Source organism: Sphingomonas sp. IC4-52 (assembly GCF_020707225.1).
Lineage (GTDB): Bacteria > Pseudomonadota > Alphaproteobacteria > Sphingomonadales > Sphingomonadaceae > Sphingomonas.
In genome coordinates, this window is record NZ_JAJFEU010000002.1 from 283,883 (window position 1) to 509,669 (window position 225,787).

Below are 225,787 nucleotides of genomic sequence, written 5' to 3' on the forward strand. Positions count from 1 at the left end.
ACGTGAATTCGCGACGGCGCTCGTCGCGCTGGCGGGGGTGGCGTGGCTCGTCTTTTTCGGGCCGTCCCTGGTCGCCGCGTGCAAGGGCGTGATGGCCGAAAGCTTCCAATTCACGCGCGGCGACGTGGAGAATTTTCAGCCGTTTCGCCCGTTGGCCGCCGCCGGGTGGAAGCTGCTGCCGGCCTTCGGGACCCTCTTTGCGATCGTGATGGCGGCCGGCGTGGCCAGCCAGGCCGCGCTCGGCTCGCTTCAGTTCAACGCCGGCCTGCTCGCGCCGAAGGGCAACCGCATCAATCCTGCCTCCGGGCTGAAGCGCATCTTTGGCATGAACGGCTGGATCGAACTCGGCAAATCCTTGCTGAAGGTTGCGCTGCTTGGATCGATTGGCGCGTGGCTGCTGATGAGCACCGCGCGCACCACTTTGGGCCTCGCTCGTGCGAACCTAGGGGCCGCGGTGGATGCCCTCGGCGGCACGCTGACAACGCTGATGATCGTCATGTCGATGGGCTTGGTCGCCATCGCGCTCCTCGATGTGCCGCTCCAGATGTTCCAGCGCATGAAGAAGCTGCGCATGTCCAAGCAGGAGCAGAAGGACGAGCATAAGGAGAGTGAAGGCAACCCGGAGGTGAAGGCGCAGATCCGCTCGCGCCAGCACGCCATGCTGTCCCGCTCCACCCGTCGCGCGGTGGGCGAGGCGCACGTCGTGCTGACCAACCCGACCCATTTTGCCGTCGCGCTGCGCTACGATCGCGGGCGCGATCAAGTGCCGGTGGTGGTCGCAAAGGGACGCGGCGCCACCGCGCTCGCGATCCGCGAAATCGCCGGCGACATGGCGGTGCCGATCCTCGAATATCCGATGCTCGCACGTGCGATCTACTACACCAGCCGCGAGAACCAGGAGGTTCGCGACGATCTCTACATGGCAATCGCAACGGTGCTGGCGTTCGTGTTCAACCTGAACGCGGCGGCGGGCGGCGCGCAGCTGCCACCGATCGAGGTGCCGGTTGGCGCCCGCTTCGACGAAAATGGCGCGGCGCTCCAGTAGAGAGCGGCTACCCCCGATGACGCCTCTCTTCCGAGACATGCCCGCTCACTAGACCAGCCGAACAGCGCTAAAGTTGCGGCTGGTGCGGCCGTTTAAGACGGTGTCATGACGAGCGTCTCCAGCACCTCCGCGCCGAGCGCGACCACAACCAGCGTTACCAAGTCGGCTGCCAGCGCGCTGCTGACCTCGCTCAACACTGGCTCGGGCGTCGACACGGATACACTGGTGACCAGCCTGGTGCAGGCGCAATTCGCGGCCAAAACCGCGGCGCTTACGGCACGGTCGGACAAATTGACGGCGCAGCTTTCCGGTGTTTCCACCCTGAAGAGCGCGATTACGGACTTCACCGCCGCGCTGGATTCGCTGGTGAAAGGCGGGACGTTGCAGTCCCAGCCGATGAGCACCAATGCCTCTGTGCTTACGGCCACGGCAATCTCCGGCGCGAAGCTCACCGGCCTCACCGCCAGCATCCGCGTTGACCGGTTGGCGACCGCACAAACCGCCGTTTCCACGGTTAGTCTGGGCTCCAAGAGCGAAGTGATCGGTTCCGGCACCTTCACGCTCAAGCTCGGTACCGCGACCTACGACGCCAATGGGGCAATGACCGGGCTGACCGGCGTCGATGCCAACGGCGATGATGTTGAAGACACGATCGCCATCGACATCACGGACGGCTCGCTCACCACCATTGCGGCGGCGATCAATGCCAAAAAGGCAGGTGTGACTGCGTCCGTCGTCACTGACGCTGATGGTCGCGCGTTTCTTTCGCTGAAGGGCGAGACGGGCACGGCCAAGGCTTTCACGCTTGAGGCGACCAACGACCCATCCGGAAAGCTCGCGCAGTTCAACGTCGGCCCAAGCGCCACCGACATGAACATCACGGGCAAGGCGGGTAACGCCATTCTGTCGGTGGACGGGATCACGGTCGAGCGTTCGAGCAACAGCGTCAGCGATCTTGTTGAGGGCGTGAAGCTTGATCTGGTCGGAACCTCGGCCGCTCCTGTATCGCTATCCGCCACCACGCCGACGACAGCCCTGACCAATGCGGTCGAGGACTTCGTCTTCACGTTCAACCAGGTATTGAGCGAACTGCAGAAGCAGACCGATCCGATCTCCGGTGATCTGCGCGGCGATTCGGGCGCGCAGAACATGCTGCGCAGCCTCAAGGGGCTGACCATGCGCAATCTGTTGCCGGGCGCAGCGGAAGGGACGCCGCGTACCTTGGCTCAACTTGGCGTGCTGACCAATCGCGACGGCACCCTGTCCGTGAACAACGACACGCTGACGAAGGCGATCGCCAGCAACCCTGGTGCGCTCGAAGCGATGTTCTCCAACTCCACCGACGGTTCCGGCGTCCTCGCCGCGATGAATTCCATCAAGTTGAACGCGACCAGCACGCTTTATGGGCTTGGCGCGTCAACAACGCGCTACAATCAGGCGAAGAGTGATCTGGCGGACCAGCAGGACAAGCTCACGGTCCAGCAGGAAAAGATGACTACCCGCCTGACGCAGCAGTTCGCCTCGATGAACGCCCGCGTGGCTGCCTATAAGTCCACGCAGACCTTCATGGAAAACCAGATCAAGGCCTGGACGAACGGCAACGATTAATGGCGTACGCGTCCGTTTTGTCGCGCGATCCGGCGCAGACCTACCGTCAAATCGATCTGGCCGGCCGCACCGCCAATGCGGACGGTCCGGCGCTGGTGCAGCTTCTTTACGAAGAGCTCTGCCAGGCACTGCGCGTCGCCGCTTGGGCGGCAGAGAACAAGAAGTTCGCAGTAAAAAGCGAGCGCGTGACTCGTGCCACAGCCATCCTGTTCGCGCTGGAAGCCAATCTGGATTTTGAAAGAGGGGGACAGGTTTCTGCCACCTTGGCGCGCGTATATGCGGGAGCGCGCAAGCAGGTGATCGAGGCGAGCCTGGGCCATGAGGGCGCTCCGTTTCGGCAGGTCGCCGAAACCCTGGCGGAGATCGCTGAGGCGTGGCGAATGGCGCGTGCTGCCTGATACCTGACAAGCGGCACGCCCCGCGGCCGGATCGTTCGTCCGGTCAGCGCAACCAATGGCGGGCGACGAACCAGCCTGTCACCGCGACGGAGATGACCGCGCAAAGGCCCACGATCGCGTCGAACGCCCATGGCTCCTCAGCGAGCCACAAGCCCTTCACATTCATGCCGTACAGACCGGTGATGAAGGTGAGTGGCAAGAACACCATGGCGGCGATCGAGATGATGAGGCCGCGCTGATCCAGCTGCTCGGCACGAAGGTCGGTCAACGCCTCATGGATCAGGCTCGCCCGCTCGCGAATAGCTTCCACTTCCTCCGCCATGCGCGCGGCGCGATCCGCTGCGGCCGCCAGGTGAGCGCGGTCGTCCGGGCCAAGCCACTCGCCGGGTAGCGACGCAAGCTTTTCAAGCGCGGCGCGTTGCGGATTGAGGAAGCGGCGATAGTTGATTGCCTCCACTCGTACCCGAGTCACGCTTCGGCGCAGGGCAAATGCCCTGGAGGCATCAAGCTGCTGTTCGCAATCGTCGAGATCATCACCCAGGTCGGCCACGACAGGATCAAGATCGGCCGTGATGGCGCTCGCAAAGGCCGTAATGATGTCGCCGGGGTCATGCACACGGCCGTTTGTGACTTCCTTCTCCACCGCATCGGTCGCGAGGAGGTGCTTTCGCGTGACCGAAATCACGCGGCCCTTCTCGGCCCAGATCCGCACGGAGGCGAGCATGTCCGATGGATCCAGTTCCTCCTCGGTTCGTCCACGCAGGTTAACAAACGCGCCCTCGTCCAGCGCATCGCAGCGGGGGCGGGTTTCCTGTGCGATCAGCGGGTCGACGACATAGTCCGGCAACTTCGCCACTTCCCGGAGCCAGCCCTCGGCATGTTCCGCGGTTGTGGTCAGGTGAACCCACACCATCGCGCTGTTGCCCGACATGGCCTCCTTCACCGGGATCTTCCGGGCGGCGCCATCCCCGATGTGGTAGGCAAAGCCGCTCAAATCATCCTCACGTCGACAGTAAGCCCGGGAAGGTCGCTGGGGGGGCGGTCGCACACGAGACGATCCGCATCAGCACGCGCGCGGTTCAGGATGGCAGGAGGAACGTCTGGTCCGTGGGTCACCCGGTCCGCGTTGGCGAGCAGCCGGGCCTGCCACAGTGTCAGATCGTCGGGATCATCCGAATGGAGCTTCATCGAAACCAAAGTACGATTTGGCTCGGACGCATGTTCCGGTGGAGTGCCGAGCGTATTCGTCGGTTGAAGGGGATCGTAGACCCCGCCAGGCGCCAGCGCCGCGGCAATTGCCCTGCGACGATCCGCAGCCTCTGGATATCGCTTCCGCCAGGCACCACGTGCGGCAAACAGCGCATCGGCCAGCGGGCCTAAGCTTGCCGGGAGCAAGGCCTCCAGGCGCTGGCGGAGTGCCGCCGCCAGCCCGGCCGAGGCTCCTCCGGTCCCGACCGCAACGATGACCGGCGCGCGATCGATGATCGCGGGCAGGGTGAAATCGCAAAGATCAGGTCGATCAACCGCGTTCACCAGAATGCCTCGCGCCTTCAATCGAGCGACCGCCTCGTCATCGTCCACGACAATGGCAAGGGCCGGTGCATGTGAAGCGTCCATTTGCGAAGCAGCGTCTGCCCCTTCACCGTCGTGCACGCCACGATGGTCAGGCCAAACGCTGCCATCCTCGCGGACTACGATTGCACCGGCGCGCTCCAGCAGGCGCCGTTTGGCCTTCGCTGCCTCCCGATCGCCTACCAGGATGACCGCACGCCCTTGCAGCCGTACGAATATTGGCAGGCTGTGCAGGCTCACAGCCAGTCCGGGACTCGCTCTGCGGCGAGGATGGTCTCCGCGGCGATGCGATCGGCAACCACGGCGTAACGATCGCCATCCACCAACACCTCTGGCACCAGTGCACGGGAGTTGTACGTCGAGGCCATCGTCGCGCCATATGCGCCTGCCGTTCGGAAAACCGCGAGGTCACCCGACTTCACGGCATCAATCTCTCGGTCGCGTGCGAAGGTATCACCGGTCTCGCAAACCGGGCCGGCGATGCTCGCGGTCATCCGCTCACCGGTGGGTCGCACCGCGTCGAAATCATGCCAGGCATCGTAAAGGGCAGGCCGCGCGAGATCGTTCATCGCTGCATCAACGATCACGTACGGGGCGGTCACGCCGGGCTTCACCCAGATCACCTCCGTCAGCAGCACCCCGGCGTTGCCTGCAATGACGCGGCCCGGTTCGAACATCAACGTGACGTCCCAATCTTTGGTCACCCGCGCCACCATCGCCCCGAAGTCGGCGGGATCAGGTGGTACGTCGCCTGCCTTGTAAGTGACACCCAGGCCGCCGCCGAGATCGACATGAGTGATCGTATGTCCAGCCGCGCGCAGTTCGGCCACGAAGGCGCCGATGCGGGTATAGGCCGCCTCGAGCGGTGACAGGTCCAGCAGCTGGCTGCCGATGTGAATGGCAACTCCCCGCAGGTCCAGGCCATCCAGCCCGGCGAGACGGGCAAAGATCCCGGCCGCCTCGTCGATGGGAACACCGAACTTGTTCTCGCGCTTTCCGGTCGAGATCTTTGCGTGCGTGCCGGCATCGACATCCGGATTCACGCGCAGCACGGCGCGGGCCTTGGTTCCTCGTGCCGCAGCAAGCTGAGCCAGTACCACGCCTTCTTCTTCCAGCTCGATGTTGAACTGGCCGATCCCTGCCTCGATCCCCTTGATGAGTTCTGCACGGGTTTTGCCGACACCGGAAAAGACGATGTCCTCGGCCGGCATGCCGGCAGCAAGCGCTCGCGCCATTTCTCCGCCCGACACAACGTCCGCGCCATAGCCCTCGCGGGCGAGCACATTCAGCACGGCGATGTTCGGGTTGGCTTTGATTGCATAGGCAAGATGTACCCGGCCGGCCTGTTTCAGCCCGTCGCGGAACACGCGTGCGTTACGCCGCAGCGTATTCGCCGAGTAAACATAGACGGGCGTTCCCACTTCCGCCGCAATGCGGGACAGCGGAACGGCTTCGCAGTGAAGCTCTCCATCAACGAGCGAAAAGTGATCCATCGATTACCTTGGCGGGAGGTCAAATTCATCGCTACGCCGCTCCTCGGAGTTGCGTAGCAATTCATCGCTGCGGCCTGGCCTAGCTTGCGGCTGTGGCTCGAGCAGGTCTGCGGGAGTAGGGGTGGCGGTCGCGCCATAGGGAGCGACGGGCAACTGCTGTCCTTCCGCCGGCTTGAGGCCGCGAGCAGCGCCGCAGCCGGCCAGCAGCGTTGCCAGCATGAGGGCAGCAACCTTCATGAAAGCGCCTCCCGCGCTTGTTGGATAGCCGCACGGACATTGTCCGGCGCTGTGCCGCCGAAGCTGGTGCGACTGGCCACCGAGGCATCGACCGAAAGAACGTTGAAGACCCGGGAGTCGATCCGGCTGTCGATGGCGACCAGATCCTCGATCGGCAGCTCATCCAGACGGACACCCAGCGCCTCGGCGCGAGCAACGGCACGACCCGTGATGTGATGGGCCTCCCGGAAGGGCACGCCTGCTTCACGCACCAGCCAATCGGCGAGATCAGTGGCCGTGGCATAGCCGCTCTCGGCCAATGCCCGCATCCGATCGGTCCGGAAGGTCGCGCTCTCCACCATGCCAGTCATCGCGGCTAGGCACAGTCCGAGCAGGTCGTGGCACTCGAACACCGGCGGCTTGTCGTCCTGCATGTCCTTTGAATAGGCAAGGGGAAGCCCCTTCATCGTCACCATCAGGCTGACGAGGCACCCGGTGATGCGGCCGGCGTGGCCGCGCACCAGTTCCGCCGCGTCAGGATTGCGCTTCTGCGGCATGATCGAGCTACCGGTCGACCATTGATCGCTCAGGCTCACAAAGCCGAACGGCTGCGACGCCCACAACACGAACTCTTCCGCCAGCCGCGACAGGTGAAGAGCGCATTGTGCCGCGCAGGTGAGATATTCGATCGCAAAGTCACGGTCAGACACCGCATCCAGCGAGTTGCGGGTCGGCCCGTCAAAGCCGAGGGCGGCTGCCGTAGCGTGGCGGTCGACCGGGAACCCAGTACCTGCGAGCGCAGCAGAGCCAAGCGGGCAAAGGTTCATTCGTACTCGAGCATCGGAAAACCGGCCGACGTCGCGCCGAGCCATTTCGAGATACGCCATCAGATGGTGGCCCAGCGTCACAGGCTGGGCGGACTGAAGATGGGTGAAGCCGGGCATCACGCTGGCCGCATGTTCTTCGGCCCGCTTGAGAAGCGCTTGCTGAAAAGCGGCGAGAGCGGCCAGGGTCTCGTCAATCGCGTCACGCACCCAGAGCCGGAAGTCGGTCGCGACCTGGTCGTTGCGGCTGCGGGCAGTGTGAAGGCGTCCCGCCGCGGGCCCAATGGCGTCGGCAAGCCGCGCCTCGGTCTGCATGTGGATGTCTTCGAGCGCCAAGTCTTCGGCGACGCCTTCCGCCTCATAATGAGCGGCGACCTGTTCCAGGCCTTTTGATATGGAGGCTGCGTCAGACGCTTCGACAATGCCCTGTTGAGCCAGCATGCGGACATGCGCCTGGCTGCCGCGGATGTCCTGTCGCCACATCCGCTTGTCGAAGGGGATGGAGGCATTTATCTCGCGCATTACCGCGGCCGGACCTTCCGCAAACCGGCCGCCCCACATCTGGTTGGAATCGCTCATGCCATCGCGCTCGGGAACTGTCTTTCTCCTCGGGACCGCCCTGGCGGCCGCGGCTTGCGATAGGCAAACGCCTGCCCCGGAGCAAGCAAACGTCGCTGCATCCGACGCGATGACATCGGATGAAGTTGCCCCAAGCAAGGCACAGCCCGCGGCAGCGGCCGGAACCGTCGACCGTTCACACAAGGGGGAAGCCGCACCCGCCGTTTCCTTTTTCGACCCCGCAGGCAAGAAGATCAGCCTTGCTGACTTTCGCGGTGAGCCTGTGCTGTTGAACCTGTGGGCGACCTGGTGCGCGCCCTGCATCAAAGAAATGCCCAGCCTTGACGTGGCGGCGGCAGCTATGCGCGGGAAAGTGCGCGTCATCGCGGTGAGCCAGGACATGGAGCGCGAGAAGGTCGCCCCGTTCTTTGCCGAGCGCCAACTGAAGAACCTGGATCCCTATGTTGATCCGGATCTGGGGCTCAGCCTGACTTACAAGGTGAACCTTCCTACGACCATCATGCTGGGTGCCGATGGCCGCGAACTGTGGCGGGTGAGCGGCGCCATGGATTGGGCCGGGCCAGAGGCCAAGGCGCTCATGGATGAGGCGACTGCCTAATGCTTCGTTCTGTCGCTCGGCTGCTCCAGCGACGGCGCCTGTGCCAGTTGGGGCCAGGAGCTGGCGGACAGCCAGGCGCGCGCCTTATGCAGGAACGCCGGCGTAGCCGACTCTGCGCAGCGCTGTAGCCAGTAGGCGGCGTCCTCAGCCCGGTTCTCGGTCATCAGCATGCGGGCATGATTAAAAGCGCCGCGAAAGTCGCCGCCTTCTGCCGCTCGGGCGTAGCAATCAGCGGCAGTCACCATGTCGCGCGCCACGACCCAGCCGTCTTCATAGAAGCTGCCGACGTAATTGATCGCTTTTGCGTTGCCGAGCGCGCTGGCCTTTCTGAACCAGGCAAGCGCCGCCGCTTTATCCTCAGCCACACCCTCACCCAGCGTGAGAGCGGTGGCGAAATTGTACATGCCCCAGTCAAGGCCACGTTCTGCGGCGATGCGGAAGCATTCGGCGGCGCGCTTCTTGTCCACCGTGACGCCCCAGCCCTGATCGTAGCAGCGTCCCACCATGTTCAGGGCCATCAGGTGCCCCTGCGCCGCCGCCTTGTTGAACCAGGCGAAGCCTTCTTTTGCTTTGCCGTCGTCAAGGAGCATCTGAGCCCAGACGGCCTGAGCCTCGGCAATGCCCTGTTCGGCGCCGGCACGTATGATGGATGCCCGTTCCCGCGCCCCACCGGACAGGCGGGCGCGTACTTGGTCCGGGGTAAGCTCGCTAACTCGGTCGGTCAGAACTTCAGTCCCAGCGTGGCAAATGCCGATCGACCGGGCGCGATCGAGGCATAATGAGCAGTGAAGGCTTGTGGGAAGTAGGTTTCGTTGGTGAGATTTTGCACGTTTACGCTGAGATCGAAGTGCTCGTTGATCGCGTACCCAAGCCGGGCATCGAAGCGCCAATAGGCGGGAACGGTTAGGATCCGCACGCGGGTCGCGGGGTTCACCGTGACATTGCCGGCTGCGTCCTGCGTGGCGCTGCGGTTATCCGAATAGCCGCCGAACACGCGACCCATGTAGAAGGCGCCCGCGCCCACGGAGAGGCCATCAAGCGGCGTGGCATTCGCCCACAGCGTGAAGCTGTCCTTTGCTGTCTGGGGCGCCTGTCGGCCGTTGCTGACCGACGGAACAAGCACCGGACGCGCGGGCTGCAACGTTGCGCCGTTGGCGATGACAGCGGGCGCCGTCAGCGCAGTAAAGCCGGCGTCGACGATCTTCGGGTCAAGGTGAGTGTAGCCGCCGAAGATCGAGAGCCACGGCGTGACATTGCCGTTGAAGCTGAACTCAATGCCGCGGATCCGACGCTCACCAATGAATTGCACGGTGTTGTCTGGACCAGTGACGCGGGCGTTTGACGTGTCGGTCTGAAAAGCGGCGAGCGAAAGCGCCAGCTGCGCGTCGAACAGTTCCGCCTTTGCGCCCACTTCGTAAGACTTCGTCTTCTCGACCTTGAGGCTGTCGAGGAGCGCGATGTTTGCCGGCGTTGCGGTGGTCGGGATCGCGTTCGGCTCTTGTCCTTCGCCAAGCAGGCTGTTCGGCGGGGTCGCTGCCGTCGCATAGCTTGCGTAAAGCGACGTGTTTCGGCTGGGCTTGAACACCAGCCCGGCCTGCCAGTTGAACAGCTTGTCGTTGCGCGTGAAGCTGATGGAGTCTGTCGCGGTGGCGGCTTGACCAGGCCTCAGCTTCGACGTGAAATCATCATAGCGGGCGCCAAGATTGAGGATCAATTCCGGTATCAACGTAATCGAATCGAAGGCGTAAACGGAAATGGTCCGGGCGTTGTTCTGAGTTTCCGTGGCCAGCGCGTTCTTCAAGATCGGGGCGACAACTGTCGAGGCGTCGCTCGCATAATTGATCCAGGGATCGTTCGGGTTGGGATCGAACAAGCTGGTGCAATAGAAGCGGGCGACGGCGGCTGGCGTGCAGCGAGGCGAGACACTGGAGCCGTTCGAGACGGCATAGGTTCCGCGACGGGCTTTTTCCCAGCTGAGTTCAACCCCCGCCGCGATGCTGTGCTTGATGGCGCCAGTGTCAAAGGCGCCGAACAGGTCAGTCTGGTTGGTCAGGCCCTCGGCATAGCCATAACGGGTGTTGCTCCGCCTCCAGACCAAGCCGCCGGAGGTCGCCGGTGATCCAGGGTTGGTGCCGAACACATTTCCTTGCTGATCATCCGGTTGAGTGAAGATGTAATTCTGTTCGTTGTGGCTGAACCGAGACGTATTGCGCAGAGTGAGCCCGCCGAAATCGTGTTCGACACGCATGCTCGCCTGATGGGTATAAGCATCACGAAAGTCGCGGCTTTTCACCCCATAGAAAGCGTCGCGATCAACTTTTCCGGTGACCCCTGCGATCGTGGTGACGCGGCCAATCGCCGGCTCCACATAAATCTCTCCCGTCCCGGGGAGATTGCTCGCCGAATAGAGATAAGGAATGCCGGAATCGGGCAATTCGTGGCTTTCCAGATAATAATAGGACGCCGTCAGCCGAGTGTCGCTGCTCAGGCCAATGGTGATCGAGGGCGCCACGCCCCATCGGCGTGCCCAAATTGCATCGCGTCCGGCAAAATCCTGGTCATGCCACATCGCTGACACGCGAACGCCGATGCCGTCGCCCAGGTATCGGTTAACGTCGAGCGCGGCATGCTTGTAATCTGCGCTGCCCAAGCTGGCACTTGCCCGTACGAAGTTGGTGGCCTGGGGCGACTTGGTGATGATGTTGATCGATCCGCCGGCGCTGCCGCGGCCGCCAAGGGCCGAATCCGAACCTCGCACTACCTGAACTTGCTCTACGGCAAAGGTGTCCCTGCTCTGTGCGGCAAGATCCCGAACGCCATCGACGAACGTCGATCCCTGGCTGTCGAAGCCACGGATGAACGGACGATCGCCCACCGGATTGCCGCCTTCTGCCGCGCCGAAGGTGATCCCGGGAACGGTGCGCAATGCTTCAGCCAGCGTGGTGGAACCGGTCTGCTCAATAACGTCCTTTGGTAGTACGACCACCGAACGGGGCGTGTTGACCAGCGGGGCCAAGGCTTTCGGTCCCTGAAACTCGCTGCGCTGCCGTTGGCCGTTGACCAGAATGTCGCCAGGAGCGGAGGCGTCACCTTCGGGCGTTCGATCTTGAGCGTTTGTCGGCGTGGCGGGAGCATCCGCGCTTGTTGCTTCGGCCGAGTGGGCGGTGGCGATGAAGCCGATGCAGGATAGCGCAAGAAATGACGCGCTCTTCTGCGCCAACGACGTTTTCATGTGACCCCCAATCATATCGCGCATGCCGCTAATGCGAACCATTATGAGAGTCAAATTTGTGAGTGGTTCGCGATTGCGCAGTTCCTCCGAGTTCGGCGGGGCGGCGGCCTGTCGCCCTAGACCCGCCGCCGCCGTCGGACTGTCGCGCGGCAAACGAGCGGTCGTCTATTGAAGGCTATCATCCGGTGGGCTTCGCGTAGCTCGCCATGGACCTGTACGCTGCCCTCGTCCTAAGGTGCGGTAAAACAACAGCAGGAGTGCAGATTCATGGAGCCGCGAAGTGTCGTGATCCTTGAGGACAATTCTGCTGTTGCCATGGTCCTTAAGGAAGGATTCGACGCACGCGGGTATAACGTGGCTGTTGCCGCAAACCCGGAAGAGCTGGAGTCGGTTCTTGAGGCGCGAGTGCCGGAATGCGCCGTCGTCGACCTTAAGCTAGGCAGCGTTTCCGGGCTTCCGTGCGTACAACGGCTGCGCGAATGCAGCGACGCCATGTCGATCGTGGTGCTGACGGGTTTTGCGAGCCTGGCTACCGCCATCGAAGCGATAAAGCTGGGAGCGTGCCATTATCTCGTGAAGCCTTCCTCGATCGAGGAAATCGAGGCGGCATTCGGCAAGCTGGACGGGGATCCAGACGTGCCGCTGGCTGATCGCGCCGCCTCCCTCAAGACTCATGAATGGGAACTCATTCAGGGCACCTTGAGTGATGTTGGTTTCAACATCTCGGAAGCAGCTAGGCGGCTGGGCATGCATCGACGGACGCTGGCCCGAAAGCTCGAGAAACGGCCACTAATATAGGGTGCAGCTTTTCGTCTTTAGGCGAGCCGATCGTGCTTCTGCCGTCACTACCGCTCGTATGATGTAGATAGGCTGCTGACAGCAGAGAGGTGTTTGCTCAGAACCACGCACGCACGCCCGCAACGAAGCTGAGGCCGCCGGTTCTGTCTCCGCTGGCCCGAGAGAAGCGGGCCGTCCGGCCGAACTCCCTTTCCCAGGAGACGCCGACATAGGGGGCTAGTTCTCGAACGATTTCGTAGCGCAGGCGCAGGCCCACTTCGGCGTCGGTCAAGCCTGAGCCGATCCGGTTGCGCGGCACATCTTGAGCGGCAAGGTTCACCTCGGCCCGCGGCTGGAGGATCAAGCGTTGCGTGATCCGCTGGTCGTAATAGCCCTCCAATCGTCCGAGCACATCGCCCTTGTTTGACAGGAACACAGCGCCTTCCACGTCGAACCAATAAGGGGCAAGCCCTTCAAAGCCGACGGTAATATAGGTGCGGTCGGGACCGGGTACGAAATCCTGGCGAATGCCAGCCTGAAGGTTGAAATATGGACCGACCGCTCGGCTGTAGAGGGCCTGAACTTCGCCTGCCGCCTTCTCGCGGAAGGTGTCTTCGCCTTCCGTCTTGACGGTGAGGCGATTGAGGTCGCCGCCGTACCAGAACTCGCCGTCCCAATGGTAGCTTTCGGCCCCTCCGCGGACCTGAACCTCGGCAAGATTCAGCATGGTCTGGGAGAAAGACATTCCGCCATGTTCGGTGCGCATGGTCTCGCGTGCGGCGAGCATCGCGGCCCGACCCCAGACGCGATCGGCATATTTTGCGTCGGGAGCGGCCGGTGCTTGGGCGTTTCCGGCCGCGAGAGCCGTGCCGCTGGCCTCTTCAGAAACAGCAGATGGCGGGTCGACCCGTTGAGGCGAACAATGCCCCATTGCCGCATGTTCCGGCGGGCACGTCGCACTGGTTGCAGCACCGGACACCCCCGACGGATGAGCATGGACGGCGTCAGGAGTGGTCGGGGAGGGGTGATGCGCCGGCGCCTTGTCCGGAGCATGTTCAGACATCTGGGTTTCGGCGTCCCCCGCCGAGGCCGACGTGGGGCGATGCTGTGAATGGTCCATCGCTTGCGGCGCGGTGCCGATGCCCCACATGGTCGCGGCGGCGAGAAGGTGCGAAATCATGCCGCAGCTCCCTCGCGGGGCCGGACCGAGACGACCTGCATCATGCCCGCATGCATGTGGTAGAGCATGTGGCAATGGAAGGCCCAATCACCGACGGCGTCTGTGGTCACGTCGAAGGTGGCGGTGCCGCCAGGCTGAACCTGGATCGTGTGCTTGCGCGGAGCAAAGTCTCCGTGACCCGTCACCAGTTCGAAGAAATGCCCGTGCAGGTGGATCGGGTGCCCCATCATCGTGTCGTTCACGAGCGTGATCCGTACTCGTTCGTCCTTCAGGAACGGGATGGGCTTTTTCACTTCGCTGAGCTTCTCGCCATCGAACGCCCACATGTAGCGTTCCATGTTGCCGGTCAGATGAATGCGCAGCGCCCGGTCGGGCGCGCGAACATCGGGGTTCCGTTCCACGGCCTTCAGATCGGTGTAGACCAGCACCCGGTGGCTGACATCGTCGAGGCCTTGGCCGCGGTCGCCCATCCGATCCACCGGCATGGGCGAAATCGTTTGTACCGCCGCAGTTTTTCTCACCTCGGGCGCCGCGGAGAAGTCGCGCATCGAATGGTTCATCGCACCCGAGCCGTGGCTCGTGCCCGCGTGCTGGGTTGGGGTGCCGCTGGCGTTACCATGCTCCGCAGGCGTGGCAGGCGAGCAGTGCCCCATCGCGGCATGCTCCGCCGGGCAGGAGGGATCGACGGCCGGGCTGGGGGTGGCCGCGCCATGCTCCGCGCCGTGCATGTCACCTCCGGTTTTGGCACCGTGGCTCGCATGGTTCATCGACCCATGGGCGCCGTGGGCCGTTCCGCCCATGCCCATGTCTTTCATGTCCGCGAGCGGGCGGCGGCGCAGCGGAGGAACGGCGGCGGACATGCCTTCGCGTGGCGCCAAAGTAGCGCGCGCCATTCCTGATCGATCGACGCTCTCGCCAACGATCGTGTACGCACGATCGTCGCTTGGCTGCACGATCACGTCGTACGTCTCGGCAACGGCGATCTGCATCTCATCAACCGTTACTGGCTGAACAGGGAGGCCGTCCGCCTGAACGACGGTGAGCTTCAAGCCCGGAATGCGAACGTTGAAGGTCGTCATTGCGGATGCATTGATAAGCCGCAGGCGAATACGCTCACCCGGGCGGAAAAGCCCGGTCCAATTGTCCCGCGGGCCGTAGCCATTGACGAGGTAGGTATAGGTGCTGCCCGTTACGTCCGCGACATCAGTCGGGTCCATCCGCATGGCCCCCCACTGGCGCCGTTCTTTCGCCGGCTGATCCTCGCCCCTGAGCAGGCCACTCAGCGTCTGCTTCTGAAAGTTGAAATAGCCACCTTGTTGCTTGAGCTTCTTGAAGATGACGTGAGGGTGCAGCGGGCTATGATCGGACAGAACGATGACGTGCTCCCGGTCGGACTGAACCGAATCAGCACCACCCGGATCGATCACGATCGGCCCGTAGTGACCGAGTTGTTCCTGAAGCCCGGAGTGGCTGTGATACCAATAGGTCCCGGACTGTACGATCGGGAACTCGTAGGTGAAGGTCGAGCGCGGCTTGATGCCGGGGAAGCTGACGCCAGGCACGCCATCCATGTGGAACGGCAGGATGAGGCCATGCCAGTGAATGGAGCTGTCCTCGTCCAACGTATTCTCGACGTGCAGTCGGACATTCTGCCCCTCACGCAAACGGATCAGAGGCGCCGGGATGGTGCCGTTGATCCCGATCCCATGACTCTCGCGACCATCGATCACCATTTTCTGATGAGCGATACGCAAGGTGATCTCCTCACCCGATACAGTCGGAAGAGGCTTGGAGATGCCGGCGGAAACCGGCTGTGCCCATGCCGGCATGTAGGCGGACAGGGCGAGACCGCTGCCCACCAGTCCGGCGCCGCGTAGCAACTGGCGGCGATCGAGAACGCTCGACATTCTAGCTCCTTGGATCCGACCGCTACGGACCGTGATCTGTACTTCGCGGCTTCGATACCGCCCCTTAACGGGAGTCCCTGCCAGCCATAAGCCCCGTTTGCGGCTGGCAAGCCCGCTGGCGAGGTGCGCGAGTTGCGCGCCGGCCACCTGCTGTGTCCATCTGCATCAATGATGAGAGCAAGCACACGACTTATTGCGGCGATGGTCCTTCCGGACGCGCTGACCGCGTGTCACCCAGCGCCAGCGTGCCCTCGCTCTTTTCGGGAAGGTCGATGGTGAACGACGTCTTGTCCGCGTCGTTCATGGTGATCCGCCACTTGCCGGGCGCGAGACCAGTCGCGCCGAAGCGACCATCAGCATTGGTGAAGAGCATGACCGGTTCGCGTTCAGGGTGCGCCACTTCCGTCGCTGAGCCGGAGACCAGGCGGATCGGCTCCCCGCCGGCACTCAACAAGCGTCCGACGACACTGATGTTATAGTCCGACCCCACACGCAGGCGATAACCGGCACGGTAGGGAGGCAACAGCCGGAACGAGCCTTCGCCCAACTCGGCGCTAAGCGGAGCGTCGGGGGCGGTGACGTAGATGGTACGCTCGGCATAGCTGCCGATGCTGGGCTGCATGGCAGTTCCGAGCGCGCCGGTGCTTGCTGCCGAAGACGCACCGCTGGGATCGATCAGCACATCAGCCCCGCGGAGGGAGGGGTGCGCCTCGACGATCGCGAACGCGTCCTGCACAGGGCGCCCGATCGTGAACGCGCCATCCGCGGCGGCGATTGCCGTGCCGAAGCGCAATGACGTGCGTTGACCTAGCGAGCGCCCGAGGTCCCGTTCGAACGTGCCATAGTGGCTGAAGCCGAGCTCCGCGCGATTGCCGAAATAGGTGGCGTTGACCAGCGCACCCGCGCCAATGTCGCTGCGTTCCAGCTCCGCGCTCAGATTATAGGCACCAGTCCCGGATCCGCCGTAGCTTTGATAGGCGAGCCGCGCCCGGTTGAAGCGACTGTCGTAGTCGGTGCGCAGGTTGGAACGGGCGCTCAGGCGATAGGTGAGCGACAGGAACACCGCGACCCGTTGACCACGCGCGTCCCGTTCGTAGCTGGCGTCGCCAGTGAAGTTCAGCAAGGGATTGACCCGCCAGCCCAGGGTGCCACGCAGGCTGCGTACGTCGGGCTCCCCATCGCGGCCTCGCGAGTAGCGGGCGTCGGCACCGGCATAGACGGTTTCGCTGAGTGCGCTGGTATAGCCGATGCCGGCGATCAGATCATAAGGGTTGAAGGGGCGACGCGTTCCGATCGGTCCGAAGGCTCGGCTCCGTGCTTCAAGGGAGAACGACAGCGCGTCGGCGCGACCGCTGGCGCGTGCGATGGTACGCTGAAAGCTGACGATGCCAGCCCAGCCGTTGCCATAGCCCTTGATGCGGGATGCCGAGCCGAAACCCGCCAATGAGCCGAATGGCGTGGCGATCACCGCTTCTCCGCCAGCCATCCAGCCGTAGCGATCACCCTGAGCATTGACGCCCAGCGTCAAACGATCCCCCAGGCCGCGCCGGTAGAAGCCGGTAATCGCCGGATTGTCGCTGTAAATTGGGCCACGGCGGCCGGGCGTGGTGAGAACGCCGGCGTACAGCCCAAACTCGCTCAGCCCGCTGGCCAGTTGCGCCTGGTCAAGGAAGATGTCGAAGTTCAGCGTTTCGGTTTGTCCGGCATCATCGGTGACGATCAGCTGAACATCGTTTGAGCCTTGAGTGAAGGGAAAGTCCTTCAGGTCGTAGGAGCCTGGGTCGAGTTCCAGTCGACGAACGAACTGATCGTTGACCCGCACCTCCACCATGGACCTGCGATCGACGCGAAAGCTGCGGTTGCCGCGCGGGCGGATGATGGTTTGAGGCTCGAGCAAGGAATAGAGCCGCGACACGGAGAAGCCGGCGATTTCCGGGGCGGACTGAAAGCCCCGCGAGAGCGTTAGCAGATCGCCTGCTGACCAGCGGGCGAGATTCGCCCGGTCGTCATAGACCAGGCGCGACCCGCGACGCTGAAATGAGGGGCCAGCCCCGCCAGGTTGCCAGTTGGCCTCCGCCTCGAGCACCAGATCGCCCAGGCGCGTTGCACCATCCAGGTAGAAGAGTGGTGCCGCAAAGCCAGAGCCTTCGCCCTGCTGGATCCAATCAAATGATCCGCGCACGTTGAGGTACCCGCTGAGCCGCGCCGGTGCGACATAGCTGATGCCTGTGCGTGGCTGATCACCCGCGAGGGTCAAGGCAGTCGAACCGCGACTGGCGGCGGCGACCGTCATCTCCATTTCCAGCGACTGCGGATTATAGCGAAGCGCGATGCCGGCGGCGTCCAGCTCCGTCTTGCCGATGCGCCCTCTGCCGGAAAGTGCATCGCGCAGCCCCGCCAACAGCTCTGGGCGCAGCCGACCTTCAAGGAGCGAGAGCAGGCGCTGAGCAGAAAAGCTCGCCCGACCGCCAGGATCGAGCGTCACCGTCACGTCGCCGAGCAGTTGCTCGCCGTCGAGCAACGGCACCGTGAGCACCACCGGCCGCGCGGTCGGATTGATCTCGTTCCCGGCAGGCCCGGGCTCGATCACGACGGTACCGCCGACTACCTGTTCGTCACCCGGCGAGGCGGTTCCCTGATCTTGCGCCGGCGCCGTAGCGACGAGGATAGAAGTTGCCGCAAGGGCAACGGTGTTCATCACGCGTCGGGCGTGAAGCGCGCCGTGATCCGCCCATCCGCACTCGGCAAGCGCAGCGGCAGCGTGATCCGGCGAACTTGGCCGCCGCCAACCAGGCCATAGCCGATGGTCTGCTGCATCTGTGCGCCCGCCATCTGCTGGCGGAAGATCTCGCGCCCGCTGGCGTCTGTCTGAACGATCTCGATCCGGCCACGGGAAAGGTAGCCATGTGCGCCGGTCGCATTGGTGACCGTGATCACCGGCACCGGTGCGCCGCTTTCGTCGCGGCCGACCTCCGTAGCGGTGACCGACAATTGCGGGCGCACGTTCTGCGGAGACACGCTGACGAGGACCTGGAAATTGTAAAGAAGCTGAATATTCGAGCTGCTCTCAGGAAGCTGCACGGGCAATTGCGCCACCGTGACAAAGGAATGGCGGCTGTTCGTAACGGCGGGATCGCCGACATATTGCACGCGGAAATTCTGGCGCTGACCCGGCTGAATCACGGCCTGCGGCGGGAAGATCGCGAGTTCACCGCTGTCGCGCCCGGTGCCACGGACGCCGTCAGGCGTAAGTTCCAGCCCTTCCATGCGCAACTCGACGGGCAGCGGCCGATCAAAGGTGTTCTCCACCGTGATGACCTGGCTCATGCCCCGGCCGGAGGTGGTGAGATCCAGCACCACCGGCTGCACCGTCATGGCATGTAGCGCGGTGGCAAAGCCGATCATGGCGAGGAGGCAAGCGAGACCGGCGAGGAGCCGCTTCGGCAGAGATTTCACGCGATCAGCCTTCTACTGGGGCAGGGGAGACCATGATTCTCTGCCCCAAGCCCTAACGCAATGTTTACGCATCCCGGCCCCGGGAGCGCCCTGGGGCCTGATCAGTTCGGGAGTATAACGGAGACGGGCTCGGCTTGATCCGCCTTGAACGACCGGGCCGCCATCGCTTCATATTCATTGGCGAGGAACAGCAGGTCCTCGCGCTCGCACGGTCCGGCCGATGCTGCTCTGGCGCGAAGTTTCATGGCAAGATCGAGGAGCTGGTGCGCGGACATATTCTTCTCATGCTGCGGCGAGGCGGATGGCCCGCCTCGCCGGTCCGATGCCTCAGGCAGTCGGCGAAACCACGATCTCGACGCTGCCCTGATAGGTGCCGGCCTCCAGGATGGCCGCTGCGTCGGTGGTAAGGCCGCTGCCGATCCGCAGCGAGATGTTGTCGGCGGTGGCGGCGATCCGGTCGCCCAGGTTGCCCACGGTGGCACCAGCGCTCAGCGACTCATCCGCGATCACTGCAGAGCTGCCCTGGGCGGTCTTTGCGGTCACCGACGCGGTGTAGTGAACCGTGTTGGTGTAGCCGGCCGGCGAATTCTGCGCTGCGGCGTTCACCAGCGGACGGGCGTTTACCGCAACCTTCGGATTGGCGCCGTTGCAGCGTACGGTGAAGTTCCGGGTCAGGCCACCACTGTTCGCGGAGAAGGCAGCGTCGACGGTGCCGTCGGACTTGGCAAGTTCGCCCAGCGTGATGTTGCCGGTCAGCGGCGTGACCGCGGCGCACTTCGCTGCGACGGTGCCGGAAACATCTACGGTGCCGCTCGCCTGTGCGAAGGCGGGAGCCGAAGCCAGGGCGGAAACAGCCATCAGGACGGAGAGAGCGGTCTTCTTCATGTCAGGTCCTTCGTGGTTCGCCGTGATCGGCGGCGTTGTCTCGATGACCTGCATATGCCCCGGCGGCGGGCTGCCCGACATTTACCCGGTGGCGAAAAGGAAGCTAACCAGAGGTGCGATCCCGTATATCCGAAGTTAGTGCCGACGCTGCGTTATGACCGCAGCATCAAAGGCCCGAACAGGACTGCGCGCTGGAGGCGGAGACAACGGGCGAGAAGGTGATGCTGATGGTGTCCGCGTAACTGGGCGAGGGTGTCTTGCTTGCACCCCCCTCCGTCAGCGTGGCGCGGATCGGCAGCACAGCGCCCGCGCCTGCGACACCTGCGCGGGCGCAGGTGCGGGTACCGAGGGAGGCGTTGGAGGTGATATCCTGCCCCAGAAAACGCACCCGATAGCCGATCGTCTGGTTTGCATCGGCTAGGTTGCCCCCGGGATAGGTGAGGCGAAAGTTGTTCTGTGACCGCACCTGCACCTGGAACGGCCCGGAACTGCGCACCCGCAGCGCGTTGGAGGCGGTGGTGGTGTATCGATCAGGAGCAGCCAGTACGGTCTGGGTAGTCGCCTCGCCGATCTCGCCGAAATCGAGCGCGGCGCCAGCATAGGAAGCCTGCAAGGCGCTGACGGTGTTGACGTTCAACCGCACCGCTCCTGCGAGTCGGACGGGAACCGGTACGCTGAGCATCCCGCCAGCGCCTGAGCAGATGTAGAGGATGTCGAGATTGATCGGCTCGCCGGCGCTGAGGTCCGTACCCGGCGGCACGGTGACGCGCAGGTTCAGTGGGGCGGAGAGATCAGTGGCGAAGATGCCACCGAATTCATAGCGGATCTCGCCAGCAGCGCCGGCGCCATTATCGTTGGACGTAAGCGCGCGCGGCCGCCCGGCCGTGGAGCCCTCCGGATAGAGGACGCGGAAGCCCTGATAGGTAATGTCGAGGGCGGGCGTACCCGCCGGCGCCACCAGCACCAGACTGACCTCGTCGGTGCGACCGGTCAGCAGGCCGCGGTTCCGACGCAGGATCAGCGGAATCGTTGCCTGGGACAGCCCGGACGAGGAGAACGGATCATAGCTGATCGTGGTTGGGGCGGTTGCGTCACCCGTGACGCCGCACAGCGGAGAAATCTGGGTCTGAGCCTCTGCCGAAGAAGCCAGTGCAGTGGCCGCGAACGCGCCAACCAGAGCGAGCGGGACGGCATAGGTCGTCAGCTTCATACCGTCGGTGATACGACGATCGCTACTCCTTCGCGAGCGGTTTGGCCGGATACCGGAACCGCGCCTGGCACCGCGCGAGCCGCCGGCTTCGCTACACTGATCGTCAGCGCCATCGCTCCCTGGCTGCAGCGCGCCGCCGCTGGCCCGTCGATCATCCAGTGTCCCGCCTGCTGCCTGACCCGGCCTGCCGCGGGCACGGCGGCCCAGCAACGCGGGGCGACATAGCCCGAGATTCCGATGCGATTGCCGGCCTGCGCCAGGGCAGGGGCATGATAAAGGGTAGAAAAGATGACAACTGCCGCCGCTGTCCAGCCTTCGGGCAAATGGAACCTGGCAGAAGGATCGGACACGGGCGACATAACGCATCGACCATGCGGCCTGATCCGTAAACAAGCGCTCGCTGTTAATCATTAATGCCATGGGATTACGGTGCAATACTTACCGTGACGGTCAGCGTGTCGGCGTAGCGGCCCGCGACCAGGGGCGCTGCGCCGGTATAAGCGGGCGCGCTGACGCGCAGATAGGAACCGTTGGCCCGCGTGGAAGCCGCCGGCAGACGCAAGCCGTTGCTCTGGCTGGCGGTGCCGGCAAACGTGCAGCCGCCTGCCGTGCCGAGCTTGTCTGCGGCACAAGCCGCCTCGGCAGTGGCGCCGTTGTCCCCGACCATGCGCAGCGCTACCTGATAAGGGGCGGTCACGGCATAACCTGGTGCCGACGCGCCATCCGCGAGCAGCCCGCCGTTGCGTGAGCTCACCGCGATGCGCGAGGCAACCGTGCAGTTCAGAGAAATGCCGAAATCGCGCGAGAAACCTGTCTGATCGAAATCGGTCTGGCTTAGCGCGCCGCTGGGAGCGCCGCCGGTGGCGAAGCCGCAGCGGCCACTGACCGAAGCTTTCACATCGATGTTCACTGCGACGCTGTTCACCGCGCCTTGGCCCGGGGCGTAGGCGGTGACCTGCGCATGTGCGCCAACAGCGGCAGTGCCAAGCACTACCCCCATCACCGCCATTGCCAAGGTCTTCAGAAACCGCATCTTCCGCCGTCACAGCCCGCAGACTGATGTCCGCTTCACTGTTGGTCAGATGCGGCGACGCGGGGTGCGAGACCATTCATCGCCCGGCGAGAATGCTGCTAACCCTCGGCGCACATACCTATGTCTTTGGATATAGGCTCAGTCGCCCTGGTCCTTGCCGAGCAGGATGAGTTCGGTGCGGCTGCGCACGTTTACCTTGTCGAAGATCTTGTGCAGGTGCACCTTAACCGTGCCCTCGGTCAGGCCGAGTTCGGCCGCCACTTCCTTGTTGCGCAGCCCGCGCTGCACGAGCGCCGCAATGGCTCGTTCGCGATCGCTGAGCCCCTGGAGCGGGTCGCGCTTCGCTGCGGTCGGCGACTGAACAAGCTCCATCGCCCGCTGCAATGTTTCCTGATCGAACCACCGCCGCCCCTGCGCCACCGCCTCTAGGCAGAGCAGCAGGTCACGGGGCGCATTGGCCTTGATCACCAAGCCATTGACGCCAAGCTGCATTGCCTCCTGCACGCGGGCATCCTTGATACTGCCGGTCAGCAGCACGACAGGCCGTTGGTCACCACGGCTGCGCAATGTCCGCAGCACATCAAGACCGCTGCGTTCCGGCATTTCGACGTCCAGTACCAGCAGGTCCGGCCGGGCCGCCGCAAGCTTGTCCATCGCTTCCACGCCGGTGCTGGCCGTCACAACGACCTGGAAGTTGGAGTTGGCGAGCAGGACCTCGATGCCTGCGAGCGTAAGCGGATCGTCTTCCGCAACGAGAACCCTTGCCATGGATCAATTATAACCGATCTCGTTAGCGAAATCTTAACACTGGTCGCCGGAGGCAGGGCGCTCGCCGCATTGTCAGCACATCCGGGGCCGGCTCTGCTACCAAAGTCGCGAGTTGCGAGTTGAGGAGCGATGCGAAGGTCAGCCTTGTTCCGCAACTTCGCGCCGCTTCAGATCCTGCTTGTCGCGGTAGCGGCTTGCGTACCGCTCCTGCTGCTCGGATCGAACTGGCTGCTCCAGCGCGAGTTCGACGAAAACCGCGCGCTACGCAACGCGACCAGCGCCACGTTCGAGACGCGATACACTCTCGAACAGCTTCTGAAACTCCATCTTGATCTGGAAACTGCAGAGCGCGGCTTCATCATCTCGCGTAATCCGGCATTTCTTGCGCCGTACAATGAAGCGGAAGGGCGGATCTCGGCCGTTCTGGAGCAACTGGGCTCAACGCGCGAGCTCAAGGAAGAGGAGCCGCTATACCGGCGGCTGGTCGTCGAATCCCGGAACAAGCGGGCGTTTGCCGGGCAGATGGTCACGCTGATCAAGGAGGGACGGGACGACGAGGCGCGACGGGCGGTCGCGTCCGGCCAAGGCAAGCTGTTCATGGACAGGATCCGTGCATTGGTCGCCCAAATCGATACGTTGAGGCAAGAGCAGCTGCGCGCGCGGCTGGAAGCATCGGAACGCGACAGCCGGCATCTCCGTCGCACGACGATTGGCCTTCATACCGCCGTGCTGTTCCTCCTGTTCATCGCAGCGTTGCTCGGGATGCGCATCAATTCGGCCCGCACCGTCGCGCTTAGCCGGATGCGTGAGTCAAACGAGCGCCAAAGCGCGATCTTCGACAGCGCCGACGATGGCATGATGCTGCTCGATGCGTCGGGACGCATTCGCAGCTTGAATCCGGCGGTAACAAAGATGTTCGGATATGCTGAGGACGACATGCGCGGGCGGGCCGTCGGCATGTTGTTCAAGGAAGCGCCGCGGGAGGAGGACGTTGCTGCATTCCTCCGCACGCTTGCGCTTGATCCAACCCGGTCACGCCTGCGCCATGTGCGCGAGTTTGAAGGCGAGACGAGCGCGGGAACTCACTTCCCGGTCGAGGTCGCGCTCAGCACCGTTCCGGGCGAGACGCAGCGCAGCTTTCTGGCAGTTATCCGCGACATCACGAAGCGGAAGCAAGTGGAGCAGATGAAAAGCGAGTTCGTGTCGGTGGTCAGCCACGAACTGCGGACTCCGTTGACATCAATTGCCGGATCGTTGGGGCTGCTGGCCGGCGGCGCCGCTGGCGAGTTGCCGGAAAGGGCGCGCAAGCTGATTGGTATTGCTCAGGCGAACAGCGCGAGGCTGGTCCGTTTGATCAATGACATTCTCGATATCGAGAAGATCGAAGCGGGCAAAATGACGTTCGACATCAAGCCGGTGCCGCTGGCTTCGCTGCTGGAGCAATGTGCCCAGGGGAATGCGGGCTTTGCGGCAGAATATGGCGTGCAGATCGTCGTGGAACCTGTTGCGGCGGGAGTGGCGGTCATGGCCGATGAGGATCGTCTGATCCAGGTAATCACCAATCTGCTCTCCAACGCCATCAAGTTTTCGCCGGAGGGAGAAGCGGTACGGATCACAGTGGTTCCCGGAGAGCTGGCTCACCGGATCAGTGTGGCCGGTCTTGGCCCTGGAATACCCGATCCGTTCCGAAGCCGTATCTTCCAGAAGTTCGCGCAGGCCGATGCGTCGGACACGCGGCAGAAGGGCGGCACTGGCCTCGGCCTGAGTATCGTCGCGGAAATCGTGTCGCGGTTGAAAGGTGAGGTGAGCTTCGACAGCGTAGCTGGCGAAGGGGCAACCTTTCACGTCGATCTTCCTGCCGCTCCGCAACAGTAGGACTCCCATGCCCCGCATTCTCTATGTCGATGATGACGACGATATTCGGCAGATCGCCGAGATGTCGCTGGAACTGGATCCCGATCTGGAGGTCCGGCTGTGCTCAAGTGGCGCCGAGGCCATTGACGCGGTGGCCAGCTGGACGCCTGATCTGGTGCTGCTCGACGTGATGATGCCCGGAATGGATGGACCCGAAACGCTGGCACGATTGCGCGCTGAAGCATCCAGTGCCGCCATCCCTATCGTGTTCATCACGGCTCGCTTCCAGGAAAAGGAGGTCGAGCGGCTGAAGGCGCTTGGGGCTGCAGGCGTGATCGCCAAGCCATTCGATCCTATGACGCTGGCGACGCAAGCGCGAGCATATCTGTCGTGAACGAACCGACCGATCTGACGGAGCGGATGCGTCCGCTTCGGGCGCGGTTCCTCAAGCGCTTGAGTGAGGATCGAGAAGCGCTTCTCGTCGCGCATGCGGGGGCGGATGCGGCTGCCCTGCACGCGATCTGCCATCGCCTGGCGGGGAATGCGGGCTTGTTCGGCTTCACTGAACTTGGCGGGGCAGCGCGTCGGGTTGAGGACGCCATTGTCAATGATCAGGAGCCCGACCTTCGCGACCGTTTGATCGATCAATTGCTGGAAATGCTGACAGCGACAGTTCAGGACCCCGAACCGTGATCACATCGTGTCACGGCTCCGGAAGCGCTCCCCGCCGCGTGACTTTAGTGCCCAGGATATAACAGCGGAGCCAGAGACGGAGGCCTTGGGTCCGTTTGCCGTGTCATGGGGTGAGTGCTGACTCTCGCGCATTCGGCGGGCGATCGACGAGCTTCAATGCGGATCAGACTCGGTTTGAACCGCCCCCGGTGCCGTGGTTCTGAGAGGATGAAGGCCAGTCCGACGTCGCAGCTTCATATCGACGTCGAAAGCAACGTGATTGCCTGCTTGCACCGGAGCAATTTCTATTGTTCGGCCAAGCCGCACGTGACTGCCGATCGGGTGGGGGGCACGAAAGTGAGGAGGGCACGTTGCGGAAAATTGCCATAGTCGGCCTGCATACGGCGCTGACGCCTGGCTTCAACGCGGCCATGTCGCTGAACGAGGCGCTTGGTTTCGAGGCGCACGGCTGCGAGGTTACGCTGTACTTGCCGCAAACGACTGGGCGAGATCCGCGCAACTGGCTGCGCCGCGCTGGCTACCGCAGCTTCGATGACCTGCCCCGCTTCGGCGGACGGTTCGACGTGAAGCCGCTTGCAGGGTTGGCCGACCTCAAACCGGCAGATGTGCTGATTTGGCAGACCTACAATGCAAGGGACTTGCCGCTGCTGTCGGAGCTTCGTCGTCCATCCATGCTCCGCACCAAGAACGTGCCTCGTGCGTTCACGGGGGAACGTGCCCGCGACTCCGCGCGGGTGAACGCGTATCTGAAGGACTTCGACCTGGTTGCGCTATCGCTGCGCGCCGACCAGCAGATCGTGCGAGCGAATTTCCCCGACCAGAAGCGTCGACTCCGCTATGTACCGCGTGGGTTCATCGCAGACTGGCTGGACGGCAACGGGCGTGGGAAGGTGCCTACGATCGGCCTGGACCAGGCCAAAAGCGCAGATACGGCCCGCGGCCGGGGTCACATCGCGAGGCTGGGCCAACAACTGCGCGGCCAATGGCCGGACCTGCGCTTCCTGAGTGTGCGCGAGGAGGTGGACACGCTGGGTAGTGAAGGAGTGCCGACGCTTCCGCTGCGCGACTATTATGACCGGTTTCTCAACCGGCTGTGGCTCTACATGCCGATCGACTTCGAGCACAGCGAGCACGTCAAAGGCTTGGCGCGCACTCCGGACGGGCACCGAATGTTTCTTGGCCTCTACGAAAACGAGATCGTCGAGGCGCAAATGGCCGGCGCCCTGGTGCTGGCGCGACGCGGTGACATACCGCGTGAGCTGCTGATGCTGCCAGCCGTATCGCAGGTAGAGAGTTACGATGATGAGGCGGCGCTGCTTGAGGCGGCGACCGCACATCTGGAAAACTTCGCGGCGCGTTCCCGGCTCAGTCAGGAGCGAGCGAGAGCCCGGCACAATCACCTTGAAATGGCACGCGCCTGGCTAGCCGCGTTGGACCTCGTGGCACGTGATGGGGCGCAGGCGTGACAATGTCGCCCACGGGGTTGGACAACATAGGATGTCGGGAGTGGCGACCGAACTGCTGGACCCAGCGATAACGAACGAAGCCTGCGTCTAATTGGCAGAGGATATGGAATCGTCGCGAGACCGGTATTTTGTACTTACCGGGTCTGCGTACAGGCGCGAGCAAGATCTACCGCCAGTGATCGATAGTCGAGCCGTTCCGGTACCTCGACGATGGCACAGCGTGTTACAAGCTGCTTGATCTTGGCGTAACGAGTGAACGGCTGATAATGGCGCTCTCTCTTGATGTAGTCGTCAATCATTATCGTGGTGCCTGCGGGAGCGTGTAAGAGGCTGGCGAGGGTGCAAGCCAGCCTGAAGCGGCCGTCCACAAGTATCAGGTCGGGCATGACCTGGTGCGTCCGCAGTACGTCCCAAACCCCGAGCGGATAGTCTGGCCATCGCCTGACCCCTGAGTTGTCAACGGGATTTCCCCACTCCTTAGTAGGACCAATATCCGCGAATACCGGATGAAACGTTGCTGAGCTCCTGTCTCTATCGAGAGCGTCGCCAACCGCTTTGAGAAAGATCTTATCGCTTTCCACGGAATAGACATCCCTGACGCCTATTCTGCCGGCAAGCCGCGTGCTTCCGCCCGCGCCATACTCAAGAAAGCAGCTCGACATCTCCAGTAGTTCGGTAAGCTTCTCTACCGCCTCAGGGGGCATGTGAGGGTCCGCCGGGATCTCGATTTCTGGCGCGATGCCCGGCGCTGTTATTCTATCGGCTGGCATGGAGATCCCTGTCTGACTTTGAAGTTGGCGCCCTGAGGTCACGCCAGGATTTTATACGTCCCATTGGGCGTGGTGCCGTCGTGAAGTGTTTTCTGGCTGCCCTGCGGATATCCCTCTGCTCGGTGTCCGCGCAACGCCGCAGGAAGGGAGCGGCGACGCGTCTCCGGAAGAGTAGGCACATTAGCCACTTTCAATCGCACGCGCATAGGCCGCAGCCCCCCCATCAAGCCCGTCAGCGCCGAGGGGCGCTGTCTTCCGGAAGACTGAGCTAGCGCCGGAGCAACCGCAAGTGGGGTGCTTTCGGCGGGGTCGTGCGTTGTGGCGCTTATGAGGCCGCTCATGAGCAATCCAGCGACCAACGCCTTGCGCCGCCGAGCCGCAGGATCTTCGTAGTGAACGATACGTTGAGCGGGGCGCCAGCGTCGCACTTCCCGACAATAGCCATTTGTCGTGGTGTGGCGCGCCATGACGCGGCTGCTATCGCTTGCGTCCAGGTCAGCGCCGACGGCCCGGCCGCATCCTCGACTGATTGAAGGGAGAGAGGGGCGAGTGGTGATTAGCCATTCTTGTGATGTTCAGCCGCCACGGGCTAAGCGCGGGGCGACGGATTATCTGGGCGACACGATGACATTGCGCGCGAACCTCGGCTGGGGACTGGCAGGCGGACTAGCTCTCGCCCTGTCTGGTTGCGCCACGCCGATTGCTCCCGTGCAGCCGCCGCCGGTTGTCGCGACGCTGCCGCCGCCCCCGCCGGTGATGCCAGCGGGTGGCTATATCGGCATGAAGATTCCGACCAAGCGCGCCGATGGAAAGTATTTCACGCCCAATCTCGACAATACCGACCAGGCCGCCGTCTGGCATCTGCGCAACGCATTGAACGTCGCCGCGCTTGGCTGCGACCAGGCAGGTGGCGGGGTGCTCGAGCACTATAACGCCTGGCTCAGGACACGTGCCGCCGCGATCGATCGCTACTATCAAGCCTATATTCGGGAATGGCAGGCACCCGGTTGGTGGGACTGGCAACGTGTCTATGACGACAATCAGACGCGCATCTACAATTTCTACGCGCAGCCGGCGATCCGAGCGGCCTTTTGCGCGGTAGCCCGTGAGGAGGTCGCGAAAGTCATTCAAGTCGAGGACGACGACCTACCTGCTTTTGCCCGAGCGGCGCTGCTGCGGCTCGACCGCCCGTTTGTCGAGTTTTACGCGGCATACGACGCCTGGCGAGACTATTATCAGCCAGCTCCACCTCCGGTGATCCCGCCACCGGTGGTGCGAACCATCGACGCACCTATCGTGGAGGCCCCGCCCGCCGCGGTCGCGACGCTGGGCGGAGATGACCTGGTGGCGGCGGACACGGACACATCGGCGGACGACACCAACCAGTCGGAGGCCAGCACAGAAACGTCGCCGGCTATCGCGCTCGGCGACGCTTCGATCCCCGCGTCCCCTCCGCCTCGGTGACAGATCGGCGTCTGTGGCACGTCGATGGCGAGAAGGCAGTGAACCACCGTCGATCATGATGGGTCGGACAACAGGTGCCGCTTCCCTGGCGATCACGCGGCAAAGCACGCGCTTCTCCCCCGCTCTTCCCGTGGCGGTGTTGATGTCATCATGTCGCGCAGACAAGCGCCCGCAATTTGGCGCGGCAGCCCTCGGTCAACAGATGCGCGATTCGATGGATGCGAGGCGGGCCAACGTAAGCTAGGTAGCTATGTTCGTGATGAGCTGGCGGCTCGCGTCCTTGTCAGCGGCTGAAATTTCAGCAGCCGCTGGAGCTAGCTACAATCCGCAGGGTTGCGGTCAGTTGAAGGCCAAGTCTGAGTAGGGGTGCTGGCGAACCGAGGCGCTCCTCGTCCGATGTCTCTCCATGGACGCAGCGAGCGCCTGACTATAAGCCTTTTCATAACGCATTATTGTTTTTTGAGACATTAAGGAAAAGTACTAATATTACGATTCTGATTTGACGTGGGCAATCATGCGACACAAGATCCGATCCGGACCCATTGGCTAGACCGGTACGAACCGGCGGCAAGGGCTCTGGGAGGATGCCAATGAAGAAGTTTGAGCTGTTCGGCGCTACCGCAATAGCGCTCTTCCTAGCGTACCCATCGATCGCACAGGCACAGGCACAGGCACAATCCTCGCCGCCTGCGCCAGCATCCACGGCGCAGGACAGCGGCTACGGGGCGGACATCATCGTTACTGCCCAGCGCCAATCGCAGACACTGCAGGAAGTGCCAATCGCGGTGAGCGCCTTTTCAGCCGCCGCGTTGGAGGCGCAACAGATCGACAACGCGTCCGACCTCCAGCTCACCCTTCCAAATGTGACGTTCTCAAAGGGTAATTTCTCCGGCTCAAGCTTTACGATCCGCGGCATTGGCGACTTGTGTGTTGGCATTTCCTGCGATCAGGCAACCGCCATTCACCTCAACGGCTCGCCATTGCTGGCGACCCGCATCTTCGAAACGGAATATTTCGATCTCGAACGGGTTGAGGTGCTGCGTGGGCCGCAAGGCACGCTGTTCGGCCGCTCGGCTTCATCGGGCGTCGTGAACTTCATCAGCGCCAAGCCGCGTACCGACAAGTTCGCTGCTACCGCCGAGGCGGAATATGGCAATTACGACTCGATCCGCGCCAAAGCGATGATCAACTTGCCACTGGGTGAAACGCTGGCGGTGCGCGTTGCCGGCTTCTACCTCAATCGCGACGGCTATACCCTCAACACCTTCGACAACAGCCGTATCGACGGGCGGGACATGTACTCGGTGCGCGGCTCGATCCGTTGGGAGCCCTCCATCGACACGACGGTCGACCTGCTCGCCTCCTACTTCAAGGAGGATGACGACCGGCTGCGCATTCAGAAGCAGTTGTGCCAAACCGATCCGACCGGCGTACTCGGCTGCCTCAACAATCGGCGCGACGGTGGGCGCACCAACACCAATTCAACCTTCACAGGTACGCTTGGCAGCCGAGAGTTTCTGTCCATCGCCTTTGGAAGCCCCGCGTTGGGCAACGCTCTTGGCCTAGGCAGCCTCTACGGGCCGGACGCTTATGCCGGCAACCCGATCCTCGATGATCCGCGCGAGGTCTACACGGCGTTCAACCCGACCTACAAGACCGACGAACTGACGGTACAGGGGCGGATCGAGCATAGTTTTGGCCCGGTCAGGGCGCAGCTAACCGGCTTCTATCACGAGACATCGGTTGATTCGTCGCAGGACTATAACCTCGGCGTCAGCAACCGCTCGCTGATCCAGCCGACGCTCAACACGCTGGCGGCGGCCGCGGCCGGCGGCGTCCCCGGCCTTCCCGCAGCGTACTTCCAGCCAATCGCTCGGGCGATAATTCCCAATGGGCCACAGGGCGACCTGTGTACCTCACTGCCCGAGAAGTCCGGGCTTGGCGTCTATGGCGGGTTCGCCCGCTGCGGCCCGATCCCCAACGCCTATGACCGTTCGGTGCAGAAGACACGGGACTGGTCGGCAGAGGCGATCATCTCGTCGAACTTCGACGGCTTGTTCAACTTCCTGCTGGGCGGGATTTATGTCGACGCCAAGGTTCGCGACGGCGACTACTACGTCAACGCCTTTGCCATCGATTACGTGACTGGAATTCTGGGCAGCGTGGGTGCGCTAGGTGCGGGGCGGGCGCCGGAATTTTCGGCAACGCCGTTCTTCCGTAGCAACACCGATCTGTTCCGTTTGAAGTCATACGGCATTTTCGGCGAAACCTACTTCCAGTTCTCGGATAGCCTGAAGCTGACGCTTGGCGCCCGTTACAACAACGACAAGAAGTTCGTTCGCTCGCGTTCGACGCTGGCGAGTTTCGCCGTGCCCTATACCCAGACAGGCAGCGCCTTCGATGCGCCGCGTGCAGCATTGTATGACGCCGATCCCGTTATCCCAGGTATTCAGCCTTATGCCGTACGGAATCGAACGTTCGACGAGATTACCGGGCGCGCGGTAGTCGATTACAAGATCACCGACGACAACCTGCTCTACGCCTCGTATTCGCGCGGGTACAAATCGGGCGGTTTCAACCCTCCGGTGCAGGTGCCCGGCCTTACCGTGCCTGATGCATTCCAGCCGGAAATCATCAACGCCTTCGAAATTGGTTCCAAGAACACCTTCGCTGACGGCAAGCTGACGCTGAACCTCACGGGATTCTACTACAAGTATAAGGGTTTGCAGCTCAGTCGGATCGTCGCGCGAACCTCGATCAACGACAATATCGATGCGGACATCTGGGGCGTGGAAGCCGAGTCCACGATCCGACCAGGTCCGGGCTGGGTGGTGAATTTTGGCGCAAGCTATCTAAACACCAAGGTGACCTCGTCTGCGCCGTTCATCAATCAGCGCGACGTGTCCGGTGGCAACCCGAACACCGTCATCATCAAGGATATCGGCAATGCCTCCAACTGCGTCGTCCTGGCGAACGCCGGCGGTGCGGCGGCCGCCCAGGCATTCGTTACCGCGGTTAATACTGGGCTCGGCCTGCGTGGGCCGCAGCCATTCCCGGCCGATGCCAATGTCGGTGCGGCGACCGGTGCCTTTGGCCTCTGCTCAGTGCTGACCGGGGCGGCCGCAAACACTGCTGGTGCGATTTCGGTGCTGGAGGGCATTGGGATCAGCTTGAAAGGTAATGAGTTGCCACAGGCTCCGGTGGTAAAGTTCTCGGCCGGCGTGCAAAAGACGTTCGAGTTCGCCAATGGCATGAGCCTCGTTCCGCGGTTCGACCTCACGTACACAGGGGAGAGCTACGGCAACATCTTCAACGGCCGCATCAATCGTATCGAGGGCTATGAACAGGCCAACGCTCAAATCCAGCTAAACGGGCTGAATGACCGCTGGTTCGTGCGCGGCTTTATTCAGAACATATTCGACAACAGTGCAACGACCGGGCTCTACCTGACGGATCAGTCGTCGGGCCTCTTCACGAACATCTTCACGCTCGAGCCTCGCCGCTATGGCATCGCAGCGGGCGTGAAATTTTGATCATCTGCTCCTGCCAACGTCCTGACGAGGCAGGTTGATTGTCTTGGATGGGCGGTGCCGAGAGACACCGTCCGTCCTGTCCCACCATGTTTACCTTGAGGCGAGCAGTGAGGCGTCGAGGTGTTATGGCTAAGTCAGCGATTCACGGGTCGCCCCACCCGATCAAAGCGCCCCGGCGAGTACCAACGTCAGAGCGGATCCTCGACGTAGCAGAGGAGCTCTTCTCCCGATACGGCCTAGCCGACGTGATGCTCAAAGACGTCGCTCAGGCGGCGGGGGTACATAACACGCTGCTTGCCTACTACTTCAAAGACAAACAGCACCTGTTTGAAACAGTGATTACCCAACGCACGCCGCGAACAAGCGAGCGCCGCATGGCGGCCTTGGCGTCGTACGAGCGTGAGGCTGCTGGCGAGCTAACCGTTGAAGGAATTTTGCGCGCATATTTGGATACCGACCCAAAGCCGGATGACTCCGGCTGGCGGCATTATGGTGCTTTGGGTGCTCAGCTGAATGAGCTGCCAGATAGCGGTGCCGCATTGATTGACGCGCACTTCAGTCCCGTAGTGCTGCGGCTCGTTGAGTTGCTGAAGAAGGCACTACCCGGGTGCTCCGACGAGGACATTCTCTGGGGATGTCACTTTTTGAGAGGCGCACTGATGCTCTCGCTCGCTCAGCCGTGTCCAATCAACAAGCTTTCAGCGGGACCGTCCAGCTGCGGTGATGTGGACGCGATCAGAGATCGGATGGTTCTCTTCATGGCTGCGGGGTTCAAATATGTTGCAGCGAACCGTGATCAGTCCAACACTCACAAAAGATCCGGCTAGAGCGCCTAGCTTGAGGACGGCACCCCGGCTGCTGAGTTGGTTTGGACGTTTGGCGCTCCCCTGCGGGCGCGAGGCGGTTGACCTCCATCCTGCGCCGCGGGGCCGGCGTTGGCGCTGCTCAAAAAAGGGGTTCAAGCGATCCAAGTTGCGGGCAACACAGATCTACTCTCTGTCGGCTGAGATCCGCGAAGCCACCCGCCGCAAGCATATCACGGCAGGAGCAGCGAGGCGTCTCCGTACGAGTAGAAACGGTAACCATTCTCGATCGCATGGGCGTATGCCGCTTGCATTCGGTCAAGCCCCATCAGCGCCGATACCAGCATGAACAGATTCTGAGATGGTCGTGAAAAGCGCTATAAATTCAACGCATTTAGCATCTTTCGCAGGAAGCTTTTCACCTCTCCTAACGATCACCTAATCGCGCGCGAGAGTGTGATCCGATCCCGTCCTAGCCAACGCGCTTTGGCTGGACCGCTCCACGAAAAGCCGCCTCCCATCCGCCTCACGCGACCCCCATCGTTCTGAGTCCTGCACAGCTGGCGGCGAAAAAATGAAGGGTGCCGGCCCCTCAAGCGACGACATGTCACCTGAGGGGCTGGCGAGTTGATAATCAAGCGCTGTCGTTCCAGCCGCTGACCGCCGAAGCGGCGTTCGCAGCCTTGTGCAGCGTCTCGTTGGACAAATGGGCGTAGCGCATCGTGGTGCGTGGTTGGCTGTGCCCAAGTATCTGACCGATCACGAATAACGACTGCCCTGCGTTGGCCGCATTGCTGGCCATCGAGTGGCGCAGGTCATGCACGCGAACGTCTGGCAGTCCTGCTGCCCTTCTGGCGCTGTCCCACGAGTTGTAGAACGAGGCGAGCGGCTTCAACGTCTTCGGGTTCGGCAGTAGGTACGGGCAGTCCTTGTACCGAGGCAGCGCTTTGATCACCGCGATCGCATCCTCGCTTAGGGGCACGTGCCTTGGCTTGCCCGTCTTGCTGGTCGGAATGCGCCACAGCCGCTGATCGAGGCGGAACTCCTCCCACTTCGCGTCGAGCAGTTCGCGTTTCCGGCAACCGGTGTGCAGCAGCAGCGCCACGATCGGCGCGAGCATCGGGTTTGGGCTGTTCTCGACCGCACGGCGGAGGCGTTGCGTCTCGGCGGCGGTGAGGAAGCGCTCGACCTTGTTGTTGGGGTCTTTCTGCTTCAGCCCGTCGAGCGGGTTCACCTCCGAGCCCGCGATGCCCCACACCTTCGCCATCCGCAGCATGTGCCCGAAGATCACCTGCCACCGGTTGACGGTCGCCTGCGCGTAGCCCTCTTTGACCTTGCCTGCGAGCCATTCCATGACCTCGACGCGATCGAGCTGATTGATGCGCTGCTTGCCGAAGCGGGGAAGCAGGTGAAGGCGGAGGTAGCGTTCATCGATGTCTGCGCTCTTCTTGTATGAACGGACGTACTCAAGGTAGCGGTCGGACAACTGGCTGACAGTCGGAACGGTGCGTGCGACCTTGCGCTCCTCCTGAGGGCTTTTGCCCACCACGACCCGCGACTGAACGCGGATCGCTTCTTTCTTCGCTTCCGCGAAGGTGAGCTGGGACACGTTGGCGATCTTGAATTGCCGCTGCGTGCCATTCGGATCGCGATATTTGTAGGCGTAGGTCTTGGTGCCGCTTGCATGAACCTCGACGATAAAATTCGAGATCGTGGTGTCGCGATACACCTCTTTGGCCTTCCCCGGCGGGCAGGTGAGCGTCTGAACGGTGAAGGCGTCGAGCTTGATGACCGGCATGATGATATCCTTTGTTCGATGGTGAATGAGAGAGGACACGGGAAGCCGATCCCGGAACCTCGTTGCTGAGGCTCCGGGTGGACGGCGGCGGCGGGTTCGATTGATGTTGCCCCGCGAGGGCGCTCAGGGCTTCGTCAGGGCACGTTGAAGTCGATGGGTGTGGTCCAAGCCTGTTCGATCACAGGGCCGGGTTTCTCGGCGAAGAATCGCGGCTCGGGCTTGTCGAGCGGCTTGCCGATCCGCTTCACCGCCCAGGCCTTGCGCTCCGAATGCGGTGCTTCGACAAGCTGCAGGCCGGCGACGATCCGGTTCTTGTTGCGGGCGAGGTATCGACCGAACTTGGACTGGTTGACGTACCCACGTTCGACGCAAGGCAGCTCCATGACGGCATCGTGGAGGTCGCTGTTGTCGTTGCGTTCGACGTTGCTGAGCACCTGACGCACCATCGTGGAACGCTCACCGAACGTAGCATTCCAGGCACGCAGCAGGTCGGCCAACAACTCGGCGTCGGGATCGTGCGAAATTTGCGCGATCAAGCTGGACGCGGGATCCGGCTTTCCGAGCCACATGAGGCTGTGACGGCAGAGTACCGACCATTCCTCGAACCCGACCACGTTCGGCACGTCAGACATCGGCCGGCCAGCCGCCTCGAAAGCCCGCACGATCGTCAACGCATCGCTGACATACCGACCACGATTGCGGCGGACTTCCTCGTCGGGCTTGCCGGTGAAACTACGCATCGCAGCCGCCTCGGTCTGTGGCAGCAGGTAGATCGACGCCACCCGTCGACCCATGTCGCGAAGAGGCCGAATGTTGTTGCCGGTCCCGATGACCAAGCTCGACGCCGGTGCCGTGACGACACGGTTGGTACCGAGCATGCGTTCGCTGACGGTGCCGCTCGTCAGCATGCGGTTCATCGCTCCGTGAGGAAGCCAGTCGCCGTTCATGTCATCGAACAGGACGACGGCCGGCTTCTCCAGCGCGATCGAGAGAACGACCTTCGCGGCTTCCTCGTTGGTGGCGGGATAGCTGATGTTGCGTGGCAGGCCGGGGCCGGCGAACGGCGCGATAACGGAAGCGAGATAGCTCTTCCCGCTGCCCGGCGACGAGGCGGTGATGTTGAACGCAGGTGCGAGTGGCAGATAGTCGCGGATCGCCGCCGTCAACATCATGCACAGCGTACCTGCGCGATCTGTGTCCGCCTCGAACTCGAACTCCCAGAGCAGGGCGTCGAGGCGTCCAAGCGCCGCCATCGCATTCTCGCGTGTCGGCTCAGGTAGGTCGAACTCGGCCGGATCGAACGCGGCGTACACGCCCGAAGCGGCGTCGTATCCAGGCATCTCCACCAACCCGCTCCGATCACGTCGAAGGAAAGGCTGGCGAGCGAAGCCGCTTAGCTCTGGGAGGACGCCGGAATTCTGTGATCGCAGAAGCGTGCTGACGATGCGGGGCGGAACATCACAGCGGCGCCAATCCTCCTTGCGCCCGTCGAACCTCTCCCAGTCCGATCCGCTCGATAGGTGCATGAACAGCGACTGCTCGCTCAGCTGCTCGGACGAGACGTCACCTGTCTCACGGTCGATCCTGACCTGCACCAGCACGCCGTTCGACCGGAACACATCGCCCCGATCCGCCAGAACTTGCTCAGCCGCCGCGACAAGACGGTGGGGCTCGCCATCCTTGATGCGGATGCGAGGCTTGCAACGTGCGTCCATCCGATCGATCCCGAACTGGTCAAGGAAGGCACCGATCGAGCGGACGGCATCGTGCGTGCAGGGACAGGCAAACTCACCCAGCGGCGCATCGAAGGTGGGTTCGCGGTAGATCGCCAGTCGAGTGTCGCCCGCAGCGTGTTCGCTTGCCCAAGGGCAGGAGATGACATGCTCACCGTTCCCGCCATCCAAACGGTAGAGCTCGTTTAGCTTGAGCGCCGAGACGACGGGATTGGTCGTAGGTGCCGGACGGTACAGATCGTCACCACGTCGCGTCAGGCGGGGCAGAGAGGCATCCTGTCGGGCCGGTTTGGTCGAAGGGGGCAATGGCGGGGAAGCCTGGTCGAGCTCCCCCTTCCCACCTTCACCCCCTTCGTTCCCGCCGGTCGCGTCAACTGCGGCGGCAGGCACGGGTTCGTCGGTCGTGGTCGGATCGCTGGCATCAGCATCCTCGCCGATCTTCGGTGTCGAAGGGGGCAAAGAGGGGAAGGTCTCATCGACCGCCGGTTCGTGGCCGGCGGTGTCGGTAGTGTTGTGGTCGTAAGTCAAAGTCGTAGCCTATCAGTCGCGAACGATCGCTCGTTCGATGGATTCAAGGCTTACGTCTGGAAGGGCACGGCAGTCCGGTCGCTCCAGACGCAAGCCCACGATGCCGAAACCAAAGTCCCGGCGGGATTGTGTCTGTAGAACAGATGCATGCGATCAGCGCCGGGGTTAGCCGGATGAAAGGGCACCTGCGATAAGCGACTCAGGTAGATGGCATACTCCGATGCCCATCTGCCGGTCAGGAGGGCGCTCATACGATCAAACCCGGCCGTGTCAACGGCGGCCGGACGTAACGATCGAAGCGACCGCCAGCAGCGCGATCGTGGACAGGAACATGACGGGGTGGTTCTCGATCAGGATCACGAACACGACGAGCGCCGCCAACGACAGCATCTCTCGCGGACGGGTAATCGCTCCGATTACGATGGCGAGTGCGACAAGGAGCGCCACCGCCGCCATCACCGCCTTGACCACCGCGAGGATCACGCAAGCGCCAAGCAGGTATGCCAGCGCCTTCATGTGAAGCTCCGGCACAGCGAGCGTAAGGCAGGCAACGTGCCGTCGGCATCCTGGATGAACAGCACGTAGGCGAAGGTGCTGCCGAACGTGACGATCATCTCGAACCAGCCTTCATGCCGTTCCAGCCAATCCCACGGCGGCTCGAAACCGTGTTGGCCAAATCGGATGCCGTCGATCGGCTCCACCAGGGGGGAGAAGCCCACATGGCAGATGATATCTTCCTCCGTGTCGCCGACCTCGACGACGAGGAACTCGGTCTGGGAAATGAGATTGAACTCGCCCGAGATGAGCGCATCGATGCGACTGCTCAGGAGCGAACGTAGAAGTGGATCGGTAACGAACGGCAACGCGCCCGTCATCGACGTATAGTCGTGAAGATGAAGCATCTGTGATCTCCGAAGGGCATGAAAAAACCCGCTCCGAGACAGGCTCGTGCGGGCGGCGGTTTCGATGATTTGCTTGGTTTGTGTGTTCAGGAGAGGCCGCTGCGGGACTATCCGGGCCGCTCTACCTGCAGACGGTTTTAGCTTGGCAAGGCCTCGACTGTTTCGACGGGATCGGCATCGTCGCGCAGCATCGTCAGCAGTTCAGGTACGATGCCGTCATCGTCGGGGACCAAGAGCACGGTGGCGTCGCCTTCATCGCTCGTGACGATCGGGGCTTCGAAGATACCGTCGTGTCTCACAACCCATTCCCACGGAGGGAAGTCGCGATCAATCGGGAAGCCGACGGCAGCCTCGATCGCCTCCTTGCTGTCGCCGGGGTCAACGATGATGAAGGCGGCGAAGTCGATCAATTCGCTTCGGAGGGCGAGAACGTGGCGCAGGCGCTCGGAAAGAAGCACCTGAAGTGTTACGGTTGTGTCGATGATGAGCATGTGATTATCTCCAAACAAAAAAAGCCCCCGGCGGTGAGGCTGAGGGCTGGACTGGCGTGAGGGGTAAGAAATCACTCGATTAGGTTGGCCGGCTCTGTATGGTTGTCCTCGACAGACTTCTGCTTGGACATGCGAACGATCGCGACAACGCCGACGACACACAAAGAGATCATGACCGGAACGGGATATTCTTCAATCAGGGACCAGGCACCAAACAATATCAGCAGTCCGATTGTCTCTTTTGGTCTGAAGATCAGCCCCGCGATGAGCAAGCCGACGATGACCATCTTGAGCAGGGCCGCCGCCATTGCGAAAGCGACAAGTGCGAAGATGAACCGCGCTGCGGTGCTCACTGCGAATTGGCCTGGTTTTCGTCACCCGCCTGATCCGCATGTATCTCTCGGCACATGCTCGGCGCTATTTCCGCGATACCGAAAACGTCCCAGCCTTTGCTGGTGCGTTCAACATAAGCCTGCTGATCGCCGGTGTAGCCGCCCATCGAGTTTCGCGCGTTTACGGTAAGGCAGCCCTTCTTCGTCTTGTCGTTGAAGTAGAAGTCGCCGAATTTGGCCGAGTCAGGGTCTTTGAGGCTCTCCCGAACGGCGGCTTCGGCACCGCTCTTGGCGCTGCTGCAAGCGGTCAGCGGCGTGACGAAGGCAAGGGCCAACATCACGCCCAGTGGCGTGTTGCTCATATTTCCTCCTGTTGATTTGTTTGGACGTGCAGCATCACGCCACACGCTGGTGCGCTGACGTGACGGATCGATGCTGTCATTGTGATGCCGCCCCTAGCGGAGCGACCTTCGGCTCAACCTCGTGCCGCCCCTATGTTCCTCTCGGGGCGACGGCCGAAGCCGGATGTTCGAAACCTGACCGTAGGCACAGGCGCATGCGCCTTTACCGTTGCCGGCTGGACATACGCGCATGCCACCCGGCCTCGAACATGCGTTCGCGACCGAGTTCCTACAGCTTGAGGTTTCGACGCCCCGCCCCCCGGCTTTCACGGAAGGCGCTGCGATCATGGTCAGGCTGGTCAGCGCGCGCAATACCCTTTACGTGAGCTGCACACGCCTTGTGGCCCTTCCACTATAAGGTGGCACGGATTGCGTGTTTGTTCTTCTCGCCGGCTAGGACAGCGTCGGATTGCAGTTGAGGGCAGCGCAAGCCGAAGCGCCCAAGCTGTCTAAGACTGCCTAGGCAACCTGCAATCGAACGGCATCGCAGAACTCTTCCTCTGCTGCTTCCAGATCGGGACGGGAAACATCAATCGTACCGCGCAGGATGCGGAGCGGTCCGATTTCGCCCACCTCCTCTACGACCGCCATCCGGCCGCCCGGAATAGCCGGATATAGCGCCATGACCTGGTTGCATTCGAACCGCGCAGCGTAGCACGCCAACTGGTTCATGACCTCGCGGGCGGGGACAGCCGATCCCTGTCGGTACTTGACGTCGATCAGCATGCGAGCCGTGCCGCTGCGCTTTATGACGATGTCGGGTTCGGCGGTCGAAGCATCAGCCGATGGCACCCCGCTGGTCGTGAAGAGCGGCATCTGGGCGCCCGCCTCCCCCTGCACGTTGCCGTCGAGGACGCGATAGCCGGCGCCGAGCCGTTGCCGGAGCACGTTTCGGCAGTAGCCCTCGAACACGTGGTCCATGTTGATCAGGGCTACCGCGGCGTCAGCCATGCCGTCCTCGCCAAGGAGGCTGATACCAAGATCGGCCACGAGGTAGCCGGCAAGCGTCAACGCCGGAGCATAGTCGCCGTGCTGTTGTGGGAGCCAAAGGATTTGACGACCGATCCCCTCTGGCCGGACCTCCCATCGCGTGGGTCGTCCCACCCGCGGCAGCCAAGCGCGCAGCTCTGCCAAACTCGCGGCACGCGATGGTGCTCTCCCGGTTGCACTGTGGTAGCGGTGAATGAGCCGGTCGAGGGCGAGAGACAGGATCCGATTAGATGCACAGTCGAACGTGCGTTCGTATCGGGACGACACAGCGATCGGCGTTCCGGCGATCCTCGTTCGAATTAAGCTGCGCATCGGGTCTAGCCGGCCCGAAGGACTGGTGCCGACGTGTTCGCGTTCCATGTAGCTCTTGAGCAGGCCTTGGTCGCGGACTGCGCGCAAGGCGGCGATGAAGCCATCTGCGAGGACGTCCATGAGCGACGCAGGGCGCTCGTTCGTCTCCGCGTACCGCCGACGGTAGGTCGTGAGCGTCTTGAAGGCGTGGGGAGGAAACGTTGCCTTGTCGATGATCCGCTCTAGGTTCGCAACGGGTACCTTCGTGCGAACCGCAAGCGTCACGCGGTCGTTAAGTGGAATGTGGCCGATCCAGCCGTTGCTGCGGATGGTAAGGCCGCCTTGCCTCCGATTGTATTTGATCTCCACCAATGCCTTCACGTCGTCGTAGAGATCGAGCGATCCATCGAAGCGGAGCACCCCCGCCGGTAGTGGGACGTCGGTGTGCTCGGTCGTGCCGATCTGCTTTATAGCGTTGTTAGCATCGCGACCGGTCGCTCTGAACAATTCGGAGAGGGCTCCGAAGCCGGTCATGTTTCCTCAGCCACTGCACCATCGGCAGCCGGCGCAGCTGTAGGTTGCGGTTCTGCGACAACGACCTCCCAAGCGGCCGTGATCCTTGCGATGGATGCCGTGTCAAGGCCTGCGGCGCGTCGAACTGTGGGCAGGATGCGCAGCGCCCAGACGTCCCGCGCCGCCTGCCGATCTATGCATTTCAGGAAGTAGGCGTGTCCCAACCGCAGTCGTTCATTCCGCTCCTCGTTTAGCTGAACGAAGAACGTCGCGAGTGCTGCCGTGAAGACCGGGTCGGCACCGGCCTTCTGAAGGACGTTCTGGAGGACGGCAACGTCTGGGCCAAGGTCGATCTGGGCGAAGCGGCGCTCGAGCGCCACGTCGACGTCGTCCACACCCCTGTCCCAGGGGTTCATCGTGCAGATGAGCGTGAGGTTTGCGGGCACGACCATAGTCTCGCCTGAGGCCGTCCGGAACTCGGTTCCGCGCTTGTCGCGTTCGATATAGGTCAGCGCTTCGCCGAACACCCTGATGACGTCGGAGCGGCTGAACTCGTCTATCACCAGCACGAACTGGCGCTCCGGCTGCCGCCCGGCGTCATCGCAGACTTGGGCGAAGACCTTCGCCGTAGATTCAAACACGCCCTCTTCGTTCGGTCTAAAGCCGTAGACGAAGTCCTCGTACTGGTAGCTAGGATGAAATTGGGTCGAGCGGACCGCTTGCCAGTCGCCGGTGAGTTCGACCGCGACCTGCTGGGCATACCAACTCTTGCCGGTCCCCGGAGGACCGGAGAGGATCACGCCCGCGAACCCAAGTTCGATCGCTCGTCGGGTTAGCTCAAGCACGCGGTCGTTCGGCGCCAGCAGGGTTGACGCGTCCGACAGCGGTGGGAGGTTCGATGCCGCTGGCGCGAGCGCGCCAAGCCCAAGATCGTTGAGGGAAAGATTGCGGACGGCCTTGTCAGAAACACGGGCCATGATCAGGCGCCTACCGGCTCGAAGTCGTCAGCTCCGTATTCCGCAGAATCATCCTCAAAGAGAGTGTCGAAGGTGCCCTGTCCTGTGGCGTCACCATCCATTCGCAGCCATTCCTTGAACGCTGCGACCAGTTCGCCCGGGTTCTGGGGATCGATGGAAAGGGCGTAGTCCCGCAGCAAGAAGGCCGCGGTCGCGCCCGCTGGTAGACGTCGGCCGTCGAGCATCGCGGACAAGGCCACGCTCGCGTGGTTTGGCTTGAAGCGGTAGGTGATGCCGCTGGATGTGCGTCTCGACTTGGCGGTACCTACCACCTTGGCAAGCGTCTGTCCGGACCTGATCGACTCAGCCGCGTACGAGCCCGCTGAGTTGGCGTTGTCCAGCTTTGGACCACGACCCCGGCTGCGGAAGGCTTGGATGAACGGTCGCTTGTCGGGTGCGCCGCCTACCCGGAGGTATGAGAGACGCGCCTGGTTCAGCGCGGCCGAGTCCACGTGAATTCTTTGCGCAACACCAAGATGGTGCAGGAGCAGATAGCCCGGGAAGTGTTCGTGCGATTTGCGTTGGCTCAGCCGATGGATGGCTGCAATAACGGCGGGCAGAGTTAAGACATATCGCTGCTCGTCAGGTTTCGTCGCCAATCCCAGTCCCCTCGCCGCTGAACCGCGAATCGAGGTCTACACCAATGGCACCGAGTCCGACAGCCGCTGCCGCCCGCAACGTGGTTCCGGTGCCCATGAAGGGGTCGAGCACGATACCCGGCCGGAAAGGACCGTCGTCCTCCCGCGTCCAACCCGTCGTGATCCGCTTTGCGAAGGTGAATTCACGAAAGTAGCCGCCGAGAACTTCCTTTGCCTCCGCGGCGAGCAGCTTGACCTGGGCGGTGTTGCGGCCGGTGCCATTCTGCACAAGCAACGCCTTGCCGGCGTCAGAGATGCCCGTGGCTTGTATGGCAGCCAAGTGTGCTGGTGTTAGGTTGTGCTGCTTCGCTAGCTCCATTGCCCTCCTCGCCTGCGGACGTTCGGGATCAAGTTCGGTCGTGCGCTGCACGATACGTTCGCGGGGCTGACCGGTTGCGATGGAGACCTGCGGGGGGCAGGCCAGCGCTAAACAGCGATCCACCAGTTCTTCTGGAAAGGGGGCAAGATGAGCGCCAGCATCGCGCCTCAGTCCAATCCGCCAGACATCACTCGGACCCGTCCCGTTGCCGTACTTCTCGGCGTAGCCGAACTGGTCATAGTAGTACCCGCGGCGACGTTGCACAAAGTGCAAGATGTATTCGTGACGGCTCTTGAGCCGATCCTTGGCCGGATCAGGCATTCCCCCCTCTTTGACCCAAATAATCCGGTTTCGCAGAATCCAGCCGTCTGCCTGCGCGGCGATCTCCAAGCGGCCGGGGACACAGGCGAGCGAACCACTATGGTATGTGTCGCCGATGTTGATGAAGACCGACCCCCATCGGGGCAGGATGCGACGCCACTCCCGCATGCATCGAACGAGACGCTGCACGAATTCGTCGGGTGTGGCCTCCTGCCCAAGCTGGCCCGCCACGCCATAGTCGCGCTTCTGCCAGTAGGGTGGTGACGTGACTACCACGTCCGCAGCGCCTGCGGGAAGTGGGATGTCTCCGGCATCGCCTACGATCCTGCGGAGTTCTGGGACCGCCGCCGGCAATTCCTCACTCGTCCAATCATCCGCAATCTTGATCTTGAATCCTGCCATCGCCTCGTACGCCTGCAGGCGCGCCCCTTATCCACGTTGCCGTCTGAACAGACATAGCTACCTTCGCTGCGGTCGTCGAGGGCCATTTGCTCACAGTGTACTTTTCGCGATAGGTTGGGAGTGAGGCGGCCGCTGCGTAATCCCGAAGCCGTTCCACAAAGCACGTACGTTCACCCCACCCGCTGACCCCGTTCGCACCAGCACGTCGCCGCTACCTCGTAGAAGTGCCATAATTAGGTGGTGCCGCTTGCAGGGCGCGAACCTACGACGCCACCGATGCGAGTGAAGCTAGCTTCTGAGTAGCTCTCCCACCGTCACCCACCCGCTGCCTAGCCGAAGGGATTTACGGGAGGAGCAGCGACGCATCCCCGTAAGAGTAGAAACGGTAGTCATTCTCAATGGCATGGGCGTAAGCGGCCTTCATCCGCTCCAGTCCCATCAGTGCGATACCAGCATGAACAGCGGAGCAAGCAGCGCCTCCACGTTTACGGCAAAAGGCTCGCGAATTCAGCGCCTTGCCATTCAACTCCCGTTGGTGGCTGTCCGAGCTGTGATCGTGCTTGCAGGCCCTTCGCTCGGGCGCGACAGGATGAGGCCGGGAACGAGCGTCCGGAAGGGCTCTCCTCCCATCTCCTCCCAAGGGCACTTTCACGGCAGAAGGAGCGACGCATCCCCGTAGGAATAGAATCTGTAATCATTTTCAATGGCATGGGCATAAGCCGCTTTCATCCGGTCGAGCCCCATCAGCGCCGATACCAGCATGAACAGTGTCGAGCGGGGCAAGTGAAAGTTGGTGATCAGTCCGTCTATACCCCGGAAACAATAGCCTGGCGTTATGAAGATTGACGTGTCTCCTTCGAAGGGGCGCACGAGCCCGTCCGGTGTCGCTGCGCTTTCAATCAGGCGAAGGGACGTCGTGCCCACTGCGATCACTCGACCGCCACTCGCCCGAACGGCGTTGAGACGCTCTGCTGTCGCCCTATCGATACGGCCCCATTCGGCGTGCATCTGGTGGTCGGCGGTATCGGTTGCCTTCACGGGAAGAAACGTTCCCGCGCCCACATGAAGCGTTAGCGTGGCATGGCCGACGCCCGCCGCTTCGATCGCGGCCAACAGGTCCGGCGTAAAATGCAGGGCTGCGGTTGGCGCAGCGACCGCTCCCGCCTCCCGTGCGAACATCGTCTGGTAATCGTCGGCATCCCGTGCGTCGGTCGGTCGCTTCGCCGCGATATAGGGTGGAAGAGGCATCTGGCCGGCACGTTCAAGCAGCAACTCCACCGGCTCATCACCCGCGAACTCGAGGGCGAAGCTGCCGTCCTCTGCCCGGTCCGAGGCGGCGGCAATGACACCTTGCCCGAAGTCGATCGGATCGCCATCGCGCAGTCGCTTCGCATTGCGGATGAAGGCGCGCCAGCGACGCGGTCCTTCCCGCTTGTGGAGCGTCGCCCCGATCTTTGCGGCGCCGCGTGTGCCTTCAAGCTGCGCGGGGATCACCCGCGTATCGTTGAAGACGAGAAGGTCGCCGGCGCGCAGTTCGCCGGGGAGATCGGCAACGCTGCGATCGCGGGTCGATGCGCCGTCGAGCACGAGCATTCGCGCGGAGTCGCGGGGGGATGCGGGCCGCAGGGCGACGCGCTCTTGAGGCAGATCGAAATCGAACTGGTCGACGTTCATGGAAGCAATCCGGACATTCGTGATCGGACATCCCGACGAGGGATGGAGGACGCCGCACCGGCACGCAGGTCAGGTGGCGCAACCTCGGCGCGTGCCTTTGCGGCGATCGCCGGCAAGGGCAAGTGAACTCTTCGCTGCGCCCGGGCGCGCTACCGCACCTTGCGCGGGCGAACGGGGTCGTCGAGTTCGATCCACGTGGGAGCGTGATCGCTGGTCTTCTCCCATCCGCGCACGTCGCAATCAACGCCGGCGCCGACCAAGCGACCTGCCAGCGACGGGCTCAGCAACAGATGATCAATCCGTAAACCTGCGTTGCGTGCCCATGCGTTCCGGAAATAATCCCAGAACGTGTAGATCGTATCTTCTGGGTGAAGGTGACGAAGAGAATCCGTCCAGCCTTGCGCCAGCAGCCTGGCGAAGCGGGCGCGCACCTCAGGCGCGAACAGCGCATCATCCTGCCACCGCTCCGGCTTGTAGACATCCTTATCCGTCGGCATGACATTGAAATCGCCAGCCAAAACGACTGGCGCGCCACTTGCCAGCAGTGCGGAGGCGTGATCGATCAATCGATCAAACCAAGCCAGCTTATAGTCGAACTTTAGGCCGGGCCGGGGATTGCCGTTCGGAAGATACAAAGCGGCGACCAGCACGCCGTTTACTGCCGCTTCCAGGTAGCGGCTCTGTGAGGGATCGGGATCGTCGGGCAGTCCGCGCCGGGTTTCATGGATCGAGCCGACGCGGCTGAGAATGGCGACACCGTTCCAGCTCTTTTGCCCATGCCAGATCGCCTCATAGCCCTGGTCCGCCAGCGCGACGGCGGGAAAGCGTTCGTCCGGTGCCTTTAATTCCTGAAGCGCAACAATGTCGGGCCGGGTTTCTTCCAGCCAGCGCAGGAGCACTGGAAGCCGGCCGTTCACGCCGTTCACATTGTAGGTGGCGATCTTCAGGCGCACTCTCCATAGTCTGTGGCTACGAGCGCTCGGGCCGGCCTATCCATGCCAGCCCGAGCCGTTGGTCAGGCGACCGCCCGCGCGCCGCGTACCAGGCGTCCGGGCGTCCGGCCGGTCCATTCGCCTTGCTCGAAAGTCGGCACGCCTGACTTCACCGTCCAACGGTAGCCGCGCGGTTGCTGGAGCAGGCGCGTGCCGCCGGCGGGGAGATCCTGCACGATTTCTGGTGGGGCGAGTTGCAAGTCGTCCAGTGCGATGACGTTGAGGTCGGCCAGCAGGCCAGGTGCCAGCGCGCCGCGATCGTGCCAGCCGACATGGCGCGCGTTGCGCTGCGTATAGCCGTGCACCAGCTGCTCGAGTGGCGCGCTGAGCCCTGACTTGCTGCCCCGTGACCATAACGCGATCGTCGTGGTCGGGAAGCTGCCGTCGCAGATCGTGCCGCAATGCGCGCCGCCGTCCGACAGCCCGTAGAGCACATGATTACCGGTCATCATGCCGTGGACGTCGTCGAGGTTGCCGCGCGCATAGTTGATCAGCGGCATGTAGAGGAGGCGGCGGCCGCCTTCCTCCATCAGGGCATCATAGACGTAGGCGGCGGGATCGACGCCAGCGCGGGCAGCCTCGGCGGCTATAGACTGACTCTCATGCGGTTCGTAATCGACCGGGTCGGTCATGCGGAACATGCGCGAAAAACCGCGTGTGATCAGCGCAATAAAGCCCTCGCTGGCATGGAAGGCGGCGTGTTCGGCGAGGATTTCAGCGCGAATCTGCGGGTCGGCGAGCGCCTGAAGCCGATCGGCGACGGTGGCGCTTTGCGCCGCGATGCGGCGATAGGTGGGCGCGACGATGAAGGGATTGGTGGTGGAGGCGAAGGAGAGGATCGCGCCGATCGGGCGGGGTGCGACCTGCGCACTAACGGGTAGGCCATCGGCGACCATCTGGTCGATCTCGCGATAGATGCTTTTCCAGCGATCGGGGGCGTCGTCGGTCTGCTGCACGGTGAAGGAAACGCGGCGACCGCTGGTCGTGGCGAGGCGACGGATCAGCTGGAGCTCGGCTGCGGCGAAATCATCGTCGGCGGTGAGATAAGCGTCCGAAATCAACTGGATGACGCCCTTTCCAGTTTGTCGCAGCGCGGCGGCGATGCCGAGCAGTTCGGGATCTTCGGCGGTCAGCGTGCCGATGTTGAGGCCGTCGCGGCTGCGGTGGGCGTGGGTGCGCGAGGTGGAGAAGCCAAGCGCGCCGGCCTCCATCGCCTCGGCGGTGAGGATGGCCATGCGGTCGATCTCGCCCTCGGTCGGGCGGGCGAGATGGTCGCCGCCGCGGTCGCCCATGACATAGGCGCGCAGCGCCGCGTGGGGCATGTGGGCGCCGAGGTCGATCGTATATTCACGCGCGCTCAAGGCATTGAGATAGTCGGGAAAACTTTCCCAGTTCCACGTCAGCCCCTCCGCCAGCGCGGTGCCGGGAATATCCTCCACGCCCTCCAGAAGCTGGATCAGCCAGTCGTGCTTGTCGGCACGGGCGGGGGCGAATCCTACGCCGCAATTTCCCATCGCGGCGGAAGTGACGCCGTTGATGGAGGAGGGGGCCAACACTTTGTCCCAGGAGACCTGGCCGTCATAATGGGTGTGGATGTCGACAAAGCCGGGGGTGACGATGCAGCCGTCGGCGTCGATGGTTTCGCGTGCTGTTCCAGACACTACGCCGACCGCCACGATCCGATCGCCCTGTACCGCGACATCGCCGCGGAAGCGGGGGGCGCCGGTGCCGTCGACGATTGTGCCGTTCTTCACCAACAGATCGAACATAGGGCCTCTCCTGGGGTCGTAATGGGTCAGTCCGGCCTGTTGCCGGCGAACATTGGCCTGTCTGCGGAGACGATTGGCCATATCTGACAGGGGGCCGGCCTCATCGCGGCAGACCGAGGATTTGCGCTGCCTGATCCGGCGTCGCGACGGGGCGGCCGGCCTGCTTCGCCAGCGCAACGACCTCTGCGATCAGCTCCAGATTGCCCGGGCGACGCTCGCCGCCGAAATCCTCCAGCCCGACGCGGACATGGCCGCCGCGTTCGATCGCGAGTTTGGCGAGGCCGGTTTCGACCACGCAGTCACCGATCGCAGCGACCGCCCAGGGAAGCGATGAGCCGTCGAGCAATTCGAGATAGGCATCGAGCGCCTTCTCCGTCGGCGGAAGGCCGAAGGTGACGTTGCTGCGCTTGCCGTCGAGGAAATTGTAGCGGCCACCGAAATAGAGCTTCACGAAGGTGCCAGCGGGGAGCCGGCCGGCCTGTTCATAGGCGAGCGTGGTGCGCAGCCAGCCGGGCTCGTAGATCGCGATGGCGGGGCCAAGCTTCTCCTGTTCGTGGAGGTCGGCGAGCCAGGCGATGTCGCGATAGGTGGTGGCGTAGAGCACCGAGGCGCCGGGCAAACCGTCGGCGCCGTGCGTGCCGAGATTGACCGAGCCGGGATCGAACGCGCCCATCCGCACGCCGGCGCGCGCAAGGCCGCGATAATGGCCGAAGCGCGCCTCCACATCGGGGCCGGTTGCGACGGTACCCCACAGGATTGCGTCGGGCCGGGCCGCGAGCACGGGGGCGTAGGCCTCCATATAGCGGTCGACCGCAGCGTCGCCGGTCAAGTCCATTCGCTCGATATGCGTGTGGACGATCGCGGCGCCCGCTTCCATTGCGGCGAGTGCCTCGCTGGCGAGTTCCTGCGGGCTGACCGGCACGTTCGGATTGCGCGATTTCGGCGTCGCGCCGTTGAGCGCGGCCTCGATGATGAGTGGCGGCATGTCAGGCGGCGACCGCCGTTCGCACTGGGGCCGGCTCCGGCTGGCGACCGCGGATCAGCTTGCCGGGGAGGGCGTCGGTCGGCTCGCCATCCTGATAGATCACCTGACCCGACTTGATCGTCGCGACATAGCCCTTCGCCTTTTGCATCAGGCGACGGGCGCCGGTGGGGAGGTCGTAGATCATGTAGGGCTTGCCGAGTTCGAGCTGGTCGAAATCGATGACGTTGACGTCGGCGAGATAGCCGGGGGCGAGCAGGCCGCGATCCTGGAGGCCGACGGCGAGCGCGGTGTCGCGGGTCTGCTGCTTCACCGTGTCGGCGAGGTCGAGCAGCGGCCCGCGGGTGCGATCGCGGCACCAGTGGGTCAGCATGAAAGTGGGGAGGCTGACGTCGCAGATCGCGCCGACGTGCGCGCCGCCGTCCGACAGGCCCGACAGCGTATTCGGGTTGGTGATCATCGCGTGGACGTTGTCGAGATTGCCCTCGACGTAATTGTGCATCGGGAAGAACAGAAAGGCGCGGCCCTCGTCCTCGAGCAAGGCATCATAGACCAGTTCGTCGGGATGGACGCCGAGCCGCTCTGCCTCCGCCGCGAGGCTGGTCGAGGGATCGGGCTCGTAATCAACGCGGTCGGTGATGCGGAACATCTTGTGCTGCGCGCCGGCGACCGAATTGACGAAGGGATGATCCTTCATCGGCGCCTCTGCGATTAGCCGCGCGCGGAATTCGGGATCGCGCATCCGGGCGACCTTCTGGTCGAGCGGCAGGTCGGCGATCTCGCGGTAGCTGGGCCGGCTGATGAAGGGGTGGACCGAGCCTTGCAGGCCGAGCATCAGCCCGACCGGGCGGCCGGCGATCTGCGCCTTCAACGGATAGCCTTCGGCGACGGCGGCATCGAGCCGCTGGGTCAGTTCGCGCCACTGGTTGGGGACGACATCGGCCTGGACCATCGAGAAGCTCAGGGGCTGGCCGGCGATCTGCGTCAGATCGCGTACCAGGCTGAACTCCTCGTCCATGTCCTGGAAGTCGGACACCCATTGGAGGACGCCCGAGCCAGCGTCCGCCAGGCCGCGGGCGATCGCCTCCATCTCCTCGCGCGCGGCGCGCACGGTCGGGGTGAGGTCGCCATCGGCGGTGCGGTGGACCATCGTGCGGGTGGTGGAGAAGCCGAGCGCGCCGGCGCGGATCGCCTCCGCGGTCAGGCGGCGCATCTCCTCATTTTCCTCGGGCGTGGCGGGATCGCGGTTCGCCCCGCGTTCGCCCATCACATAGACGCGCAGCGCACCGTGCGGCACCTGGACCGCGACGTCGATATCGTGCGGCAGCCGGTCGACGGCGTCCATATATTCGCCGAAGCTTTCCCACTGCCACGACAGTCCTTCGTGAAGCGCGGCGCCGGGAATGTCCTCAACGCCCTCCATCAGGCGAATCAGCGTATCGTGGTCCTGCGGGCGGACAGGCGCAAAGCCGACGCCGCAATTGCCAACGACGACGGTGGTGGCGCCGAGCGTCGAGGAGGGGTCCATTCGCGAGGCCCAGGTGATCTGGCCGTCATAATGGGTGTGGATATCGACCCAGCCGGGGGTGACGAGCTTGCCCGTAGCGTCGATCTGGCGACGAGCTGGGCCGGTCACGGTGCCGATCGCGACGATGCGATCGCCCGAAATCGCCACATCGCCGCGGTAAGGGGCCGCGCCCGATCCATCTACGATCGTGCCGCCCCGAATGATCAGGTCGTACATCGCGCCTCTCCATCGGTTTCGTCTTTTGCCCCTGATGGTGACTTCCGCATGGGCATGAGGCAAGGAGATTCGAACGAGTGACTTAGGAGCGGGTGATGGCGACGGCAGCAGTGGCGGGGGCAGTGGAGCGGGTGAACGAGAGCGACGTGCTGGAAGGTCTGCTGCGTGAGCGACGTTCGGTACGTGGCTTCAAGAAGGATCCGGTTCCCGCCGATCTGTTGGAACGCGTGCTCGACATGGCGCAGCTTGCGCCGTCCAATTGCAACGTCCAGCCGTGGACCGCGCATGTGGTGTCGGGGGAGTCGGCGGAGCGGATGCGGACCGTGCTGCACGATGCCGCCAAATCCGGGACGAAGATGACGCCGGATTTCCCGCTGACCGGCGCTTATCCCGGCCATTATCGCGGGCGGCAGATCGATGCGGCCAAGGCGCTGTTCGCGGCGACCAACGTGGCGCGCGAGGATGTGGCGGCGCGCACCGAATCGTTCCTGCGCAACTTCCGCTTCTTCGATGCGCCGCATGCCATGTTCCTGTTCATCCCGGCCTGGGCCGGGATGCGCGAGGCGGCGGACTGCGGCATGTATGCCCAGTCGTTCATGCTGGCGCTGACCGCGAACGGCCTTGCGTCCTGCGCGCAAGGGGCGCTCAGCCACCATGCCGAGATCGTGCATCGCGAACTAGGCGTAGGGGACGATCACAAGCTCTTGTTCGGCATCGCCTTTGGCTATGAGGATCCGGACCATCCCGCGAATACAGCGCGCACGGTGCGGGACCGGGATCATGTGCTGCATGGGTGATGCGGCGTGCTTCGTCAGCATCGCGGCGGCGGGTGGCTCTAGCCGCTGAGCCCCGCTTCCCTCGTGAGACCTGCGCGTCTGGATCCCCGCCTGCGCGGGGATGACGTGGGAAGGGGAGGAGTGGGTAGCGAGTCGCGATCGTCATGCCGGCCTTGTGCCGGCATCCAGGCCTCCGCGCGCGCCGCTGGTGTGGGATGTGCGGCACGGCGAATGCCGGGACGGGCCCGGCATGACGATGGGGTGAGGTGAGTAATCCGGCCACGTCATCCCGGACCTGATCCGGAATCCATCTTTCCGCGGACGCTGTCTTTTGCCCCCTATCACCATCGCTCGCGGCACCTTGGATCGCGGCGCGAGGCCGGGATGACGGTGAGACGCGCAACGCTTCCCCTTTCCCCCCGTAGCGCAAGCGACTATGGCCCCCTGTTAACCGATGACACCTGTAACGCCCCTCCTGCCGCCGGCCGACTGGCGGGACTTCCTTGCGCTCACCAAGCCGCGGGTGTTGACGCTTGTCGTGTTCACCGGGCTGTGCGGGATGCTGGCGGCGCCGGTGTCGATCCATCCGGTGCTGGGCTTCACCGCGATCCTGTGCATCGCGCTTGGCGCCGGCGCGGCGGGGACGCTCAATCAATGGTATGAGGCGGATCTCGACGCGATGATGAAACGCACTGCCGGGCGGCCGCTGCCGGCCGGGCGGATGGAGCGCCAGTCGGCGCTTCACTTCGGTGTGGGGCTCGCGGCGTTTTCGGTGATCCTGATGGGGCTGGCGCTGAACTTCGCGGCCGCCGCGATCCTCAGCATTTCCATCCTGTTCTACGTCCTGGTCTACACGGTGTGGCTGAAGCGCCGGACGCCGCAGAATATCGTGATCGGCGGCGCGGCAGGCGCGTTTCCGCCGCTGATCGGCTGGGCCGCGGCGACCGGTGAAGTGGCGCTGCTGCCGCTGCTGCTGTTCATGCTCGTCTTTCTGTGGACGCCGCCGCATTTCTGGGCGCTCGCACTGTTCGTGAAGACCGATTACGCCAATGCCGGCGTGCCGATGCTGCCCGTTGTCGCGGGCGAGAAGGTGACGCGGCGACAGATCGGGCTGTACACCGTCCCGATGGCGCTTGCTGCGGTGGCGCCGTGGCCGCTCGGGCTGACCGGCCCGATCTATGGCATCGCCTCGCTGGCGCTGACCGGCTGGTTCGGCGTGCTGGCGCTGCGGGTGGCGATGCGCACCACGGGCGCGGACGATGCGATGCTGCCCGAAAAGGCACTGTTCAAATATTCGATCCTGTACCTTTTCGTGGTGTTCGGGGCGTTGGTGGTCGATCGGTGGATGGCATGAGGCAGGACGAGGAAGATCTGGTGCGTCGGCGGCAGAAGGGCCGCGCGATCGTGATGGCGGTGCTGCTGGGTGCGTTCGTGATCCTCGTCTTCGCCATCTCGCTGGTGAAAATCCAGCAGGGGATCGCCGCGAAATGATTCGGGTGTTTTCCAGCAAGGGCCGCACGGCTGCGTTTGCCGTGCTGGGCATTTTCCTGATGACCGGCCTCGCCTTTGCCAGTGTGCCGCTTTACCGCCTGTTCTGCCAGGTGACCGGCTTTGCCGGCACGACCCAGCGCGGCGGCGAGGCGCCGGGCGCCGTCAACGCGCGGATGCGGGTCGATTTTGACGCCAACACCAGCCCGCGCCTGCCCTGGCGCTTCACGCCCGAACAGCCGAACCAGACGGTGGTCGTCGGCGCGCGCAACATGACGTTCTTCAACGCCACGAATCGTGCGGCCGTGCCGGTCACCGGCACCGCCACGTTCAACGTCACGCCCAGCCAGGCGGGCCAGTATTTCACCAAGATCGAATGCTTCTGCTTCACCGAGCAGACGCTGAAGCCCGGCGAGAGCATGCGCATGCCCGTCATCTACTTCGTCGATCCGAAAATCCTTGAGGATCCCGATACGCGGGATATCGAGACCATCACGCTCAGCTACACGTTTTACCCGGTAGATTCCGACAAGGCGTCGAGTTAAGCGGACGAAAATTCGAGCATCTATAGGGGAAGAGCCCGATGGCCGGCGCCAAGAACCACGATTACCATATTCTACCACCCGATCCTTGGCCGATGATCAGCTCCCTCTCGGCGCTGGCCATGGCGGCTGGCGGCATCATGTGGATGCACGGCGGCCATGTCGGCAAGCCGAACGGCGGCGGCTTCCTGTTCTTCGCAGGTCTGGCCGCGGTGCTGTTTTCCATGTTCTGCTGGTGGCGCAACGTCATCAAGGAAGCGCATGCCGGCGATCATACCCCGGTGGTGCAGCTGCATTTCCGCTACGGCATGATCCTTTTCATCGCCTCCGAGGTGATGTTCTTCGTCGGCTGGTTCTGGGCCTATTTCGACTTCGCCCTCTTCCCCGATGCGATCGGCTTCATCGATGGCGCGGTGGAACGGTCGAGCGAAGCGATGGTGATTGCCGCGCAGTGGCCGCCCAAGGGCCTGGAGGTGATCAACGCCTTTGAACTGCCGCTGCTCAACACCCTGATCCTGCTGCTGTCGGGCACCACCGTGACCTGGGCGCACCATGCGCTGATCCACAACCAGCGTGGCGGCGAGAAGCGCGGCCTGTGGGGTGCGCTTGGCGTTGGTGACCGCGACGGCGTGCTGAAGGGCCTGTGGCTGACGGTCGTGCTCGGCCTGATCTTCAGCGCGATCCAGGCCTATGAGTACATGCACGCGCCGTTCCCGTTCAAGGGAATCAACTATGGCGCGGCCTTCTACATGGCCACCGGTTTCCACGGTTTCCACGTGATCGTCGGCACGATCTTCCTGATCGTCTGCCTGATCCGCGCGTACAAGGGTGACTTCACGCCCAAGCAGCACTTCGGCTTCGAGGCGGCTGCCTGGTACTGGCACTTCGTTGACGTCGTTTGGCTGTTCCTGTTCGTCTCCATCTACATCTGGGGCGGTTGGGGCGCGCCGGTCCACGGCGGCTGATCGAGTGACTGACGAGACGGGCGCGGTTCCCCCATCGGGTGAGCCGCGCCCTTTCGATTGTGGGTTGAAGGGGCTTTGCCCGCGCTGCGGCGCCCCTGATCTGTTTGCCGGATGGATCCGGTTCGCCGACCGTTGCCGCGCCTGCGGCCTCGACATCGCGGCGTTCAACGTCGGCGACGGGCCGGCCGCTTTCCTGACGCTGATCCTGGGCGCGCTGGTCACCATCGGCGCCGTCGCCCTGGAATTGAGCGTGTCCCCCCCGCTGTGGCTCCACATGCTGATCTGGACGCCAGTGACGCTTGGCGGCGTGCTGGTGAGCCTGCGGCTGGCGAAGGGCTGGCTCCTCGCCCTGGAATACCGCAACCGCGCCGCAGAAGGGCGCTTGCGCAAATGAGGCGCATCCCCGTCCTGCCGACGATCCTGGTCGTCGCGGCCGTCGCCGTCATGATCACGCTTGGTCTGTGGCAGGGATTGGTGCGGCTGCCCGAGAAAGAGGCGCAGCTGGCGCAGCTGGCGGCCAATCCGGTGCGCCCGCCGGTCGCTTTCCCCACCACGCCGGACGATCGCCTGCTGTTCCGCCGCACCTCGGCCCTGTGCCGGGACGTGACGGGGATCAGTCGCGCCGGCGCGGGGAGTGCGGGCTATCGGCTGATCGCCACATGCCGGCCCGCGGCGGGGACGCCCGCGATCAAGGTTCAGCTGGGCACCACGCGTGACCCGCTGAAGGACGTGCAATGGTCCGGTGGGCGCGTGAGCGGCTGGATCAGCCATGCGCCCGATGCCACGCCGATGATCTCGCGGCTGTTCAGCCATGTGCCGCAAGAGATGCTGCTGGTGTCGGACAAGCCATTGGCCGGTCTTGTGGCGAACACCCGGCCAGACATCAGCCTCGTGCCGAACAACCACCTGGCGTATGCCGGGCAGTGGCTGTTCTTCGCGGCGCTGGCGTGCGTCATCTACGTCCTGGCGCTGCGCCGGCGAGGGTCGCGCTAGCCAGGCTCGGGGCGCCTCGCTTGAGGGGGACGGCGGCGAGGCGGGTATATCCGCGGGAACGGGCGCGGCGGCTTCAAGGCGGATATCGGTTCGTTCGCAGGAAGCCTGAGCAAGGGCGCATCGGTCACCTGTTTCGGCACTTCACTGCGGACCATTTGCCCTGGCCCATGCCGGTCGGGGCGGGGTCCGCTTGGCTCCAGCGGCGGTGCAGGGCGTTGGTTCGCGTAACCCCATCACCATTCCGACTTGCCGCCACGGCGAAGGGCGGCATTGATTTGGCGCGAGCTGAAGCGGCGCCGGTCAATCTGTTCGATGCGATCGGCATCTTCCGGCACGTGCATCGGCGAGGTCAAAGGTGGGGACTTGGCGCCTCGCCGTTGATGGACGGCGCATGGTCTTGTGATGGTATGGCGCCGGGCGGTGTCTTTGTCCGTTTGATCCTCGGGTGAGGATCACACCCGTTGCGTCGGTGTTTTGAACACCGCGGGGCCCCGGCTCGGGTGAGCGGGAACGGTTCGGCCCGTGTGAGGCCGTCCATACAGGGGCTGAAGGACACCCTTCGATCGGGGCCACATCCTTTCGTGGAGATGGTCCGCTGAACCCGGGGTGGCGTTGCACAATTCACGTGGCTGCCGCTTGCTTCTTTGCGCGACCAAGACGGGCTTTGCGTGGCAATAGCTGGCCGTGGTTGTATCCGGCCTCTCCCGCAGCTAACCGGCACGTCCATGCGCTACATCAGCACCCGTGGAGCCGCCCCGATCCTCGACTTCCGCGGCGCGACGCTTGCCGGGCTCGCGTCTGACGGTGGGCTCTACGTGCCGGAAGCATGGCCGACGCTCTCGCGTGACGAGATCGCGGGCCTCGCCGATCTTTCCTACGTCGATACGGCGGTGGCGGTGATGGCGCCGTTCGTCGGCGAAACGCTGTCGCGTGAAGAGCTGCGGGCACTTTGCCAGCAGGCCTATGGCCGCTTCGCCCATGCGGCTGTCACCCCGCTGAAGCAGCTGGATCACGATCAATGGCTGCTGGAGCTGTTCCACGGCCCTACGCTCGCGTTCAAGGACGTGGCGCTTCAGCTGCTCGGCCTGCTGTTCGAACGATTCCTGACGAACGACACGGAGGGTCCGCTGACCATCGTCGGCGCGACGAGCGGGGATACCGGGTCCGCCGCGATCGATGCCGTCGCCGGGCGCGAGGGTATCGACATCTTCATGCTCCACCCGGCCGGACGGGTCAGCGACGTGCAGCGTCGCCAGATGACGACGGTGCGAGCGCCCAACGTCCATAACATCGCGATCCGCGGCGACTTCGACACCGCGCAGGCGCTGGTGAAGGCGATGTTCAATGCGCCGGATTTTGCCGGCCGGTTCCGCCTCAGCGCGGTGAACTCGATCAACTGGGCCCGCCTGATGGCGCAGGTGGTCTATTACTTCTACGCCGCCGTGCGCCTGGGCGCGCCCGAACGCGAAATCGCGTTCAGCGTGCCGACCGGCAACTTCGGCGATGTGTTCGCCGGCTATGTCGCGGCGAAGATGGGCCTGCCGGTCGCGCGGCTGGTCGTGGCGACCAACGTGAACGACATTCTACACCGCGCCCTGTCGGCCGGGGATTATTCCTCCGCACAGGTCGTGCCGACCGCGACCCCGTCGATGGACATTCAGGTGTCCTCCAACTTCGAACGCCTGCTGTTCGACCTTGGCGGGCGCGACGGGGTGGCGCTGGCCGGCCAGATGGGCGGGTTCGAGGCGAGCAAGGCGATGCGGCTGACCGACGCCCAGCATAGCGGGGCGGCGACTCACCTGATCAGCGCCAGTGTCGATTCCGATGGCATGGCAATGGCGATGCGCTGGGCGCACGAGCATGCCAACGAAATGATCGACCCGCACACCGCGATCGCCCTCGCCGCGGCGCAGCGGCAGAAGCTCGATGTGCCGATGGTGACGCTTGCCACCGCGCATCCGGCGAAGTTCCCGGAGGCGGTGCAGCGCGCGACGGGAATCAGCCCGCCTCTTCCGGCGCGGGTCGGCGACCTCTTCGAGCGCGAAGAAGCGTGCGACACGCTGGATGCTACTTTTGCGGCGGTAAGCTCCTATATTGCCGAGCGCGCCACGCCGCGCAGCTGAGCTACCTCAGTCCGATTGACCTTCGTGAGCCGGGGTTCGACCAGCGAACACCGGCTTCGACAGTTCCTGCCCTGACAGGCTAAGGGGCTGCGATTCCCAGATACCAGGACGACCATGCCATCTCCCCGCCGTACCTTCGCGATCATCTCGCACCCTGACGCCGGCAAGACGACGCTGACCGAAAAGCTGCTGTATGTCGGCGGCGCGATCCACCTGGCCGGCGAGGTGAAGGCGCGCGGGCAGAACCGGCGCGCACGATCGGACTGGATGAAGATCGAGCAGCAGCGCGGCATCTCCGTCACGTCGAGCGTGATGACGTTCGAGAAGGACGGCGTGTTCTTCAACCTGCTCGACACGCCGGGGCACGAGGATTTCAGCGAGGACACGTACCGCACGCTGACCGCCGTCGATTCGGCGGTGATGGTGATCGACGCGGCGCGCGGCATCGAGGCGCAGACGCGCAAGTTGTTCGAGGTATGCCGGCTGAGGAACGTGCCGATCATCACCTTCGTCAACAAGGTCGACCGCGAGGGGCGGCCGGTGTTCGAGCTGCTCGACGAGATTGCCGACATGCTGGCGCTGGACGTCTGCCCGATGAGCTGGCCGGTCGGCATGGGCGGCACGTTCCAGGGCGTGCTGGACCTGAAGACCAACCGCATCAGCCGGCCGGATGGTGATAGCCGCACCTTCCAGGGGCGCGTCGAGGATGCGCCGGAACTGCCGGCGGACGTGGCGGAGGAGATCGAACTGGCGCAGGCCGGCTATGCCGCGTTTGATGCCGAAGCCTATCGCGCGGGCGACCTGACGCCGGTGTATTTTGGATCGGCGCTGAAGGACTTCGGGCCGGCCGAGCTGATCGCCGCGCTGGCCGAATTCGCGCCGCCACCGCGCCCGCAGCCGGCGGAACCCGCGCCGGTGCAGCCGGACGAGAAGGACGTCACCGGCTTCGTCTTCAAGGTGCAGGCGAACATGGACCCGCAGCACCGCGACCGGATCGCGTTCATGCGGCTGTGCTCGGGCACGTTCAAGCGCGGTATGAAGCTGACGCCGACCGGGCACGGCAAGCCGATCGCGGTGCACTCGCCGATCCTGTTCTTCGCGCAGGATCGCGAAATCGCCGACGAGGCGTTTCCGGGCGATATCATCGGCATCCCCAATCACGGCACGCTTCGCGTTGGCGACACGCTGAGCGAGAAGCCGGGGGTGCGGATTACGGGCTTGCCGAACTTCGCGCCCGAAATCCTGCGCCGCGTGGCGCTGAAGGACCCGACCAAGACGAAGCAGCTGCGCAAGGCGCTGGACGACCTCAGCGAAGAGGGCGTGATCCAGGTGTTCTATCCCGAAATCGGATCGAACTGGATCATCGGCGTCGTCGGCCAGCTTCAGCTCGACGTGCTGCTGTCGCGGCTGGAGGCCGAATATAAGGTGGGCGCAGTGCTGGAAGCCTCGCCATTTGACACGGCGCGCTGGATTTCAGCCGAGGATCCCGCGGCGCTGAAGGACTTCATGGACCTGAACCGCGGCGCGCTGGCCAAGGATCGCGACGGCAATCCCGTCTTCCTGGCCAAGAGTGCGTGGGAAGTCGGCTATATCGCCGACCGGTATAGCAAGGTGAAGTTCGCAGCGACGCGGGAGCGTTGAGCCGGCGCGCTCGGGCTTTGCGGCGCGGATGACGAGACGGGTTGAGTAACGCTGCGCCCCCCCTTTGGAGTTAAGACACACCATGGCCGAACGCTTCGAACGACACCGCCAGCCGTGGCGGCCGGACGAGATCCAGAAGCTGCATACGCTGGCCAAGAAGGGCATGGCGCTGAAGGCGATTGCCAAGGCGCTGACGCGCAGCGAGGAATCGGTGAAGGAACAGGCGAAGCGCGACGGGCTGTCGATCGCCAAGCTGCACTGACGCGCGGCCATGGCCGACTATGACGCAATCGTGCTGGGGGCCGGCGCGGCGGGGCTGATGTGCGCGGCGACCGCCGGGCAGCGCGGCCGGCGCGTGCTGGTGATCGACCACGCCGAGAAAGCCGGCAAGAAGATCCTGATCTCGGGCGGCGGACGGTGCAATTTCACCAATCTTGGCACGGCGCCGGACCGGTTCCTGTCGGCCAATCCGCATTTTGCCCGGTCGGCGCTGGCGCGATACACGGCTGCGGACTTTCTGGCGCTGGTGGAGCGTCACGGCATTGCCTGGCACGAGAAGACGCTGGGCCAGCTGTTTTGCGACGGATCGGCGCGGCAGATCGTTGCCATGCTGCTGGACGAATGCGACAAGGGCCAGGTGGAGATAGCCCTCGGGCACGGGATCGGCGCGGTCGATCATGCCGATGGGCGATTCCGCGTGTCCTTCGGCGGTCGCATGGCGAGTGCGCCGGCGCTGGTGATCGCGACCGGCGGGCCTTCGATCCCGAAAATGGGGGCGACCGGCGTCGCCTATGATCTGGCGCGGCGGTTCGGGTTGAAGGTGGTGGAGCCGCGGCCGGCGCTGGTGCCCCTGACGCTGAGCGGAGACGATCCGTTCCGTGCGCTTGCCGGCGTCGCCACCGAAGTTGTCGCCCGAAGCGGCAAGGCGGCCTTCCGCGAGGCGATGCTGTTTACGCATCGCGGGCTTTCCGGGCCCGCGATCCTGCAAGTGTCCTCCTATTGGCGGCATGGCGAGCCGATCACCGTGGACCTGCTGCCGGGGCATGAGGAAGGATGGCTGCGCGCGGCCAAGCGTTCGACGCCGCGCGTGGGGGTGGCGAAGCTGCTTGCGGCGACGATGCCGCAGCGCTTGGCCGATGCGCTGGCGCAGCAACTGGGGGTGGCGGGCGAGCTGGCGAACCTGCCCGACGCGAAGCTTGCCGCCGCCGAGCAGCGGCTGGCGGCGTGGCGGTTCGAGCCCAACGGCAGCGAGGGGTTCGCCAAGGCCGAGGTGACCGTGGGCGGCGTCTCCACCGCCGATTTGTCTTCGCAGACGCTGGAGGCTCGGCGGGTGCCGGGGCTGCATGTGATCGGCGAGGCGGTGGACGTTACCGGCTGGCTCGGCGGCTATAACTTTCAATGGGCCTGGGCCAGCGGGTGGGCCGCGGGACAGGCGGTCTAGGTTGCGTCGGGCGCCCGATAGTGGCGTTTGCCACCGTTCCGCTTTCCGTTGCAGAACCGGACGCTAACACCAGCTGAGCTGAGTTCTCACGGGCAAGATTCCACCGTCATCTTCGCGGGAGTGACGGGGAGTAGGCGAGGGTGGGGCTTCCTTTCGCCGCCATGGTGGCGGAGGCGAAACACCCCCCGCTCGCCGATCAATTCGCCGCTTGCACTGCCAGCAGGTTCGCGACCTTTGCCTTGAACGCGCGCAGCTTTTCGCCGGACAAGGTGGCGACGCTGGAGAGCGAGATGGAGCGGGGGTTCACGGGTTGGCCGTTCTTCCACACTTCCCAATGGAGGTGGGGACCGGTGGAAAGGCCGGTGGAGCCGACATAGCCGATCACCTGGCCGCGCGACACGGATTGGCCAGGGCGAACGGCGATGCGGCTCATGTGGCCATAGCCGCTCGAGACGCCGGCGGCGTGGTTCAGCTTCACGAAATTGCCGTACCCGCGGTTGCGCCCGGCCATCACCACGCGGCCCTCGATCGGGGCATAGATCGGCGTTCCGTGCGGCGCGGCGAGATCCATGCCCTTGTGCATGCGCAGGAAGCCGAGCAGCGGATGGCGGCGCATGCCATAGGTGGAGGAAACGCGGCCAGCGACGGGCATGCCCATGAAGCCGCGGCGTTCCGACTGGCCATTGGCATCCCAGAACTGGCCGCCCTTGCCGTCACCATCCTCCCAACGGACGAGGCGAAGCTTCTTCCGACCCTGATCCAGCCCGGCATATTGCAACTGGCCGACCTGAACCTCGCCAGTAGCGGCGCGGGCGTGATCGGCGATGATGTCGAAGCGGTCGTTCGCGCCGATCGCACCGACGGACGTACGGGTGGCGATCGCCTTTATATATGCCTCGACCAGCTTCGCGGGCGCGCCGGCAGCGCGGGCGGAACGATAAAGGCTGGAGCCGACCAGGCCCTGGATCCGTAGCGGCGTGCGGTCGATCGCAATCGGCCGCCGCTCCAGCGTGAGCTCATCGCCCTCCCGATGAACGGCGAGGTTGAGATCGAAGCGAGCGCGGAAGGCGATCTTTTCCAGCGGACGCGCGGTGCGGCGGTCCTGGCGACGCCCGAGCGTGAGATCGAGCATGGTGCCTGGCTTCAGATCGCCGAGCGATACCTCTGCGGCGACGAGATCAGCCACCCGCGCGGCATCGCTGCGACCAACGCCGGCGCGTTGCAGCGCCGCGCCAAAGCTGTCGCCGCTGCCAAGCGTTGCGGTCAGCTCGATGATCGGGCGCTCCGGCGTTTCGGCCAGCGGGCGCACCAGATCATTGGCGGCCATGCGCCGGCCGGTCGAGGCGCCGAGGCCCAGCGGCGCGATCGAGAGCGTGCGCGCTTCCTCGTGCTCCGCGGCGGTCATGCTGGTGGCGACGAAGCCGGGGATCGGTTGAATGCCGGGTGCAGTCAGCACTGCCGCCGCGATCAGGCCGGTGCAGGTGGCAAGACCGCGCCACCACGTTCCGCTGCCGATGCGCGCGCCGAGATCGGGAACCCAGTCAATTTCGTGAAGCGTGTGGCGCAGGTGATCGCGCCAGGAGAGATCCCGCACAGGCGCAACGGCACGGCCGAACCCGCGCGCACCCGCGCCGCCGGCCAATTCCAACCCAGGCTGCTCTCGCAAGAACACGGCGAGTGTGAGCGCCCCCAAACGCAACAATTCGCCGATCCACCCCCGGCGCAGGCCCAGCCGTTGTGGCGCAAAGACCCTAAAGTCAAATTAACCCGCAGGCTTAGCCGGTGCGTTGCGCCGAACCGTTCAGCACCTGCGCCGGAAGGGAATGGTTGATTCGCGATGCCTCTCCCCCGATGTTGTCCCCACCATGCCTCGCCACGACAATGCCCGCGTCACAGCGGTTCTGGGGCCGACCAACACCGGCAAGACTCACCTAGCCGTTGAGCGGATGGTTGCGCATTCATCCGGAATGATCGGCTTTCCGCTGCGCCTGCTGGCGCGAGAGGTGTACGACCGGGTCGTCGCCATGAAGGGGCCGGACCGCGTTGCCCTGATCACGGGCGAGGAGCGGATCGTTCCCAAGGACGCGCGCTGGTTCCTGTGCACGGCCGAAAGCATGCCCACGGATCGCGATGTCGCCTTTGTCGGTATCGACGAGGCGCAGCTTGGCGCCGACGCCGAACGAGGTCACGTCTTCACCGACCGGCTGCTCCATGCGCGGGGGCGCGAGGAAACGATGATCCTGGGCTCCGCCGCGCTGAAGCCGGTGGTGCGATCACTGGTGCCCGGCGTCGAAATCGTGGAGCGTCCGCGCTTTTCGGACCTGTCCTATGCCGGGGCCAAGAAGATCAGCCGGTTGCCGCGGCGGTCCGCGATCGTCGCGTTCAGCGCCGAGGAGGTCTATGCGGTCGCCGAAATGCTGCGGCGCCTGCGCGGCGGCGCGGCGGTGGTCATGGGCGCACTGTCCCCACGCACCCGCAACGCGCAGGTCGCGATGTTCCAGGCCGGCGAGGTGGATTACCTCGTCGCCACCGACGCGATTGGCATGGGGCTCAACATGGATGTGGCCCATGTCGCCTTTGCGGGCCTGCACAAGTTTGACGGGCGGCGGCGGCGCCGGCTGACCGTTTCCGAAATGGCGCAGATCGCCGGGCGCGCCGGACGGCACCAGCGCGACGGCACGTTCGGCGCGGTCGCGGAAGAAGGGCCGGAGGCGTTCCTGCCCGAAGAGGTGCTGGCGATCGAGGCGCATCGCTTCCCCACGCTCGACTGGCTGTACTGGCGCGAGGGCGATCCGGATCTGTCCAGCATCTCCGCCCTGTTGGCCTCGCTCAGCGCGCCGCCCCAGCATGAGGCGCTGCGTGCTGCACCCGAAGCGACGGATCTGGCGGTGCTTCGCCGGTTGGCCGAGGATCCGGCGATCCGGGCGCGGGCGCGCGGGCAGGTGGAGCGCCTGTGGGCGGTCTGCGGCATTCCCGATTTCCAGAAGCTGGGGGTGGAGCCGCATGCCCGCTTCGTCAGCCGGGTGTTCGGCCATTTGTCGGAAGGGCATTTGCCGCACCAATGGTTCGCCGATGAGGTCGCGCGGCTGGACCGGGTGGATGGCGATGTGGAGACCATCGCCGGGCGGGTCGCTGCGATCCGCACCTGGGCCTATATCGCGCAGCGCCGCGACTGGCTGGCCGATCCGCAACATTGGGCAGCGCGGACCATGGCGGTGGAGGAGCGGCTGTCCGATGCGCTGCATACCAGCCTGACCCAGCGGTTTGTGGACAAGCGGACCAGCGTGTTGCTGAAGCAGATCGGCGCTGGCGCCGGCGCCCTGCCGGTGGAGATTGGCGCCGAAGGCGAAGTGACGATCGACACTCATGCGATCGGGCGCCTTCAGGGATTTCGCTTTGTTGTCGCGCCCGACGCGCGTGCGGCGGACAAGCGGCTGCTGCTTGCGACGGCGGAGAAGCAACTGAGCCGCGAACGCGCTGCACGCGGCGGCGCGCTCAGCACGGCGCAGAACGAGGCCTTTTCGTTGACCGAGGGCGGGATCGTCACGTGGCAGGACCATCCGGTGGCGCGACTGGTGCGCGGCCGATCGTTGGGGCGCCCGTCGATCCAACTCGACGAGGCGCTCGATTGCCTGGACCCGCCGCTGCGCCGTGCGGTGAGTGAACGAATCCAGACCTGGGTGGATGACGCGGTGGCCGCGCATCTTCCCGTGCTGGCGAAGATGGCGGCGATGGCGCGTGATCCCGCCGCGACGCCCGCGCTGCGCAGCGTGGCTGCCGCGATCGAGGGAGGGGCGGGGCTGGCACAGCGGCTGCCGGTGCGGAGCGCCGTGGAGGCATTGACGCCCGATGATCGGCAGCGGTTGCGCAAGGCAGGCGTGACGATCGGGGCGCTGGACCTGTTCGACGCCCGGCTGTTGAAGCCGCGCGCTCGCCCGTGGCGCGAGGCGGTGCTGGCGGCGGCGGGAGTGCCCGTCCCGCCGGCGGCTCGCGAAGGGGCGACGGTGCTGCCGCGCGGAGCGCCTGGAGCGACACTCGCCGCCGGCTTCCGTCCCCTGGGTACGCAGGCGGTCCGCGTTGACCTGGTGGAGCGGATCGCACGGTCGGCGCATGACGCGCGCAAGGGGCGGGCACCGTTCCTGCCGGACCCGGCGCTCGCGACGTCGATCGGGCTGGAGGTCGGCACGATCACGCGCCTGATGGCGGAGCTTGGCTTCCGCCCCGCCGCCGAAGGGCGCTGGGCCTGGCGCGGGCGTCCTGCGGCCAAGGTGGTCAGGCCGAAGTCCGACAATGCCTTTGCCGCGCTGGCGGAGTGGGCCTTTGACTGAGGCGACCATGCGCCTGGACCGCTTTTTGTGGTTCGCCCGACTCGCCAAGACGCGCGACGTGGCGCAGGCAATGGCCGCCGATGGCCGCCTGCGCATCAACGGGCGGCCGATCGACCGGGCCCATGCGCCGGTGCGAGTCGGCAATGTCCTGACCTTCTTCAAGGCGGGATCGGTGCGCGTCCTGCGCATCGAGGCACTGCCCCAGCGCCGTGGGCCTGCACCCGAAGCCAGGCTGTGCTATCGCGATCTTGAAGCAGATGCCGTGAGCGCGAACGAATCGCAGAAGAGCAACGGCGATTGACGCTGGCAGGCGGCCCGAATAGCAGCGGCGCCCAGTCTGCCGATCGAAGGAGTTTTGCCGGCCATGACCTATGTCGTCACCGACGCGTGCATCCGTTGCAAATATATGGATTGCGTCGAGGTGTGCCCGGTCGACTGCTTCTATGAGGGCGAGAACATGCTCGTCATCAATCCGAGCGAGTGTATCGACTGCGGCGTGTGCGAGCCCGAGTGCCCGGCCGAAGCGATTCTGCCGGACACGGAGAACGGCCTGGAGCAGTGGCTGGAACTGAACGCCACCTTCTCGGGCCAGTGGCCGAACGTCACCCGCAAGATGGACCAGACGCCCGCGGACGCGGACGAGCACAAGGGCGAGGAAGGGAAGTATGACAAATATTTCTCGCCCGAGCCCGGCGCCGGTGACTGAGGGCTGAGCGCCCTCCCGTCATCCCCTAGGTAGAGCCCGCAGTTGAAGCGCGGGCAGGCGGGTGCCAGCCTTGCGGCTGAAGCGTGCCGTTCCCGCCGGTGAATGCACGGTCCCACGCGCGACCGTGCAGCACGGCGGTTGCGCCAGCGATGCTGACTGATCTGCGCTGGTAATATTGTTGCAATGCTGCTATATAAGCCCGTGACGGACGCATTGACCTAGCGCGTTCGCTGGAGACGCTAACCCTTCACGTCATGATGGACGGGCTCAGGCGGGCGGAAACGTTCGTATGATTGTGCCGATGGCGTGATTCAACCCAGAGGATCCGGTTCCTATGGCTGCCAAGGCGCTGCATTTCGATGTCGGTGATTATGTTGTTTACCCGAAGCACGGTGTCGGCCGTGTGATCGAGCTGCAGAAACAGGAAATCGCCGGCATGCAGCTCGAGCTTTACGTGCTGCGCTTCGAAAAGGAAAAAATGACGCTCCGCGTGCCGACCAACAAGGCCGAGAGCGTGGGCATGCGCAAGCTGTCGTCGGACAAGACGATGCGCGAGGCGATGGAGACCCTGAAGGGCAAGCCCAAGGTCAAGCGCACCATGTGGTCGCGCCGCGCACAGGAATATGAAGCGAAGATCAACTCGGGCGACCTGGTGTCGATCGCCGAAGTGGTCCGCGACCTGTTCCGTGCCGATGACCAGCCCGAGCAAAGCTATTCCGAGCGGCAGATCTTCGAGGGGGCATGCAGCCGCCTTGCGCGTGAGCTTGCCGCGATGGAGCAGATCGACGAGCCGGCGGCGCAGGAGAAGATCCTCGAGATCCTCCGTCAGGCTGCGGCCATCTACAACAAGGACAAGGTCCCGGCCTGAGGGCGGGCGGGGGCTTCCGGCCCCTGCGCCTGATTGCTGATCGCCAAAAAGGGGCGGCCTTCATCGGGCCGCCCCTTTTTGTGTGCAGACGCTTCAACTGTTTACATGTGTAATCCTCCGAGTGTATTATTCGACAAATACACCAGGGAGATGATCATGCGACTGACCGGCTATCTGTTCACCCTTGCCCTCGTCTCAGTAGCGACCAGTGCCCAGGCCGAAGAAGTCACGGGGCAGCGCGAGGGCGAGGCGCTTGTCTATCGCGTCGGCGATTTCGACAGCGTCGCGCTGGGCACGTCGGCATCGGTCGACGTACGGGTCGGGCCCGCCTGGTCAGTGCGTGCGACCGGGCCGGCAGAGGCGCTGGGGCGGCTGCTGATCGAGCGGGAAGGCCGCTCTCTGCGTATCCGGCCCCGCAATGGCTGGCGCAACAACCGCAATGCGGTGGATCAACAGGTGCGGGTGACCATCACCATGCCCAGCCTTGCCGCGGCCAGCATCGGCGGATCTGGCCGAATGACGGTGGACCGGGCGAGCGGGGCGAGCCTGCGCGCGTCGGTGGGCGGATCGGGTACTCTTGCACTCGGCACGGTGGCACTGGACGAACTGACCGTCTCGATCGGCGGGTCCGGTGAGATTTCCGCCTCGGGCCGCGTCAACCAACTGACGGTCAACAATGGCGGATCTGGCAGGTTCGCAGCGCCGGGATTGCGGGCATCGAGCGCCACCGTCTCCACCGCCGGTTCGGGCCGCATCAGCGCGCTGGTCGACGGCCCTGCCGCCGTTTCGCTGACCGGCAGCGGCGTCGTCGATCTGGGGCAGCGCGCGCGCTGCACCGTACGGCGCGTCGGCAGTGGAAGGGCGATCTGCGGCGGCTGAGGGTTGCCGATACGCGAGTTGTGTATTAGTGTAGCAATACACAGGAGGAAACGATGCGCGTATCAGCTTTGGCTCTCTTGCTCCCGTTGGCAGCATGTGGGGTGTGGTCCGGCGACGATGATGTGCCTGGCGTTCCTGGTACTGGATCGGGGAACGAGCGGCGCTACGCCGTTGCGGACTTCTCCAGCATCGAACAGCGCGGGCCGGACGATGTGGACGTTCGTGTCGGGACCGGGTTTTCGGTTCGCGCCGAGGGAGACGACGACGTTCTTTCCCGTGTGAAGATCGCGAAGGATGGCAGCCGCCTGCTGATCACGCGCGAGGGCAGCGGGATCAACTGGAACTCCGGCTCTGCCAAGATCTACGTCACCATGCCGCGCATCGAGGCAGCCAGGCTGGCGGGGTCAGGCGATATTGCCATCGACCGCATCGAAGGCGGCGCCTTTGACGGCAGCATCGCCGGCTCAGGCGCGCTGAAGCTGGGCCGGGTGGGCGTCGATCGGCTCGAGCTGTCGATTGCCGGCTCCGGCAGCGCTGAGGCCAATGGTGAGGCGGATGCGCTTGCGGTGAACATCGCCGGGTCCGGCGATGTCGAAGCGGCAGGGCTGCGCGCCACCAGCGCTGATGTGAATATCGCCGGCGCAGGCAACGTGCGTGCGGTGGTGAACGGGCCGGCCAAGGTCGCCATCATGGGCGCCGGGGACGTCGATCTTGGTCCGCAGGCGAAGTGCGACATCAGCAAGGTCGGGACTGGCGACGTGCGCTGCGGCGGCTGAGTCCTTGCACGATGGCGGGGGCGGTGCAACGTGAGGTGCCATGATTGCGCGCCTCACGCCCCTCCTCGCCCTTGTCGCTCCGCTGCCAGCGGCGGCCGCAGAGCGAGTCGTTTCGGTCGGCAGCTTCGAACGGGTGCGAATTGACGGACCGTTCGAGGTGCGTATCGTCGCCGGCGCATCGCCGGGGGCAAAGGTAACGGGCGACCGCGACCTGATCGAGCGGGTGGCTGTAGCGGTAAATGGTGCCACGCTGACCGTCCGACTTGGCACCGGCAGCTGGGGCGAGCGATTCGCCAATCCCAAGGCTGCACCCCCCGTCATCACCCTGTTCACGCCGCGGCTGACCAACCTGGCGGTGTCCGCGGGCGCGCGCACCAGCGTCAACCGTATGAAGGGCCAGCAGGTGGCGGTGTCGGTTCAGGGGTCGGGCAGCCTGGTGGTCGATCGGGTCGACGCCGACCAGTTCACCGCCGCGCTGCTGGGTGCCGGCGCGCTTACCGTCAGCGGTCAGACGAACCGCGCTCGCCTGAGCAGCGACGGGACGGGCACCATCGACGCCACCAACATGGCGGTGAAGGATCTGGTGGTGCAGTTGAACGGCCTGGGCGAAACCAGGGCCATGGCGCGGCAGACGGCGCAGGTCACCACAAGCGGGCTGGGCAAGGTGACGGTAAGTGGACCGGCCAAGTGCACGGTACGCGCGGCGTCCGGCGGGCCAGTGATCTGCGGATCAGGAAAATAGGTCGGACCGCCCGATCAGACGATCAGGCGCGTCTCGACGTGTTCCGCGTCAGGCGTCTGGCACGCGGTCGCCACGACAGCAGTCGCGAGCGTACGCAATGACGCCATCCGACATCGTGGGCGAACGCCAATTCGGGGGCGTTCGCCAGTCACGGCGGATTACTTGATCTTCGCTTCCTTGAACTCGACGTGCTTGCGCGCGACCGGGTCGTACTTGTTGAAGCTCAGCTTCTCGGTCTTGGTACGGGGGTTCTTCTTGGTGACATAGAAGAAGCCGGTGTCAGCCGAGCTGACGAGCTTGATCTTGACGGTGGTCGGCTTTGCCATGACCCGCGAATCCTGTTCTTGAAGCGAAACAAAAAATAGCGGCGAGCGTGGGCGCGCCGCTTTCAATGCCGGGCGCATGAAGGATCATGCTCGCAAAGTCAAGCAGAGGCCGCCTTAACGGCACCTTCATGCCGCATCGCCACGGCGGATTGGAGCGGACAACGGCAGCGGTGGCAAGGGAAAGGTGAAGGGGAAACGGGTGAGTGATGGCGAGAATCGGCAGAGTAGGGGGACCCCCGCGGCCGCCCCGACGCTTCGAGGATCTGATCGGTCGTCATGGACGCATTGATGGCCGCATTGGTGCTGGGGGCGATTTGCCAGGCCGGGGACAAGACCCCCTGGCTTGCGGCGATCCTGGCCGACCGATTTCGGGCGCCGGTGATGGTGATCATGGCCACCGCCGTGGCACTCGCCGCCAATTACGCGCTTGGTGTCGCGGGGGCGATGATCATCGCGCCGCTGCTTTCCACGGAAGCGCGGCTGCTGCTTCTGGCGCTTGCGCTGTTGCTCGCCGCGGTGGGCACCACGTTGCGTGCACGATCGCCTGACCGGCTCGAAGGATGGCGGCTGGGGGCACTCGGCACCAGCACGCTTGGCCTCGCCATCATGATCTTCGGGGATCGGATGCAATTCGTCGTGCTGGCGCTCGCCGTGCGCAGCGAGTTGCCGTGGCTGGCAGCGGTCGGCGGCACGATCGGCGCACTCGCGGTGGCAGCCCCCGCAACATTGATGGGGGAGGAACGGTGGCTCGCCCTGCCGCAACGCCCGATTCGCATCGCTTCGGCCGTGCTGCTGGCGTTGGTGGGTGTCGTGACTGGCCTGTCGGCGCTTCGCCTGATCTGACGAGCGTTCGGGGCAGGGCTGAACCCGCCACGGTGAATCACGGGGAGCGATTTGCCGGTCGGTCCGTTAACGCAACGAAGCCTATCTTTGGAGCGCATCACCGTGTCCGACATCGCCCCCGACCTGAAGACCCCGTCCGACCTGCGCCGCAACGACACTCGCTCGGTTGCCGACGCGCTGAATTCGGCGCTCGCCGATTGTTATGCCCTGTACCTCAAGACGAAGAACTTCCACTGGCATGTCTCGGGACCGCATTTCCGGGACTATCACCTGCTGCTGGACGATCAGGCGGCGCAGATCCTGGGCGTGACTGACGCCATTGCCGAGCGCGTTCGCAAGACGGGCAACCTGACGCTGCGCTCCATCGGCGACATTTCCCGTCGCCAGACCATCGCCGACAATGACCGCGATTTCGTTCCGGCGGACGAAATGCTGGGTGAACTGCGCGACGACAATCTGAAGCTGGTCGAAAGCTTCCGCGCGGTGAAGGAAGCGGCCGAGGCCGCGAAGGACAATGCCACCAGCGGCATCGTTGATGAATGGACCGATCAGGCCGAGGAGCGGGCCTGGTTCCTGTTCGAGGCTAGCCGCAAGGGCTGAGTCTTGCTCCTGCGGGTGCTCAGCGGCTGGCGCGTGGCGCTGGCTGCTGAGCCCCGTGGAGACGGAGCAGCCAGACGTCCGGCGGCGCGCCGAACCGCAGCGGCAGAAGGCTGGTGCCGAGCCCGGCGCCCACGACCACGGTTCGGCCCCTTTCGCGGATGATGCCGCATCCATAGCGCCGGCCATGGCGCGCCGGTATCCACAAGGCCCCGAGCAGCGGCAGCACGATTTGGCCGCAATGGGTGTGCCCCGCGAGCAGCAACGGCATGTCTTCCGATAGGCGTGGTGCAACATCGGGGGAATGGGTGAGCATGAGGCGAGCGCCGGGAAGCGGCCGCAGCCGCCGTGCTGTGTCCTCTAGCCGGTCGTGGCCGCTATAGGCGTCCCCAACGCCGCCCACGGCCAGCGGGCCGGCACGCATCACTGCATTTTCCAGCACAGTGACGCCGGCGCGGCGCAGGGCGGCCGCCACGCTTGCGGGATCACTGTCATTGTCGTGATTGCCAAGCACCGCGACCGTGCCGAGAGGCGGGCGCAATCGCCGGAAGGCGGCGGTAAGCACTGGCGCCGCGGCCCGGGCGGTGCGGGCATCATGGCCGTCGATGAAGTCACCGGCGAACAGCGCGAGATCGGGGCGCTCCGCTGCGATCTGGTCAATCAGTCGTCCGAGACGGGCGGGCGACATGGAGCCGCCGCCGACGTGGATGTCGCTGGCCAGCGCCACGGTAATGGGCGGCGCGTCGGCAGGCCAGTTCGGCAGCGCGATGGAGGCCTGCCGCACCACCGCGCCGCCATGCGCTTCGCGATAGGCGTAGGCGATCACCGCACAGCCCGCGAGAACGGCGATCGCCAGGACGAGAAGCGTGTAGCGGAGCGTGCGGGTCATTGATGCCCGCTAGCCGGAGCGCATCTGCCACGCCAAGCGTTGCACCATCATGCACGCCTTTGCGCAGCTACTCGACTCGCTGATCTACACCCGCTCGCGCAATGCGAAGCTGAAACTGATCGGAGATTATCTCCGCACCACGCCTGATCCCGACCGGGGCTGGGCGATGGCGGCGTTGACCGGCGATCTTGATATTGCCGGAGTGAAGCCCGCGGTGATCCGCGGCCTGATCGAGGAACGGGTCGATCCCGTGCTGTACCGCATGAGCCGCGACTTCGTTGGCGATTCGGCGGAAACCATCGCCTTGCTCTGGCCAGCGCCTGACTTGCCGGAAAAAGCGGCGCCGCTCTCGGTGGCCGAGGTGATCGACCGACTGATGCACCTGTCGCGCAGCGAGGCCCCAGCGGCGCTCGCCCAGATGCTGGACGTGCTGGACGCCGAAGAGCGGTTCGCGCTGCTCAAGATGGCGACGGGCGCGCTGCGGGTCGGGGTGTCCGCCCGACTGGCGAAGCAGGCGCTCGCCGATGCGTTTGGCATCGACGTGGATGCGGTGGAGGAGGTCTGGCACGGTATCGAGCCGCCTTATGCTACCTTGTTCGCCTGGGCCGAGGGGCGTGGCGAGCAACCGACGGCGGAAAACGTCCCGGTGTTCCGGCCGTTCATGCTGGCGCATCCGCTGGAGGACCTGCGCGTCGACCTCGCCGATTATGCCGCGGAATGGAAATGGGACGGCATCCGGGTCCAGATCGTGCATCTGGGCGGGGAAACGCGCCTGTACAGCCGCACCGGCGACGACGTGACCCGCGCCTTCCCCGACGTCGCATCGGCGTTTGCGGAGCATGGGGTCGTCGATGGCGAACTGCTGGTGCGCGGCGAGGCGCAGGGCAGCGCACTGGCCAAGAGCGGTGAGGAAGGCGGCGGTGCCGGCAGCTTCAATGCGCTTCAGCAGCGGCTCGGCCGAAAGGTGGTGTCGGCCAAGATGCTGGAGGAGGCGCCTGCGTTTGTCCGGCTGTACGACATATTGTTCGACGGGAAGGAGGACCTGCGCGAGCTTCCCTGGCACGCGCGGCGGGCGCGGCTGGAAACCTTCGCCCAGCGGCTCAACCCCGACCGTTTCGATGTCAGCGCGCTGATCGAGGCAGCGGATTTCACAGAGCTGGAAGGCATTCGCGCCGGCGCCCGGGATGCGGCGATCGAGGGCGTCATGCTGAAGCGCCGCGACGCGCCTTATGTGCCGGGGCGCCGCGCGGGACTGTGGTACAAGTGGAAGCGCGATCCCCTGACCGCCGATTGCGTGATGATGTACGCCCAGCGAGGCAATGGGCGGCGGTCATCCTATTACAGCGACTACACCTTCGGTTGCTGGACTGAGGAGGGCGAGCTGCTGCCTGTCGGCAAGGCGTATTCGGGGATCACCGACGAGGAATTGCGGCAGCTCGACAAGTTCGTGCGGACCCATACCCTCAATCGCTTCGGCCCGGTTCGCGAGGTGGAAAAGACACTGGTGCTGGAGGTGGCGTTTGATTCAATCCACGCCTCCAAGCGGCACAAGTCCGGTGTGGCCATGCGTTTCCCGCGGATCGCCCGGATCCGCACCGACAAGCCCGCGGCAGAAGCGGATACGCTTGCAGCGCTCCAGCGGCTGGTTACCTGAACCGTGTTTCTGCCGCGCGGATCAGCCGCGCGTCAGCTGCGGCGCGAGGCGGCGCACGTCCAGATTGTCGACATCGGCGACCAGCACCGTGCCGAGCCGCCAGTCGCCGGTCGCGACCAGCAATCCGTCCCGCGTGGCACGCACATCGCCCCAGACGATCTCGCGCGCCGCGGCTCCCGCGCGGCGGACCTTGACCACCGCAACCCGCACGCCCTCTCCGAACACCAGCGCCGCCTGGCCATCCGCCCCCACCGCTGCCGAAAGCGCAACAAAGCCGGCGATTGCCTGATCGGCAGCCCGCATCGCTTCCTCCGGCGTGTTCAGGCGGGTGCCTCCGCTGCGCCGAACCAGCCAAAAGGCCGCGGCACCCAATGCGATCACCGTGGCGAGCGCTGCGCCCGCCAGGATCCAGATCATTTGGGAGGCGCCACCGCATCCATCAGCGGGCGAAGACCCGTGATGTCATAGCCCGCGCCGCGTGCCTGGCTGGTCAGTTCGTCCGGCTCTGCGCCAAGGCCAGCCTGCGACAGCGCCCACAGGTTGCAGGAGCGCGTGCCCGACCGGCAATAGGCCAGCACCGGCCCGCGGGCCGCGCCCAATGCGTCGATCATCGCCGTCACCTGCGGCATGGAAAAGCCGGCATGGGTGATCGGGATGGCGGTATACGCCAGACCGTGATCTTCCGCTGCCGCGCGCACGGCGTCGCCGCTCGGCTGACCATCTTCCTCGCCGTCGGGCCGATTGTTGACAATGGCGACAAAGCCCGCCGCCTTGATCGCTGGAATGTCCTCCGGGTCGATCTGTGGGGCGACGGAGATGCGGTCATCAATGCGGCGAATGTCGAGCATGGCCGATCTCTAGCGCAGGTTCGTGCCGCCGAGAACGGGTTCTGCGAAGCTTTTATGCGTGATGCCTGGGACCGCTTGGGCGACCGCTTGGGCAACCGCGCGATCGCCTAATGATCGCGGATCACGCGCAGGAACGCCTCGCCATAAGCGTCCAGCTTGCGCTGCCCGACGCCAGTGAGATGGGCCATGGCGGCAAGCGAGGTGGGGCGCCGGGCCGCCATCTCGCGCAGCACCGAATCGTGGAAGATGACGTAGGGCGGCACGCCGGCCTCCTGCGCCAGTTCCCGCCGGCGGGTACGAAGCGCCTCGAACAGCGCGTCCCCGATCGGGTTCGGCGTTGCATCCCCGCCGCGCCGTCGCCGCTCGCGTTTTGGGGGGACGACCAGCGAAAGCGTGTCCTCGCCCTTGATCAGCGCGCGGGCGGCAGGCCCGAACTCCAGCCCACCATGCGGATTGGTGCGTAGTGCGTCGCGAAGCAGGAGCGCCCGACCGACCGGCTTCAGCAATGCAGCCTCGTCGCCAGCCACGATGTTCCAGACGGATAGCGCCTCATGCCCGTTCATCAGGCTGCGATCGGAGGATTTCCCGGTCAGCACCGTTTCGATGTAGGTGGCACCGAAGCTCTGACCGGTGCGGAATACCGCCGACAGATATTTGCGGGCGGTTTCCGTCGCGTCGATCGCCGCCGGGAGCGACAGGCAATTGTCGCAATTGCCGCAGCTCGCCGGCGGGTGCTCTCCGAAATGCGCGAGCAGGATGCGGCGCCGGCATCCCGCCGTTTCGACCAGCGCGCCAAGGGCGTTGAGGCGTGCGCGCTCGCCCTGCTGGCGCTGCGGATCGAGCTCCGCGATGCGTTGGCGGGCGCGGGCGAAATCCTCTGCGCCCCAGAACAGGTGCGCGACCGAGGGATCGCCATCACGGCCGGCACGCCCGGTTTCCTGATAATAGGCCTCGATCGACTTCGGCAGCCCGGCATGGGCGACGAAGCGCACGTCCGGCTTGTCGATGCCCATGCCAAAGGCGACCGTCGCAACGATGACCATGTCTTCGCTTTCGACGAATTTCGCCTGGTTGCGGCGGCGGACATCGGGATCGAGCCCGGCGTGATAGGCCCTGACCGGCCGCCCGGTGGCGGTGCGCAGTGCCTCGGCCAGCTTCTCGGTGCCGGCGCGGGTTTGCGCATAGACAATGCCCGGCCCGGGCGTGTCGCGGATCAGGTCGGCGATCTGCCGTGTCGTATTGTCGCGCGGCGAGATGGCGTAGCGGATGTTCGGCCGGTCGAAACCAGCGACGATCATTCCATCGGCCCCGATCCCGAGCTGATCGAGAATGTCGGCGCGGGTATGTTCGTCGGCGGTGGCGGTCAGCGCCAGCCGTGGCACCCCATCGTAGCGATCCAGCAGCGGCCGCAGCAGGCGATAGTCGGGGCGGAAATCATGGCCCCATTCACTGACACAATGCGCCTCGTCGATGGCGAACAGCGCCACCCGGCCGCGATCCAGCAAATCGCGGAAATCCGCCGTGGAGGCGCGTTCCGGCGCGACGTACAGGAGATCCAACTCGCCATCGAGGAAGCGGCCGCGTGTTTCCGCGCGATTCTCGTCAACGCTGGTGAGGGTGGCTGCGCGGATGCCCACTGCTTCGGCGGCGCGAAGCTGGTCATGCATGAGCGCGATCAGCGGGGAAACGACGATGCAGGTGCCGTCCAGCATCGTTGCTGGCAGTTGATAGGTGAGCGACTTGCCTGCTCCGGTCGGCATGACAGCGAGCGTCGACTGCCCGGCCAGCACCCGATCCACCACCTGGCGCTGCACACCGCGGAAATCGGGAAAACCAAACAGCTTCTGGAGGACGGGAACGGGATCGGCTGCCATTCCGTTCGGCTCTAGGCCCGGTGGACCGCAGCGGCAACCGGCGCAGGCCCGATGCATCCGGCGGCGGGATCGACTAGGACGGCGTGATGAACAATGTACGAGACAATCGGGCTGAACAGGAATTCGAGCTCGATCTGGACGGCTTCCGTGCCGTCGCCGCTTATCAGCGCGAAGGTGATCGCATCGTCTTCACCCACACCGTCGTCCCGCGTGAGATCGAGGGCAGGGGTGTGGGATCCAAGCTGATCCGGGCGGCGCTGGACAGTGCGCGTGACCAGAAGCTGAAGGTAGTGCCGCAATGCCAGTTCGTGGCGGCGTTCATTCGCAAGCACCCGGAATATCGCGACTTGCTGGGGTAAACGTGCGGCCTTGTGCGCCGGCACCATCGTAATCGCCGGGTGGGCGGAGACCGCTTCGGCCAGTCTTTGCAGCGAGCGCCGCGTTGGCGTTGATGGATAACGGCCTGCGGCGCGATGGCGGATCAGCTGGCGACTTCGCTTTCCGCCTCGCGCTGCTCGCTGGCCTGACGGGCCCATAGCTCCGCATAGGTGCCGCCGGCACGCAGCAGATCGGCGTGCGTGCCTTGCTCAACCACCCGTCCGGCCTCCAGCACGACGATCTTGTCCGCATGGACGATCGTCGACAGGCGATGAGCGATCACGATGGTGGTGCGGCCGCGCTCGATGGCGTGGAGGGTGGCCATGATGTCCGCCTCGGTCCGGCTGTCCAGCGCGGATGTCGCCTCATCAAGGATCAGGATGGGCGGGTTCTTCAGCAGGGTGCGTGCGATGGCGACGCGCTGCTTCTCGCCGCCGGACAGCTTCAGGCCCCGCTCGCCAACCCGCGTGTCATAGCCGTCCGGCTGGGCCTCGATGAAGCCGGCGATCGCCGCACCGCGCGCTGCCGCCCGGATTTCACCCTCGGTCGCGCCTTCGCGGCCATAAGCGATATTGTAGCCGATCGTGTCGTTGAACAGCACCGTATCCTGCGGAACGATGCCGATCGCACGGCGCAACGATGCCTGCGTGACGTGCGCCACGTCCTGCCCGTCGATGGTGATCCGCCCGCCGGTGAGCTCGTAGAAACGGTAAAGCAGACGCGCGAGCGTCGACTTGCCGGCGCCGGATGGGCCGACCACCGCCACCGTGCTGCCGGCGGGAATGTCGAGCGTGATGCCCTTCAGAATGTCGCGATCGGGCTCATAGCCAAAGCGGACATTTTCAAAGCGTAGGTGGCCGGCGCCGACCTCCAGCGATTTGGCGCTCGGCGAGTCCACCACTTCCGATGGCGTATCGACCAGATCGAACATCGAACCCATGTCGATCACCCCCTGGCGGATCGTGCGGTACACCATGCCGAGCAGGTCAAGCGGGCGGAACAGTTGCGACAGCAGCGTCGAGACGAGCACCACGTCGCCAGCCGAGAAGCGGCCCTCGGCCCACCCCCAGACAACGAACCCCATGCCCGCGCCGAGCATCAGGTTGGTGATGGCGGCCTGGCCGATGTTGAGCCAGGCGAGGCTGTTCTCCGACTTCACCGCGGCGCGGGCATAGGCGCCCATCGCGGCATCGTAGCGGCGCGCCTCGCGATCCTCCGCGCCGAAATATTTCACCGTTTCGAAGTTCAGTAGCGAATCCACCGCATGGGCGACCGCCCCGGTATCGAGATCGTTCATCCGTTCGCGCAGCGCCGCCCGCCAGTCCGTCACCTTGCGGGTGAACCAGATGTAGACGACGACCATCACCACCGTGGCGGCGACCAGCGGCCAGCCGAACTTTACCCAGAAGATGCCGAGGACGAGGCTGAGCTCCAGGACCGTCGGGGCGATGTTGAACAGGAGGAAGTAGAGCATCGTATCGATGCTCTTGGTGCCGCGCTCCACCACCTTGGTGACGGCGCCGGTGCGCCGCTCCAGGTGGAAGCGTAGCGACAGGTCATGAAGGTGGCGGAACACCTGGCTGGCCAACCGGCGGGTCGCTTCCTGCCCGACCTTCTCGAACACGGTGTTCCGCAGATTGTCGAACAGGGTCGAACCGAAGCGGGCGGCGGCATAGCCGACCACCAGCAAAATCACGAGCGATGTCGGAGAGCGCGGGATCGTCGCCATTCCGTCGACGGCGCCTTGTAGCGCGAACGGCGCGCCGTACACCTGAACCAGCTTGGAGATGATCACCAGCATCATGGCGCCGACGACGCGCACCTTCATGCCGGGGGCATCAGCAGGCCAGAGATAGGGGAGGAAGCGGCGGAGCGTGGGCCCGAGCGGGCGATCAACGCTGCGCCCGGTCGGATCGGACGGTGGCATTACATCCTATGTCGGGGCGCGGCGCCGTCGGCGCAATGGGCGGGCAGAACGTCAAAAGAGCGTTAACGCCGGAACACCCAGCAAAGCCAATGCGTTGAATAGGCAGAGTGGAGGCGGGAATGCAACCGATTTTCTTCGTGCTGGCGATCATGGGCTGCGGCGACGACCAGCAGATGTGTGCCGAGGCGCGCGTTGAGCCGGTTCGCTACGCCACAGTCCAGCAATGCCAGGCCGCTCTGCCGGCTGCGCTGGCGCGCAACACCGATTTGTCGTTCCCGGTGATCAGTGCCGCCTGCCGCGCCAATGGGCCGCAATGGGTAAGCAAGAGCGAGGGTTCGCCGCGGGGCTGAGTTCTCCGCGCTGAGGTCCCGTAGCGGCGCTGTGGGTGCCGCTGGTCGGCGGGCGCTACAGTTATCTTAGCCGTTATGCCGGGCTTGTTCCGGCGTTCGGCGTTCCCGCAGTCGTTGGGTGCGTGGAGGTCTGGAGGCTGGGACGAGCCGGGCATGACGTCTTGGGCTAAGCTCAGCATCATCCAAACCGCGTCACTCCGGACTTGATCCGGGGTCCATGGCGCCGCGAGCGGTGTCGATCATCATGTCACGCAGCGTACGCGGACGGATGGATCCCGGATCAAGTCCGGGATGACGAAGGGTTCTGGGTCGTGCCTTTCTAACAACAAGGGCGCCGGTCTCGCGACCGACGCCCCTCTTGCTTATTCCGCCTCGACCTTGGCCTTGCCGCCCTTGCGCTTCGGCTTCTTGGGCGCCGCGCCGACGATCTCGAACGTCAGCGCATTGTCCTTCAGCTTCACTACGACCTCGCCGCCATGGACGAGCTTGCCGAACAGCAATTCCTCGGCCAGCGGCTGCTTGATCTTCTCCTGGATCAGGCGGCCCATCGGGCGTGCGCCATAGAGCTTGTCATAGCCCTTGGTGGTGAGCCACTGGCGCGCCTCGTCGTCGAGCTTGATGTGGACGTCGCGGTCCGCCAGCTGGAGCTCCAGCTGAAGGATGAACTTGTCCACCACCCGGGCGACCACTTCGGTCGGCAGGTAGCTGAACGGCACGATCGCATCGAGACGGTTGCGGAATTCCGGCGTGAACAGCCGCTGCACGGCCTGCTCGTCCTCACCCTCGCGGGAAAGATTGCCGAAGCCCAGCGTCTCGCGCGCCATGTCGGACGCGCCCGCATTGGTCGTCATGATCAGGATGACGTTGCGGAAATCCACCGTCTTGCCGTGCTGGTCGGTCAGGCGGCCGTTGTCCATCACCTGCAAGAGGATGTTGAACAGGTCGGGATGCGCCTTCTCGATCTCGTCCAGCAGCAGCACGCAATGCGGGTTCTGGTCGACCGCGTCAGTGAGAAGCCCGCCCTGGTCGAACCCGACATAGCCCGGAGGCGCACCGATCAGCCGGCTGACCGAGTGGCGCTCCATATATTCGGACATGTCGAACCGCTGCAGCGGGATGCCCATGATCGTCGCAAGCTGCTTGGCAACCTCGGTCTTGCCGACGCCGGTGGGGCCGGTGAACAGATAATTGCCGATCGGCTTCTCCGGATCGCGCAGGCCAGCGCGTGACAGCTTGATCGCCGAGGCAAGGTTCTCGATCGCCTTGTTCTGGCCGAAGACGACGCGCTTCAGGTCGGTCTCGAGCGTCTCGAGCACCTTCTTGTCGTCGGTCGACACGCTCTTCGGCGGGATGCGCGCCATCGTCGCGATGACAGCCTCGATCTCCTTGGGCGTGATCGTCTTCTTCCGCTTCGACGGCGCCACCAGCATCTGCATCGCGCCGACCTCGTCGATCACGTCGATCGCCTTGTCCGGCAGCTTGCGGTCGTTGATGTAGCGCGCCGACAGCTCCACCGCCGACTTGATCGCGTCGGGCGTGTACTTGACGTCGTGATGCGTCTCAAACGCCGAGCGCAGGCCGGCGAGGATCTTGATCGTATCCTCGATCGTGGGCTCGTTCACATCGATCTTCTGGAACCGGCGCAGCAGCGCGCGATCCTTTTCGAAGTGGTTGCGGAACTCCTTGTAGGTGGTCGATCCGATGCAGCGGATCGTGCCGCCCGACAGCGCCGGCTTCAGCAGGTTCGACGCGTCCATCGCGCCGCCGCTGGTCGCGCCCGCACCGATCACGGTGTGGATCTCGTCGATGAAGAGCACCGCATGCGGCATCTTCTCGAGCTCGTTGACGACCTGCTTCAGCCGCTCCTCGAAATCGCCGCGATAGCGCGTGCCGGCGAGCAGCGCGCCCATGTCGAGCGAATAGATGACGGCGGGCTTCAGCACGTCGGGCACGTCACCCTCGACGATCTTGCGCGCGAGGCCTTCCGCGATGGCCGTCTTGCCGACGCCCGGATCGCCCACATACAGCGGATTGTTCTTCGACCGGCGGCACAGGATCTGCACCGTGCGGTCCACCTCCGGCCCGCGGCCGATCAGCGGATCGACCTTGCCGTTACGCGCCTTCTCGTTGAGGTCGACGGTGAACTGTTTGAGCGCGCTTTCGCCCTTGCCGGCCTTTTCCGCGGGCTTCTTCTCTTCCTTGTCCTCGGCGCCCTTGGGCGTGGAGGCTTCCGGCGCGGACACGCCCTTGCCGACGCCGTGGCTGATGTAGCTGACGGCATCGAGGCGGCTCATGTCCTGCTGCTGCAGGAAATAGACGGCATAGCTTTCGCGTTCGGAGAACAACGCCACCAGCACGTTCGCGCCGGTCACTTCGTCGCGGCCGGAGGACTGGACGTGCAGGATCGCGCGCTGGACGACGCGCTGGAAGCCGCTGGTGGGGGAGGGGTCGGTCTGCTGATCGACCTTCAGTGCGCCAAGCTCGGTATCGAGATAATGCGCGACCGTGGTCTTGAGTTCGCCGAGATCGACGCCGCACGCCGTCATCACCTGGCTGGCATGCTCGTCATCAACGAGCGCGAACAGCAGGTGTTCAAGCGTGGCATATTCGTGACGCCGCGCGGACGCAGCCTCGAGCGCCTTGTGCAGCGTGGTCTCGAGAGCGCTGGCAAAGGATGGCATTCAGGATACTCCAACCGGGCCGTGGAGCGACGTCTGGGGGGCAGGCGTCCGGCCCTTTGTTACAATGTCGTGATTGGGATGGCCGGCATCAAGCGGCAGGCCGAAATGCATCGGGGCCCCGCACCGGCATTTGGCGTCACGCCTGCCCGGTGCGTCCCTGGTCATCGCTTGAACAAGGCGTCCGCACTGGCGCGGTGGTTGACCGCCTGTTCTATCTTCTTGCGACTGCGGGCAATTTCGCCCTCCAGCGCGGTGATTCGCGCCTCCAGCTCAGTCACGGAGAGGCGATCGAGATCCTCGCGCACCAGCGCGTTCAGGGGATCGTCGGGCCGGGACCCAAGGATATCATCCAGATCCATGACGCGTATCGTTGACCGCTGCGGGTGCGAAGTCAATAAGGCGCGCCCATGCATTTACGGATGCCTGGCTTTGGGGGAGCGGCAATGAACGACATTCCGGCGATGATGCAGGCGATCGATCCCGAGGTGCATGGCGGCCCCGAGGTGCTGACCCTGGTGGACCGCCCGGTGCCGACGCTTCAACCGGGCGAGGTGTTGATCCGAGTCGCTGCCGCCGGCGTGAACCGGCCCGACGTGATGCAGCGCAAGGGCGCCTATCCGCCGCCGCCGGGAGCGCCGACCATCTATGGCCTGGAGGTGTCGGGCGAGGTGGTTGCAATGGCGCCGGACGTCGCATCGCTGATGATCGGCCAGCCGGTCTGCGCCCTCGTCGCAGGCGGCGGCTATGCCGAATATGTCGCGGCGCCCGCCGGCCAGTGCCTGCCCGTCCCTGAGCTGATGTCCATGGTGGAAGCGGCCGCGATGCCGGAAACATTGTTCACCGTGTGGACCAACCTGTTCGAGCGCGCTTACGCCAATGAAGGCGACACCGTGCTGGTTCATGGCGGCACTAGCGGGATCGGCACCATGGCCATTGCGCTTTGCAACATCTTCGGGGTGAAGATCATCGTCACCGCGGGTTCGGATGAGAAGGTCGCCGCGGCCAAGTCTCTCGGCGCCGATCACGCGATCAACTACAAGACCGAAGACTTTGTGGAGCGGGTGAAGGACATCACCGGCGGCACGGGCGTGGCCGCGGTGCTCGACATGGTGGGCGGGGACTATATCCCGCGCAATCTCAAGTGTCTGGCGGAAGATGGCCGGCACGTGTCCATCGCGGTTCAGGGCGGCGCCAGGGCCACGATCCCGATCTTCGAAGTGATGATGCGCCGCCTGACGCTGACCGGCTCCACGCTGCGCGCGCGCGACACCGCGTTCAAGGCGATGGTGGCGGACGAACTGGCCCGCACCGTGTGGCCGCATGCCGAGGCGGGCCGTCTGAAGCCGGTGATCGACAAGGTGTTTCCGCTGGCGGAAGCGCCCGAAGCGCATCGGCGCATGGAAGCGGGCGATCACGTCGGCAAGATCGTCCTGACGATGGGCTGAGGAAGGCAAACGCCCTTTAGCGGCCGATCCTCTGTGACAGCCACTTGGCGGCGGCTTCCGGCGTTGCCTTGTTGCTGTCCCGATCGACCATGTAATTGGCCTCGCGCATCGTTTCGACGCTGATCGCGCCGATCAGCGGGCGCAATGCCGAGGCGAAGCGCTGGTCCCGGGCGCGCTTCGGCGCGAGCAGCACGATCGCATCATATCCGGGGATCGCGCGCTTTGGATCCTTGAGCACGGTCAGGCGATCGGCGGCGATCCGGCCATCCGAGGAAAAGGCGCTGATGACGTCCGCCCGCCCGCTGGCCAGCGCGCGATACATGAAGGTCGGGCTGTACGGCGTCGCACTGGCGAACTGTAGGCCGTACGCCGCTTGCACCGCGCGCCATTCGGGTCGCTCCAGAAACTCAAGGTCCGAACCGAGCCGCAGTTGCGACGACTGGCCGGCAAGATCGGCAAGGCTGGTGATGCCCAGCCGCTGCGCCTGCGCGCCGCGCATGGCAAAGGCGTAAGCATTCTCGAAGCCCAATGGTCCGAGCAGCGTCACGCCATGGGTTTGCCTCGCCCATTGCGCGATGGCGCGCACTTGCGCGTCGCGGGGCGGAACGTCGGCTCGCTTCATCTGCCCGGTCCAGATCGTGCCGGCGTAATCGACATAGATGTCGACAGCGCCGCTTGCGACGGCGCCGAACGCGACTGCTGAGCCCAGCCCGTCCCGGTACTCGACTTCATAGCCTGCTGCACGGAGCCGATCGCCGATCAGCCGCGCGAGGATGAACTGTTCGGAGAAGTTCTTCGCGCCCACTACCACGCGCGGCGCGGTGCTGCGCCACAAGGGGCTCGTCGCAGCGAGCGTCGCCCCGACCAGCAGGGCAAGAGCCGCGGTGGCCAGCCAGCGACGGCGACGCGCAAGGCCATATTCAGCCAGCCCAAGCAGCGCATCCACGGCAAGCGCAAGGCCCGCGGCGGCGATGCAGCCGGCCAGCACCAGCTGCCATGCCTGGGTCTGCAACCCGGCAAAGATGAGGTCGCCAAGGCTCGGCTGCCCCACCGTCGTCGAAAGCGTGGCGGCACCGATCGTCCAGACCGCCGCGGTCCGGATACCTGCGGTCAGCACCGGCAGTACCAGCGGCGCCTCGACGATCCGGAGCTTTTGCCACCGGGTCATGCCGATGCCATCGGCTGCCTCGATCACCGCGGGGTCGAGCCCTTGCAGGCCGGTCACCGTGTTTCTGAGGATCGGGAGCAGCGCGTACAGCGTGAGCGCCAGCAGCGACGGCAGAAAGCCGAGCGCCGGCAATCCGCCGATCCACAGCAGCACGGGATAGAACAGCGCCAGAAGGGCGAGGCTGGGGATGGTCTGCACCACGCTGGCTGCGCCAAGCGCCAGCCGGGCCGCAACCGGCCGTCCCGCCGACCAGAAGCCGAGCGGGACCGCAATCACGATGCCGAGCGCGAGGGCGGCCATCGCCAGCATCAGATGCTGTGCCGCGAGGGCGGGAATGCGATCCCACGCTCCGCTCATCGCGAGAGTGTGGCCAATTGCTGCGCCTGTCTGCGTGGGACCGCCACGAGCGCCTGCGCCGCCTCTCCCCCGGCACCGGCCAGGAGGGCCGCTGGCGTTTCATCCGCGACGATCCGTCCCTCGCGCATCACCAATATGCGGTCGGCGAAGAGCAGTGCCTCGGTCATGTCATGCGTGACCATCACGGTGGTCAGACGAAGACGCTGGTGCAGCGCCCGTACCGCTTCGCCGAGCGACGCGCGGGTTACTGGATCCAGCGCACCGAACGGCTCGTCCATCAGCATCAGCCGCGGTCCCCCCGCCAGCGCGCGCGCCACACCCACGCGCTGGCGCTGGCCACCCGATAGCTCGCTCGGGAGGCGGGAGAGCACGTTAAGCGGCAGCTCAACGAGATCGAGCAGTTCGTTCACCCGGCTGCCAGCGCGCTGGCCGGACAGGCGCAAGGGAAGCGCGATATTCTCCGCCACGCTGAGGTGCGGGAACAGGCCGACATTCTGGAAGACATAGCCGATGCTGCGGCGAAGCGCAGGCGGGGAGGCGCGGCTCACATCTTCGCCGTTGATCGTCACATGCCCGGTAGTCGGCTCCACCAGCCGATTGATCGTCTTGAGCAGGGTCGATTTGCCGGAGCCGGAGGTGCCGACCAATGCCACGAAACTGCCCGGTTCGATTGACAAGGACACGCCATCGACGGCTGGAGCGCCGGCGCCAAACCGTTTGGTCACGTCGTGGAAGCCGACGGCGGGGCCAAGCGATTCCACTGGCATCGGCCGGGAGGATGCGGGATGCCGCGCTCCAGGTCAAACAGAGGAGCGGGGGATGAAAGCAATCCTTATCACGGGCGGCGGCTCGGGCATTGGTCGTGCCGTGGCGCAGCTGTTTTCAGACCGCGGCTGGCGAGTGGGTCTCGCCGATCGCGACGAAGCGGGGCTCGCCGCCACGGCCGCCATGCTGCCGGCCGAGCGGACGACGCGGCACTTCATGGACGTGCGCTCGCCCGAAGACTGGGAAGAAGTGCTCGCCGAATTCACGAACGTCAGCGGCGGGCAGCTGGACGTGCTGTTCAACAATGCGGGCGTGGCAGTGGGCGGCCCGTTCGGCGCGGCCTCGTTGGAGGACATCGACCGCGCACTGGACGTGAACATCAAGGGGGTCGTGTACGGCGCCCGGCTTGCCTATCCGTATCTCGCGGCGACGCCGGGATCGTGTCTGCTCAACACGGCGTCGGCCGCCGGCATCTATGGCACGGCGGGCGCAGCGGTTTACTCTGCTACCAAGTTCGCCGTGCGCGGGCTGACCGAAGCACTGGACGGTGAGTGGGCGGCCGAGGGCATCCGCGTGCGCAGCCTGATGCCCGGCTTCATCGACACGCCGCTGCTCAGTGCCTCGGTGGGCGGATCAAACCGAAGCGTGCGCGAAACGGTGGTGGAAGCGGGGCTGGAGTTCACGCCAGTCGAGATGGTGGCCGAGGCCGCCTGGGCGGCGGTCCATGGCGATCGCGTCCATACTTTGGTCGGCAAGACCGCACGGCGGCTGGCGTTCGCATCGCGGTGGATGCCGGGCAGGCTGCGCAAGCGGATGCGGCTCGCCCGCGGTTGATGCCGCGGCGGGAGGGTGCGGGCGCCGCTGGAAGGAGCCGGCACCCACTCTCGGGCGTCAGACGATCAGCAGCCCCGCCAACGCGGCCGACATCAGGTTTGCCAGGCTGCCAGCAAGGAGCGCGCGAATGCCAAGTTTCGCGATCATCGGCCGCTGGTTGGGTGCGAGATTGCCGGTAACGGCCATCTGGATCGCGATGGAGGAGAAATTCGCAAAGCCGCACAGGGCGAAAGTCACAATCGCCACGGTCCGCGGCGAGAGGTCCGCAGCCTGCTTGCCAAGATCGATATAGGCCACGAATTCGTTCAGCACGATCTTCTGCCCGAACATGCCGCCGGCGCGCAGCGCCTCGTCCCACGGCACGTTGATGAGGAACATGATCGGCGCAAAGACATAGCCGAGCAGCATCTGGAAGCTGAGATCCGGGTGGCCGAACATACCGCCAATGCCGCCAAGGATGCCGTTGGCCAGCGCCACTAGCGCTACGAAGGCCAGCACCATCGCGCCGACCGCAACCGCCAGCCGAACGCCGGTCTGTGCGCCCTGGGCCGCGGCCATGATGAGATTGGCCGGCTTTTCCTCGTCGTGGGTCGCTTCCGGCATCGGCTCGCCGGCCGGCTCCTCCGCTGGAAGGGCGGCGGGGTGGGCGTTCATGCGCGCTTCGGAGACGCGGATTTCGATGTCGGGATCAGGCAGATCCCCCAGCGGCAGCTCGCCCTCCGGCGGCATGCTGCGATCCGGCATGATGATCTTCGCCATCAGAATGCCGCCCGGCGCGGCCATGAAGCTGGCGGCCAGGAGGTAATCGATGCGGATCCCCATGGAAGCATAGGCCGCCAGGATCGTTCCCGCCACGCCGGCCATGCCGCTGGTCATCACGGTGAACAGCTGCGACGGCGTGAGCCCGGCAAGATAGGGCCGAATGACCAGAGGCGATTCCGACTGGCCGACAAACACGTTGGCCGCCGCGCACAGGCTTTCGACCTTGGATACGCCGATCACCTTCTCGATCGCGCCGCCCAGCCAGCGCACGATCAACTGCATGACGCCCAGATAGTAGAGGATCGAGACCAGGCTGGCGAAGAAGATGATCACCGGCAGCGCGGCGATGGCGAAGCTGTTGCCGCCGATTTCCGGAGATGCCAGCGGCCCGAACAGGAAGTCCACGCCCGCCTTCGCATAGCCAAGCAGGTTCGAGACGCCTGCGGACATAGTGGAAAGCACGCGCTTCCCCCAGTCCACGTAGAGCACCAGCACGGCAATACCGACCTGAAGCGCGAACGCACTCGCCACGACACGCAGTCGGATTGCCCGCCGGTCGGTGGAGAGTGCGACGGCAAGACCAAGAATGACCAGAATACCGGCAATGCCGATGAGAAGACGGCTCAAGTGCGGACAACCCCCGTTCGCGGGCGGAGCTCGCCAAGCCCTGCCGTATTTTTTCGCGCCGCATCATAGAGAAAGGGGCAGTGCTTCGACAAGCACTGCCGTCGAATTCCGCGCCGCCTTTACCATTTACCGGCGCTTTTCCTCGCGGATGGCATGACAGAAATACTTCCGTAAGGCCCGTTCCGGGTGCTACCGGCTGTAGATGGAATCGCCCGCCCAAGCGCCGATCGCGCGCTCGCTCTTCGCCTTTTCGATCTTCTATGGCGGCATGGTGTGCATCGCCGGGGTACTCGGCAACAAGCAGGTTGCCCTTGGCCCGCTCGCCGTCGAGGCAGGCATCTTCTCGTTCCTGCTGCTGGTCGCCACATCGAGCGCGATCGCGGAGCTGCATGGCCGCCAGGTCGCGAACCGGCTGGTGCAGATCGGCTTCATCCCTCTCCTGGTATCGTTGCTGCTGACCCTTGTGGTGCTGGCGGTACCAGCCGCGCCGGAAATGGAAGCGGAGCGGCTCAACGCCTTTGAGCTGATGATGACGGGGACGCCGCGCATCTGGCTGGGCGGGATCGTCGCTTATGGCACGTCGCAGACGCTCAACGTCACCATCTTCGCGTCGTTGAAGGGGAGTGAGGGCGGTCGCTTGCTCTGGCTGCGTGCCGGCGTCGCCAGCGTGCTGTCGCAGATCGTCGACACCTTGCTGTTCGTCACCATCGCCTTTTACGGCGTGTTCCCGATCGGCGAATTGCTGGTCGGTCAGATGATCGCCAAGGTCGTCCTGTCGATCGTCCTCGTGCCGCCGCTGATCTACGGCTTCGTGGCGCTGGGGCGCCGCCTCGATCGCTGAGCACCACGGGCCGCAGCGCCGCCCCGGTTGGCAACTGCCGGACAACAGCGCAGCGGCCGGGTTCCGTACCGGTTTCGATATGATAAGGGCGCTGCCATGACCGACAACACCCCTTCGCCCGGGCTTCTCGCCAAGGCCGAGACGCTCGTCGAGGCACTGCCCTATCTTCAGCGGTACGCCGGCGCGACCTTTGTCGTGAAATACGGCGGTCATGCGATGGGCGATCCCGAGGCACAGCGCGATTTCGCCGAAGATGTCGTGCTGCTGAAGGCGGTGGGCATCAACCCGGTGGTGGTTCACGGCGGCGGTCCGCAGATCGGGTCGATGCTGAAGCGGCTTGGCGTTGAATCGCGCTTCGTCGACGGCCTACGCGTGACGGACGCCGAAACCGCGCACATCGCGGAAATGGTCCTGGCAGGCTCGATCAACAAGGAAATCGTATCCTGGATCGGACGCGCAGGCGGCCGGGCAGTTGGCATCTCCGGTAAGGATGCCGGGCTGGTGCAGGCCGAGAAGGTCGGCCGGAGCGAACCTGATCAGCACCAGGGCATCGAGCGCAAGGTCGACCTGGGCTTCGTCGGTGAGCCGGTCGCCGTCGATCGCCGCATCATCGATACGCTCAGCGGCGACGGCATCATTCCCGTGATCGCGCCGATCGGCATCGGCGCGGATGGGCATACCTATAACATCAACGCCGACACCATGGCCGGCGCGATTGCGGCGGCGCTGGGGGCCAAGCGGCTGTTCCTGCTGACCGACGTTGCCGGCGTGCTGGACAAGCAGGGTGAGCTGATGACGGACCTGACGCCGCAGGACGTTGCCGGGCTGCGCGCGGACGGCACCATTTCCGGCGGCATGATCCCGAAGCTGGAAACCTGCGTCGCGGCGGTCGAATCGGGCGTCGATGCCGCCGTCGTGCTCGATGGCCGCGTTCCCCACGGGATGCTGCTGGAAGTGTTTACCCGGCGTGGTGCAGGCACGTTGATCCGCAAGGCTTGATCGATCCCGCCGTCATGCCCAACTGTGCTAATGAACTGATACACCCGAACGGAGATTGCCCTTGTTGATGCTTACCATCGTCCAGATCCTTCAGGTCCTGCTGAACGTGGTCTGGTGGGTCATCGTCATCCAGTTCGTGTTGTCGCTGCTGGTGGCGTTCAACGTCGTCAACATGCAGTCCAATTTCGTGCGCTCGCTCTATCAGGGGCTCGATCGCCTGACAGAGCCGATGTACCGACCGATCCGCCGGATCCTGCCGCAGACCGGCGGCATCGATTTCGCACCGGCCGTGGTCCTGATCGCCATCGCGGTCCTCACCATCATCCTGAACAATGTGCAGGCCAGCGTCATGATGGGCGCTATCTGAGCGCCTGGCGCGCCGCCGCGGACGGCATTTCGGTCAGCGTACGCCTGACCCCACGCGGCGGCCGCGACCTGTTGGAAGCCGGGACGGATTCGTATTTCGCGGCGCGGGTCAGCGCGCCGCCGGTGGACGGCGCCGCCAATGCGGCGCTGGTTGCGCTTGTCGCGAAGACCTTTGGCGTGTCGCGCGGCTCCGTGCGCATCGTTGGGGGCGAGACCGCGCGGCTCAAGCGATTGTTCGTCGCGGGTGAGTCCGCTGCGCTGGCGCGCATCGCCGCGAGCCTCTATGGCCAGCCAGCATGACGGCACGGAACATCGACGGAAAAGCATTTGCCGCTGGCCTGCGCGCGCGGGTCGCGGAGGGCGCGGCTGAAGTAATCGCGAAGGCGGGGCGCAAGCCCGGCCTGGCCGTGGTACTGGTGGGCGAGGATCCCGCGTCCGCCGTCTATGTCCGTTCCAAGGGCAAGGCGACCGTCGCCGCCGGCATGGAAAGCTTCGAGCATCGCCTGCCCGCCGACGCCACTCAGGAGACACTGGAGGCGCTGGTCGATCAGCTGAATGCCGATCCCGCCGTCGACGGCATTCTGGTCCAGCTGCCGCTGCCCCGGCACCTCGACGAGAGCGCGATCATCACCCGCATCGATCCGGACAAGGATGTCGACGGGTTCCATCCGGTGAACGCCGGACGCCTCGCGACCGGGCTGCCCGGCTTCGTGCCGTGTACGCCACTCGGCTGCCTGATGCTCCTGCGCGACGTGCACGATAACCTGGGCGGGCTGGATGCCGTGGTGATCGGCCGCTCCAACATCGTCGGCAAGCCGATGGCGCAGCTGCTGATCGGCGATAGTTGCACCGTGACGGTGGCACATTCGCGCACCCGCGATCTGCCCGAGGTGGTCAAGCGCGCCGACATCGTGGTGGCCGCGGTAGGTCGCGCCGCCATGGTGAAGCCCGACTGGATCAAGTTGGGCGCGACGCTGATCGACGTTGGCATCAATCGCACCGACGCGGGGCTCGTCGGCGATATCGACCCGGCCTGTGCCGAGGTTGCCGGCGCGATGACGCCGGTGCCGGGCGGCGTGGGACCGATGACCATCGCGGTTCTGTTGCGCAACACCCTGGTCTCCGCCGCGCGGCGCGAGGGTGTCACCTTGTCGCAGGATATTTGACCGTGTTGCTCGCGCTGTTGCTGGCAAGCGCCGCACCGCAAACCGCCGTGGAGGCGGAGCGGGCCTTCGCCGCGGATGCGCAGAAGCTGGGTCAGTGGACCGCTTTTCGCAAATGGGCGGCAAAGGACGCGATCTTCCTGCCGCCGCAGCCGGTCGCGACGGCGCTGAAGGATGTGCCGGATCCGCCGGCGTCGGTGGACTGGTGGCCAACGGCGAGCTTCGTCTCGTGCGACGGCGCCACGGCGGCGAACACTGGTGGCGCGTTATGGCCGGGCAATCGAGCGAGCTACTTCTCCACCATCTGGCGGCGGCAGCCTGATGGCACCTGGCGCTGGCTGCTCGACCAGGGAGCGGACCTGAAGGAACCGCGCGCAAGGGTTTCGAACCCAGTCGTACGCCGCGCCTCGTGCAAGGGAACGCCCACCAATAATGAAGAGTCTCAGGACGGCGGCGGTGCCTCGGCTGACGCAACATTGCGCTGGCATTGGCAGGTTGCGCCCGATCGGGGCCATCGCTTCACCGTTCAACTCTGGACCGGTGCCGCGTACGAAACGGTGATCGATGACCGCGTGCCCGCGCCGAGGCCGCCGCGCTCATGATCGAACTGTATATCTCCGCGCTCATCACGTTTTTCGTGGTGATCGATCCGCCGGGCTGCGCGCCCATCTATGCCGGGCTGACGAACCGGGCCAGCACCGTGCAACGCCGCACCATGGCGATCCGCGCTGTCGGAGTGGCGGCCGCCATTCTGCTTGTTTTCGCGCTGTTCGGGGAAAAGCTCCTCAAGGGGCTGGGCATCGAACTGGCGTCGTTCCGGATCGCCGGGGGCGTCATGCTGTTCCTCATCGCGCTGGAAATGGTGTTCGAGAAGCGCACGCAGCGGCGCGAGGATCGCGCGGCCAATATCACCCCGGAAGAGGCCGAGGACGTCTCGATCTTCCCCATGGCGATGCCGATGATCGCCGGCCCTGGCTCGATCGCCAGCGTCATGCTGCTGATGGCGCGCAACGACGGGCTGGAGCGATCGCTGGTGGTTCTCGCCGCGCTTGGCACGATCCTGCTGCTGACGCTCGCCGCGCTGCTCGCCGCCGGACCGCTGATGCGCCTGCTCGGTCACAAGATCGAGGCGGTGATTACCCGGTTGCTCGGCGTGTTGCTCGCGGCGCTCGCGGTGCAGTTCGTCATCGACGGCATCCTGGAGCAGATTCGCTGATCTGATCCGCCCGGTGTCCCGCGCGAGCGGTGATGTCGGGCGATTTCATGCCCAAGACAGTTGCCAAGCCTCCTTTTCCGCGGCCATCAGGCGGAAAAGGAGAAGATGCATGGCCGAGCAGCTGCTTTACCCAGTGCCCCATGATTGGGCCGCCGAGGCAAAGGTCGATGGGACCGCCTATGAGGCGATGTACGCAGCGGCAGCGGCCGATCCCGACGCCTTCTGGCTGGAGCAAGCCAAGCGGCTGGAGTGGATCAAGGCGCCCACCGTCGCTGGCGAATGGTCGTTTGACGAAGCGGATTTCGGCATCAGCTGGTTCAAGGATGGTGAGCTTAACGTCGCCGCCAATTGTCTCGACCGGCATCTTGCCACGCGCGGGGATCAGGTGGCGATCATCTGGGAACCGGACGAGCCCGGCGAAGAGCCGCGGCGCTACACCTATGCGCAGCTTCATGAAGAGGTCTGCCGCTTTGCCAATGTCCTGAAGGCGCAGGGCGTCCGGAAGGGTGATCGGGTGACGGTGTACCTGCCGATGATCCCGGAGGCTGCCTTTGCGCTGCTGGCGTGCGCGCGGATCGGCGCGATTCACTCGGTGGTGTTCGGCGGCTTCTCGCCTGACGCGCTAGCCGGACGCATCCAGGATTGCGATTCACGCGTGGTTATCACCGCCGATTGCGGGCGGCGTGGTGGCAAGCGGGTGCCGCTGAAGGCCAATGTCGATGCTGCGGCTCCGCGCTCGCCCAGCCTGGAGAAGGTGATCGTCATCAAGGCCACCGGCGAAGACGTGCCGATGCATAAGCGTGACGTCTGGTATCACGAAGCGGCCGCGGGTGTTTCAACGGAGTGCGCGCCTGAGCCGATGAAGGCGGAGGACCCGCTGTTCATCCTCTACACGTCGGGCTCTACCGGCAAGCCGAAGGGCGTGCTGCACACCACCGGCGGCTATTTGCTGTGGGCGAGCTTCACCCACGATCTGGTGTTCGACTATCGTCCCGGGGACGTCTTCTGGTGCGCAGCCGACATCGGTTGGGTCACCGGGCATACCTATGTGATCTATGGTCCGCTGGCGAATGGCGCCACGACGCTGATGTATGAGGGACTGCCGAACTGGCCGGATGCCAGTCGCATCTGGCAAGTGGTAGATCGTCATCAGGTGCACACCGTCTTCACCGCGCCTACTGCGCTGCGCGCGCTGATGAAGGAAGGCGATGCGCCAGTTCAGGCGACCAGCCGCAAGAGCCTGCGGCTGCTCGGCACGGTCGGCGAGCCGATCAATCCCGAGGCGTGGCGCTGGTATCATGAGGTGGTGGGCGAAGGGCGCTCCCCAATCGTTGACACTTGGTGGCAGACGGAAACCGGCGGCGCGCTGATCGCCCCCTTGCCGGGTGCGACCGACCTGAAGCCGGGGTCCGCCACCAAGCCGCTGCCCGGCGTGCATCCCCAGCTGGTGGACGAAACCGGCCAAGTGCTGGAAGGCGCGGTCAGTGGAAACCTGTGCATCACGGCGAGCTGGCCAGGACAGATGCGCACCGTCTGGGGCGATCACCACCGGTTCTTCCAGACCTATTTCACTACCTATCCCGGCAAGTATTTCACCGGCGACGGCTGCCGTCGGGACGAGGATGGCTATTACTGGATCACCGGCCGTGTGGACGATGTCATCAACGTCAGCGGCCACCGCATGGGCACGGCGGAGGTGGAGAGTGCGCTGGTGCTCCACCCGCGTGTAGCGGAAGCCGCCGTGGTCGGCATGCCCCACGACCTGAAGGGGCAGGGCATCTATGCCTATGTCACTCTCAACGCGGGCGAATCCGGGTCCGAGACGTTGAACGCTGAGCTGAAGCAGTGGGTGCGCAAGGAGATTGGCCCGATCGCCACTCCGGACGTGATCCAGTTCGCCCCGGGCCTGCCCAAGACCCGTTCTGGCAAGATCATGCGCCGGATCCTGCGTAAGATCGCGGAAGGCGATGTCGGGAGTCTCGGCGACACGTCGACACTTGCCGACCCTGCCGTGGTGGATGATCTGGTAGCCAATCGCGCGACGATCGGCTGACCGGCGGCGCACTTGCTGCCTACGCGGCGCTGCGATCTCAGTCGCGGCGCCGGCGCCAGAAATCTCGATGATGCGCGCCTACGCCGCGGCTGCCGGGGAGCCGTTCACGGCTCCTCTCCCGAATCCAACGCTTCGCCGGTGATTCATCTCAGAGCGGTCGCGGGAGGGTGCGAATCGCTTGACGTCCGTCAAGAGTCACTGTCCATCTACCCCATAATATCCACCATGCCGTAAGCCCTTGGGGGGGTCGCATTGGGTCAGCAAGACGATGGCGCTTGGCTTACCGCTGAGCTGCTCGAACGCATCCTCGGGTCGGCGCGGGCCGCCGGGCCGCACCTGATGATTTCGCGCGGAGATTGTCCAAAAACGCTTGAAGTGCTGACTCGGCAGGGCTGGGTGCAGGAGAAGCGGGGACATATCGTGCTGACGGCGAAGGCTCGTGCTCGTCGCCGCACGGTTGATGCGCAAGCGGCCTGAGCGCTGCCGGTCAAGCGCCGCCTCGGCCATTGCGCTCCCAAGACCGCGGGCTCGTCCTCGCGGTTTTGAGAGTCACCCCTGGCGCATGACCAAAACTTGGACCGCCCCCGCTTTGATGTGAGCGCGGGGGGCTGGCGACCGTCGTTCAGTGAGGCAGCTGAGCGCGGCGGATCGTACCGTCGCCGGAGGTGGCAGCACCGCCCAGTTCATGAGCGTATCCAGGACGATCGCGGTCGTCGATCACCGTTGCCGCGGTGATCCCGCCATCACCCGGACACGGTGCCGAGGCGCGCCTCAGGCGGCGACTGCGTAAGGCTTGATCTCGCCCGACAGATACAGGTTGCGGGCCTTGGCGCGGCTCAGCTTCCCCGAGCTGGTGCGCGGCAGCGTCCGCGGCGGGATCAACTCGATCACGCAGTTCATGCCGGTGACGGCGCGCACCCGGTCGCGGATCTCGTTGCGCAGCCGGCTGCGCTCCTCATCATCGGAGGTGCGGCATTGCACCAGCACTGCCGGCGTTTCCTCGCCGCCCGGCGTGGTGATTGCGAAAGCGGCAATGTCACCCTGCTTGAACCCGGGAAGCTGCTCCACGGCCCATTCAATGTCTTGCGGCCAATGGTTGCGGCCGTTGACGATGATCATGTCCTTGGCGCGGCCAACGATGTAAATGTAGCCGTCAGAAAGATAGCCCATGTCGCCGGTGTCCAGCCATCCGCCCTTCATGCAGGCGTCGGTCGCCTCCGGATCGCGGAAATAGCCGACCATCACGGATGGGCCGCTGCACCATACCTTGCCGATCGCCCGCTCCGGGAGCGGCGTGCCGTCTTCCTCGCGGATCTCGACGGCCATGTCCTTCACCGGCTTTCCGCAATTCACGATGGCGCGATAACGTTGCGGGCGGTCCTGCCCGACCGGCACGCCGGAAAGCTGGGTTTCCTCGACCAGCTCGACGCGAATACCTTCGCCCGGCGGCATGATCGATACCGCCAGCGTCGCTTCCGCGAGGCCGTAGGAAGGGAGGAACGCGCTGGCCTGGAAACCGGCATCGGCGAAGGCATCGACAAAGCCCTGCATCACGTCCGGACGGATCATGTCCGCGCCATTACCCGCGAGGCGCCAGCGCGACAGGTCGAATCGGTCGGCGGCCTTTGTCTGGCTCGACATGCGGCGCGCGCAAATGTCGTAGCCGAAGGTCGGCGAATAGCTGATCGACGTGCCAGGATTGCGGCTGATGAGATCCAGCCACGCGAGCGGACGGCGCGCGAAATCCTCGGTCTTGAGGTAATCGACCGAGACCTGGTTCGCGACCGGCGACAAGAAGCAGCCGACCAGCCCCATGTCATGATACCAGGGGAGCCACGAGATGCAGCGGTCGCTCTCGATCAGCTGCATGCCGTGCGCGTGCGCCGCCAGATTGTTCAGCAGGGCATGGTGAGTGATCGCAACGCCATGCGGGAAGCGGGTCGAGCCGCTGGAATATTGCAGATAGGCAATGTCCTCGCCGGACGCCTGGGGAAGCTCGGCCGCGTCCGCAGGGCGCGCCAGCAAGTCTGCCCAGTCGACCCCCTTGGTGCCCGTGGCAGCAGCAGCGGCGCCGGCCATCTCGGATAGTTCGGGCGGGTAGATCAGCATCACGGGATCGCAGCTCGTCAGCTGCACGCGAAGCTGATCGATATAGGATTCCTTGCCGCCGAAGGAGGTCGGCAGTGGCAGCGGCACAGGCCACGCCCCGGCATAAACGGTGCCGAAGAACAGCGCGGCGAACTCGGCGCTGGTTTCCGCGACCAGCGCGACACGATCGCCCGGCGCAATGCCCGCGGCGATCAGCCGATAAGCCGCCGCCTTCGCGTCCGCCTGCAATTCACGAAATGGATAGGGGCGCACCAGCGCGCCGCGCGCATCATGGAAGTTCAGGCCGCGCTCACCCTGCGCCGCAAAGTCCAGCGCTTCGCCAAGCGTCGCAAAGTCGGCGAATCGGCGCGGCTGTGAATCGCTGCTCGGGGTAGGGGTCAGGGTCGCGCTCGTCATGTTTGCTTTGCTCAAAATCTCGCTCGTGGTGCCTCGAGGGCGCCGGCACATATCAGGACGGCCACCAGCCGGGCCGGCCATCTGATAGAACGCCACGTTCAAATTCCGATGGCAGTGTGGCAACAACAAGGCGGATGACCAACAGCCGACGCCCACCCCCTCCGCTGGACGCCGCCAAACTGGAGGCGTTGGCGCTGCGTTACGTGGAGCGGTTCGCCACCACGCGCGGCAAGTTGGCGAGCTATCTCGCGCGGAAGGTGCGGGAACGTGGCTGGAGCGGCGCCGCCGTCGACCCGTCAATGCTGGCGGAGCGAATGGCTGAGCTTGGCTATATCAACGATGGCCTGTTTGCCGAGGCGCGGGCGCGCTCCCTCACGCGGCGGGGCTATGGCGTCCGGCGTGTGTCGCAGGCGCTGCGAGCGGCGCATGTGGAGGAAGAGGATGCCGCGCCGGCGCTGGAGCAGAGCGCCGACGAGGCCTTGTTGAGCGCGCTCGCGCTGGCCCGCCGGCGTCGTTTCGGCCCCTACGCGCAAGCGCCGGCAGACGAGCGCACCCGTGAGCGGCAGATGGCCACCATGTTGCGCGCCGGTCATTCGTTCGCCGTGGCACGGCGCATCGTTTCGGCCGCGCCCGGAGACGTTCCGGAACCGGATCAATGATATCGCTTTCCGTTCTGTGATGTTGTGCGGCGCGACAACCATGCTAGCGTCTTCCTCCGGGGGAATGGATGAACATGCGCAGCGATCCGCCTGAGGACGGTGAAGTAACTGGCGCCGTGACGAGCGAAGAAGAAGGCGTGCACGTTGCCGGCACGCTGAAGTGGTTCGACGTGACGCGGGGCTTCGGCTTTCTGGTGCCAGACGAGGCACGGATCGGTGATGTGCTGATCCACTTTTCCGTGCTTCAGCCGCTCGGCCGTCGCAGCCTGCCGGAGGGCACACGCGTCGATGCCATGGCGGTGCGCCGCGAGCGGGGGTATCAGGCCCGGGAGATCCTGGCGATCGACACCTCGACAGCGGTGGAACAGGCACCCCGGCCAGTCAGCCGGGTCGATCCCGTTACCCTCATCGATGAAGCCGGCGATTGGGAGCCGGTGTCCGTCAAATGGTTCAATCGCCTGAAAGGCTACGGATTCCTGGTGCGGGATGACGTGCCCGGCGATATCTTCGTTCACATGGAAACGCTGCGTCGCGGCGATATTGCGGATGTCCTGCCGGAGCAGCGGCTCCGTGCGCGGGTCGTCGATGGGCGTAAGGGGCCGATGGCTGTCAGCGTCGTACGGGAGAGTTAGAATGAAATTTCACGGCATCGCGGCTCTGGCGCTGCTGATCGGCGCGTCGGCCTGCACCGGGCGGGATGCCGCCGCGACGGCCGGCAACGAGGCGGCAAAGGCACCGCTCACCGAATTGACGATCGCCAGCACCAACGGGCGGCATGTCTTCCGCGTCGAGGTGGCGGACACGGTGGAAAAGCAGCAGCGCGGCCTGATGTATCGCACCGACATACCGAAGGACGGCGGCATGTTGTTTGCGCCCTATCCCCCGGAGGGCGGGGGCCCGCGCGAGGCAAGCTTCTGGATGAAGAACACGCCTTCTCCGCTCGACATCATCTTCATCCGTGCCGATGGCACCATCGCGCGCATCGCCGAGAATACCGTGCCTTTCTCCGAGGCGCAGGTGCCATCGGGCGAGCCGGTGGGCGCCGTGCTTGAACTGAACGGTGGCCGGTCGGCAGAGCTCGGCATCGCCGAAGGCGACAAGGTCACCTGGAAGAAGTGATCGCTGGCGTCGCGGCGCTGCCCAGAGGTGCAGGCAGGCGGGCGCGATGGACCGTGTTGTGGCGTGTTGCTCGGTCACGGGTCCTTCAAGCTTGCCTCCGCTTTGTTGGCCGTTGATCAAGCCGCTCCATCGTTGCGCGGGTGAAGGTCCGACAGGTTCACCCGTGCGCGTGTCACATGCCATTGAAGCCTTGCGCGCCAGACGCTAAGCGCCGGGCGACATGGGCATCAACCTAAACCCCTTCACCTGGTGGAATGGCGCCACCATCGGCACCTGGTTCGGCCTGCGCGGCAAGACGCGCATCGGCGAGGACGCGCTCGGCAACGTCTATTATGAAGGCGGGCAGGATACGGCGGGCAATCCGCGCCGCTGGGTGATCTACAACGGGTCGAATGATGCCAGCCGTGTGCCGCCCGAATGGTTCAGCTGGCTGCACCATCATGTGGACTCGGCGCCGGGGAGCGCGCTGCCACCGCCGCGGCCGTGGCAGAAGCCGGCCAAGCCGAACATGACCGGCACGGCGGAGGCATATCGCCCGTCTGGCTCGCTGGAGCGCGGTGGACAGCGCCAGGCAGCCAGCGGTGATTACGAGGCGTGGAGCCCGGACGCGTGAAGCCGGCGGTAGCGGCCGGCGCGCTCGCCGCCGCCGCATTGCTGGGGGTGGGGGCGTGGCAAGGCGCGCGCTGGATCAGTGATGGGGGCAGTGACGCACGGCCCGCGACCAGCCAGCAGGTTCCGGACGCTGCGGAGCAGGATGCGCCGTCGGACGTGGTCACGGTGGAGGGCGATGCGGCGCCGGTGGACGCCGGCAGCACGCCAATGGCGCAGCGTAGCGCAGTGATCGGCCTCCTCAACAAGCGCAATGGTGTGAGCCGGGATCTGACGATGAAGCCGGGGCAGGCGCTGCGCATCGGTGACACGATCGTGCGCCTGCGTGCTTGTGAGCGCACTGCCCCTTGGGAGCAGGAGCAGCTGACCGGCGCGTTTCTACAGCTGGACGTTCGTGGCAGCGACGAGAAGTGGCGCCGCGCCTTCTCCGGTTGGCTGTACAAGGAGCGTCCGGCGCTCAACGTCGTGCAGCACCCGATCTACGACGTGTGGCCCAAGAGCTGCACGATGTCCTTCCCGGATAAGGGCCCGGACACCGACGTCCTGGCCTCCCCCTCAACGGCGCGGAAATCCGCGGCCGCCGGCAGCCAGGACGCCGCGCCAGCGGCGGAAGGGCCAAGCACCTCCGCCAGCGCATCGCCCAGCAACACCATGTAATCCTCCCGGTCGATCTCGATGGCGCCAAGCGAGGCGAGGTGATCGGTCATGAATTGGCAGTCGAGCAGCGTGTAACCGCCATACCGCAGCCGGGCGACCAGCGCCGCGAGCGCCGCCTTGGACGCGTCGCGCGTCCGGCTCACCATGCTTTCGCCGAAGAATGCCCGTCCGATTGCGAGGCCATACAGCCCGCCGACCAACTGATTGCCTTCCCAACATTCGATGGAATGTGCGAAGCCGGCGGCGTGCAGTTCCAGGAAGACCTGCTCGATCGACGGGTTGATCCACGTCTCGGGCCGATCGGTTGCTGCTTCGGCGCACAGCGCGATGATGGAGTCGAACGCCGTATCCGCCGTTAGCCGGAATCGTTCGGAGCGAAGCGTTTTGCGCAGCGAGCGCGAGAGATGAAAACCGTCCAGCGGCAGGATCGCCCGTCGCCGCGGCTCCACCCAATATACGCCGGGCGCATCGCGTGCGTCCGCCATCGGAAATACGCCGACGGCATAGGCGCCCAGCACGGAGGCTGGGTCAAGCACGTCGTGGGAAGGGTAGCGCGTCATGGCTGGCGCGCATGATAGGTAGCTGCCGCCGCACCTGCCAAGGCGCGACGGCGAAAATGAACAAAGTTATTCGTGGCAGGAAAGCGTGCCCTTGCCGGGCTGCTCGATCTTCACGTTCGCGGTATCGCCGGTCAGCTTCCAGCCGCCCTCCGCGGTCAGCGGCTCGCCAGCATTCGCCGCAGTGAGCGTCGTCGGCGTGCCGCCCTTCTCGGTGCGGACAACCGCCTGCTTGTCGCCTTCGAAGAAGGTGACATAGACGAGGCTGTTGTCGCCGCAGCGCATCGTCTTGTCCGCCTTGATGGCAGGCGGCAGTTCGACAGTACCGGCGTTCGCGAGTTCCGCAGCCATGGGATCCGGATTGGAGTCGAGAACCTCGGGCTCCGAATTGGAATTACAAGCAGCGAGCGCGAGGAGCGCCGCGGCGGCAAAGGGGAAGGGGCTCTTCATAGCGGCTCGCGACTTCGCCGATGCAACATGGAGCGTCAAGGCAGGGGAGTCCCAAGACGTTATTTTATTGCAGTATCGCTGCCCTGAAACAGGCAAGAACGTCGTCGAAGCGCTGCGAAGCGAGCGAAAGCCTCCGGCCGAGCCGGTGCGGACCGCGACTCGCTGATCATCGCCTTGATGGGCCGGACGGGTGCGCACGCCTCGGCACAGAGCTGAGCCACTACCTTATTCTGTCACGCACCCCCTGGCAGAGGGCGGGATTGTTCCCCAGTTGTTCTTGCAGTAGGCGAAGAGGTGCGGGGCTGTGCGGGTGCGATGGATGCGCTGACCTGCCGCGGCCGGGTCGCCGCGCGCGCATTAGGGATCGAAGATGGCGAAGCCGCAGAAACGATATGTCTGCCAGTCCTGTGGCTCCGTTGCCTCACGATGGCAGGGGCAGTGCGTGGACTGTTCCGAATGGAACACGCTGGTGGAGGAAGCGCCGACCATCGTCACGCCGTTTCAGGCCAAGCACAATCTGCAGGGCGGCGGCCGCGCCGTGGCGATGATGGCGCTGGACGCCGAGGTGCCGCTGCCCGCGCGCATGCCCAGCGGCATCGCCGAACTCGACCGCGCACTCGGCGGCGGCTTCGTGGAGGCAAGCGCCACGCTGATCGGCGGCGATCCTGGCATCGGCAAGTCCACGCTGCTCCTGCAGGCCGCAGCGCGCATGGCGCTGGGCGGAGCGGACGTCGCCTATATCTCGGGCGAGGAGGCGGCCGATCAGGTCCGCCTGCGTGCCCGGCGGCTGGGATTGGGCGAGGCCCCGGTACGACTCGCCTCTGCAACCTCGGTCCGCGACATTCTGACGACGCTGGGCGCTGGCAAGCCGCCCGCGCTGCTGGTCATCGACTCGATCCAGACCATGCACTCGGACCTGATCGAGGGCGCGCCCGGCACGGTGAGCCAGGTGCGCGCATCGGCGCAGGAGTTGATCCGCTTCGCCAAGGAGCGGGGAACCGCGCTGGTGCTGGTCGGGCACGTCACCAAGGACGGCACGATCGCCGGCCCGCGCGTGCTCGAGCATATGGTCGATACGGTGCTCAGCTTCGAGGGCGAGCGCAGCCACCAATATCGCATCCTGCGTGCGATCAAGAACCGCTTCGGCGGCACCGACGAGATCGGCGTCTTCGCCATGCAGGCCGAAGGGCTGGCGGAGGTTGCCAACCCCTCGTCGCTGTTCCTGACCCAGCGTGATGAGAGCGTAACGGGAACCGTCGTGTTCCCGGCACTGGAAGGCACCCGGCCGGTCCTGGTCGAGATCCAAGCGCTGGTGGTTCGCCTCGCCAGCGGCGCCACCCCACGGCGGGCGGTGGTCGGCTGGGACAGTGGTCGGCTCGCCATGATCCTGGCGGTACTGGAGGCCCGCTGCGGGCTCAGCTTTTCGTCGGCCGAGGTCTATCTCAATGTCGCTGGTGGCTACCGGGTTCAGGATCCTGCCGCGGATCTGGCGGTGGCGGCGGCGCTGGTCTCGGCGCTCTCCGAACGCCCGGTGCCGACCGACGCCATTGCTTTTGGCGAGATCGCGCTGTCGGGCGAGGTGCGAAGCGTTGCTCATGGCGCCTTGCGGCTGAAGGAGGCGGCGAAGCTGGGCTTTGGCCAGGCGCTGGTGCCGGCGGCGATGACCGGCGAGAAGGGCGCATTGCGGCTGGCCGGCTTCCCCACGCTCGGGCGCTTGGTGGATCACCTCCTCGGGCGCGGCTGATCTGTTGCCGGACGGGCGTTGGCGTCCGCGACTGACGTTACGTGCCGCGTCGCTAGCCTGTCATGAGGACCTGCTTTGTGGCGGCGTGGATGTTCGCCAGCAATACCGTTCGGCCAAGCGGCGCTTTGCGCGACGTTGGTTGCGGCCCTGTTCTCATCGTCACCATCATCGCCTAGATCGGCAACAATGAACCTCAACGGACTTGATATCGCGGTGCTGACCGTCGTCGCGGGCAGTGCGCTTCTCGGCCTGAAGCGCGGCTTTGTGACGGAGGTGCTGGCGCTCTTCGCCTGGGTGGCGATGATCTTCGCGGTAAAGCTCTTTCACCTGCCGCTGTCGAAAGCGCTCGCCGCACCGATCGGAACCGCTTCCGGCGCCGCGGTGCTGGCATTCGTACTGTTGTGCGGCGTGACCTATGTCCTGGGTCGGATGGTGGCCCGTGCACTCGGAGAACGGGTGCGCAAATCCGTCCTGGGGCCGGTGGATCGGGCGCTCGGGTTCGGCTTCGGTGCGTTGAAGGGGTTGATCATCGCCAGCTTGGCGTTCCTCCTTATCGTCCTGGTGCTGGATACGATCGGTGGTGGCCCGACACGGCGCCCGGCGTGGATCAAGGAAGCGCGTACCTATCCGCTGCTCAACGTCACCAGCAATGCCATCGCCGATTTCGTCGACCGCCGACGCCGGGGACAGCCAGTGTTCGGTCACGGTGCCCCACCCATCAATGGAGGGCAGTCAGGATGAACGACACGCTCTACAATGACGCTATCCTGAAGCTCGCCACGGACAATCCCATTGATGAGCGGCTCATCGACCCGCAAGGTACGAGCGAGCGGCGTTCGCCGATCTGCGGCAGCCGGGTCACCGTCGACGTCAATCTCGGACCGGATGGCCGGGTGAGTGAGGCGGGCATGCTGGTTCGCGCCTGCGCCCTTGGGCAGGCATCCTCGTCGTTGCTTGCTGCCAATGTTATCGGTCGCACGCCTGCGGAACTGGCGGTGGCTCGCGACGCGCTCACGGCCTGGTTGGCGCGCGAGGGGGAACTGCCGGATTGGCCGGGGCTAGACGTGCTGACACCGGCGCTTGGCTATCATGCCCGCCACGCGTCGATCCGATTGGCGTTTGAGGCTGCCGCTGAAGCCGCCGAGCGGGCGCAAGATCCGACAAAGGGGGACTGATGGAGCACGCCGCTACGGGATCGCTGCTGCGCGATGGAGTGATCCTGCTTGGCGCAGGGCTCGCTTTCGTGCTGCTCTTCCGGCGTCTTGGCCTGGGTGCAACGCTCGGATTTCTCGTCGCCGGCGCCGTCGTCGGCCCGCAAGTGCTGGGACTGGTCGGTGACGCCGAATCGAAGCTTGGCGTTGCGGAACTCGGCATTACCTTGCTGCTGTTCGTGGTCGGGCTGGAACTCAATCCCACCCGGCTCTGGCGGCTGAAGCAGGACATTTTCGGGCTTGGTCTGCTTCAGGTCGCGGCATGTGGCGTCGCGATCACCGCCATCATCGCGATCTTCGCGCACTTCTCGGTTCCGGCCGCGCTTGCGCTTGGATTGCCACTCGCGCTGTCCTCCACGGCGCAGGTGTTGCCGATGCTGCAATCCTCCGGCCGGCTGCGGACGCCGTTCGGTGAGCGCGCCTTCTCGATCCTGTTGTTCCAGGATCTGTCGATCATTCCCCTTATCACCATCATTGCCGCGATGAGCCGCAATCCGGCTGATGCCGCCGGTCCGCCGGGATGGATTCTGGTACTCTATACCTTCGCGGCGGTCGCTGGGCTGATCGCAGCCGGGCGCTTCATCCTGCGGCCCTTGTTCCGGGGCATCGGCAACATGGGTGAGCGGGAAATGTTCGTCTTTGCCGCGCTTTTCACCGTGATCGCCAGCGCGGCGCTGATGGAGGCGCTTGGCCTATCGACCGCATTAGGCGCGTTTGTCGCAGGCGTGATGCTGGCCGACAGCCCGTATCGGCACGAGCTTGAGGCGGATGTCGATCCCTTTCGCTCGATCCTGCTCGGCCTGTTCTTTCTCACGATCGGCATGATGCTGAACCTGGAAGCGATCGCGGAGCGCCCGCTGTTCGTCCTTTCCATGGCGCTGGCGCTGATCGGCACGAAGACCTTGGTGATCTTCCTCATCGGCCTTGCGTTCCGGATGACGTGGCGTTCCGCGCTCGCGCTCGGTGTGTTGCTCAGTCAGGGCGGCGAGTTCGGGTTCGTGCTGTTTGCGCAGGCGACCAACGCATATCTGATCGCGCCCGATGCGGCCTCGCTTTTCGGAGCGATCATCACCCTGTCGATGGCGACCACGCCTTTCCTGATGTCGCTCACCCGGCGGTTCCGCGAGGAGCCAATCGTGAAGGGCGAGCGGGACGGCCCGGTCGCTGACGGGGCCAATGCGGTGATCGTCGGCTATGGTCGTTTCGGCCAGACGGTCGGGCAGATGCTGCTCGCCCAGAACATTCCGGTGACGCTGATCGATACCGATATCGAGATGATCGACATCGCCGCAGAATTCGGGGCGAAGGTCTATTATGGCGATGGCACCCGCCTTGATCTGCTGCGTCAGGCTGGCGCGGCAGAGGCCGAAATGATCCTGTTCTGCGCCGATGGTGAACAGGTGACGGCCGAGGTGGTCGAATCCGTTCATGAGGCATTCCCCAATGCGGCCATCTACGTGCGGGCGTTCGACCGACGCGGGCTGATCCGGCTGAAGAACGGGCCTGCCCGGCTGGTGGTGCGCGAGGTTCTAGAATCCGCAGTGAAGATGGCGCGTGCGGCGATGGAAGGGCTTGGCATCGATCGTGCCGACATCGATCGTGCCGAGGACATGTACCGCGCCCGCGACAAGGAACGCTTGCGCATTCAGCTGGAAGCGAACGATGTCCGCGCCGCTCGCGCCCTGGTGGCGGAGCAGCAGCCCTGGGGGAATGATCGATGAACTGGCTGATGATGTTGGCGGCGCTGTCCGGCGCGCTTGCGGTGGGCGCCGGTGCCTTCGGTGCCCATGGCGCCAGCGGGCAGGCCGCGGAATGGTTGCGCACCGGCGGGCAATATCAGCTGATACATGCAGTGGCGGTGCTGGTCGCGCTCAGGCTCGATGCGCGCGGGCCCGCATGGCTGTTCCTCGCCGGTAGTGCCGTGTTCGCGGGGACGTTGTACCTGATGGCGATGGGTGCGCCGCGCTGGCTGGGCGCGATCACGCCGATCGGCGGAACGCTGTTGATCGCCGGCTGGCTGTGGCTCGCCTGGATGGCGGCACGCGGCTAGGCAAACGGCGACCCTTTCAGCCTAGCGTTTCCGGCGGCAGGCGTCGGAGCAGTAGACCACATCTTCCCACACCCGCGCCCACTTCTTGCGCCACGTGAATGGCCGTTGGCAGACCGGGCAGGTCTTGGTTGGCAGGTCGCGTTTGGCGACGCCGTTGGGCATCAGTGCGGCTGGATGGCGAGGAAGCTGCGCACGTCCTCCAGCGAGACCTGCTTGTCGAGATAGGTCTGGCCGATCCCACGGGCGAGGAGAAACGGGATCTGCCCGCCGCTAGCCTTCTTGTCGTGGCGCATGTGTTCCACCAGCTGCTCTGCCGACGCCGTGATCCCTGCGGCTGCCAGGCCATTGGGCAGGCCAACTGCTTGCCAATGCGCGGCCACCCGCACTGCATCCTGCATTGGGCACAGGCCATGCGCGGCGGAAAAGCCGAACGCCAGCGCACATCCCGCCGCGACCGCCTCGCCATGAAGCAGCCGATCGGAAAAACCTGCTTCCGCTTCCAGTGCGTGACCAAAGGTGTGACCGAGATTGAGGAGCGCGCGCCGACCGATCGTTTCGAATTCATCTTCGCCGACGATCCGGGCCTTGGCACGAACGGAATGCGCAATGGCGTAGGTGCGCGCCTCCGCGTCGCCAGCAAGGAGCGCCGCGCCATGTTCCTCGCACCAGCTGAAAAAGTCGGCATCGTCGATCAGCCCATATTTCACGACTTCCGCATAACCCGCGCGCAGCTCACGCACTGGCAGGGTGTCGAGAACACTAGGGTCGATCAGCACCACCTTCGGCTGGTGAAATGCGCCGATCAGGTTTTTGCCGGCGCGCGCATTGATGCCCGTCTTGCCGCCGACGGACGAGTCGACCTGCGACAGCAAGGTAGTCGGTATCTGCACGAAGCCGCAGCCGCGCTTGAGGATCGCCGTGGCGAAGCCGACGAGATCGCCGATCACCCCGCCGCCCAGCGCAATCACATGATCTCCGCGCTCGACGCCAAGTTCCAGCAGGCGGTCGGTCAGGCTTTCCAGAGTGGCCCAGCTTTTCGACTTTTCACCCGCCGGGATGATGATCGTCTCGCTCTGGATTCCCGCAGCATCCAAAGAGGAGCGCAGCCTTTGCAGATGAGGCGCGACATTGGCGTCCGCGACGATCGGCATCGGCCGCCCGCGAGAGAGCGGCGCCAAGATGTCGCCGGCGCGCCCCAGCAGCCCAGCCTCAATCATTACGTCGTAGCTGCGCTCACCCAGCGCTACTGGAACAATCGTCATGAGGCCCCGTAACCAATGGCTTCCAGAATGGCACGTACCGTTGCCTCATGCGGCGCATTGTTGCTGGGCACGCGAATATGCGCCTGCGCGTAAAGCGGATTGCGAACAGCCGCGAGCTCCCGGAGCACGGTGGCCGGATCCTTTCCCCGCAGCAGCGGGCGGGTGTCACGGCGGCGAACCCGTTCCACCAGCACATCTATATCGGCGTCGAGCCAGATCGCGAGCGCGTCTGACAGAATGAGGGCGCGGGTCGCATCGTTGACGAAAGCGCCGCCGCCCGTTGCGATGACCTTCGGCCGGCCATCGATCAGCCGCTGGATCACCCGCCGTTCCCCGTCCCGGAAATAGGGCTCGCCGAACTGCGCAAAGATGTCCGCGATAGACATGCCGGCAGCTTCTTCGATCTCGTTATCGGCGTCGACAAACGGCAAGCCGAGCCGATGGGCCAGCCGTTTTCCGACGGTGGACTTGCCCACGCCCATCAGCCCGACGAGCACAATCGGCTCGCGCTGCCAGCGGCTTTTGCGATTGCGGGTCGGCGGGGTGGGGCTTTGCAACATTGGTCCGCCGGCTATACAGCGCGTCAGCGCCCGGGGCACAAGGCTCGGCGATTTTGGTTTACAAGCGCGGGTTCGCTCGCGCCGTGCAGGGTTGGAACATGTCCCGGTTGATCGTCACGCTTGTGGTGCTGTTGGTCGTCGTGGTCGGCGCGTTGTTCTTCCTCGCAGGTAGTGCGACGGAGCAGCCCACGACACAGGTCGAAAAGGCGGTCGAGCTTGGCAACCTCGCGAGCTAGGTTGATCGCGGCGCTCGCCGCCGCCGCTTCCCTGGCCGCTGCTGCGGTCGCCCAGAACTCCCAGGCACCCGAATCACTGTTGCCGCCCGGCTTCGGTGAACCCGTTGCGCCGCCACCAGTTGCTCAGCCCAACGGCGCTGTGGTTCAGCCACTGCCAAGCGCACCGCTCGAGCTACCCGACGTCGAACCGTCGCCCACGCCGACTCCGACGCCTACGCCACCGAGCGAGGAAGAGCTGGCGCAGTATGAAATGCCCGTGTTTGCGCGGCGCTCGCTTGCGCTCGTCGGGCGGATCGGACTGGCGGATGGTGGCTTGCCGGCCAACGCCTTCGGCGCGGCAGATGGCGGTTTCCTGCAGGGCCTGATGCGGCGGCTTTCGGCGCCGCTGCCTTCGCGGTGGCTGTCCATTTCGCTGCGCCGCGCGCTGCTGTCGCGCGTCAACACCCCTGACGGGCTGCACGGCGCTGACTTTGCCGCCGAGCGCGCCTGGCTGCTGCTGCGCATGGGCGAGTCGGTCGCTGCGCGGAGCGTGTTGCAGAGCGTCGACACGGCCAACGCTACCCCGAAATACCGCCAGGTCGCCATGCAGGCGATGCTCGCCACTGCCGATCCCGCCGGTCTGTGCCCGCTTGCAGATGGCGCAGGGAACAGTGAGCGCGGCTGGATCCTTGCACGGGCGATGTGCGCTGCACTCGGCAATGCCGAAGGTGGCGCGAAGCCGCTGATCGACGCCGCTCGGCGCCAGCGGGTGGCCAGCGGGATCGATCTGGCGCTCGCGCAGAAGGTCATTGGCGCCGGGCTGAATAGCCGGCAAGCCGTGACGATCGAATGGGACTCGGTGGTTCAGCTGACTGCCTGGCGGTTCGGTCTCGCGACCGCCACTGGCGTGCCGATCTCGGACGAGCTGTATCAGACCGTCGGGCCGCAGGTCACCGGATGGCGCGCGCTGGCACCGGCAATTCCGATCGCCGACCGGGCGCGCGCTGCGGAAACCGCCGCGGCGATGGGGGTGATCTCCAATGCGGCGCTGGTCGATCTTTATGCCGCCCTGGACGCGGGCGAAGATACGCCCGCTGCGCTTGGCGCGATCGCCTCGGACCTTCGCTCCGCCTATGTCGGCGCAGATGTCGCAACGCGGCTGCGCGCCCTGACCCAACTCTGGGACGGGGGTGAGACACCGCAGGCCCGCTATGCGCGATTAATCCTGACAGCGCGCGCGGCAGCCCGGATTCGCCCGGCCAACGGAAAGGCTGAGGCTGATCGGATCGTGGCAGCGATGCTTTCCGCCGGGCTGGATCGCACCGCGCAACGCTGGCGCGGCCAGGTTGAAGAAGGCGGCGACGCTTGGGCTTTGCTCGAACTTTCTGATCCGGACGCGCGGACACGGTTGTCGTATAACGCAGTCGCTTCCTACTCCGGCAGCGGCGACGCTGCGTTGAAGCGGAAGGTTCTTTTCGCCGGGCTTGCGGGACTGGGCCGTCTTTCCGCGCAAGAGATCGAAAGCGGTGCGGAGGCGCTTGAGGTGCCTATCGGGGCAGCGAACAGCTGGACGCGCGCCCTTGATCGCGCCGTCAGCGAACGGCAGCCGGCGACGGTACTGCTGCTGGCCGGCATCGGTATGCAGACGCAGAGGTGGAGCACTCTTCCGCCCGCCGCGCTCTATCGCATTGTTGCAGCATTGCGCGCGGTTGGGCTTGGTGGCGAGGCGCGAATGATCGCTGCCGAGGCGCTGTCGCGCGTTTGACCATGTTGGGCGATGCTGCCCTGATCGAGCGCTTCCTAGAGATGATGTCGGCGCAGGCCGGCGCCGCGCGCAACACGGTCAATGCTTACCGCAGCGATCTCCTGCTGGCGTCGCGGGAGCTTGAAGGCAAGCTCGCTTGCGCCGACGGTGCGGCGGTCGCCCGGCTCGGCGAGGAATGGGCAGGCCTTGCGCGGGCAACCGTTGCGCGCAAGTCAGCGGCGCTCAGGCGATTTTTCGCCTTTCTCTTCGACGAAGGGCTCCGGTCGGACGATCCGGGTCAGGCGCTGCCGAAGCCGGGAACAAGGCGTTCGCTGCCAAAGACGCTCAGTCATGATGATGTGGCGCGACTGTTCGGCGTGGCCGCGGCGCGGCTCGATCGCGATCCGAAGCTGCCGGCGGATGTTCGCAATTCGGCGCTCCTGGAGCTCTTATATGGCTCGGGTCTCCGCGCGACGGAGCTGGTGTCCTTGCCGCGTAACGCCATCCACCCTGACCGCCCTTTTCTGATTCTCAAGGGAAAGGGCGGGAAGGAGCGGCTGGTACCGATCTCCGACCGGGCTCGGGCGGCGGTGGCAGCCTGGCGCGACCTTGTCGGTGCCGACTCACTTCACCTGTTCCCGTCGGGCAAAGCGCACATTTCGCGCGTGAGATTGTTCCAGATCATCCGTGCGATGGGTGCAGAAGCGGGCATCCCGCCTGACAGGATCAGTCCTCACGTTCTTCGTCACGCGTTTGCGACCCACTTGCTGGAGGGCGGTGCGGATCTGCGTGCTCTGCAGGCGATGCTGGGTCATGCCGACATCGCGACCACCGAAATCTACACTCATGTGGACCGCGCGAGGCTGATCACGCTCGTCAATGAGCGCCACCCGCTCGTTGACGCGGCCAAGCCGCGCGCCTAGCTGCGCACGATGCCGACATTTCTCGATTTCGAAAAGCCGATCGCAGAACTCCAGGCGCGGATCGACGAGCTACGTGAAACTGGCGCAGAGGGCGGCGTGGACATCGCGGCCGAGGTCGCCAAGCTTCAGGCGAAGTCCGACCGCATGTTGCGCGATACCTTCGCCAAGCTGACTCCCTGGCAGAAGACTCAGGTCGCACGGCATCCGGAACGGCCGCACTTCAAACACTATGTCGCTGGCCTCTTCGATGAGTTCGTGCCGCTGGCCGGTGACCGTGCCTTCGGGGACGATCAGGCAATTCTTGGCGGCTTCGCCACGTTCCGCGGCAAGCGCGTGCTCGTCATGGGGCACGAGAAGGGCGATGATACCGCCACCCGACTGCGCCACAATTTCGGCATGGGTAAGCCGGAAGGGTATCGTAAGGCAGTGCGCTTGATGTCACTTGCGGATCGTTTCGGCCTGCCGATCGTGACCCTGGTGGATACGTCAGGCGCCTTTCCGGGCCTGCAGGCGGAAGAACGCGGCCAGGCGGAGGCGATTGCCCGGTCGACCGAGGCATGTCTTGCGGCCGGCGTCCCGCTGGTTTCTGCCGTGGTGGGTGAGGGCGGTTCCGGAGGCGCGATCGCGCTGGCCAGTGGCAACCGCGTGCTGATGTTCGAACACGCCGTTTATTCCGTGATCTCGCCGGAGGGTTGCGCCTCCATCCTGTGGCGGACGGCAGAGAAGGCTGCTGAGGCAGCGGAGGCCATGAAGGTCACGGCGCAGGATCTGAAGGCGCTTGGCGTGATCGATACCATCGTGGCCGAGCCGCTGGGTGGGGCGCACCGTAGCCCGTCTGCTGCCATCGGCGCGTTGGGCGACGCGATCGAAGGCGCGTTGAACGAGCTCGTTCCGCTGGATGCGGATACGTTGCGGCGTCAACGGCGAGAGAAGTTCCTCGCGATGGGGCGCGCGCTCAGCTGATAAAACAAAAGGCGGCGAGCAGGTGCTCGCCGCCTTTGAATGCAGTACCGGGTCAACGCCCGATCCCGGCTGACCTCAACGGGTCGTGGTGTTCATCTTGGTCGAAACCGTGGTGAACGTGGTCGAGAGCTGGTTGCCCAGCGTGCCCATCGCCGTGATGGCGGCTACTGCGATCAGCGCGGCGATCAGGCCGTACTCGATAGCCGTGGCGCCCTTGGAGTCCTTGATAAATGCGCGCATCTTCTGCATGTTCGATCTCCGATATTGAAAGCTTCAGTCACCCGACCGGCTAAGGTGATCCCCGCTCCGGTATTCACGTCAATTACAGACGCGGGTTGAAAAACATTTAAAGTCGGACCCATGTGGCTTCAGCGGGCATGAACCACTCGCTCACTGACGTTGTTCCACATGGTGACGGTAATGTCTGCCACGCCGCTGAAGCTCGCCATGGTGGCAATCACGATCAACGCGGCAATTAATCCATATTCAACTGCCGTGGCCCCGCGTCGGCTGCGCCATAGCCTTCGCCATGTTGCAAGCACGGGTTTGATCAAGGCAGGGGCTCGGTCCATGTCAGGCTTGATCGCACGACAGGCTTAACGAAAGGTCGACATGACCACTGGCGAAATGACGAAATTGCCGCTGTTTCTAGTAGTTGCAGCGGCGCTGGTGGATCGTGGCGGAAAGGTCTTCGTTCAGCAGCGCCCAATCGCCAAGCAGCATGGTGGGCTGTGGGAGTTTCCCGGCGGCAAGGTTGAACCCGGGGAAGCACCAGAAGCCGCCCTCGCGCGTGAATTGCACGAGGAGCTTGGCATCGCGGTGTCCACGAGCGCCTTGCAACCGCTGTCCTTCGCTACTGTCTCGTCAGATGATCGTAACCTCGTACTGTTGCTCTATTGCGTTCACGAATGGACCGGCACGCCTTGCGCGATTGCCGCGGCGAGTGCCCGCTGGGTTGCGATCGAGGCGCTACGCGAACTGGACATGCCGCCCGCTGATTTGCCGTTGGTCGACGCGCTCGCCCAGGGGCGCGCCGCTGGCGCATCTCAGGTGGTGATTCGCGGCGGCTGTTGATTTGACCTGCCCTGGCGGTTGTCCCGGCTCGAATGAGGAAGCGCCGCACTTCGGCCTCGCCCGCGGGGTCATCTTCGTTCGGTCGCGAAGTAAACGAGCGCTGCGGCGACTAGAACATCATACATGCTCCGGCGCCGCCAAGTAGAAAAATCAGAACCAACCAATGGTGTGAGCGAACAAGCCATTGGGAGTCGCCACCCATATCACGCATGATGCCCTCCATCATTGTGGCGTGTCTGACTGCGACGCCACTGCCTGGACATCAATTACCAGCGATCTGCGGCCGTCGCGCGACAGATGCCCCCAAATCGGCGCGAATAGCGCGATGAAGGCGTCGCTTTACATATTCTGCTGTAGATCGCCAGAATAGAGGAGTCATCGATTGGCCCAGATCTCTGGGGCAACCAGACGAGGAAGGAACGCAGAGAAGTTGCCGCTCGACCAGGTGCTTGATTGGGACGACTGCCGTTTGCGTGGCTTCATTGACTCGCTGGTCAGCGGGGCATGCCCAAGTCGCCGTCGAAGTTGGAGGCCCGACCGGGAATCGAACCCGGGTGCAAGGATTTGCAGTCCTCTGCGTCACCACTCCGCCATCGGGCCTCGATGAGAGCGAGGGCGGGCAGATGCGGCGGCGGAGCGTGCGTGTCAAGTTTCTACGTTGGCGGCACTGTCTGGTCGCGATAAAGCGCCACTCTGGATCACAAGTGTATTGCCAGAATAAAACAGTCGTGCGACAGGTGAGAAGATGACGATGACCATGGAACGCCAACCGGATTTTGTCGCCATGCGCACCGCGATGGTGGCGAGCCAGCTTCGCACGAATGCGGTTTCGGATGCGCGCGTGGTTGCAGTCATGGCGAACGTCCCGCGCGAGCGGTTCGTGCCGGGAGAAATGGCGCCCTTCGCCTATCGCGACGATCTGATCGCGCTGGGCGGCGGGCGATCGCTGAACCTGCCGATCGCCACGGGCCGTTTGTTGACCGAAGCGCGCTTGCTGCCGAGCGATCATGTTCTGCTGATCGGCGCGGCGAGTGGCTACACGGCCGCATTGCTGGGCGAACTGGTGGCATCGGTCGTTGCGGTGGAGGTCGATCCGGCGCTTGTTGCACAGGCGCGGACGAACCTTGGCGCGAGTGAGCGAATCACCATCGTCGAGGCGCCGCTTGAGCTCGGTCATTCCGAGCGGGCGCCCTATGATGTGATGATCGTCGATGGCGCCATAGAGCAGTACCCGGAGCAGTTGGTGGCGCAGGTGCGGCCTGGCGGCCGTATCCTTGGCGGCATCCTCGACAATGGCGTTACGCGGCTGGCATCCGGTCGGAAGAGCGAGGGCGGTTTTGCGATGATCGACTTCGCCGATGTTGATTGCTGTCGATTGCCGGGCTTCGCCAAGCCAGCCCGCTTCACCTTCTGAAAAGAGCCGCAATGACCCGCGTCGTTTCTCTTGCCCTGATACTCGCGCTGAGTGCGTCGCCGGCGCAGGCAGATACGCTGCGGGAGGCGCTGGCGCGTGCCTATCGCGAGAATCCGACGATCACCGCGAGCCGCGCGCAGCAGCGGGCGTTGGACGAGAATGTGCCGATTGCTCGTTCGTCCGGACGGCCGACGCTTTCGACCAATGCCGGGGTGAATGAGAATTATCTGCGCAGTGGCAATTCCTTCACCACTCCGGAGCGGGCCGCGCAGGCGCAGCTGGCGTTGAACGTCCCGTTCTATTCGGGCGGTGCGGTGCGCAATTCCGTCAGGGCGGCCGAGACGCGGGTGGAAGCTGGCCAGTTCGGACTGCGCGGGACCGAAGCTTCGCTGTTCTCCGAAGTGGTGGCGGCGTACAATGACGTGATACGCGACGAGGCGATCGTCGGTCTCAATGCCCAGAACGTCCGGGTGCTGGAAACCAACCTCCAGGCAAGCCGCGACCGGTTCCAGGTGGGGGATCTCACCCGTACGGACGTCGCCCAGTCCGAAGCGCGGTTGAGCCTTGCGCGGGCTCAGTTGCAGCGGGTGCAAGCGACGCTGATCGCCAGCCGCGAAAATTACGTGCGGCTTGTCGGCTCTGCGCCCGGTGAGTTGGCGCCGCCGCCACCGCTCCCCAATCTGCCCCAGAACGCCGATGGGGCCGTCGAGGTGGCGCTGCGAGACAATCCCACGCTGCTAGCGGCGCTAAAGCAGCGGGACGCCACCGACTATGACATCCGTGTCGCACGGGCGAGCCGGCTGCCGACACTGGGTGTCGGCGCGACCGGCAATTACGTCAATTATCTCGGGTCGCTCGGCAGCGGGACGGGCCTTGGTGTCGGGCAGTCGGGAACATCCGCTGGCCTGGGCCTGAACGTCAGCCTTCCCCTGTTTCAGGGCGGACGGCCCGCGGCACTCGTGCGGCAGGCGCAAGCTACCCGCGCGCAAGCGATCGAAAATGCCACCGCAGCGGAACGGCAGGTGATTGCCTCCGCCCGCTCGGCGTTCGCGATTTGGCGGTCTTCGCTGGAGGTGATTGCATCGTCCGAACAGGCAGTAGCGGCGAATCGCCTCAGCCTTGAAGGCGTCCGCGCCGAAAACAGCGTCGGCAATCGCACGATCCTCGACATCCTCAATGCGGAGCAGGAGCTGCTGAACAGCCAGGTGACGCTCGTGACAGCGCGCCGGGATGCCTATGTCGCTGGTTTCGCGCTGCTCGCAGCCATGGGGCAGGCCGAGGCAGAGGATCTCGGGCTGGAAGGCGGGCCGTTGTACAATGCGGCGGAGAATTATCGGTCCGTCCGGAACCGCATCTCGGACTTCGGTGATGGCAAGGCGCCCGTGGCCATCGCGCCCTCCACGAGCGCTGTCGCTCCTCAGAACGCGACGGTCAACCGGCCGCTCGATCCGGCGCTCGACAGCAGCAAGGTTGACAGAAGCCCGGCATTGACCACAGGTGAAAACGCACCAAACCGCTGATCGTTGGCGGCGTTCTGGATGAGGTGGACTGCGCGCATGGGGGATGTCAGCGCCGAGCCGTCGATGGAGGATATTCTCTCCTCGATCAAACGCATCATCGCCGAAGAGGGTGATGACCGGCCGATCCGGCAGCGTCGGACCAATATGGCTCGACCCGTCGTGTCTTCCGCGCCCGAAGAGGACGAGGCGGAGCCGGAAGAGGTGCTCGAGCTCAGCCATCCCATGCCGCCCGCCGCCTCCCGGCCTGTCGCGCTTCCCGAGCCCGAAGCGCCGCGGGTTGAGGCTGAAACCGGGGCGACCGTGCTTTCGGAGCAGACGGCGCAAGCGACCAGGGGGGCGATTGATGCTCTTTCGCGCTTGCTGGTAAAGCCCGAACCCCAGAGCGACGGCACGTTGGAAGGCCTGGTGCGCGAGATGTTGCGGCCGATGCTTCGTGAGTGGCTCGACGCCAATCTTCCAAGCATGGTCGAAACAATCGTGGCGCGCGAAATCGCGAAGCTCACGCGCAGCGCCTCCTGATCCCCGCTGCATAATCTCTATCGTTGCGGGTCCGCTCCGTTTGGTGTGCCTGATCGCACGAGCGTGCCGCCCGAAGACATGGCGATTGTCGCAACGGTAACGATCTGCTTTAGTTCGCGGCCATGAGGATGTTCCTGTCTGCGAGCCTCATCACGCTCGCCGCCGCCGCCGCTGCCGTTCCTGCCGCAGCCCGCCCGATGACCATCGAAGACCTGACGATGCTGAGCCGCGTCGGCACGCCAACCGTCTCAAAGGACGGGCGCTGGATGGTCTGGGCGCAGCGCGAGACGGATCTCGACGCCGATCGCGGCCGCTTCGATCTGTGGCGGCTCGATCTGACGAATCCCGGCGCCGCGCCCGAGAAGCTGCTCGCCGATCCGCAGAAGGACGAGAACGATCCGCAGATCGTCGGCAACGCCGTCTATTTCGCAATGGATGACGCGATCTGGTCCGTCCCCGTCACGGGTGGCACGCCCCGCAAGCTGACCGACTTCAAGGGCGGCTTCAACGGCTTCAAGGTGGCGCCGACTGGCGACAAGATCGTGGTTTGGGCGGATCGCTTGCCCGCCGCGCCGAGCCTTGAGCCCGCAATGGTCAAGAAGCGCGCCGATGCTGGTTCGGGCCGCACTTACGACCAGCTCTTCGTGCGCCACTGGGATACGTGGAGCGACGGCACGCGCTCGCAGCTGTTCGTCCTGCCGCTGACTGCCGCCGGCGCGCGCGGCAATGGCAAGGCGGTGGTCGGCGGCCTCGTCGGCGACGCGCCCTCGAAGCCGTTCGGCGGCTCCGAGGAAGTGTCGTGGAGCCCCGACGGCAAGACGCTCTATTTCGCGCTGCGCGAGGCCGGGCGGATCGAGCCGACCTCGACGAACCTGGACATCTTCGAAGTGCCCGCCGACGGCAGCCGCGCGCCGGTGAACCTCACTGCGGACAATAAGGCGACCGACAATCAGCCGGTCGTCTCGCCTGATGGCCGCACGCTCGCCTGGTTCGCCATGCGCCGCCCGGGCTATGAGGCGGATCGCCAGGTGCTGATGCTGCGCGATCTCGCCACCGGCCGTGTCACCTCGCTGACCGAGAAGTGGGATCGCTCGGTCGGCTCGATCGCTTGGGCGCCCGACTCGCGCTCGCTCTACGTCACGGCCGACGATACGCAGGAAACGCCGCTGTTCCGCGTCGATGCGCGCACCGGCCAGGTCACGCGGCTGACACAGCAGGGCCATGTCGGCGCGGTTGCCGTCACACCGAGCGGCCCGATCATTGCGCTCGATTCCCTCACCGCCCCGGCCGATTTATACCGCGTCGCCGCCAGCGGCACGCCGCAGCGGCTGACCAACGTCAACGCCGCCAAGCTTGCCGGGATCGACATGCCCACGGTCGAGCGGTTCAGCTTCACCGGCGCCAACAATGACACCGTCTGGGGCTATGCGGTGAAGCCCGCGAACAGCACCGGCAAGGTGCCGATCGCCTATATGGTCCATGGCGGCCCGCAGGGGTCGAGCAACAACAGCTGGTCCTATCGCTGGAACCCGGCGGTGTTCGCGGGCGCGGGCTATGGCCTCGTCGCGGTCGATTTCCACGGCTCCACCGGCTACGGCCAGGCCTTCACTGATGCGATCCGCAACAATTGGGGCGGCTGGCCGCTCGAGGACCTGAAGAAGGGGCTGTCCGCGGCGACCACCAAGTTCACCTGGCTCGACGCCGACAATGCCTGCGCGCTGGGCGCCTCCTATGGCGGCTATATGATGAACTGGATCGAGGGGCAGTGGCCCGATCGCTTCAAGTGCATCGTCCAGCACGACGGCGTCTTCGACGCGCGCGCCATGGCGTACGAAACCGAGGAATTGTGGTTCGACGAGTGGGAGCACGGCGGCAAAACCTATTACGAGGATCCGCAGGCGTTCGAGAAGTGGAACCCCGTCAACCACGTTGCCAAGTGGAAGACCCCGCAAATCGTCATCACCGGTGAGAAGGACTTCCGCATCCCCTACACCCAGGGGCTCGCCGCCTTCACCGCGCTCCAACGCCGCGGCATCCCTTCGCGCCTGCTCGTCTTCCCGAACGAGAACCATTGGGTGCTGAAGCCGAAGAACTCGCGCCAATGGTATCGCGAGGTGATCGGCTGGATGGATCAATGGACGGGGAAGGGGCGCTGACCGGCGCCCCCGATCACGTCAGCATCGGCGCGAAATCCGGCTCGGCCTTGGCCATCGCCGCGGCATAGGCCGGCCGCGCCGCGATCCGCTGCAGATAGGTAAGGATGTTCGGATAGCCCGAGATGTCACGCGGCGCGAACACCCGCCCCGTGGTCAGCGGAAAGTGGATCATGATGTCCGCGGCGGAAAAGGCATCGCCGGCCAGATACGGCACCTTGGCCAACCGATCCTCGATCATCGCATAAGCACGGTCGCCGCGCGCCAGCAGCGCCTTCGCGCGATCACCGCCGCCGAGCAGGCCGACGACCATCGACATCATCAGCGCCGGCATCATCGATGAATTGGCGAAGTTGAACCAGAACAGATAATCGGCAAAGTCCGGTTCGCTCGCGCGGCGGATCAGCGCGTCGCCGCCATGCGTGGCGATCAGATATTCAACGATCGCCGCCGATTCGCCGAGTACGAAGTCGCCATCAGTAATCACCGGCGCGGTGCCGAACGGGTGCAGCGCGCGATATTCCTCGGGCGCCAGCCGCGTCACCGGATCGCGATCATAGCGCCGCAGTTGATAGGGGATGCCCAGCTCCTCGCAGAGCCAGACGATTCGGTCCGATTGCGAAATCCCCAGATGATGAACCGTCAGCATCCGCTGTCCCCTCCTGTATTGTCACCCTCACGGTAGCGAGCCCACCGCGAACTGGCCACGCGCCGCCTGCCTGCGACGGCTTTGCAGCGTCAAGCTGGCTGAGTAGAGCCGTGCCATGAGCGAGCTTCCCAAAACATTCGACCCCGCCACCATCGAATCCCGCTGGTACAGCCATTGGGAGGAGAACGGCCTGTTCCGCCCCGAGCGCCCCGGTGCCGATCCGTGGACGATCGTCAATCCGCCGCCCAACGTCACCGGCTCGCTCCACATCGGTCACGCGCTCGACAATACGCTGCAGGACATCCTGACCCGCCATGCCCGGCTGAAGGGCAAGGACGCGCTTTGGGTGGTGGGCACCGACCACGCCGGCATCGCGACCCAGATGGTGGTCGAGCGGCAGATGGCGCTCCAGCAGCAGAAGCGCACCGATTTCACCCGCGACGAGTTCGTCGCCAAGGTGTGGGAATGGAAGGCGGAGAGCGGCGGCCAGATCACCGGTCAGCTGCGCCGGCTCGGCTGCTCGATGGACTGGGCCAACGAGCGATTCACGATGGACGAGGGCTTCTCGAAGGCCGTGCTCAAGGTTTTCGTCGAGCTTCACCGTCAGGGCCTGCTCTATCGCGACAAAAGGCTGGTGAACTGGGATCCGGGCCTCGGCACCGCGATCAGCGATCTCGAGGTCGAGACCCGCGAGGTGAAGGGCAGCTTCTGGCAGATCCGTTACCCGCTTGCGGACGGCTCGGGCACCATCACCGTCGCCACCACGCGCCCCGAGACGATGCTTGCCGACATGGCCGTCGCGGTGCATCCGCAGGACGCGCGGTACAAGGACATGATCGGCAAGCAGATCCGCCTGCCGATCACCGGCCGCCTGATCCCGGTGATCGCCGACGAACATGCCGATCCCTCGCTCGGCACCGGCGCGGTGAAGATCACGCCGGGGCATGACTTCAACGATTTCGAAGTGGGCAAGCGCGCCGGCATGAAGGCGGGCGAGATGCTCAACATGCTGGATGCCAAGGCCACTGTCACGCAGACCGCGGACGGCCTGATCCCGGCCGAGTTCCTGGGGCTGTCGACGGCGGACGCGCGCAAGGCGGTCGTCGCCCGGCTCAAGGCCGATGGCGTCCTCGTGCCGCACATCGACAAGGAAGGCGTCGAGCATGATGCCGAGCCGCGCACGATCCAGACGCCATTCGGCGATCGCTCGGGCGTCGTCATCGAGCCGTGGCTGACCGACCAATGGTATGTCGACGCCAAGACGCTGGCGCAGCCGGCGATCGAGGCGGTGAAGTCCGGCGCGATCCGGCTTGTTCCGAAGACGTGGGAGAAGACCTACTTCAACTGGATGGAGAACATCCAGCCTTGGTGCGTCAGCCGCCAGCTGTGGTGGGGGCACCAAATCCCGGCGTGGTTCGATGCGGAGGGCAAGGCCTATGTCGCCGAAACCGAGGCCGAGGCGCAGGCGCAGGCGGGCGAGGGCGTTGCCCTGACGCGCGATCCCGACGTGCTCGACACCTGGTTCTCCTCCGCGCTCTGGCCGTTTGCCACGATGGGCTGGCCGGAGAACACCGATCCGACGCTCGGCGGCCGCTATCCCAATGACGTGCTGATCTCGGGCTTCGACATCCTGTTCTTCTGGGATGCGCGCATGATGATGCAGGGCATGCACTTCATGAAGGACGTGCCCTTCAAGACGCTCTACCTGCACGGCCTAGTCCGCGCCGCAGACGGCTCGAAGATGTCCAAGTCCAAGGGCAACACCGTCGATCCGCTCGGCCTGATCGACAAATATGGCGCCGACGCGCTGCGCTTCTTCATGGCGGCGATGGAAAGCCAGGGCCGCGACATCAAGATGGATGAGAAAAGGGTCGAGGGGTATCGCAACTTCGCGACCAAGCTGTGGAACGCCAGCCGCTTCTGCCAGTCGAACGGCATCCGCGGATCGACCACGCTCGAGCCGCCGGTAGCGACCCACCCGGTCAACAAGTGGATCATCGGTGAGGCGATCAAGGCGATCCAGTCGGTCGACCTCGCGCTCGGCGAATATCGCTTCGATGCTGCCGCGAACGCCATCTACCAGTTCGTCTGGAGCCAGTTCTGCGACTGGTATCTGGAGCTCATCAAGGGCTCGATCGACGAGGAAACAAAGGCGGTCGCCGGCTGGGTGCTCGATCAGATCCTGGTCGTCCTTCACCCCTTCATGCCGTTCATCACCGAAGAGCTGTGGCACGCGCTCGCACCCCGCGAGCACGACCTGATCGTCGCACACTGGCCGATGGCCGATGCACGTGCGATCGATCCGGCCGCCGCGCAGGAGATCGACTGGCTGATCCGTCTCGTCAGTGAAGTCCGCTCCAGCCGTACTGAGCTGAATGTGCCGCCGGGCGCGCGGCTGCCCTATGCGGTGGCGGATGCGAACGCCGACACCCAGGCGCGCCTGGCCCGCAATGCAGCCACGATTGCCCGCCTCGCGCGGATCGATCCGGGCGCGGTTTCTGGCGGCACCGCGCAGGTCGTGGTCGACGAAGCCACCTTCCGAATCGCGCTGGGCGACGTGATCGACCTTGCCGCAGAGCGTACGCGACTCGCCAAGGCAATCGCCGCGGCCGAAAAGGAGCGCGACGGCCTCGCCGGCCGGCTCAACAACCCGAGCTTCGTCGAGCGTGCGAAGCCCGAGGCGGTCGAGAAGGCCCGCGCCGATCACGCGGAGAAGGCGGCTGAGGCGGAGCGGTTGACCGCGGCGCTATCGCGTCTGGGGTAGCGCCCGTTGTGTGCCGGGCTTGTCCCGGCATCCACCGGGCGGCACGACCTCACACGTCGAGGTTTGCGGCACCCTAGGCCCCGGCATGGAGGGCCGGGGTGACGGAGCGTTAGTGGCAACCGGGTGCCCGCCGCCGTTGTCCGGCGGCAGGCGGCGGTTCGTCAGCCCTCTTGCCGCTCCACCTTCACCAGCAGCGTCCCTTCGGTGACCTGTCCTCCGGTGACGGCGTTCAGCTCCGCGATCAGGCCATCAAACGGCGCGACGAGGCTGTGCTCCATCTTCATCGCCTCGAGCGTGACGAGCTTCTGGCCCTTCACGACCGCGGCGCCCGCGGCGATCTCCACCGCGATGATGCGGCCGGGCATAGGCGAGAGGATCGCGCCGTCCGCCGCCGCGCCGCCGGCGGCGCCGGTCGCGCGGAAGGGGGCGAGCTCCCACGTCTGGCCGCCTTCGGTGATGAGCACGCTGTCGAGCGGCGCGGGCACCTCCACCTCGGGCGCGTCGGTGAAGTCGATCGCGATCGGCTCCCCGGCGAGGAGGAAGCGGCCTTCGCGGCGCGCGGGCGCGTTGAGGCGGAAGCCGGCGACCGGCACGTCGGGCGCAAGCGCGGCGGCGGCCTCGATCAGCGTTTCCTCGCTGGGCAGCGCGGGCGGCATCAGCGCCTCGCCCTCGCGGGCGATGAGGCCGGTATCGACATTGCCCGCGGCGAACTCGGGGTGGTCGAGCGCCTCGACCAGGAAGCCGGCATTGGTGCGCACCGGCCAGATCACCGCTTCGTCCAGTGCATCGGCCAGCAGCTCGCGCGCCTCGTCCCGCGTCTCGCCATGCGCGATCAGCTTGGCGATCATCGGATCGTAGAAGGGGCTGATCTCGGCGCCTTGCTCGACGCCGGTGTCGACGCGCACGGCATCGCCCAGATCGAGCGCGTCTAGCCGGCCGATCGAGGGGAGGAAGCCCTTCACCGGATCCTCGGCATAGAGGCGTGCCTCCATCGCCCAGCCGGTGATCGATAGCTCGTCCTGGCGGCGCGGCAGCGGTTCTCCACTGGCGACGCGCAGCTGCCATTCGACCAGATCCTGGCCGGTGATCGCTTCCGTCACGGGATGCTCGACCTGGAGGCGGGTGTTCATTTCCATGAACCAGATGCGGTCCGCGCGCAGGCCCTCGCTGGCGTCGGCGATGAACTCGATCGTGCCGGCGCCGACATAATCGACCGCCTGCGCCGCCTTTACTGCCGCGGCGCAGACCGCTTCGCGCGTGGCCGCGTCCATGCCGGGCGCCGGCGCTTCCTCGATCACCTTCTGGTGGCGGCGCTGCAGCGAGCAATCACGTTCGAACAGATGGACGACATTGCCGTGGCCGTCGCCGAACACCTGCACTTCGATGTGGCGCGGGGAGAGGATGTATTTTTCGATCAGCACGCGATCGTCGCCGAAGCTGGCCGCGGCCTCGCGCCGGCAGGAGGCGAGTGCGTCGGCGAACTCTTCCGATTGATCGACGCGGCGCATGCCCTTGCCGCCGCCGCCGGCGACCGCCTTGATCAGCACAGGATAGCCGATCGCATCCGCCTCGCGCTGCAGACGATCGGGGGACTGATCGTCGCCGAGGTAGCCGGGCGTGGTGGGGACGCCGGCTTCCTGCATCAGCTTCTTGGCGGCATCCTTCAGCCCCATGGCGCGAATGCTGGCGGGGCGCGGGCCGACCCAGACGAGGCCGGCGTCGATCACGCTTTGCGCGAAATCGGCATTCTCGCTGAGGAAGCCATAGCCGGGGTGGATCGCCCCCGCGCCGGTTTCGCGGGCAGCGGCGATGATCCGCTCACCGACGAGATAGGATTCGCGTGCGGGCGAGGGGCCGATGTGAACCGCCTCGTCCGCCTCGCGCACGTGCAGCGCCTCGGCATCGGCATCGGAATAGACCGCGATGGTGCGCACGCCGAGCGCGCGCGCGGTGCGGATGATGCGGCAGGCGATCTCGCCGCGATTGGCGATGAGGAGCGAGCCGATCATGCTGCGACCCCGCGAATGTTGAGGAAGTTGAGGCTCTGGCGCGTTTTTTTCCAACAGGCCTCAACATTCGGGGCGGGGGCAGTGATCATGGGACGAAGAATACCTGCGGGGGTGGGACGTAGGACAGCGATCATTGCGCGCAGCCGGTGGTGCGCTGTGTCCAGGTGATGTTGTTGATCCGCCAGCGGCCGCCGTCGCGCACCAGATCGACATGGTTGGTGCCGCAATGGCTGGGCTTGCCGTCGACGGTGAAGGTGTAGCTGCCCCAGACCATCGCGATATTCCCGTCGATCTCGATCGCGGGCATGCCGGTGAAGGTTTCGGCGAGCTTCGGGCCGGGCTTGCCGAGCTTGGCGGCGAAGGCGGGCCAGTCGCTGGTGGTGACGGCGGTGGTGCCGTCCGCCTTTTCCACCACGGCGGTGGCGCGGCCGTCGGGGCGGACTTCGGCGAGGATCGCGGCGGGATCGTTGGCGGCAAGCGCGTCGAACAGGCGCTGCACGGGGGCGATGACCTGGCCTTCTTCGGACGCAGACGGGGGAAGCGCGGTGCCCTTGGGCAGGGGCGCGACCGGCGTGACTTGAAGGGCGAGGAGGAGGGGGAGGATCATGCGGGAGCTTTCAATTCCAAATCCTCCCCGGAACGGGGAGGGGGACCAGCCGCAGGCTGGTGGAGGGGCTGGTCGGGGGTGACCGCGGCACTGATCGCATCGATCACGTTTGGCAGGTCGGAGAGGATGGCTTTCGCCGGGATGCGAAGGATTTTGACGTTCTCTCGGGCTAGCCAGAGGTCGCGGCGGTGGTCTTTGGCGAGCTTGTTCTGGTGTGAGTGGGCTTCTCCGTCCACCTCGATCGCGAGGCGGGCGGAGGGGCAGTAGAAATCGAGGACATACTGGCCCGCCGGATGCTGCTTGCGGAACTTCACGCCTAGCTGTTGGCGGCGGATGTTCTGCCAGAGGATTATTTCCGGCAGTGTCATCTCCCGTCGCAGACGGCGGGCGTTCGTGACGGTCGTTTGAGGCCCGGTCAGCCTGCGGCCAGCCCCTCCACCAGCCTGCGGCTGGTCCCCCTCCCCGTGCCGGGGAGGATTTTGATCCGTTGCGCCCATCACATCCGGAACACGCCGAACTGCGGGCGTTCGGGGATGGGGGCGTTCAGGCATGCGGCCAGCGCCAGCCCCAGGACGTCGCGGGTCTGGGCGGGGTCGATCACGCCGTCGTCCCACAGGCGGGCGGTGGCGTAATAGGGGTTGCCCTCGTCCTCGTACTTCTGGCGGATCGGGGCCTTGAAGGCGTCCGCTTCCTCGGGCGTCCAGCTGGCGGCGTCGCGGTGGACAGTGGCGAGGACGCTGGCGGCCTGTTCGCCGCCCATCACACTGATCCGGCTGTTGGGCCAGGTGAACAGGAAGCGCGGGGAATAGGCGCGGCCGCACATGCCGTAGTTGCCGGCGCCGAAGCTGCCGCCGATCAGCACGGTAATCTTGGGCACGCTGGCGGTGGCGACGGCCGTCACGAGCTTTGCGCCGTGCTTGGCGATCCCCTCCGCCTCGTATTTCCCGCCGACCATGAAGCCCGAGATGTTCTGGAGGAACAGGAGCGGGATACGCCGCTGGCAGGCGAGTTCGATGAAGTGCGCGCCCTTGACCGCGCTTTCGCTGAACAGGACGCCGTTATTGGCGAGGATCGCGACCGGCGAACCGTGGATATGCGCGAAGCCGCAGACGAGGCTGGAGCCGTAGAGCGCCTTGAACTCGTGGAACTCGCTGCCGTCGACGAGCCGGGCGATCACTTCATGCACGTCATAGGGCGCGCGCACGTCCTGCGGCACGATGCCGTAGAGATCCTCCGCGGCGTATTTCGGCGCTTTCGATGGCCGCAGGTTCACGTCCGCCTCGCGTTCCGGCGGCAGCGTTGCGATGATGTCGCGCACGATGGTGAGGGCGTGCTCGTCATTCTCGGCGAGGTGATCGACGACGCCGGACTTGCGCGCGTGGAGATCGCCACCGCCGAGATCCTCGGCGCTGATGACTTCGCCCGTCGCGGCCTGGACGAGCGGCGGGCCGGCGAGGAAGATCGTGCCCTGTTCGCGCACGATCACCGTTTCGTCCGACATGGCGGGGACGTACGCGCCGCCGGCGGTGCAGCTGCCCATCACGCAGGCGATCTGGGGGATGCCCTTGGCCGACATGTTCGCCTGGTTGAAGAAGATGCGGCCGAAGTGATCGCGGTCCGGGAACACCTCTGCCTGGTGCGGCAGGTTCGCGCCGCCGGAATCGACGAGGTAGATGCACGGCAGCCGGTTCGCCTCGGCGATCTCCTGCGCGCGCAGATGCTTCTTCACGGTGAGCGGATAGTACGTGCCGCCCTTCACCGTCGCGTCGTTGCACACGATCATGCACTGGCGCCCAGAGACGCGGCCGATCGCGGTGATGAGGCCGGCGCCGGGAATGTCCTCGCCATAGACGCCGTTTGCGGCCAGCTGGCCAATCTCGAGCAGGGGCGAGCCGGGATCGAGCAGGCGTTCCACCCGCTCGCGGGGGAGGAGCTTGCCGCGCGCGGTGTGGCGCTCACGGGATTTCTCGTTGCCGCCGAGCGCGGCGCGGGCGACGTCGGCGCGGAGTTGCTCGGCGAGGGCGCGGTTGTGCGCGGCGTTGGCCTGGAACGATTCGCTCTCGTGAGAGAGATTGGTTGTCAGTTTTGGGCCGCTCACCACCAACCTCCGTCATGCTGAACTTGTTTCAGCATCCATTGTGCAACGAGGGGCGTGGCCGCTTGTGGCGAGATGGACCCTGAAACGAGTTCAGGGCGACGGCCGTTTGCGTGCATCACGCCACCGCTCCGATCAGTTCGCGGCCGATCAGCATGCGGCGGATTTCGTTGGTGCCGGCGCCGATGTCGAGGAGCTTGGCGTCGCGCAGGAAGCGTTCGACCGGCCAGTCCTTGGTGTAGCCCGCGCCGCCCAGCGCCTGCACCGCTTCGCCGGCGACCTTGAATGCGTTTTCGCTGGCGAGCAGGATTGCGCCGGCGGCGTCGAAGCGGGTCGTCTGGCCGCTGTCGCAGGCGCGGGCAACGGCATAGACGTATGCCCGGGCCGAATTCAGCGCGACATACATGTCGGCGACCTTGGCCTGCATCAGCTGGAAGGCGCCGATCGGCTGGCCGAACTGCTTGCGCTCGCGGATGTAGGGGAGGACGACGTCGAGGCACGCCTGCATCACGCCGAGCTGGATTCCCGCGAGCACGGTGCGCTCGTAATCGAGGCCGCTCATCAGCACGCCGACGCCGCCGTTGAGCGGGCCCATGACGTTTTCGTCCGGCACTTCGCAATTGTCGAAGACGAGCTCCGCGGTTGGGGAGCCGCGCATGCCCATCTTGTCGATCTTCTGACCGATCGAAAAGCCGGGCATGTCCCGCTCGATGAGGAAGGTCGTGATGCCGCGGCTGCCTTCACCGGTCTTGGCGTAGACCACGAGCGTGTCCGCATAAGCCGCGTTGGTGATCCAGAACTTGGTGCCGTTCAGGACATAGCCGGCGTCGGTCTTCTCCGCCTTCAGCTTCATCGAGACGACGTCGCTGCCCGCGCCCGCCTCCGACATGGCGAGGCTGCCGACATGCTCGCCGCTGATCAGCTTGGGGAGGTATTTCGCCTTCTGCTCCGGGGAGGCCCAGCGGCGGATCTGGTTGACGCACAAGTTGGAGTGCGCGCCGTAGCTGAGGCCGATCGACGCCGAGGCGCGGCTCACTTCCTCGCAGGCGATGACATGTTCGAGATAGCCGAGGCCGAGGCCGCCGTATTCTTCCTCGACGGTGATGCCGTGGAGGCCGAGTTCGCCCATCGCGGGCCATAGTTCGTCGCGGGGAAACCAGTCGTCCGCGTCGATCTTCGCGGCGAGCGGGGCGATCTTTTCGTCGGCGAAGCGCCGGGTGGTGTCGCGGATCATTCCCGCGGTTTCACCAAGCGCAAAATCGAGAGTGGACTGCATCGAAACTCCTCTTGCCCCCGACATAAGCGGGGGAAAGAGGTAACGAAAGCAACAATTCCCGTCCGCCGCCCCTTCGTACAGGAGCCGGCGGACGGATACGGCCGATCAGGCAGCCAGGTTGCGCAGCACGTACTGCAGGATGCCGCCGTTGAGGAAATATTCCAGCTCGTTGACGGTATCGATCCGGCAAAGAGTCTCGAACTTTTCGGTGGTGCCATCCTTGCGAGCGAGCGTGACGGTCACCGTCTGACGCGGGCGCAGGCCGGCGACGTTCTGGATGGTGAACGTCTCGTCCCCGGTCAGCTTCAGCGTCTCGCGAGTCACCCCTTCCGCGAACTGGAGCGGCAGGACACCCATGCCGACCAGGTTCGAACGGTGGATACGCTCGAAGCTCTCCGCGATCACTGCGCGCACGCCGAGCAGGTTGGTGCCCTTCGCTGCCCAGTCACGCGAGGAGCCGGTGCCATATTCCTTGCCGGCAACGACGACCATCGGCGTGCCATCCGCCTTGTGGCGCATCGCGACGTCGTAGATCGGCATCACTTCTTCGCCATAACGGCTCATGCCGCCTTCGATACCCGGCACCATCTCGTTCTTGATACGGATGTTGGCGAAGGTGCCACGGACCATGACCTGGTCGTTGCCGCGGCGCGAACCATAGCTGTTGAAGTCCGCCTTCGACACCTGGCGCTCCATCAGCCACTGGCCTGCCGGGCTGTCGGCCTTGATCGAGCCGGCCGGCGAGATGTGGTCGGTGGTGATCGAATCGCCCAGGATCGCCAGCGGCTTCGCCTCGATGATGTCGGTCACCGGCGCCGGGGTCATCTCCATGCCCTCGAAGTACGGCGGGTTGGCGATGTAGGTCGACGCGGCCGGCCAGCTGTAGGTGTCCGAACCGGTCACCTCGATGCCGCGCCACTTGGCGTCGCCCTCATAGACGTTGCCGTAGCGGCTCTGGAACATGCCCGCGTCGATGTTCGCGGTCATCAGCTCCGACACTTCCTGGTTCGAAGGCCAGATGTCCTTGAGGTACACCGGGCCGTTCGTTCCCTCGCCGATCGGGGTCTGGTTCATGTCGGTGGTGACGCTGCCCTTCAGCGCATAAGCGACGACCAGCGGCGGCGAGGCGAGGAAGTTCGCGCGCGCATCCGGCGACACGCGGCCTTCGAAGTTGCGGTTGCCCGACAGGACCGACGCGACGACGAGGTCATTCTCGTTGATCGCGCTGCTGATCGGGCCGGGCAACGGGCCCGAATTGCCGATGCAGGTCATGCAGCCATAGCCGGTGAGGTTGAACCCCATGGCGTCGAAATCGTCCTGCAGGCCGGCTTTTTCGAGATAGTCGGTGACGACCTGCGAGCCCGGCGACAGCGAGGTCTTGACCCAGGGCTTGGGCTTCAGGCCCAGCGCGCGTGCCTTGCGGGCGACGAGGCCGGCGGCGACCAGCACCGACGGGTTCGACGTGTTGGTGCAGCTGGTGATCGCCGCGATCACGACGTCGCCGTCGCCGATGTCATGGCCACGCTCGGCCACTTCGACGCGCTTCGGCTCGGCCTTGTCATAGACCTTGACGAGATCGCCGTTGAACACCTCGTCCACGCGGTCGAGCGCCACCTTGTCCTGCGGACGCTTCGGCCCGGCGAGCGACGGCACGACGGTGCTCATGTCGAGCTCCAGCGTGTCGGTGAACACCGGATCCGGCGTGTTGGCGTCGCGCCAGAAGCCGTTCGCCTTGGCATAGGCTTCGACCAGTGCGATCGTTTCGGCCGGGCGGGCGGTCAGCTTCATGTAATCGATCGTCTTGCTGTCGATCGGGAAGAAGCCGCAGGTTGCGCCATATTCCGGCGCCATGTTGGCGATGGTCGCACGGTCGGCCAGTGTCATCTGGTCGAGGCCCGGGCCGTAGAATTCGACGAAGCGGCCGACGACGCCCTTCGCGCGCAGCATCTGGGTGACGGTCAGCACCAGGTCGGTGGCGGTAATGCCTTCACGCAGCTGGCCGGTCAGCTTGAAGCCGACGACTTCCGGGATCAGCATCGACACCGGCTGGCCGAGCATCGCTGCCTCCGCCTCGATGCCGCCGACGCCCCAGCCCAGCACGCCCAGGCCGTTCACCATGGTGGTGTGGCTGTCTGTGCCGACGCAGGTGTCGGGGTAAGCGATCGCCGCGCCCGAGGTCGCATTCTCGCCGGTTTCATTGGAGGTCCACACCGCCTGCGCGACATATTCCAGGTTCACCTGGTGGCAGATGCCGGTGCCCGGGGGCACGACCTTGAAGTTGTCGAGCGCCTTGGAGCCCCACTTCAGGAACTCATAGCGTTCCGAATTGCGCTGATATTCGAGATCCACATTCTCTTCGAACGCCTTGGGCGTGCCGAATTCGTCGACCATGACCGAGTGGTCGATGACGAGGTGAACGGGAACCTGCGGATTGATCTTTGCCGCGTTGCCGCCAAGCTTGGTGATGGCGTCGCGCATCGCGGCGAGGTCGACCACGCAGGGAACGCCGGTGAAATCCTGCATCAGCACGCGCGCGGGGCGATACTGAATCTCGCGGTCGGAGCGGCGCTCCTTCTGCCAGTCGACGACAGCCTGCACGTCTTCGGGCGTGACGGTCTTACCGTCCTCGAAGCGCAGCATATTCTCCAGCAGCACTTTCATGGAGAAGGGCAGCCGCGAGATGTCGCCGAACTTCTCCGCCGCGACGTCGAGCGAATAATAATCGTAGCTCTTGCCGCCCGCCTGGAGCGTGCGGCGGGCCTTCAACGTATCCTGGCCGATGGCGGTCATGCGGGTCCTTTCCCCATAGGTTCGGCCCGGCTTGGGCGCGGCGGGGAAGCGGGGGTGGTGAACCCACGCGCGGGCGCGCCCGGACGGGCGATGTGAAGCGTCGCGGGCGGCGATAGCAGCGGCAGGCGGGTGGGGGAAGGTGCCAAGAAGCGCTGTTCGACGAAAAGGCTTGACGAACCCGCTTTTCGCGATCCGTTCGCAAGAAGGGGGCTGGCGCGGCGGCGAGATCACGCCGCCGATCGATGCGCCCGCACCCACCCCAGCGTTCAAGATGCCCGATCGTGTGAAGGATAACTTCCCTGCAAACGCAATCACCTGGCGGGGGCGCGGTCATGGCTCCCGTTCACCGCCGGGCGAGATGCCGCCTCAAGCGGCGGCGGGTGCTGGTCGCCCTCGGCCCATCGGGCGCCAGGCGGTTTCCGCGCGGCGGCGCGACAGATAGGTATCCAGACCGATCTGTGCGCCGATCACCATGTACAGGAAAGACTGGAAAGCGATGCCAACGAACGCGCCGCCCAGCAGATAGATGAGGTGTGCGTGCTGGAGTGCCCCGGCAAGGCTGCCGGCCCAGGCAAATTCACCCTCCCGGTAGCGACGGCGAAGCACTTCCATGCGGACGATGCCGATGGCGTTGACAAGCAGCCAGATCGCCAGCCCGAAATAGCCCTGCTCACCCAGCACCTCGAAATAGCTCGAATGATAGGCGCGGCTCTTGTCCACGGTGAGGTTGCGCTGAATCGTCCGGTTCGGCCCTTCGCCAGCGACGTGAACGGTGTCGTAGCGGATGCGGTTCTGCAGATAGGCCTCAAAGCCGCCGCCGAACGGGTGATCCTTCACATAGTCCCACGTCCACTTCCACACGGCGATCCGGGTGGAGGCGGATTCGTCGGCCTGATAGGTCTTGATGGTCCCCATCCGCTCGCTGAAGGCGCTTGGCAGGAACGGAATGGCGATGGTGCCGGCAAGGCCGAGTGCTGCGAGGTAGAGCATCTTGCGCTTCACCTCGCGCAGCATCAGCAGTGCGAGCAGGCCGATGCACAGCAGGCCGGTGCGGGCGGAGGTGCCGACCGGGATGAGCAGGCAGGCAAAAGTGAGCGCGGCGCAGAACAGCCAGACGAGCCGTCCGGGCGGATAGATGGTGCCATGACGCGCAAACCAGAGGATGATCGGGATGAGCGAGATCGACACGGCCGAAATGATCGAGCCTTCGTAAAGGCCTGAATTGTTTGCGACCATCAGGTTCAGCTCACCATAGCCGCCGCCCGAGGCCAGCGTCTTGATGCCGCCGACGATGATGATCGAACTGGCCGAGAGCACCACGAACAGGAGCAGCGCCTCGATGCGCAGCTTCGTGCGAAGGGTCAGCGGAAGGAATGCGGCAAAGGCCAGGTTCTTCCACACCCATTCCCATTTGCCGGCTGCCTCGATCGGGAAGTCGGCGGTGCGGGTAGTGATGCCGCAATACAGCAGCAGGAGGAGGATCAACGCCTGACGCGGGGCAAAGCGGGCGTCCTTCTTGTCGTCCACCACCAGCCAGCTCAGCACGGCAAGGCCCGCCGCGATCGCCGAGATCGGCACGCTGTTCAGCAGATAATAAGTGATCCGCTGCGGTGAGACGATGTCGATGTAGATATAGGCAAGCACGAAGATGAACGGCCGGCGAAAGCCGAGGCCGAAAAGTGCCACCAGAAAGCCGATAAAGGCGAGATCACGCACGGGGGCGACGCCCCGGCCGGCCAGGCTTCTCCGCAGCAGGGGCTTCCGAATCGAGATCGTCGCGGCGCAGCAGCAGCCATGCCGCAAGGAGCAGCAGCCCATGGCTGATCCCGAGTGCCAGATTGTCGATCATAGATTTGGGTTCGAAGCTCCCGAAAGCAGCGCCACGCCTAAGCACCGGCAGTTGACGTGCCGTTAAGCGCCGTGATGGCAGCAAGCCGTCATGCGCATCCTCCACGTACTCGATCACGGCCTGCCTTTGCAGAGCGGCTATACGTTCCGCACGCGGGCAATCGTGAAGGCGCAGATCGCGCGTGGATGGGATGTGGCGGCGGTAACCGGCCCCAGGCATCATCACGAGGCACCCGCCAGCGAAATAGTGGACGGGATCACCTTTCTCCGCACGCCGCCGTCGCCGCGCTTGCCGGCGCCGCTTGGTGAATTGGCGGAAGTGGCCGCGTTCGGCCGCCGCATCACCGCAGTGGCGCAGGATTTTCGCCCGGACATCATTCATGCCCATTCGCCCGTGCTGGGCGCGCTCGCAGCCATGCCGGCGGCACGGCGGCTCGGCGTGCCGCTCGTCTATGAAATCCGCGCCTTCTGGGAGGATGCAGCGGTCGGTAACGGCACCGGCACGGAAGGTTCGCTGCGCTATCGCGCGACGCGCGCGCTGGAGAGCTGGGCGGTCAAGCGCGCCGATGCGGTGGCGGTGATCTGCGAGGGATTGAAGAGCGACCTGCTCGCCCGCGGCGTCGAGGAGGAACGGATCATGGTTTCGCCCAACGGCGTCGACATGGCGCTGTTCGGGGATCCGCCGCCGCGCGATTCGGCGCTGGCCGAGTCGCTGGGCCTGGGCGGCGAGGTGATCGGCTTCATCGGCAGCTTCTATGACTACGAAGGGCTCGATGATCTGATCGCGGCCATGCCGGCGCTCGTGGCCCGGCGGGAACAGGCGCAATTGCTGCTGGTCGGCGGCGGGCCGATGGCGGAAGCACTGCGCCATCAGGCAGCCGCGTCTCCAGTGGCCGATCGCATTCGCTTCGTCGGGCGCGTGCCGCATCAGGAGGTCGAACGCTATTACAGCCTGGTCGACGTTCTCGCTTATCCCCGCAAGAAGATGCGGCTCACCGATCTCGTCACGCCGCTAAAGCCGCTGGAAGCGATGGCGCAGGGGCGACTGGTAGCCGCGTCCGATGTCGGCGGCCATCGCGAGCTGATCCGCGACGGAGAGACCGGCACGCTGTTCGCCGCCGATGATCCGTCGGCGATAGCAGCCTCGCTGGCGACATTGCTGGGCAATCGCGGCGGATGGGATGAACGACGCATCCGCGCCCGGGCCTTTGTGGAGCGCGAACGTAACTGGTCCTCAAATATTTCCCGGTACGAACCCGTGTACCGGCGGCTGATGGCTGCCGCCGGAAAAGGGTGAGGCATGGGCGCTGAACAACGCGGAATGGAAATGAAGCGGCTGATCTGGCCGTGCATCACGCTTGTCGTCGGCGTGGTCGTAGCTGCTCTGGTCGCCGCTATGCCGCAGGCGACGCTAGATGTGCTGATGTGGCGGCTCGGGCTTCCCTATGTTCTCCCGGCGGCAACGCCGCCGGTTGGCGTGACCGGGCGCACCATGCTGGCGATCCTTGTGCTGATCGCGTTCGTTGCCCTGGCGGCAGTTGCGCTACGGCGGCACGGCTACCTGATCGGGGTGCAGCGCAAGCCGGCGCTTGCCAGCCCCGACGCGGCGCTTCGGGTGCCGACGATCCGGCGGGCGGATGCCCATCCGGATGCCGCACCGCGACTGCCGATTCGTGCGGAGGAGGATCTGGGCCCGCCGCTACCGATGGCGACGGTTACGCCCGCGGCGGCTCGCGCTCTGGCGCGCGCCCGCACGGGGGAGCAGACGCTTCCCCGCAACCTCGACCAGCCGCTTGCCGCATTTGACCCGGTTGCCATTCCCGACGTGCCGCGGGATCCCGTGCGCGCCGTCGCACCGCTGGCGCCCCCGCCGCCGATCACGCCCGAGCCGCCCGTGGAGAAGGTCGCACCGCCGCTTGTTCCGCCAGCGATGCAAACCGGGCTTGATGCCGGCGCCGGCCATAACGACGTTGCTGCCATGGAAACACCGCGCCGGGATATGCCAGGCCTGATGGCGGATGCGCCCGAGGAGGAGGCGGAACCGACTGTCGCAACTTCGACTGCTTCGGCGGGGGATGGCGATTCTCTGGCGAGCCTCCTCGACCGGCTAGAGCGCGGGGCTCGCCAGCGCAAGGCGCCGGAACCGCCACCACCGCCCGCACCGCCGGCGCCACCGGAAAGCCTCAGCGATACCTTGTTGATGCTGCGGCGCATGGCGCGGCGCTGATCCGCGAGTGTCGCCGGTCAGGCGCGCTCAACGGTCAACGCCTCGATGCGTGCCTGGCAAAGACCGCCACGTTCGTTTTCCTGTACCACGCTCAAGTCGGCGAGCAATTCGCCCGGTAGCCGCACCTCCAGGCTGCCGATTGTTTCCAGCCAGGCGCTGGCGGCCGCGCCTGCCGGCGTTGCTGTTACGATCAGCGCATGACGATGGCCGCTGAACGTCGCGCTGTGCCAGGGCGTTGATCCTTGCTCTTCCACGGCCAGGTCAAGGCCGTCGCGCGCCGCTGATGCCGCGAGAGCGCGCGCGAGCAACAATGTCGCGCCGGGACCGCGCATCATTCGCTCTCCCGCAACATGGCTTCCACGCGCGCGCAGACCCGCGCCCCCGGCGTCCGTCCGGCACGCAGATCGCGCACAAGGCGCGGATCGTTCACTGCGCGCCGCCCGAACGTCGAGGGCGGTATCCCGGTTTGTCGAAGGTAGCGATCGATCCTGATCAACAGCGACATGGCAAGCTCCCGAGTCTCTTTGTTCGCTGTTTGTTCTCGCAGCTTTTCCAACTTGTCTAGGAAAAATCCTAGACTATGCTTACGCCATGGCGGACACGGTGGGCGACACGCTTGAGCGACTGGCGGCGGCGCAAGGCGTCAGCCTGTCGGAGCTGTCGAGGCTGATCGGGCGGAACCTGGCCTATCTTCAGCAATTCGTCCGGCGCGGTACGCCCCGCCGCTTGGCCGAACGCGATCGCCGGATGCTCGCCAGTTTCCTTGGCGTTGATGAAGCATTGCTCGGCGGGGAGCCGCGCGAGGCGACCTATGCCGTGCCCTATCTATCGGTGGCAGCATCGGCTGGCCGCGGCGTTGCCGTCGGCGATGAGCGTTCGATTCGCCAGGAGGAGTTTACCGCGCAGATGCTGCGCCACGCCGGTGTGGCGGCCGGTCACGTTTCCTTGATCGACGTTGTCGGCGATTCGATGCAGCCGACCATCCTCGCGGGCGACCGGCTGTTGGTGGACCGCGCGGATACCAGGCTGGTGAGTACCGGGATCTTCGTCGTGCGTCGCGAGGACGAATTGCTGGTGAAGCGCGTCAGGCGGGAAGGCGCCGCACTGGTCCTGCTCAGCGATAATGCCGATTACACGCCGATTCGCTGCGAGGCGGGGGAAGCGGCTGTGATCGGGCGGGTGAAGCTGCTGCTGCGCCAACCCTGAGCGCTGCGCTCAGTCCCGGCCCTTCAGCCACAGGAAGACGGCGGTGCCTGACCCGACGGCAAGGCCGGCCAGCAAGCCGATCGAGGGCTGCCCAAGCAGCAGCCCGACGATGGTGCCAACCATCAACGACATGGCGAGCAGGAAACCGCCCGCGGATTTGGAGCGCTGATCGGGATCGGACATGCGGCGGGCCTTTGGCACGGCTCACGCCAAAGCGCTACTGTTGCCGCGTTAACCCTTGCCGTTCACCGGGTGATGGTTGTTCCGTTCTAGTGAGGCCGCGACAACGACATCGCAGGCCGTTCTTGCCCCATTTCTACCTCGCTGACCGCCATATGGTGGCCGATGCGTCTTCATTGATGCGCTCGTTTGGCGCCTATGCCGCGGACGAAGCCGCCCTCCGCGCAGAGCGCAGCCGATCGGTCGGCAATGTCGTCCACTTCTGCCGCTGGCGGCAGGTGGAGCGGCTGGTGCGGCTGCTTGAGACGGATAAGCCCGTCGGCACGGTGCATTGAGGGCAAGCGGCATTGCCGCTGGCCGTGCAAGGGCTTAGGGCGGCTGGAATGTACGGGCGGGGCGGGCCGATCGGCGCGGCAGGTCTGATCGCGTTCCTCGCCGCGCAGCCCGTTGCGGCGCAACAAACCGTCATGCCCGATGCGGAACCGGCGCTGGATCCCACCGCGCCGCTTGCCGACATGCCCGACATCGGCGTTGCCTGGCCAGAACTAACACCCGAGCCATCGGGCACCGAACAGGCGCGCGCCGCAACGCTCGGGGAGACGCGCTATGGCTGGCGTATCGAGGGGCTGGACACGGCCGGCACACCCCTGCTGCGTGAGCGGTTTGCGGCGCTTTCGGTGCTGGACCAGAATGATGCCGAGCCGGCCAACGCGGCGCAGATCGATCGACGCGCGCGCGAGGATGCCGCGCTGCTGGTCACGCTCCTGCGGGCCGAGGGCTATTATGATGCCGAGGTCGAGCCGCGCCTCGAAACGGTCGAGGGGCGGCCGATGGTGGTTCTCAGCGCCAGTACCGGCGCGATCTACCGCCTGAAGGACGTGACCATCGCCGGCGTCGAAGCGGCAGGGGACAAGGCCGCGGCGCTGCGCGATGCCTTTGGCGTGAAGGCACAGGATCCGGTGAACGCCGACAAGATCGCAGCCGGCGAGACGCAGCTGCGCGTGGAGGTCGGCGAACAGGGTTTCCCCTTTGCCACTATCGGCGACCCGGTTGTGACGATCGACCGCGAGGCGCGGACTGCGACGCTCGATGTGAATGTCGATCCGGGCACACCGCGCGTCTTCGGTCGGATTCGCACCAACCCGAACAATCGGGTATTCGGGGCGGATCATGTGCAGGAGATCGCCCGGTTTTCGCCCGGGCGGCCCTATTATGAGCCGGCGCTTGCCGATCTGCGCCGCGCGCTGGTGCAGACCGGGCTGGTGTCCGTCGCCGAGGTGAAGCCGGTACCCGGCGCCACGCCGGAAACCGTGGACATCGACGTCCGGCTGGAGCCCGCGCCACCGCGCACCATTGCCGGCGAACTCGGTTATGGCACGGGCGAGGGCGCACGCGTGGAGGCGAGCTGGACCCACCGCAACCTGTTCCCGCCGGAAGGAGCGCTCACGATCCGCACGGTGCTCGGCACTCAGGAACAGCTGGGCGCGGTGACATTCCGCCGCAACAACTTCCATGCACGAGACCGCGTGTTGACCGCGCAGATCGCCGCCGCGCACACCAACCGCGATGCCTACGAAGCAAACACCTTCTCGCTTTCCGGTAGTTTGGAACGGCAGACCAACATCTTCTTCCAGAAGACGTGGACCTGGTCTCTTGGCGCGGAACTCGTCGCCACAGACGAGCGGGACGTTATCGTTTCCACTGGCGAGCCGCGGCGGCGGACGTTCTTCATCGCCGCGGTTCCCACCAGCCTGACTTATGATGGCTCCGACGACCTGCTGAACCCATCACGAGGCTTCCGCCTGGGCGGGCGGTTCAGCCCGGAGTTTTCGCTTCAGGGCGCAGCCTTCGGCTATGCCCGCACGCAACTGGATGCCAGCGCTTATACGCCGATCGCCGATGGCGTGGTGCTTGCCGGTCGCCTCCGGATCGGGACGATCCTGGGGGCGCCCCGCGATGCCATCGCGCCATCGCGCCGCTTCTACGCTGGAGGCGGTGCCTCGGTTCGCGGCTATGGTTACCAGTCAATCGGACCCCGCGATCCGAACAATGATCCGATCGGCGGGCGGAGCCTGGCGGAGTTCGCCGTCGAGGGCCGCATCAAGGCGTTCGGCAATTTCGGGGTCGTGCCGTTCTTTGACGCCGGCAACATCTACACCGCTGGATTTCCGAACTTTTCCGGGCTGCGCTACGGCGCGGGCGTTGGCGTGCGCTATTACAGCAACTTCGGCCCGATCCGGGTCGACGTGGGCACACCGCTGAACCCCCAGCGAGGCGATTCGCGTCTGGCCGTCTATGTCTCGCTGGGGCAGGCGTTCTGATGCGGTGGTGGCGGTGGGCCGCCGCAGCGGTGGCGGCGCTGGTCGCAGTCCTGGCCGCCACTTTGTGGATCATCGACACCGATGTCGGCCATCGCTGGGTTGCGCAGCGGATCAATTCCGCTCGCCCCGAAAATGGCCTGCGCTTCACGGTGGGGCGCATCGACGGTTCGCTGTACGGGGCCGCGGTGCTGCGTGATGTGCGGGTGCACGATCCCGAGGGGCTGGTGTTCGCTGCGCCGCGGGCAGAGCTGGACTGGCGCCCCTTTGCCTGGCTTTCTAACCGGCTCGACATCCGGTCGCTGCGCGTTCCGGTGGCCATGCTGGCCAGATTGCCGCGCACCCGCCCGACCGGGCGCGCTGCACCCATTCTGCCGGATTTTGACATCATCATTGGTCGGCTGGCCGTGGAGCGGCTGGTTGTCGCGCCGGCGGTAACCGGCGTGCTGCGCAACGGTCGGCTGACGGGGCGGGCCAACATTCGCGACGGTCGTGCCTTGGTCGCGATCGATGCGGTGGTGGAGGGTAGCGACGAACTGCGGCTGGCGATTGACGCCGCGCCAGATCGCAATCGCTTCGACATCGACATGCGCGCCCGCGGCGCCGCGAACGGTGTGCTTGCCCGGCTGACCGGCATCCGTCGATCCCTGGTTGCCGACGTGAACGGCGAGGGTCGTTGGGCGGCCTGGCACGGGCGCGCCGTTGCCGAGGCAGGCGGCGTGCGCGTTATCGATCTTGAACTGAACAACCGCGCCGGCGCCTATACCCTGTCCGGCAGCCTCGCCCCCGCAAGCCTGACCAAGGGGAAGGTGCAGCGATTAACCAGCCCACGCGTGCTGGCGAACGGTGCAGCGACGTTTGCCAATCGACGCCTGGACGGAACGCTCTCCCTCCGCTCCTCCGCGCTGGCGGTGGAGGCGAGCGGCACGGCGGATCTAGCGTCCAATGCTTGGCGCAACCTTCGCCTGCGGGCGCGGCTGCTGCGGCCCGCCGCACTGTTCCCCAACATGACCGGACGCGACGTGGAGCTTCGCGCCGTGCTGGATGGACCGTTTGCGACGGCGGCGTTCGACTATCGCATCACCGCCCCGCGCTTCGCTTTTGACGACACGGGGTTCGAAGGGGCGCGGGTGGCAGGCAAGGGCCGGCTGTCCAAATCGCCAGTCCTGCTACCCGCCCGCTTTACCGCCCAACGTGTGACCGGGGTGGGCGACGTGGCCGGTGGCATCCTGCGCAACCTGTCGGTGGATGGCGTGCTTCGCGTTACCTCCACGATGGTGACCGGCGATGACCTTCGCCTTCGCTCGGACAAGCTGTCGGGGCGGATCAGCCTGGTGCTGGACTTACGCAATGGCGAATATCAGGTCGGGTTGAACGGAGCATTGGGGCGCTACCTGATCCCCGGCCTCGGCGTGGTCGATGTCAGTTCACAGCTAAGAGTCGTGCCTGGGCCGGGCGGGCGTGGCACCAGGGTAATCGGCACCGGGACCGCGCAGATGGTGCGCCTGGACAATGGATTTTTCCGCAGTCTTGCGGGCGGGTTGCCGCGGATCGCGACGGCACTGGAGCGCACGCCCGACGGGATCCTTCACTTCCGCAATCTTGTGCTGACCGGCCCGTCGATACGGCTGACGGGCGATGGCTATCGCCGCCGGGACGGCACCTTTGTGTTTGCCGGAGCGGGACGCCAGTCAACCTACGGTCCGGTAACCCTGCGCCTCGATGGAAAGATCGACCGGCCAAAGCTGGACCTCGTCTTCCAGCGGCCGAATGAAGCGCTCGGGCTGCGCGACGTGCGCCTCCGGCTGGACCCGAACCCGCGCGGTTTTGTTTTCACGGCTGTCGGCGGTTCACGGCTCGGTCCGTTCGAAGGGGAGGGCGACATCCTTCTCCCGCACGGCGCGGATGCCCAGATCGCGGTGCGCAGCCTTGCTGTCAGCGGCACGCGGGCGACGGGCGCGATCGACATCACGGATGATGGGTTCGACGGCCGACTGGCGGTGGCTGGGGGCGGCATCGACGGCGAGGTTTTGTTGCGGCCAGCGGGTACGGCGCAGCGGATCCAAGCGCACCTGGCCCTGCGCGCCGCCCGCCTGGCGGGTGAGGCGACTGTGCGACAGGGACGGCTTGAACTGGTGGCGATGCTTGATGCCGCCGGCACCGACCTTGAGGCGACGTTCAATGGCACGGGTCTTCGCCGAGGCGCGCTGAGCATTGCCCGAGTGGCAGCCAACGCAAAGCTGCATGACGGCGCCGGGCAGATCCGTGCCGCGGCAGCAGGATCAAGGGGGCGCGCTTTCGACATTCAGAGCGTGATCGATGTTGCTCCCGATCGCTACAGCATCATCGCGCAAGGAACGGTTGACCGCCGGCCGTTGCGGCTGGAGAGCCCGGCTCTGCTGACGCGGGACGGCGACGGCTGGCGGCTCGCCCCCACGCGACTGACCTTCGCGGGCGGCGAGGGGAGCGTATCCGGCCGGTTCGCTCCCGATGGAAATGCGATCGAGGCGACGCTGGCGAAGATGCCGTTGGCGGTCCTCGACATCGGCTATCCCGGCCTTGGTCTTGGCGGAAGCGCATCCGGCAAGCTCAGTTATGCAAGCAACAGGGGCGGCGCGCCGACGGGACGCATCGACATGACGGTGCGCGGCCTCACGCGATCCGGCCTTCTCGCGTCCTCCGACCCCATCGACATGGGTGTGGCCGGCGTGCTGACGGCAGATCGCGCGGGGTTGCGCGCTGTCGCCGCGGCTGGTGGCAAGACGATCGGCCGGGCTCAAGCGTTGCTCCGCTTTGGGGAAGGGGATTGGGTCACTCGGTTGAGCCGTGCGCAGCTGTTTGCGCAACTGCGCTACAGCGGGCCGGCGGATACCCTCTGGCGGCTGAGCCGGGTCGAGTTGTTCGAGCTCTCGGGACCCGTAGCGCTTGCCGCGGACGTTCGGGGCACCCTGCTCGATCCGGTGATTCGCGGATCGGTGAAGGCAATCGGGGCGCGGATCGAAAGTGCAACCACCGGCACGGTTCTCAGGAATGTCGAAGCGGACGGGCGCTTCGCTGGTTCGCGCCTCGCTGTTGACCGGTTCACCGCGTCGGCAGGGCGCGAAGGTAAGGTATCGGGCGCCGGTTGGTTCGACTTTGCGGCACGCGGCGGGATCGGACTCGATCTCAACCTGAATGCCGAGCGGGCAGTGATGATCAACCGCGATGACATTGCGGCGACGGTAACGGGGCCGCTGCGCTTCCAATCGAACGGGCAGGGCGGAACGATATCTGGGACGGTGCGGCTCAACCGCAGTCGCTACCGGCTGGGCCAGGCAACGGCGGCGAGCGCAGTCCCGCAAATCACGGTGCGCGAGATCAACCAACCCGACGGCACGGACGACATGGCAGCGCGTCGTGCGCCCTGGCAGCTGGACATAAAGGCCCGGGCCGCGGAGCAGCTTCTCGTCACCGGCCTTGGCCTGACCAGCGAGTGGTCGGCAGACGTCACCATTGGCGGCACGCCGGACAATCCCGCCATCAATGGTCGTGCTGACCTGATCAGGGGCGATTATGAGTTCGCCGGTCGCGAGTTCGAGCTGGAACGCGGAGTCATTCGATTCGCGGGTGAGGTGCCGGCCAATCCGGCGCTCGACATCGAGGCCAATGCCGACAGCACCGGGCTGAAGGCGTCGATCCGCGTCAGCGGGGTGGCGTTGAAGCCGGAAATCACCTTTGCCAGCACGCCGGCACTTCCGCAGGACGAACTGCTGTCCCGATTGTTGTTCGGGACCTCCATCACCAATCTGTCCGCTCCCGAAGCGCTGCAGCTTGCTGCGGCTGTCGCGGCATTGCAGGATGGTTCCGGCGGGTTGAACCCGATCAATGCGGTGCGCCGCGCCGCGGGGCTCGACCGTCTGCGTATCCTCCCGGCCGATCCGCAGACCGGCCAGGGCACGTCGGTAGCGGCCGGCAAATATGTGTCGCGCCGTCTCTATGCCGAGATCGTGACGGACGGGCAGGGTTATTCAGCAACCAGGGTGGAATTCCAGGTCACGAGGTGGTTGTCCCTGCTGTCGAGCATCTCGACCTTGGGACGCCAAAGCGCCAACTTACGAATTTCGCGAGATTATTGATCAGCGATGGCCACCGAGGGCAGGTTTCAACGCCGCTACGGAACACCGGCGTTGCACGCACATTGCTTCGCTTGCCGGGACATGCCAATCAAGCCGCCGCCGTCACCAACTCCTCGAGGCTCCATGCTCCTGCGCCCGGCGTTCTTACTTGCGATTACCATGCTGTTCTCTGCTTGCGCCGAGAAGGGGGCCGGCCCGGTCCTGTCGTCGGGTGAGCGGTATGTCTCCTCGGCATCGGCAGTCAGCGACTACCGCCTTGGCGTCGGCGACCGGGTGAAGGTCACCGTCTACAACGAACCCAATCTCACCGGAGAGTTTTGGGTGAATCCGGACGGGACAATTTCATTGCCGCTGATCGGCAACGTACCGGCCAACAATCGTCCCGTGGGGGAGATTGCGTCGGATGCGCGGGCGCGATTCGCGGATGGTTATCTGCGTGATCCGAAGGTGGCCATGGAAGTGGTGGTCTTCCGACCGTTCTACATCCTGGGTGAGGTTTCGACACCCGGGCAGTACCCCTATGTTAATGGCCTGACCGCGATGAACGCGGTGGCGCTGGCCAAGGGGTTCACGCCGCGCGCCAATCGCGACGTGATCCGCATCCGGCGGCAGGGGGAAACCGAAGAGGTCAACTACCGGCTCACGCCCGAGCTGATCATTTATCCCGGTGATACCATCCGGATCGGCGAGCGGTTCTTCTAAGGCCTGGCCTGGGGGTGTCGACGCGGGGCAACCAGATTCTTGCGCGGGGACGCCCCGCGCTGGCGTTCGCGGCAGTGGTGGCCGGCGGCGTCCCAGGCGTCGCGTGCGCGCAGGACGGGCTGATCGTGCAGCCATCGATCCCGCAAGGTTTCGATCGTGACCGCAACGTCAGCGTCCAGGCGCGGCCGCGGCCTTCCTATACGCCCACGGGTATTCACGTCGGCGGGCTGATGTTCTTTCCCCAGCTGGAAACCAGTGCGGGCGTGACCAGCAACGCTTACCTGACGCAGCAAAATGAAGTGGAGGCGCCTTACGCCTCATTGGAACCATCACTGCGTGTTTCATCGATTTGGTCGCGGCATTCGCTCCAACTCAATGCCTCCGCGCTGCTGCGCAACTATATTGGTGAGAGCCGGCGTAACGAGCGACAGTGGAACCTCGGGGCACGCAGCGAGGTGGAGCTGGGCCGGGCCCTGACTGTCACCGGCGAAGCAAGTGCGTCGCAGAGCTTCGAGAACCAGTTCTCCGGGGAAGTCGCCTCGAACGTGGCCGCACTGTCGCGATTCCGGCGTGATTTCGTGTCCTTGCGTGGCGAATATACCAGCGGCCGCGTGCGCACCTTCCTGTTGGCTGACTATGCCGACTTCCGTTTTGCGCCTGTCAGGCTCAACGATGGCGCGTTCCGGAGCCAGGAAAACCGCAACCGGAACGTCACCCGGATCACCGGTCAGTTCGAATATGCCCGCACCCCCAGCGTCTCGCTGTTCGGGCAACTGGGTTATACAGGGACGACGTTCGACGGCCGCATTGCTGACGCCGGTGCGCTCAATTCGGACGCGGCCCGGGCGATCGGCGGCCTCAACGTTGATCTTGCCGGCCGTGCGCGCGGCACGATCAGCCTGGGTTACAGCATCCGCGATTATCGTCGATCCGGTTTCGACACCGTCGGCGGGTTGATCGCGGAAGCGCGGGTGGAGCTGTTCCCGACGGAGCGGTTCACCATCACCGCGGGCGCCCGGCGCACAGTCGAGGATGCGACGTTCGGCAATTTGACGCCCCGGCCGTTCTGGGACAATCGGGTCTCGCTGGGCGGTGACTATGAGCTTCTCAACAACCTGATCTTGTCCGCGGAAGGCCAGTACGCCCTGCAGACATATTTCAGCGAAGACCGCAAGAATTCGACTTATCGACTCGCCACGCGCGCCCGCTATCTGATTTCCCGTCGCATGACCCTGGAGGGCTCATTGAGCTACTCGGATCGGGATTCGCGCGGAGTTCAGGCCGGCAATGATGCCGGAGAGGGACGGCTCGAGGCGGGTCTCACCTATCACATGTAACAACCCTTCGAGCCGCACCGGCTCAAGACCGAGGCCAGACGAGCATGGAAGTCAGACACGAAGCCGACGAATATGAGGCGCGGCTGGCAGACGTCATCAGTGTAGTTCGTGATACGATCCGCCGTCGCTGGAAGATCATGGCGGCTGTCACGGCCGCGGTGTTTCTTGCCGGTGTGGTGGCCGTGTCGTTCATGACGCCAAAATATACCTCCACTGCGAAGGTACGGCTCGATCCCTCGCGCAATCCTTTGGCGAACAACTCCCAGGCAACCCGTGCGGAGCTGACGCCCGAGGCGATCGAGACGGAAGTGACGGCAATCCGCTCGCTCGATCTCGCGCGCTCGATCGTGCGTGCTCATGGCCTGGCGAACGATCCGGAGTTCGCCGAGGAAATCAGCGGCAATTCCGCGAACATCGGCACCACCGAGGCTCGTGAGAATGCCCTGGCCGCTGCGGTGCTGTCGCACCTGAAGGTTGACCGTGAGAAGCTAACTTATGTCTTGAATGTTCGCTTCACGTCCACGGACTCGCTAAAGGCAGCGAAGCTCGCGAACGCCTTCGCGGACGGCTATATTGAGAGCCGCACCACCAACAAGGTCGGCACTGCTGAGCGGCAGAGCCAGTGGTTCCAGCAGCGTCTGGAAGAGCTGGGCAAGCAGGCCAGCGAGGCGGAGGCCCGCGCGGCCGACTACCGCGCCCGGGCCGGCATCGTCGAAAGCAGCGTCGCGAACAGCACAGTTGGCACCATCAACGACCAGCAGGTGGCGCCGCTCGCCAGCAGTCTAGCGACCGCGGAATCGGACGCGGCTGCCGCTCGGTCCAACCTGGCGGCGGCGCGTGCGCAGGTCGCTCGCGGCGGTCTCGACGCGGTGTCCGAAGTGCTCGGATCGGCGGTCATCGCTGACCTGCGCCGTCAGCGCGCCGAGGTGCTGCGCAGCCGTGGCGAAGTCGAGGCACGCTATGGCGAGCGTCACCCGGAGAGCATCCGCGTGCGCGATCAGCTCGCGTCGCTCGATGCTCAAATCCAGGCAGAGGCGCGGCGTGTGGTGGGTGCCCTGCAGGCGACCGCATCAGCTGCGGAAGCGCGCGCTGACAGCCTGCGCCGATCCTTGGGCCAGCTGGAAAGCGAGCGTGAGCGCAGCGCGCGTGATTCCGTAACCGCGGCAAGCCTTGAGCGTGAAGCGGCCGCCAAGCGCGCGTTGTACGACAAGATGTCGCAGATGTCGCTCGAGAGCGCCCAGGCAGCGCGCCTGTCCATCGCTCAGGCCGAGGTGATCGACCGAGCGGAGCCGCAGCCGCAGCCAACCTCGCCCAACAAGCCGCTGCTCTACGCGTTGTCGTTGCTGGTGGCGTTGGCCGCAGGCGCGGGGACCATCGCTGTCATGGAGATGACCAGCGGCGGGTTCCGCTCGGTGGAAGAGGTGCAGGATCAACTCGGCATCCCCGTACTCGCGGTGGTGCCAAAGGTCGGCAAGGGCCAGAACCCGGCCGACCTGATGCTGGAGCGGCCCACGTCCATGTTCGCCGAATCCTATCGGATTGCGCGGGCAGCGGTGCTCGGGGTGAAGGGAACGCGTTCGCCGAAGGTAATCGCCATCACGTCCTCGCTGCCGGCGGAGGGCAAGACGACCTCTGCCGTGGCCTTTGCGCGTACCCTGGCCACGGCGGGCGCGAAGACGCTGCTGATCGAGTGCGACGTTCGTCGCGCCGCGGTGCGCCAGATCGTGCGCACCCCGGTTCCGGCTGTCGGCCTCGTGGAGGTGTTGCACGGTGAGGCGAGCGTCGACGAAGCAATTCACCCTGGCGACGTTGCAAATCTCGACCAGGTTCTCGTCCTGAGTCCCTTCTTCTCAGCGGAGAATCTGTTCGGTGAAGGCCGCATGGAGCAGCTGCTCGGCACGCTTCGCGAGCGCTACGATCACATCGTGCTCGATCTGCCGCCGCTGATGGGCCTGGCCGACGGCCGTTTCCTGGCGGTGCTGGCGGATGCCACTACGCTGGTCATCAAGTGGAACAGCACGCCGGTAGCGGCCGCGATCTCCTCGCTGAACTGGTTGCGCAGCGACGGCAGCAATCCGGTTGGCGCCCTCTACACGCAGGTAGATCCCTCAGCGCAGGCTGTGGGCGGCCTGTATTATTACTCCAAGCAATATTCCGATTACTATCAGGCGAACTGAGCACCGCCGCTCGCATGCCTGCGCCGGAGCCAGCGTTCCGGCCAGGCGGCGAGTGCTGGTGCTGAGAAGCGCATCTGCTTCACGTCGATCAACGAAACATCGCCCGCCGTGGACAGCGTGTGGCAGCCGTCGGTGAACGGCGCAGCGGCCGCGGGGGCGGTGAGCATGCCCACGAACGTCGTGGCCGTACGCGCCGCAGTCAGCCGATCGAACCGGAGCAAACGCAGGCCAGTGCCGTAGCTGCCGCTGCACCGCTGAACGGGCAAATGCACCATACCGTCGATAATCATCGGCGTTCCACCGGGACGAAGGCCTTCCGCATCGACCAGGACCGGATTGGCGGGATGGGGATGCCACGGCCCGGAAAGCCTTTCCGCATAAGCTGCGCACAGGCTAGTTAATCGTCCGGCTGGCGGATTGGCGGGCGCGTAGAATAGCCACCAGAACCCCTCATACCGGATCAGCGATGCGTCGAGCGGCACATGATCCAGCACGATTTGCTGCACACGCTCCCAGCCGAATGGAAAGTTCGTCGCGCGATAGAGCCACAAGGTTCCCGACTCATGCGCTTCCGGCAGCATCCAGGTGTCGCCCTCCGCCTCGAAGACAAAGGGGTAGGAGAGGTGCCAGGGTTCCCGCAGCACCACCTGCTGATCGACAAAGGTGAGGGTTCGATCCAGCACCGCCACTTCGATATGGCCGATGCCCGATCGATAGCTGAAGCTCTCCATGAAGACATGGAGGCAATCGTTCCGCCACAATCCGAACGGGTCGGCCAGGTAATGCAGGCTTGAGCGGTTCGGTATCCAGGTGATCGGGACATGATCCAGCGTGCCGGCCCGGGCGATGCTGCTGGCATCGGCGCCGACCACCCCGCAGCGCCAGAAGTCCTTAACCAACTGCATCAAGAATATCCTGCGCTTGCTTGGAGTTCGCGCCGCTGGCGCCAACCTCGCTCGGCCGGGCGCCCGGTCGATCACACCGCAATTGCCACCGCCGCGCTTGCGATAGCATCATCGCTCGCGTACCCAACGGGAGCTTAGTCGGCCTGGGATATGTGTCGAGGGCGTTGATCACAATCTGGGTGCCTCGGGCGCCGGTCGGGGGCAGAAGTACGGTCGGTGTCGAGCAGGCAACCATCTCAATTCACGGTGCTCGCGATCGCTTCAGGTGGCGGGCATTGGGAAGAACTGATGCTGCTTCGGCCCGCATTAACCGAGGGGCGGGTCGTTTTTGCTACGACCAACCGGGAGCTTGCCGTTCGAGATGGGCTCGACCGGGTGCACCTGTTGCCTGATGCCAACCGCGATGAGCCGATGCGTGCCATGTCCTCGATGATCGCGTCGGCGCGGCTGGTATGGCGCCTGCGACCTAACGTCGTCGTCACGACGGGTGCCCTGCCAGGCCTGTTCTGCTTGGTGTTCGCCCGGCTGATCGGGGCACGAACGGTGTGGATCGACAGCATCGCAGCGTCCGATCGCCCGTCGCTCAGCGGGGCGTTCGCTCGTCCCTTCGCCACGCGGTGGTACACGCAATGGCAGCATCTTCAGTCCCCCGCGCGTGATTACGAGGGCGCGCTCCTGTGATCCTGGTCACGGTCGGGACGCAACTGCCGTTCGATCGCTTCGTCCGGATCATGGACGCGCTGGCGCCATCGTTGGACGAGGAAGTCTTCGCGCAGATCGGGCGCGGCCATTATCGGCCGGTGAACATGCGATCGCAGCAGGTGATCGGTCCGATCGAATTCGAACGGCTGGTTCAACAATGCTCGCGCATCGTTTCCCACGCCGGGATCGGGACGATCGTGACCGCGCAAAAGCACCGAAAGCCCTTGATCCTGTTTCCGCGCCTGGGCGTGTTGGACGAACATCGCAACGATCATCAACTTGCGACCGTACGCGCGCTGCGTGGACGACCGGGTATTCACTGCGCCTGTGACGAAGGAGAGCTGGCCGCTCTCGTCGCTGGGCCGCTCCCGGTGCCGGAGCCGGTGAGCGAGCTTCCCGAGCGCGACCGCTTGCGCCGCGCCGTTGCGACGTTCATCGGCGAACAGCACCGCTTGTTCGACGCAAAGGGCTCACGTCTTGTCTGACGCCGTTCGACCGCCAGATCACGCCGCGCCGATGCTGGCACGCCGGCGGCGAAAGCCGCTGAACGCGCGCACCGCAGAGGGCCATGGCTGGACGGAATGGCTGGCCTCCGCCGGGTTCGCGGCGCTGCTTGCTCTGACGATCCTTGGTCCCTCGATGACCAGCGAAAACTACGGGTTGCAGAGCCAGATCCGTATGGCCGGGTATCTGCTGATCTCGCTGATGTCGCTCGTGGCGCTGGAGCCATGGCGCCGACCGGAACGACTGCTGGTGGTTCCGTGGCCGCTGCTGGTCGGGCTGGGCTGGTGCTGGTTGAGCCTTGCCTGGGCCGTCGAGCCGGCAGTCGGGCTGCGGCGGCTGGTGCTCACGTCGTTGGTGCTGTGGTCCACCTTTGCACTGGTGCGAAGGCTTGATCTAGAGCGATCGGTGCTGCTGGTTCGCGGCATATTGGTCATCACGCTGGTTGCCAATTTCGTGGTTGCGCTCACCAACCCCGCCGTCGGCATCCATCCGGTGAATCCTAGCGGCTTTGAAAGCGATCTCAGCGGCGACTGGCGCGGGATCATGATCCAGAAGAATTACGCCGGCCTCACCTGCGCGATGACGATCCTGCTGTTCGCCTTTCATGCGGAGCGGGTTCATCTGGCGTTGAGAGTAGCCGTGATCATCGCCAGCGCGGTGTTTCTCTATCTGTCGGACTCCCAGACGTCGCAGATCATGGTTGTAGTGAGCCTGATCATCGGCGCGCTGTTCACCTGGCTCGCCCAGACAAAGGGGCGGGAGCGTCTTGCACCCGCTGGGCTCGCCTGGGTGCTTCTCGCGATCCCGGCCATTCTGTTCGTGAGCATGGCGATCAACAATGCGCCCTACCTGGAAATGCTGGCTGATCCGGCGGGTTTCACGGGCAGGACCCAGATCTGGACCGCTTTGATCCGCTTCTACGCCGATTATCCGCTGTTCGGTGCCGGTTACGGTTCCTTTTGGGATCTCGGGCCGACGGGGCCGATTTTCCAATATGGCAAGGGTTGGGTGACGGAGATCAGCCAGGGCCATAACGGCTATCTCGATCTGCTCGTCCAAATCGGTTTGCCCGGCACGTTGCTGGTGCTCTTCGCCACGTTGGTTTGGCCAACCCAGCGTCTGCTTCGCGGGGGCGATCACCCTGTACGGCCGCTTGCCGCCGCCGCGTTCATCTTCTGCTTGGGGCACAACCTCACCGAATCCATGCTCTTCGACCGCGACTCGCTGAGCCAGGTATTCCTGCTGATCGCGCTCGCCTGGCTGTGGATGGCGACGGCAAGCGATGTGGCCGGCATGCGTGCGCCGCGGGTGACGATGCCGCTGGCCGGGCGACGCTGAGCGGACCGCCGAGCGGGAGCGCCTGGGATGCGGCATATGCTGGTGCTGGGCGGCTCGCATGCCCATTGGGGCGGGCTGGAATCCTATTGCGCGCGGGCGACGGAGGCGGTGAATGCCGCCGACGCTGGCTGGACTGCTGAGTGGCAGACGACGGACACCGCCTATTTGACCGCAGGTCAGCTTCCCCGCGCGGCCGGTCGGCTTCGGGTGCTACCGCGGACGAAGGTCGATCTCGTGTGGCTGCAATGGAGTGCGATCGCTGATCTCGCCTTTCTTTGGCAGGCGCGCGCACTCGGCCTGCCGGTGATGGTCACGCCGCATCTTGGCGCCAATGCCAGGTTGCAGCGGGTGCCCATGCTGCGGCGTACCTGCGTTTCCCTGCTGCGGGCGGCAGATCGTCTGGCGCTGTTGTTTGCTGGGCAGGAGGAAGAGATTGCCCTTCCTCCGGGGGTGCCGCGATCGCTGGTGCGCTCGTTCCTGCCGCCCGCCTGCCTCGCATCATCGCTGCCCGCCCGCAGCGGCACGGTGCTTCGGCTGGTTCACGCCGGTCGTCTGTCGGAAGGGAAGGGGACGTTCCGCACGGTCGCGTTGTGCGCGGCGCTGCGCGACCGGGGGAAGCCAGTATCGGCGAAGATCATCGGCCGCTCCGACCCGCGCACCATGGTCGATCTGCGCGCAGCCATCACGGCGGCGCAGCTCGAAGACACCGTCGAACTGGTCGAATGGGTCGACGAAGCCGACCTCATCCGCCTTTTGAGCGAAGCCGACGTTCTTGCTCACCTCTCCACGCTCGACAGCTTCCCGCTAATCGTCCTCGAGGCGCTGGCGATGGGCGTTGTGCCAGTGGTCGGCGACATGGCTGGAGCGCGATCGATGGTGGCGCTGTACGGGGGGCATGTCGCTGAGGGGAGTACGGCCGAAAACGCCGCTTCCTGGCTGGCGGCGAGGTCGTTCGATTCACTTCGGCAGGACGGCGTTGCGTCGGCGGGCTCCGTGCGAGCGGACTATGGCTGGCAGGTATGCGCTGAACAGGTGATTTCGGCGGCCGAGGAGACCCTGGCGAGCCGCAATCGGCGAAGCTGCTGATGGCAACGGTACGCCGGATCTTGATGATCGCACCGCATTTCGAGGAATATGCGCTCCGTCTCTCCGCGGCATTGGCGGAGCACGCCGAAGTATTACTGGTCCTCGATACATCGGTCCTAAATGCGGAGTTCGCCGGCAGAACCATGCCGTTGCACCCGCGGCTGAGCATCAGTCACAGTCGTTTCGGATCGCCGGCGGAGTTGGCGCGCCTGCTCGTGCATATCCGTCGCTTTCGCCCCGATGTGCTGCACTGGCAGGAGCCGTCCGGTTTCATCAAGGCCTTGTTCGCAGCCGTTACCGTGAGCGCCGCGGCACGTTCGGCGAGAACCGCAGTAACCATCCATGATCCGGTGCCCCATGCTGGCAGAGACTCGCGGGTCGCGGCCCGCCTGGCCCGCCTGCGCCGCTTCACTCGTGCACGGGTTGACCGGCTGTTTCTACACGGGCCCGCCTGCGTGAACCAGTATCAGCAGGACTATCTTGGCACCGACATGCCGGACCCGCGGGTCAGACTGACTGATCACGGGGTTCTGCTTCCGCCGCCGGAGCCTCGAGATCCGCCTCCGGCTTTCCGCGCGCTCATGTTCGGGCGGATGGAAGCCTATAAGGGACTCGATACATTGGCCGACGCGCTTGAGCATTTGGCGCGCTCGGGATGCTCGCTCCATGTCGACATTGCCGGGCGCGGACCTGAGATGGATCGTTTGGAGGATCGCTTGCGCGACCTCCCCGGGGTGACGGCCACGAACGCCTTCGTGCCTGCGGCTTCCCTGATCGGCATGATCGAGGGCGCGAGCTGCGTTCTGCTGCCGTACCAGGAGGCTAGCCAGAGCGGTGTGCTGGCCGCTGCATTCGCGGGCGGCCGATGTGTGATCGCGTCAGGTGTCGGCGGCTTGGTGGATCTGGTGGATGACCGTGAGAACGGGTTGCTGGTGCCACCCGACAGTCCCGCTGCGCTTGCGGCGGCATTGACCGAGGTGGCCGGGGATCCGGCTCTGCGTGAGCGGCTGAGCAACGGAGCCGCCCGCACTGCTGCCACGCGCCTGAACTGGGATCGGATCGCGGCGCAACTGATGGCTGATTATTGATCCCCTCAGAAGGCGTTGCGGTGAACCACGACCTTCAAGGTGGCGAAGAGGATAATCACGTCACGCATCAGGCTCCAGCCGTTCACATATTCTAGATCGGCATCCAGGCGGTTGACGAGATCCTCCCGGCGATGGGTGGCCCCGCGAAAGCCACGCACCTGGGCAAGGCCGGTAAGTCCGGGTTTGCAGACGTGCCGATGGTGGTAGCGCTGATCGACTTCCCAGAAGAGTTGGTCGCCAGCCAGCGATCCCATGGCGTGCGGGCGCGGCCCGACGAAGCTCATGTCCCCACGCAGGATGTTCAACAATTGCGGCAGTTCATCGATGCTGGTCGCGCGAATGAACTTGCCGATACGGGTCACGCGGTCATCGTCTCGCGCGGTTGATACATTGCCGTCGCTATCGCAGGCGGACTGCCGCATGCTTCGAAACTTGTACATCGCGAACAGGTGGTTGCCCTTGCCGACGCGGGTCTGAACGAACAGCACCGGCCCACGGCTGTCGAGCTTCACCAGGATCGCGACTACCAGCAACAGGGGCGCGAGGAAGAGCAACGCCGGCACCGCAATCACCAGATCCAGCATGCGCTTGAGGATCCGTTCCCGCAGCTTCAGCCCGCCGGCGGAGACGAGGACGGACGCGATGCCGGCGAAATGTTTGTTTCCAATCACGCCAATCGTGTCGAGTTCCGGCACCAGAAGTTGCGCCTGAACGCTGGTTCCTTTCAGCACCGTTGCCCAGTTGGCCCGACGGGAAGGAGGGCACGCGACATATACCTCGTCGACGCCCTTCAACTGGCGGGCGAGCCGGTCGAGGGCCAGCGGATGAATGGTCGTCTCCGTCGACTCAATCGGTTCGCTCGAAACGATCTTGAGCCCTTCGGGCAGCGGGATGTTGACGCCATCAATGATCAGCATTCGGCTTAGCGCCGCGCCCCGAAACACGCGTTCGCTCCACGTCCCGATGAGGCTGCGGGTAAGCAGGAGCAGGGCCGCCGAGCATACGAAGCTGAAGGCAGCGCTGAGCCGCGAGATCGGAGAAACTTCCTTCAGGAGGAAGGCAACAAAGATTGTGACGAGAAAGGCGGTAAGCAGATTGGCGAAAGCAATCCACGCAGATGAGCGCCACCGCTCAAGTGTGGTAGCCGAATACGCGCGTGAACCTAGTAAAAGGTAGATTGGCAATACGGCGGCAAGCAATCCGAAGCTTTCGGACGGTAATCCGCGAACATCGGCAATCGTGCGGCCGATACCGAAACCGGTACCTAAAGAAACAACGTCTCCGATAAGCAACGCGACATAAAAGCGAAGTCGCATCGCCCTTTTATCTTCACTAGGCGCCGTGTCGGTCTGGACTGGTTTAAGCCAATCCTGCGACGGATAGATGTCGGACATGGGAATAACATGCCCCCTTTGCTGTTCCCCCCGAAAAGCGACTTCGGAACGGCGGCGTTTCGGCCCTTGCCCCCCAGCGGCCGTCGCTTCTTGTGGAATGTTGCATTACGGTGCGCCGTCCAGCGGTCAAGCGCGAAACGTGCAATTCATAGCCGGAGGAACGTCAACACGGTCCGTTTCTGAACATCAGCGGAACGGAACTTGTACCTGTTCGTATTAATACGACAAGAAGGGCGTAAACCCAGATAGTTGGAGAGGATCCGCTCACGAATCCTGTGATGCGCCATAAGAGCCCACCAACAACTGGCGAGCATTGCTACTCTTGGATTGGCGCGAAAATATCGGCGTGCATTCACCGTCGAGGCAAAATCGCTCCTAGATATGATTGACGAACGCGGGGCGGTGTTGATGAGCAAGGGTAGAAAGCAGGTGCGTTTTGCGATGTCCTACATCGATGAGGAGCGCCGCTTCACGCGCCCGCGATTTACCGCTGAGCGCGCCGTGGAAACCTCGCATCTCGGCATCTGGCTCGGACTGGCCACGTTGCTTTGGCTTCTTATCGCTATTCCCGCGCTTATCTGAGGTCTGACCGTCCTCGTTCCTGAAGCAAGGCGCGCCGTGCCTTGGGATCCCGGCCAAGCGTACGCATCGCCTTTTTCAGGCGGGGCTGCTCTCCATAGTAGGAAAGCAGATCATCGATCTCGATCGGGCGATCACGCTTTCGGCCGAAGATGAACATGCCCACTGATGCATCGAGCGCGCGCCGATCCCCGCAGAGATAATCGAGCAGACGGATCCACACGAACGGGAACGCGGCAATCTGACCAAGCTTGGTGCTGCGAAGCAGGGATTGGAACAGGTACCGGATCGCCAACACCGTCATCGTGCCAGGCCCGGTCGACTGTCCGGCAGCAAGCACGTCGAAGTCGCGGAACAACCAGCGTAGCCCGCTCGGCGACCAGCGATTGAAGTCATAGGCTTGTTCGCACACCGGCCACATGAAGGCGGTATCGGTGAACATCAGGCCGCCCGGTTTCAGGATCCGGCTCGCCTCGGCCACCACCTTCCGGGGATCGACCACCAACTCCAGCACGCCCTGGATCCACACACCATCCGCAACCCCGTCGCGCAGCGGAATGGCATGGGCATCTGCCACGAAGGTGATGTTCGGCGAGGCGTAGATATCGAAGGCGATGATGTCGGCGTCAGTCGTTGCGTACAGCGGTTCCGATCCATGGCCGATCTCACCGGCGCCCATCACGACGATCACGGGCTTGCGTTGGCCGGCGCGCTGGCTGACGCCTTCTACCATCAGCCTGGCCAGGGTCGCCGCATAGCGGTTTGAGCCATCGACCACGCGGCTGAGCACGGCCCGCCAGCGTCCACGGCCGACGACGCTGGTGGCGCCGCTGGCGAGCGTCGTTTCCCGATCAAGCACGCTGTCGTCGAAATCGATCAGCACGTCCTTGCCGCCGAGCCGCGGGAAAGGCGCCTGATGATGGCCGCAGCCGGGCCTTTCGCACTGCAGCTGCTCGCTACCGCTCATGCGCAGATTGCCGCCGCAAATGGGGCAGGCAAGGAGATCCGCAATTGCGGACGTGTCGTCGACGAGCATGGATCAGCTCCGTTCAGGAATCAGCGAGAAAGCGTTGCTGGCGAGAGCTGCAGCAGCCCGGTTTCGACCGCCTCGATCACCACGCGACCGGCAATGTCACGGATCTGGTCGCGTTCGGCGGGCTCAAGCTCTTCGATTGTATCGCAGGACACATATTCGATCTTCTTGGGCGGAAACAGCTCGTGCCAGCGCACGCCGAAATGGCGTTTGGCAAAGGAGTCGTTGCTGTCGCGATAGGTGGCTCGCAGTTGGTCGGCCAACTCCGCGTCGAAGCCGTTGAAACGGGTCGTCGGAAGGTGATCGGTGTGTTTCGCGATGATCGTCGCCAGCTTTACGCGAGAACTCTGCGGCAGTGCCGGGCCCTGATCAACCGCCGCGCGGACCTGCTCTGCAACCAAAAGGGCGAGGGCGCCGACAGTGGGATTTGTTTCGGTGCGTTCGCGATCGCCAACGTCAGCCGTGCCGGCGAGGCAGGGCAGGCCGGCCATCGCAGCGACGATCCCGGAGTCGCGCACACGCTTGTCAAAGGCGAGGGTTTCGAATGCGAAGCCGGCATCTCGGTATTTCTGTTCGAGGAAATCCCAATTGCCGCTGCGCGGGCCCTGCTTTCCCACCCGCGTGAAATCCCGAAATCGTGGCAAGTGGCTCAGCATCTGGCGAGCCTGCGCGTAGCAGGAGTTCCGCCATTCGATTTGGTCACGGACGACCAATACCACGGTTGCGTTGTCGCTGTACTGCGCGAGCGAGCGGTATAGCCCGTCCACCTTGCGAATGAAGCCCAGCGTGGACATCAGCTCAGCGGAAAGGATCACGGCAGCATCCGGCCGCGTTTTCAACTCCCTGTCGAACGCGCGCAGGAGGTGGGCCGATCGTTTTTCGTCGTCGATGGCGCCGGCAAGCGCGCTGACCATAGCCGCGTGATTGCCCAATTTCGTGGCGCCGGTCGCAGGGTAAAGGAAGCCGGCCTCCAGTAGAGCGGCACGATTGCGGACCGCCCATTCCTGAAATGCAGACGTGCCTGTCTTGTGCGCGCCCGCGTGAACGATGAACCGCCGCGCCATTTCCTCTGTTCCTTGACCCGCGTGAAAGCGGCGCCCCCCGCCGCGCTGCGGATTTGCGTCAAATCAATAGTATCTGCAACAGGAGGGTAGGTAACGCTTTGTTGCCAGACCCCTTGATGGAACGGCTCGCTTTCGCCACGAGCCGGGCTCGCCGGTTCGGGCAAGGAGCATTGGTGGCTAGCCACTCGTCAACGAATTCCGGCAGCTGGTATCTTTTGCGGGTACGACGCTATCTGCTCGCCGCGCTGGGTCCGGTCGTGCTCGCCGGGACACACTTCCTACTGTCTTTCGCGATGCTTCGCCTGGAGACACCCGCCGCATTCGGCACGTTCACCTTTCTGTTCGTTGCGGCGCAATTCACTGTCGCGCTGTCCATGGCTCTGTTCGGCGCGCCGCTTCAGACGATCTCCGCCGGCAGCGTGCAGGACCGGGCAGGCTCTGTGGCTTCGATCCTGAGCGCGACTGTGCTCGCCGCCGTCATTCTCGCCATCGCCTTTGGTCTGCTGGCCGGTGCCATGGAGCTGCCGACGCCGGCTGCGCTTTGCTACGGCCTTTATACGGCGATGATGATCCTGCGCTGGGTGGGCCGGGCATGGGCCTATGCGAACGATCAAGCGGGCAGGGCGGCTGTGTCCGACGTAAGCTACGGCGCGATCACGTTGCTGGCGTTTGGAGCGGCCGCCTATCTTATCCGCTTCACTCCTGAGACGGCATGCTATGGTGCGCTGGCGCTCGGCGCGGCGTCCAGCCTGCTGGCATTTGGTGCGCCGTATCTGTCGCAGCTGCTCGCCCGACCCGGTCGCCAGTCCTGGCGCTTTTATCGCGGGGTATGGCAAAGCCGCTCGCGATGGGCGCTGCTGGGTGTGCTGGCGTCGGAAGCGGCAGCCAACACGCACGTCTATCTGGTGACGCTAACGTCGGGCGCGGCGGCGATGGCTCCCCTGGCGGCGGCGGCGCTGCTGCTGCGGCCATTGAACGTCGTGCAGAATGCGCTGGGCGAGTACGAGCGGCCGCAGATGGCACGGCTGATCGCTGCCGGGAAAACGAGTGAGCTGCGGCGAACGGTGCGCCTGTTCTTCTGGGTGCTGATGCTCGGTTGGTTAGCGGCGGTTGCGCTGGCGATCGGCGTCCTGTGCTTGGCACCGCATCTTGTTTTCCCGCCGGATTACGATCTTGACCTGGTCCGCCTTGCCACGCTGTCGTGGATATCAGTCACTTTGCTGATCATGATGCAGGTGCCGGCCAATATCATGGTTCAGGCCTCCGGTGGCTTCCGCCAACTTGCCCGAACGGTGATATGGTCCTCGCTGGTGAATGTGGCGGCGGTAGCAATCGCCCTGGTGTTCTTCGCGCCGGTCTGGACGATCGCGGCGATGGCGCTTGGTTGGCTCGTCGATCTTGTGCTGGTTCAGCGCGCAGCGCGGCGCCAATGGGCAGCGATGCCGTCGGAGTGACCTTCGCTTCCTTGACAGCGCCCGCCGACACCGCTGTACGAGGGCCTTCCGCCAAGGAGGCCGGCCCCTTTGACGCTACAGCCGACCGCGACGTCCAATTTCAGCGCACGCAGCGCATGTCCCGTGTGCGAAGGCCAAGACATCGTCCGGATCTACACCGCGCGCTATGACGAGGATCCGGTTCGCGCGCTGGTGCAATCGAACTTCGGCCGACAGGGGGTGATCGACTGGTCGCTGCTCGCTGGCGTCCCCTTCGAAGTGGACAAATGCCGCACCTGCGACCTGCTGTTCCAGGTTCAGACGCCGAACGAGGCGATGCTCGAGATCATCTACACCAAAATGATCTCGCCGGAATTTCTGGATGAGTATGAGCGCGGGTTGCTGACGCTGGGCGAGTTCCACCGGATCGCGGGCGAGTTCACCGTGCTGTTCGAGATGATCGGCAAGCATCCGGCCGATATCACCATGCTGGATTTTGGGGTGGGGCAGGGCCGTTGGGCGCGCGTAGCTCGTGCGATGGGCGCCACCGTCTATGTCACCGAGATCGGCGAGGACAAGAAGCGGCTGGCGCGTACGCTGGGGCTGGAGGTGATCGAGGACGACGACGTCGACGCCATGACCTTCGACCTGGTTCACACCGAACAGGTGCTTGAGCATCTGGTACATCCCGGTCGGGATTTCGCGCGCCTCGCCCGAGCTGTGGCGCCCGGCGGTCTCTTCAAGGCGGCAATTCCATACCGCGGCAAGCTGGAGCAATTGCTGACGGCCAAGGGGCTGCCCACCGAAGCGATGTTCGCAAGTGGCGGAGCCAAGGCGATCCCGGGCGAGACGGAAGCCTTCGCGTCCATCCAGCCGCTTGAGCATCTCAACGCCTTTTCCGAGGCGACGATTGATTGGCTCGCGGCGAACAACGGCCTCACGAAGGTGAGCGAGGTCAGGCGACGCAGCATTTCGGTGGAAACCGGCGGCCCGCGCGCGTTGGCGCGTGGTGCCATGAAAGTGGGCGTCGAGCTGGTAAAGGCGGCGCTGAAGCCGAAGATCGGTTATTACGTGCTCAGGCGATCGTAAAGCGGGCGGGCGGGGCGCTCGATCCTCGCCTAGCCATCGGTTGCGATCACCTCCACTGTCGTACCTTCCAGATAGACAGCGCTGAGGACGCCAGTCGCATAAGCGCCGGTGTCGACGCCGATCCGGTTCGGCAGCACCTCCACTCGGGGGGAAATGGTGTGTCCGTGAACGATGACCAGGCCATGGTCGCGGGAATCGTCCAGGAACTCCTCGCGGATCCACAGCAGGTCGCGACGTTGCTGTTTGCGCAGCGCGACACCCGGCCGAATACCGGCGTGGCAGAAGAAATAATCGCCCGACGTGGCAGTCAGCGGCCAACGCCTGATCCACTCGATCCACTCCGGCGAGACCGCGGCGCGCAATTCCTCGATATAAGCGCCAGCATCGGTGCCGTCGAAGGAGGGCAGGCCGAAGCTCGCCGCGGCCTCGATGCCGCCATTGCGCAGCCAATTGATGAAGCTCATCGGATCACGATCACATGTCCGCAGCAGCATCTCCTCGTGATTGCCCAGAAGAGTCGTGACGCCGGGCACCTCGTGACGTTTGCGGTCCAGCCATTCGAGCGCGCCGCGTGTATCCGGGCCGCGATCCACGATGTCGCCCAGAAACAGGACGTGGGTAGTGGGCACCGCCGGCAACGCTGCCTGATGCGTCATGATCCTAGTCCACAGATCGTTGAGCAAGTCGACGCAGCCGTGGACGTCCCCAATCGCATAGATGCGCTCGCCCTTTGCGGCCCTGGGTGCGCGATTTGATCGGCCAAGTCTGCGAAGGGCGTCTAGGATGACTGTAACTCTCGCTGTGCACGTGAAGCGTTACATAAAGCCCGTCCGGCGGCAATTGTTCGTCCACGGGGGCTGCCGCTCTTTTCGCGACGCGCGTCGGCGGCACCGCCGCGCCGCCTGATCGGGCGAGGCGGCGGCAGCGGTTAGGCCAAAAGCCCCATCGCTTGTTGTGCCCTCACCAGCACGGGCGCGGCCAAATCGCGCGCCTTCTCGGCCCCGCGCGCTAGAATGGCGTCGATCGCCCCGCGATCATTCAACAGGCGGACCATTTCGTCGCGAATGGGCCCGAGCTTCGCGACTGCCAGATCGGCCAATGCCGGTTTGAACTGCCCAAACCCCTGACCAGCGAATTCCGCCACCACATCCTCCGGCGTGCGATCGGCCAGCGCGGCGAAGATGGTGACGAGGTTGCGCGCTTCTGGCCGACCCTCCAGCGCCTCCCACGTGTCGGGCAGCGCGTCAGGGTCGGTCTTCGCCTTTCGGAACTTGTCGGCAATCGTCTCATCGCTGTCGATCAGCTTCACGATCGATTGCGCCGAAGGGTTGGACTTGGACATCTTGGCCGACGCGTCGCGCAGGCTCATGATCCGCGGCGCGGCCTTGCTGATCAGCGGCTCAGGCAGCGTGAACAGCTCAGTCTCAAAGTCCTGGTTGAACTTGGTCGCGATGTCGCGGGCCAGCTCCAGATGTTGCTTCTGATCCTCTCCGACCGGCACATGGGTCGCATTGTAGAGCAGCACATCGGCCGCCATCAGCACCGGATAGTCGTACAGGCCGACGCTCGCGCCCTCGCGGTTCTTGCCTGCCTTGTCCTTGAACTGGGTCATACGGTTCAGCCACCCGACCCGCGCGACATTGTTGAGCAGCCAGGCAAGCTCGCTGTGTGCCGGCACGCGCGTTTGGTTGAACAGGATCGAGCGTTCCGGGTCGATCCCGGCGGCAACGAGGGTCGCGGTCATTTCGATCGTGTTGGCGGTGAGCTCCGCCGGTGCGATCCACTCGGTCAGGCCATGGAGGTCGGCGATGAAGTACATCGTCTCCCCGCCGGCGGCCTGGATCTCGTCCTGCATCGCCACCCACTGCTTCACCGCGCCGAGATAATTGCCGAGATGAAGATTGCCGGTGGGCTTTATGCCGGAAACGACGCGCATTGGGGGGATCCTATCGACGAACAAGCCTTCTCACATCGGCAAGCCGGAAGGCGCCGAACAGGAAGGTCGCGGCGAAATAGACCAGCGCACCCGCGCTGACCAGCACCAGCATCGCCCCCCAACGGTGCAGGCTGGGTCCGGTGGTGTAGGGGCGGAACAGGTCATTCGCGAACCACATCACTGCGCCCATCACCAGCGCGGCAAGCGCGAGCCGCCACGTGCGCCGCTTTAGCTGTGCGTCAGCAACGAAGTGACCTCGCATCACCAACGCGCGCCACAGCAATGCGACGTTGACGGTCGAGGCAAGCGCCGTCGCCAACGGCGGACCCATGTGACCCAGCGGGTAAATGAAGGCCAGGTTCAGGACCAGGTTCACGACCATGGAGATCGTCGCATAGCGCACGGGGGTCTTTGTATCCTGCCGCGCGTAGAAGCCGGGGGTGAGCACCTTCACCAGGATGTAGGAAGGAAGGCCAATTGAAAACGCGGCGAGCGATTGGGCCGTGGCCGTCGTGTCGGCAGGGGTGAAGGCGCCGTGCTGAAACAATGCTGCGACGATTGGCGCGCCGCAGACGATCAGCGCTGCCGTTGCCGGCAGGGTGAGGAACAGCGCTAGCTCCATGCCCCGGTTCTGAGTCTCCATCGCGGCAGCATCCTCGCCCCGGCCAAGCTGGCGCGAGATCGTGGGCAGCAGCACGGTGCCGAGGCCAATGCCAATCAGGCCGAGCGGCAGCTGGTTCAGGCGGTCCGCAAAATAGATATAGCTTACCGATCCCGCGGACAGCAGGCTGGCGGCAAGCGCCGTTGAGACGACGAGGTTTATCTGCACTGCGCCAGCCCCCGCGGCTGCTGGCCAGATCAGCGCCAGCAGGCGCTTCACTTCGGGATTGAGCGTGGGCCGCTTCAGCTTCAGCGCCACGCCCGCGCGGCGGCATGCCCAGATCAGCCACAACAGCTGAAGCGCGCCCGACACGGTGACGGCAATCGCCTGGTTCCGCGCGGTGACGAGATTGTCATCATGGTGGAAGAGCAGCAGCGCGGCAATCAGCGTCAGATTGAGCAGGATCGGCGCCGCTGCCGCCACCCAGAAACGCTGCAGCGAGTTGAGGATCCCGCCAAGCAACGACACCAGGCTGATCAACATCAGATAGGGGAAGGTGATCCTGGATAGTTCGACGGCGAACGCGAACTCCTCGCGGCTGGCAGCGTTGAACCCGCCGGAGAGCAGCCATGTGACTGGCCAGGCTGCAAGCTGCATCACCAAAGTGAACACGATCAGCGCGGGCAGCAGGACGGACAAAGTATCGCTGGCAAAGCCGATGCCGTCTGGCAAGCCACGGCCGTCCTTGTCCGCCACCTTGCGGTTGAACATCGGGATGAACGCGGCGGAAAATGCGCCTTCCGCGAACAGCGCCCGGAACATGTTGGGAAGGCGAAACGCGATCAGGAACGCGTCCGAGGCAAATCCTGCCCCGACGAACCGCGCGAACAGCGAGTCGCGGACAAGGCCAAGAATGCGGCTGGCGAGCGTCAGACCGCCGACCGATCCGAGCGCGCGGGTGAGGTTCATCGTGCTAGGCCCCGTTCGCCAACAACCCCCTTCGTCCTGAGCGTGTCGAAGCGCGTGCCTGAAACGCCAGCTTCGACAGGCTCAGCCCGACCGACTGGGTGGCGCCGGTCGGTTTGCAACAGGTCGGTCGCTTAGGCCTGGCCGAAGTTCCCGGAGGCCAGCTGAGCGTCGCGCTGTTCGGCCTGCTGCATGTAAAGTGCGTTAAAATCGATCGGCTCCAGCAGCAGCGGCGGGAAGCCACCGTCGCGGATCGTGTCCGCGACCACGCGGCGCGCGAACGGGAACAGCAGGCGCGGCGCCTCGCCGAGCAGGAACGGCTGCAGTGCGTCCAGCGGTACGTTGCGAACGCCGAACAGGCCAGCATAGGCCAGCTCGACCAGGAAGGTGACGCGGCCCTGCGTTTCCGCACGAACCTCGATCTTCAGCGTCACTTCATGCGCGTCTTCCGCCACCTGGTTCGCGGCAATGTCGAACTGCACGTTGATTTCCGGGCCCTGCTGGTTCTGGAATACCGCGGGCGCGTTCGGATTCTCGAACGACAGGTCCTTCACATATTGCGAGATCAGGCCAACGGCAGGAGCATTGTCCGCGCCGTTTGCCTGCGGTTCATTGCCGGTGCCGGCGCCAAAATCCTGCTCGTCCATGCTTGTTCGTCCTTCGGGAAGAAATGGCGCGACCGGGCCGCGCGCGTCAGGCGCGGCGCCTAGCAGCGAGGCCGCATCGTTTCAACGGCGGCAGCCATTTGAAACCCGAGGCGTTGGCGACTATGTTGAGACCTTAGCGTATCGGAGGCCGGGTGTTTTACATAGTCCTGCTCGCGATGGTTGCAGCATTCCTTGCGCTCCGGCTCTATTCGGTGCTGGGCAAGCGTACGGGGCATGAGCAGCCGTTGCCAAAGCCCGCGGAGGAGCGGGTCGTGCCGGCTCCACTGCCGCGCGCGATCGAGAAGACGAGCGAACCGCGCGAGCCGGCCATCAAGCCTTTCGAAGGCAACGCCGAGCCCGGCATTCGTGCCATCATCGCTGCCGAACCCGGTTTTGACGTCGCCCGGTTCCTGGACGGTGCTCAGGCCGCCTACCGCATGATTTTGGAATCCTTTTGGAAGGGCGACGAAGCCGCACTGCGCGATCTGGTCGCGGCGGACGTCGGTCGCGCCTTTGGTGATGCGATTGCGCAGCGAAACGAAGCTGGTGAAGTTCTCGATAATCGGCTCGTGTCGATCGAACGGGCCATGATCACGGGTGCTTCGCTGCAGGGCAAGGACGCGCGTATCACCATTCGCTTCGATGCCCTGATCGCCGCGGTCACTCGTGACGCGGAGGGCAATGTGATTGCCGGTTCGACCAGCGATGCCGTCGAGACCCACGATGTGTGGACGTTCGCGCGTACCCTGCGTAGCAGCGATCCCAATTGGAAGCTGTCGGACACCGACGAAGCTTGAGCATCGTGGTTTGAACATCGGGGGCGTAATGCTGGGTCGTGGTGGTATTGCGCTGTTGGCGGCGTTGGCGCTGTCGGCATGCGTCGGCGGTGTTGTGCCGCCCACTTCTTCCGGCAGCGGTCCGGTCGCAAGGCCAAGTCCCCCAACCCGTCCTGCCGGGCCTGTTCGTCAGCCGGTTCCCTCGACGCCGCTGGCGCCGATCCCCAGCACCGCGGTGCCAGATGCGGTTACTGCCGTAACGGCCGGCCTGGCTGCTGGCCCCTCCGTATCCAGCCTGCCGATCACCAACGAGGGTGCCGAGCGTGCGCTTGCGGCCTTTCGTATCAGCTGTCCCTCTCTGGTTCGCCGCACGGACCCGACCGGGCTGACCCGCGGCGCCGACTGGAAGCCTGCCTGCGATGCCGCCGCGCGGGGCGGGGACGCACGCGCCTTTTTTGCGCGCTGGTTCGAAGCGGTGCAGGTCGGCGACGGCAAGGCTTTCGCCACCGGCTATTATATTCCGGAAATCGCCGGTTCGCGCAGTCATCGCCCCGGTTATGCGCCGATCTACGCGCGCCCGAGTGATTTGGTTGACGTGGATCTCGGGCAATTCTCCGCCGACCTGAAAGGCAAGAAGATCCGAGGTCGGGTCGAGGGCACGAATTTCGTGCCTTATTACGATCGCACTATGATCGAGGAAGGCGCACTCACCGGAAAGGCCCGTATCCTCGGCTATGCCGTCGATCCGGTGGAGCTGTTCTTCCTGCAGGTGCAGGGTTCGGGCCTTGTCCGGATGTCGGATGGCGACGTGCTTCGGATCGGATACGACAGCCAGAACGGGCGCGACTATACTGGCATCGGCAAGCTGATGCTTGATCGTGGCCTGATCGGCCGCGGCGAGGCAAGCATGCAGGGCATCGTTGCGTGGTTGCACGCCAACCCCGAACAGGGGCGTGCGATCATGCGCGAGAACAAGAGCTACGTTTTTTTCCGCGTGCTGGATGGCCCGCCGCTGGGGGCGATGGGCCTGCCGGTGTCCGATCAGGCTACAGTTGCTGCCGATGTGCGCTTCGTTCCGCTGGGCGCCCCTGTGTTCCTGTCCATGGATCGCACGGACGCCACCGGCCTGTGGGTGGCGCAGGATACTGGCGGGGCAATCAAGGGCACCAATCGGTTCGACACGTTCTGGGGTGCGGGTGATGAGGCGCGCGCGATTGCCGGCGGTATGAGCGCGCGTGGCACGGCATTCCTGTTGGTGCCTACCGGCACGCTGGCCCGGCTTGGTGTCGCGCGGCCTTAATCCTGAAGAGGCTGCGCTCTGGGCGCGGGTAATGGCAACGGTTCGCCCGCTCCGCGCGGTCGCCCCGGCAGCCGTGCCGAAGCCGGCTCCCGTGGTCGAGCCGCCCAGGCGCCCGGTCGGCCGTCTTCCCACGCGGCCGCTGCCCGCGCCCAAGAAGGCGGCAGACTTGCCCAAGCGGCCTTTGCCGGGGATCACGCTTGATGCCGGCTGGGACAAGAAGCTGGCGCGCGGGCTGGTGACGCCGGACGCCACGATCGACCTACATGGGCACACCTTGCACTCTGCCCATGATCTTCTCGATGGGGCGCTCGCCCGTTCTGTTGCACGGGGTGACCGTGTCATCTTGCTGGTGACGGGCAAGCCGCCGCGTCCCGAGAGCGAGCGTCCGCATGCGCGCGGTGCTATCCGCGCTGCGATTGGTGATTGGCTGGCCGGTTCGCGTCACGCAGGCTCCATTGCCGCGGTGCGCGGTGCTCACCCGCGGCATGGAGGGCAAGGCGCGCTTTACATCGTTCTGCGGCGGTTCCGGGGCTGACCGGAGGGCCAGCGAGCACACGCGTCCCGTGACGAAGTGCAACCGCGATGATGGCGCTGCTAAGCTTCTCCGACCGATCCGTCAGAGGAAGCTGTATGGATCCACATCAACGGCGACCCGCACCTTGGACGGCCAGTCCAGCGCGCCAAGCCAGCCACGGATCACTTCCTGCACATCCAGCGCCCGGCGCGCATGAACCAACAACCGGAACCGATGCCGGCCACGCAGCATTGCGAGCGGGGCCGGTGCCGGACCATAGACGTGCATGCCGTCCACCTCAGGAGCGCTGCGCCCGATCAGCCGGGCGGTTTCCTGCGCGGCGGCCTGATCCTCGCTCGACACGATGATTGCCGCATAGCGCCCGAAAGGTGGCGCCCCCGCTTCGCGTCTGGCGTCCGTCTCTGCTTCGTAGAACGCCTCCGAATCGCCAGTCACCAGCGCCTGCATCACCTGCGCTCCCGGTGAGTGAGTCTGGATGAACACGCGCCCGGGCTTCTCCCCGCGACCTGCTCGGCCGGAAACCTGGCGGATCTGCTGAAACGTCCGCTCCGCGGCGCGCAGGTCACCGCCCTCCAGCCCAAGATCAGCGTCGACCACACCCACCAAGGTAAGGTTGGGAAAGTGATAGCCCTTGGTGACCAGCTGAGTGCCGACCACGATGTCGATCGCGCCAGCCTCCATCCGGCCGACGAACTCGGCCGCTTTCGCCGGAGACCATATCGTGTCGGAGGTGACGATCGCCACCCGCGCTTCCGGGAACAGCGCGCTCGCTTCGTCTGCGATTCGCTCCACGCCTGGGCCGCAGGCGACGAGGCTGTCTTCCTCGCTGCATTCCGGGCAAGCCCGCGGCACTGGTTCGATATGGCCACAATGGTGACAGGCCAGACGGCGGGTCAGCCGGTGTTCGACCATCCAAGCGGTGCAGTTCGGGCATTGGAAACGGTGGCCGCAGTGTCGGCACAGCGTTAGCGGAGCGTAGCCGCGGCGGTTGAGAAACAACAAGGATTGCTCACCGCGCTCCAGTGTCTCCTCCAGCGCCTTCACCAGTGGTGGGGCAAGCCAGCGGCCTCGATCCGGCTTGTGCTCCAGCAGGTCGAGCGCTTCGATCGCCGGCATTTCCGCCAAGCCGAAGCGCCCCGGCAGCTTCACCTCCGCATAATTGCCGAGCGTGACTTGCTGGCGAGTCTCGATCGCGGGGGTGGCGGAGGCGAGAATGACAGGGCAGCTCTCGAACTTGCCGCGCATCACTGCCACGTCGCGCGCGTGGTAATGAACCCCGTCCTCTTGCTTGAAGCTGGTCTCGTGCGCTTCGTCGACGACGATCAGTCCGAGGTTTGCGTATGGAAGGAAGAGCGCCGATCGCGCGCCCACCGTCACACGCGCGTCGCCGCTCGCGATGGCACGCCAAGCGCGCCGCCGCTGCGTGGAGCGGAGGCCCGAATGCCACGCCACCGGTTCGCACCCGAACCGATCGTGGAAGCGCTTCAGGAACGGTTCGGTGAGTGCAATCTCGGGCAGCAGGACCAGAACCTGCCGATCATGCCTGAGCGCCTCAGCCACCGCCTCAAAATAAACCTCCGTCTTGCCGGAGCCGGTAACGCCATCCAGCAGCGTCGGGCGAAAGGCATGGGCTGCCACATTCCCCATGAGCACGTCGGCGGCGGCGCGCTGATCGGTTGAAAGGGTCGGGGGCGCATGGTCCGGATCGGGCAGGGGATAGGGGCTGTCGATATCCACCTCGACCCCTTCGATGGCGCCAACTTTCACCAGCCCTCGAATCACCCCGTCCGATACGTCGGCGATTGCCGCCAGCTCCCGAATCAGGCCCTGGCGATCGCCGATCCGCTCGAGTGCTTGTTCTCGCTGAGCGGTCATGCGCTCGGGGATGTGCCCGGTCGCGCGATATTCAATGACCTGCCGCGAGCCCTCCAGTGCAGAGGTCGACGACAGGGCCATTCGCGCGACCGAGGCCGGTGGCGCGAGATAATAGTCAGCGGTCCATTCAATCAGCCGACGCAGTGCCGGCCGGAGTGGCGGAGCGTCGGCGACGGCAAGCAGGTTACGCAGGCGATTGTCGCCCACCTCAGTATCCGATGGCAGCCGCTCCGGCTCCCAGACGACGCCCATCAACTGACGGGGGCCGAGCGGGGCCACGACGATGGAGCCCGGCTCTACCGACATGCCGTGCGGCACACGATAGTCGAGCGGGCCAAGGGCGGAATTGAGTACGAGAACGCGGGCACGGGACATGCGAGCACGCATATGGGGTGCAGGCGACTCGGAGGGAAGCGGATGATAGAGAGGCGAGGTGGAAGACCTGCCAACGCTCTACGCTACGCATCTCACCCGTCATCTGCGGCGGTCCATTCATACGGTGCGTGCCTATCGTGCCACGGCCGTTCGGTTCCTGTCGTTCATGAGTCGCCACTTGGGCGGTCCTGTTGATCGCGAGGCGCTGACGAACGTAACGCCGGCAGACTTGCGCGCGTATCTGGCGCATCGCCGCGGGGAGGGGCTCAGCAACGCCTCGGCGGCGCGCGAATTGTCGGCGGCGCGCGACTTTCTCGATTGGGCCAACGGCGAAGGGAGCGCCCCCAGAATGAAGGGCCCACGTGTGCGCAAGGGCGTGCCGCGTCCGATCGCCCCGCATGAGGCCGTGGCCCTGGCCGAAGAAGTGGGCGATGCCGCGCGATTGGAATGGGTCGGCAAGCGGAATTGGGCGTTGCTGCTGCTGCTTTATGGCGCGGGGTTGCGGATCGGCGAGGCGCTAGCCCTGACGGGCGCGTCGATGCCGCTGGGAGAGACGATCACCGTCACCGGCAAGCGTGACAAGGCTCGGGTCGTTCCGCTGTTGCCTCAGGTGCGAACGGCAATAGAGGCTTATCTGGCGGTGTCGCCATGGCCGGTTGAGCGCGACGCACCGCTGTTCCGCGGTGCTCGCGGCGGCGCTTTGTCACCGGGGGTGGTGCGAGCGGCGGTTCGCGCCGCCCGGGCAACGCTTGGCTTGTCAGATCGAACCACGCCTCATGCGCTGCGTCATTCATTCGCCACTCACCTCCTCGGCCGCGGTGCTGACTTGCGATCGCTGCAGGAGTTGCTCGGTCACGCCAGCCTTGGCTCAACCCAGATTTACACCGCGGTGGACGCCGCGCATCTGCTGGACGTTTATCGCAACGCCCATCCCCGCGCCTGAGGGAACATCGATGTTCCCCTCCCGTTTCCTTGTTTTGGACAGGAGGCAATCATGGGTGAGTTGGTCGACAAGATTAAAGGCAATCTGAACGAGGCTGTTGGCAAGTCCAAGCAGGCGCTGGCGGACAAGGATCCGGCGACCCGGACCGCGGCTGACGAGCGTCTCGAGGCCGAGGGCGCTGGTCAGGAACTGAAGGGCAAGGGCCAGCAGTTCATGGGCGAGGTCAAGGGCGCGCTGGGCGACAATATTTAACAGCGTCGTCGCGCCGGCGCCGCGCGCTTTGCATTTCAGGTGCGCGCAGCGCCGGCGGGTATCATCGGAGCAGCAGCGGCAGCGGCTTCCCGGTGCTGGCGCGGCGACGCTGGCGCTCAGAATCGGTCTCATCGATCACCAGGAGACTTGCATGCGCGTCGGTGTGCCCAAGGAGATAAAGAACCACGAATACCGCGTTGGCCTGACGCCGGGCGCGGTCAGGGAGTATGTCGCGCGCGGGCATGAGGTGCTCGTCGAATCAGGGGCGGGCGCCGGCATCGGTGCTGACGACGGTGCCTACACGGCGGTCGGCGCGGTAATCATTTCCACTGCCGAGGAAGTGTTCGCCACCGCAGAGATGGTCGTGAAGGTGAAGGAGCCCCAGCCGGGCGAGTGGGTACAACTGCGCGAGGGCCAGATCCTCTTCACTTATCTTCACCTCGCCCCCGATCCGGAGCAGGCAAAAGGCTTGATGGCATCGGGCGTGACGGCGATCGCCTATGAAACTGTTACCGATCGCAATGGCGGGCTCCCGCTGCTCGCTCCGATGAGCGAGGTTGCCGGACGGTTGTCGATCGAGGCCGCTGGCTCGGCCCTGATGGCCTATAATGGCGGTCGCGGCGTCCTGCTCGGTGGTGTTCCGGGCGTGCCGCCTGCGCGAATTGCTGTGCTCGGCGGGGGTGTGGTTGGCACCCAGGCCGCGCGCATGGCGGTCGGGCTGGGTGCAGAGGTCACCATCATCGATCGATCGCTGCCGCGCCTGCGTCAGCTGGACGAACTGTTTGGCGGCCGTGTGCGAACGCGCTTTTCCACCCTGGAAGCGATCGAGCAGGAGATCGCCGATGCTGATGCCGTCATCGGCGCCGTGCTGATCCCCGGGGCTTCCGCGCCCAAGCTCGTTACACGCGAGATGCTCGGTGGGATGAACCAACGCGCGGTGTTGGTGGATGTCGCAATCGATCAGGGCGGTTGTTTTGAAACCAGTCACGCCACCACTCACGCCAATCCTACCTATGAAGTGGACGGTGTGATTCACTATTGCGTGGCAAACATGCCCGGTGCCGTTCCGCTGACATCCAGTCATGCTCTCAATAATGCCACCTTGCCGTATGGTTTAGCGCTGGCGGAGAAGGGCATTGCTGCGTGCGATGAGGACCCAGGACTTATGGCGGGCCTGAACGTGCGGGCCGGTAAAATCGTCAATGAGGCCGTGGCACGAAGCCTCGCTTGATCCGGTCGCCTGAACAGAGCTTCGACCGCGAAATGTTCAAATAGAAAACCCCCGTCCAGCATCTGGATCGGGGGTTTTCTGTTCTCGGTAGCTGACGAGCAGCGACGTTGAACTTTTCACTGACTTTGTCGGCGAACCCACCCTTGAGACCCCGGAGAAAGGCTGCCTAGCCGCAGCGTTCTTGGTGCCATTCGGGTGGTTTGAACCCTTTACCAGGGCTTAATGTCCGAACCGCCGTAGATCAGGGCGAGAATGAAAGCGAGCATCTTGAACTCCCTAGTTATTAACGTCCACAGGACGCGCTTTATAGTTAACAAGCCGTTTACCAATATTCAAGAGAGTTTATAAAGGACAGTATTGCTGTCCTAACTTCCGCTCGCAAGTTAAGGGTATTTTCAAATCTGCTGAGTATTCCGGACCGGTATGGTCGGTTCAGGCATCAAACCTGCGCAGGTGCCCGTCGTGCGAGGCGGCTCGCTGACGTGTTTGCCATCCATGTTGGCGCAACGGCCGGCGTGGCGGTTCCTCGTTCTTGCCGAGATCGCGAATTTTGCCGTGGTTCGTCGGTATGTCGGTTGCGCGCGCAGCAACATGCTGGTCGCGGACGTGTCTTCCCGACTTTCGCAGACAGCGCCCGAAATGCGGCTCACGGTTGTCGGGCGCACTACGTTGGAACTGGCGTTCGAGGGCGAGGAGGCGACTGAGCTTGACCGAACGCTGGATCTGCTACGATCGGTGTGTGAAGAGCCATTCGTCCTCGACGGCGAAGTTTACCGACTGGAAATCTGCTTCGGCGCTGCCGCCGGTCCTTCTGCGAATCTCGACGACGTTCGTCTTGCTGAGGAAGCGGAAGCGGCGCTGGCGGAGGCTCGTGCGGCCCATGTTCCGGTCCGTCATGACGTTGGAGCGCTGGGCGCTCGTGAGATTCGGTCGCTGATTGATGAGTTGAGAGTGGCAATCGCTGAGGAACAACTCTTCCTCGCCTATCAGCCGAAGATCCATGTCCGCCGACAGGAGATTGGCAGCGCCGAAGCGTTGGTGCGCTGGCAGCATCCATCGCGCGGCCTAGTCCTGCCAGGTGATTTCATCGGTGCCGCGGAAGAGGGCGGGCTGATTGATCAACTTACGATCTGGACGATAGAGCGTGCCATTGCAGATCAGCGACGCCTGCTGGCCGGTGGACATGACCTGCGCATCTTCATCAACATCTCTGGCCAACTGCTCGGTGATCAGGCGTTCGTTGATGCGGCCTGTCGTTTGGTAGCGGAAGCGGACGCCAAACTCGGGTTCGAGGTTACAGAAACCTCCGTTATTCGCGATCCCGCGTCGGCCATCGCGAACCTACAGCGTTTCGCAGACATCGGCATTGTCATCGCGATCGACGATTATGGTGCCGGGCTGTCCAGCCTCGCATATTTGAAGCAATTGCCTGCGCGCGAGCTGAAGATCGACAAGCTGTTTGTGACTCAGCTGACCAGCTCCAACCGCGATCCGCTGATCGTCCGCTCCACCATCGACTTGGCTCACGCCCTTGAGATGGAGGTGGTCGCAGAGGGCGTCGAAACGCATGCCGCGCTTGCGCTTCTTACTGTCATGGGTTGCGACATGGTCCAAGGCTTCCTGATCAGTCGTCCGATCTCGCTTGAAGCGCTGATGACCTTCCTGGAGGAGGATCGGCATCATTTCGTGTCGCAGGACACGCGGGCAACGTTCAACGCCTTGGCCACTGCGTGGAAGCGCGGTTGATAACGCCGTTTAGGCGAGGGTGGCTGCTCACCCTCGCATTGCCTTTGATGGTGGCCGCCGCCGCGCCCACTGTGCGGATTAGCGATCCCAAGTTTGAAGCGCTCGCCGCCTCGGTTAAGGCTGGCATGCTGACCGATCCGGCAGAAGCGGTCGCCGAGTCGCGGTCTGCGCTTGCCTACGCGCGCCGTGCCGGATCTCTCCAGATGGAGGCCACGGCGCTGTGGCTGATGGGTGAAGCTTATAGCCGCGTTATGCAGCCTCAGCGTGCTGCTGAGGCACTGGCAGGCGCACGGCGAACGGTCGAAAAGATTGCTCCCGGCACGCAGCTTCACGCCGACATCCTCCTGTCGGAGGGGGGCGTGCTATATGCGACTGGGCAGATCGGTCGGGCGCTTTCCGACTTGCGGCGCGCTCACGATTTCTTCCGTAACCTCGGCGACACCCGAAGCCGGGCGAAGACCCTGATCATGATTGCCTTGGTCCACGCCACAGGCAACGATTACGAAGGCGCGCTTCGCTATTACGACGAAGCGATGGATGCCTATCGCGCCGATCCCGGGTTGTCGGTCGCCATTCACAACGGTCGCGGCATGGCGCTTCGGGAACTGGGTCGCCTTGGTCGCGCCAGCACTGAACTGACCAAGGCGCTCGCCTTCGCGCGGGACATGAAGAGCCCGGCGCTACAGGCGCAGGTGCTGATCAACATGTCGGAAGTGCTTCTCGCCAAGGGAGATGTGGCGGGTGCACAACGCACCATCGCCGAAGGTCTCACCCTGGCAAGCAAACCTGGCGCCGCCGCCCACCGCAGCGGCTTTATCGCGCTTGCGGCGCAGGCGGCGTTTGAACGCGGTGACCTCGCGGCGGCCGAACGCCTTATCACGGAGCGGTTCCAGGGCCAGGATCTCGACAAGACACTGCCGCCCGATCGCTCCGCTCATGATACAGCATACCGCATCTATGCGAAGCTCGGCAGGAGCGACCTCGCGGTCCGGCATCTGGCTGCCCTGAAGCGGCTCGACGATCAGGCCACCGCGACGGCCCGGTCCAATAGTGCCGCCATTGCCAGTGCGCAGTTCGACTTTGCCAATCAGGAACTGAGAATCGCTCAGCTGAAGGCGGAGGATCTTCAGAAAACGGTGGCATTCGAGCGTGCCCGCGCCCGAACCCAGCAATGGTTGTTCCTGGGCACGTTGCTCATCATCGCTCTGCTCATCTTCGGCATCGTGACCATCCGGCGCAGCCGTAACGCACTGGCGCGGACCAACACGGCGCTGGGCAAGGCTCTGGCTGCGAAGACTGAATTTCTGGCCACTACCAGTCACGAGATCCGTACGCCGCTCAACGGCATCCTTGGTATGACTCAGGTGATGCTTGCCGATCCGAAAACCGATCCTCCCACGCGCGATCGGCTGTCGGTCGTGCATGGTGCCGGCATGACGATGCGCGCGCTGGTGGATGACATCCTCGATGTCGCGAAGATCGAAACCGGTCGCATGACGATCGAGGAAGCACCGACCGACATCAGGCGCACCATCCAGGAAGCGGCCCGCATCTGGGAGGATCAGGCCCGCGCGAAGGGGCTTGGCTTCTCCCTCGATCTGGAAAACGCGCCGCATTGTGCCGTCGCCGACGCGACCCGCTTGCGTCAGATCGTGTTCAACCTGTTGTCAAACGCGGTGAAGTTCACCGCCAGCGGTCACGTGAGCGTGACCGCCAAGATCGTGGATGATCGCTGGCGCCTGGTGGTGACGGATACCGGCATCGGGATCGCACCGGACAAGCACGAGATCATCTTCGAGGCGTTCCGCCAGGCTGATGCCGGTACGACCCGGCAGTTCGGCGGGACCGGGCTGGGATTGTCCATCTGTCGCAATCTGTCACGCGCGATGGGCGGCGATGTGATTGTCACCAGCATGGAAGGGGCGGGCGCTACCTTCGTCCTCGACCTGCCGTATGAGCCTGCAGTACTTGACGAAGTGGCGGCGGCGCCCGGCGCAGGCGTGCTGGTCGTTGACCGCAATCCAATCACTCGAGCGATGTTCAAAGCGCTGCTCTCCCCGGTCGGCGGCACCGTGTCCTTCGCGGGTACCGCCGAGGAGGCCCGGGAAGCAGTCGCGGCGCGGCCGGCCGCGACGCTGTTGCTGGACGACGCAACACTGCGCACCAGCGAGGATCCCATCGAAGCGGTACGCGCGCTGGCGCAGGCTGCACCTGCAGCGCGGATCGCCCTGCTGGGCCCGCGGCTTGAGGTGCTGGAGCAAGCGCGGCTGGGTGAGGCCGGCGTTTCTCGCTTCATCATCAAGCCGATTGGCAAAGAAGCACTCGTTCAGGCCCTGTTTAGCGACGAACCGGACGTCTCCGCTCTTGTTTCCCACGCGGCTTGAGACAATAACAGCGCTGGCAATGGAACGATTAGCCTGCCTGTTCGGCCTGCGGCCATGAACGTCCTGTTTATCGAGGACGATCGGATGAACCGCCGCGTGGTCCGCGATATGCTTAACGTGGCCGGAGCGGACATGATCGAGGCAGAGAGCGCCGAGGAAGGGCTGCGCCTGCTCGACGATCAGGAGTTCGATATGCTCCTGGTCGATCTGCGCATGCCCGGCATGGATGGGATCACCGCCATTCGGCATATTCGTGCGCGGCCGGATCAGAAGGGGCGCGTTCCGATCATTGTCGTTACCGCCGATACCGCGGTCGATCTGCGCGAGCGCTGCCTTGTCGCGGGCGCAGACGAGGTGATCTTCAAGCCCGTTGCAATGGACAATCTGTTCGACGCGATGGGCCGCGTGCTCGCGGCCCATGACGGTGGCTTGATCGGCTGATCAATAGCCGCGGTCGAGATCGGCGACATTCTCCATCGGTCGTCCGGTGCGATAAGCCTCCAGGTTGCGCAGGAACATGGCGCCTGCGCGCTGGAACATCTTGGTCTGGCTGCGTCCCGACAGGTGCATGGAGATCATGCAATTGGGCGCTTTCCACAGTGGGTGATCGGCCGGAAGCGGTTCCGGATTGGTGGGGTCGAGAAAGGCGCCGCCCAGCTTTCCGCTGTGAAGTGCCGCGAGCAGCGCATCGTCGTCGATCATGTCGCCACGTGCGATGTTGATCAGCCAGGCCCCCGGCTTCATTGCCGCAATCTCTGCCCCGCCGATCATCGACTTCGTCTCCCCGGTGGAGGGGGCCGCGAGCACCACCCAGTCGAACTCGCCCAATCGTGCGCGCCACGCATCAGGGGTCAGCGTGCCATTGCTGCCAGAGCGGGTCACGCCAGTAACCTCGACGCCGAACGCAGCCAGCCGATCCCCGATCAGGCGCCCGATCGCACCATATCCGATCACGATCGCCTTGGTCTCGGCAAGCTCGATCTTGCCGGGCGAATCGCGGAGCCACTCGGCCCGGTCCTGCGCGCGAATCACGTCGTCCAGCCGCTTGGCCGCGGCCAGCACGCCTAGTGCTGCATATTCGGCCACCGCGATCGCGTTGATACCGACGCCATTGGTGAGTGTGGCGCCGCGCGCGCGCAGCACATCCAGCGGAAAGGCGTCGAGCCCGGCGTAGATGGTGGAGACCCACTTCAGCCCGTCTCCCGCGGCGCGAAGCGTCTCTTCGGTCAGCTTCGTCGGCTGCATGTCGACCCAGGCGATCTCTGCATCGGCAATCATCGCCTTTGCGTCATCAGGGCTCGACCACCAGGCAACGTCGAGATCGGGCGGGAGCTGCGGTTCGAGCAGCGGACGGGCGATTGCGGGGAGAACAGCCTTCATGACCCTAGGTGATAGCGCGGCGCATGCGGCTCGCCTATCGGGTTGATGTGATCGCCATTCTCTCCGCCGTTGTCGCCGCCGCAGCCCTGACTGGGCCTCTCGGCTCGACCTCCGCCAGCCCTGCCGTTGCTAGCCCTGCCATCGCCAGCCCCGCCGTCGCCAGCCTCGAGGCATTGCGTGCAATCGACCTTCGGCTTGCTACCATCGCGCAGCGGTTGGTCACGGCCAACGCACCCCTCTGCCGTGACACCGTGCCGGCCACCGGCATGATCCTTCACGCCGAAACTCAGTATGACCCCGAGTCACAGCCAGCTGCGCGTCAGGCGTTCCGTTTCGCAACCCCGGTATCGGTGGAGGCGGTGGTGCCTGGCTCTCCCGCTGCTGTTGCCGGGATCCGCGCAAATGATGGCCTGGCGAAGATCGGATCGGACGCGCTCGGCGCCGCTGCGCAACCGCCTTCCAGCGCGGATCGCGACGCTGCGCTCGACTTACTGGAGCGCCAGAAATCCCCCGTATCTGTGACCGTTGCTCGCGACGGCGAGCGGCGCGAGGTGAAGATCCCGGCAAGTCTCGGCTGCCGGGCACGTTTCGAAGTGGTGCTCGGGCCGAAGATGACGGCCCAGTCCGATGGCAAGGTCGTCCAGATCGGCATGCGCTTCTTCGAGCGCTATCGTGACGAGGAAACGACGGTCATCGTGGCGCACGAACTCGCGCACGTCATCCTGAAGCATCGCGTCCGGCTCGAGGCTGCCGGGGTGAAGGGAGGCTTGCTCAAGGAGATCGGACGCAATGCGCAGCTTGGCCAGACGGCTGAGCTGGAAGCCGACACGCTTGGGGTTGCCCTGCTTCACAACGCCGGCTTCGATCCTGCGTCCGCCGCGCGCTTCTGGCGGGAGCGGGGCGGTGACATCGACGGCGGCCTGTTCCGCAGCCGCACCCATCCCGCGACAAAGCGTCGGATCGCGGCGATCGAAGCGGCGGCCGGCGCGATACCGGCCGGCGAACGACCCTACCTTTCGCCCGTCTTGGCCCAGCGCGATTCGCCGCTGCGCTGAGCTGGGGCCGAACCTGCGCGAGCGAAGCCGCGAGTCCTGCGTCCATCAGACGGTGGTGATGCGCCAATCCCAGCCCAGCGGATCGCCATCCATCACCTCCACCCCCACCCCTGCCAGTTCGTCGCGAATTGCGTCAGACGCAGCGAAATCTTTGGCCGCGCGGGCTTCCTGCCGCTTTGCAAGCCGGGCGGCGATCGCAGCTTCATCAATGGTCGCCGAGGCCGGCCGCACGCGCAGGTCTTCGCGCTTGATCGTGTCGAGCGGCAAGCCGAGCACTTCGGTGAAGTCCTGCAGCGCGGCCAGCCGGTCGCCAGGCGAGACCTTCTTGTCCGCAATCAATGCGTCCAGGATGGGCAACGCCTTGGGTGTGTTGAGATCCTCCGACACTGCGGCTTCCAGCTGCTCGCGATAGCCCGCAGCGGAGCCCTTCTGCGGCGCATCCGCTCGCGTCCGAAGACCTTCGATGGCCTGCGCCAGTCGCTTCAGCCGGACCTGAGCGGCGGCCAGATTATCCCACGAGAACTCCAGCTCGCTGCGATAATGCGCCTGCAGACACAGCATCCGGTAGGACAGGGGGTGGAAGCCGCGATCTACCAAGGCCTGCAGCGTCAGGAATTCGCCGGAGGACTTGCTCATCTTTCCTGCGCGCTCGACCAGGAAATTGTTGTGCATCCAGAAAGCAGCGCCGCTGTCGGCGCAACCGCAATGGGCCTGGTTCTGGGCAATTTCGTTGGGGTGATGGATCTCGCGATGGTCGATGCCGCCGGTGTGGATATCGAATGATTCGCCAAGGTACTTCTTGCTCATAACAGAGCATTCGAGATGCCAGCCCGGTGCCCCCCGACCCCAGGGCGAATCCCATTCCATCTGGCGGTTCTCGCCCGGCGCTGACGTGCGCCAGATCGCAAAGTCCTGCGCGTGCCGCTTGCCGGCCACCGGATCGATCCGACCCTCGCCGGCGTCATCCGCCGATCGCGCCAGCCGCCCGTAATCGGGGACCGTCGTCACGTCGAAGTACAGGCCGCTGTCGAGCCGGTAGCAATGCTTCGCCTCGATCTGGACGGCGAAGTCGATCATCTCGGCGATGTGATCGGTTGCCAGCGGCAGATGCGTCGGCTTGCGGATGTTGAGGTCCGCAAGGTTCTGCTTGAACGCATCGGTATAATGGCGTGCGATTGCCCAGATGTCCTTGCCGGCCCGCTTGGCTGCCGCCTCCATCTTGTCGTCGCCGGCGTCCGCGTCGGAGGTCAGGTGGCCCACGTCGGTGATGTTGATGACATGGGTGAGGTCAAAGCCCTTCCACGTGAGCACGCGCGACAGCGTGTCCGTAAAGACATAGGCGCGCAGATTGCCGACATGGGCGTAATTGTAGACGGTTGGCCCGCAGGAATAGACGCGCACGCCCTTCGCCGAATCAAGGGGCTCGAACGCGCGCGGCGAGCGCGACAGGCTGTCGTAGAGCGAAAGCGTCGTCATGGAACGCGCTCTACCGCCGCCTTGGCCACACGCAAAGGGAGCCGCATGGTTGTGGCGCAATCGCCACAGCGCGGCGGGTTGCGCCGCCAACAGGGGAGTGGTAGACGCAGCGGGTTCACGGCGCGGGCTATGCTTGCTGCCGCCGTTTCCGTTTCGCGGAATCGGGCTGTTTCAGATCTCGGAGAAGTGTCGGTTTTATGCAGATCATCGTTCGCGACAACAACGTCGACCAGGCCCTGCGCGCGCTCAAGAAGAAGCTGCAGCGCGAAGGCGTTTATCGCGAAATGAAGCTGCGTCGGCACTATGAGAAGCCGTCGGAGAAGCGTGCACGTGAGCGTGCGGCTGCTGTCCGTCGTGCTCGCAAGCTGGAGCGCAAGCGTGCGGAGCGTGACGGCGCCCGGTAATCACCGCGCGATCGTCTCAACTTTCTCTTTCATTTGCTGCAATCCGGGCGCGTTGATTCGCGCCTGGTCATGACCGGGGGATCGCCATGTCGACCGTCACCGCCGTTCCGATCGCGCCGGTCAAGCGCAGCTATGTGGTGTGGCTGATCGTCGGCATCGTCGCCGCCGTGATGGCCGCCGCGGCGCTGGCCGTGCAGGGTGACGACTTCCTGACGCGCAATGCGCGCAAGGCTGGCGTAGTGACGACGGCCTCTGGCCTTCAGTACCAGGTGCTCGAGGCCGGATCCGGCGCGAAGCCGACGGACACGGATGTGGCGTTGGTCATGTATGAAGGCAAGCTGCTCGACGGCACGACCTTCGACAAGTCGCAGCAGCCGACACCGTTCCCGGTGACTGGCGTAGTGAAGGGCTTTTCGGAAGGCCTGAAGCTCATGCCGAAGGGCGCCAAGTACCGGTTCTGGATCAAGCCGGAACTCGGTTATGGTTCTGAAACCAAGGGTCCGATCCCCGGCAATTCGACGTTGATGTTCGATGTCGAGCTGATCGACTTCCTGCCGGAAGCTGTGCTCCGCCAGCTGCAGCAGCAGCAGATGATGGGCGGCGCTCCGGGTGCCGGTGTCCCAGGCGCTGCGCCTCCCGCCGGCCGCTAAGCAGACCTGAAACTTTCGAAAGGCGCTGCCGCTACGAAGCGGCGGCGCCTTTGTCGTTACGGACGTATCTGGCTCAGCGTCTCCCTGTCGGCCGTCGGCGAATCAGGCCGTCAAATCGGCAAGGCGCTGAGTCGGGCATGAGAATTCGGCCAAGCTGCGCTGAAATCCGACGTGTCTGGTCTGAAGTACGTTCGCTTGCCGGCTCGCCGGCGCGATCAGCTCGACCAAACGCTAGACCCTGGCGTTCCGAACCGTCGCTTGATCTAACGAGTGCAGACCCGCTCGCTGGCTGGTGAATGCGCAATGATCAGCTGACGGCGCTGCGCTGGAGCTGCCGTGCGGTTAGCGGGCGATGACGTTGGCGCGGCGTTGCGCTTGTCTAAGCTGAGAGCCTCGTTGACTTGCAACTGTGGCATAGGCGCCGCACGTCCCTGGCGATCAGGAACGTACGACGCATCGTTCACATCAAAGCGTGCGGCCGACCATGATCGTCGGGGTGATGTCCGTGAAGTTCGGAACATCCGCCTGAAGTTCGCCGATCCGCGGATTGGCCATTGCCTGACCCATGGCTTCGGGCGATGCGAAGTGGAAATGGGCGATGAGCGCAAACGGCGCAGCGCCGCCGCCGGGCGCCTGGCCCTCGATCAGTTCCACCCGATCCGGATTCCAGATCTCGCGGGCAAGCTCGGCATGCTTGGCCTTGTAGTAGCCCGCGTCAAACTTGGCGCCGTCATGGTTCGGATACAGAACACTAACGATCATGATTTCCCTCTCCCCTTATGAAAACGGGCGCCCTTGGAAGGGGCGCCCGTCGTTGGTTTCCAATCAGGCGTTTTCGCCGACGATGGTCTTCACTTCCATGAAGTCGGTCAGGCCCCATTTGCCACCCTCACGGCCGTTGCCGGAGGACTTGTAGCCACCGAACGGAGTTGCGCCGTTCGGGCCCCAGGAATTGATCGTGACGAGGCCGGCGCGCAGCTTGCCCGCGATCTTGGCTGCTTCGGACGGATCGCCCGAAATCGTGGCGGAAAGGCCGTAATCGGTGTCGTTCGCCATCTCGACCGCCTGATCGGTATCCTCATAGGTGGTGATGGTGGCGACCGGGCCGAACGTCTCTTCGCGATAGATCCGCATTTCCGGCGTCACGTCCGCGAGCACCGTGGGTTTCACGTAATAGCCGGCGTTGCGACCGTCCGGACGGCCAACGCCGCCGGTGACCAGTCGCGCACCCTCGTCCAGCGCCGACTGGATCAGGGTCTGGATCTTCTCGAACTGCGCCTTGTTGACGACCGGTCCGATGTGCGCGCCCTCCTTTTCGGGGCTGTCGATCTGCGTCGCTTCCATGATCGCCTTCACGACCTCTTCCGCTTCGTTCACCTGACTTTTGTGAACGAGGAGGCGGGTCGGGGCGATGCAGCTCTGGCCAGTGTTGGCGATGACGCCGGCCAGCGTGGGCGGCAGCACTTCACCCAGCTTCGCGCCTTCGAGCACGACGTTCGGCGCCTTGCCGCCCAGCTCCTGGTGGACGCGCTTCACGGTCGCGGCGGCCGCGGTCGCCACGGCGATGCCGGCGCGGGTCGAGCCGGTGAAGCTCACCATGTCCACGTCCTTGTGGGCGGACAATGCCGCGCCGACCGTCGGGCCATCGCCATTGACGAGGTTGAACACGCCTGCCGGCACGCCTGCCTCATCCAGGATCTCGGCAAAGATCATGGCGTTGGTTGGCGCTTCTTCGGACGGCTTCAGGATCATGGTGTTGCCGGCGGCAAGCGCAGGCGCAACCTTGGCGCAAATCTGGTTCAGCGGCCAGTTCCAGGGCGTGATCATCGCTACCACCCCGATCGGCTCATGCACGACGCGCGCGCCCTTGCCGGCTGCTTCCGAGAAGCTGAATTCCTTCAGCGCCGCCAGCGTGCCCATGAAGTGCCCGAGGCCGGCGGGGGCCTGCGCCATGTTGGCGAAGGAGATCGGCGCGCCCATTTCGCGGCTGGTGGCGGCGGCAAGATCGGGAATCCGCTTCTTGTAGAGCGCGATGATCCGCTCGAGCAGGGCGATGCGATCCTCGACCGTCGATTCCGACCAGGTCTTGAACGCCTTTTTGGCGGCAGCGACTGCCTTGTTGACGTCGGCTTCCGTGCCGAGGGTGATTTCGGTGGTGGCCTGCTCGGTCGCGGGGTCGATGACCTCGTGGCGATTGCCACCTTCGCTGTCGACCCAGGCGCCGTCGATATATTGCTTCAGATAGCTTTGCATTGTGCCTCTCCGCCTAGTTGGACGTGTGTTTCTGCACGCTTGTGCGGCTCGATTAAGTCAGTTGCAACAGGAAACGCGGCGCATGGGAAGCGTGCCGCGACGGGACAATGTCGCGCTCTTGCGGGCAGGCGCGCGGGCGGCGGACCGGATAGGGAAGGATGGAGATGATCGACCTGCCGGCCAACGCCCAGGACGAAGCGAAAGGATTTGCCTATGCGTATCGCCCCCGTCCTCCTCGCCATCGCGATGGCGGCCGTGCCGGCGAATGGACAGCAGGGAAGCGCCCCGTTCGTGGTGCAGGAAACTGGTGAGGGCTTTGCGACGCTGGACGAGGCATTGCAGGCCAACCGTGGGCAGGATTTCACGGTGCTCGTCGCGCCCGGCGTGTACCGCCAGTGCGCCGTGCAGCAGGCCGGCCGGGTGACGTTCAAGGCAGTGAAGCCTGGCAGCGCCATTTTCGAAGGGGCGTGTGAGGACAAGGCAGCACTGGTGCTGCGCGGCGCGGGTTCGGTGGTGGACGGCCTCGTTTTTCGCGGGATTCGGGTACCCGACGGCAACGGCGCGGGCATTCGCATCGAAATCGGCGACCTCGTGGTCCGCAATTCCATGTTTCTGGACAGCCAGGAAGGCATCCTGGGCGGAACGGAGGAGCCGACCAGTGTTACGGTGGATCGCTCCACTTTCTCCGGGCTTGGGCAATGCCACGAAACGGAGGATTGCGCGCACTCAATCTATCTCGCCAGTCGCGGCAGCGTGACGATCACGAACTCCCGGTTCGAACATGGGCGCGGCGGCCATTATGTGAAGCTGCGCGTCCCGCGAGTGACGATCACCGACAACAGCTTCGACGATTCGGCCGGCAATCGCACGAACTACATGATCGACCTGCCTGAGGGCGCGATTGGAGAGATCGCGCGCAACACCTTCGTCCAGGGCGTACAGAAGGAGAATTGGGGCGGCATGATCGTGGTCGCCGCGGAGCAACGCAAATATCGATCCGCCGGGTTGAGCGTGCACGACAATGTCGCGACGCTTGCTCCCGGACAGACGAAAAGCCCGGCCTTCGTCGCCAACGTCAGCGGTGAGCGCTTGGCCTTGGGAGCGAACCAGCTTGGCGCCGGCGTGCGCGCCTATGAGGTCCGCAATCCCTGAGCAGGGCCGGCACCGGCTCAGTCCGGCGCCAACCGAGTGGTTGCGTCGGACTTTGAAGGATGGCCGGGCAGAGGATTCGTCCGCCGCCCGGCCGTTCTGATCAGCGGCAGGTGTCGCCCGGGCCGCTGTCGAGATCGAGGCAGCGCCCGTCGAGGCCCTGAACCGGCAATTTGATCGTCGCGGCAAGCGTGGGCACGATATCCACCGTCTCAATGGATTGCGGCTGTTCGAAGCCTGCCATGCCCTTGCGCCAGAAGAGGATCGGCACGCGGCGGTCATAGTCCCAGGGGCTGCCGTGGGTGGCGACATAACCCGGACCAGGCTTGGCGATGCCCACTACGCGCGGCTTCAGCAGGAGGAGCAGGTCGCCGGAACGCTCCGGATCGTAGGAAGCATGCGCCCGCTCGACCAGCGTCCAGGTCTCCGGCGGCGCGGACGGGATCGTGGCCGCCGCGATTTCTTCGCGTGTCAGTACGGCGGCGACCTGAGGGAATGCCTGGAGCCGCTTCACGGCTTCGGCGATCACCGCCTGACGCCGGTTGGCCGGCACCGAATCGGCGATGTAGATGTCGCCTTCCGACCCGAGGAGAACCGGTCCGGCGATCCCCAGCTGCTTGCCGATCGCTTCGCCGACCGCCTTCACAGACACGTCCGCGCTGACGCGGCTTTCGCCGGGCATCGCACGCTGTTGTTGCCGCTCGGTCATGTCGTGGCCGCCGTGATCCGCGGTCAGCACCACCTGATAGTCGAGCCCCCAGGAATCCAGCACCGCGAAGAACCCGCCCAGCGTCTTGTCGAGTTCGGCCATCTGGAGGCACATTTCGCCGCCGCCGGGGCCAAAGCCATGGCCGATGTAATCGGTCGCCGAGGCGCCGATCGAAATGATGTCAGGCGCGCTTCCCTGGCCCAGCTTCATGTCCTGGATAAGGCCGGCAGCGATCGCGAACACCGCGCCATCGAGGGCAGGCGATGCGCGGAAGGCACGGGTATCCCCTGCAGCGCGCGCGAACCGCCCGTCGCCGATCGTCTGATTGCCGACCTGGATCGGCTGCATCAGCGGGCGGCAGAAGCCGGGAACGGTGAGCGGCTCCTGCGGCTGGGCGATCAGCTTGGCGACGGCGTCGCGCCCGCGCTGAACCGCCGGCGGCACTGCGCGTCCGTCATAGGAAATGAAGTCCTTGCCGCCCCAGAACCAGACCTCGTCGATCTTGTGCCCGCCCATCATGATGGCCGCGCGATCCTTGCCCGCAACTGAGACGACCCGGCTGGCCGGATTGGCAGCCTTCATCATCTCGCCAAGCGTCGGCACCTTCAGGTGGAGGTCGGAGGGCTTGTAGTTGTTATGGTCCGTGCCCGGGATCCGTTCGTCCTCGGCGCAATAGACTTCCTTGTCGGCACGCGGCGCCTTCTGGTTGATCCAATTGTTGGCGATGATGCCGGTATGCCCCGGACGCATCCCCGTGAGGATGGTGGAGTGACCCGGGCAGGTTTCGGTGCCCGCGTGGCTCTGATAGCCGGATGGGAAAACCGCGCCTTGCAGCAGACGGGCGAAGCCATCGGTGAAGCGATTGCGATATTGCGCGAACAGGTCCGCGGAAAACTGGTCAACCGAAATGGCGACGATCAGCTTCGGGGGCGTGGTCGGGGTGGTCGCGACAGCCGGCGCGGCCGGTTGCGCCGACTCTAGCGCAGCCTCCTGTGCGGCGGCGGCTCCAGCGGTAAGCGGAAGCGCGATGGAAGCGAGCAGGGAGGCAAGCAGAGCTTTCATGACAGACCTTGGTGCAAAGCAGGGGCGGTCGCGGTATGTCTGCGCCATGGCGGCTAGGCAAGCGTGGCTATCGGCGTTTCTTTTCATGGTGCTGGCGCTGTTAGCGCCGGTCGCCTCGGCGCAGACGCGGCATGTCGCGATCGATCTGGTGCCGGAGACTGCTCGGCCCGCCGCCGGCAGCACGGTGACCCTGGCGTTTGATTCGCGGCCGGAGCCGGAATGGCACGGTTATTGGCAGAACCCGGGGGACGCCGGGGTCGAGACCCAGCTGAAATGGACGATGCCGGAGGGGGTGAGTGCCGGGGCGCTGCGCTATCCGGTGCCGGAGCGGCTGATCGTCGGCGGCCTGATGAACTACGTCTATGAGGCGCCGTTCGCTCAGCTGGTCGACCTCAAGATCCCGGCCGGGCTTACACCTGGCACCCGTCTGCCGATCGCAGTGAAGATCGACTATCTCGTCTGCACCACCGAAATCTGCGTGCCCGAGACTCAGACGCTTTCCACCGAACTGACCGTCGGCGATGGCACCGTGGACGGCCCGACCCGCGCCCGCTTCGACACCTGGCGGCAAAAGCTGCCGCGGCCGCTGGGATCGACCGCGACCTGGCAGGCAGCCGACGGCCAGTTCCGACTAGCCGTCCCATTTCCCGCCAGTGCGGACGCGAAGGAGATTTACTTCTACCCGCTGGCCGGCGGCGCGGTGGACTATGCCGCCGCCCAAACAGCGGTGCGGGACGGTGATCGCATCACGCTGACCACCAAGCCGGCGACCAGCCTGGCGAGCGGCCCGATCGAAGGGGTGCTTGCGGTTGGTGAGGGGCGTGGTTTCCTGTTGACGGCCGCGCCCGGCACGGTCGCTGCAGCGGCCGCTCCGCAGGAGAGCTTTGCGGTTGGCGGGGCATTGCTTGCCTTTGCCGGGGCTTTGCTGGGCGGATTGCTGCTCAACGTCATGCCGTGCGTGTTTCCGATCCTCAGCCTCAAGGCGCTTGGCCTCGCGCGATCGGGGGAGACGGAAGGCGCCGCCCGGCGTGAGGCTTTGGCCTATACTGCAGGGGTGGTGCTGGTCTGCCTGGCGCTCGGCGGTCTGCTGCTCGGCCTGCGCGCCGGGGGGGCGACGGTGGGCTGGGCGTTCCAGCTTCAGGACCCGCGCGTAATCGGCGTTCTGCTGCTGCTGGTGACCGGCATTGCTCTCAATCTTGCCGGGCTGTTCGAATTGCCGACCCCGCGCTTCGCGAGCCATTCGGGAACCGGCGGCGCCTTTGCCACTGGCGCGCTGGCGGCATTCGTGGCCACGCCCTGCACCGGGCCATTCATGGGCGCGGCCTTGGGGGCGGCGCTGGTGCTGCCGCCGGCGGCAGCCTTGCTTGTCTTCGCGGGTCTTGGGCTGGGTATCGCCTTGCCGTTTCTGGCAATCGGCTTCGTGCCGGCGCTGCGTCGTCGCTTGCCAAAGCCGGGCCCATGGATGGCACGGCTGCGCCGGATCCTGTCGGTGCCGATGTTCCTCACTGCGTTGGCCCTTGCCTGGGTGCTGGGCCGCCAGGCGGGAGTGGACGGGATGACGATCGGGCTTGCCGCATCGCTGCTCGCCGCCTTTGGTTTGTGGTGGACGGGTCGACGTCAGCAATCCGGGAGCGAGCGCGCGTGGTGGCCGGCCGTGCCTGCACTGGCGCTGGCGGTTGCGGCGGCTGTTGTCGTTCGTCCGCAGGCGCCGGCTGCGGCAGAAGCGGTTGCGCTCACTGGCGCGGAGCCGTTCAGCGAGCAGCGATTGGCCGCTCTTCGGGCAGAGGGGCGGCCCGTGTTCGCTTATTTCACCGCCGACTGGTGCCTGACGTGCAAGGTCAACGAAAAGGCGGCGATCGAAACGGACGCGGCGCGGCAGGCGTTCACTGGCGGCAACGTGGCGGTGCTGGTCGGCGACTGGACAGATGGCGATCCCGCGCTCGGCCGCTTCATCGAGGCGCACAATCGGGCCGGCGTGCCGCTTTACCTCTGGTATCCCAAGGGCGCGGATCGCCCCCGGGTCTTGCCGCAATTGCTAACCAGCGGCATGCTCGCTGCCCTGCCGGAAGGGGCATGAATAACTGAGGAGAGCAAGGATGCGTCTGCTTGTCCCGTTCGCCGCCGCCGCCTTGGTGGCCAGTCCGGCCGCTGCCGACCAGGTCACTGGGCAGCAGGCCGGCAACTTCCGATTGATGGATGCCGACGGCCGCGCCGTCACACTCGCGCAGTTCCGCGGAAAACCGGTGGTGCTGGAATGGAACAATCCGGGCTGTCCTTATGTGCAAAAGCATTATGACAGTGGGAACATGCAGTCGGCACAGGCCAAGGCACGCGCGATGGGCGCAGTCTGGCTGACGATCAACTCCGGCGCGCCCGGCAAGCAGGGCCATATGACCGGCGCACAGGCCAAGGCCTTTGTTGCTGCGAACAAGGCGCAGCCTACCGCCTACCTCCTCGATCCGCAGGGCCGCGTCGGCAAGGGCTATGGGGCGAAAACGACGCCGCACATGTACCTCATCGATGCGTCGGGCAAACTCGTCTACCAGGGCGGGATCGACGACAAGCCGACTGCCGACAAGGCCGACGTCGCCACTGCCCGCAACCATTTGCTGGCGGCACTGACGGAGGTGAAGGCAGGCAAGAAGGTCTCGGTGCCGGAGGCGCGGCCTTATGGGTGTTCCGTGAAATACGCAGATTGACCCACGACGCGGGCAATGCCTGTTCCTCGTCACCCGCCGAACGAACCAGCCGTCGCCTGGGCTGAAATCTGACGAACTGCCCCATGTCGGCGGGGATGCTTGTGCGATGCAACAATCTGCAGCAGCATGCATCCGAAACGATCGATGAGGCGTTAACCGTCTGATGGGGACACGGGCATTCGACGAGATCATGGGCAACGGCGGCAACAGCCGGCCGGAACTGGCAAGCTTGGCCCGTTGGCTCGCCGATACGCCGCCCGACGAACTGCGCCGCCGGCAGGAAGCAGCCGAAGCGACTTTCCGGCAACTCGGCATCACGTTCGCGGTCTATGGGGACAATGACGCGAGCGAACGGATCATCCCGTTCGACATTGTCCCGCGCGTCTTCCTCGCCGACGAATGGGCGCGGCTCTCCGAAGGGCTGGTTCAGCGGGTGGAGGCGATCAACGCCTTCCTCGATGACATCTACGGCGCGCAGGAAATCCTGAAGGCAGGTGTGCTGCCGGAGGACCTGATCTTCCTCAATCCGCAGTTCCGACCGGAAATCGTCGGCATTCGTCCGCCGCATGGCGTGTGGGCGCACATCTGCGGGATCGATCTGGTGCGCACCGGGCCAGATCAGTTCTTTGTGCTGGAGGATAACGCCCGCACGCCCTCCGGGGTCAGCTACATGCTGGAGAACCGCGAGGCGATGGTTCGCCTGTGCCCGGAATTGTTCGGCCAGTTCCGCGTGGCGGCGGTGGACAGCTATCCCGATCGGCTGCTGGAGACGATGCGATCGGTCAGCCCGCGCGGATGCAGTCAGAACCCGACCTGCGTGGTGCTAACCCCGGGTCACTACAATTCTGCCTATTACGAACACAGCTTTCTCGCCGATTCCATGGGCGTCGAACTGGTGGAGGCGGCCGACCTCGTCGTGGATGACGATGTGGTCTATATGCGCACCATCGCGGGGCGGGTGAAAGTGGACGTCATCTACCGCCGCGTGGATGATGATTTCCTCGATCCGCTGGTCTTCCGCCCCGATTCCATGTTGGGCGTGCCGGGGCTGATCGCCGCTTATGCCGCGGGCAATGTCGCCATCATCAATGCGCCCGGCAACGGCATCGCCGATGACAAGGCGATCTACAGCTACATGCCGGAAATCGTCCGCTTCTATTCGGGCGCAGAGGCGAAGCTGCCCAACGTGGAGACCTGGCGTTGCCGGGAGCCGGAGGCGCTGCGCTACACGCTCGATCATCTGGAGGAGCTGGTGGTGAAGCTGGTCGACGGATCGGGCGGCTATGGCATGCTTGTCGGTCCCACCGCATCCAAGAGCGAGATCGCAGCGTTCAGGTCGGTTCTGGAGGCCGAGCCACATCGCTACATCGCGCAGCCGACGCTGGCGCTTTCCACCGTCCCGACGCTGGTCGACGCGGGCGTTGCACCGCGGCACGTCGATTTTCGCCCCTTCGTACTGACCGGCGCCAAGGGCGTGCAGGTCGTTCCCGGTGGTCTCACCCGCGTGGCGCTGCGCGAGGGATCGCTCGTCGTGAACTCCTCGCAGGGTGGCGGTACCAAGGACAGTTTCGTCCTGCTGGATGGCGGCAACAGGCAGACCCAGACCATGAGCGAGAACGGGATGACGCAGGAGCAGAGCCTGTGATCGCGTCACTGCTCCCGATTGATACGGCACAGAAGATGAAGCACTCCGCTGGGATTGGCTCGCTGGTGGTTGGCGCCGGCCAATGCTGAGCCGCACCGCTTCATCGCTCTACTGGCTGGGCCGCTATATCGAGCGCGCCGATTTCATCGCCCGGCTGGTCGAGGCGACGATCCGCCTCGACGTGCTGTCCGCCCGTCCTGCTGGGGAGGCCGCGTGGCAATCGGCGCTGACGGTGACGGATACGGAAGAGGCGTTCAAGGCAACGGGCGCAAGCCTGACGCGGGAGGCCGTGTCGCGGTTCCTGACCAGCGACTCGTCACATCCCGGCTCAATCGTTCGCTGCCTGGACATGGCGCGGATGAACGCCCGGGCAGTGCGCACGGCGCTGACGCGTGAATCCTGGTCGGCCATCAACGGCGCCTGGCTGGTATTCGACAAGCGGGTGAGCCGTGGCGATCCCGACCGTACGCTCGCCCTGGTCGATGCGGTAAAGGCGGAAACCCGCGGCTTCGAGGGCGCGCTGCACCGAATGCTGCGCAACCAGACCACCTTGTTCATCCGCCTTGGGCAGGCGACGGAGCGTGTGGACGATACCGCGCGGCTTCTCGACGTGAAATATCACTTGCTTCTGCCGGAGGGCGAGCAGGTCGGCGGCACGGTGGATCGCGATCAATGGACCACCATCCTTCAGACCGTATCTGCGGTCACGGCGTATCGTTGGCTCTACAACGACGGTCTGGTGCCGGCGAACGTGATCGATCTGCTGTTGGCGCGAAGCGAGCTGCCGCGCAGCGTCGCGGGCGCGATCGAGGAGGTGACGGAAGTGCTGACTCAACTCGCCCGGCGTACTGGCACCAACGGCGAGGCTGACCGCATGGCCCGCAGCCGGCACGCGCGCGCGGCGAAGACCCGAAGTAGCGATGTGATCCTGTCGGGCCTGCACCAGCATCTGCAAGCGCTGATCGTCGAGAACGATCAACTGCATGCGGCCATTGCCCGCCAGTTCAAGTTCCACTGATGCGGCTAACGATCGACCATCGCACGGTTTATGCGTTCACGGCGCCGCAGGGCCGCATTGTCCAGCTGTTGCGGATGACGCCGGGCGAAACGCATGACCAGACGGTTGCGGACTGGCATATAGCGGTGGATTGCGATGCCCGAATGACCCGGCATCGCGACGGCTTCGGCAATGCGACGACCATGCTGTATTGCGAGGGGGCGATCGAGCGCATCGAGCTGACTGTGTCCGGCGAAGTGGTGACCAGCTCCTCCAGCGGTGTTCTGCACGGCGCCGCCGAATTGTTGCCGCCCCGCTTCTTCCTGCGAACCACCCCCACGACGGCGGCGGATCCAGCTCTTGCCGCATTTGCCGAGGAGGAAGGCGGCGGCAGGGACATTGCGGCGCTTCACCGGCTGAATGGTGCCGTGCGCGCGCGCTTCGCTGATGATTGCGGCCGCCCGGTTTATGGTCGCACCGCGGCCGAGGCATTCGCGCTGAAAGCGCTCACGCCGCGCGACATGGCTCAGGTGTTCATCGCGGCGGCACGTGCGGTGGGCGCGCCGGCCCGCTACGTCTCCGGTTATTGCGATCTCGCCGGCGATCATCGTCCAACGCCGCACGGTTGGGCCGAAGCATATGTCGCCGATCTCGGCTGGATCGCCTTCGATCCCTGGCTGGGTCTTTCACCGGAGGAACATCACGTCCGGGTGGCAATCGCGCTTGATGCTGCCGGGGCAGCCCCCGTCGCCGGATCACGTCTTGGCGAAGGGGTGGAGCGGCTCGAGGTCGACGTCACCGTGCAGAGCGACGACTGATCCGTCAGGCGAGTTCGCTGGTCTCCGCGATGGGGGCCAGTTCGGCGTCTTCCATTAGGGTCCAGCCTTGCGGCCCCAGCTTTTCCAGAGGCCGATAGCGCGTCTTGTACGCCATGCGGGCAGCGCCCTTCACCCAATAGCCGAGATAGACGTAGGGAAGGCCCGCCGCGCGGGCGCGCAGGATGTGATCAAGGATGATGAGGTTGCCGAGGCCCGCCCGCGCACCCGGCTCCGCGTCGAAGAAGCTGTAGATCATCGACAGGCCGTCCGCCTGCCGGTCCGTCAGGCAAGCGCCGACCAATCGTCCGGGCCGACCATCGAGGGTCGGCTCGCGATATTCGACGACCACGGAATTGACCGGCGAATGCTCGACCATGTCGGCATAGTCCTGCTCCTCCATGCCCGCCATGCCGCCGCCAGGGTGACGCTGGCCCAGGTAGCGCCGCAGCAGCTGGAACTGCTCGTCCGTCGCCCAGGGACGGCAGGCGGTGATCTCCAGATCGTCGTTCCGGCGGACCAGCTTGCGCTGAGTCGCATTGGCCTCGAAATCGCTGGTGACGACCCGAACGGAGACGCACGCCGTGCAGCCGACGCAGGATGGGCGATAGGCGACCGATTGACTGCGGCGAAAGCCGATGCGGCCCAGCGCGTCGTTCAGCTCATGGGCGTGCGGCCCGGACAGTTCGGTGAACACCTTCCGCTCCTGCCGGCCGGGCAAGTACGGGCAGGGCGCCGGGCTGGTCACGAAGAAACGTGGAAAGCGAAAAGGCGCAGTCACCGCCGGTACATCCCCAGACCGACGCGTTGGTTGATCGCGTCCCGGCTACGAATATGGAACCTGCCTTCAGCGCTGAAAAGCCGCCGCACAGATGGTTCCGGCGGTTTTCGGGGACAAGCGACTAGTCACGAATTGCCATGCCGCCGGACTGACCCGAATTGGGTCAATCCGAGCGCGCGGTCATGCCAGCTCGATCAGGCGCACTTCGTATCCCGCCGTGTCCAGCGCGGCGAGCAGGCGATCGAGGTGCGCCCGGTCCCGCGTTTCGCATTCGACATCAAGGCTCAGGCCCTTGGCAGGAAGGTTGGTGAAGATCCGCTGGTGGGCAAGTTCCAGAATGTTGACCCGCTCCTGATCGAAGATCCGAGCGACATTATAGAGTGCGCCGGGCTGGTCCTGCAGGCGAATGCGCAGCCGCGCGAGCCGCCCGGAGCGGGCGAGATCGCGCAGCAGGACGTTGGCGAGCAGGCGGGTGTCGATGTTGCCGCCGCACAGCACGATGCCCACCGTCTTGCCGGCGAAACGCTCCTTGTTGGCCAGCACCGCCGCCAAGCCTGCTGCGCCGGCGCCTTCAACCACGGTCTTCTCGATCTGGAGCAGCAGGCTGACCGACTCCTCCAGGCTGCGTTCGGTGACGAGGACGATGTCGTCCACCAGCGCTTCCACCATCTGCGCCGTCAGCCCGCCGGGCTGCTTCACCGCAATACCCTCGGCCAGCGTGTCGCCCGCGCACGGCAGCTCCGTATGGCGCAGCTTGTTGTACATGGACGGGAACAGCTCGGCTTGCACGCCGATCACCTCGATCGGGTGATTCGCGGCGCGCGCGACCGTCGCCATGCCGGAGATGAGCCCGCCGCCGCCGATCGGGACGACCAGCGTGTCGAGCGTCGGCACTTCATCCAGCATCTCGATCGCGACGGTGCCCTGGCCAGCGATGACGCGGGCGTCGTCGAACGGGTGGACGAACGTGTAGCCGCGCTCCGCCTCCAGCACGCGGGCATGGGCATAGGCTTCGTCATAGGTATAGCCGTGGAGCACCACCGTGGCGCCGTGCCCTTCGGTCTGCACCACCTTCACTGTGGGGGTGGTGGTCGGCATCACAATCGTTGCCGGCACGCCCAGGCGGTTTGCGTGATAGGCCAGGCCCTGCGCGTGATTGCCGGCCGAAGCGGCGATTACGCCGCGCGCCTTGGCATCCGCATCCAGCAGCAGCAGCGTGTTGAGCGCGCCGCGCTCCTTGTAGGCAGCGGTGAACTGCAGGTTCTCGAACTTCAGGTAAATGGTCGCGCCGGCCAGCGCCGACAGCGTTTTGCTGACCAGCGTCGGGGTGCGCACGATCGAATCACGAATTCGGGCATGAGCGGCACGGATGTCGGTGATGTTGACGGGCAGGAGGTCAGTCGTCGGTTGCACCGCAGTCGCCATAAGAAAAGGTCCCAAGCCGCTCGCACGGGGCTTGTCGAACAACTGTCGTTTCTTCGGCGAAGAAGGGCAGGGCTTCGACAGGCTCAGCCCGAACGGGATCATTGATCCAGGTTCGATGACGCGTCCTAGGACCATCTGGCGCCGCGTGCAAACTGCCCCTATCCGCTTCGACCATGAAGATCGCTTTCATTGGTACGGGCGTGATGGGCGCCCCGATGGCCGCTCATCTGGCGCGGGCGGGCCATCACGTCACCGTTTACAATCGTACCAGGGCCAAGGCGGAGGCGACTGGCCTTGCCGTGGCGGACACGCCGGCCGAGGCTGCAAGGGATGCGGATGCGGTGGTCACGTGCGTCGGCAATGATGCTGATCTTGCCGGCGTCACGCTGGGCGACGCGGGCGCCTTCGCGGCCATGCGCGACGACGCCGTGTTCATCGATCATACAACGGTATCCGCGGACATCGCGCGCAAATTGGCTGCCGCCCGGTCGCTCTGCGTCGACGCGCCGGTTTCTGGTGGCCAGGCCGGTGCCGAAAAGGGCCAATTGTCGATCATGTGTGGTGCGAGCGAGGCCGCATTTGTCCGCGCACGACCCGTCATGGAGGCCTATGCGGCCAGGATCGTGCACGTCGGCGCGGCTGGCGCTGGTCAGCAAACCAAGATGGTCAATCAGATCTGCATTGCCGGCGTTCTTCAGGGCCTGTCCGAAGCGGTCCGTTTCGCACAGGCGAGCGCGCTGGATCTCAACAAGGTGTTCGAGGCGATATCGGGCGGCGCGGCGCAAAGCTGGCAGATGGTGAATCGCTGGCCGACGATGACCACCGATGAGTTCAATTTCGGCTTCGCGATCGACTGGATGCGCAAGGATCTGGGCCTCGCGCTTGACGAGGCGAAGCGCAACGGATCGACGCTCCCGGTGACGGCGCTGGTGGATCAATTCTATGCTGAGGTGCAGAAGATGGGCGGTGGCCGGCAGGATACGAGCGCGCTGGTGCGGAGGCTGCCACGATGAAGCGGGCTCTTCTTCTCGCAACCGCGCTTTTGGCGTCGCCGGCCACCGCTGACGGCATCGTCGACAACGTCAACGGCATCGCCCCGACGGCTGACGGGCGGGTGATCAGGTTCAAGGCGGTTTTGATCGATCAGGCCGGCAAGGTCACCCGGCTGATCCCTCCCGGCGAGGAGCCGCCGAAGCTCAGTCGTCGCGAACTGAAGAAGAACGCCGGAAAGCCGCTCTACGACTGGCGTATCGACATGGGCGGCAAGACACTGCTGCCCGGCTTCATCGATGCGCATGGCCATGTCATGGGGCTTGGCTTTGGCGCGCTGTCGCTCGACCTCTCCGGCGCTCGCTCGTTGAACGAGGCAAAGGCGATGGTAGCCGCCTATGTCCGCGCCAATCCGGATCGCAAGTGGATCACCGGGCGGGGTTGGAACCAGGAAGCATGGGGGCTTGGTCGCTTCCCGACGGCGGCGGATCTGGATGATGTGGCGTCCGGACACGCGGTGTGGCTGGAGCGGGCAGACGGTCACGCGGGCTGGGCGAACAGCATGGCCATGCGTGAAGCCGGCGTGACGTCCGCCACCGCCGCTCCCGCTGGAGGCCGGATCGAAAAGGCAGGCAATGCGCCGGCCGGCGTGTTTGTCGATGCTGCCATGCAGTTGGTCGAACGCGCCGTGCCGCAGCCGCTTCCCAAGGAGCGGGACGCCGCCTTCCTGGAGGCGCAGCAGAAGCTGCTGGCGAACGGCATCACCGCGGTTGCCGATATGGGCACCACGGTGGACGACTGGCTGAGCTATCGCCGCATGGCCGACATTGGCGCGCTTCGGGTACGCATCATGAGCTACGCCGCAGGCGTCGAAACGGCGAGCCGGATCGGCGGCAAGGGGCCGACCCCCTGGCTTTATGGCGATCGCCTGCGCATGGGCGGCGTGAAGATTTACCTCGATGGCGCGCTTGGATCCCGCGGTGCCGTGCTGAAGGCGCCTTACGCGGACGCGCCGAATGAGAAGGGTCTGAGCTTCCTCACCGATACGCAGCTCCAGAACCAGATGAGCCGTGCGGCAATGGATAACTTCCAGCTCGCGGTTCATGCGATTGGCGACAAGGCCAATGCGCAGGTGCTGGACGCCATTCAGGTGCTGAGCGAGACGTACAACGGCGATCGCCGCTGGCGGATCGAGCACGCCCAGGTGGTCGATCCGGCCGATCTCAAAAGCTTTGGCAAGTTCGGCACCATCGCGTCGATGCAGCCGACGCACCAGACCGGGGATCGTACAATGGCGGAGGCGCGGCTCGGGCCGACGCGTCTGGCGGGTGCCTATGCATGGAAGTCGGTGGTGGCGAATGGCGGCAAGCTCGCGTTCGGATCCGACTTTCCCGTAGAGAAGCCTGATCCATGGGATGGCTGGGCAGCGGCATTCACGCGGCAGGACGCGCAGGGACAGCCGCCAGGTGGCTGGCGCCCCGAGGAAGCGGTGACTCGTGAACAGGCTTGGTGGGCATTTACAGGCGGCGCTGCCTATGCCGGCTTCGCTGAGCAGAAGTTCGGTAATCTCGCCCCTGGGCAGAAGGCGGACTTCATCATCGTCGACCGCGATCCGTTGGCCGCGGACTCGATGGCGCTGCGGACCATCCGGGTGGAACAGACCTGGGTGGGTGGTGAAAAGGTGTTTGACCGAGCGGGCGGGGTGAAGGCCCCCGCCAAATAGGCGAGGGCCGACCGCGGCCCGCCGCTGCGGGCTCGCAACCGCCCCCTGAGCGTCAGGTAGGCGAGGGCTCGCTGCGCATGTCGCCTCGGTTCGCCGCGAAGCCCGGCGCCGGCCCTGTCGCGGGACGCAGGGCCTCGCGTTCGGACTCCGGCACCGGCGCGGTTGGATCGGGGCGGAAATGGTCGACCGCGCGATCATTCGGCCCGGGGTGCTTGTCGCCCTCCAGATCGGGAACGCGGTGCCCGTCCTGGGGCGTGAAGAACCGGTCGAACAAGCCGAAGTGGATCGCGCTGGCGAGGCCGGTGGCGATCGCACCAATGGCCGTTGCGGCGCCGATCGCGACGTTCCGCTGGCGGTGATCGGCCTTGAAGCGGCCGTTGCTGTCGCGTTTCTGGGTCATGCGCGCTCAACACCTTTGGCCGCGCCGTCGTTCCCAGCATGGCCCGTTCATACCCCGCGCCGGTGGGCTCGCCTGTTACGTGAGCCGATCATCCATCGCGATGTGATCCGCGATGAAAGGCGGCAAGAGAGGTTCAAATACAGGGCGTTCCCCCCTAGATCGCCGACACGATGCAAGGTTCCTACGGCCCGCCTGACCGGTTCAATGAAGAGAAAGCGACATTCGCGATCCGCGGCAGCGACCAGCCCGATCTGGAGGCTGGCGTCGCCGCGATCCGCAACGTCGTCCGTACGCTCCCGCTGAAGCCCGGCGTGTACCGGATGCACGATGCCAAGGGCGACGTGCTGTACGTCGGCAAGGCGCGCGCGCTGAAGAACCGCGTCACCAACTATACGCAGATCAACAACCTGTCGAAGCGGCTCCAGCGGATGGTGTCGCAGACCCGGTCGATGACCATCGTCACGACCAACAACGAGGCGGAGGCGCTGCTGCTCGAGGCGCAGCTGATCAAGCGCTATCGCCCGCCGTACAACGTGCTGCTGCGCGACGACAAAAGCTTCCCTTTCATCCTGTTGCGCGCCGATCACGAGTTTCCGCGCATCCAGAAGCATCGCGGCGCGCGGCGCGCCAAGGGCGATTATTACGGCCCCTTCGCCAGCGCAGGCAGCGTTAACAACACGCTGAACGCGCTGCAGAAACTGTTTTTGCTCAGAAGCTGCACCGACGGCTTTTTCAAGACGCGCGACCGGCCGTGCCTGCTGTACCAGATCAAGCGCTGCTCGGCGCCCTGCGTCGGCCGGATCGACAAGGCCGGCTATGACGAGCTGGTCGCGGACTCGAAGAAGTTCCTCGCCGGCAAGACGACCGACGTTCAGGCGAAGTTGGGCACGCAGATGGAAGCCGCGGCGGAGGCGATGGACTTCGAGCTGGCCGCGATCCTGCGCGACCGGCTGCGCGCGCTGACCTTCATTCAGGGCACTCAGTTCATCAACGCCGAAGGGGTGGGAGATGCGGATATCTTCGCGCTCGCCAGCCATGAGGGCGTGATCGGCATCCAGGCCTTCTTTATCCGCGGCGGCCAGAATTGGGGCCACCGCAGCTTCTTCCCCGCGCACACCGCCGACGTCACCGAGGAAGAGGTGATGACCCTGTTCCTCATGCAATTCTACGAGGAAGTGCCGCCGGCCAAGGCGGTGCTGGTCGATCGCGTATTGCCCGAGGCGGACCTGCTCGCGGAGGCGCTGACCACGCAGGCCGGGCGCAAGGTGTCGATCGAAGTGCCGCAGCGGGGCACGCGCAAGCGGCTGATGGAACAGGCCTGCCGCAACGCCAAGGAAGCGCTCGAACGCCGCCTGGCCGAAAGCACGACCCAGGCGAAGCTCAACCGCGAGGTCGCCGACCTGTTCGGGCTCGCCGAGCCGCCGCAGCGGATCGAAGTGTACGACAACAGCCACATCCAGGGCACCAATGCGGTCGGCGCGATGGTCGTTGCCGGGCCGGAGGGCTTCCGCAAGGGCCAGTATCGCAAGTTCAACATCAAGCAGGCGGCGACCGACGACGACTTCGCGATGATGCGCGAGGTGCTCACCCGCCGCTTCGCCCGCGCGATCGAGGAGGATCCCGATCGCGATGGCGACAACTGGCCCGATCTGGTGCTGCTCGACGGCGGCCGGGGGCAGCTGAACGCCGCCAAGGCGGTGCTCGAGGATCTCGGCATCGAGGACGTGTGCCTGGTCGGTGTCGCCAAGGGCCCGCACCACGGCCGCGAGGGGCGCGAGGTGTTCCACCTGATGGATGGCCGCGAGCTGACGCTGCCGGTGAACTCGCCGGTGCTGTTCTACCTCCAGCGGCTACGCGACGAGGTGCACCGCTTCGTCATCGGCGCGCATCGCGAGAAGCGCGCCAAGGCGATGGGGGCGAGCCCGCTCGACGAGGTTCCCGGCATCGGCCCAGCGCGCAAGAAGGCGCTGCTGATGCACTTCGGCACCGCGCGGGCGGTGCGCAACGCCAGCCTCGCCGATCTGCAGAAGGCGCCGGGCGTCAGTGCCGGCGTCGCACAGCAGGTGTACGACTTCTACCACGCGAAATGAGCGGGGCGGAACGGGCGGGCCGGCTTCCCCGTTGATGGGGGGAAGGAGACCATCATGCCCAATCCCCCCCTCAATCCCGCGCAGACCGATCCGCTCGCCGAAACCGATGCCGACGGCAATCCGCTTGATGAGGACGCGAAGCTCGACATTGCGCTTGAAGGGTCGATGATCACATCGGAGCCGCCACAAATGTCCGAGCCCAAAACGGCGGCCGAGGAAAAGGCGGAGAAGGAAGCCGGGCATTAAGCGCTGCCGCTTGCGCAGTTACATCAGCCCCTTGGCGCGCAGGCTCACATGGCCGCTGGTGCCGACGATCAGGTGATCATGCACCGCGATCCCCAACCCCTTGCCGGCATCGACGATCGCCCGCGTGATCTCGATGTCGGCGCGGCTGGGGGAGGGATCCCCCGACGGATGATTGTGAACCAGAATGATAGCGGCGGATCCAAGGTCGATCGCGCGGCGGATCACTTCGCGCACATGCACTTGCGCCTGGTCGATCGAGCCTTCGCTCATCACCTCGTCACGAATCAGCATGTTGCGGCTGTTGAGGTGCAAGACCCGCACCCGCTCGATCACATGATGCGCCATGTCAGCATGAAGATAGTCCAGCAGCGACTGCCAGTTGCCGAGCACCGGCCGTGCCGCGACCTCCCCCTGAAGCAGGCGGAGCGCGGCAGCCTGCGCGATCTTGATCGCCGCCACGCTGGTCTCGCCCATTCCGGACACGCGCATCAGCGCCTCGGCATCTGCCGTCAGCAACCCGCCGATCCCGCCGAATTCGCGCAACAGCGCCTTGGCAAGTGGCTTGGTGTCACGCCGGGGAATGGCCAAGGCGAGCAGATACTCGATCAGCTCATGATCGAGCAGTGCCTCCCCGCCGCCCGAGAGCAAGCGGCTGCGCAGCCGCGCGCGATGGCCGTGATTGTCGGTCGCGTTGGGATCGCTGTCGGCCATGGCTGGCATGGCTAGGCTGGGGGCAGGCACAGTGCAATCATCTCTCGTCCTGCCCGGCGGCCCCTGCTTGCCGCGCCCGAGCGGCGCCACCGCTTCCAACTGGCGCGGCGAGCCCGTAGGAGAATCGCCGTTCCGCGGTTCGGAAGGGGTGAGGTGGCGGTCGTAGACGAGGAAAAGCGGCCGCGCCGGGTGACCGGAACGCGGGTGCTGTTTGCCTTGATTGTCATATGCGCGGCGCTGCTCATTGTGCTGTGGCTCAGCCGTATTCCCATCGCGACGCGTTTCATCGACCGCAGCTTTGCCGCCAGCGGTGTGCCGGCCCGATACCGGATCGAGGATCTCGGCTTTCAGCGGCAACGGCTGACGAACGTGGTCATCGGGGATCCCGCAAATCCGGATCTGGTGGCCGATTGGGTGGAAACCCGCATGTCGGTGGTCGGCGGTAGGCCGTCGTTGAACGCCGTTCGGGCCGGGCAGGTACGATTGCGCGGACGTCTGGTGGACGGGCGCCTTTCACTTGGCGCGCTCGATCGCCTGATGCCGGCGCCCTCGGGAAAGCCGTTCGCCCTGCCGCAGATTGACCTGTCGGTGGACGATGCCCGCATGCGGCTCACCACGCCTTTCGGTGTCGTCGGGCTCAAGCTGGTGGGCCGCGGTCGTTTGGACGATGGCTTTCGGGGCACCCTGGCGATGACCAGCGGAGACATGAGCCTGGGCGGCTGCCAGCTTCGCCGCCCCACCGCGCTGCTGGAGATTGCCATCCGCGACGCAGCGCCGAAACTCACTGGCCCCGTACGGCTGCAAGCGCTCAATTGTGATGGCGCAACGGTGGCGGCGCCACAGGCGCGGGTGGATGTGGCACTGAGTTCGGCTCTTGATCGATGGCAGGGATCTGCCGCCATGCAGACCGGTGTCATCGCCGCCACTGGCGTCCGGCTGGCGAACCTGAGCGGTCAGCTGAGTTTCACCGGCGCTCCGACACGGACCGAGGGCGATGCGCAGCTTCGGGGTGAAGCGCTTAACGCGATGGGAGTGCGCGGGCGGGCCGTGAGCTTTGCCGGCACCTGGCGTGTTGCGTCGGGACGCGCGCTCGCGGCGGGCCGGGTCGAGGGTCTTGGCATGGCGATTGATCCCGCCTCCCGCGCGCGGCTGCGTGAAGCGGCCGGTGCGGCGGCAGGCACCCCGGTAGCGCCGCTGGCCTATGCGGCAGCGCGCGCCTTGGCAGCTGCCGCAACCGACTTCGACGTTGGCGGCGAAATGGCGCTCGGCTCGGCAGCGGGCCGGCCGCTTCTGACGGTGCGTGCGATGACAATGGAGGCGCGCTCGGGCGCCTCGGCCAGCTTCGGGGATGGTCAGGGATTAGTGCTCGGCGAGAGCGGCGGTTTTCGCGCTGACGGCAGCCTGCGGTTTGGCGGCGGCGGCCTTCCGACCGGCCGCGTCGATCTTGCGCAAGCGCGCGCCGGGGTGCCGGTGCTTGGGACCGCGACGCTGGCGCGCTATGTCGCTGATGGCGCGAGTCTCGCACTTGCGCCGGCCCGCTTTGCCCTTTCACCAGTCGGCGACTGGCGCCTCGCTACTGTCGCAACGCTAACCGGACCACTGGGGTCGGGACGGGTGGAGGCGCTACAGCTGCCGCTCAACGTGCGCGCTGACCGCGGCAAGCTGATCGTCAATCCCTCGTGCGTGCCGGCCAGCTTCCGCCTTCTATCCGTTTCGGGGCTGCACTTGCGGCCGGCGAAACTGAACGTGTGTCCGCTCGACGGCGCCTTGTTGCGGATCGACGGCGGCAAGGTCGCAGGCGGCGTGCAGGCCAGTGGTGTGCGGTTGAGTGGGGCGCTCGGCGGATCGCCACTCGGGCTGACGATTGCCGGGGTACGTTGGCGGCACGCCGATGCCGGTTTCACGCTGAACAAAGTTGCGGCGCGGCTCGGCCGTCCGGGCAGCGTGACCCGGCTTGATTTCGGACGGCTCGACGGGCGGGTGGGCGGCCATGGTGCGCTTGCGGGCGACTTCACGGAGGGCGCCGGCCAGATAGGCAACGTGCCCTTGTTGCTGTCCGGCGCGCGTGGCGATTGGCAGTTCGCCAACGGCGTTCTGGCGCTGTCTGGCGCTTTGCATGTTGCCGACGCAGCCGAAAGCACGCGGTTCAATCCGCTCGATGCGCGCGGCGTCACCCTGCGGCTCGCCAACAATGTGATCACGGCTGAGGGCACGCTTCGCGCCCCAGCCAAGAACGTGAAGGTCGCGGACGTCACGATCCGCCATGCGCTCGCCAGTGGCGAGGGCGCGGCTCATCTGGCGGTGCCGGGCATCACCTTCGGTGACGGGTTCCAGCCGGAGGAGCTCACCAGACTGACCTTCGGCGTCATCGCCGATGTGCACGGCACGGTGCGGGGCCGCGGCGACATTGCCTGGTCTCCGCAGGGCGTCACCTCCACGGGTACCTTTGGCACCAACGACACGGATCTTGCCGCTGCCTTCGGCCCGGTCACCGGCATCAAGGGGGAGGTGCACTTCACCGACCTTCTGGCACTCGAATCGGCACCTGCCCAGATCGCTACCGTCGCCGAAATCAATCCCGGCGTTCCCGTGACCGACGGCAGGATCGAATATCAGTTGCTGCGCGATCTGCGCATCGCGGTGAAGGGCGCCCGCTGGCCGTTCGGCGGCGGCACGCTGACCTTGCAGCCGACCTTGCTTGACTTCTCCTCGCCGCAGGCGCGGCGGCTCACCTTCCGCGCTGACGGTGTCGAGGCGCGGCAGTTCCTACAGCAGTTCGACTTCAAGAATCTGGATGCAACGGGCGTGTTCGATGGCGAACTGCCCATGGTGTTCGATCAGTCCGGTGGCCGCGTCGAGAATGGCCGGCTGGTCGTCCGCGAGGGCGGCGGCACGCTGGCCTATCTGGGCGATCTGACCGAAGAGGATCTGGGGATCTGGGGCAATATCGCGTTCCAGGCGCTTCGCTCGCTACGCTATCGCAGCCTTGAGCTGGTAATGAATGGCCCGCTCGCAGGCGAAATGATCACCGAGGTACGTTTCGCGGGGATCAGCCAGGGGGAAGGGGCCAAGTCGAACTTTCTGGTCCGGCGTCTTCAGCGGCTGCCGTTTGTCTTCAACGTCCGCATCAAGGCGCCATTCCGCGGTCTTATCGATACGGCCGCGTCCTTCTACGATCCCAAACGGCTGGTGGAGCGCAACCTGCCTGCTTTGCTGGAGGAGCAGAACAAGCGCGCTGCTCCGCCCACCATTCAGCCCCCCGCAAGCGAGAATATGCCATGAGCGAAACATTGACGAAGCATCAGGGGCGCACGACTTTTGCGATGGTGAAGAGGGTGGCGGTGATTGGCCTCAGTTTGGCGAGTGGCGCGTGCGTGAATGTGTCTGCGCCGGACAAGCCGATTGTCATCAACCTCAACATCAGCGTGACGCAGGAAGTGGTGTATCGCCTCGACAATGAGGCGAAGTCGCTGATCAAGCAGAATCCGGGGATTTTCTGATGATGACCAAAAAGGCGATGCTGATGGCGGCCGGGGCGCTGGCGCTGACCGGTATCTCCGCGAGTGCCTGGGCGCAGCGCGACCCTGCTTACGCCGCCGCGCGGGCGGCTGGCCAGGTTGGCGAGCAGCCGGACGGCTATCTTGGTGTGGTTGGTGCCGGCTCCGCGGAGCTTCGCGCGCTGGTGAACGCGATCAATATCCAGCGAAAGGCCGCGTACACGCAAAAGGCGCAGGCCTCCGGTGCGACGGTGGAGCAGCTCGCCTTCACCAGCGGCTGCAATCTCATTCAGCAGACGGCGGCCGGGGAGAAGTATCGCACGCCATCGGGCGAATGGGCGACTCGCGGCGCCGGTGCGCCGACTCGCGATCCGCGCTGCGTCTGACCTTCATCGCTGGGCTCCTATTTAAGCCTAAGGCGCTCAGCACCCGCGCGCACTTCTGCGGCGACCCGGCATTGCCGATTGGTTCGCCGCGCTTCTCCCATTTTGGAACGGCCGCCCGGGCCATGCGCTCGCCGGTGGACCGCGGTCTCTGCGCCCTTCGGAACCACGCAGATCGGGGCGCCCGCCCCTTTCGGCAGTGTGACGGAAGGTTGCGCAAGTGTTGACACCCCCGGACCCCCCGGCTAACCGGACGGCGCCTTGGCGGGCTCGCCACTTGGCTTCCTTGCGCCTGCCCAAAAACACTTGGGGGACGCGTGGATGGCAGAAAACGAGCCCGGACCAGACACCCTCGGCACCGATGCACGTCTCTCCTCGCTTGATGAGCGGTTGAAGGCGGCGCAGGCGGACGAGGCGCACCGAGCAGGGGCGGGCAAGGCGGAATCCGATGGCGGCTATCGCCTCGGAAACCGCGTTTTGGCCGAACTGATTGGTGGGATGGTCGGCGGCGCGCTGATCGGTTGGGTAATCGACCGATTCGCGGGTACGCAGCCCTGGGGTCTGCTCGTGATGCTCGCCCTCGGGACGATCGTTGCGTTCAGAAACATCATTCGGATTTCTAGTCAGCGCCCGAAGTAAGCTCGGGCGCTTTCGTTAAGGGAAACAGGCGTGGCGGAAGGCGGCGGCAAGATCGATCCGATGCACCAGTTCCTGGTTGAGCCGTTGTTCGGCACCCAGGACTGGCAGATTGCCGGCTACAACATCGCCTTTACCAATTCGGCGATGTGGATGGCGGTGGCTGCGGTGGGGCTGATTGCCTTCATGGCGCTCGGCACCAAGGGCAAGCTGATCCCGACGCGCGGCCAGGTGATGGTCGAAAGCGTCGTGCGCTTCATCGACAACATGCTGGCGTCGAATATCGGGCCGGAAGGGAAGCGGTACGTCCCTTACGTCTTCTCGCTTTTCATGTTCATCCTGTTTGCCAACGTGCTCGGCCTTATGCCGCTGGGCGTGGTCGGCGTGCATCCGTTCACTTTCACCAGCCACTTCACCATCACCGGCATTCTCGCGATCTTGAGCTTCGCGATCGTTCTGGTGGTCGGCTTCTGGCGCCATGGCCTGCACTTCTTCAGCCTCTTTGTGCCGCATGGCACGCCGTGGTGGCTGCTGCCGGTCATTCCCCTGATCGAGTTTGTCTCGTTCATGGTGCGTCCGTTCAGCCTTGGCCTGCGACTGTTCGTCGCCATGACGGCTGGCCACGTGCTGCTGAAGGTGCTGGCGGGCTTCGTGATCAACGCTGGCAATGCCGGCGCTGGGATCGGTCTGCTGGTCGGTATTCCGTCCTTCGGCCTGATGGTCGGCATTTCCGCCCTGGAACTGCTGGTTGCCGGTATCCAGGCCTACGTCTTCGCGCTGTTGACCTCGCTGTATCTGAACGACGCGGTCAATCTGCACTAAGTCTCGTACTGTTCAATCCAACCTTTTGATTTTGATAGGGAGTTACTGAAATGGACGCAGAAGCCGCAAAGCTGCTCGGCGCCGGTCTTGCCGCTGTGGGCGCGGGCCTTGCCTCGCTCGGCGTGGGCAACGTGTTCGGCAAGTTCCTCGAAGGCGCGCTGCGCAACCCGGGTGCGGCGGACGCACAGCAGGGCCGTCTCTTCATCGGCTTCGCCGGTGCCGAGCTTCTCGGTCTGCTCTCGTTCGTCGTGGCGATGATCCTGGTTTTCGTCGCCTAACAGGATACCAATCCTCCGCCGTTCGCGCGGTTCTCACCCGTCCCGCTCGGCACCGAGCGGCGGCTGGGGCGGGCGGGCGCGAACGGTCGGGAGGTTAAGGGTTCAAGATGCCTCAGATCTCCCAACTTGCCGCAACCTGGGCGTCGCAGCTGTTCTGGCTCGTCGTCACGTTCGGTGTTGTGTTCTTCGTCGTCGGCCGTGGCATGCTGCCCAAGGTGCAGAAGACGATCGACGCACGCGATCATTCGATTGCTGCTGATCTCGCCGCGGCATCCGCTGCGCGTGACGAAGCCGACAAGGTCGAGGCGGACTGGCGCGTGCGCGACCAAGCCAATCGCGAGAAGGCTCAAGCGCTCGTCGCGGAGGCACGTCAGCGTGCTGCCAAGGCAAGCGAAGAGACGCTGAACGCCGCCGGCCAGGAACAGGCGCAGCGGATCGCAGCAGCTGAGGCGAATATCAAGGCGGCCACCCAGCGCGCCCTCGACGAGATCGAGGCGGTTGCGGCGGAAGCCACGCAGGACATCGTGGCGCGCGTTTCCGGCGTGCAGGTGTCGGCCGATGAAGCAAGGGGCGCCGTAAAGGCGGCGATGGCACATGGCTGAGTTCATCATCCTGAGTGCTGCCGCGGGTGGCTCTGCCCAGGTGGCGCAGAATCTCGCTCATGCCGCCGAGGCAGAGGGCATGAGCGCTGAGGGTACCGAGGCGCTGGGCACCAGCATTGCCGAGGGTGGCCCTGACCATCACGTCGATCCGGCGCTGCTTGGCCTGAACGGCACCGTCTGGGTGTCGCTGGCGATGATCGTGCTGATCGCGATCCTGATCTGGAAGAAGGTCCCGGCGCTGATTGTGGGCGGGCTGGATCGTCAGATCGCCGACATCCGTCGCCAGCTGGACGAGGCCAAGGCACTTCGGGCCGAGGCAGAGGCGCTGCGCGATGAGTATGCGCGCAAGATTGCCGATGCAGAGAAGACGGCCGGTGAAATGGCCGCTCAGGCCAATCATGAAGCGGAAGTCATCATCGCCAAGGCCAAGTCGGACGCGGAGGAACTGGTTCAGCGCCGTGCCAAAATGGCCGAGGACAAGATCGCCGCTGCGGAGCGTGCCGCGCTCAACGAGGTTCGTGCAAAGACCGCGGTTGCCGCTGCCAACGCAGCCGCGACGCTGATTGCGGAGCGCCACGGCGCGGAAGCGGATCGCGCGCTGATCAACCGGACGATCTCCGGGATCGGCCGTCCGAACTGACCATCCGCTCATCAGAGCTTCAATGAGGCCGCGTCTTTATGGCGCGGCCTTTTTGCTGTCTCGCGTGATTGCCGGCATTGAAGCGTGAGGCGCACGGTGAGGCCGCTATCGTCAGCCAGGGAATCTTGAGCGCCGGGCAGCCCAGTTGATAACGTGACGCTGCTCGCCGTGGCCTCGCTGGTGCCGCGGCGCGATCTCGGGCACCTCGCAAGGTCAAGAAGACGACGGGAAAGTGGCTGCCAGCGCGACGGAGTGCTACGCTTCCGGAGTGCGCCTCCCAAACGTCGGCATCATCTCCGCCACCATCTTGGTCGCGATTGCAGCCTATCCGGCGGGCGGCTTCATCGCTGGCGCGATCCCCGCGAACGCTGCGTGGTCTGAGCCGCAGCATGGCATCACGCTCTTCGTGGAATCCAACGGCGTCCACGTTGGTATCATCATGCCGAAGCAGGCCGCCGGGGTTAACTTACGGCGCCTCTTTCCTATCGATGATTTGGCGGATCCGCGCTTTGGCGGTCACGACCATATGTCGGTGGGCTGGGGCGAGCAGGACTTCTATCTGCAGACCCCCACCTGGGCCGATCTGAAGCTGCAGACGGTGCTCGCCGCTGCACTTGGCAGTGATCGCACGCTCGTCCACGTGGATCATGTGCCAGCGCCTCCGCGTGGGTCCGATGTCCGCCGTCTCGTGGTCAGGCCGGCAGAATACCGACGTCTCGTCGCCTATGTTCAAGCGTCGCTCGTCCCCGGTGGCGAGCGTCACCGCGGCTATTTCGGCAATGACGCCTTTTATCAGGCACATGGCCGCTACAGTGCAGTCCATACCTGCAACACCTGGATAGGCGACGCACTGCGTTTCGCCGGGATCAGGACGGGCGTGTGGACCCCGTTCCCCGCCACCGTGCAATGGTGGTACGCGCCTTATGCCTGACGCGTTGCCCCGCGGATTTTTCGCGGTAAACGGTTACACGTTCTCGGAGGGGATTTATTCGATGGCATTTGCCCAGGGCGCGACCAACGCCAACAGCGCGGCTCAGGAGACGGAGGGAGCCGGCGGCACCTATGTCGATGCGCCGGATCTGCGCTGGTTCGTGTTTGCGCTGTTCTTCATCTTTGGCGGCATCACCAGCCTGAACGATATCGTGATGCCAAAGCTGCAGGAGCTGTTCACGCTCAGCCATGCTCAGGCGAATCTCGTCAACTCGGCGTTCTTCCTGGCGTATCTGCTGTTCTCCTTGCCCGCCGCCGCGGTGGTCCGCCGGGCCGGTTACATGCGCACGGCGACGCTCGGGCTGGTTCTGATGACCGTCGGCTGCCTGCTCTTCATTCCGGCATCCAGCTCGGCCACCTTCGGTATGTTCCTGTTGGCGCTCTTCGTGCTGGGCGCTGGCATCACCGTGGTCCAGGTCGTTGCCAACCCGCTGATTTCGCTGCTCGGACCGCCTCGTACGGCCCACAGCCGTCTGACCTTCGCTCAGGCATTTAACTCGCTGGGCACCACGATCTTTCCGCGGGTCGGCTCCACGCTGATCCTCGGCAGCCTGGCCGGCGTCAGTGCCGCAACCTTGAGCGGGCCGGCGCTCGACGCTTATCGCGTCGAAGCATCGCGCGCGATCGTCCATACCTACATCGGTCTCGCCGTGGCGCTGCTGGTGATTGCGGGTGTGGTGTGGACGCGGCGGAACCGGCTGCAGGAGGAGCAGGATCAGACCGGCTCGATCTTCCACGCGCTCACGTTGCTCTCGCGTCCGCGCTTCGCCTTCGGCGTCGCGTGCATCTTCCTGTACGTCGGTGCAGAGGTGGCGATCGGATCAAACCTCGTCGTGTACCTGGCGCAGCCCACGGTGTGGAACGTGCCGCTTGAAACCGCCGGCAACTACGTGCCCTTTTATTGGGGTGGCGCGCTGCTGGGTCGCTTCGTCGGCTCCGCAATCCTGCGCGTCATCTCGCCCGGCAAGGTGCTCGCGACCGCCGGTTCCGTTGCCATCGCGCTTCTGCTGTTCTCCGCCAATGCGAGCGGCACGGCTGCGGGCTGGGCCCTGATCGCGGTTGGTCTGGCGAACTCGATCATGTTCCCGACCATCTTCAGCCTGGCGTCCGAAGGGCTGGGGAAGCGCGCCGCTGAGGGCTCCGGCGTCATCGCCACCGCCATTGTTGGCGGAGCCGTGGTTCCGCCGCTATATGGCACTCTGGCGGATGTCTCGGGCAGCCTTGCCCTCGCGCTTGCGCTGCCGGTGATCTGCTATGCGGTGATCGCCAGCTTTGGCATCTACGCCCGCCGGCCGGCAGTGCCCGCCTAAGCACCGCCTGCCTGAAGGGCGAGCCTCGAAGAGGCTCGTCCGCCAAACGACCATCTGATCTTCACCCCGGCGCTGGCCGGCATCGCGCTTCCTGTTGCAAGAAGGAGCGCGAAATGCCGAACCAGTTCCGGGGTGAGATCGTTTGAGAGGCTTCAGGCTGGTTTAAAGGCCGGCAGCAGGTGAGGCCGCAGGTTCGCGGGCTCGGACGTGCCCGCCCGCGCTCAGATCCCCGTCGAACGCATCGACGATCGTGACCGGGCCATTATCCCGCGTCCGGGCGCCTAGATCGCGCCAACGGCCCGGCGCTGGTGGAAAGCGGCGCTCGCTAGCGCCGCCCAGGCAGCTCAGGCGTCTAGAGGGTAGAGCGCGGCGGCAATCTGCCGCCCTTCACCACGCAGCACGCCCCAAGCCTTCGCAGCCGCCCGGCTGTCCATGGCTTCCACGCCGATGCCGCGCTCTTCCAGAGCCCGGACGAGTGCACGAGGGGGGTGGGCCAGCATCTGGCCGGTTCCGATCAGGATGAACTCGGGCGCTGGATCCAGGATGGGCGCCAGCGCCGCCTCATCCAGCGTTTGCAGGGGCGGGGGAGCCCAGGGCTGTGCCTCCGCCACGGTGAGCATCACCGCGTCCATCACGGTTGCCTCGTCCAGGCGGAATCCGGTGCGCGTGAAACCGCGAATGATCGGCCCCCCGGCGTCTCGTTCGCGGTTGATCTTCACGGCCGTGTCACTCCCCGCGCGGCGCGATCCGCTCGGCATTCTCGATGCCGGCGCGGTTCACCTTTTCAGGCGCGGGATTGGCGCGCAGGCCCAGGGTGATGAGCAGGGAGGATGAAACGTAGATCGACGAATAAGTGCCGACCACGATGCCCAGGATCATTGCTGCGGTGAACCCGCGCAGCACGTGACCGCCCAGGAACAGAAGCGCCCCCAGAGCCAGCAGGATGGTGACGGAGGTCATCACCGTACGCGGCAGCGTTTCGTTGACCGACAGGTTCACGATCTCGCGCATGTCCATCTTGCGATAGCGGCGCATGTTTTCGCGAATGCGGTCGTCGATGACGATCTTGTCGTTGATCGAATAGCCGACGATGGTCAGCACCGCGGCGACGATGTTGAGGTCGAACTCGAACTGGGTCAGCGCGAAGAAGCCCAACGTCATCAGAAGATCGTGCACGATCGCCGCGATGGTCGACACGCCGAACTGCCATTCGAAACGCACGATCGCGAACAGGCCGATGCCCAGAATCGAGAGGACCACGGCGAGCACGCCGTTGCGGATCAGCTCGCCGGAGACCTTGCCCGAGATGGTGGAATAGCGATTGAAGGTCGCGCCCGGAAACGCCTGAGCAATTGCCGTCTCGACCTTCTTTACGGCCGCGTTCGTCGCCCCTTCGTCCGCGCCTTCCTGGATTGGCAGGCGGATGGTGAGCGTACGCGGATCACCGAACTGCTGCAGCGATGCCTCGCCGAGCCCCTGGGCGTCCACGACTTCGCGCAGGCGATCAAGATCGGGCGGTGTCACGAACCGCTCCTCGATCATCAGGCCACCTTCGAAATCGACGCCGAAGTTCAGCCCCTTTGCGAAGGTTATGCCGATGGCCAGCACCGACAGGATCAGCGTCAGGCCGAACGCCCAGCCGCGCAGGCGGACGAAATCGATGTTGGTATGGTCGGGGACGAGTTTCAGCAGGCGCATGGCAATCTTCCGTCATTCCCGCCGCGGCGGGAACCCGGAGGCGTCAGGCCCTGATCAGGGCCCCGCCGTCCGGAAACAGGGATCCCCGCGAGTGCAGGGATAATAGAGGCGGTTGGCGCAGCGATCATATGTTGATCGTCTTCGGCTTGTTCCGACGCAGCCAGCCGGCCGTCAGCATCCGGGTGAACAGCACGGCCGTGAACACGCTGGTGGCAATGCCGATCAACAGCACCACGGCAAAGCCCTTCACCGGGCCAGAGCCGAGCAGGAACATGATGATGCCCGAAATCGCGTGCGTCATGTTCGCCTCGAAGATCGTGCGGCTGGCTTCGGAATAGCCGAGTTCAACCGCCTGCACCACTGACCGCCCGCGATGCCGCTCTTCGCGGATGCGCTCGTTGATCAGCACGTTGGCGTCCACCGCGGTGCCGATGGTCAGCACGAAGCCGGCAATGCCAGGCAGCGTCAGCGTACCGCCGATCAGCGCCAGAACGCCGACAATGACGAACACATTGATGACGACGGCGAGGTTCGCGTAAACGCCGAACCGGCCATAAGTGACCAGCATGAAGGCGACGACCAGCGCCACGGCAACTGCCGACGCGAGGATACCCGCCTTGATCGATTCGGCGCCGAGGTCAGGACCGACAGTCGACTCCTCCACGACCTTCAGCGCCACCGGCAGCTTGCCCGAACGCAGTGCGATGGCGAGCGCATTGGCGCTTTCGGTGGTGAAGCTGCCCGAGATCTGGGCGCGGCCGCCGGTGATCGGTTCGTTGATGTTGGGGGCCGAGATGACCTGATTGTCCAGGATGATCGCGAACGGCTTGTTCACATTCTCCTGAGTCACCCGCGCGAACTTGCGCCCGCCCTGGCTATCGAAGGTGATCGCGACCTGCGGCTCGTTGGTCTGCTGGCTGAACTCCATACGCGCATCGCTGAGCTGGTCGCCCGTGATGATTGCGGAGCGCTTCACGGCGATCAGCGGGATGCCGCTGGGGTTGGTGGGGTAGGCAAGCACTTGGCTGCCGGCCGGAGCTTGCTTGCTGGCAAGCTGCTGCGGCGTTGCCGTCTCGTCCACCAGCTTGAATTCGAGCTTGGCGGTCTTGCCCAGCAGGTCCTTCAGCGCCTGGGGGTTCTGCAGGCCGGGGACCTGGACGACGATGCGGTTCGAGCCCTGGCGGATGATCGTCGGCTCGCGGGTGCCAAGCTCGTCGATACGGCGGCGAACCACTTCGGTGGCGTCGCCCATGGCGGTGTCCACGGCCTGGTTCAGGCCGGCCGGTGTCGGGGTCAGCACCAGGCGGCTCGAATCGACCACCTGGATGTCCCACTCGCGCTGGCCGGTCATGCCTACGCCGCCGCCGGTGATCGCCAGCAGGCGCTCGCGTGCGGCGTCGACCTGCGACGGGTCACGCAGCAGGAAGGAAAGGCGGCCGCCGCGCGTCGAAATGTCGCCGATCTCGATCCGCGGATCCTGCCGGCGCATTTCCGTCTGCACCTGCTCGCGCATCGCCTCCAGGCGGTTGGAGGCGACGTCGTTCACGTCGGCCTCGAGCAGCAGGTAGCTGCCGCCGGCGAGGTCCAGCCCCAGGTTGATGCGGGGCAGGTTGATACCCCACTGATCGGTGATGCGCTGCGGGATCAGACTGGGAATCGCCAGCGCGCACAGCACGGCGATCGTGAGCCAGATCGAGGCAACCTTCCAGCGCGGGAAATCGAGCATGTTGGCGGCCCAGTTCTTAGTCGTTCGCCGGCTTGGAGCCGAGCGCCGTCACCTCGGCGAGGGTCGCCTTGACGACCTTGATGCGGGTGTTCGGCGCGATCTCGACCTCGACGAACTGTTCTTCGACTTTGGTCACCTTGCCGACCACGCCGCCTGCGGTGACGACGGTGTCGCCCTTCTTCACAGCGGCAACAGCACTTTGCAGCGCCTTCATCCGGCGCTGCTGCGGCCGGATCATCAGAAAATAGAAGACGATGAAGACGAGAACGAGCGGCGCGAGGCTGATGAAGCCGGCCAAACCGCCCTCTGCTCCGGCGCCGCCTGCCGTTTGGGCGTAAGCTGGGGAAATGAACATGCCGTCCTTGCGTGCACATGGGTCGGGGCGCCCGGAAAGAGCCCCACGGGAAGCCTGCGCCGCTAACATTGCTGCGCCCTTGGCGCAACTCGCCGGCGCAGGTACGTGAGGGGTCAGCTGGCCCGCGATAGGGCACAGGCGAGAGGAGAGGTGAATGACGATCCTGGTAATGGGCACGATCAAGCTGGGCGCCGGCGAGGGGGCAAAGGCCGCGAAGCTGATGGCCGACCACGCCGCGACGGTACGGACCGAAGAAGGATGCGAGGAATATAGCTTTGCCTTCGATGCGGCCGATCCCGATCTGGTGCGCGTGGCCGAGCGTTGGGCCAGCCCCGAAGCACTCGCCGCCCACGGCCAGGCCGATCATCAGAAGGCGTTCGGGCGCGCTTTGCGCGAACATTCGCCCAGTGCGATGTCCATTGACGCGTGGGACGGGCAGCATTGGCGCAAGCTGATCTGATCGCCGCTTGCATAATGGGGGCGCGCCGCGTACAGGCGCCCCCCTCGGTCGGGGCGTAGCGCAGCCTGGTAGCGCATCACACTGGGGGTGTGGGGGTCGCAGGTTCGAATCCTGTCGCCCCGACCAGAGATTACAGCCGGCAAGTCCCCAGAGCGGGCCGGCTTCCCCAAATACGGTCGCATATTCCCACCCGTTCGCGGTCTCCCACTCAGGCCCGCGACACGCGTTGGTTGGCGACTTACCGCTCCATCAGGCGCGGCATCAGTTCCACGAAGTTGCATGGCCTGTGCCGGCTATCGAGCTGGTCGCGCAATATGCCGTCCCACCCGTCCTTCACCGCGCCCGTCGATCCCGGCAGGGCGAAGATGTAGGTGCCGCGCGCCACACAGGCGCAGGCGCGCGACTGGACGGTGGAGGTTCCGATCGTCTGGTACGAGAGCCAGCGGAACAGTTCGCCAAAGCCCGGGATCATCTTGTCCGCGACTCGCTCGACGGCCTCGGGCGTGACGTCGCGCCCAGTTACCCCCGTCCCGCCGGTGGTGATGATGCAGTCGATCGCCTCGTCCTCGATCCACGCATGCAGCTGGGCGACGATCATGTCCGCATCGTCGCGCAGGATCTGGCGGCCGGCGAGAATGTGACCTGCCTCGGAAAGGCGTGCGACCAGCGTGTCGCCGGATCGATCCTCGGCCAGGCCGCGGGTGTCGGAAACGGTCAGCACGGCAATGCGCACCGGAAGGAAGGGCAGGCTCTGGTCGATCGGCATGGCCGCGATATTGCGCGCGTAGCCTGCCGGATCAACGATAGCGTTGCGTTCCGCTGCGGAACCGGGCGCTGCCGAAACTGTCCTCAAAGGCTCGGCCATGTGCGGGGTTCCCGGGATCGCGTAGCATCGCCTTCAGCATCACCAGCGCGCCCGGATCGTTGCCGGCAATTGCCTTCGTCACGGCGTCGCCGCTCCCGATCATTTCCACCAATCCGATTCGCACGGCTTCCGCAGCGTCGATCGTCTCGGCAGTGAACAACAGTCGTGCCGCCTGGCCGGGGCCGATCAGCGCGGACAACCGGCCGAGATCTTCGGCGGGATAGCCGATCCCGAGCCGCGCTGGCGGAATAGCGAAACTTGCGGCTTCGCTGGCAACCCGCAGGTCCGCAGCCAGCGCCAGGGCAAATCCCGCCCCATGACAGCCGCCCTCGATCGCGGCGACAACCGGCATCGGCAAGGCCGCGAGTGCATCGGCCGCGGCGCGCAGCGCGAGGCGGAACGGCGCGCGTCCCTCCGGCGAGTCGGCCAAATGCGCTATTTCGCTGAGGTCGGCCCCGGCCGAGAAGGTGCCGGGCACCGCCGAGCGAAGCAGCACCACCGCCGCATCGGCGGGGATGCAGCCGACGGCGTCCGCCAGTGCCAGCCAATGCGCCGTACCCATGGCGTTGCGCCGCTCCGGGCGATCCATCGTCAGCCGGACCACCCCGGCGTCCTGATCTAGGCTGATCATGACAAGGTCGTCGCCAGCTGCCACCATCCCGGTGCGGCGGCGCCAATGCCCTCATACGCCCGGTCGCGATCCTCCCCCCGCTCGAACAATGCAAAGCAGGTGGCGCCGGAGCCCGACATTCGTGCCAGCGTCACGCCTGGTTGTGCGCGGAGCAGTGCCACGACGTCAGCGATCACCGGAGCGACCGCGCGTGCAGGGGGCTCAAGATCATTGCGGCCTTCCCACGGCGCCTTGGGATCAAGCGCACCGCGATCCACGCCATCCCAACCGCCGAAGACGGACGCGGTGGATACGCCAACGCCCGGGTTCACCAAGAGAACCGGTGTGTCCTGCCATTGATTGACCGGGATCAATGCGTCGCCCTTGCCGGTACCGAATGCAGTCCGGCCGGACAGGCAGGCCGGCACGTCCGCCCCGAGGCCTGCGGCCATCTCGATCAGGCGCGGGTCGTCGGCCGCAATGTCGTGCCGCCGCGCGAGCGCGCGAAGCGTGGCGGCGGCATCGGCGGATCCGCCGCCGATGCCAGATGCGACCGGCAGGTTCTTTTCCAGCATGATGTCGTGCCGATCATCAATGCCGAAACAGGCCCGGAAGGCATGGAGCGCGCGGATCACGAGATTGTCGTCCAGCGCCGGTGCAGGAGCGCTGTCGCTCGCGCCTGCCGCCAGGGCTTTGGCGAACGGCCCGGTGATACGGAACCGATCCTCGGCTGCGTCCGAAAGCGTCACCAGATCGCCGTCACGGCAAAAGGCGAACAGCGTTTCAATGTCGTGATAGCCATCCGGCCGCCGACGGCGGACGTGCAGGGCAAGGTTCAGCTTTGCCGGTGCCGGCTCCACGATCGCAGTTATCTGATTCATGGGCGCGATGTTGGTCCGTGTTCGATCTTGGCGGAAAGGCGCGCTGCGCTTTCCGAGTCCGCCGCCAATTGCGCTGCTCGCCAGGCATAACGGGCGGCAAAGCGCCGGCCGACTGCCCAGTAAACGTCGCCCAGATGCTCGTTCACTTCCAGGTCGGTCGGTGAGGCCGCGGCGGCTTGCTCGATCAGCGGCAGGGCGCGCTTCGGCTCCCCGGACAGATAATAAGCCCAGCCGAGTGAGTCGGTGATCGCGGCATCCTCGGGCTTCAGCCGGCTCGCTTTTTCCAGCAGCGCCTGGGCCGGGCCGACCGGCTCCCCATGAACGATCTGCGCATAACCGAGATAATTGAGCGCCAGCGGCTCCTCCGGGGCAAGCCTCACCGCCTCTGCCAGCGCGCGCCGGGCACGCGGCCAGTCCCCGGCTTCGTCCAGCGCCGCGCCATATTGCAGCCAGACGGACCAGTCCGCGCGCTCCTTCGCCTGATCGATGATCCGGCGGTAGATCGGCGCTGCTTCGGCCGGCCGATCGGCGCTCATCAACAGATCGGCATAGCGTTGCAGGGTAGGGGCGTTACCGTTTTTCGCCAGTGCGGCTGCCTCAGCGAGCGCTTCGTTCGTGCGGTTGGCACCCGCGAGGATCTGGATCCGTCCGCCGAGTGCTGCTTGTGCATAGGGGCTCTGCGCGCCGATCGCCGCCAGCGTCGCAAGGGCGCGATCTGTCTCTCCCGCGCGGCCCAGCGTATAGCCGAGCAGCAGCCGTGCGCGATCATTGGTCGGATCGGCGACCACAGCGGCCTGTGCCATCGTGAGCGGAAATGGGCCGGGCGGGCCGACGATCAGATCGGTCACCACCCGCGTCAGCAATGCTGACATGCCGAAGCCGAGCGAGGGCTTCGCTCCGGTGCCAGTGCGTTCGCGCAGCGCCGCGACGGCCGGCGAGTCTCCCATCAGCAGGGTCCGCGCCTCGGCAGTCTTGCCCATGCCGATTAGCAGCCGCGCGGCGATGATCCTCATGTCTTCACTGGCCTGGGCATTGCCCAGAACGGCGCGAAGGATGGCGAGCCCCTCACCGGTATGGCCCTTAGCAACCAGGATCAGGGCGCGTGCCTCGCTGGCGAACCGGCGCGACACCGGGTCATCGTGCGGCGCGGCGAGAAGCGGCAACGGATCTTCGCCTTTCGCGAACGCCAGCCACGCGGCAAGCGGCGGCGCCAGGACGGCGAGCTGGCTCTTGCCAAGACGCCCGATGGCGGCCCCGGCGGCGGCGAGATCCTCGTGAGCGGCAGCGCTGGCGAGGATCAGCAGGTCCGCATCGGCCGGTGCAGCCTGGCCGAGCGCGGCAGCCGATTCGAGCGCGAGCTTCAGATCGCCCGCGGCGATCGCCTGACGATAGGCAAAGGCGGCGACGCCGACGTCGCCCGGCGTTGCCGCCAGGGCATCGGCGTAGCGGCTGGCGGCAATCCACGCTGCCCCGTCGCCATCGGCAGCACGCGCCTGCAGATAGGCCAGCAGGTCCGGCGTGGCGGCCTGGACGGGAAGCGACAACCCGCCCAGCGCCACACCGGCTGCCAGCACCATCAGCTTACATGTTGGGATAGTTCGGGCCACCGCCGCCCTCGGGCACCACCCAGTTGATGTTCTGCGTTGGGTCCTTGATGTCGCACGTCTTGCAGTGGACGCAATTCTGCGCGTTGATCACGAACTTCGGATCGCCCGTTTCCTCGCCGACGATCTCGTACACGCCCGCCGGACAGTAGCGCTGCGCCGGCTCGTCATAGAGCGGCAGGTCGTACTTAACCGGAATGTCCGGATCTTTCAGCGTCAGGTGGATCGGCTGATCTTCCTCGTGATTGGTGTTCGAGAGGAACACCGAGGACAGGCGGTCAAAGGTCAGCACGCCATCCGGCTTCGGATAGTCGATCTTCTTCGCCATGTCCTTGCGCCAGAGCGTGTCGTGATCGGCATGCTGCTTCATGGTCAACGGCCACTTCAGGCCGAGATACTCCATCCACATCGCGATGCCGGCGATGCCCGATCCCATGAAGTCACCAAACTTCTTCACCAAGGGGGCGACGTTGCGGACGATCGACAGCTCCTTCTTCACCCACGATGCCTCGAAGGCGGCGGGGTAGGCGGCCAGCTCGTCGCTCTGCCGCTGCGACAGGATCGCGTCCGCCGCGGCCTCGGCGGCCATCATGCCGCTCTTCATCGACGTGTGCGTGCCCTTGATCCGCGGCACGTTGAGGAAGCCCGCGCTGTCACCGATCAGCGCGCCGCCCGGGAAGACGAGCTTCGGGATCGACTGCAGCCCGCCGTCGCTGATTGCGCGCGCGCCATAGCTCACGCGCTTGCCGCCCTTGAGCAGCGCGGCGATCTCCGGATGCGTCTTCCAGCGCTGCATTTCGGCAAACGGAAAGACGTGCGGGTTGGAATAGTTCAGCCAGGTGACGAGGCCGAGGCTAACCTGCCCGTTCGCCTGGTGATAGATCCAGCCGCCGCCATTGGTGTCGCTCTCGCTGAGCGGCCAGCCCTGCGTGTGGATCACCTTGCCCGGCTCGTGCAGCGCGGGATCGATGTCCCACAATTCCTTGATGCCGAGCCCGTAGGACTGCGGATCGCAATCGGCGCGCAGGTCGAAAATGCGCATCAGCTCCTTCGACAGATGCCCACGGCACCCCTCGGAGAAGAAGGTGTATTTCGCATGCAGTTCCAGGCCCGGCTGATAATCGGGCTTGCGCGTGCCGTCGCGCGCCACGCCCATGTCGCCCGTCGCGACGCCCTTCACGCTGCCGTCCTCGTTGAACAGGATCTCGGCCGCGGCGAAGCCCGGGAAAATCTCGACGCCCAGTTCCTCGGCCTTGCCCGCCAGCCAGCGGCACAGGTTGCCGAGGCTGCCGGTATAGGTACCCTTGTTGTGCAGGAACGGCGGGGTCCACAGGTGCGGCAGGTTGAACTTGCCCTTGCGGCTCAGCACCCAGTGGATGTTCTGCGTGACCGGCACTTCGGCCAGCGGGCAGCCGTCCTCGCGCCAGTTCGGCAGCAGTTCGTCGAGGCTGCGCGGGTCGATCACCGCGCCCGACAGGATGTGTGCACCGACTTCGCTGCCCTTTTCGAGCACGCAGACCGAAATTTCGGCGTCTTTCTCTGCCGCGAGCTGTTTGAGCCGGATCGCCGCGCTGAGGCCCGCCGGCCCCGCACCCACGATCACAACATCATACGGCATCGACTCGCGTTCGCTCATTATTCTCTCCATCTGCCAACCCGCCCGTCGCCCCCGCAGTCGGGCGCATGCCGGCAACGTTCCGTCCTTCGTGGCTGTCGAGCGAATTGACCGCCACGTCAACCATCAGGCTTAAGTGGGTGCACATGGGGGCAGATCCAAACATCGATTGGCGGCAAGCCGCGGCAAGCGCAATGGAATGGTGGCGCGATGCCGGCGTGGATGTGCTGGTCGGCGACGAACCGTTTGACTGGCTTTCTCCTGAGCAGCCGGATCTGGTTTCGTCGCTTTCGCCAGTCGCGCTCCCGCCTGCTGCCGCTACGGCCGGGCCGGCTTCGGGCGGCGTGGCGATGCCGGGGACGATCGCCGAGCTCCTTGAATGGCGGACGGGGTCTGCGGCGCCTGAGGCGGGCTGGGGCGTGCCGCTCGTCCCGGCCACGGGCCCGATGGACGCCGACATCATGATTCTCATCGACTGTCCGGAGCGGGACTCGGCCGATTCGCTGCTGGGCGGCGCCGCGGGGCGGCTGTTTGATCGTATGCTCGCCGCGATTGGCCGAAGCCGCGACGACGTTCATCTCGCCAGCCTTTGCGCGGCGCGTCCCGCAGCCGGCCGACTCCCGCGCGAAATGGAATCGCAACTGGCGGAAATCGCGCGTCATCACGTCGCGCTCGCGGCTCCAAAGCGGCTGCTCGTGATGGGAGATGCGGCGAGCCGTGCGATTCTGTCGGCCAATGTGATGCAGGCACGCGGACGTTTGCACGCACTTAACCATAAGAAAGACAGTCAGAGCGAGGTCGTGGCGAGCTTCCATCCGCGCATGCTGTTGGAAAGGCCCGTCCTGAAGGCTGAAGCTTGGAAAGATCTGCAGATGCTGATGGGGGGATTGAAGTGAGCCGGGTGTTGCTAGCCGCCGTGTCTGTCGCCGCGATGACGCCAGCGCTGGCCGCTGCCGAGCCTGCACCCCCGCCTGGTGTGGCAAGTGCAGCCACGCCGTCGCTTCCACCGCAGCTTTCCACCGACCAGCGCACGCAATACCGCGCGGTGTTCGCCTCGATCCGTGAAGGGCGCTGGCAGGATGCGCAGATCGGCCTCGACGGGATGGCGACTGGCCCCTTGCACAGCTACGCCCGCGCCGAACTCTATACCGCCAAGGGCTCGCCCCGCGTTGAACTCGATCAGCTCGTCCGTCTCCTGACCGAGGCGCCGGAACTGCCTCAGGCGGAGGCGATCGCCCGGCTTGCCAAGCTGCGCGGCGCGGCGGAGCTTCCGCAACTCCCCGTCCAGCAGCGGCTCGTCTGGCAGGATGGCGCACCCACCCGCATCCGCGCCAAGGCCACCCGCAGCGATACGATTGCAGCCGATCTCGCCGATCGCATGCAGCCCTATGTGAAGGCCGACATGGGCCGCGAGGCGGAGGCGCTGCTCGACTCGACCAGCGGGCTTACTCCTGAGGCGACCACCGAATGGCAGTCGCGGGTGGCGTGGATCTACTTCCTTCAGGGGCTGGACGGCGACGCGCGGCGCATGGGCGACAAGGCGGCGCAGGGGCAGGGCGACTGGGCTACCCACGCCCGCTGGACCTCGGCACTCGCCGCCTGGCGTCAGAATGATTGCGCGGCGGCGGGTGAAGGCTTCCAATCCGTTTCTGCGCGTGCCGGTGATACCGACATGCGTGCCGCTGGCCTGTATTGGGCAAGCCGTGCCGACATGACCTGCGGCCGCCCTGATCGTATTGAGGCCCGGCTCAAGAACGCTGCGCAATATGGCGAGACCTTCTACGGCCAACTGGCCCGCCAGGCGCTCGGGATGCAGACTGCGGTGTTCAAGCCGCAGAAGGTAACGGGTGACTGGGCCAGCCTGGAACGGCGCCCGAACGTGCGCGTGGCCGCCGCTCTGGTAGAGATCGGGGAAACCGATGCTGCGGATCAGGTGATCCGGCAACAGGCAAAGATCGGTCCGTCCAGCGAATTTGCTAGCCTGATGCGGGTGACGGAGCAGATGAACCTGCCGGCCAGCGTCGTCTGGCTGGCGCATAATTGTCCGCAGGGTTTCGTCGCCACCGCGGAGACGCGTTACCCCACTCCGAACTGGACGCCCGACACCGGCTGGCGGATCGACAAGGCGCTTGTCTACGCCCACACGCTTCAGGAATCGGGTTTCCGCAACAAGGTCGTGTCGCCCGCCGGCGCCTATGGCCTCATGCAGATCATGCCCGCGGCTGCCACCGATTACATGCGCGAGCGGGGGATTTCTGTCGATAAGTCGGCACTGACCCGTCCTTCGACCAACATCGATATCGGCCAGCGGCATCTTGAGAAACTGCGCGACATGGGCCTGACCCAGGGTCTGCTGCCTAAGGTGATCGCCGCCTACAATGCGGGGCCCAAGCCGGTTGGCGAGTGGAACGCGCTGGTTCGCGACAATGGCGATCCGCTGCTCTACATCGAGAGCATCCCTTATTGGGAAACGCGCGGCTATGTCGTCACCGTGCTGCGGAATTACTGGATGTACGAGGGGCAGACCGGCCGCAAGGAATCGGTCAGCCGCGCTGCGCTCGCGCAGGGCATGTGGCCGCGCTTTCCTGGTATGAAGGGTGAGCCTGCCATTCGCATTGCGAACCGTCCGTCGGCAAACACCGTCGCCGCAAACGCTGTTGTGTCGCCGGCCTCCACCACCACGGTCGCGAGCGCTCAATAAAGCGACCGCGAGGGGAGCCAGGGTTGAGCAAGCGCCGCTCGCCGGCGGCGCGCGATTGCTCCTTGCCCCTGCCAGGTTGACGCGCGCCGACCGGTTCGAGCGCACTTGCGACGCCGCGGTAGGCGGTGCCTGTGCTGAGCTTGGACGTAAAAATCCAACGTTCGCTACTTGTTCCAGAGGAACAAACGCAATACATGCCGTTCACGCGTTGAACGGTTCGCGCGCTTGCTCTAGCGAAAGGGCTTATTAATGGCCGCCAATCTCAAGGTGATCCCCAACAACATGGCAAGCGCGAACTCGGATCGTCAGAAGGCGCTCGACGCCGCCCTCGCGCAAATTGACCGCGCGTTCGGCAAGGGCTCTGCAATGAAGCTCGGCCAGAAGGAGGCGATGAAGGTCGAGGTGGTGTCGACCGGCAGCCTCGGGCTGGACATCGCACTCGGCGTCGGTGGTCTGCCGCGCGGCCGTATTGTCGAGATCTTTGGCCCGGAATCGTCGGGTAAGACCACGCTCGCGCTGCACGCCATTGCCGAGGCGCAAAAGTCCGGCGGTCTGGCGGCGTTCGTTGACGCGGAACACGCGCTTGATCCCAGCTACGCCAAGAAGCTGGGCGTCGACATCGATGAACTGATCGTCTCGCAGCCGGATACGGGCGAGCAGGCGCTGGAGATCGTCGATACGCTGGTGCGCTCCAATGCCATCGACGTTCTCGTTGTCGACTCGGTCGCTGCCCTGGTGCCGCGCGCTGAAATCGAGGGCGAGATGGGCGACAGCCACGTCGGTCTTCAGGCTCGCCTGATGAGCCAGGCACTGCGCAAGCTGACCGGCACGATCAGCCGCTCGCGCTGTCTCGTCATCTTCATCAACCAGATCCGCATGAAGATCGGCGTGATGTACGGTTCGCCCGAAACCACGACTGGCGGCAACGCGCTGAAGTTCTACGCGTCCGTGCGCCTCGACGTGCGCCGTATCGGCTCGGTCAAGGATCGTGAGGAAGCGACTGGCAACCAGACCCGCGTAAAGGTGGTGAAGAACAAGGTCGCACCGCCCTTCAAGCAGGTCGAGTTCGACATCATGTTCGGCGAGGGCATCTCCAAGCTGGGCGAAGTGATCGATCTCGGCGTGAAGGCTGGCCTGGTCGAGAAGTCGGGCTCTTGGTTCAGCTATGACTCGATCCGCATCGGGCAGGGCCGTGAGAACGCGAAGAATTACCTGCGCGAGAACCCCGAGGTGGCTCAGCGTCTGGAGCGTTCGATCCGCATGCGCCAGGAGGGCCTGGGCGAGGAACTGATGGCCGGGCCGTCCGAAGAAGACGATATCTGATCCATCGGGTACAACAATGTAACGCAGGGCTGGCCACCTCAGGGTTGCCGGCCCTTTGTCGTTTCGGTCTAGGGTCGAACTTCGCTGAGCCGAGGCCGCCTACCTGGGCTGAGCCTAGCCTCGACGGCGAGAGCGGGGAGCAGCGCCGAGTGCGGCTCGTCTAAGGCCTGCCTGACGTCCCGGCAAAAGCAAGAGAGCGCGCGCTGGTAAGCTTCGCACGAGGCGGTCGCGCTTGGCGGAGCACCAGCAGGCCAGCGCCACGTCCGGCAGCGCGGCAGCTCCATCCCACGCCCGTTGATCTTGTTATGCTTGCGAGTGCTGCCGTTTCCGACCCACCCACCGCGTCGCTGACGACCATTTCACCAACGCGCCTTCAACCAGCCGCCTCGATCAGCTCCCGGGTCGTCCGTGGCAAATCAGCGCCACACAACGATACTTGCCTCGCAGCCCGACCCAGCTCGATCAGGCTGCGGTGAAGCAGCCAAGCCCCAGCGCTGCCAGACGGGGTGCGTTCTCTCACGCTCCCGCGCCAGACGGATGGCGAGCCAAACGTTCCAGTCGCGCCATGGCGCTTTTGCGACGGCTATCCACTTCTCCCCGCGCGAGCGCCCGGGCGCAAAGTGCAGCCTATCGGCGCCGGCTCGAAGGGTCCCGCACCCGGTCCCGCCTCATTCGAGCCCAGCCATCCCCACCATGCTCATCGATCGTGACATTCGCGTCATGGCCGTTGCCCTTTCCCTTTGCGGGCGCAGGCCTCACACCGGCTGTCACAATAATGAAGGACTATGCCCATGACCGCCGCTCCTGAATGGCAGACCCGTGTCGGCGACGTCTGGGCCGCCGAATGGCGCCGCACCGATCGCAGCTTCGCCGCGCTGTCGCAGCTTCTCGATGCCGCCATCCTCGCCGTGGCGCCTGACGCGGGTCGTGCCGCTGATCTTGGCTGCGGCGCCGGGGTGACCAGCCTTGCACTTGCCGCGGCCCGGCCGCGACTGGAGATCCTGGGCGTCGACCTTTCCGCCGCCCTCGTCGCCGTCGCGCAGGAGCGTGCTGCGCAGCATGGGCTCGACAATCTCCGCTTCGTCACCGGAATGGTGCCGCAGGCGCTCGCGCCGCATGCGCCCTTCGATCTGGCCGTCTCGCGCCACGGCGTGATGTTCTTCGATGATCCGGTTGCTGCCTTTCGCGGCATTGCCGCTGCGCTTCGTCCCGGCGCCCCGCTGGTTTTCTCCTGCTTCCGTAGCGGCGCGGAAAACCCCTGGGCGTCGCACACGATCGCCGCACTCGGCGGGCGGCTGGATGCGCCGGCCGGCTACGCGCCTGGCCCGTTCGCCTTTGCCGATCGGGAAATGGTGCACCAGCTGCTGAGCGACGCAGGCTTCGCCGACATCTCCATCACCCCAGCCGACTATCCGTATCGCGCCGGCGAGGGCACGGACCCCGCCGCGGATGCTGCCGACTTCTTCCGCCGCATCGGACCGGTATCGCGCGCGATCGCCGAAGCGTCCGAAGCGGACCGCCCGGCACTGCTGGAGCGGTTGCGCGTTGTGCTCGCCGAGCAGGTGGCGGGAGATGTGCTCGAATTCCCCGCCGCAGCCTGGATCGTCACGGCACGTGCACAGGGGAGGGGCCAATGATCATCGTCCACCATCTCGAAAATTCGCGATCGCAGCGTGTGCTGTGGATGCTGGAGGAGCTGCGGCTGCCCTATGAGGTGCGCCGCTATGAACGGGATCGCAAGACGATGCTCGCCCCGCCGGAGCTGCGCCGCATCCACCCGCTCGGCAAATCGCCGGTGATCGAGGATACGGACGATGGCAGGCGGGTGGTCGCCGAAACGGGCGCCATCGTCGAATATCTGGTGGACAAGGCGGATGGCCGGCTAGGCCCGCCGGCGAACCGGGCGGCGGCGCTCGATTACCGCTATTGGCTGCATTACGCCGAGGGCTCGCTGATGCCGCCGCTGCTCGTCACCCTGGTGCTCAGCCGCGTGCCCTTGTTCGGCAAGGCAGCGCAGAAGCGGATCCGGCCATGGATCGAAACTCACCTCGATTTTGTGGAATCGCACCTCGCCGCCCACCCGTGGTTTGCGGGGGATTCGCTCACGGCGGCGGATGTGATGATGAGCTTCCCGCTGGAAGCGGCGCGCAGCCGTGGGGGGCTTGATGCGGCACGCCCCGCCACCATCGCCTGGTTGGAAAAGGTCCATGCCCGGCCCGCCTATCAGGCGGCACTGCGCGCGGGCGGACCCTATGATTATGCCTGACGGACGAGCGCTCTAGCCGCTCTCCGCCGGAGCCACGATCGCGCGGCTCCGGCGGTGATTGCCCTAACTCAGGCGTGCCGGTCGGCGCTGCCCAGCGATGGCGTATCGTGGAAACTGTCGGTGGCATGCGCCGGGCCATGGCCGCTCGGCGCGGCCGGCCCGTCGATCGCGTCCGGCTCCAGCGGGTCGAGCTTGCCTTCCCACTTGGCGATCACCGCACTCGCCACCGCGTTGCCGACCACGTTGGTCGCGGACCGACCCATGTCGAGGAAATGGTCGATGCCGAGGATCAGCAGCAGGCCGGCCTCCGGAATGTCAAAGAAGCCAAGCGTCGCCGCGATCACCACCAGGCTGGCGCGCGGCACGCCCGCGATGCCCTTGCTGGTGATCATTAGCACCAGCAGCATGGTGATTTCCTGCCCCAGCGTCAGATCGATGCCATAAGCTTGCGCGATGAAGATCGTCGCGAAGGTCATGTAGATCATCGAGCCGTCGAGATTGAAGCTGTAGCCCAGCGGCAGCACGAAGCTGGCAATGCGCGGCGGAACGCCGAACTTGTCCAGCGCTTCCAACGTGCGCGGATAGGCCGCTTCGGACGAGGCGGTGGAAAAGGCGAGCAGCAGCGGCTCGCGCACATAGCGCACGAGCAGCGTCGTGCGGCGACCGACGATCAGGTAGCAGACCCCGATCAGCAGCAGCCACAGCAGGATCATGCCAAGATAGAAGGTGCCCATGAAATAGGCGAGGTTGCCGATGATCGACGGGCCGCGTTCCGCCAGCGTGCCGGTGACGGCGGCGAACACCGCGACCGGTGCGAAGCGCATCACGTAATTGGTGACCGTCAGCATCACCTGCACGAGTGCTTCGATCCCGCGCACCAGCGGCGCTGCCTTTTCGCCCACGGCGGTGATGGCGACGCCGATGAAGATCGAGAAGATCACGATCTGCAGGATCTCGTTCTTCGCCATCGCTTCGATGCCGGAGGCGGGGAAGACGTGGGTAATGAAATCCTTCAGGTTGAAGGCGGCCTTTTCCACGCCGCTCGCCTCGTTCACCGGCGGCAGCGGGAAGTTGAGCCCGACGCCCGGCTGGAACAGGTTGACGAGGATCAGCCCGAGCGTGAGGCTCACCAGGCTGGCGCAGAGGAACCAGCCGACCGAGCGGATGCCGATACGGCCGAGCGCTGCGGTGTCGCCCATATGGGCAATGCCGGCCACCAGGGTTGCGAACACCAGCGGGGCGATGATCATCTTGATCAGCCGCAGGAATACGGCAGTGATGATCGAGAAATACCCGGCGATGTCCTTCAACTGGGCGGCGGCGGCAGGGGAGCCGTCGTCAATCAGTGCGTTCAGCGACAGGCCCAGAACAATGCCCGCTGCCAGGCCGATCATGATATACAAGGTCAGCCGCTTGGCCATGTATGCTCCGTCATCGTGGAACC

Annotated in this window: 215 protein-coding genes, 2 tRNA genes and 2 pseudogenes (1 of these 219 only partly in view); 122 read left to right on the forward strand and 97 right to left on the reverse strand. The window is 65.0% G+C overall.

Features of this window, described 5'->3' with window-relative positions:
• The 3 genes from LK535_RS07790 to LK535_RS07800 form a co-directional block, all read left to right on the forward strand.
• Positions 1-1,045, forward strand: the 3' portion of a protein-coding gene (locus tag LK535_RS07790) for a flagellar biosynthesis protein FlhB (protein WP_227771337.1). 86 nt of this gene lie to the left of the window's left edge; 1,045 of the gene's 1,131 nt are visible here — the last part of the coding sequence; its start codon lies beyond the left edge, outside the window; its stop codon occupies positions 1,043-1,045.
• A 105-nt stretch (positions 1,046-1,150) separates the two neighbouring features.
• Entirely contained in the window at positions 1,151-2,653 is a 1,503-nt protein-coding gene (gene fliD / locus LK535_RS07795; protein WP_227771338.1) for a flagellar filament capping protein FliD, read from the forward strand.
• Complete coding sequence (locus LK535_RS07800) at positions 2,653-3,051, forward strand: flagellar protein FliS (protein WP_227771339.1); 399 nt, start codon at positions 2,653-2,655, stop codon at positions 3,049-3,051. The genes fliD and LK535_RS07800 overlap by 1 nt, the downstream gene beginning before the upstream one ends.
• A gap of 43 nt (positions 3,052-3,094) precedes the next feature.
• Here the strand turns inward: LK535_RS07800 and LK535_RS07805 are convergent, their stop codons facing one another.
• The 5 genes from LK535_RS07805 to argH are packed head-to-tail and all read right to left on the reverse strand — an operon-like array spanning position 3,095 to position 7,717.
• Positions 3,095-4,045: a CorA family divalent cation transporter gene (locus LK535_RS07805; RefSeq protein WP_227771340.1), complete on the reverse strand. Its 951-nt coding sequence runs from the start codon at positions 4,043-4,045 to the stop codon at positions 3,095-3,097.
• A complete protein-coding gene (locus LK535_RS07810; RefSeq protein WP_227771568.1) occupies positions 4,042-4,857 on the reverse strand; it encodes a bifunctional precorrin-2 dehydrogenase/sirohydrochlorin ferrochelatase in 816 nt (271 codons plus the stop codon). Before LK535_RS07810 ends, LK535_RS07805 begins: the two co-directional genes overlap by 4 nt.
• A gap of 2 nt (positions 4,858-4,859) precedes the next feature.
• Positions 4,860-6,116: a diaminopimelate decarboxylase gene (gene lysA, locus LK535_RS07815; protein ID WP_227771341.1), complete on the reverse strand. Its 1,257-nt coding sequence runs from the start codon at positions 6,114-6,116 to the stop codon at positions 4,860-4,862.
• A 3-nt stretch (positions 6,117-6,119) separates the two neighbouring features.
• Positions 6,120-6,353 carry a hypothetical protein gene (locus LK535_RS07820; RefSeq protein WP_227771342.1) on the reverse strand — a complete coding sequence of 78 codons (234 nt, stop codon included), beginning with the start codon at positions 6,351-6,353 and terminating at the stop codon, positions 6,120-6,122.
• Positions 6,350-7,717, reverse strand: coding sequence for an argininosuccinate lyase (argH, locus tag LK535_RS07825; protein WP_227771569.1), 1,368 nt, complete (start codon positions 7,715-7,717; stop codon positions 6,350-6,352). Before argH ends, LK535_RS07820 begins: the two co-directional genes overlap by 4 nt.
• A 127-nt stretch (positions 7,718-7,844) precedes the next feature.
• On the opposite strand from argH, the gene LK535_RS07830 reads away from it, so the two are divergent.
• A complete protein-coding gene (locus LK535_RS07830) occupies positions 7,845-8,333 on the forward strand; it encodes a TlpA family protein disulfide reductase (RefSeq protein WP_227771343.1) in 489 nt (162 codons plus the stop codon).
• Here LK535_RS07830 and LK535_RS07835 read toward each other — a convergent pair.
• On the reverse strand, positions 8,330-8,923 hold the full coding sequence (locus tag LK535_RS07835; RefSeq protein ID WP_227771344.1) for a tetratricopeptide repeat protein: 594 nt from the start codon (positions 8,921-8,923) through the stop codon (positions 8,330-8,332). The two genes, LK535_RS07830 and LK535_RS07835, sit on opposite strands and share 4 nt — an antisense overlap.
• Before the next feature lie 131 nt (positions 8,924-9,054).
• A complete protein-coding gene (locus tag LK535_RS07840) occupies positions 9,055-11,565 on the reverse strand; it encodes a TonB-dependent receptor (RefSeq protein ID WP_227771345.1) in 2,511 nt (836 codons plus the stop codon).
• Between the two features lie 267 nt (positions 11,566-11,832).
• Here LK535_RS07840 and LK535_RS07845 point away from each other — a divergent pair, with 267 nt between their 5' ends.
• Entirely contained in the window at positions 11,833-12,363 is a 531-nt protein-coding gene (locus LK535_RS07845) for a response regulator transcription factor (RefSeq protein ID WP_227771346.1), read from the forward strand.
• A 97-nt stretch (positions 12,364-12,460) separates the two neighbouring features.
• On the opposite strand, the gene LK535_RS07850 is transcribed toward LK535_RS07845, so the two are convergent.
• The 10 genes from LK535_RS07850 to LK535_RS07895 all read right to left on the reverse strand — a co-directional run bounded on the left by LK535_RS07850 (position 12,461) and on the right by LK535_RS07895 (position 22,781).
• A complete protein-coding gene (locus LK535_RS07850; RefSeq protein ID WP_227771347.1) occupies positions 12,461-13,522 on the reverse strand; it encodes a copper resistance protein B in 1,062 nt (353 codons plus the stop codon).
• Positions 13,519-15,429, reverse strand: a complete 1,911-nt coding sequence (locus LK535_RS07855; protein ID WP_227771348.1) for a copper resistance system multicopper oxidase — start codon at positions 15,427-15,429, stop codon at positions 13,519-13,521. Before LK535_RS07855 ends, LK535_RS07850 begins: the two co-directional genes overlap by 4 nt.
• A gap of 190 nt (positions 15,430-15,619) precedes the next feature.
• Entirely contained in the window at positions 15,620-18,127 is a 2,508-nt protein-coding gene (locus LK535_RS07860) for a fimbrial biogenesis outer membrane usher protein (RefSeq protein WP_227771349.1), read from the reverse strand.
• Positions 18,127-18,885, reverse strand: a complete 759-nt coding sequence (locus LK535_RS07865) for a molecular chaperone (protein WP_227771350.1) — start codon at positions 18,883-18,885, stop codon at positions 18,127-18,129. Before LK535_RS07865 ends, LK535_RS07860 begins: the two co-directional genes overlap by 1 nt.
• A 101-nt stretch (positions 18,886-18,986) precedes the next feature.
• Positions 18,987-19,160, reverse strand: coding sequence for a hypothetical protein (locus LK535_RS07870; protein WP_227771351.1), 174 nt, complete (start codon positions 19,158-19,160; stop codon positions 18,987-18,989).
• A gap of 52 nt (positions 19,161-19,212) precedes the next feature.
• Entirely contained in the window at positions 19,213-19,770 is a 558-nt protein-coding gene (locus LK535_RS07875) for a hypothetical protein (protein WP_227771352.1), read from the reverse strand.
• A 166-nt stretch (positions 19,771-19,936) separates the two neighbouring features.
• On the reverse strand, positions 19,937-20,980 hold the full coding sequence (locus LK535_RS07880; RefSeq protein WP_227771353.1) for a hypothetical protein: 1,044 nt from the start codon (positions 20,978-20,980) through the stop codon (positions 19,937-19,939).
• Entirely contained in the window at positions 20,977-21,330 is a 354-nt protein-coding gene (locus tag LK535_RS07885; RefSeq protein WP_227771354.1) for a hypothetical protein, read from the reverse strand. Before LK535_RS07885 ends, LK535_RS07880 begins: the two co-directional genes overlap by 4 nt.
• A gap of 74 nt (positions 21,331-21,404) precedes the next feature.
• The gene (locus LK535_RS07890) at positions 21,405-22,013 is read right to left on the reverse strand and encodes a hypothetical protein (protein WP_227771355.1); all 609 of its coding nucleotides are present in this window, start codon (positions 22,011-22,013) and stop codon (positions 21,405-21,407) included.
• 138 nt (positions 22,014-22,151) lie between these two features.
• The gene (locus LK535_RS07895) at positions 22,152-22,781 is read right to left on the reverse strand and encodes a response regulator (RefSeq protein WP_227771356.1); all 630 of its coding nucleotides are present in this window, start codon (positions 22,779-22,781) and stop codon (positions 22,152-22,154) included.
• 129 nt (positions 22,782-22,910) lie between these two features.
• Between LK535_RS07895 and LK535_RS07900 the strand changes: the two genes are divergently transcribed.
• The 4 genes from LK535_RS07900 to LK535_RS07915 all read left to right on the forward strand — a co-directional run bounded on the left by LK535_RS07900 (position 22,911) and on the right by LK535_RS07915 (position 26,794).
• The gene (locus LK535_RS07900) at positions 22,911-24,656 is read left to right on the forward strand and encodes an ATP-binding protein (RefSeq protein WP_227771357.1); all 1,746 of its coding nucleotides are present in this window, start codon (positions 22,911-22,913) and stop codon (positions 24,654-24,656) included.
• Between the two features lie 7 nt (positions 24,657-24,663).
• Positions 24,664-25,029 (forward strand): response regulator, encoded by a 366-nt coding sequence (locus LK535_RS07905; protein WP_227771358.1) that lies wholly within the window; start codon positions 24,664-24,666, stop codon positions 25,027-25,029.
• On the forward strand, positions 25,026-25,328 hold the full coding sequence (locus tag LK535_RS07910) for an Hpt domain-containing protein (RefSeq protein ID WP_227771359.1): 303 nt from the start codon (positions 25,026-25,028) through the stop codon (positions 25,326-25,328). The genes LK535_RS07905 and LK535_RS07910 overlap by 4 nt, the downstream gene beginning before the upstream one ends.
• Positions 25,329-25,678: 350 nt before the next feature.
• Positions 25,679-26,794: a hypothetical protein gene (locus LK535_RS07915; RefSeq protein WP_227771360.1), complete on the forward strand. Its 1,116-nt coding sequence runs from the start codon at positions 25,679-25,681 to the stop codon at positions 26,792-26,794.
• Positions 26,795-26,928: 134 nt separating this feature from the next.
• Here LK535_RS07915 and LK535_RS07920 read toward each other — a convergent pair whose 3' ends face one another.
• Entirely contained in the window at positions 26,929-27,093 is a 165-nt protein-coding gene (locus LK535_RS07920) for a hypothetical protein (protein ID WP_227771361.1), read from the reverse strand.
• A 1,095-nt stretch (positions 27,094-28,188) separates the two neighbouring features.
• Between LK535_RS07920 and LK535_RS07925 the strand changes: the two genes are divergently transcribed.
• The 3 genes from LK535_RS07925 (at position 28,189) to LK535_RS07935 (ending at position 33,388) form a co-directional block, all read left to right on the forward strand.
• Positions 28,189-29,028 (forward strand): hypothetical protein, encoded by an 840-nt coding sequence (locus LK535_RS07925; protein WP_227771362.1) that lies wholly within the window; start codon positions 28,189-28,191, stop codon positions 29,026-29,028.
• A 590-nt stretch (positions 29,029-29,618) separates the two neighbouring features.
• Positions 29,619-32,561 carry a TonB-dependent receptor gene (locus tag LK535_RS07930; protein WP_227771363.1) on the forward strand — a complete coding sequence of 981 codons (2,943 nt, stop codon included), beginning with the start codon at positions 29,619-29,621 and terminating at the stop codon, positions 32,559-32,561.
• 125 nt (positions 32,562-32,686) lie between these two features.
• Positions 32,687-33,388, forward strand: a complete 702-nt coding sequence (locus LK535_RS07935; RefSeq protein WP_227771364.1) for a TetR/AcrR family transcriptional regulator — start codon at positions 32,687-32,689, stop codon at positions 33,386-33,388.
• Between the two features lie 209 nt (positions 33,389-33,597).
• Here the strand turns inward: LK535_RS07935 and LK535_RS07940 are convergent.
• The 18 genes and pseudogenes from LK535_RS07940 to LK535_RS08025 all read right to left on the reverse strand — a co-directional run.
• A pseudogene (locus LK535_RS07940) lies at positions 33,598-33,726 on the reverse strand (S-adenosylmethionine:tRNA ribosyltransferase-isomerase); the annotation flags it as partial.
• Between the two features lie 272 nt (positions 33,727-33,998).
• Complete coding sequence (locus LK535_RS07945; RefSeq protein WP_227771365.1) at positions 33,999-35,162, reverse strand: site-specific integrase; 1,164 nt, start codon at positions 35,160-35,162, stop codon at positions 33,999-34,001.
• 134 nt (positions 35,163-35,296) lie between these two features.
• The gene (locus tag LK535_RS07950) at positions 35,297-37,423 is read right to left on the reverse strand and encodes a hypothetical protein (protein WP_227771366.1); all 2,127 of its coding nucleotides are present in this window, start codon (positions 37,421-37,423) and stop codon (positions 35,297-35,299) included.
• Between the two features lie 270 nt (positions 37,424-37,693).
• Positions 37,694-37,939 carry a hypothetical protein gene (locus LK535_RS07955; protein ID WP_227771367.1) on the reverse strand — a complete coding sequence of 82 codons (246 nt, stop codon included), beginning with the start codon at positions 37,937-37,939 and terminating at the stop codon, positions 37,694-37,696.
• Positions 37,936-38,325, reverse strand: a complete 390-nt coding sequence (locus LK535_RS07960; RefSeq protein ID WP_227771368.1) for a hypothetical protein — start codon at positions 38,323-38,325, stop codon at positions 37,936-37,938. The genes LK535_RS07955 and LK535_RS07960 overlap by 4 nt, the downstream gene beginning before the upstream one ends.
• Before the next feature lie 137 nt (positions 38,326-38,462).
• Entirely contained in the window at positions 38,463-38,816 is a 354-nt protein-coding gene (locus LK535_RS07965; RefSeq protein WP_227771369.1) for a hypothetical protein, read from the reverse strand.
• Positions 38,817-38,887: 71 nt separating this feature from the next.
• A complete protein-coding gene (locus tag LK535_RS07970) occupies positions 38,888-39,169 on the reverse strand; it encodes a hypothetical protein (RefSeq protein WP_227771370.1) in 282 nt (93 codons plus the stop codon).
• Positions 39,166-39,510 (reverse strand): hypothetical protein, encoded by a 345-nt coding sequence (locus tag LK535_RS07975; protein ID WP_227771371.1) that lies wholly within the window; start codon positions 39,508-39,510, stop codon positions 39,166-39,168. Before LK535_RS07975 ends, LK535_RS07970 begins: the two co-directional genes overlap by 4 nt.
• 498 nt (positions 39,511-40,008) lie before the next feature.
• A complete protein-coding gene (locus LK535_RS07980) occupies positions 40,009-41,364 on the reverse strand; it encodes an McrC family protein (protein ID WP_227771372.1) in 1,356 nt (451 codons plus the stop codon).
• Positions 41,361-42,320: an McrB family protein gene (locus tag LK535_RS07985; RefSeq protein ID WP_227771373.1), complete on the reverse strand. Its 960-nt coding sequence runs from the start codon at positions 42,318-42,320 to the stop codon at positions 41,361-41,363. Before LK535_RS07985 ends, LK535_RS07980 begins: the two co-directional genes overlap by 4 nt.
• Before the next feature lie 2 nt (positions 42,321-42,322).
• Positions 42,323-42,958 carry a hypothetical protein gene (locus LK535_RS07990; protein ID WP_227771374.1) on the reverse strand — a complete coding sequence of 212 codons (636 nt, stop codon included), beginning with the start codon at positions 42,956-42,958 and terminating at the stop codon, positions 42,323-42,325.
• Entirely contained in the window at positions 42,942-44,039 is a 1,098-nt protein-coding gene (locus tag LK535_RS07995) for a DNA-methyltransferase (protein WP_227771375.1), read from the reverse strand. Before LK535_RS07995 ends, LK535_RS07990 begins: the two co-directional genes overlap by 17 nt.
• A 343-nt stretch (positions 44,040-44,382) precedes the next feature.
• On the reverse strand, positions 44,383-44,478 hold the full coding sequence (locus LK535_RS08000) for an S-adenosylmethionine:tRNA ribosyltransferase-isomerase (protein WP_415837110.1): 96 nt from the start codon (positions 44,476-44,478) through the stop codon (positions 44,383-44,385).
• A gap of 209 nt (positions 44,479-44,687) precedes the next feature.
• On the reverse strand, positions 44,688-45,713 hold the full coding sequence (queA, locus tag LK535_RS08005; protein ID WP_227771376.1) for a tRNA preQ1(34) S-adenosylmethionine ribosyltransferase-isomerase QueA: 1,026 nt from the start codon (positions 45,711-45,713) through the stop codon (positions 44,688-44,690).
• Between the two features lie 149 nt (positions 45,714-45,862).
• The gene (xth, locus tag LK535_RS08010) at positions 45,863-46,660 is read right to left on the reverse strand and encodes an exodeoxyribonuclease III (protein ID WP_227771570.1); all 798 of its coding nucleotides are present in this window, start codon (positions 46,658-46,660) and stop codon (positions 45,863-45,865) included.
• 68 nt (positions 46,661-46,728) lie between these two features.
• Positions 46,729-48,474, reverse strand: a complete 1,746-nt coding sequence (locus tag LK535_RS08015) for an N-acyl-D-amino-acid deacylase family protein (protein ID WP_227771377.1) — start codon at positions 48,472-48,474, stop codon at positions 46,729-46,731.
• A 100-nt stretch (positions 48,475-48,574) separates the two neighbouring features.
• Positions 48,575-49,459, reverse strand: coding sequence for a 3-keto-5-aminohexanoate cleavage protein (locus tag LK535_RS08020; RefSeq protein ID WP_227771378.1), 885 nt, complete (start codon positions 49,457-49,459; stop codon positions 48,575-48,577).
• 1 nt (position 49,460) lies between these two features.
• On the reverse strand, positions 49,461-51,200 hold the full coding sequence (locus tag LK535_RS08025) for an N-acyl-D-amino-acid deacylase family protein (RefSeq protein ID WP_227771379.1): 1,740 nt from the start codon (positions 51,198-51,200) through the stop codon (positions 49,461-49,463).
• A gap of 95 nt (positions 51,201-51,295) precedes the next feature.
• On the opposite strand from LK535_RS08025, the gene LK535_RS08030 reads away from it, so the two are divergent.
• The 11 genes from LK535_RS08030 to LK535_RS08080 all read left to right on the forward strand — a co-directional run bounded on the left by LK535_RS08030 (position 51,296) and on the right by LK535_RS08080 (position 61,169).
• Entirely contained in the window at positions 51,296-51,997 is a 702-nt protein-coding gene (locus LK535_RS08030; protein WP_227771380.1) for a nitroreductase family protein, read from the forward strand.
• Between the two features lie 433 nt (positions 51,998-52,430).
• Entirely contained in the window at positions 52,431-53,330 is a 900-nt protein-coding gene (locus LK535_RS08035) for a heme o synthase (RefSeq protein WP_227771381.1), read from the forward strand.
• The gene (locus LK535_RS08040; RefSeq protein ID WP_227771382.1) at positions 53,327-53,467 is read left to right on the forward strand and encodes a hypothetical protein; all 141 of its coding nucleotides are present in this window, start codon (positions 53,327-53,329) and stop codon (positions 53,465-53,467) included. Before LK535_RS08035 ends, LK535_RS08040 begins: the two co-directional genes overlap by 4 nt.
• Positions 53,464-54,009 carry a cytochrome c oxidase assembly protein gene (locus LK535_RS08045; protein WP_227771383.1) on the forward strand — a complete coding sequence of 182 codons (546 nt, stop codon included), beginning with the start codon at positions 53,464-53,466 and terminating at the stop codon, positions 54,007-54,009. The genes LK535_RS08040 and LK535_RS08045 overlap by 4 nt, the downstream gene beginning before the upstream one ends.
• Positions 54,010-54,047: 38 nt before the next feature.
• Positions 54,048-54,971, forward strand: a complete 924-nt coding sequence (locus tag LK535_RS08050) for a cytochrome c oxidase subunit 3 (RefSeq protein WP_227771384.1) — start codon at positions 54,048-54,050, stop codon at positions 54,969-54,971.
• Between the two features lie 4 nt (positions 54,972-54,975).
• Entirely contained in the window at positions 54,976-55,365 is a 390-nt protein-coding gene (locus LK535_RS08055; RefSeq protein ID WP_415837111.1) for a DUF983 domain-containing protein, read from the forward strand.
• Complete coding sequence (locus tag LK535_RS08060; RefSeq protein ID WP_227771385.1) at positions 55,362-55,964, forward strand: SURF1 family cytochrome oxidase biogenesis protein; 603 nt, start codon at positions 55,362-55,364, stop codon at positions 55,962-55,964. The genes LK535_RS08055 and LK535_RS08060 overlap by 4 nt, the downstream gene beginning before the upstream one ends.
• Before the next feature lie 725 nt (positions 55,965-56,689).
• Positions 56,690-58,087, forward strand: coding sequence for a threonine synthase (gene thrC, locus LK535_RS08065; protein ID WP_227771386.1), 1,398 nt, complete (start codon positions 56,690-56,692; stop codon positions 58,085-58,087).
• A 114-nt stretch (positions 58,088-58,201) separates the two neighbouring features.
• A complete protein-coding gene (locus LK535_RS08070) occupies positions 58,202-59,728 on the forward strand; it encodes a peptide chain release factor 3 (protein ID WP_227771387.1) in 1,527 nt (508 codons plus the stop codon).
• 82 nt (positions 59,729-59,810) lie between these two features.
• Positions 59,811-59,990 carry a hypothetical protein gene (locus LK535_RS08075; protein ID WP_227771388.1) on the forward strand — a complete coding sequence of 60 codons (180 nt, stop codon included), beginning with the start codon at positions 59,811-59,813 and terminating at the stop codon, positions 59,988-59,990.
• 9 nt (positions 59,991-59,999) lie between these two features.
• On the forward strand, positions 60,000-61,169 hold the full coding sequence (locus LK535_RS08080; RefSeq protein ID WP_227771389.1) for an NAD(P)/FAD-dependent oxidoreductase: 1,170 nt from the start codon (positions 60,000-60,002) through the stop codon (positions 61,167-61,169).
• A 196-nt stretch (positions 61,170-61,365) separates the two neighbouring features.
• On the opposite strand, the gene LK535_RS08085 is transcribed toward LK535_RS08080, so the two are convergent.
• Positions 61,366-62,817 (reverse strand): M23 family metallopeptidase, encoded by a 1,452-nt coding sequence (locus tag LK535_RS08085; RefSeq protein ID WP_265334111.1) that lies wholly within the window; start codon positions 62,815-62,817, stop codon positions 61,366-61,368.
• Between the two features lie 217 nt (positions 62,818-63,034).
• On the opposite strand from LK535_RS08085, the gene LK535_RS08090 reads away from it, so the two are divergent.
• The 7 genes from LK535_RS08090 (at position 63,035) to LK535_RS08120 (ending at position 69,468) form a co-directional block, all read left to right on the forward strand.
• A complete protein-coding gene (locus LK535_RS08090) occupies positions 63,035-65,497 on the forward strand; it encodes a helicase-related protein (RefSeq protein ID WP_227771573.1) in 2,463 nt (820 codons plus the stop codon).
• 7 nt (positions 65,498-65,504) lie between these two features.
• Positions 65,505-65,798, forward strand: a complete 294-nt coding sequence (locus LK535_RS08095) for an RNA-binding S4 domain-containing protein (RefSeq protein WP_227771574.1) — start codon at positions 65,505-65,507, stop codon at positions 65,796-65,798.
• A 63-nt stretch (positions 65,799-65,861) separates the two neighbouring features.
• Complete coding sequence (gene fdxA / locus LK535_RS08100) at positions 65,862-66,203, forward strand: ferredoxin FdxA (RefSeq protein WP_227771390.1); 342 nt, start codon at positions 65,862-65,864, stop codon at positions 66,201-66,203.
• A gap of 334 nt (positions 66,204-66,537) precedes the next feature.
• Positions 66,538-67,071 carry a CarD family transcriptional regulator gene (locus tag LK535_RS08105; RefSeq protein WP_066777570.1) on the forward strand — a complete coding sequence of 178 codons (534 nt, stop codon included), beginning with the start codon at positions 66,538-66,540 and terminating at the stop codon, positions 67,069-67,071.
• A 156-nt stretch (positions 67,072-67,227) separates the two neighbouring features.
• Positions 67,228-67,950, forward strand: coding sequence for a head GIN domain-containing protein (locus LK535_RS08110; RefSeq protein WP_227771391.1), 723 nt, complete (start codon positions 67,228-67,230; stop codon positions 67,948-67,950).
• 122 nt (positions 67,951-68,072) lie between these two features.
• Positions 68,073-68,726 (forward strand): head GIN domain-containing protein, encoded by a 654-nt coding sequence (locus tag LK535_RS08115; RefSeq protein WP_227771392.1) that lies wholly within the window; start codon positions 68,073-68,075, stop codon positions 68,724-68,726.
• Positions 68,727-68,766: 40 nt separating this feature from the next.
• Complete coding sequence (locus tag LK535_RS08120) at positions 68,767-69,468, forward strand: GIN domain-containing protein (protein ID WP_227771393.1); 702 nt, start codon at positions 68,767-68,769, stop codon at positions 69,466-69,468.
• A 158-nt stretch (positions 69,469-69,626) separates the two neighbouring features.
• Here the strand turns inward: LK535_RS08120 and rpmG are convergent, their stop codons facing one another.
• A complete protein-coding gene (rpmG, locus tag LK535_RS08125) occupies positions 69,627-69,794 on the reverse strand; it encodes a 50S ribosomal protein L33 (RefSeq protein ID WP_168135232.1) in 168 nt (55 codons plus the stop codon).
• Between the two features lie 276 nt (positions 69,795-70,070).
• Here rpmG and LK535_RS08130 point away from each other — a divergent pair, with 276 nt between their 5' ends.
• Together LK535_RS08130 and LK535_RS08135 are read left to right on the forward strand one after the other, a co-directional pair.
• Positions 70,071-70,637 (forward strand): TMEM165/GDT1 family protein, encoded by a 567-nt coding sequence (locus LK535_RS08130; protein ID WP_227771394.1) that lies wholly within the window; start codon positions 70,071-70,073, stop codon positions 70,635-70,637.
• Between the two features lie 102 nt (positions 70,638-70,739).
• A complete protein-coding gene (locus LK535_RS08135) occupies positions 70,740-71,237 on the forward strand; it encodes a Dps family protein (protein ID WP_227771395.1) in 498 nt (165 codons plus the stop codon).
• A 19-nt stretch (positions 71,238-71,256) separates the two neighbouring features.
• On the opposite strand, the gene LK535_RS08140 is transcribed toward LK535_RS08135, so the two are convergent.
• Positions 71,257-72,123 (reverse strand): metallophosphoesterase, encoded by an 867-nt coding sequence (locus tag LK535_RS08140; RefSeq protein WP_227771396.1) that lies wholly within the window; start codon positions 72,121-72,123, stop codon positions 71,257-71,259.
• A 49-nt stretch (positions 72,124-72,172) separates the two neighbouring features.
• On the opposite strand from LK535_RS08140, the gene LK535_RS08145 reads away from it, so the two are divergent.
• Positions 72,173-73,777, forward strand: a complete 1,605-nt coding sequence (locus LK535_RS08145) for a cisplatin damage response ATP-dependent DNA ligase (protein WP_227771397.1) — start codon at positions 72,173-72,175, stop codon at positions 73,775-73,777.
• A 21-nt stretch (positions 73,778-73,798) separates the two neighbouring features.
• Here LK535_RS08145 and LK535_RS08150 read toward each other — a convergent pair whose 3' ends face one another.
• The 3 genes from LK535_RS08150 to recQ form a co-directional block, all read right to left on the reverse strand.
• Entirely contained in the window at positions 73,799-74,194 is a 396-nt protein-coding gene (locus tag LK535_RS08150; protein ID WP_227771398.1) for a hypothetical protein, read from the reverse strand.
• The gene (locus LK535_RS08155; RefSeq protein ID WP_227771399.1) at positions 74,191-74,625 is read right to left on the reverse strand and encodes a TIGR01244 family sulfur transferase; all 435 of its coding nucleotides are present in this window, start codon (positions 74,623-74,625) and stop codon (positions 74,191-74,193) included. The genes LK535_RS08150 and LK535_RS08155 overlap by 4 nt, the downstream gene beginning before the upstream one ends.
• A gap of 107 nt (positions 74,626-74,732) precedes the next feature.
• A complete protein-coding gene (recQ, locus tag LK535_RS08160) occupies positions 74,733-76,499 on the reverse strand; it encodes a DNA helicase RecQ (RefSeq protein ID WP_227771400.1) in 1,767 nt (588 codons plus the stop codon).
• Between the two features lie 86 nt (positions 76,500-76,585).
• Here recQ and LK535_RS08165 point away from each other — a divergent pair, with 86 nt between their 5' ends.
• Positions 76,586-76,858, forward strand: coding sequence for a GNAT family N-acetyltransferase (locus tag LK535_RS08165; protein WP_227771401.1), 273 nt, complete (start codon positions 76,586-76,588; stop codon positions 76,856-76,858).
• A gap of 122 nt (positions 76,859-76,980) precedes the next feature.
• On the opposite strand, the gene LK535_RS08170 is transcribed toward LK535_RS08165, so the two are convergent.
• Positions 76,981-78,804, reverse strand: a complete 1,824-nt coding sequence (locus tag LK535_RS08170; RefSeq protein ID WP_227771402.1) for an ABCB family ABC transporter ATP-binding protein/permease — start codon at positions 78,802-78,804, stop codon at positions 76,981-76,983.
• Positions 78,805-78,923: 119 nt separating this feature from the next.
• Between LK535_RS08170 and LK535_RS08175 the strand changes: the two genes are divergently transcribed.
• On the forward strand, positions 78,924-79,154 hold the full coding sequence (locus LK535_RS08175) for a hypothetical protein (RefSeq protein WP_227771403.1): 231 nt from the start codon (positions 78,924-78,926) through the stop codon (positions 79,152-79,154).
• 362 nt (positions 79,155-79,516) lie between these two features.
• On the opposite strand, the gene clpA is transcribed toward LK535_RS08175, so the two are convergent.
• Both clpA and LK535_RS08185 read right to left on the reverse strand, forming a co-directional pair.
• The gene (clpA, locus tag LK535_RS08180) at positions 79,517-81,835 is read right to left on the reverse strand and encodes an ATP-dependent Clp protease ATP-binding subunit ClpA (protein WP_227771404.1); all 2,319 of its coding nucleotides are present in this window, start codon (positions 81,833-81,835) and stop codon (positions 79,517-79,519) included.
• A 161-nt stretch (positions 81,836-81,996) separates the two neighbouring features.
• Positions 81,997-82,194, reverse strand: coding sequence for a DUF1192 domain-containing protein (locus LK535_RS08185; RefSeq protein ID WP_227771405.1), 198 nt, complete (start codon positions 82,192-82,194; stop codon positions 81,997-81,999).
• 84 nt (positions 82,195-82,278) lie between these two features.
• Here LK535_RS08185 and LK535_RS08190 point away from each other — a divergent pair, with 84 nt between their 5' ends.
• Entirely contained in the window at positions 82,279-83,280 is a 1,002-nt protein-coding gene (locus LK535_RS08190; protein WP_227771406.1) for an NAD(P)H-quinone oxidoreductase, read from the forward strand.
• Positions 83,281-83,296: 16 nt separating this feature from the next.
• On the opposite strand, the gene LK535_RS08195 is transcribed toward LK535_RS08190, so the two are convergent.
• Together LK535_RS08195 and LK535_RS08200 are read right to left on the reverse strand one after the other, a co-directional pair.
• Positions 83,297-84,805: an ABC transporter permease/substrate-binding protein gene (locus tag LK535_RS08195; RefSeq protein WP_227771407.1), complete on the reverse strand. Its 1,509-nt coding sequence runs from the start codon at positions 84,803-84,805 to the stop codon at positions 83,297-83,299.
• Positions 84,802-85,572, reverse strand: a complete 771-nt coding sequence (locus LK535_RS08200) for an ATP-binding cassette domain-containing protein (protein WP_227771408.1) — start codon at positions 85,570-85,572, stop codon at positions 84,802-84,804. The genes LK535_RS08195 and LK535_RS08200 overlap by 4 nt, the downstream gene beginning before the upstream one ends.
• A gap of 52 nt (positions 85,573-85,624) precedes the next feature.
• Between LK535_RS08200 and LK535_RS08205 the strand changes: the two genes are divergently transcribed.
• Positions 85,625-86,404 carry an SDR family oxidoreductase gene (locus LK535_RS08205; protein WP_227771409.1) on the forward strand — a complete coding sequence of 260 codons (780 nt, stop codon included), beginning with the start codon at positions 85,625-85,627 and terminating at the stop codon, positions 86,402-86,404.
• 57 nt (positions 86,405-86,461) lie between these two features.
• On the opposite strand, the gene LK535_RS08210 is transcribed toward LK535_RS08205, so the two are convergent.
• Positions 86,462-87,793 (reverse strand): NupC/NupG family nucleoside CNT transporter, encoded by a 1,332-nt coding sequence (locus LK535_RS08210; RefSeq protein WP_227771410.1) that lies wholly within the window; start codon positions 87,791-87,793, stop codon positions 86,462-86,464.
• Between the two features lie 202 nt (positions 87,794-87,995).
• Here LK535_RS08210 and LK535_RS08215 point away from each other — a divergent pair, with 202 nt between their 5' ends.
• The 9 genes from LK535_RS08215 (at position 87,996) to LK535_RS08255 (ending at position 94,908) form a co-directional block, all read left to right on the forward strand.
• The gene (locus LK535_RS08215; RefSeq protein WP_227771411.1) at positions 87,996-88,634 is read left to right on the forward strand and encodes a queuosine precursor transporter; all 639 of its coding nucleotides are present in this window, start codon (positions 87,996-87,998) and stop codon (positions 88,632-88,634) included.
• Positions 88,635-88,730: 96 nt separating this feature from the next.
• Positions 88,731-89,633, forward strand: coding sequence for an acetylglutamate kinase (argB, locus tag LK535_RS08220; protein ID WP_227771412.1), 903 nt, complete (start codon positions 88,731-88,733; stop codon positions 89,631-89,633).
• A gap of 67 nt (positions 89,634-89,700) precedes the next feature.
• A complete protein-coding gene (locus LK535_RS08225; RefSeq protein WP_227771575.1) occupies positions 89,701-90,000 on the forward strand; it encodes a YggT family protein in 300 nt (99 codons plus the stop codon).
• Positions 90,001-90,026: 26 nt separating this feature from the next.
• On the forward strand, positions 90,027-90,299 hold the full coding sequence (locus tag LK535_RS08230) for a DUF167 domain-containing protein (protein ID WP_227771576.1): 273 nt from the start codon (positions 90,027-90,029) through the stop codon (positions 90,297-90,299).
• The gene (gene folD / locus LK535_RS08235) at positions 90,296-91,165 is read left to right on the forward strand and encodes a bifunctional methylenetetrahydrofolate dehydrogenase/methenyltetrahydrofolate cyclohydrolase FolD (RefSeq protein ID WP_227771413.1); all 870 of its coding nucleotides are present in this window, start codon (positions 90,296-90,298) and stop codon (positions 91,163-91,165) included. The genes LK535_RS08230 and folD overlap by 4 nt, the downstream gene beginning before the upstream one ends.
• 2 nt (positions 91,166-91,167) lie before the next feature.
• On the forward strand, positions 91,168-91,764 hold the full coding sequence (locus LK535_RS08240; protein WP_227771577.1) for a hypothetical protein: 597 nt from the start codon (positions 91,168-91,170) through the stop codon (positions 91,762-91,764).
• The gene (locus tag LK535_RS08245; protein ID WP_227771414.1) at positions 91,761-92,378 is read left to right on the forward strand and encodes a MarC family protein; all 618 of its coding nucleotides are present in this window, start codon (positions 91,761-91,763) and stop codon (positions 92,376-92,378) included. Before LK535_RS08240 ends, LK535_RS08245 begins: the two co-directional genes overlap by 4 nt.
• Before the next feature lie 109 nt (positions 92,379-92,487).
• Entirely contained in the window at positions 92,488-94,431 is a 1,944-nt protein-coding gene (acs, locus tag LK535_RS08250) for an acetate--CoA ligase (protein WP_227771415.1), read from the forward strand.
• A gap of 252 nt (positions 94,432-94,683) precedes the next feature.
• The gene (locus tag LK535_RS08255; RefSeq protein WP_227771416.1) at positions 94,684-94,908 is read left to right on the forward strand and encodes a hypothetical protein; all 225 of its coding nucleotides are present in this window, start codon (positions 94,684-94,686) and stop codon (positions 94,906-94,908) included.
• 294 nt (positions 94,909-95,202) lie between these two features.
• On the opposite strand, the gene LK535_RS08260 is transcribed toward LK535_RS08255, so the two are convergent.
• On the reverse strand, positions 95,203-96,936 hold the full coding sequence (locus tag LK535_RS08260) for a fatty acyl-AMP ligase (protein ID WP_227771417.1): 1,734 nt from the start codon (positions 96,934-96,936) through the stop codon (positions 95,203-95,205).
• A 134-nt stretch (positions 96,937-97,070) separates the two neighbouring features.
• Between LK535_RS08260 and LK535_RS08265 the strand changes: the two genes are divergently transcribed.
• The 5 genes and pseudogenes from LK535_RS08265 to LK535_RS16990 all read left to right on the forward strand — a co-directional run.
• Entirely contained in the window at positions 97,071-97,595 is a 525-nt protein-coding gene (locus tag LK535_RS08265) for a regulatory protein RecX (RefSeq protein WP_227771418.1), read from the forward strand.
• 68 nt (positions 97,596-97,663) lie between these two features.
• Complete coding sequence (locus LK535_RS08270; protein WP_227771419.1) at positions 97,664-98,227, forward strand: cold-shock protein; 564 nt, start codon at positions 97,664-97,666, stop codon at positions 98,225-98,227.
• A gap of 1 nt (position 98,228) precedes the next feature.
• Complete coding sequence (locus LK535_RS08275) at positions 98,229-98,714, forward strand: DUF192 domain-containing protein (RefSeq protein WP_227771420.1); 486 nt, start codon at positions 98,229-98,231, stop codon at positions 98,712-98,714.
• A 220-nt stretch (positions 98,715-98,934) separates the two neighbouring features.
• Positions 98,935-99,327 carry an NADH:ubiquinone oxidoreductase subunit NDUFA12 gene (locus LK535_RS08280; RefSeq protein WP_227771421.1) on the forward strand — a complete coding sequence of 131 codons (393 nt, stop codon included), beginning with the start codon at positions 98,935-98,937 and terminating at the stop codon, positions 99,325-99,327.
• Between the two features lie 272 nt (positions 99,328-99,599).
• Positions 99,600-99,767: pseudogene (locus LK535_RS16990) on the forward strand (DUF2155 domain-containing protein); the annotation flags it as partial.
• Between the two features lie 35 nt (positions 99,768-99,802).
• Here the strand turns inward: LK535_RS16990 and aat are convergent.
• Together aat and LK535_RS08295 are read right to left on the reverse strand one after the other, a co-directional pair.
• Positions 99,803-100,540 (reverse strand): leucyl/phenylalanyl-tRNA--protein transferase, encoded by a 738-nt coding sequence (aat, locus tag LK535_RS08290; RefSeq protein ID WP_265334114.1) that lies wholly within the window; start codon positions 100,538-100,540, stop codon positions 99,803-99,805.
• 66 nt (positions 100,541-100,606) lie between these two features.
• Positions 100,607-100,987 carry a hypothetical protein gene (locus LK535_RS08295; RefSeq protein ID WP_227771423.1) on the reverse strand — a complete coding sequence of 127 codons (381 nt, stop codon included), beginning with the start codon at positions 100,985-100,987 and terminating at the stop codon, positions 100,607-100,609.
• Positions 100,988-101,357: 370 nt separating this feature from the next.
• On the opposite strand from LK535_RS08295, the gene radA reads away from it, so the two are divergent.
• From radA to LK535_RS08320, 5 genes are all read left to right on the forward strand, one after another.
• Entirely contained in the window at positions 101,358-102,731 is a 1,374-nt protein-coding gene (gene radA, locus LK535_RS08300) for a DNA repair protein RadA (protein ID WP_227771424.1), read from the forward strand.
• Between the two features lie 186 nt (positions 102,732-102,917).
• On the forward strand, positions 102,918-103,472 hold the full coding sequence (locus tag LK535_RS08305) for a CvpA family protein (protein WP_227771425.1): 555 nt from the start codon (positions 102,918-102,920) through the stop codon (positions 103,470-103,472).
• Positions 103,469-103,906, forward strand: coding sequence for an iron-sulfur cluster assembly scaffold protein (locus tag LK535_RS08310; protein ID WP_227771426.1), 438 nt, complete (start codon positions 103,469-103,471; stop codon positions 103,904-103,906). Before LK535_RS08305 ends, LK535_RS08310 begins: the two co-directional genes overlap by 4 nt.
• Positions 103,906-105,663: a cation:proton antiporter gene (locus LK535_RS08315; protein WP_227771427.1), complete on the forward strand. Its 1,758-nt coding sequence runs from the start codon at positions 103,906-103,908 to the stop codon at positions 105,661-105,663. Before LK535_RS08310 ends, LK535_RS08315 begins: the two co-directional genes overlap by 1 nt.
• A complete protein-coding gene (locus tag LK535_RS08320; RefSeq protein WP_227771428.1) occupies positions 105,660-105,992 on the forward strand; it encodes a DUF423 domain-containing protein in 333 nt (110 codons plus the stop codon). Before LK535_RS08315 ends, LK535_RS08320 begins: the two co-directional genes overlap by 4 nt.
• Before the next feature lie 21 nt (positions 105,993-106,013).
• Here the strand turns inward: LK535_RS08320 and LK535_RS08325 are convergent, their stop codons facing one another.
• From LK535_RS08325 to LK535_RS08335, 3 genes are read right to left on the reverse strand one after another with little or no spacing between them, the layout of a single operon-like run.
• Positions 106,014-106,154 carry a DUF2256 domain-containing protein gene (locus LK535_RS08325; RefSeq protein ID WP_227771429.1) on the reverse strand — a complete coding sequence of 47 codons (141 nt, stop codon included), beginning with the start codon at positions 106,152-106,154 and terminating at the stop codon, positions 106,014-106,016.
• Positions 106,154-107,254 carry a 3-dehydroquinate synthase gene (gene aroB / locus LK535_RS08330; protein WP_227771430.1) on the reverse strand — a complete coding sequence of 367 codons (1,101 nt, stop codon included), beginning with the start codon at positions 107,252-107,254 and terminating at the stop codon, positions 106,154-106,156. Before aroB ends, LK535_RS08325 begins: the two co-directional genes overlap by 1 nt.
• Complete coding sequence (locus tag LK535_RS08335; RefSeq protein ID WP_227771431.1) at positions 107,251-107,814, reverse strand: shikimate kinase; 564 nt, start codon at positions 107,812-107,814, stop codon at positions 107,251-107,253. The genes aroB and LK535_RS08335 overlap by 4 nt, the downstream gene beginning before the upstream one ends.
• Positions 107,815-107,912: 98 nt before the next feature.
• Here LK535_RS08335 and LK535_RS08340 point away from each other — a divergent pair, with 98 nt between their 5' ends.
• From LK535_RS08340 to LK535_RS08355, 4 genes are read left to right on the forward strand one after another with little or no spacing between them, the layout of a single operon-like run.
• A complete protein-coding gene (locus tag LK535_RS08340) occupies positions 107,913-108,050 on the forward strand; it encodes a hypothetical protein (protein WP_169716265.1) in 138 nt (45 codons plus the stop codon).
• The gene (locus tag LK535_RS08345) at positions 108,031-109,794 is read left to right on the forward strand and encodes a hypothetical protein (RefSeq protein WP_227771432.1); all 1,764 of its coding nucleotides are present in this window, start codon (positions 108,031-108,033) and stop codon (positions 109,792-109,794) included. The genes LK535_RS08340 and LK535_RS08345 overlap by 20 nt, the downstream gene beginning before the upstream one ends.
• A gap of 2 nt (positions 109,795-109,796) precedes the next feature.
• Positions 109,797-110,696: a tyrosine-type recombinase/integrase gene (locus tag LK535_RS08350; RefSeq protein WP_227771578.1), complete on the forward strand. Its 900-nt coding sequence runs from the start codon at positions 109,797-109,799 to the stop codon at positions 110,694-110,696.
• A 9-nt stretch (positions 110,697-110,705) separates the two neighbouring features.
• A complete protein-coding gene (locus LK535_RS08355) occupies positions 110,706-111,659 on the forward strand; it encodes an acetyl-CoA carboxylase carboxyltransferase subunit alpha (protein WP_227771433.1) in 954 nt (317 codons plus the stop codon).
• A 75-nt stretch (positions 111,660-111,734) separates the two neighbouring features.
• Here LK535_RS08355 and LK535_RS08360 read toward each other — a convergent pair whose 3' ends face one another.
• Together LK535_RS08360 and LK535_RS08365 are read right to left on the reverse strand one after the other, a co-directional pair.
• Positions 111,735-111,908, reverse strand: a complete 174-nt coding sequence (locus LK535_RS08360) for a Flp family type IVb pilin (protein ID WP_227771434.1) — start codon at positions 111,906-111,908, stop codon at positions 111,735-111,737.
• A 119-nt stretch (positions 111,909-112,027) separates the two neighbouring features.
• Positions 112,028-112,231: a Flp family type IVb pilin gene (locus LK535_RS08365; protein WP_227771435.1), complete on the reverse strand. Its 204-nt coding sequence runs from the start codon at positions 112,229-112,231 to the stop codon at positions 112,028-112,030.
• Positions 112,232-112,271: 40 nt separating this feature from the next.
• On the opposite strand from LK535_RS08365, the gene LK535_RS08370 reads away from it, so the two are divergent.
• Positions 112,272-112,733: a (deoxy)nucleoside triphosphate pyrophosphohydrolase gene (locus LK535_RS08370; protein WP_227771436.1), complete on the forward strand. Its 462-nt coding sequence runs from the start codon at positions 112,272-112,274 to the stop codon at positions 112,731-112,733.
• 526 nt (positions 112,734-113,259) lie between these two features.
• On the opposite strand, the gene LK535_RS08375 is transcribed toward LK535_RS08370, so the two are convergent.
• Positions 113,260-113,333 (reverse strand) — tRNA-Cys (locus LK535_RS08375).
• Between the two features lie 145 nt (positions 113,334-113,478).
• Here LK535_RS08375 and LK535_RS08380 point away from each other — a divergent pair.
• The 4 genes from LK535_RS08380 to LK535_RS08395 all read left to right on the forward strand — a co-directional run bounded on the left by LK535_RS08380 (position 113,479) and on the right by LK535_RS08395 (position 118,342).
• A complete protein-coding gene (locus LK535_RS08380; RefSeq protein ID WP_227771437.1) occupies positions 113,479-114,147 on the forward strand; it encodes a protein-L-isoaspartate O-methyltransferase family protein in 669 nt (222 codons plus the stop codon).
• Between the two features lie 11 nt (positions 114,148-114,158).
• A complete protein-coding gene (locus LK535_RS08385; RefSeq protein WP_227771438.1) occupies positions 114,159-115,667 on the forward strand; it encodes a TolC family outer membrane protein in 1,509 nt (502 codons plus the stop codon).
• Between the two features lie 36 nt (positions 115,668-115,703).
• Entirely contained in the window at positions 115,704-116,186 is a 483-nt protein-coding gene (locus LK535_RS08390) for a DUF2497 domain-containing protein (RefSeq protein WP_227771579.1), read from the forward strand.
• Between the two features lie 122 nt (positions 116,187-116,308).
• The gene (locus tag LK535_RS08395; protein ID WP_227771439.1) at positions 116,309-118,342 is read left to right on the forward strand and encodes an alpha/beta hydrolase family protein; all 2,034 of its coding nucleotides are present in this window, start codon (positions 116,309-116,311) and stop codon (positions 118,340-118,342) included.
• A gap of 13 nt (positions 118,343-118,355) precedes the next feature.
• Here the strand turns inward: LK535_RS08395 and LK535_RS08400 are convergent, their stop codons facing one another.
• Positions 118,356-118,988: a glutathione S-transferase family protein gene (locus LK535_RS08400; RefSeq protein ID WP_227771440.1), complete on the reverse strand. Its 633-nt coding sequence runs from the start codon at positions 118,986-118,988 to the stop codon at positions 118,356-118,358.
• Positions 118,989-119,103: 115 nt separating this feature from the next.
• On the opposite strand from LK535_RS08400, the gene LK535_RS08405 reads away from it, so the two are divergent.
• Complete coding sequence (locus tag LK535_RS08405; RefSeq protein ID WP_227771441.1) at positions 119,104-121,752, forward strand: valine--tRNA ligase; 2,649 nt, start codon at positions 119,104-119,106, stop codon at positions 121,750-121,752.
• A 161-nt stretch (positions 121,753-121,913) separates the two neighbouring features.
• On the opposite strand, the gene LK535_RS08410 is transcribed toward LK535_RS08405, so the two are convergent.
• The 8 genes from LK535_RS08410 to LK535_RS08445 form a co-directional block, all read right to left on the reverse strand.
• The gene (locus LK535_RS08410; protein WP_227771442.1) at positions 121,914-123,761 is read right to left on the reverse strand and encodes an acetyl/propionyl/methylcrotonyl-CoA carboxylase subunit alpha; all 1,848 of its coding nucleotides are present in this window, start codon (positions 123,759-123,761) and stop codon (positions 121,914-121,916) included.
• 130 nt (positions 123,762-123,891) lie between these two features.
• Positions 123,892-124,368, reverse strand: coding sequence for a nuclear transport factor 2 family protein (locus LK535_RS08415; RefSeq protein ID WP_227771443.1), 477 nt, complete (start codon positions 124,366-124,368; stop codon positions 123,892-123,894).
• Positions 124,365-124,787: an endonuclease domain-containing protein gene (locus tag LK535_RS08420; protein ID WP_227771580.1), complete on the reverse strand. Its 423-nt coding sequence runs from the start codon at positions 124,785-124,787 to the stop codon at positions 124,365-124,367. Before LK535_RS08420 ends, LK535_RS08415 begins: the two co-directional genes overlap by 4 nt.
• Positions 124,788-124,864: 77 nt before the next feature.
• Complete coding sequence (locus LK535_RS08425) at positions 124,865-126,466, reverse strand: carboxyl transferase domain-containing protein (RefSeq protein ID WP_227771444.1); 1,602 nt, start codon at positions 126,464-126,466, stop codon at positions 124,865-124,867.
• Between the two features lie 115 nt (positions 126,467-126,581).
• On the reverse strand, positions 126,582-127,739 hold the full coding sequence (locus LK535_RS08430; RefSeq protein ID WP_227771445.1) for an isovaleryl-CoA dehydrogenase: 1,158 nt from the start codon (positions 127,737-127,739) through the stop codon (positions 126,582-126,584).
• Positions 127,740-127,844: 105 nt separating this feature from the next.
• On the reverse strand, positions 127,845-130,529 hold the full coding sequence (acnA, locus tag LK535_RS08435; RefSeq protein ID WP_227771446.1) for an aconitate hydratase AcnA: 2,685 nt from the start codon (positions 130,527-130,529) through the stop codon (positions 127,845-127,847).
• Positions 130,530-130,895: 366 nt separating this feature from the next.
• A complete protein-coding gene (locus tag LK535_RS08440) occupies positions 130,896-132,245 on the reverse strand; it encodes a putative O-glycosylation ligase, exosortase A system-associated (protein WP_227771447.1) in 1,350 nt (449 codons plus the stop codon).
• Positions 132,238-132,378: a hypothetical protein gene (locus LK535_RS08445; RefSeq protein ID WP_227771448.1), complete on the reverse strand. Its 141-nt coding sequence runs from the start codon at positions 132,376-132,378 to the stop codon at positions 132,238-132,240. The genes LK535_RS08440 and LK535_RS08445 overlap by 8 nt, the downstream gene beginning before the upstream one ends.
• Positions 132,379-132,468: 90 nt before the next feature.
• On the opposite strand from LK535_RS08445, the gene LK535_RS08450 reads away from it, so the two are divergent.
• Positions 132,469-133,674, forward strand: coding sequence for a TIGR04063 family PEP-CTERM/XrtA system glycosyltransferase (locus LK535_RS08450; RefSeq protein WP_227771449.1), 1,206 nt, complete (start codon positions 132,469-132,471; stop codon positions 133,672-133,674).
• A 3-nt stretch (positions 133,675-133,677) separates the two neighbouring features.
• On the forward strand, positions 133,678-134,604 hold the full coding sequence (locus LK535_RS08455; RefSeq protein WP_227771450.1) for a hypothetical protein: 927 nt from the start codon (positions 133,678-133,680) through the stop codon (positions 134,602-134,604).
• Between the two features lie 17 nt (positions 134,605-134,621).
• Here LK535_RS08455 and LK535_RS08460 read toward each other — a convergent pair whose 3' ends face one another.
• Both LK535_RS08460 and LK535_RS08465 read right to left on the reverse strand, forming a co-directional pair.
• The gene (locus LK535_RS08460; protein WP_227771451.1) at positions 134,622-134,939 is read right to left on the reverse strand and encodes a hypothetical protein; all 318 of its coding nucleotides are present in this window, start codon (positions 134,937-134,939) and stop codon (positions 134,622-134,624) included.
• Positions 134,936-135,109 (reverse strand): hypothetical protein, encoded by a 174-nt coding sequence (locus LK535_RS08465; protein WP_227771452.1) that lies wholly within the window; start codon positions 135,107-135,109, stop codon positions 134,936-134,938. The genes LK535_RS08460 and LK535_RS08465 overlap by 4 nt, the downstream gene beginning before the upstream one ends.
• A gap of 86 nt (positions 135,110-135,195) precedes the next feature.
• Between LK535_RS08465 and LK535_RS08470 the strand changes: the two genes are divergently transcribed.
• Positions 135,196-135,810: a helix-turn-helix transcriptional regulator gene (locus LK535_RS08470; RefSeq protein ID WP_227771453.1), complete on the forward strand. Its 615-nt coding sequence runs from the start codon at positions 135,196-135,198 to the stop codon at positions 135,808-135,810.
• 9 nt (positions 135,811-135,819) lie between these two features.
• Here the strand turns inward: LK535_RS08470 and LK535_RS08475 are convergent, their stop codons facing one another.
• A complete protein-coding gene (locus tag LK535_RS08475) occupies positions 135,820-135,993 on the reverse strand; it encodes a hypothetical protein (RefSeq protein WP_227771454.1) in 174 nt (57 codons plus the stop codon).
• 122 nt (positions 135,994-136,115) lie between these two features.
• Between LK535_RS08475 and LK535_RS08480 the strand changes: the two genes are divergently transcribed.
• From LK535_RS08480 to LK535_RS08505, 6 genes are all read left to right on the forward strand, one after another.
• Complete coding sequence (locus tag LK535_RS08480) at positions 136,116-136,325, forward strand: hypothetical protein (protein ID WP_227771455.1); 210 nt, start codon at positions 136,116-136,118, stop codon at positions 136,323-136,325.
• Positions 136,326-136,373: 48 nt separating this feature from the next.
• Positions 136,374-138,311 carry an autotransporter assembly complex protein TamA gene (locus tag LK535_RS08485; RefSeq protein ID WP_415837112.1) on the forward strand — a complete coding sequence of 646 codons (1,938 nt, stop codon included), beginning with the start codon at positions 136,374-136,376 and terminating at the stop codon, positions 138,309-138,311.
• Positions 138,311-142,423: a translocation/assembly module TamB domain-containing protein gene (locus LK535_RS08490; RefSeq protein ID WP_227771456.1), complete on the forward strand. Its 4,113-nt coding sequence runs from the start codon at positions 138,311-138,313 to the stop codon at positions 142,421-142,423. The genes LK535_RS08485 and LK535_RS08490 overlap by 1 nt, the downstream gene beginning before the upstream one ends.
• 123 nt (positions 142,424-142,546) lie before the next feature.
• Positions 142,547-143,125: a polysaccharide biosynthesis/export family protein gene (locus LK535_RS08495; protein ID WP_227771457.1), complete on the forward strand. Its 579-nt coding sequence runs from the start codon at positions 142,547-142,549 to the stop codon at positions 143,123-143,125.
• A 14-nt stretch (positions 143,126-143,139) separates the two neighbouring features.
• Entirely contained in the window at positions 143,140-144,462 is a 1,323-nt protein-coding gene (locus LK535_RS08500) for an outer membrane beta-barrel protein (protein WP_227771458.1), read from the forward strand.
• Between the two features lie 44 nt (positions 144,463-144,506).
• Positions 144,507-146,639: a GumC family protein gene (locus LK535_RS08505; protein ID WP_227771459.1), complete on the forward strand. Its 2,133-nt coding sequence runs from the start codon at positions 144,507-144,509 to the stop codon at positions 146,637-146,639.
• Here LK535_RS08505 and LK535_RS08510 read toward each other — a convergent pair.
• On the reverse strand, positions 146,627-147,544 hold the full coding sequence (locus LK535_RS08510; protein WP_227771460.1) for a formyl transferase: 918 nt from the start codon (positions 147,542-147,544) through the stop codon (positions 146,627-146,629). The two genes, LK535_RS08505 and LK535_RS08510, sit on opposite strands and share 13 nt — an antisense overlap.
• Positions 147,545-147,832: 288 nt before the next feature.
• Here LK535_RS08510 and LK535_RS08515 point away from each other — a divergent pair, with 288 nt between their 5' ends.
• Genes LK535_RS08515 through LK535_RS08535 form a run of 5 tightly spaced genes read left to right on the forward strand, consistent with a single transcriptional unit; the run spans position 147,833 to position 152,262 of the window.
• Positions 147,833-148,225 (forward strand): glucuronosyltransferase, encoded by a 393-nt coding sequence (locus tag LK535_RS08515; RefSeq protein ID WP_227771461.1) that lies wholly within the window; start codon positions 147,833-147,835, stop codon positions 148,223-148,225.
• Positions 148,222-148,731, forward strand: coding sequence for a glycosyltransferase (locus tag LK535_RS08520; protein WP_227771462.1), 510 nt, complete (start codon positions 148,222-148,224; stop codon positions 148,729-148,731). Before LK535_RS08515 ends, LK535_RS08520 begins: the two co-directional genes overlap by 4 nt.
• The gene (locus LK535_RS08525; protein WP_227771463.1) at positions 148,724-150,088 is read left to right on the forward strand and encodes an O-antigen ligase family protein; all 1,365 of its coding nucleotides are present in this window, start codon (positions 148,724-148,726) and stop codon (positions 150,086-150,088) included. Before LK535_RS08520 ends, LK535_RS08525 begins: the two co-directional genes overlap by 8 nt.
• Positions 150,089-150,115: 27 nt before the next feature.
• The gene (locus tag LK535_RS08530; protein WP_227771464.1) at positions 150,116-151,174 is read left to right on the forward strand and encodes a glycosyltransferase family 4 protein; all 1,059 of its coding nucleotides are present in this window, start codon (positions 150,116-150,118) and stop codon (positions 151,172-151,174) included.
• The gene (locus tag LK535_RS08535) at positions 151,174-152,262 is read left to right on the forward strand and encodes a glycosyltransferase family 4 protein (RefSeq protein ID WP_227771465.1); all 1,089 of its coding nucleotides are present in this window, start codon (positions 151,174-151,176) and stop codon (positions 152,260-152,262) included. The genes LK535_RS08530 and LK535_RS08535 overlap by 1 nt, the downstream gene beginning before the upstream one ends.
• A 5-nt stretch (positions 152,263-152,267) precedes the next feature.
• Here LK535_RS08535 and LK535_RS08540 read toward each other — a convergent pair whose 3' ends face one another.
• Complete coding sequence (locus tag LK535_RS08540; protein WP_227771466.1) at positions 152,268-153,578, reverse strand: exopolysaccharide biosynthesis polyprenyl glycosylphosphotransferase; 1,311 nt, start codon at positions 153,576-153,578, stop codon at positions 152,268-152,270.
• 459 nt (positions 153,579-154,037) lie between these two features.
• On the opposite strand from LK535_RS08540, the gene LK535_RS08545 reads away from it, so the two are divergent.
• A complete protein-coding gene (locus LK535_RS08545; protein ID WP_227771467.1) occupies positions 154,038-154,238 on the forward strand; it encodes a hypothetical protein in 201 nt (66 codons plus the stop codon).
• Here the strand turns inward: LK535_RS08545 and LK535_RS08550 are convergent.
• Positions 154,231-155,271, reverse strand: a complete 1,041-nt coding sequence (locus LK535_RS08550; RefSeq protein ID WP_227771468.1) for a class I SAM-dependent methyltransferase — start codon at positions 155,269-155,271, stop codon at positions 154,231-154,233. The genes LK535_RS08545 and LK535_RS08550 overlap by 8 nt on opposite strands.
• A gap of 20 nt (positions 155,272-155,291) precedes the next feature.
• Positions 155,292-156,332 (reverse strand): hypothetical protein, encoded by a 1,041-nt coding sequence (locus LK535_RS08555; protein ID WP_227771469.1) that lies wholly within the window; start codon positions 156,330-156,332, stop codon positions 155,292-155,294.
• A gap of 173 nt (positions 156,333-156,505) precedes the next feature.
• Here LK535_RS08555 and LK535_RS08560 point away from each other — a divergent pair, with 173 nt between their 5' ends.
• Both LK535_RS08560 and LK535_RS08565 read left to right on the forward strand, forming a co-directional pair.
• Positions 156,506-157,786: a hypothetical protein gene (locus LK535_RS08560; RefSeq protein ID WP_227771470.1), complete on the forward strand. Its 1,281-nt coding sequence runs from the start codon at positions 156,506-156,508 to the stop codon at positions 157,784-157,786.
• A gap of 123 nt (positions 157,787-157,909) precedes the next feature.
• Positions 157,910-158,854 carry a class I SAM-dependent methyltransferase gene (locus LK535_RS08565; RefSeq protein ID WP_227771471.1) on the forward strand — a complete coding sequence of 315 codons (945 nt, stop codon included), beginning with the start codon at positions 157,910-157,912 and terminating at the stop codon, positions 158,852-158,854.
• 29 nt (positions 158,855-158,883) lie between these two features.
• On the opposite strand, the gene LK535_RS08570 is transcribed toward LK535_RS08565, so the two are convergent.
• The 4 genes from LK535_RS08570 to secB all read right to left on the reverse strand — a co-directional run bounded on the left by LK535_RS08570 (position 158,884) and on the right by secB (position 163,004).
• Positions 158,884-159,639 carry a metallophosphoesterase family protein gene (locus tag LK535_RS08570; protein WP_227771582.1) on the reverse strand — a complete coding sequence of 252 codons (756 nt, stop codon included), beginning with the start codon at positions 159,637-159,639 and terminating at the stop codon, positions 158,884-158,886.
• Positions 159,640-159,782: 143 nt separating this feature from the next.
• Positions 159,783-160,790, reverse strand: coding sequence for a tryptophan--tRNA ligase (gene trpS, locus LK535_RS08575; protein WP_227771472.1), 1,008 nt, complete (start codon positions 160,788-160,790; stop codon positions 159,783-159,785).
• A 10-nt stretch (positions 160,791-160,800) separates the two neighbouring features.
• Positions 160,801-162,360: a murein biosynthesis integral membrane protein MurJ gene (gene murJ / locus LK535_RS08580; RefSeq protein ID WP_227771473.1), complete on the reverse strand. Its 1,560-nt coding sequence runs from the start codon at positions 162,358-162,360 to the stop codon at positions 160,801-160,803.
• Positions 162,361-162,491: 131 nt separating this feature from the next.
• On the reverse strand, positions 162,492-163,004 hold the full coding sequence (gene secB / locus LK535_RS08585) for a protein-export chaperone SecB (protein ID WP_227771474.1): 513 nt from the start codon (positions 163,002-163,004) through the stop codon (positions 162,492-162,494).
• Positions 163,005-163,156: 152 nt separating this feature from the next.
• On the opposite strand from secB, the gene LK535_RS08590 reads away from it, so the two are divergent.
• From LK535_RS08590 to LK535_RS08600, 3 genes are read left to right on the forward strand one after another with little or no spacing between them, the layout of a single operon-like run.
• Positions 163,157-163,801: a Tim44/TimA family putative adaptor protein gene (locus tag LK535_RS08590; RefSeq protein ID WP_227771475.1), complete on the forward strand. Its 645-nt coding sequence runs from the start codon at positions 163,157-163,159 to the stop codon at positions 163,799-163,801.
• A 28-nt stretch (positions 163,802-163,829) separates the two neighbouring features.
• A complete protein-coding gene (locus LK535_RS08595; protein WP_227771476.1) occupies positions 163,830-165,080 on the forward strand; it encodes a murein transglycosylase A in 1,251 nt (416 codons plus the stop codon).
• A gap of 31 nt (positions 165,081-165,111) precedes the next feature.
• Entirely contained in the window at positions 165,112-165,615 is a 504-nt protein-coding gene (locus LK535_RS08600) for a Smr/MutS family protein (protein WP_227771477.1), read from the forward strand.
• Positions 165,616-165,696: 81 nt separating this feature from the next.
• Here LK535_RS08600 and LK535_RS08605 read toward each other — a convergent pair whose 3' ends face one another.
• Positions 165,697-167,865, reverse strand: a complete 2,169-nt coding sequence (locus LK535_RS08605) for a primosomal protein N' (RefSeq protein ID WP_227771478.1) — start codon at positions 167,863-167,865, stop codon at positions 165,697-165,699.
• A gap of 58 nt (positions 167,866-167,923) precedes the next feature.
• Between LK535_RS08605 and LK535_RS08610 the strand changes: the two genes are divergently transcribed.
• The 6 genes from LK535_RS08610 to LK535_RS08635 all read left to right on the forward strand — a co-directional run bounded on the left by LK535_RS08610 (position 167,924) and on the right by LK535_RS08635 (position 174,862).
• Positions 167,924-168,808, forward strand: a complete 885-nt coding sequence (locus tag LK535_RS08610) for a tyrosine-type recombinase/integrase (RefSeq protein WP_227771479.1) — start codon at positions 167,924-167,926, stop codon at positions 168,806-168,808.
• 51 nt (positions 168,809-168,859) lie between these two features.
• Positions 168,860-169,060 (forward strand): CsbD family protein, encoded by a 201-nt coding sequence (locus LK535_RS08615; protein WP_227771480.1) that lies wholly within the window; start codon positions 168,860-168,862, stop codon positions 169,058-169,060.
• 151 nt (positions 169,061-169,211) lie between these two features.
• Positions 169,212-170,291, forward strand: coding sequence for an alanine dehydrogenase (gene ald, locus LK535_RS08620; RefSeq protein ID WP_227771481.1), 1,080 nt, complete (start codon positions 169,212-169,214; stop codon positions 170,289-170,291).
• A gap of 495 nt (positions 170,292-170,786) precedes the next feature.
• Positions 170,787-172,037, forward strand: coding sequence for an EAL domain-containing protein (locus LK535_RS08625; protein WP_227771482.1), 1,251 nt, complete (start codon positions 170,787-170,789; stop codon positions 172,035-172,037).
• Positions 172,038-172,084: 47 nt separating this feature from the next.
• A complete protein-coding gene (locus tag LK535_RS08630) occupies positions 172,085-174,421 on the forward strand; it encodes an ATP-binding protein (RefSeq protein WP_227771483.1) in 2,337 nt (778 codons plus the stop codon).
• Between the two features lie 54 nt (positions 174,422-174,475).
• Positions 174,476-174,862 (forward strand): response regulator, encoded by a 387-nt coding sequence (locus tag LK535_RS08635; RefSeq protein ID WP_227771484.1) that lies wholly within the window; start codon positions 174,476-174,478, stop codon positions 174,860-174,862.
• On the opposite strand, the gene LK535_RS08640 is transcribed toward LK535_RS08635, so the two are convergent.
• Positions 174,863-175,801 carry a D-2-hydroxyacid dehydrogenase gene (locus LK535_RS08640; protein ID WP_227771485.1) on the reverse strand — a complete coding sequence of 313 codons (939 nt, stop codon included), beginning with the start codon at positions 175,799-175,801 and terminating at the stop codon, positions 174,863-174,865.
• 23 nt (positions 175,802-175,824) lie between these two features.
• Between LK535_RS08640 and LK535_RS08645 the strand changes: the two genes are divergently transcribed.
• Positions 175,825-176,856: a M48 family metallopeptidase gene (locus LK535_RS08645; RefSeq protein WP_227771486.1), complete on the forward strand. Its 1,032-nt coding sequence runs from the start codon at positions 175,825-175,827 to the stop codon at positions 176,854-176,856.
• 45 nt (positions 176,857-176,901) lie between these two features.
• Here the strand turns inward: LK535_RS08645 and cysS are convergent, their stop codons facing one another.
• The gene (cysS, locus tag LK535_RS08650; RefSeq protein ID WP_227771487.1) at positions 176,902-178,332 is read right to left on the reverse strand and encodes a cysteine--tRNA ligase; all 1,431 of its coding nucleotides are present in this window, start codon (positions 178,330-178,332) and stop codon (positions 176,902-176,904) included.
• 197 nt (positions 178,333-178,529) lie between these two features.
• Here cysS and rpsU point away from each other — a divergent pair, with 197 nt between their 5' ends.
• A complete protein-coding gene (rpsU, locus tag LK535_RS08655) occupies positions 178,530-178,736 on the forward strand; it encodes a 30S ribosomal protein S21 (RefSeq protein WP_007404630.1) in 207 nt (68 codons plus the stop codon).
• An 86-nt stretch (positions 178,737-178,822) separates the two neighbouring features.
• Positions 178,823-179,386 (forward strand): FKBP-type peptidyl-prolyl cis-trans isomerase, encoded by a 564-nt coding sequence (locus LK535_RS08660; protein WP_227771488.1) that lies wholly within the window; start codon positions 178,823-178,825, stop codon positions 179,384-179,386.
• 465 nt (positions 179,387-179,851) lie between these two features.
• Here the strand turns inward: LK535_RS08660 and LK535_RS08665 are convergent, their stop codons facing one another.
• Both LK535_RS08665 and LK535_RS08670 read right to left on the reverse strand, forming a co-directional pair.
• A complete protein-coding gene (locus LK535_RS08665; RefSeq protein WP_066780549.1) occupies positions 179,852-180,148 on the reverse strand; it encodes an EthD family reductase in 297 nt (98 codons plus the stop codon).
• A 63-nt stretch (positions 180,149-180,211) separates the two neighbouring features.
• The gene (locus LK535_RS08670) at positions 180,212-181,639 is read right to left on the reverse strand and encodes an aldehyde dehydrogenase family protein (RefSeq protein ID WP_227771489.1); all 1,428 of its coding nucleotides are present in this window, start codon (positions 181,637-181,639) and stop codon (positions 180,212-180,214) included.
• A 213-nt stretch (positions 181,640-181,852) separates the two neighbouring features.
• Between LK535_RS08670 and LK535_RS08675 the strand changes: the two genes are divergently transcribed.
• Positions 181,853-182,791, forward strand: a complete 939-nt coding sequence (locus LK535_RS08675) for a right-handed parallel beta-helix repeat-containing protein (protein ID WP_227771490.1) — start codon at positions 181,853-181,855, stop codon at positions 182,789-182,791.
• A 100-nt stretch (positions 182,792-182,891) separates the two neighbouring features.
• On the opposite strand, the gene LK535_RS08680 is transcribed toward LK535_RS08675, so the two are convergent.
• Entirely contained in the window at positions 182,892-184,559 is a 1,668-nt protein-coding gene (locus LK535_RS08680; RefSeq protein ID WP_227771491.1) for an alkaline phosphatase family protein, read from the reverse strand.
• Positions 184,560-184,605: 46 nt separating this feature from the next.
• Here LK535_RS08680 and LK535_RS08685 point away from each other — a divergent pair, with 46 nt between their 5' ends.
• The 5 genes from LK535_RS08685 (at position 184,606) to LK535_RS08705 (ending at position 190,718) form a co-directional block, all read left to right on the forward strand.
• Positions 184,606-186,636, forward strand: coding sequence for a protein-disulfide reductase DsbD family protein (locus tag LK535_RS08685; RefSeq protein ID WP_415837116.1), 2,031 nt, complete (start codon positions 184,606-184,608; stop codon positions 186,634-186,636).
• A 19-nt stretch (positions 186,637-186,655) separates the two neighbouring features.
• Positions 186,656-187,258 carry a thioredoxin family protein gene (locus LK535_RS08690; RefSeq protein ID WP_227771492.1) on the forward strand — a complete coding sequence of 201 codons (603 nt, stop codon included), beginning with the start codon at positions 186,656-186,658 and terminating at the stop codon, positions 187,256-187,258.
• A gap of 163 nt (positions 187,259-187,421) precedes the next feature.
• Positions 187,422-188,903: a circularly permuted type 2 ATP-grasp protein gene (locus LK535_RS08695; protein ID WP_227771493.1), complete on the forward strand. Its 1,482-nt coding sequence runs from the start codon at positions 187,422-187,424 to the stop codon at positions 188,901-188,903.
• 82 nt (positions 188,904-188,985) lie between these two features.
• Positions 188,986-189,921 (forward strand): alpha-E domain-containing protein, encoded by a 936-nt coding sequence (locus LK535_RS08700; RefSeq protein ID WP_227771494.1) that lies wholly within the window; start codon positions 188,986-188,988, stop codon positions 189,919-189,921.
• Positions 189,921-190,718, forward strand: a complete 798-nt coding sequence (locus LK535_RS08705) for a transglutaminase family protein (protein WP_227771495.1) — start codon at positions 189,921-189,923, stop codon at positions 190,716-190,718. Before LK535_RS08700 ends, LK535_RS08705 begins: the two co-directional genes overlap by 1 nt.
• A 4-nt stretch (positions 190,719-190,722) precedes the next feature.
• Here LK535_RS08705 and LK535_RS08710 read toward each other — a convergent pair whose 3' ends face one another.
• Both LK535_RS08710 and LK535_RS08715 read right to left on the reverse strand, forming a co-directional pair.
• On the reverse strand, positions 190,723-191,496 hold the full coding sequence (locus LK535_RS08710) for an arginyltransferase (RefSeq protein WP_227771496.1): 774 nt from the start codon (positions 191,494-191,496) through the stop codon (positions 190,723-190,725).
• A 180-nt stretch (positions 191,497-191,676) separates the two neighbouring features.
• On the reverse strand, positions 191,677-192,921 hold the full coding sequence (locus LK535_RS08715; protein ID WP_227771497.1) for a threonine ammonia-lyase: 1,245 nt from the start codon (positions 192,919-192,921) through the stop codon (positions 191,677-191,679).
• A gap of 173 nt (positions 192,922-193,094) precedes the next feature.
• Here LK535_RS08715 and LK535_RS08720 point away from each other — a divergent pair, with 173 nt between their 5' ends.
• Together LK535_RS08720 and LK535_RS08725 are read left to right on the forward strand one after the other, a co-directional pair.
• Positions 193,095-193,934 carry an NAD(P)-dependent oxidoreductase gene (locus LK535_RS08720; protein WP_227771498.1) on the forward strand — a complete coding sequence of 280 codons (840 nt, stop codon included), beginning with the start codon at positions 193,095-193,097 and terminating at the stop codon, positions 193,932-193,934.
• Positions 193,931-195,634 carry an amidohydrolase gene (locus LK535_RS08725; protein WP_227771499.1) on the forward strand — a complete coding sequence of 568 codons (1,704 nt, stop codon included), beginning with the start codon at positions 193,931-193,933 and terminating at the stop codon, positions 195,632-195,634. Before LK535_RS08720 ends, LK535_RS08725 begins: the two co-directional genes overlap by 4 nt.
• Before the next feature lie 52 nt (positions 195,635-195,686).
• On the opposite strand, the gene LK535_RS08730 is transcribed toward LK535_RS08725, so the two are convergent.
• Positions 195,687-196,034, reverse strand: a complete 348-nt coding sequence (locus LK535_RS08730; RefSeq protein WP_227771500.1) for a hypothetical protein — start codon at positions 196,032-196,034, stop codon at positions 195,687-195,689.
• 170 nt (positions 196,035-196,204) lie between these two features.
• Here LK535_RS08730 and uvrC point away from each other — a divergent pair, with 170 nt between their 5' ends.
• Positions 196,205-198,124, forward strand: a complete 1,920-nt coding sequence (gene uvrC / locus LK535_RS08735) for an excinuclease ABC subunit UvrC (RefSeq protein WP_227771501.1) — start codon at positions 196,205-196,207, stop codon at positions 198,122-198,124.
• Between the two features lie 54 nt (positions 198,125-198,178).
• Positions 198,179-198,370: a hypothetical protein gene (locus tag LK535_RS08740; RefSeq protein ID WP_227771502.1), complete on the forward strand. Its 192-nt coding sequence runs from the start codon at positions 198,179-198,181 to the stop codon at positions 198,368-198,370.
• 18 nt (positions 198,371-198,388) lie between these two features.
• Here the strand turns inward: LK535_RS08740 and radC are convergent, their stop codons facing one another.
• Positions 198,389-199,081 carry a RadC family protein gene (gene radC, locus LK535_RS08745; protein WP_227771503.1) on the reverse strand — a complete coding sequence of 231 codons (693 nt, stop codon included), beginning with the start codon at positions 199,079-199,081 and terminating at the stop codon, positions 198,389-198,391.
• A 153-nt stretch (positions 199,082-199,234) separates the two neighbouring features.
• Here radC and LK535_RS08750 point away from each other — a divergent pair, with 153 nt between their 5' ends.
• The 10 genes from LK535_RS08750 to LK535_RS08795 all read left to right on the forward strand — a co-directional run bounded on the left by LK535_RS08750 (position 199,235) and on the right by LK535_RS08795 (position 208,239).
• Entirely contained in the window at positions 199,235-202,363 is a 3,129-nt protein-coding gene (locus tag LK535_RS08750; protein WP_227771504.1) for an intermembrane phospholipid transport protein YdbH family protein, read from the forward strand.
• A gap of 41 nt (positions 202,364-202,404) precedes the next feature.
• Positions 202,405-202,581, forward strand: coding sequence for a YnbE family lipoprotein (locus tag LK535_RS08755; protein WP_415837117.1), 177 nt, complete (start codon positions 202,405-202,407; stop codon positions 202,579-202,581).
• Positions 202,581-202,964, forward strand: a complete 384-nt coding sequence (locus tag LK535_RS08760; protein ID WP_415837113.1) for a YdbL family protein — start codon at positions 202,581-202,583, stop codon at positions 202,962-202,964. The genes LK535_RS08755 and LK535_RS08760 overlap by 1 nt, the downstream gene beginning before the upstream one ends.
• Before the next feature lie 318 nt (positions 202,965-203,282).
• Positions 203,283-203,600 carry an AtpZ/AtpI family protein gene (locus tag LK535_RS08765; protein WP_227771506.1) on the forward strand — a complete coding sequence of 106 codons (318 nt, stop codon included), beginning with the start codon at positions 203,283-203,285 and terminating at the stop codon, positions 203,598-203,600.
• Positions 203,601-203,630: 30 nt separating this feature from the next.
• On the forward strand, positions 203,631-204,419 hold the full coding sequence (locus tag LK535_RS08770; RefSeq protein WP_227771507.1) for a F0F1 ATP synthase subunit A: 789 nt from the start codon (positions 203,631-203,633) through the stop codon (positions 204,417-204,419).
• Positions 204,420-204,469: 50 nt separating this feature from the next.
• Entirely contained in the window at positions 204,470-204,697 is a 228-nt protein-coding gene (locus LK535_RS08775; protein ID WP_046409264.1) for a F0F1 ATP synthase subunit C, read from the forward strand.
• A gap of 107 nt (positions 204,698-204,804) precedes the next feature.
• A complete protein-coding gene (locus tag LK535_RS08780; RefSeq protein ID WP_227771508.1) occupies positions 204,805-205,299 on the forward strand; it encodes an ATPase in 495 nt (164 codons plus the stop codon).
• Positions 205,292-205,939 (forward strand): hypothetical protein, encoded by a 648-nt coding sequence (locus tag LK535_RS08785; RefSeq protein ID WP_227771509.1) that lies wholly within the window; start codon positions 205,292-205,294, stop codon positions 205,937-205,939. The genes LK535_RS08780 and LK535_RS08785 overlap by 8 nt, the downstream gene beginning before the upstream one ends.
• Before the next feature lie 268 nt (positions 205,940-206,207).
• A complete protein-coding gene (locus tag LK535_RS08790; RefSeq protein ID WP_227771510.1) occupies positions 206,208-206,870 on the forward strand; it encodes a TIGR02117 family protein in 663 nt (220 codons plus the stop codon).
• Positions 206,871-206,931: 61 nt separating this feature from the next.
• Positions 206,932-208,239, forward strand: coding sequence for a sugar MFS transporter (locus LK535_RS08795; protein ID WP_227771511.1), 1,308 nt, complete (start codon positions 206,932-206,934; stop codon positions 208,237-208,239).
• Positions 208,240-208,583: 344 nt separating this feature from the next.
• Here LK535_RS08795 and LK535_RS08800 read toward each other — a convergent pair whose 3' ends face one another.
• The 4 genes from LK535_RS08800 to yajC all read right to left on the reverse strand — a co-directional run bounded on the left by LK535_RS08800 (position 208,584) and on the right by yajC (position 212,018).
• A complete protein-coding gene (locus LK535_RS08800) occupies positions 208,584-208,958 on the reverse strand; it encodes an Mth938-like domain-containing protein (protein WP_321576546.1) in 375 nt (124 codons plus the stop codon).
• A 7-nt stretch (positions 208,959-208,965) separates the two neighbouring features.
• Positions 208,966-209,937 (reverse strand): protein translocase subunit SecF, encoded by a 972-nt coding sequence (gene secF, locus LK535_RS08805; protein WP_227771513.1) that lies wholly within the window; start codon positions 209,935-209,937, stop codon positions 208,966-208,968.
• 124 nt (positions 209,938-210,061) lie between these two features.
• On the reverse strand, positions 210,062-211,663 hold the full coding sequence (gene secD / locus LK535_RS08810) for a protein translocase subunit SecD (RefSeq protein ID WP_227771514.1): 1,602 nt from the start codon (positions 211,661-211,663) through the stop codon (positions 210,062-210,064).
• Positions 211,664-211,679: 16 nt separating this feature from the next.
• On the reverse strand, positions 211,680-212,018 hold the full coding sequence (gene yajC / locus LK535_RS08815; protein ID WP_227771515.1) for a preprotein translocase subunit YajC: 339 nt from the start codon (positions 212,016-212,018) through the stop codon (positions 211,680-211,682).
• Between the two features lie 154 nt (positions 212,019-212,172).
• Here yajC and LK535_RS08820 point away from each other — a divergent pair, with 154 nt between their 5' ends.
• On the forward strand, positions 212,173-212,478 hold the full coding sequence (locus tag LK535_RS08820; protein ID WP_227771516.1) for a putative quinol monooxygenase: 306 nt from the start codon (positions 212,173-212,175) through the stop codon (positions 212,476-212,478).
• A 49-nt stretch (positions 212,479-212,527) separates the two neighbouring features.
• Positions 212,528-212,604, forward strand: a tRNA-Pro gene (locus LK535_RS08825).
• 112 nt (positions 212,605-212,716) lie between these two features.
• Here the strand turns inward: LK535_RS08825 and moaB are convergent.
• From moaB to LK535_RS08850, 5 genes are read right to left on the reverse strand one after another with little or no spacing between them, the layout of a single operon-like run.
• Complete coding sequence (gene moaB, locus LK535_RS08830; protein ID WP_227771517.1) at positions 212,717-213,244, reverse strand: molybdenum cofactor biosynthesis protein B; 528 nt, start codon at positions 213,242-213,244, stop codon at positions 212,717-212,719.
• Positions 213,245-213,275: 31 nt separating this feature from the next.
• Positions 213,276-213,974 carry an enoyl-CoA hydratase/isomerase family protein gene (locus tag LK535_RS08835; protein ID WP_227771518.1) on the reverse strand — a complete coding sequence of 233 codons (699 nt, stop codon included), beginning with the start codon at positions 213,972-213,974 and terminating at the stop codon, positions 213,276-213,278.
• Complete coding sequence (locus tag LK535_RS08840) at positions 213,971-214,834, reverse strand: 4-(cytidine 5'-diphospho)-2-C-methyl-D-erythritol kinase (protein ID WP_227771519.1); 864 nt, start codon at positions 214,832-214,834, stop codon at positions 213,971-213,973. The genes LK535_RS08835 and LK535_RS08840 overlap by 4 nt, the downstream gene beginning before the upstream one ends.
• Positions 214,831-216,411, reverse strand: a complete 1,581-nt coding sequence (locus LK535_RS08845) for a tetratricopeptide repeat protein (RefSeq protein ID WP_227771520.1) — start codon at positions 216,409-216,411, stop codon at positions 214,831-214,833. Before LK535_RS08845 ends, LK535_RS08840 begins: the two co-directional genes overlap by 4 nt.
• 4 nt (positions 216,412-216,415) lie before the next feature.
• Positions 216,416-218,074 carry an electron transfer flavoprotein-ubiquinone oxidoreductase gene (locus LK535_RS08850; protein ID WP_227771521.1) on the reverse strand — a complete coding sequence of 553 codons (1,659 nt, stop codon included), beginning with the start codon at positions 218,072-218,074 and terminating at the stop codon, positions 216,416-216,418.
• Between the two features lie 203 nt (positions 218,075-218,277).
• Here LK535_RS08850 and LK535_RS08855 point away from each other — a divergent pair, with 203 nt between their 5' ends.
• The 5 genes from LK535_RS08855 to LK535_RS08875 all read left to right on the forward strand — a co-directional run bounded on the left by LK535_RS08855 (position 218,278) and on the right by LK535_RS08875 (position 224,343).
• Positions 218,278-218,949, forward strand: a complete 672-nt coding sequence (locus LK535_RS08855) for a uracil-DNA glycosylase (RefSeq protein ID WP_321576547.1) — start codon at positions 218,278-218,280, stop codon at positions 218,947-218,949.
• A gap of 35 nt (positions 218,950-218,984) precedes the next feature.
• The gene (locus tag LK535_RS08860) at positions 218,985-220,754 is read left to right on the forward strand and encodes a lytic transglycosylase domain-containing protein (RefSeq protein ID WP_227771585.1); all 1,770 of its coding nucleotides are present in this window, start codon (positions 218,985-218,987) and stop codon (positions 220,752-220,754) included.
• Positions 220,755-221,003: 249 nt separating this feature from the next.
• Positions 221,004-222,077 carry a recombinase RecA gene (gene recA, locus LK535_RS08865; RefSeq protein WP_321576548.1) on the forward strand — a complete coding sequence of 358 codons (1,074 nt, stop codon included), beginning with the start codon at positions 221,004-221,006 and terminating at the stop codon, positions 222,075-222,077.
• A gap of 791 nt (positions 222,078-222,868) precedes the next feature.
• Positions 222,869-223,714 carry a class I SAM-dependent methyltransferase gene (locus LK535_RS08870; protein ID WP_227771523.1) on the forward strand — a complete coding sequence of 282 codons (846 nt, stop codon included), beginning with the start codon at positions 222,869-222,871 and terminating at the stop codon, positions 223,712-223,714.
• The gene (locus tag LK535_RS08875) at positions 223,711-224,343 is read left to right on the forward strand and encodes a glutathione S-transferase family protein (RefSeq protein WP_227771524.1); all 633 of its coding nucleotides are present in this window, start codon (positions 223,711-223,713) and stop codon (positions 224,341-224,343) included. Before LK535_RS08870 ends, LK535_RS08875 begins: the two co-directional genes overlap by 4 nt.
• A gap of 68 nt (positions 224,344-224,411) precedes the next feature.
• On the opposite strand, the gene LK535_RS08880 is transcribed toward LK535_RS08875, so the two are convergent.
• Positions 224,412-225,764, reverse strand: a complete 1,353-nt coding sequence (locus tag LK535_RS08880) for a dicarboxylate/amino acid:cation symporter (RefSeq protein WP_227771525.1) — start codon at positions 225,762-225,764, stop codon at positions 224,412-224,414.
• Positions 225,765-225,787 lie beyond the last annotated feature (23 nt).

Bases quoted from the DNA above. Each gene is read 5' to 3' on its own strand.
- LK535_RS08120 (WP_227771393.1), top strand. From the start codon at position 68,767: ATGATTGCGCGCCTCACGCCCCTCCTCGCCCTTGTCGCTCCGCTGCCA.
- LK535_RS08110 (WP_227771391.1), top strand. From the start codon at position 67,228: ATGCGACTGACCGGCTATCTGTTCACCCTTGCCCTCGTCTCAGTAGCG.
- radC (WP_227771503.1), bottom strand. From the start codon at position 199,081: ATGGCCGACAGCGATCCCAACGCGACCGACAATCACGGCCATCGCGCG.
- LK535_RS08305 (WP_227771425.1), top strand. From the start codon at position 102,918: ATGAACCTCAACGGACTTGATATCGCGGTGCTGACCGTCGTCGCGGGC.
- LK535_RS08320 (WP_227771428.1), top strand. From the start codon at position 105,660: ATGAACTGGCTGATGATGTTGGCGGCGCTGTCCGGCGCGCTTGCGGTG.
- LK535_RS08190 (WP_227771406.1), top strand. From the start codon at position 82,279: ATGAACGACATTCCGGCGATGATGCAGGCGATCGATCCCGAGGTGCAT.
- LK535_RS08670 (WP_227771489.1), bottom strand. From the start codon at position 181,639: ATGCAAAGCTATCTGAAGCAATATATCGACGGCGCCTGGGTCGACAGC.
- LK535_RS07975 (WP_227771371.1), bottom strand. From the start codon at position 39,510: ATGAGCAACACGCCACTGGGCGTGATGTTGGCCCTTGCCTTCGTCACG.
- LK535_RS08205 (WP_227771409.1), top strand. From the start codon at position 85,625: ATGAAAGCAATCCTTATCACGGGCGGCGGCTCGGGCATTGGTCGTGCC.
- LK535_RS08695 (WP_227771493.1), top strand. From the start codon at position 187,422: ATGGGGACACGGGCATTCGACGAGATCATGGGCAACGGCGGCAACAGC.
- LK535_RS08675 (WP_227771490.1), top strand. From the start codon at position 181,853: ATGCGTATCGCCCCCGTCCTCCTCGCCATCGCGATGGCGGCCGTGCCG.
- radA (WP_227771424.1), top strand. From the start codon at position 101,358: ATGGCGAAGCCGCAGAAACGATATGTCTGCCAGTCCTGTGGCTCCGTT.
- LK535_RS08780 (WP_227771508.1), top strand. From the start codon at position 204,805: ATGCCTCAGATCTCCCAACTTGCCGCAACCTGGGCGTCGCAGCTGTTC.
- LK535_RS08355 (WP_227771433.1), top strand. From the start codon at position 110,706: ATGCCGACATTTCTCGATTTCGAAAAGCCGATCGCAGAACTCCAGGCG.
- lysA (WP_227771341.1), bottom strand. From the start codon at position 6,116: ATGGATCACTTTTCGCTCGTTGATGGAGAGCTTCACTGCGAAGCCGTT.
- LK535_RS07820 (WP_227771342.1), bottom strand. From the start codon at position 6,353: ATGAAGGTTGCTGCCCTCATGCTGGCAACGCTGCTGGCCGGCTGCGGC.
- LK535_RS08265 (WP_227771418.1), top strand. From the start codon at position 97,071: ATGACCAACAGCCGACGCCCACCCCCTCCGCTGGACGCCGCCAAACTG.
- LK535_RS08795 (WP_227771511.1), top strand. From the start codon at position 206,932: ATGGCATTTGCCCAGGGCGCGACCAACGCCAACAGCGCGGCTCAGGAG.
- LK535_RS08660 (WP_227771488.1), top strand. From the start codon at position 178,823: ATGTCGACCGTCACCGCCGTTCCGATCGCGCCGGTCAAGCGCAGCTAT.
- LK535_RS08295 (WP_227771423.1), bottom strand. From the start codon at position 100,987: ATGAAGAGCCCCTTCCCCTTTGCCGCCGCGGCGCTCCTCGCGCTCGCT.
- acnA (WP_227771446.1), bottom strand. From the start codon at position 130,529: ATGACCGCCATCGGCCAGGATACGTTGAAGGCCCGCCGCACGCTCCAG.
- LK535_RS08270 (WP_227771419.1), top strand. From the start codon at position 97,664: ATGAACATGCGCAGCGATCCGCCTGAGGACGGTGAAGTAACTGGCGCC.
- LK535_RS08555 (WP_227771469.1), bottom strand. From the start codon at position 156,332: ATGGCGCGGCGGTTCATCGTTCACGCGGGCGCGCACAAGACAGGCACG.
- LK535_RS07905 (WP_227771358.1), top strand. From the start codon at position 24,664: ATGCCCCGCATTCTCTATGTCGATGATGACGACGATATTCGGCAGATC.
- LK535_RS08720 (WP_227771498.1), top strand. From the start codon at position 193,095: ATGAAGATCGCTTTCATTGGTACGGGCGTGATGGGCGCCCCGATGGCC.
- queA (WP_227771376.1), bottom strand. From the start codon at position 45,713: ATGAACGTCGACCAGTTCGATTTCGATCTGCCTCAAGAGCGCGTCGCC.
- LK535_RS08165 (WP_227771401.1), top strand. From the start codon at position 76,586: ATGAACAATGTACGAGACAATCGGGCTGAACAGGAATTCGAGCTCGAT.
- LK535_RS08015 (WP_227771377.1), bottom strand. From the start codon at position 48,474: ATGTTCGATCTGTTGGTGAAGAACGGCACAATCGTCGACGGCACCGGC.
- LK535_RS07835 (WP_227771344.1), bottom strand. From the start codon at position 8,923: ATGCTCCTTGACGACGGCAAAGCAAAAGAAGGCTTCGCCTGGTTCAAC.
- LK535_RS08430 (WP_227771445.1), bottom strand. From the start codon at position 127,739: ATGCAGTCCACTCTCGATTTTGCGCTTGGTGAAACCGCGGGAATGATC.
- LK535_RS08465 (WP_227771452.1), bottom strand. From the start codon at position 135,109: ATGTCGCTGTTGATCAGGATCGATCGCTACCTTCGACAAACCGGGATA.
- LK535_RS08275 (WP_227771420.1), top strand. From the start codon at position 98,229: ATGAAATTTCACGGCATCGCGGCTCTGGCGCTGCTGATCGGCGCGTCG.
- LK535_RS08755 (WP_415837117.1), top strand. From the start codon at position 202,405: ATGGTGAAGAGGGTGGCGGTGATTGGCCTCAGTTTGGCGAGTGGCGCG.
- LK535_RS07800 (WP_227771339.1), top strand. From the start codon at position 2,653: ATGGCGTACGCGTCCGTTTTGTCGCGCGATCCGGCGCAGACCTACCGT.
- acs (WP_227771415.1), top strand. From the start codon at position 92,488: ATGGCCGAGCAGCTGCTTTACCCAGTGCCCCATGATTGGGCCGCCGAG.
- LK535_RS08020 (WP_227771378.1), bottom strand. From the start codon at position 49,459: ATGCCGCCACTCATCATCGAGGCCGCGCTCAACGGCGCGACGCCGAAA.
- LK535_RS08080 (WP_227771389.1), top strand. From the start codon at position 60,000: ATGGCCGACTATGACGCAATCGTGCTGGGGGCCGGCGCGGCGGGGCTG.
- LK535_RS08625 (WP_227771482.1), top strand. From the start codon at position 170,787: ATGTTGGCGCAACGGCCGGCGTGGCGGTTCCTCGTTCTTGCCGAGATC.
- LK535_RS08175 (WP_227771403.1), top strand. From the start codon at position 78,924: ATGCAACCGATTTTCTTCGTGCTGGCGATCATGGGCTGCGGCGACGAC.
- LK535_RS07890 (WP_227771355.1), bottom strand. From the start codon at position 22,013: ATGCGGTTTCTGAAGACCTTGGCAATGGCGGTGATGGGGGTAGTGCTT.
- LK535_RS08150 (WP_227771398.1), bottom strand. From the start codon at position 74,194: ATGATCTGGATCCTGGCGGGCGCAGCGCTCGCCACGGTGATCGCATTG.
- LK535_RS08545 (WP_227771467.1), top strand. From the start codon at position 154,038: ATGATTGACGAACGCGGGGCGGTGTTGATGAGCAAGGGTAGAAAGCAG.
- LK535_RS08340 (WP_169716265.1), top strand. From the start codon at position 107,913: ATGTCCCGGTTGATCGTCACGCTTGTGGTGCTGTTGGTCGTCGTGGTC.
- LK535_RS07870 (WP_227771351.1), bottom strand. From the start codon at position 19,160: ATGTCCGCGCACCAGCTCCTCGATCTTGCCATGAAACTTCGCGCCAGA.
- LK535_RS08460 (WP_227771451.1), bottom strand. From the start codon at position 134,939: ATGATGCGCGGTCCCGGCGCGACATTGTTGCTCGCGCGCGCTCTCGCG.
- LK535_RS08835 (WP_227771518.1), bottom strand. From the start codon at position 213,974: ATGATCAGCCTAGATCAGGACGCCGGGGTGGTCCGGCTGACGATGGAT.
- LK535_RS08380 (WP_227771437.1), top strand. From the start codon at position 113,479: ATGACGATGACCATGGAACGCCAACCGGATTTTGTCGCCATGCGCACC.
- LK535_RS08365 (WP_227771435.1), bottom strand. From the start codon at position 112,231: ATGGACCGAGCCCCTGCCTTGATCAAACCCGTGCTTGCAACATGGCGA.
- LK535_RS08645 (WP_227771486.1), top strand. From the start codon at position 175,825: ATGCGGCTCGCCTATCGGGTTGATGTGATCGCCATTCTCTCCGCCGTT.
- LK535_RS08455 (WP_227771450.1), top strand. From the start codon at position 133,678: ATGGGCGCTGAACAACGCGGAATGGAAATGAAGCGGCTGATCTGGCCG.
- fdxA (WP_227771390.1), top strand. From the start codon at position 65,862: ATGACCTATGTCGTCACCGACGCGTGCATCCGTTGCAAATATATGGAT.
- LK535_RS08000 (WP_415837110.1), bottom strand. From the start codon at position 44,478: ATGGGACTGGAGCGGATGAAGGCCGCTTACGCCCATGCCATTGAGAAT.
- LK535_RS07845 (WP_227771346.1), top strand. From the start codon at position 11,833: ATGGAGCCGCGAAGTGTCGTGATCCTTGAGGACAATTCTGCTGTTGCC.
- LK535_RS07930 (WP_227771363.1), top strand. From the start codon at position 29,619: ATGAAGAAGTTTGAGCTGTTCGGCGCTACCGCAATAGCGCTCTTCCTA.
- LK535_RS08145 (WP_227771397.1), top strand. From the start codon at position 72,173: ATGCACGCCTTTGCGCAGCTACTCGACTCGCTGATCTACACCCGCTCG.
- LK535_RS08260 (WP_227771417.1), bottom strand. From the start codon at position 96,936: ATGACGAGCGCGACCCTGACCCCTACCCCGAGCAGCGATTCACAGCCG.
- cysS (WP_227771487.1), bottom strand. From the start codon at position 178,332: ATGACGACGCTTTCGCTCTACGACAGCCTGTCGCGCTCGCCGCGCGCG.
- LK535_RS08540 (WP_227771466.1), bottom strand. From the start codon at position 153,578: ATGCGACTTCGCTTTTATGTCGCGTTGCTTATCGGAGACGTTGTTTCT.
- LK535_RS07900 (WP_227771357.1), top strand. From the start codon at position 22,911: ATGCGAAGGTCAGCCTTGTTCCGCAACTTCGCGCCGCTTCAGATCCTG.
- LK535_RS08685 (WP_415837116.1), top strand. From the start codon at position 184,606: ATGGCGGCTAGGCAAGCGTGGCTATCGGCGTTTCTTTTCATGGTGCTG.
- aat (WP_265334114.1), bottom strand. From the start codon at position 100,540: ATGACGCGCTACCCTTCCCACGACGTGCTTGACCCAGCCTCCGTGCTG.
- LK535_RS07995 (WP_227771375.1), bottom strand. From the start codon at position 44,039: ATGGCAGGATTCAAGATCAAGATTGCGGATGATTGGACGAGTGAGGAA.
- LK535_RS08850 (WP_227771521.1), bottom strand. From the start codon at position 218,074: ATGAGCGAACGCGAGTCGATGCCGTATGATGTTGTGATCGTGGGTGCG.
- folD (WP_227771413.1), top strand. From the start codon at position 90,296: ATGACGGCACGGAACATCGACGGAAAAGCATTTGCCGCTGGCCTGCGC.
- LK535_RS08140 (WP_227771396.1), bottom strand. From the start codon at position 72,123: ATGACCCGCACGCTCCGCTACACGCTTCTCGTCCTGGCGATCGCCGTT.
- murJ (WP_227771473.1), bottom strand. From the start codon at position 162,360: ATGAACCTCACCCGCGCGCTCGGATCGGTCGGCGGTCTGACGCTCGCC.
- LK535_RS08725 (WP_227771499.1), top strand. From the start codon at position 193,931: ATGAAGCGGGCTCTTCTTCTCGCAACCGCGCTTTTGGCGTCGCCGGCC.
- LK535_RS07850 (WP_227771347.1), bottom strand. From the start codon at position 13,522: ATGATTTCGCACCTTCTCGCCGCCGCGACCATGTGGGGCATCGGCACC.
- LK535_RS08090 (WP_227771573.1), top strand. From the start codon at position 63,035: ATGCCTCGCCACGACAATGCCCGCGTCACAGCGGTTCTGGGGCCGACC.
- fliD (WP_227771338.1), top strand. From the start codon at position 1,151: ATGACGAGCGTCTCCAGCACCTCCGCGCCGAGCGCGACCACAACCAGC.
- LK535_RS08410 (WP_227771442.1), bottom strand. From the start codon at position 123,761: ATGATCGGCTCGCTCCTCATCGCCAATCGCGGCGAGATCGCCTGCCGC.
- LK535_RS08870 (WP_227771523.1), top strand. From the start codon at position 222,869: ATGACCGCCGCTCCTGAATGGCAGACCCGTGTCGGCGACGTCTGGGCC.
- recQ (WP_227771400.1), bottom strand. From the start codon at position 76,499: ATGGCAGCCGATCCCGTTCCCGTCCTCCAGAAGCTGTTTGGTTTTCCC.
- LK535_RS08630 (WP_227771483.1), top strand. From the start codon at position 172,085: ATGGTGGCCGCCGCCGCGCCCACTGTGCGGATTAGCGATCCCAAGTTT.
- LK535_RS08315 (WP_227771427.1), top strand. From the start codon at position 103,906: ATGGAGCACGCCGCTACGGGATCGCTGCTGCGCGATGGAGTGATCCTG.
- LK535_RS07965 (WP_227771369.1), bottom strand. From the start codon at position 38,816: ATGCTCATCATCGACACAACCGTAACACTTCAGGTGCTTCTTTCCGAG.
- LK535_RS08310 (WP_227771426.1), top strand. From the start codon at position 103,469: ATGAACGACACGCTCTACAATGACGCTATCCTGAAGCTCGCCACGGAC.
- LK535_RS08195 (WP_227771407.1), bottom strand. From the start codon at position 84,805: ATGAGCGGAGCGTGGGATCGCATTCCCGCCCTCGCGGCACAGCATCTG.
- LK535_RS08840 (WP_227771519.1), bottom strand. From the start codon at position 214,834: ATGAATCAGATAACTGCGATCGTGGAGCCGGCACCGGCAAAGCTGAAC.
- LK535_RS08395 (WP_227771439.1), top strand. From the start codon at position 116,309: ATGAGGATGTTCCTGTCTGCGAGCCTCATCACGCTCGCCGCCGCCGCC.
- LK535_RS08605 (WP_227771478.1), bottom strand. From the start codon at position 167,865: ATGTCCCGTGCCCGCGTTCTCGTACTCAATTCCGCCCTTGGCCCGCTC.
- LK535_RS08875 (WP_227771524.1), top strand. From the start codon at position 223,711: ATGATCATCGTCCACCATCTCGAAAATTCGCGATCGCAGCGTGTGCTG.
- LK535_RS07935 (WP_227771364.1), top strand. From the start codon at position 32,687: ATGGCTAAGTCAGCGATTCACGGGTCGCCCCACCCGATCAAAGCGCCC.
- LK535_RS08845 (WP_227771520.1), bottom strand. From the start codon at position 216,411: ATGGTGCTGGCAGCCGGTGTGGCGCTGGGCGGGTTGTCGCTTCCCGTC.
- LK535_RS08280 (WP_227771421.1), top strand. From the start codon at position 98,935: ATGGGCATCAACCTAAACCCCTTCACCTGGTGGAATGGCGCCACCATC.
- LK535_RS07875 (WP_227771352.1), bottom strand. From the start codon at position 19,770: ATGAAGAAGACCGCTCTCTCCGTCCTGATGGCTGTTTCCGCCCTGGCT.
- LK535_RS08045 (WP_227771383.1), top strand. From the start codon at position 53,464: ATGATTCGGGTGTTTTCCAGCAAGGGCCGCACGGCTGCGTTTGCCGTG.
- LK535_RS08495 (WP_227771457.1), top strand. From the start codon at position 142,547: ATGCTCCTGCGCCCGGCGTTCTTACTTGCGATTACCATGCTGTTCTCT.
- LK535_RS08075 (WP_227771388.1), top strand. From the start codon at position 59,811: ATGGCCGAACGCTTCGAACGACACCGCCAGCCGTGGCGGCCGGACGAG.
- yajC (WP_227771515.1), bottom strand. From the start codon at position 212,018: ATGTTCATTTCCCCAGCTTACGCCCAAACGGCAGGCGGCGCCGGAGCA.
- LK535_RS07880 (WP_227771353.1), bottom strand. From the start codon at position 20,980: ATGAAGCTGACGACCTATGCCGTCCCGCTCGCTCTGGTTGGCGCGTTC.
- LK535_RS08760 (WP_415837113.1), top strand. From the start codon at position 202,581: ATGATGACCAAAAAGGCGATGCTGATGGCGGCCGGGGCGCTGGCGCTG.
- LK535_RS08505 (WP_227771459.1), top strand. From the start codon at position 144,507: ATGGAAGTCAGACACGAAGCCGACGAATATGAGGCGCGGCTGGCAGAC.
- LK535_RS08450 (WP_227771449.1), top strand. From the start codon at position 132,469: ATGCGCATCCTCCACGTACTCGATCACGGCCTGCCTTTGCAGAGCGGC.
- LK535_RS08445 (WP_227771448.1), bottom strand. From the start codon at position 132,378: ATGATCGACAATCTGGCACTCGGGATCAGCCATGGGCTGCTGCTCCTT.
- thrC (WP_227771386.1), top strand. From the start codon at position 56,690: ATGCGCTACATCAGCACCCGTGGAGCCGCCCCGATCCTCGACTTCCGC.
- LK535_RS08350 (WP_227771578.1), top strand. From the start codon at position 109,797: ATGTTGGGCGATGCTGCCCTGATCGAGCGCTTCCTAGAGATGATGTCG.
- recA (WP_321576548.1), top strand. From the start codon at position 221,004: ATGGCCGCCAATCTCAAGGTGATCCCCAACAACATGGCAAGCGCGAAC.
- LK535_RS07980 (WP_227771372.1), bottom strand. From the start codon at position 41,364: ATGACCGGCTTCGGAGCCCTCTCCGAATTGTTCAGAGCGACCGGTCGC.
- LK535_RS08170 (WP_227771402.1), bottom strand. From the start codon at position 78,804: ATGCCACCGTCCGATCCGACCGGGCGCAGCGTTGATCGCCCGCTCGGG.
- LK535_RS08740 (WP_227771502.1), top strand. From the start codon at position 198,179: ATGCCCAATCCCCCCCTCAATCCCGCGCAGACCGATCCGCTCGCCGAA.
- LK535_RS08715 (WP_227771497.1), bottom strand. From the start codon at position 192,921: ATGGCGACTGCGGTGCAACCGACGACTGACCTCCTGCCCGTCAACATC.
- LK535_RS07830 (WP_227771343.1), top strand. From the start codon at position 7,845: ATGACATCGGATGAAGTTGCCCCAAGCAAGGCACAGCCCGCGGCAGCG.
- LK535_RS08730 (WP_227771500.1), bottom strand. From the start codon at position 196,034: ATGACCCAGAAACGCGACAGCAACGGCCGCTTCAAGGCCGATCACCGC.
- LK535_RS08510 (WP_227771460.1), bottom strand. From the start codon at position 147,544: ATGCAGTTGGTTAAGGACTTCTGGCGCTGCGGGGTGGTCGGCGCCGAT.
- LK535_RS08225 (WP_227771575.1), top strand. From the start codon at position 89,701: ATGCTTACCATCGTCCAGATCCTTCAGGTCCTGCTGAACGTGGTCTGG.
- LK535_RS08475 (WP_227771454.1), bottom strand. From the start codon at position 135,993: ATGTCCGATCCCGATCAGCGCTCCAAATCCGCGGGCGGTTTCCTGCTC.
- LK535_RS08060 (WP_227771385.1), top strand. From the start codon at position 55,362: ATGAGGCGCATCCCCGTCCTGCCGACGATCCTGGTCGTCGCGGCCGTC.
- LK535_RS08335 (WP_227771431.1), bottom strand. From the start codon at position 107,814: ATGTTGCAAAGCCCCACCCCGCCGACCCGCAATCGCAAAAGCCGCTGG.
- LK535_RS08245 (WP_227771414.1), top strand. From the start codon at position 91,761: ATGATCGAACTGTATATCTCCGCGCTCATCACGTTTTTCGTGGTGATC.
- LK535_RS08640 (WP_227771485.1), bottom strand. From the start codon at position 175,801: ATGAAGGCTGTTCTCCCCGCAATCGCCCGTCCGCTGCTCGAACCGCAG.
- LK535_RS07855 (WP_227771348.1), bottom strand. From the start codon at position 15,429: ATGTCGAGCGTTCTCGATCGCCGCCAGTTGCTACGCGGCGCCGGACTG.
- LK535_RS08130 (WP_227771394.1), top strand. From the start codon at position 70,071: ATGGACGCATTGATGGCCGCATTGGTGCTGGGGGCGATTTGCCAGGCC.
- LK535_RS08595 (WP_227771476.1), top strand. From the start codon at position 163,830: ATGCTGGGTCGTGGTGGTATTGCGCTGTTGGCGGCGTTGGCGCTGTCG.
- LK535_RS08040 (WP_227771382.1), top strand. From the start codon at position 53,327: ATGAGGCAGGACGAGGAAGATCTGGTGCGTCGGCGGCAGAAGGGCCGC.
- argB (WP_227771412.1), top strand. From the start codon at position 88,731: ATGACCGACAACACCCCTTCGCCCGGGCTTCTCGCCAAGGCCGAGACG.
- LK535_RS08105 (WP_066777570.1), top strand. From the start codon at position 66,538: ATGGCTGCCAAGGCGCTGCATTTCGATGTCGGTGATTATGTTGTTTAC.
- LK535_RS08200 (WP_227771408.1), bottom strand. From the start codon at position 85,572: ATGCCAGTGGAATCGCTTGGCCCCGCCGTCGGCTTCCACGACGTGACC.
- LK535_RS08325 (WP_227771429.1), bottom strand. From the start codon at position 106,154: ATGCCCAACGGCGTCGCCAAACGCGACCTGCCAACCAAGACCTGCCCG.
- argH (WP_227771569.1), bottom strand. From the start codon at position 7,717: ATGTGGGGCGGCCGGTTTGCGGAAGGTCCGGCCGCGGTAATGCGCGAG.
- LK535_RS08185 (WP_227771405.1), bottom strand. From the start codon at position 82,194: ATGGATCTGGATGATATCCTTGGGTCCCGGCCCGACGATCCCCTGAAC.
- ald (WP_227771481.1), top strand. From the start codon at position 169,212: ATGCGCGTCGGTGTGCCCAAGGAGATAAAGAACCACGAATACCGCGTT.
- aroB (WP_227771430.1), bottom strand. From the start codon at position 107,254: ATGACGATTGTTCCAGTAGCGCTGGGTGAGCGCAGCTACGACGTAATG.
- LK535_RS08860 (WP_227771585.1), top strand. From the start codon at position 218,985: ATGACGCCAGCGCTGGCCGCTGCCGAGCCTGCACCCCCGCCTGGTGTG.
- LK535_RS08095 (WP_227771574.1), top strand. From the start codon at position 65,505: ATGCGCCTGGACCGCTTTTTGTGGTTCGCCCGACTCGCCAAGACGCGC.
- LK535_RS08470 (WP_227771453.1), top strand. From the start codon at position 135,196: ATGGCGGACACGGTGGGCGACACGCTTGAGCGACTGGCGGCGGCGCAA.
- LK535_RS08390 (WP_227771579.1), top strand. From the start codon at position 115,704: ATGGGGGATGTCAGCGCCGAGCCGTCGATGGAGGATATTCTCTCCTCG.
- LK535_RS08785 (WP_227771509.1), top strand. From the start codon at position 205,292: ATGGCTGAGTTCATCATCCTGAGTGCTGCCGCGGGTGGCTCTGCCCAG.
- LK535_RS08050 (WP_227771384.1), top strand. From the start codon at position 54,048: ATGGCCGGCGCCAAGAACCACGATTACCATATTCTACCACCCGATCCT.
- secD (WP_227771514.1), bottom strand. From the start codon at position 211,663: ATGCTCGATTTCCCGCGCTGGAAGGTTGCCTCGATCTGGCTCACGATC.
- rpmG (WP_168135232.1), bottom strand. From the start codon at position 69,794: ATGGCAAAGCCGACCACCGTCAAGATCAAGCTCGTCAGCTCGGCTGAC.
- LK535_RS08765 (WP_227771506.1), top strand. From the start codon at position 203,283: ATGGCAGAAAACGAGCCCGGACCAGACACCCTCGGCACCGATGCACGT.
- LK535_RS08515 (WP_227771461.1), top strand. From the start codon at position 147,833: ATGCTGCTTCGGCCCGCATTAACCGAGGGGCGGGTCGTTTTTGCTACG.
- LK535_RS07925 (WP_227771362.1), top strand. From the start codon at position 28,189: ATGACATTGCGCGCGAACCTCGGCTGGGGACTGGCAGGCGGACTAGCT.
- LK535_RS08035 (WP_227771381.1), top strand. From the start codon at position 52,431: ATGACACCTGTAACGCCCCTCCTGCCGCCGGCCGACTGGCGGGACTTC.
- LK535_RS08550 (WP_227771468.1), bottom strand. From the start codon at position 155,271: ATGCTCGTCGACGACACGTCCGCAATTGCGGATCTCCTTGCCTGCCCC.
- LK535_RS07985 (WP_227771373.1), bottom strand. From the start codon at position 42,320: ATGGCCCGTGTTTCTGACAAGGCCGTCCGCAATCTTTCCCTCAACGAT.
- LK535_RS08070 (WP_227771387.1), top strand. From the start codon at position 58,202: ATGCCATCTCCCCGCCGTACCTTCGCGATCATCTCGCACCCTGACGCC.
- LK535_RS08820 (WP_227771516.1), top strand. From the start codon at position 212,173: ATGACGATCCTGGTAATGGGCACGATCAAGCTGGGCGCCGGCGAGGGG.
- LK535_RS08535 (WP_227771465.1), top strand. From the start codon at position 151,174: ATGGCAACGGTACGCCGGATCTTGATGATCGCACCGCATTTCGAGGAA.
- LK535_RS08030 (WP_227771380.1), top strand. From the start codon at position 51,296: ATGGCGACGGCAGCAGTGGCGGGGGCAGTGGAGCGGGTGAACGAGAGC.
- LK535_RS08700 (WP_227771494.1), top strand. From the start codon at position 188,986: ATGCTGAGCCGCACCGCTTCATCGCTCTACTGGCTGGGCCGCTATATC.
- LK535_RS08370 (WP_227771436.1), top strand. From the start codon at position 112,272: ATGACCACTGGCGAAATGACGAAATTGCCGCTGTTTCTAGTAGTTGCA.
- LK535_RS08705 (WP_227771495.1), top strand. From the start codon at position 189,921: ATGCGGCTAACGATCGACCATCGCACGGTTTATGCGTTCACGGCGCCG.
- LK535_RS08775 (WP_046409264.1), top strand. From the start codon at position 204,470: ATGGACGCAGAAGCCGCAAAGCTGCTCGGCGCCGGTCTTGCCGCTGTG.
- uvrC (WP_227771501.1), top strand. From the start codon at position 196,205: ATGCAAGGTTCCTACGGCCCGCCTGACCGGTTCAATGAAGAGAAAGCG.
- LK535_RS08385 (WP_227771438.1), top strand. From the start codon at position 114,159: ATGACCCGCGTCGTTTCTCTTGCCCTGATACTCGCGCTGAGTGCGTCG.
- LK535_RS07945 (WP_227771365.1), bottom strand. From the start codon at position 35,162: ATGCCGGTCATCAAGCTCGACGCCTTCACCGTTCAGACGCTCACCTGC.
- LK535_RS08215 (WP_227771411.1), top strand. From the start codon at position 87,996: ATGGAATCGCCCGCCCAAGCGCCGATCGCGCGCTCGCTCTTCGCCTTT.
- secF (WP_227771513.1), bottom strand. From the start codon at position 209,937: ATGCGCCTGCTGAAACTCGTCCCCGACCATACCAACATCGATTTCGTC.
- LK535_RS08400 (WP_227771440.1), bottom strand. From the start codon at position 118,988: ATGCTGACGGTTCATCATCTGGGGATTTCGCAATCGGACCGAATCGTC.
- secB (WP_227771474.1), bottom strand. From the start codon at position 163,004: ATGGACGAGCAGGATTTTGGCGCCGGCACCGGCAATGAACCGCAGGCA.
- LK535_RS08880 (WP_227771525.1), bottom strand. From the start codon at position 225,764: ATGGCCAAGCGGCTGACCTTGTATATCATGATCGGCCTGGCAGCGGGC.
- LK535_RS08680 (WP_227771491.1), bottom strand. From the start codon at position 184,559: ATGAAAGCTCTGCTTGCCTCCCTGCTCGCTTCCATCGCGCTTCCGCTT.
- trpS (WP_227771472.1), bottom strand. From the start codon at position 160,790: ATGCGCGTCGTTTCCGGCATAAAGCCCACCGGCAATCTTCATCTCGGC.
- LK535_RS08530 (WP_227771464.1), top strand. From the start codon at position 150,116: ATGCGGCATATGCTGGTGCTGGGCGGCTCGCATGCCCATTGGGGCGGG.
- LK535_RS08490 (WP_227771456.1), top strand. From the start codon at position 138,311: ATGCGGTGGTGGCGGTGGGCCGCCGCAGCGGTGGCGGCGCTGGTCGCA.
- LK535_RS07860 (WP_227771349.1), bottom strand. From the start codon at position 18,127: ATGAACACCGTTGCCCTTGCGGCAACTTCTATCCTCGTCGCTACGGCG.
- LK535_RS08635 (WP_227771484.1), top strand. From the start codon at position 174,476: ATGAACGTCCTGTTTATCGAGGACGATCGGATGAACCGCCGCGTGGTC.
- LK535_RS07955 (WP_227771367.1), bottom strand. From the start codon at position 37,939: ATGAAGGCGCTGGCATACCTGCTTGGCGCTTGCGTGATCCTCGCGGTG.
- LK535_RS07895 (WP_227771356.1), bottom strand. From the start codon at position 22,781: ATGGCAAGGGTTCTCGTTGCGGAAGACGATCCGCTTACGCTCGCAGGC.
- LK535_RS08690 (WP_227771492.1), top strand. From the start codon at position 186,656: ATGCGTCTGCTTGTCCCGTTCGCCGCCGCCGCCTTGGTGGCCAGTCCG.
- LK535_RS08360 (WP_227771434.1), bottom strand. From the start codon at position 111,908: ATGCAGAAGATGCGCGCATTTATCAAGGACTCCAAGGGCGCCACGGCT.
- moaB (WP_227771517.1), bottom strand. From the start codon at position 213,244: ATGCCGATCGACCAGAGCCTGCCCTTCCTTCCGGTGCGCATTGCCGTG.
- LK535_RS08415 (WP_227771443.1), bottom strand. From the start codon at position 124,368: ATGATCCTCCCCCTCCTCCTCGCCCTTCAAGTCACGCCGGTCGCGCCC.
- LK535_RS07920 (WP_227771361.1), bottom strand. From the start codon at position 27,093: ATGATTGACGACTACATCAAGAGAGAGCGCCATTATCAGCCGTTCACT.
- LK535_RS07840 (WP_227771345.1), bottom strand. From the start codon at position 11,565: ATGAAAACGTCGTTGGCGCAGAAGAGCGCGTCATTTCTTGCGCTATCC.
- LK535_RS08025 (WP_227771379.1), bottom strand. From the start codon at position 51,200: ATGTACGACCTGATCATTCGGGGCGGCACGATCGTAGATGGATCGGGC.
- LK535_RS08155 (WP_227771399.1), bottom strand. From the start codon at position 74,625: ATGCTCGACATTCGCCGCATTGATGACCGCATCTCCGTCGCCCCACAG.
- LK535_RS08405 (WP_227771441.1), top strand. From the start codon at position 119,104: ATGAGCGAGCTTCCCAAAACATTCGACCCCGCCACCATCGAATCCCGC.
- LK535_RS08600 (WP_227771477.1), top strand. From the start codon at position 165,112: ATGGCAACGGTTCGCCCGCTCCGCGCGGTCGCCCCGGCAGCCGTGCCG.
- clpA (WP_227771404.1), bottom strand. From the start codon at position 81,835: ATGCCATCCTTTGCCAGCGCTCTCGAGACCACGCTGCACAAGGCGCTC.
- LK535_RS08485 (WP_415837112.1), top strand. From the start codon at position 136,374: ATGTACGGGCGGGGCGGGCCGATCGGCGCGGCAGGTCTGATCGCGTTC.
- LK535_RS07960 (WP_227771368.1), bottom strand. From the start codon at position 38,325: ATGCTTCATCTTCACGACTATACGTCGATGACGGGCGCGTTGCCGTTC.
- LK535_RS08615 (WP_227771480.1), top strand. From the start codon at position 168,860: ATGGGTGAGTTGGTCGACAAGATTAAAGGCAATCTGAACGAGGCTGTT.
- LK535_RS08665 (WP_066780549.1), bottom strand. From the start codon at position 180,148: ATGATCGTTAGTGTTCTGTATCCGAACCATGACGGCGCCAAGTTTGAC.
- rpsU (WP_007404630.1), top strand. From the start codon at position 178,530: ATGCAGATCATCGTTCGCGACAACAACGTCGACCAGGCCCTGCGCGCG.